The organism is Leisingera aquimarina DSM 24565 (genome assembly GCF_000473165.1).
GTDB lineage: Bacteria > Pseudomonadota > Alphaproteobacteria > Rhodobacterales > Rhodobacteraceae > Leisingera > Leisingera aquimarina.
The window spans coordinates 330172-559223 of record NZ_KI421504.1 but is presented as its reverse complement, the minus strand read 5'-3'; the positions used below and the strand labels follow the sequence as shown (position 1 = coordinate 559223).

Here is a 229052-nt window from a genome sequence, read left to right as displayed (position 1 = left end):
TGTTTCCGTTGACACCTTCCGCGCCCAGGTGGGCGACAGCTTTATCATTACCGATGACGGCTGGGAGCCGCTGACCCAGCATCCGAAATCCGTTGAAGAGGTTATTCTGTAATGTTCCAGCCAGGCCAAAGCATCCAGTCCAAACCCCGCACTCCGGAATTGAGCGAGGGACGCCATCACCGCGCCAAACTTGGTTTTATTCTGATGTCGACGGACCCGTCGGCAGAGGGTGACTTCAAGGATATGGCGCCCGAGGGTGTGGGGGTGCACATCACCCGCCTGAAGACGGACGACTATACAACCAATGAAACCCTGTCGCGCCATATCGAGCATATGGCAGATGCGGCGTCCCGCATTCAGCCGGAAGCCAAGCCCGATGTGGTGAGTTATAGCTGCACCAGCGGTTCGATCGTGATCGGCGAGCAGAGGATTTTTGAAGAGATCCATAAAGGCGCGCCCTGGGCACAGCCGATGTGCCTGGTGCAGGGGGTGCTGGACGCGCTGCATGAACTGGGTGCGAAAAAGCTGGTGGTTGGCACGCCGTACCTGGATGAGATCAACACTGCTGAGGCTGAATTCTTGGTTGAGCGTGGCTTTGAGGTGCTGGATATTCAGGGGCTGAACATTGCCCAGGGTTGGGACATGGGGCTGGTCACGCCAGCCTATTGGAAGAAATTCGCGCTGGAAATCGACCTGCCGGAAGCGGATGCAATCTTCCTCAGCTGCGGTGGCGTGCGGTCGCTGGAAGTTGTTGAGGAAATCGAGCAGGCAGCAGGCAAGCCGGTGATCACCTCGAACCAGGCGCAGATGTGGTCCTGCCTGCGCCGGGCCGGCATCATGGATGAACTGGAGGGCTTCGGCCAGATTTTCAAGCATCCCGGCCGCGTGCTGAAAAGCACCATCTAAGGCGCTCGAAAGACAGATCAAAATGACTAGATTTTCCGCATGGAATATCTTTTGGCAGGGGATGTCCGGCCAAAAGGGCTGGACCCGTCAGTGGCGTGATCCAGAGCCAAAGCCGCATTACGATGTGGTTATCATCGGCGGCGGCCTGCATGGGCTGGCCACCGCCTATTACCTGTCCAAGAACCACGGCATCCGCAATGTCGCGGTTCTGGAGAAGGGCTGGATCGGCGGCGGCAATGCCGGGCGCAACACCACGATTGTGCGCTCAAACTACACCCAGCCGGGCAACCGCGAGTTCTATGAGCATTCGCTGAAGCTGTGGGAACAGCTGAGCCATGATTTGAACTACAATGTGATGTTCAGCCAACGCTCGCATATCGCCCTGCTGCACAGTCCCGGCGCAGTGGACGCGGCGTCGCGCAATTACAACACGATGCGGCTGACCGGCAATGCGGATGCGGAAATCTGGAGCCTTGGGCAGCTGAAAGAGACGGTGCCGCATCTGAACTACGGGGGGGATGCGCGGTTTCCCATCATGGGTGCTGCTGTGCACAAGCGGGCCGGAACCGCGCGGCATGACGCGGTTGTCTGGGGCTATGCGCGCTCCGCGGACCAGCTGGGTGTCGACATCATACAGAACTGCGAAGTCACCGGCATTCTGTGCGATGGCGGCAGGGTCACCGGGCTGGAAACCTCACGCGGGAAGATTTCTGCAGGTAAGCTGGGCCTTGCGGTTGCGGGCAATACCTCACGTCTGTGGAACATGGCGGGGATGAGCCACCTGCCGATTGAATCGCATAAACTGCAGGCCTTTGTTTCGGAGCCGCTGAAACCCTTGCTGGATCAGGTGGTGGTCTTTGGCATGGGCGGCGCGCATTTCTATATCTCGCAGTCGGACAAGGGTGGCATGGTCTTTGGCGGTGATCTGGACTGGTACAAATCCTACGCGCAAAAAGGCAATCTTCCGATTGTGCAGGACGTGGCCGAGGCAGCGATGTCGGTGCTGCCCTGCCTGGGCCGGGTGCGGCTGCTGCGGCATTGGTCCGGGGTTGTCGACATGTCGATGGACGGCACGCATTTCATCAGCAAGACGCCGCTGGACAACCTCTATCTGAATGCGGGCTGGAATTACGGAGGGTTCAAGGCAACGCCGGCCGCAGGCACCTATTTTGCCGATTTGATCGCCAATGACAGGCCGCACAAGGTGATCGCCAACCACGATCTGAAGCGGTTTGAACGCGGCATCCAGCTGGATGAGCGCGGTGCGGGCCCCGATCCGAAACTGCACGGATAAGGACATAGAGAATGATTAGAATACCCTGTCCGTTCTGCGGCACCCGGGATCATAGCGAGTTTGCCTATGGGGGCGACGGATCAATCACCTATCCCAGCTTGGATGCGCCCATGCAGGACTGGCACGACGCGGTTTTTCAGCGCGAAAACATCTGCGGCGTACAGGTCGAGACCTGGCAGCATGTGAACGGCTGCCGCATGTGGATTCTGGTCGAGCGCGATACCATGACCCATGAAATCCACTCCGTCCGGCCTGCCCATGCGGGTATGGCCAAAGCACTGGGGGCGGCATCATGAGTGCGTCACGTCTGATCAATGGCGGCCGGATCGACCGCTCCTGCAGGCTGCGTTTCACCTGGGACGGACGGTCGTTCGAAGGCTTTGCCGGCGACACCCTGGCCTCGGCGCTGATGGCCAGCGGCGAGACGGTGTTGGGCCGCAGTTTCAAATACCACCGCCCGCGCGGCATCATGTCGGCAGGGGTTGAGGAATCCGGTGCGATTGTCACTCTTGGCGCAGGGGAACGGGCAGAGCCCAATACCAAGGCCACCATGGTGGAACTGTATGACGGGCTGACGGCCTGTGGTCAAAATGCCTGGCCCAATGTGCGCAGTGACGTGGGCGCGGCATTGGGGCTGTTCGGACGGTTCTTTTCAGCCGGGTTTTATTACAAGACCTTCATGGGATTGCCGCCGTTTGAATGGGGGCGGGGCACCGGCATCTGGATGCAGTATGAAAAGCTGATCCGCAAAGCGGCCGGCATGGGCGAGGCGTCGCGGATTGCTGATCCGGATGCCTATGACCATGTGCATGCCTTTTGCGATCTGCTGGTGGTTGGTTCCGGGCCTGCGGGTCTGAATGCCGCGCTGACAGCGGCGCAGCAAGGCAAGGATGTGATCCTGGTCGAGCAGGATTTCGAGCTGGGCGGTGATCTGCTGAACCAGGCGGACCCTGTGGTAGAGGCGCAGCGCCGGGACTTGGTGGCAGGGCTTGAGGCCGCAAACGTGCGGATCATGACCCGCACCACGGCGTTCGGGCTGTATGATTATGGCACCGCGGGCCTGCTTGAGCGGGTGACAGACCATCTGGCGGTCAAGCCCGCGCATGCGCCGCGCCAGCGGTTCTGGACGGTGCGTGCGGCGGCAACGGTTCTGGCAACCGGCGCGCTGGAGCGCACAGTGGCCTTCACCAACAACGACCGGCCGGGGGTGATGACGGTGGCGGCAGCGCGGGCCTATCTGAACCGGTTCGGTGTGCTGCCTGGGCAGAATATTGTGCTGAGCACCAACAATGACTCTGCCTACGTCACGGCTGCCGAGCTGGCCAAGGCTGGGGCCAACATGACGCTGGTGGATCTGCGCGACCGTGTGTCCGAAGCGCATATCGTGGCCATGAAGGCGGCAGGCGTTGAGGTGAAAACCGGGCTGGCGCCGCTGAAAGCGCATGGCGGCAAAGCTGTTACCGGGGTTGCGCTGGCACGGCCTGAGGGCAAGGGCTGGGCAGCGGCGGAAACCTTGGCTTGCGACCTGTTGCTGGTTTCGGGGGGCTGGTCGCCGGTGGTGAATTTAGTGTCCCATCGTGGCGCCAAGCCGGTTTGGGACAAGGATCTGGCCTGCTTCTTGCCAGCGCCTTGCGGGGACAATGTCGTGATGGCGGGATCTGCGGCCGGGCATTGGAATGCGGGTGACTGCTCCGCATCAGGCATTGCTGCGGCAAAGACAGCCATGGGCGAGCCGGCAGAGGCTCCGGCCTTGGGCGGAGCGGAGACCCCGATCAAGCCACTGTATGAAGTGCGGCTGCCGGGCAAAAAGACTAAGAGCTTTGTGGACTCGCAGCATGATGTCACCGCCGCCGATGTGCGGCTGGCGCATCAGGAGGGGTTTGTTTCTGTCGAGCACCTGAAGCGCTATACGACGCTGGGGATGGCGACGGATCAGGGCAAGATGGGCAACGTCATCGGCCTTGCGCTGATGGCCGAGGCCCTGGGCAAGGAGATACCTTCGGTCGGCACTACACGCTTCCGCCCGCCTTATACGCCGGTCGCGATCGGTGCACTGGCCGGGCGCAATACCGGCAGTCATTTCAAGATTTTGCGCCGCACGCCGCTGCATGACTGGAACCTGCGGCACGGGGCAACAATGACCGATGCGGGACTGTGGCACCGGCCCTGGTTTTTTGCCCGAAAAGGCGAGACCATCACCGAGGCTTATATCCGCGAAGCCGCAACTGTGCGCGACACGCTGGGTATCTGCGACGTCAGCTCCCTGGGAAAAATTGCGGTGCAGGGACCGGATGCATCGGAATTCCTGAACCGGATTTACAGTAATGCCTTTGCCAAGCTGGCCGTGGGTAAGGCGCGTTACGGGATCATGCTGCGCGATGACGGCATGGTAATGGATGACGGTACCACCTGGCAGCTGTCCGAGAACAACTTTCTGCTGACCACCACAACCACCAACGCGGGCAAGGTGATGGTCTGGCTGGAGGAGCTGCTGCAGCTGCGCTGGCCGGATTTGAAAGTGCATGTCACCTCGGTTTCCGATCAATGGGCGGGCGTGTCCGTTGCCGGCCCTAAGGCGCGCGGCGGCATAATGGCCTGTCTGCAAGATCCGGCGGCGGTGTCTGCGGATAACCTGCCCTTCATGGGCGTTATCGAAACCCGGCTGAAGGGCGGCATCAAATGCCTGATTGCGCGGATCAGCTTCTCGGGTGAGCTAGCCTATGAGGTCTATGTGCCAAGCGATTACGGCGAGGCGATGATGGATCTGCTGTGGGAGGCGGCGGAGCCCATGGGCGGCTGTCTGTACGGACTGGAGGCACTGGGCACCCTGCGGATCGAAAAAGGCCATGTGACGGGTGCCGAATTGGACGGCCGGGTGACAATTGATGACGCCGGACTGGGCAGGATGGCCTCGGCCAGGAAGCCGTTTGTCGGCAGCGCGCTGCGCCAGAGACCCGAGCTGATGCGCGCAGACCGGCCGCAGCTGGTCGGGATCTTCCCCAAGGACCGCAACCAGACCTTCAACGGCGGCGCATTGCTGTGCAAACCGGATGAGATTTCCGGCTTTGGCGAAGGCTGGGTGACGGCGGTGACGCATTCCCCGGCGCTGGGGCACTGGATCGGGCTTGGCTATATATCAGGCGGTCATACGGCGTGGCAGGGCAAGGCGGCGACAGCCACTGATCCGGTACGCCAGGGGGATATCGCGGTCGAGATTGTTTCGCCCCATATGTTTGACCCAGAAGGAGGACGGATGCATGGCTAATCCGATTTCAGCGCTGCAGGCGGCGCGAAGGATAGGCCGCTTTGGCACCACAGAAATGCCCTGGGTTACCATTGAGGAAATTACCGGTTTCGGGCTGCTGCAGTTTGCAGCCTGGGCTAGCACGCTGGCCGAAACCGGGGCAGAGGCCGCACGAGTGGCCGGATGCAGCGCCAGCCCGGCGCCGGGCCAGTCTGTTCGGGGGGCAAATGGCACGCTGTTGCGGGTTGAGCCGCTGAAATGGTGGCTGCTGGTGCCCGCTGTCGCCAAGACGCCGGACCCGGAACTGGCGCCGCAGAAGGGGGCGGTGCTGGATCTGCTGCAGTCCCGCTGCTGGCTGCGGATCAGCGGCAGCCCTGCGGAAACCCTGCTGAACCACTTTCTGCCGCTCAATCTCGGTTCCGGCGCCTTTCCTGCTGGCGCGGTGGCAATCACAGCCTTCCATCACACCGGTGTCACGCTGTGGCGGGATGTGCAGGGTCTGAATCTGCTGATGCCCCGCAGCACAGCACGGTCTTTGTGGGAGCTGCTTAGTGAAAGCGCGCGGCAGTACGGGCTGGCCGAAAAGTAGCCCCGGTCCCATCGCGCCCACTCTGTCTGGGAGGAAAGAGAATGAAACCGAACATGCCGATTGCTGAGCTGCTGGAGGCCTTGCGGCACAACGCCGAGCTGCCGGATGAGCTGGCTGAGGCGACGCCGCCGCAGATCTATACCTCGCCCGAGTTCCTGGAACTGGAACTGGATGAGATATTCAACCACGAGTGGTTCTGTGTGGGCCGGGTTGATGAGTTTGAAAACCAAGGCGATTACCGGACCATGAAAATCGGCCGTGATCCTGTGGTGGTCTTGCGGGACCGGGATAACACCCTTCGGGCGATGTCGAATATCTGCCGCCACCGGATGGCAACGCTGATGGAAGGCTCAGGCAATTTGAAAGGGCGCATCACCTGCCCTTATCATGCCTGGACCTACAATCTGGACGGCCAGCTGATCGGCGCTGCCCATATGCGGGACAATTTCAACAAGAAAGAGGTCTGCCTGCCGCAGTTCCAGGTCGAGGTCTGGCAGGGCTGGGTCTATGTCTCGCTGGATCCCGAAGCGCCGCCGCTTGCGCCGCGTTTGGAAATGCTGTCAGAGCATCTGAAGAACTATCAGCTGGACAAATACCGCACGTTGTTCCGCGCCGAGGAGATCTGGGATACCAACTGGAAGATCCTGGTGCAGAACTTTACCGAGGGCTATCACCTCTTTGTGGCGCATGCGAAAACGATTGAGCCGGCGATGCCAACGAGACTGGCCAATGCGATGCACGGCAGCGAGGGGCACAGTCTGTACAAACAGGGGCGCATTCCGGGTAAATCCTATGAGCGCGCGTCTGACATGGAAGTCGATAACCCGTTGCTGACTGAGGAGGACCGCAACACTGCAGTGCTGTCCGCGGTCTTCCCTTGCCATGTGATGTCGGTGGTGGCAGAGCGCACCTTCTGGCTGTCGCTGCAGCCCTATGGAACCGATAAGGTCAAAGTACTGTGGGGCGCGGATTACTACCCCGGGGCTGTGCCGGAGGATCCACAGGAGCGGGCAACCTATGCGGCTGAACTGAAAGCCGGGTTTGATGCGATCAATGAAGAGGACAAGCCGATCATCGGCGGCATCGCGCAAAACGCCAAAGCGCTTGCTGCGGCTCCGGGGCGGCTGTCTCCCAAGGAGCGCACAGTCTGGTATTTTCAGCAGTATCTTGCGGCGCAGCTGTGCAAGGGATTCCCGCCTGAAGTGACGCCAGATTTCAGGAGGACAGACGCAACTTCTTGAAACCTGTTAATGTGAGTTGAGCAAGGATAAGTCTGGACTGATGTTGACGAAATGGAACCCTGACAGTTGAAAGGCGGTACATGGAATAGCGTTACTGGAGGTGACAGCTAAAAGTATTCTGGCGAGAGTTGGTAGCCATAAATGACCCGGAAGACAGGGCGGTAGCCTGGTACCTGGCAGGCTGCGCTTGCGGAGAACGTCGTCGCACCGCTTTGGCATGCAGAAATCTCAAATTACGCAGTTGCGTCGAATGTCACCTTTGACGTGATGCAGTGCAGCACCCAGTATCGATAGAAGTGGCCCAGTTTGGGTCGATCTTGCTCGCGCGATTACGCTGCGGCTGCGAAATGCTGCAACTGCCCGCTCGGGACTTTGGGCTCTAAGCAGTTTGGGCAATGCAGTTGAGTACTGAATGCCTTTGAATCGTTGCTTGATCTGAAAATACTCTATTGACTTGCCAGGCGCTGTCGAAGGATTTCAGAACCGAGCCTGCTCTTCAGTATTGAGAGCAACTCGGTCTCAAGCTTGTGCGTGGTGACGTGCCCCCCGCGAAATCCCTCACCATGATGTAGAGTCTGCCCAACCCTGAAGGAGCAGACGAATGCGGAAGAGCCGTTTTACCGAGGCGCAGATTATCCACTGCCCGGCAGGCGATTGCGCAGCAATCTGCCGAGAGGGGGGATGATCAAGTAGCAAGAGGCAGGCATGCAGACGGCGGAGGTGTGCCGCAGGCACGGGCTCAGCCCGGCAACGTTCTACAAGCTGAAGTCCAAGTATGGCGGCATGGAGGTGTCGGAGGCCGCGAGGCTGAAGGCGCTGGAGGACGAGAACGCCAAGCTGAAGCGGCTGCTGGCCGATACAATGCTGGATCGAGCCATTGGAACGCCATTGGTCTGAGAGACAATGGCAAGGGTGGTTCTAAAGGATCTTCTGGGAAAGAACTGACGACGCTGACCAAGCGGCGAGAGGCAGCGCTCAGGGCGATGCGGGATCACGGCATCTCGCAGCGCCGGGCCTGTCGACCCAAAGACAGTCCGGCGCGAACGCCCGCCGGACTGCCCTGATATCCGCAAGGAGATGCAGGAGATCGCCGGAAAGCGGTGCCGGTTCGGCTATCCCGCTGTCCGGCAGGCGATGCAAGCATCGCCGAGAGGGGCGGATTGGCGTGTTGCTTGAGCGCAAGGGCATGAGAATGAACCACAAGAAACTGTATCGGCTCTACCGGGAAGAAGGGCTGTCAGTGAAGCGGCGGCGCGGCCGCAAGCGGGCTCGTGGAACGCGCTCCCCGATGCCGGAGGCTGCGTATCCCAATGCGCGCTGGTCTCTGGACTTCCTGGCTGACAGCTTCGGGGCATCCCGGAAATTCCGCATCCTGGCAGTGATAGACGATTGCAGCCGCGAAAACCTGTGCCTGATTGCTGACACCAGCATCTCCGGCGCACGTGTTGCGCGTGAGCTGGATGCGCTGGTGCGGATCTACGGTAAACCCGGATGCATAGTCAGCGATCGAGCCATTGAGGCGCCATTGGTTCAAGCTCAATGGTGAGGGGGACAGAGTTCACGAGCCGGGCCATGCTGAGGTGGGCCGATCAGAACGCAATTCCGTGGCACTATATCGACCCAGGGAAGCCGCAGCAGAACGCCTTTATCGAGTCATTCAACGGCAGCCTGCGCGACGAACTGCTGAACGAGGAGATATTTGACACCCTGGACGACGCCCGCCGGAAGCTGGCGCTCTGGCGTTACGATTACAACACCGTCAGGCCGCACTCATCGCTCGGGAACAAAACACCGTCCGAAGCGCGCCGGACGCTTGAGCAATTTGAGGGCTCCGCGCCTGCCGCGCTTGCCAAGCCCGAAACCGACGACTACCAAAATCAAACCCGCAGACTCTCGTCATGAGCGAGGGACCCGCGGGGGGCAGGTCAGTTGAGCAACGCCCCTTAGAGACACGCCAAGGGATCTTTAGGCAGGGGCTGAACGGTCTATTCGGGGCCAGAAACTCAGCAACAAGCCAGGCGGCGGTAGGCCGCCTGTGCTCAGAAGATTTGAAACGGGTCAATAAACAGACGTATGCGGTGGCCCGGCCCCACGTTGTAGGGGCGATGCTCGCCTGCGAGATCTTGCACATCTCATAGTGGGGAGTACGTTTCGCAATGTGCGCTACAAATTCGTTTCTCAAATCGTTGGGCGTCGAGATCTACGCGTCGGGTCACCGGCGGTGGCCGGATGAAGCCAAGGCCCAGGCAGTGGCGGATACGCTCGAACCGGGCGCGACTGCGAATGGCGTGGCGGCGCGGTATGGAGTCTTACCAAACCAGCTGTCGGCTTGGCGCCGGCTGGCGAAGCAGGGGAAGCTGGTATTGCCAGCGGCGGAGCTGGACGAACCGGTCTTCGCCCCGCTGGTGGTCTGCGATGTTCCGGAGGAACAGCCGGCGCCGGACATTGCCGCTTCAGCAGAGGTGATCCGGATCGTTTCGGGCGAAGTCAGGATCGAACTGGCGCCGGGCACGCCCGCAATCCGGATCGCCGAGATCGTGCATGCGCTCGGAGCCACGCCATGCTGATGCCCTCGCAGGGCGTCCGGATACTAGTGGCGACAAAGCCGGTGGACTTCCGCAACTATGTGGCGACGATTATTATGCGGAGCCGAAGAAGCAGACCGGCACTTTTTCGGACGGTTCCGCCTACATTGACTCCGCATAACTATTCTACCGCGCGGAAAGCATCGCGAGCAGTTTGTCCGGTGGCCGGAACTTGCCCGGCTTGATGCCGAGCGGCTCCAGAGCGTCAAGCATCTCGAGTTTTTCGGTTGGGTCGGCGCGCAAGTAGATCTCGGTGCTCTGGAGCGTGGCGTGACCAAGCCACAGTGCGACCTTGCGAATGTCCCGGGTCGCCTGAAGCATGTGCATTGCGCAGCTGTGCCGCAGAACATGGGGCGTTATCGATTTGGCCGCCAGGGTGGGCGCGATGCGGGCAGCCGTATTGGCATGTTTCTCGAGAATGTATTCGAAACCGGCACGCGTCATCATTCGACCGGCATTGTTCAGGAAGAGCGCGGTGTCGCCGACTTCGGGTCTGATCGCGATCCAGGCGCGAATTGCGGCAGCGGTTTCCTGCCAGAGCGGCAGCACGCGCTCCCTTCGTCCTTTGCCAATGATATGGATGCTGGCAGGGGACCGCCCGTCAAACTGGTTGAGCCCGGCGCTGATGAGTTCGGAAACGCGCAGCCCTCCGGCAAAAGCCAGATGCAGCATGGCTCGATCACGGATGCCCGATGCTGTCCTCCGATCCGGAGTATCGAGCAGCGCTTGTACTTCTGTCCTCGAAAGCGACGCTACAAGCCTCTGATCAACCTTCTTCATCGGAATGGCATGCACCCGAAGCGCCTGGTCCAGCACGGCAGGTACTCGGTGCTCGAGATAGCGAAAGAAGGACTTTACGGCTGCCAGCCTTGCGTTGCGCGTACGGGCCTTGTTGCCTCGCGTCTGTTCGATGTGCTCGAGAAAGGCAAGGATCGTGGGCACGTCGATGTCTTCGATCTGCAGCAGGCACGGCCGCTTTCTCAATCGCCCGGCGGCGAATGTCACCAGCAGTTGGAAGCTGTAGGCATAGGCATCGCAGGTATGAACGCTTGCGCGTCTTTCATTGGGAAGATGGTTGCGCAGGAAGGCGGCGAGGTGCTGGGCAAGCTGGGCCATGCCGTCACCCCGCAATGCAGCCTCTCGCCGTCAGCTGCCATGTGTGTCATCAGCTCGGGTGTTACCTCGAGATACCAGTATGTATCGGTGACATGGGCATGCCCCAAATAGGTACTGAGGGCCGTGATATGCCGCGCCACGGCTTTGGAATCGTGCGCACAGGCCTCAAGGGAGCGAACAGCAAATGTGTGGCGCAGATCATGAATCCTGGGGCCCGGTGTTCCTGCCGCACCGCGCAAGCCGATTGACCGCGTGATCTGGAGGAATACCGTTGCGACTGTCGAATAGGCGAGCGGCGTGCCCTGATGCGAAAGGAAAAGTGTGCCGCTCGGGCTGGCCGCCTTCAGACGCATCGTAAGATACCCGTCAAGAGCGCGTCGAGTCGTTGGATGCAGTGGCAACAGCCGGCTCTTCTTAAACTTGGTCTGGGCAATGATCAGGCCGTCATCGGTCACGTCCGGCAATCGAATGGCGATGGCCTCTGAAACGCGCATGCCTGTTGCCGCAATCAACCCGAACATCGTGGCGTAGGTGAGCGGGCCGGATCGAGCCAGCGGGGCCAAGCCTCTGGGCGGCGTCGATCAGCCGTTGGATATCACTGGGACTGTAGATGTAAGGCGTGCGCCGCTTGCGGCTGGCACGGCCGAAGAGATCGGCGGAGGGAACTTCATGGCTCGGATCTTCGGCATTAAGCGCGCGCGCGCGAAGCGACGTACTGTCAAAAGCCGGTTGCGACGTTGTTCTGGAGAAGATGCCTGTAGTGCCCATTCTTGCACGGTGGCTGTTGTTACGACATGCTCACTGCGGCTCTCGGCAAAGGCAACGAAGTTGCGTAGAAGACTGCCTTGGGTACGGAATTTCAACCCCAGCGCCTGGTGCAGCGCGACATGATCGGCGAGGAGTTGACTCAGCATGTCAATTCTCCCGGCCAGGGTTGAGCGATCTGTTCCAGCATCGCGATACCGACCTTGGCGTAATGCGCAGTCATATCAAGCGAGCGGTGGCGCAGAACCGTGCCGACAGCTTCCAATGTGGCCCCGACCGCAGCATCGAAGTTGCCGCGGAGTGGCGCAGCAAGCTCGCTCCGCTCGATGGCGGATCGGAAATGCCGGCGCGCTTTAATGCCAGCGCCACAATGGCCGAGACGTGGCATGATTGCTCAAATGAGCGGTAGGGGCGACCATCATGAGAAAGACCGCGTCCTGAGGCATGCGCGGGCGTTCCTGTTCGATATACGCGAGAAGCGCATCGCCTACATCTTGCGGCAACGGCAGCCGAACCTGGCGACGCGCCTTGCCACTCAACTTCAGGATACCGGCGTTCCAGTCGATATCGCCCAGTCTGAGACCAGCGACATCCCCGGCCCGCACCCCCAGGCGCGCCAGAAGGAGCAGGATCGCCCGGTCCCGCAGGCGCCCCCGGGCAAGCTGATCGCAGGATGCAATGACACGTTCCACATCTGCGGCTGCCAGATACCGCGGCAACGACGAAAGACGCCATTGTATGACCGGCGGAATGGCGTGATCGAGGTTGGGACGGCACAAGCCCGCGCCGGCGAGAAAGCGAAGATAGCTTCGCAAGGCGCTTGTTATGGTTCTCAGGCCGGCCGGACCGGTTTGCCCCCGCCATTTGCGGACAACAAAACGTATCCGGGCAGCATCATAATCGTGGGTCGCTGTACCGAGTTCCGGCAACAGCTTATTGAGGATGCGGAGATGACGGGAAACTGTCCGTTCCGCCAAACCCCGATGCAAACGCAGCCAGTGCTGATAGTCGTCAAGCAAGGGAAATTCTGGCGCGGCCTTCAACGGCGGAGGTGCGACGCCCGCACCTTGTAGGAAAACAACAAACCTTCTGGCACGTCGCGCATACTTTGGTGAGACATGCTGCCATCGCCGCCCGCCGGGACATTGGCACTGGTGTTCGGCGAAGCGACGAACAACTCCATCATCGACGCTGACCATCGGTATGCCGGTGCTTTCCAGCCAAACCGCGAAATGGCGTGCCGATGCCCTGTAGCCTTCAATGGTCAGCGGCGAATACCTCTGAGCGCCAAGCTCGTCCGCGAACTGATCGATCCACAACGAAACCGGCCCCGGATCCAGGAACCAGCGATTACGGTATTGGTCAGTCATCTTCTCTCTCCTCAAGGTGTGAAACCATCGCGGGAGAGCATAGTTATGCGGGGCGCATGTGCCTGTTTGTTCTGCCTAACCGGCTGTAAAAAAGCCACAATCCAAGAGGCGATGTACACGGCTCCGCATAATAATCGTCGCCACATAGTTGCGGAAATCCACCGGCTTCGCCGCCACCAGTATCCGGACGCCCTGCGAGGGCATCAGCATGGCGTGGCCCCGGGCGCATGGACGATCTCGGCGATCCGGGCTGCGGGCGTGCCGGGCGCCAGCTCAATCCTGACTAGGCCCGAGAGGATCCGGATCTCCTCTTCGGATGCGGCAATGTCCGGTACCGCCGGCGTCTCCGGCACATCGAAGACCACCAGCGGGGCGAAAACCGTGCCGTCAGCCTCCGCCGCTGGCAAAACCAGTTTTCCCTGCTTCACCAACCGGCGCCAAGCCGGCAGCTGGTTCGGAAGAACTCCATACTGCGCCGACATGGCATTCACTGTCGCGCCTGGCTCAAGCGTATCCGCAACGGCCTGCGCCTTCACCGCATCCGGCCAACGCCGGTGACCCGACGCGTAGATCCCGACCCCCAACGAAATTAGAAACGAATTTGTAGCGCACATTGCGAAACGTACTCCCCACTATGAGATGTGCAAGATCTCGCAGGCGAGCATCGCCCCTACAACGTGGGGCCGGGCCACCGCATACGCTGATAAAGAAGCACCACGCATTCGACGGCAGACGGCCGATTGACCTCTGTAACAGTGGTGAGGTGTTTCGCGTAGCTCGTTACATTCGAGACTTGAAACGCGAAGCTTGGAAGATGTGAACAGTATGACTGCTATGAATTAGGATTGCTCCGCCTCCCAGGAGGCAACTAGCTCAGGCTGACAGACCTCAGCTAGCAGAAAAAGGTACAGTCTCAACCGCCAGTGTCGCGCTTGGCGTACACAAGATTGCCCCCCGCATCGAGGCCAACTCCGCGGCCCAGTAACTGACGCTGGGCAAAGAATTTCTCTTCAGCTTCCGAAGGGTGACTCATTTTATAGGTGAACGCATCCAGCCACGTGGTTTCCTCATCATCACGCGGATGGGGGTGGGCAAGGTTGCCTCCGAGCATGGCGGTGATGCGCGCATAGTCGAAACTACTGGAACGTTCGATTGCGCGGCCAATCTTTAGCCAGTGGGTGATCTGACCAGCTAATGAGCGACCACTCAGTTCTGCTTCACGGCGGACCAAGGCCATGACGTCATCGGCAAGCTTCACGGTTTGAGCCATGTTCGCCTCCTACACTGACTAATGGGTAGCGACATGCCACCTGAGAGTCAAAGTTCTGACGTCGTCGCCCCTTGGGAGACTCGGTTGGGGGCGATGAGGAGGTAATCGGGCTGGGTTGTCGATCTTTGATGTGGTCGGTGGCTCTTCGATGGGAGCGCTTAACCAGACTCTGACCAAGTTGTTTGTGTCTTCGAGCCCGCCGCCCCAGCGCTGCTTGGTTTGGATGCTACGAGCGCACTAGGTCACTTCAGCCCGAAGCGGACACGACCTCTGACACGCGGAGGGACCTCGATTTTCTCTGCGGCTGCAAGGTCAGCACGCGCCAGAGGTACGGCAGACCCTCCCGGCGAAATTACAAAAGTTTTTCCTGGCGCCAGACTCAATGCGGACTGAACATTCCAAAAAGGTTCTGCGCGCGCCTTGTAATTCCGGACCGGCCATTCCACATCCATCCCATGAGCAAAGAACAACATCCCGTTGGCGGTAGTAAAACCGCCGCAGCCCCAGGCCCGGGCCGGCCGCGCGCCTTTGACGAAGCCGAGGCTTTGGAAAAGGCCCTGTGCGTATTTTGGCACAAGGGCTATGAGACCGCCTCCGTGGATGATTTGACCAAGGCGATGGGTTTGAGCCGGTCCAGCTTTTATGGGGCATTTGGCAACAAGCAGGATTTGTTTCATCAAGCGCTCAGTCACTATTCGCGGCGTGCTTTGAAAACTCTGCGCGCCGTTGCCGATGCGGGTGGAGACGACCCGGTTGGTGCGATGATGGAAGCTCTGGCGAACCCGCAGGGCGGCCGTGACGGTTGCATGCTGATCAACTGTCTAACTGAGCTTGCTCCGCACGATGACGAAGTGGCGGCTCTCGGGCGGCAGCATTTGGAAAGCATAGACGAGATCATTGCGAAAGCACTTGAGCCTTCGGACCCGGGCCGGGCGCTCGACAAGGCGCGCGCCTATGCCTCTTTGGCAATCGGCACGCTGGCCTTGCGCAAGGCGGGCGTTCCCGGCGAACGGATATCGCAAACCCTGAAACAGGCCCGGTCGGTGATTAGCCCCTAAGGGTCTCCCTCAGACACCAGAACCTGAAACCCAGCAAGAAACGGCGACTTTAATTTTGGACTATTTAGTCCGAAAACACCTGAACCAAGCAGAGCAAAGAAGGAAACAGCGATGGCTGATGAAAAACTGTTCTCCGGCACCAAAGCCGGTGCAATCGAACTGAAAAACCGCGTTGTCATGGCACCGCTGACCCGCAATCGGGCCAGGGCCGAAGACGACAGCGTCCATGAACTGCAGGCCAAGTATTATGCTCAGCGGGCGGGAGCGGGCCTGATCATCACCGAAGCCTCCCAGATCTCGCCCCAGGGCAAAGGATATGCCTGGACCCCCGGCATTTATTCCGATGCGCAGGTCGAGGGCTGGAAGAAGGTAACTGATGCTGTCCATGCCGCGGGCAGCAAGATCGTGATCCAGCTTTGGCACGTGGGCCGGATTTCGCATACCAGCTTGCAGCCGGACGGAGGTGCACCTGTTGCGCCCTCTGCAATTGGTGCCAAGGCCATGACTTTTGACGGTGAGCAGTTTGTCGAAACATCGGACCCGCGGGCTTTGGGCGCCGAGGAAATAGCAAGCATAGTTGCGGACTACCGGAGGGCTGCGGAGAACGCCAGGAGGGCTGGGTTCGACGGTGTCGAGGTCCATGCCGCCAACGGGTATCTGATCGATCAGTTCCTGCGGGACGAGTCCAACAAACGCGACGATGCATATGGCGGCCCTGTTGAGAACAGGGCGCGGTTCCTGAAGGAGGTCATGGACGCGGTTGTAGATGTCTGGGGCGCTGACCGCGTCGGTGTCCGCCTCAGCCCGTTTTCGGACGTCAACAACATCTCCGACAGTAACCCGCAGGCGACGTTCGCCCATGCAATCAAGTTGCTGAACGGCTATGGTCTGGCCTATCTCCACCTTGTTGAAGGCCAGACCGGCGGCCAGCGTGATATTCCTGAAGGCGGCGATCTGAGGGCGCTCTATGACCTGTTTGACGGTGTGAAAATGGGCAACAATGCTTATGACCGCAACATGGCGGTCGAGGCGGTCGAAAACGGAGCCGTGGATCTGGTGGCCTTCGGACGGCCGTTCATTTCAAACCCGGACCTGGTTGACCGGCTGGAGAAGGGCGCGCCGCTGAATGAGCTGGATCCGGCGACTCTCTACGGCGGTGACAAAAAGGGCTACACGGATTACCCGGCACTGACCGACGAACCGGTCGCAGCTGAGTAACCTTTGAAACCTCCGGCGGCCTGGCATCCAGGAAACCAGTGCCGCCGGGACACTTCTGTGCATGGTGGGATTGTCCCGCTCAGGTCAACCTGATTGCGGCGTCGCGTAATCCTCATTACACCAATCGAAGTGCAATGACGCATGAGCCGGGGAAGCGAAATGACTGACAAATCGGTGCCGAAGTCTTGGCAAGAACTGCACGATCATATCCTTGCGGTGCTGGTCAAGAACGGCTCTGATCGCGATGTCGGAGATTTTGAATACTGGTTTGATCAGGAGCCGAAGACAACGCTGGCGCCCGTCATTCTTCACGCTTCAGTTGGCCTGGACGGGCTAAAAGTCGGCTATCAAGGCGCAGATGATGTCGTCGATAGATTGATGTGTGCAATGACGAATGCCGGTCGTAATGACTGACAGTGAGCTAGGCGACTGATCTGACGGGGCTGGTCGGTTTGTTTGAGCACGGCTGGCCTTAGAAGTTCTTCACTTTACGTCACTGGTGTGTGGGAATTCACCAGTAAATCCAGTCGCAGCAGAGAGTGCCTGCGAAACTTTGGGGTTGTGCTATGCAGCAACTGGTGCACCATATGTGGAGCAAAATTGTGTCCTAGTTGCTTCTGGGAAGCCTGCACCATTCATTCGCGAGATAATCGGGCTGATCGCGCAAACTTATGGGCAAATAGTGCAAAACTATGTGCAAGTGACGCACCATATTATGGGCGCGTACCCGGGAATTTTCCCAATGAAATCAATCAGTGGGACGCAACTTTATGGGCGATCCTACACGGTTGTAGGATCGCGTGTAATCGTGCGCGATCCCCATAATTTTGCGTAATTGACCCAAAGGTTTGCGCGGCGGCGGCGCGGTGCGTCGCACATTTCAGTCGATCCATGCCTCCAGGGGAAGAGCGTTGAGCTCTTTGCGCACATTGCGCCACCGTGGCATTTCCCGGTCGAGAACGGCAGTGAACCTCTGATCGTGCCGAGGCGAAATCAGGTGAGCGAGCTCGTGCAAGATCACATAGTCGATCATGCCCTCTGGCTTTTTCACGAGCGAAGAGTTCAACCAGATGATCCGTTTTTCGGCGTTGCAGCTGCCCCATTTCGTTTTCATGGGGCGGATGCCCCACCAATCTGGATGCGCTCCCAGCCGAGCGGTCCAGGCTTCGAACCTCGGAAGCGCCCAGTCACGAAGACGGTTTTTCATCCAGGAGGCCATCCAGCGTTCCCGTTGAACGGTATCTGTCTCGGAAGGGACCTTGAGGATCAATCGGTCGGACCCGGATCGCACGATACGATGGACCTGCTTGTCCCACTCCTCAACTTCGAGCCGAAGCGGACGACCAAAATAGAAATGCGTTTCGCCTTAGACATACTTCCGAACTGGCTGACGAGGCTGGCCCAGGAACTGAGCCTGCTTCCTTCGAATCCAGGACATTCTTGTTAGCACGGCGACGCGAATGGCTTCGCCACTTACCCGTTCCGGGGCAGCAACCCGCACTCTGCCGGCGGGAGGGTAGCACCCTATATGCAGGTTCTTGATGTTCTTGCGGACGATTTCAACATCAACGCCGCCGATCTCAGCGATCTCAATACTCATTCTGGTTCTTCAAGATCTCGAAGATCCGCTCCCTTTTCGCGATGTCGTCGAAGACTGGCTCCAAACTACGGCGGACCTTTCGTTCCTTCATGGCGTTGCCCCGCCACCCAAAAGGCGCAGTGTCTCGGACAGCTTGGTCGACCTTGATCGCCAAATCCTCATCGCTGTCAAGATTGTCATAGAGTGCCTTCTTCCCCGCCGTCGACATGCTCACCGGATACACATTGCCATGGCCGGCTTTCGCCTGCGTTACCATCTCTTTGATGCGCTCAAGATACTCGGCGTATTCGATGGCGTCGTTTCGCCTCTGGATTACGAGGTCGGAAAGCAAATCGGACATCTTCTCGTAGAAGCGAGGGTTGACCGGGGTTTCTTCGATGATGAGCTTTCGGACATTGTTCTCGATCGCTTCCGCAATGTTCTCGCGTTTGCGCTTTGAAGCTGCCGGAAGTTCATCTTCCATCGCGGCACCCTTGCTCTCGACAAGGTCAATCAAGCTGATGTCATCCAGGTGCGATATGACCTCCGAATCCTCTGCCCGGATGTAGTTGTCGATCAGATGCCTCATGGCGGGCTCGTAGAGCTTCATATCGACAGCATCGCCACTGTGCAGCCGAACGGCATCACGGATGCCGATGGCGTATTCGACTTCCTTTCGGCACTCGGCAAGCTCCAGATCATTGAAACCCGAACCTGCGGGTTCGGCTGCGACATTGGCGTAGGCGCGCGCGTAGCTGCCTGCGATTTTATAGAGAGCTTGCCGACGCCGCGCTTTTTCTTCCGCGTCCGGATCAGTGTCGATCCCATCCGGGCTGGAGAAATACGCGTAGATTTCGTCGTCTGTTTTCGGCTGTTCCACACGGTCCATGAGGCCGAGCCAAGCATCCCGTGCGGCTCGCAAGTCCAAATCTGCTTGCTCTGAACGATCGGCTATCAGCCCGTCGACATCCTCTTTATCGAAGGCATCGAAAGCTTCGGAGGTATAGTCATCAACTGCGCTCTCGATGTTCCGGAAAAGGTCCTTGTAGTCGACGATGTAGCCGAAGTCCTTGTCGTCACCGTCCAGTCGGTTCACGCGGCAGATTGCTTGAAATAGCCCATGATCGCGCATCTGCTTGTCGATATAGATGTAGGTAGCTGTAGGCGCGTCAAAGCCGGTCAGGAGGCGGCTGACGACGATCAGGAGCTTCATCCCCCCTGGCTCTTTTTTGAAGAGCCTCAGGGCCTCTTCTTCGTAATCCTCCTCCGATGTTTCGCCCAGCAGGTCGGTGTAGACGCGGTGGACATACTGCTTGTCGGTTTCGCCCATACCGGTCTCCTCCCCGGTCAGCTCGGGGGCGGCACGCTTGTAAGAGGTGACGATCGCACACTTGTCGGCGAGGACAGACCCGGACTTCCGGAATATCTCGAAGAACTTACAGGCCTCAGGAATGGAACCCGCGACGAGCATGGCATTCCCCATGTTCGCTTGGAGGCGCGGTTTCATTTCCATGTCCACCATGATGTCCTTGGCGATCTCTTCAAGCCGGTCGCGGCTCGACAGAACGCGCTGCAAGGTTCCCCAGCGCTGCTTCAGAGTGGCCTTTGCGACGGGCGTCAGGCCTTTCGTCTTCGCCTCGAACCAAGCGTCGATCTTCTCAGGCGCGCTGATCCTCTGGTCGATATCTCTGGCTTCGTAGCGGAGGTCGAGCACCACGCCATCTTCGACGACCTCATCAAACCGGTATGGCTTGCCGATGTAGGGCCCGAAGGTTTCCAGCGAGGTGCCCTTGTCCGACCGAAGCAGCGGCGTGCCGGTGAAACCGATGAACATCGCCTCGGGCAGGATCTTCCGCATGGCCTTGGCAAGCTTTCCGGACTGCGTGCGATGGGCCTCGTCGATGAAGACGAAGAACTCGCCGACTGGCGCGCCGATATTGGCGGTCTGGATATCGGAGATCAGCGACTCCATCTCGCCCTCTTCCCGCTTGCCGAACTTGTGGACAAGCGAGCAGATAACCCGGTCCTTCGGATCGGCGAGAGCAGCCATGAGGTCGTTGCCGCTGCGGGCGCGGCGCACCTTGTCGCCGGTGTTGCCGAACACCTCTTCGATCTGGCCGTCCAGCTCCTTGCGGTCGGTCACAACCAGGATACGACCGTCGGGAAAGGCTTCCCGTATCCAGCGCACCAGCATCACCATGATGAGGCTCTTGCCCGATCCCTGGGTCTGCCAGATGATGCCCCCCTCCTTTGCCCTCACGCGCTCCTGAGCGGCCTTCACGGCGAAATACTGGTTGGGGCGGGCGATCTTCTTGATGCCGCCGTCAAACAGCGTGAAGTCGTGGATCAACTCAAGGAACCGCGCGGGGGCGATCATCAGGGTAACATCGCGGTCAAGGCGGGCAGAGATGTCGCTCTCCTCCTTCCAGGCCAGCCAGTAAGGCTGAGGAGTCTGGATCGGGGCGTAGCGCAGCCCCTCGCTGTCATTCCCGGCAAATGTGATCTGAACGGTGGTGAAGAAATGGCGGATGAACTCCGGTCGCTGGTTGTCGAGGGTCTGCCGGATGCTTTCGCCCACACCAACGGTGGATTTCTTCAACTCCACCACGCCGAGCGCGATGCCGTTGACATAGAGCACCAGGTCCGGCCGCTTGTTCCAGGCCTTCGGGTCCTTGCCCTTGATGGCGACCTCTTCGGCGACGCCCATGTCGTTGGCGGCGGGATCGGTCCAATCGACGAAGCGGACGGTGATCGGGGCCTCTCCTGGTCCCGGCGCGACGGGGACGCCGTAGCGGAGCATCTCGTAGAAACTCTGGTTCGCCTCGTAGAGCTTCGTGCCCTCCATCCGCGCTTCGCGCTTCAGCAGGGTGATGGCCTGGGCGACGACCTCTGGCGCGTAGCCGCGGGACAGGAGCCACGGGCGCAACAGCTCCTCCTCGATATTGGCATTGCCGTCGCGTTTCTGCCAGTCGCCGAGGTAGCGCCAGCCAAGGCCCCCGGGGGCATCCGTCTGCTTGTCCGAGAGCAGGTGTCAACGGCGGTACGATTTCCGGCCACGGGCGGCGCAAAACCCGGCCATTTCAGGAGTGACCGGCGCCTTGGCACGCGCGCTCTCCAAATAGCTGGCGTGTGCCGAGGCGCCTTGGTCCGTCAGGACCAATCGGAGTTCCATTTCAGGAGTTTTCTTTGAACTGTTTCGCCCTGCTTTGGGCCAGGCGGTAGCTGTCCCCGCTCATCTCAAGGATACTCACATGATGGGTCAACCTGTCCAGCAAGGCTCCGGTCAGGCGCTCTGATCCGAATGTTTCCGTCCACTCGTCGAACGGCAGGTTGCTGGTGATCAGGATGGAACCGCGCTCGTATCGCTGCGAGGTCAGCTCGAACAGAAGCTCGGCGCCGGTCTTGCTGAGGGGCACGAAGCCCAGTTTGTCGATGATCAGGAGCTTCTGTTTCACCAACTGCTTCTGGAGCCGCAGAAGCAGGCGCTCGTCACGGGCCTCCATGAGTTCATGGACGACGGCGGCCGCCGTGGTGAAGCGGACGGTCAGCCCCTTCTGGCAGGCCGCCAATCCAAGACCGAGCGCAATGTGGGTCTTGCCGGTGCCGCTGGGGCCGAGGGCAATGACGTTCTCGCAGCGGTCGATCCATTCGCAGCGCGCCAGTTCCAGCACCTGCATCTTGTTGAGGGGCGGGATCGCGGTGAAGTCGAAGCTGTCGAGGCTCTTGGTGGCCGGGAATCTCGCCGCCTTGATCCGCCGTTCGACCATGCGCCGTTCCCGGTCGATGAGTTCCAGTTCGACCAACCGGGCCAGGAACTGGACATGGTCGCGTCCCTCGGCGGCGCACAGCCTGGCCTGCTTGTCATATTCCCTCAGGAAGGTCGGCAGCTTTAGCTTCTTCAGTTGATGGTTCAGCAGGATCTGTGGTGCTTCTGTCATGCCGGCCCGCCCGCCGTCAGGCACATGTAACTGGACGGCGACGTCGTCGCCACCTTGGCTCGCGGCAGGTAGGGGTAGACATCAAGGTCGAGCCTCGGGGGCTGCCGTTCAACCCGGCACAGCACCAGGTGCTTCACTGCATCAAAACTGATGGCACCCATTTGCAAGGCCGTCTTCACCGCGGCATGGACGTCTTCCATCTCGAAGCTCTCGATCAACCGCAGGACCTGCACATACTCGCGCCGACCGGCCTTGAGCAGACGCGCCTCCATTAACCGTTGAAGGGTATGGAAGGCCTTGGGAAGATCCCAGTTCGCCAGCGGCGCTGCTTGGTCGAACGCCCCGATCTTCTGCTCGATGAGCGGCAGGTAGTGCAGCGGATCGAAGATCATGTCTTCGCGGTCGTAGCTGCGCGGGTGCCGCGCAATGACGTCGCCGCCACAACCTATCACCACCCGGTCAACGAAGCCGCGGATCCAGACATCACGGTGACCGTAGGCGACCGGCACTGAATGGTCGTTGGTCTTGTAGCGCACGAGTGCCAAGGAACTGACACGGCCCGTGGCCTGGTCGCAAGCCTCGAAGGGCGTGGCCGGCACCGCAGCCATCGCATCCAGATCATGCTGAAGCCGCTCGCCAATCGTCGCGCCATGACCGCGCAGAATATCGCCCTGGCGTCTCCGGCATTGATCTTCCAGCCATAGATTGAAGGCATCCCAGGTCGGGAAGTTTGGGACCGGCACCACGAAGTTACGTCTGGCATAACCGACCAGGCCCTCGACCGCCCCTTTGTCATTCCCTTTGCCAGGGCGGCCATACCGATCCCGGATCACGTAGTGAGACAGAAACTCGCTGAAGAGCCGGGCCCGCCTGCGCGCGCCATCCGGCTGGATGCGGGCAACCAGGCAGCGGTCATTGTCGTAGAGCACCGACAGGGGAACACGGCCGAAGAAGGCAAAGGCATGCACATGGCCGTCCATCCACGCCTCGGCTGTCGCCGCAGGATAGGCGCGAACATAACAGGCATCGCTATGCGGCAAATCCAGTGCGAAGAAATGGGCTTTCTGCTCGACCCCGCCGATCACGACGGTAGCTTCGCCAAAATCGGCCTGCGCGTGACCCGGCGGATGCTGGAGCGGCACGAACATCTCGCGGCTGCGGCGGCCATGCTCACGGACATAGTCCTTGATGATTGTGTAGCCGCCGGCAAAGCCATGCTCGTCGCGCAGCCGCTCGAAAATCCGTTTCGCCGTGTGGCGCTGCTTGCGCGGCCGCTCCCGGTCTTCCGAAAACCACTGATCAATAATCCCGGTGAACCCGTCCAGCTTCGGGCGCCGGATCGGTGCCGTACGCCGATAACCCGGCGGAGCTGAGTACACGATCATCTTGTCGACGCTGTCCCGCGAGATCCCGAAATGACGGGCGATGGCTCTCTTGCTCATACCTTCGCGGAAATACGCCTGGCGAACCTTCCGATAAAGTTCCACGGTGAAAATGCTCCTGCCCTCCCTGAAACCAGAAAGAGCCAAAACTGGCCGGTTTTTACGCCGCCCGCAGCAAGGTCATCCCGCCGCTACCGTGGCCGAGTTTCGCACCGCCGCTTACACCGTCGTTTTGGGTCAGCGGAGACTAAATTGATCCACAGCTTATGAGGGCAAAGTGATGGTGGTCAGCAATCATATGCGTATAGTCGGAAAAAACTTCAGAGCAAATTTCCGAGTTTTGCCTCTCGTAGGTCGCTGATTCAAAAAAGTTTTTTGGTGTCCTTGATTCTGGTTCGGTTTTCAGTACCGAACATGGTCCATAAAGTTGGACAAAGAAGCCCTCCCCACCGCGCGACTGGTTCATCAACGCGGCATGGTCAAAAAAGCGAACTGGCTTGTCGGCCCCAAAGTGGAGGGCTTGATCCAGACTGAGAGTGTCCTGGAATCGACTTTGGCGTTCTGCGCCATGATCGATCCGCGCGTTCAGTCGATTGAGCCGCAACCTGTAACCTTCGATCTGCTGTCCGGTAAACGATACCAATCGAAGGACGTGCTTTTGCGAGAGCATCTCGGGGATGGCTATCAGCCGAAACCATACACACCCGACTTCCGTGTTCGGCTTCAATGCGGCAGTGAGCGCTTCCTGGAGGCCAAGCATCGGCGCTTCCTTGAGGAGAAACCCGAGTATCTGACTTACCCCGGCATCTTCTCGGAACTCGGATTGAAGCTTGTTCTGGTGACTGACGAGTTGCTGCAGGGACCCTTGGAATACAATGCACGCATGCTTTGGCCGCACGTCAGCCAACAATTGGCTCCTACAGTGGCCAAGAGGTTCAAGGCAATCGAAGAAGAAGCGGTGGAGTTTCGTAGGCTTCTCCAATGGTTTTCCCAAAGCGAGATCCTGACAGCGATCTTGCAGGGCCTTCTCGCCACCAACATGGTCGACACCCGTGTCGGGCCCAAGACTGCGCTGACCAGTGCAGGCGGTAAAAAAACAGCATTTGGAGATTCTGGCGCTATGACTCCGCTTGTGAAGCAGTACGACGGCCGCATCCTCATGATCGATGACCAAGCACATGAAGTGCTGGGGCCTGTCCATGGTCGTCCGGCAGTCAGTTTGCGCGCGCCGGATGGAATTCAGCACGAGATCTCCGTTCAGGATTTTCAGTTTCAAGTGTCGATTGGAAACGTCTTGGATCCGGAAACCGATGGTCTCCGAAACCGCCACCCGAACGCGGAGGAACAGTTCGAGGTGGCCTTCAGAAAAGCCGTGATCGAACAAACCGTTGCCTTGGAAGCTGAGGGGGTAACCTGGCCGCAGCGTCTTCTCATCATGAGGGAGCGTTTCGAGCGGGATCCGAAGTTCTCAAAGCGCAAGAAGAAGTTCCCAAGCGAGCGGACGATCCAAGTCTGGATGAAACAGAACCTCCGCCACGGTGTGCACGGTCTGAGGGACCGGACCTTTGAATCTGGAAACCGTTCAAGCCGTCATGATGTTCTCTTCGAAGAGATACTATACTAGGTTCTGGAAAAACATTTTCTCAGCTCTGACCGCATCACTGAAACGCTCACCGGTAAACTGGCAGCTGCGCAGTATCGAGAGAAATGCAAAAACGGGGGCATCACGCCGAAACCACATGGGCCAAAAGTCGTCCGCAGGCTGATTGAGCTACTGCCACATTATGATGTTGTGAAGCGGCGCCTGGGAAGCAAAGAAGCCCGTAGAAACATGCTCCAGGCGGGCAAGATCCAGCTTGTAGAGTCCCCCTTGGAACGCGTTGAAATCGACTGCACCGCTGCCGATGTCTTCTGCGTCATTGACGACGCGGGCAATGTTGCCCGCCCAACAATTCGTGCTGCGGTGGATTGCGCCACTGGATTGATCGTGGGATTGCAGGTCTCTCTTTCGAGCCCGCACTCGCTTCTCGTTGCAAATACACTCAAAGAGATCATGAGCCCCCATGAAGAGGGGTTTTTCATTCGGCACAAGATTGAGAAACGGTTTCAAGCTATTGGCAGACCCTTGGCGGTCGTGGCTGACCAAGGCAGCGAAAACAGCGGGGATTTGATCGAAAGGGCAATCAAGACCACGTCTTTCGAACTCAGGAAGAATGCACCTGGAAATCCTGACAGAAAGCCATTTGTCGAACGCCTGTTCCGATCAATCAATGAAGTGCTCACGACCCTGCCGGGAGCGACGCAAAGCAAAGAAATAGCCGCAAAATCCCGAACCAAACGAGCAATGGAAGAAGCGCGACTGACTTTCGAAGATGTTGAGTCCTTCTTGCAAAAGTGGCGTTTCGACGTTCACGCACATCGGTCGCAGCGGCGTATTCAATCCGCGTTGCGGACGCGTGAGGCACTTTGGGCATGTTGGGCGCGCTTACAGGAAGATCATTTGGTGCCCGAACCGCCCACTCCGATGGAACTCAAGCAAATGTTTTTTGCAGGTGCAGCCACTCGCAAACTGCATCGGTACGGGATTGAATTCGAGGGAATTCAGTATTCATCGACTGAACTGAGGAGGCTTTTCAAGGAAATAGGCCCCGATCAGGTGCTCGAAATTCGGTATGATCCCACGAGCATCCTGGAGATCGCGGTTCAGAACCCGCTTTCAAGTGAGTATTTCATCGTTGGTGCGAAACACCCAGAATTGCCAGCGATCTCATTTGATGAGTTGAGACGTTTACGCAAGAAGCACAATCCTGATCCCGGCGAGGACCTGAAGGCCGTGGATATTCTGGATGGGATGCTTGAACATCATCACAAAAAGCCTGTCAGGAATCCAGGTACGAAGCACCGTCAGGCAAAGCGCGACGCTGTGTACCGGCGCGCTGACCAAGCCGCCGTCGATGATGCTCGCGCCAAAGAACAGGCCGCGAAGATGGTTGCGGAGCAGGAGGCAGTTCCAAAGAAGCTGCGCCGCCCTACCAATCTGCCGGAAACCTCGAAGAGAACTGACTGATGTCGCCAGAGATTGATCCAAAGATCCTGGATGTCCGGATCCAGCACAAACGTCACAATGAAGTACTGGCTGAGCTCCAGAGCCTCACCGCAGTTGCAAAGTCGTTTGGCGGAGCGATCATTCCCCTTCTGGGGCCCACGCGGTGCGGAAAGACTGAAGTACTTTGGGATTCCAAGGTTCAACTAAACAGCATTCGTAGAGGTCCAGGATCTCTTGTTGAAACCAATTCATTTGCAGTCGGGAGCATACCGCCCAAACCGAATGACCGTGACATATACTTGGCCATGTTGCGCGCCTTGGGATACAAATGCGCAACTGCGGAGAAGATTCCTGGAATGCGCGATCGCTTGATTGCCGCGATCCAGGCCGATGGTGTTGAAGTCTTGGCACTCGACGAGTGCAGCCATTGTGTTGAGACAGGTGCTAACCTGACGCCAAGAACCGCGGTCGATCACTTCAAAACGCTGGTGGATGCAACTGGTATTGTCCTCGTCCTTTGCTGGCTTACCCAAGTTCCAGAAACTGATCATGGGCAATGAGCAGGTCAGAGACCGTTCATTAAAAACGATCGAATACCATCCCTACCGATGGACCAAAGAGGAGGACGTAGACGCCTTTGTTGGCGCATTCTTGGCGGCACTCGAAATACTCCAAGCGCAAGGTCTGAAGATCGGGTTCGATGATATGGACATGGCCCGCAGAATTTATGGCGCCACCAGGGGCCGTGTCGGAATGATGCTGCGGATTTTGAAGGCGTCCCTGTTCCAGGCCAAGGAGGGCACTTTGACGTTTGACGCGATTGCACGTGGCTGGGAGCTTGGTTTGCAGGGCAGTGGTAATGTCGAGCCATTTTTTGCTACTGAAGAGCCCACCGACACAGCTCTGGTAAGATCCTATGCGTCAGTGATGCAGGAGGCCGACCTCAAGATTGCTCCGGCGACCCTGGATGAATTTGAAGCTGCTCGGCTGGCCCCCCTCCCGAAATGAAGTTGCGTTCGACGACACCTGAGGATTGTGAAAGCCTCCTTGGCTTTTTACGCCGAATTGCGGCGATGAATGCATATGATCACCTTGGTGATTTTCTATCCTTGGCTGAAGTGCGATACGGGCGTCCAATGCTCGAAGATCTGTCGGGCCTTGCAGAAAAGCTCGGTGTCAGTGCGAGCGCCCTGGAAAGAATAGCACCGCAAGCCAATCCTGACTTCGCAGCCCTGGATTGGCGCTTCCAGCGCAATGAAGCGGATCCGTTCTGCCCGGCGTGCATTCAAGATGGAAATGCTTGGAAGCAGTCCTGGCGGCACTGCTTGGTTTCGGCGTGTTCTGAGCACGGACTTGCCTTGCAGAGCTGGTGTCCAAGGTGCTGTGTGACGCTGTCACCCACAAAAGGCGGCTTCAGGACGTGTGAGTGTGGATACCGATTGCAGGATTTCCAGCGGATCGAAGCGACTGCAGGAGAAGTCCATGTCGCGCGCCTCATCGAGGCTGCTGGCCGTGAAAGCCTGGATGCGCACATTGGCCCATGGGAAACTGACGTGCCCAGCTCCATCAGCAGGTTTCTGTTCTTTCTGGCAACGTCTGACCATTCCACGCGGTCAGACAAACCAGGCAAGGTGGCTTTGCCGCGAACTCTTGAGGCGACACGCGATTTCATGGCTCCGGTCCACGATCTGTTGGCCGATTGGCCGCACGCTTTTGACCTCAATGTCGAGAAACGCCTGAATTCAGGCCCGCAGGAATTCAATTCTGCACCCGCCCGTCTTGGGAAATGGTACCAGCGTTTGATGTCGTTTCGCGGTGCAGCTTTCGGTCCATTCCAGGAACGGGTTGGAAAGACCGTTGGAAGAGTTTTTGATGGTGCCTACCCGGGCGCGCTGACGCCAGATGAAGGGCGGGATTGGATATCCGCTGCCAAAGCGACGAAGTTGCTGCGTGTCAGGGCCGAGCGGTTGGTTTCTGCAGTTTCAGAAGGGGTGGTGAAAGGCAGGCTGCATCATTCCGGGCATGGGCACCGGCACACAACGATCCCCATGGATGAAGTGGATAGGTTGCGTGACCTTCGAGCGCGTTATGTTTCTTCAAAGGACGCGGGCGAGTTCCTCGGTGTTGCCAAGAAGCAGTTTTCGCTTCTGATCGAATGTGGCTTCATTCAAACGGCATCAGAGGAGGCCAAGCATCCGCTCGTGGATGGCAGTGTTGATCTCCATGCTCTCATTGCGTTGGTTGACGGGATCCGCGATGAGATTGCGCCTGCACCACCAAATGGCAGACAGGTGCGCTTCCGCGATCTCAACTTGCGCCGCACGACAGATCGGAAAGCTCTGTTTCAGCTTCTTCGTCAGATCAGAGACGGCCAAATCCGCCCCGTCGCCGCATCAAAGGATGATCCGCTCGCAGACTTTGCCTTCTGCGTGGAGGAAGTGGACCGCTTTATAAAGGGTGTATCTGGCCCGGCACCACTTACGGCCAGGGATGTCGCCGAACTTACAGGCTGGAAGCACGAATGCGTGACGCACTGGTGTAACGAAGGGCTGCTCAAATCTTCTCACGGGCGCCGAGGTGGTGCGGATACATATTTCATTCGGCACCAGGATCTGGTCGAGTTTCAGAAGAAGTTCGTTGTTGTCTCAGATGTGGCGCGGGAACTTGGGTCACTGTCCAAACACATAATCTCTCGAGCTTCAGACGGTGGGACACAGACGACAGGAAGCAAGTTGTCTGGCTCAGCTTCACGATGCCACTTGCTCAAGATATCAACATTGGTTTCTTGAGACGCTTTATACTGACCGGATCCGTTACAAGATTCAGGTTCGTTGTCTTAACTCCAGCAAATCCGTTCCTGCACAACTTGACGCCAAACTTAATGCGAAGGCTTTTCAGAGGAATACTTTTGCAATTCCGAATGGAGCAATGAGAGAAAAGCACTGCCGGCCTTCGAAAGCGGTTTGTCCTGAGGAACGAGCAGGCCGATCTGATACGAGATGTTTGGCGAAAACGGGCGCAGGATACAGCTTTCGGTGAATCCGGCACCGTTCACTGGATCTACGATGGCCACGCCGCCGCCCGATCTCACGAATTCTGCGACCGAGGCGAAATACTGCGCCTCAAGCACGACGTTCCAGCGCGCACCAGCATCAGAGAAGGCGCGCGCGATCTGGAAGGTAGTCATGTGGTCGCGGAACAAGGCGGCGAAGGGCACGCCGTCCAGGAGTTCGGGCGTTAGTGTGTCATGTGCCGTCAAAGGATGATCTGGCGGTAGCAGGCATTGGCAGGAGAAAGAGACCTCTTCAGCACTCACTCCCGCAAACTCGGCCGGTTTTTCGGCAATGGCGATGTCGAACAGCTGGCTGGGCAGCTGGTCGATCACGATGTGCGAGCTGCGCGACAACAGGCGTATTTTTACATCGGGCCGCTCGGCCTGGAATTGGCTGATCAGGCGCGGCAGGAACTTGATCGAGATGCCAGGAAAGGCGGAAATCGTCAAATGGCCGGCAGCTCCACGGCGCAAACGCTGCGCGGCGTCACTGGCGCGTCCCACGGCCTCCAGCACCCGCTGGGCTTCGTCATAGAAGATGAGCGCTTCAGGAGTCGGCTGCAGTCGGCCGGACTTGCGCAGGAACAGCTTGAAACCCAGCCGGTGCTCGAGGGTGGCAATGGTATTGCTGACCGCAGGCTGTGAAATCCGCAAGATTTCCGCGGCACGTGTCATGGTGCCTGCGGTCATAATTGCTTGAAAACATTCAATTTCACGTACTTGCATGGGTTTACTATAGTCAATGATTATAGTCTATGTAAGTAAAATTATTAGAAGTGATGGCCTGCAAAATTTACCCTGCCCCCGTGAATTCGTTCAGAACTCAAGGGAGGGAATAATGAAGAAATTCCTGGCAACCACAGCACTGGCGGCCTTTGCGGCGTTTGGTGTCTCACAGCCTGTACAGGCGGAAACAAAGTTTGTGACAATCGGAACCGGTGGGCCGACCGGCGTCTACTTCGTGGCCGGCAACGCAATCTGCCGGATGATCCACAAAGAAGCAGCCGAAGGGCGCAAGCAGGGGCGTCAGCATGGCTACCGCTGTGCGGCACCATCCTCGAACGGGTCCACTTATAACCTGGCCCAGATTTCGCAGGGTGAATTCGAGTTCGGTGTCTCGCAATCCGATTGGCAGTATTATGCCGTGAACGGCACCTCCGAAAAAGTTGTGAACGATCCTGGCTTCCGCTCTGTGTTCTCAGTGCATCCGGAGCCGTTTCAGCTGATCGTGTCCGCAGACTCTGGGATCACATCCTGGGAAGACCTGAAGGGTAAGCGGCTCAACATCGGCAACCCGGGATCCGGGCAGCGCGGCACCACCGAGCTTCTTATGGCGCGCTATGCTACGGGGCGTGACTATTTCGGCCTGGTGACCGAGATGACGTCATCGGAGCATTCCAACGCTTTGTGCGATGGCAACATCGACGCTTTCACCTATGTTGTTGGTGTTCCGAACTCGGGCGTCGCGGTGGCAACCGAAGGCTGCGGTGCGCAGATCGTCAGCCTGAACACCGATGTGGAAAAGCAGCTGATTGAAGAGCGTCCGTTTTATGCGGCAACAAACATCCCGGCGGGTGTCTATTCCTCGCAGAAAGAGGATGTGACCACGTTTGGCGGCTATGCCACAATCGTCTCGCATGAGAATGTCGATGCAGATATTGTCTACGAGGTCGTTCGGGCGGTGTTCGAAAACCTGGACGATTTCAGGGCGCTGCACCCGGCATTCGCCAATCTGGATCCCAAAAGCATGATTCATAACGGTAATTCCGCACCGCTGCATGAAGGTGCCGCCCGATACTACCGCGAGAAAGGCTGGATCGAGTAACGGTCTCCTCCCCACTCGATAACAGCTGGTCTCTGCCGCTCAGGCAGAGACCGAATTTTCCTTCAACCCGGAAATCACCATGTCTGATAAATCACTGCAACAAGCTGCAGTTGATGAGGCGTTGAAAGTCGAACGCAGCGACTATTTCGGCCCCTGGCCGAAAACCTTCATCACCGTTGCCGCCCTTTGGTCCCTTTACCAGCTGTGGATCGCATCCCCGGTTCCCTATGCACTTGGCTGGGGCATCTTCGTGGATCTGCCGGCCCGCGGTATTCACCTGGCCTTTGGCCTGTTCCTGTGCTTCCTGCTGTTTCCTGCCAAGTTTGAGCAAGAGCGGGCAGGGAAGGCGTGGTTCAGCCTGATCCTGGCAGGGATTTCAGCCGCCTGTGCTCTGTATGTCTGGCTGGGTTATGACGGTATCGTCCTGCGTGCGGGCATCCTGCTGGACCTGGATATTTGGGGCATTTCCGTTCCGTTTGAAGCCGTCCTGTCCGCTGTAGGCATGGCGCTGTTGCTGGAAGCCACGCGCCGGGGCGTGGGGCTGCCGCTGGTGATCGTCTGCGGCATCTTCATGGTTTACTCACTGTTTGGGCCATACATGCCCGAGATTATCGCCCACCGCGGCGTGTCGGTCTCGCGGATGACGGGCTACAACTGGCTGACCAGCGAGGCGATTTTCGGGATCCCGATTGCAGTCTCCGTGAGCTACGTGTTCCTGTTTGTGCTGTTCGGTGCCTTCATGGATACCGCCGGCGCCGGCAAGTTCTTTCTGGACCTGTCCTTTGCTGCTGTTGGCAAGTACCGCGGCGGGCCGGCCAAGGCAGCCATTCTGGCATCTGGCCTGACGGGAATGATCTCGGGCTCCTCCATCGCCAACACCGTGACAACCGGCGCCTTCACCATCCCGGTGATGAAGAAAACCGGCTTTCCCGCTGACAAGGCCGGTGCGATCGAGGTGTCTGCCTCGATCAACGGGCAGATCATGCCACCGATCATGGGGGCTTCGGCCTTCATCATCGCCGAGTTCATCGGGATCTCCTATTACGATGTGATCGTGCACGCGATGATCCCGGCCTTCATCGCCTATCTCTCGCTGTTCTACATCTCGCATCTCGAAAGCCTGAAACTGGGCCTCGAGGGGCTGCCCAAGGCCGATTTGCCGGCAATCCGCAAGACGCTGAAGGGAGGCGCTTATTTCCTGATCCCCATCGGCATGCTGGTCTATCTGCTGCTGGTCGAACGCTGGAGCCCGGGCAGTGCCGTGTTCTGGTCGATCCTGATGATGGCGGGGATCATCGTGGTGCAACAGGTCATGCTGGCACGCGAGCACGGGTTGTCGGTGGTCAAGGGGATCCGGTCCGGCGGTATCATCGTGTTCTATTCGCTGGTGGCGGGCGCCAAATCCATGACCGCCGTGACAGCTGCCGTCGGCGCTGCCGGGATCATCGTCGGCATTGTCTCCTCGACCGGTCTGAACAACGCCATGCTCGGCATTGTCGAGGCGCTGTCGCAGGGCAATATCTACATCCTGCTGGGGCTGGTCGCTGTGGTCAGCATCGTGCTGGGGATGGGGCTGCCGACCACCGCCAACTACATCGTCGTCGCCTCGCTGATGGCCGGGGTGATGGTCGAACTGGGCAATGCCTCGGGCCTCGTCCTGCCGCTGATCGCGGTGCATCTTTACGTCTTCTACTTTGGCCTGATGGCGGATGCGACACCGCCTGTGTGTCTGGCTGCCTTTGCCGCCTCGGCGATCTCGGGCGCCGACCCGATGAAGACCGGCGTTCAGTCGTTCAAATATGCGATCCGTACTGCGATCCTGCCGCTGGTCTTCATCTTCAACCCTGAACTTCTGCTGGTTGGAGTCGACAGCATTTGGCACGCCATTCTGGTGTTTATCGTGTCGTTGATTGCGATCTTCGCTTTCTCGTCCTTAACGCTGCAGTGGATGTTTGTGCGCCTCAAACTGGTCGAGGCGGTGCTGCTGGTCTTTGTCGTGGTCAGCCTGTTCCGCCCGGATTTCGTGCTCGACCGTTTCAGTCCGGCCTTTGCGGATGCGCCGCTTGAGAGTGTTGTAAACGGAACAATGCCCGTCGAGGCAGGCCAGAAGATCCGTGTCTATGTGACACGCGAGACCGAATACGGCGATCGTTACAAACTTTTTACCGTCACCGGCCCGCAGACAGCGGAGAATGTGGCATCGGCGATCGGCCTGGACCTCGCCTCTGAGCCGGACGGGCGCGCCAGCGTGACCGATGTTGCCTTTAACGCACCTGCCGAGCAGATCGGCATCACCTGGGGCGACTATGTGACAGCCGTCGGGCTGGAGCAATCAGGCCGTCCGCCCAAGGAGATCATCTATATTTTCGGTCTCCTGGCCTATGCGGGCGTTGTTCTGATGCAGCGGCGCAGAATGAAAACCAAGAATCCCAAACCAGTGGAAGTATGACCATGGCCGTACAATTGACCGAAGCAAACCTGCGCAACAGGATCTGGTTCTGGCTCGAGAAACATAGGGAGGAGGTCCTGGACCTCACCCTGCGCCTGGTGCGGATCAAAAGCCCCCAACCCGAAGGCGACGTACGCACCATGGCGGATCAGATCACGGCGATCGCGTCACAGATCCCGGGGGTAGAGATTGACCGGTACATTTCAGAGGAGCCGATCCACAACCTGGTGCTGCGGCTGCAGGGCAACCGCCCAGGCAAGCGGCTGGTGTTCAATGGTCATATGGACACCTTCCCTGCTGGGGACCTCAGCTCGTGGACCCGCTCTCCCGAGGGCGAAGTGGTCGGCGACAAGGCCTATGGCCTGGGCATTTCGGACATGAAAGGCGGCATCGCCGCAAGCCTCATGGCGCTGAAATGCCTGGCAGAAACCGGTGCGGATTTCCCGGGAGAACTGGTCTGCACCTTCGCCGGGGATGAGGAAACCATGGGGGTTCTGGGCACCAAGTTTCTGCTCGACACCGTGCCCCACGCGCGCGGCGACGCCATGATCAGCGGCGATGTCGGCTCTCCCCATGTGCTGCGCTTCGGGGAAAAGGGGATGATCTGGGCCAAAGTCACCGCAAAAGGGCGGTCGACCCATGCTGCTCATGTCCACAAGGGTGACAGCGCCATTGAAAGGCTGACCAGCGTGATGGAGGCGTTCAAATCCATCCGCGAGCTGCCAATCGGCAGCGAAGGCAACAACCTGCTCCCACTGATCGACCGCTGGTCCGAGAAATCAGAGGCACTTTCAGGTAAAGGCGAAACCCGGGTGTTGAAGGCTGCCACGATCACCTTTGGCACGATCAGCGGCGGGCGGCTATCGAACCTGGTAGCGGATCATGCCGAGTTCACCTGTGACCTGCGCCTGCCGGTTGGTGTGTCTGTGGCACACGCTGAGGCGGAGCTGCAGCGGATCTGCGATGAGACAGACGGCGTCATGCTGGAGATCACCCGCCGCTATGAGCCCAGTTGGACCGCGCCGGATCATCTGGTTATCGAAACCGTCAGAGCCAATTGCGCCGCCGTTCTGGGTGAGGAACCTGCCGTGACCATGCGCGTCGGTGCCTCCGATGCGCGGCTCTATCGATATGCGGGCGTGCCTTCGGTGGTCTGCGGCCTTACCGCCTTTAACCTCGGCGCGCCGGATGAACATATCCTGCTTGAAGAGCTGACTGCGCTGGTTGATATCTTTGCCCTGTCCGCGCATGACTACCTGGTGAGCAATGCTTGATCTGACCATCCTGTTCACGGCCGCCTTTCTGGCCGGAGTCCTGAATGCCATTGCAGGCGGCGGCAGTTTTCTGACCTTTCCGGCGCTGGTTTTTACCGGCGTGCCGCCGATCCCGGCCAATGCCACCAGCGCGGTTGCCGTCTTCCCTGGCTACCTGTCAGGGGCAGCGGGCTTCCTGGAAGAACTGCGCGGCTATGACCGCCGCGCGCTGTTCACCTTGACGGGCCTGTCTATCATCGGCGGCATCGCTGGCGCGTTGCTGCTGCTGGTGACGCCTTCGGAAGTGTTCAGTGTTGTAGTGCCCTGGCTGTTGTTGTTCGCCACGCTGCTGTTCGCTTTTGATAAGCAGCTGCGGGCTATGACCTCCCGGGAAGCAGGCAGCGGTCCTTTCGGCAGGACAGCAGCCACACTTGCTGTGACCACCTACGGTGGCTATTTCAACGGGGGTCTTGGGATTGTGCTTCTGGCACTGTTTTCTGGTCTTGGATTCCGGGACATTAACCTGATGAACGGGCTGAAGAATGCTCTTTCTTTCATCCTGTCGGGTGCCTCGGTAGTGACCTTCGCCCTGGCAGGTATCATTTATATTCAAGAGGCGGCATTGATGATGGTTGCTGCCACAATCGGCGGGTATGCCGGTGCCCGCCTGGCCCGCCGCCTGCCCGTTCAGGCCGTGCGTGCCATTGTAATCGCTGTGGGCTTCGGAATGACCTTGGCCTTTCTGCTGCGCGGCTGATGTCGTGTCTCAATGAACGTAGGGGCAGGCGGCTATTTTGGAGGAGCGGCCCGTCACTCCGCTCGGAGGCGACCCAGAACGGTCTTGGCGATTGCAATATCCTGAACCGCGACACCCGTGAGGTCTGCAAGCGTGATCTGCTGACTGGTCTCGCGCCCCTCAACCTCACAGGAAACGATTTTCCAAGCTTGACCGCCTTTCCTTCTGCCAGTGTCCCGGCGCGGCGCGCTTGGTAGATTCTCAAGGGCGCCGAGGTGGTGCTGATACCAATTTCATCCGGCACCAGGATCTGGTCGAGTTTCAGAAGAGGTTCGTTGTGGTCTCCGATTTGGCTAAGAGTAGCTGCCGGTCAAAGGTGGTCTCTGTGGGATCAGTTAGTCGTTCGTTTTGAAGTTTTTTGCGGACGTCCGGGACAGACAAAAAACGGTGCCAAAATTCTCTGAAATCTGGGGAATTTGCGAATGCGGATGTCGGCTTCGCTGGCACCGCTGAAATTGCCCGAATTTTGGCTGTTAACCTCGTTCTTCGGTTCAGGCTTCGCGAGCTCGAATTTCAGTCGTCCCTCATGGCCTTCTGCATGCCGTGAGAACAGGACGAGCAGTATCCATCCAGAGGGTTGAAATCTTCTGGGTCGCATTCAGTTCCACAGAGGCCGCAAGTCCGCGGCCCCTCGCCACAGAAAACGCATTTCCTGTCCCAACGGCTCCAAGACTCTTGGTCACATTCTGGGCAGGTTGTTACGGATGGCATCTCGCCATTCTTAGCAGCCATATATTGGTCCAGAACGGGCAGGATCCTTCAAACGCAATGGTTCTGTTCTCACGAATATGAGCGACAATCCAAATTGGTTGCGCCAAAACCGATCAGTTAATCAAGCTTCGAACTTCAATGCCGCCTCATCAACACTTTTCCGGGAAGCAGAGACATTATACCTGCGCCGCCTGGCCAAGACACCGGAAATCCGCATGGATCCTTCACGCAATTTCGAAGCCTATCGGCTGAGCAAAGTTAATCAGCTACTCACCAACATCTCCCTCGAGATGGGAAGATCCGATTTCGAGTTTCGCTCACTCACCGACGGCGCAACTATTCCGCCAGACAACATAAGCAGTGGCGAGTCAGAAGCCGTCGCCTTGGCGGCGGAAATTCTCTACTTTTTTGATACGGGTAATCCCCCCATTTTTGCGGGGGCTTGGTCATAGAATTTTACGCGGCCAATCTTAGTTTCTGTGCAGGTGTCATCCCGCCGTTGCCCATGTTGGGGCGTTCGTTGTTGCAGGACCACAGCTACTCGGTGGCAATCTGCTGCACTTCCTCGATGCTTTCGAAGATGTAGGGGCCAAGCCATTCGTGCCGGACCGTCCGGTTGCAGCGCTCGACATAGGCGTTCTGCTGAGGCTTTCCGGGCTGGATGTAGGCCAGGGTGATGCCCCTGTTCTCAGCCCACTCCATGAGCGTTCCGCTGACATGCTCCGGGCCGTTATCGACTCGAATTGTCCTGGGTGCGCCGCGCCATTCGATGATCTGGTTCAGCGCGCGTACAACCCGCTCAGCCGGTAGCGAGAAGTCCACCTCTATGCCCAGCACGTCTCGCTGATGCCGAACGCCCGGCACGCCAGCGCGATGCTGACCCCCTTCATCGCCACCGCTTTCACGGCCAACTCTCGGCGCTGAGCCGACCGTATCATTTTTTTCCAAGAGCCTCCTTCAGCAAGTCGTTCTGCATGCTGACGTCGGCGGACATGCGCTTCAGCCGGCGGTTCTCCTCGGCCATTGCCTTCATCTCGCTGATAAGGCATGGCATCCATGCCACCATACTTGGCGCGCCATTTATAGACGGTGGCGCTGCTCATGCCGTGCTCCCGGCACAGCCCGGACACCGGCACCCCATGCTCCATCTGCTGCAGGATGCCCATGATCTGGGCCTCAGTGAAACGTGTCTTCTTCATCGGAAACTCCTCAGTCATCCTGCCGAGAAAATTCTACTTCCGCATCCCCTAAGATCGGGGGGATTACCGGATCCCCATAGCACTGCGGATATCCCATAGTTCTGCGGTATTCGCCCATAGTGCTGCGGGCTGCGTTTGAAGCGCTCGTTGGTTCTTTAGGCTCATGATGCCCCGCCGGCAAACGCGGGGTATTTTCATTTGCAAAATCCGCAAGCCGTGTTGGTACGCCCAGGGGTCAGAGCACGGCTCTGCCATTCCCTGACTTCGTCCAATACCGCATCGGTGAGGATGCTTCGCAACAGGGCGCGTGCTCTTCAGTCAAGCCGGGCCGGCGGTTTCACAGGCCGAGAGGTTCGAGACCTGCTGCTGCCTTTTCCAGCTCAACTTTGAAACATGGGTTTGTCCCAAAATTGTTTGCACCATTCGCAGTTTGAAGCGCTCCGGAAACATCAAACATCTCTAATTTTGATTGTTTGAATGTTTGGTATTGCCAAATCTACTGCCTGCGAAATGATTCAGATCAAAGTGCAGAATGACTGTCCTGCGCATTCTCCTGCCAGCGAAGCGGCGCTGTTCAGAAAATCGGAATCAGATGCGGTCTTTTCCGGCCGGCTTGCTGCGCTACACTTGTAAGAGCCAAGGAGGACAAAAAATGTCCGAACAGCCAAGCAAAGCCGAAGAGCGGAACACCTTCCTGTTCCTGGCCGTGGTTCTGGCGCCAGTTCTGGCAGTGGGAATCGTCGGCGGATACGGCCTGATGATCTGGATCTCCCAGATCTTTCTGGGACCGCCCACAGGTTAAAGACCCAGGCCAATGCCAGCACATGCCAGCACCGCCCCCTCGCGGCGCGCCTTCCTGACCGGAAGAGTGGCCCGCCCGGACCCGGAATTCCGTCCGCCCTGGACGGATGAGGCCCGGGTGCAGGCGCATTGCACCAGCTGCAACGCCTGCGTGGAGAGCTGCCCGGAGAACATCATCGAGTTCGACAGCCACAATCGCCCGCGGATCAATTTCCGGGGCGGGGAATGCGCGTTCTGCGTTGCCTGCGCTGAGGCCTGTCCGGAACCGGTATTCGATCTGGAGCAGCCCGCGCCTTGGCCGGTGACGGTAGGGATCACAGGCAGCTGCCTGAATGCCGCTGGAATCGCCTGCCAGCTGTGCACCGACATCTGCGACCCGCGCGCCCTGCGGATGGACCTGTCGGTCCGCCCCGTCGGCGCCATCCAAGTTGACGCCGAGGCCTGCACCGGCTGCGGCGCCTGCCTTGCCACTTGCCCAAGTAATGCCATCGCGATCAGCGATCCCCGCCAGCAAAGGATGTCCGTGTGACAGAAGAAATCCATATCTCCAGCCTGCTGGTGCGCAGCAACCCGGCGCAAATGGAAGGTGTCCTGGCCGACATCAAATCCATGCCATGCGCCGAGATTTCGCAAACTGACCCCTCGGGCAAGATTGTTGTCCTGTTTGAGGCGGACAGCGACCGGGCCATCGGCGACGCGCTCGCCAAAATCCAGCTTCTCGACGGCGTCGCCAGCGCGGCGCTTGTCTTCCATCAAACCTGCGATGCGCAGGACCTCGCCATTGAAGAAGGAGTCCCCCAATGACCGGACTTACCCGCCGCGACGCCATTAAGGCGCAGGCCGCCGCAGCCGCCGCACTTGCTGCCGGGCTGCCGATCCCTGCCGCCGCGCAGAACCTTGTCACCGACGCCAGCCTGACCGAGTTGAAATGGTCCAAGGCCCCTTGCCGCTTCTGCGGCACCGGCTGCTCGATCATGGTCGCCACCAAGGCCGGCCGCGTGGTCGCCACCCATGGCGACACTCAGGCCGAGGTGAACCGCGGATTGAACTGCGTCAAAGGCTACTTCCTGTCCAAGATCATGTACGGCACCGACCGTCTGACCCAGCCGCTGCTGCGCAAGACCAATGGCGAGTACGATAAAGAGGGCGAATTCACCCCGGTCAGCTGGGATGAAGCCTTTGATATCATGGCTGAGAAATGGAAGAAGACCCTGGCCGAGAAAGGCCCCGAGGGCATCGGCATGTTCGGCTCCGGCCAATGGACCGTCTGGGAAGGCTATGCCGCGTCGAAACTGATGAAGGCAGGCTTCCGCTCCAACAACATCGACCCCAACGCGCGTCACTGCATGGCCAGCGCCGTGGGCGGCTTCATGCGGACCTTCGGCATCGACGAGCCGATGGGCTGCTATGACGATTTCGAGAACGCCGACGCGTTTGTGCTGTGGGGCTCGAACATGGCCGAGATGCACCCGATCCTGTGGACCCGCATCACCGACCGCCGCTTCAGCCATCCGCATGTGAAGGTGGCAGTGCTGTCGACCTTCACCCACCGCAGTTTCGATCTGGCGGACATCCCGGCGGTGTTCACGCCGCAGACCGATCTGGTGATGCTGAACTACATCGCCAACTACATCATCCAGAACGACGCGGTGCATAAGGACTTCGTCGCCAAACACGTCAACTTCCGCCGCGGCAATCAGGACATCGGCTATGGCCTGCGTCCCGAACACCCGCTGGAACAGATGGCTGAGAACAACGATAAGGCAGGCGGTTCCGAGCCGATGAGCTTTGAGGAGTTCGCCGAGTTCGTCTCCGAATACACGCTTGAAAAAGCAGAGGAAATGTCCGGCGTCCCGGCCGAGACCCTGGAGAAGATCGCCAAGCTCTATGCCGATCCCGATACCAAGGTCATGTCGCTGTGGACCATGGGCGCCAACCAGCACACCCGCGGTGTCTGGGCCAACAACCTGCTTTACAACATCCACCTGCTGACCGGTAAAATTGCGACCCCCGGCAACTCGCCGTTCTCGCTGACTGGCCAGCCCTCGGCCTGCGGCACCGCGCGCGAGGTGGGCACGTTCTCGCACCGTCTGCCCGCCGACATGGTAGTCAAGAACCCCGAACACCGCGCCTATGCGGAAAATATCTGGAAACTGCCCGCTGGCACCGTGCCTGGCTGGGTCGGCTCCCACGCGGTGAAACAGAACCGCGACCTGAAGGACGGCAAGATCAACTGCTACTGGGTGCAGGTGAACAACAACATGCAGGCCGCCCCCAACATGATGGAGGAAGGGTTGCCGGGCTATCGCAACCCCGACAACTTCATTGTGGTGTCGGATGCCTATCCGACGGTCACGGCAGAGGCTGCCGACCTGATCCTGCCCGCCGCCATGTGGGTCGAGAAGGAAGGCGCCTATGGCAACGCCGAGCGCCGCACACAGTTCTGGTATCAGCTGGTGGATGCGCCGGGTGAGTCGATGTCAGACCTGTGGCAACTGGCGGAATTCTCCAAACGCTTCACCACGGATGAGGTCTGGCCGACGGAAATCCTGGACGCCAACCCGGAATACAAGGGCAAGACCCTGTTCGAGGTGCTGTACGCCAACGGCAAGGTCAACAAATACGAGCTGACCGAGAAGGCCCGCGAATACGGCAACCACGAATCCGAGGACTTCGGTTTCTACATCCAGAAGGGCCTGTTCGAGGAATACGCCGAATTCGGCCGCGGCAAGGCCCACGATCTGGCGCCCTTTGAGACCTACCACGAAACCCGCGGCCTGCGCTGGCCCGTTGTGGACGGCAAGGAAACCCGGTGGCGTTTCAAGGAAGGCTCCGACTCCTATGTGACGCCGGGCGCGGATTACGAATTCTACGGCAAACCCGACGGCAAGGCGGTGATCTTTGCACTGCCCTATGAACCGCCGGCGGAAAGCCCGGATGACGAATACCCGATGTGGCTGGCAACGGGCCGGGTGCTGGAACACTGGCACTCCGGCTCGATGACCCAGCGGGTGCCGGAGCTGTATCAGGCGATCCCGGACGCGCTCTGCTACATGCACCCGGATGACGCCAAGGCCCAAGGGTTCCGGCGCGGCACCGAAGTGCGGATCATCTCGCGGCGCGGCGAAATCCGCACCCGTGTAGAGACCCGAGGCCGCAACAAGCCGCCCAAGGGTCTGGTGTTTGTGCCCTGGTTCGATGCGCGCCGGCTGATCAACAAGGTCACGCTGGATGCCACCGATCCGATCTCGAAACAGACGGACTTCAAGAAATGTGCAGTCCGTATCGAAGCAGTGTGAGGTCCGTCATGAAACATCTCCGTCTCGCCATCCTGGCCGCTCCGATCCTGCTGGCCCCAGTCTTTGTGGCTTCTTCAGCCATCGCCCAGAACCAGGTCGCCACGCTGCGCAACACTGCGCCGCTGGACCAGGAGGGCGAAGCCACCCAGATCCCCGGCATCGTCAATACCGACATCCGCCAGGTGCGCAACTACCCGGATCAGCCGCCGCTGATCCCGCATAAGACCGACAATTACCAGGTCGATCTGAATTCGAACAAATGCCTGTCCTGCCACAGCCGCACCGCGGTTGAAATCAGCCAGGCGCCAATGATCTCGGTCACCCACTTCATGAACCGCGAGGGGCAGACCTTGGGTGCGGTCAGCCCGCGGCGGTATTTCTGCAACCAGTGCCACGTGGTGCAGACCAATGCGCGGCCGCTGGTCGAGAATGAGTTCGTCGATATCGACCGCGTGATCGACTATGTGAACACGCAGCAAAGCGGGGCGGACTGATGCTAGGTTTCCTCAAACGGCTCTGGTGGATCATCCGGCGTCCCAGCGCCTATTTCTCGCTCGGCTTTCTGACCATGGGCGGTTTTGTGATGGGGATCATCTTCTGGGGCGGCTTCAACACCGCGCTGGAGGTCACCAACACCGAGGCCTTCTGCACCAGCTGCCATGAGATGCGCGACAACGTGTTCGAGGAGCTGAAGCCGACGATCCACTACTCCAACCGCTCGGGCGTGCGTGCCTCCTGCCCGGATTGCCACGTGCCGCACCAGTGGTCCAACAAGATCGCCCGCAAGATGCAGGCCTCCAAGGAGGTCTGGGGCAAGATCTTCGGCACTATCAATACGCGGGAGAAGTTCCTGGAGCACCGGCTGGAGCTGGCGCAGCATGAATGGGCGCGGCTTGAGGCGAATGACAGTCTGGAGTGCCGCAACTGCCACTCGGACGAGTCGATGGACATCACCCGCCAGTCCAAGCGGGCAGCGGACGCACATGAGCGCTTCCTGTTCACCGGCGAGAAGACCTGCATCAGCTGCCACAAGGGCATCGCCCACCAGCTGCCCGACATGGCCGCAGCTGACGGCGAGGACCACGCAGGCCTGCTGGCGCCGCAGCATGGAGAGGGCCTCCTGGCCAGCACCCGCAGTTATCTGAGGTTGAGCAGCGACTGACGCTGCCAGCCTGCGCAACACACGAAAAGGCCGCTGTCCCGACGGGCAGCGGCATTTTTAGTGTCTGTTTTGGCGCGGGTTCAAAGCGGGATGCTGCCCAGATGCGCCTCGCCGCGCTCACGCGCCAGCTTCATCTGCTTCTGCCGCTCGCGGAACCGCACCTTATCCGCGTCCGAGGTCTGGTCAATGCACAGGTGGCAGCTGACGCCTTGTTCGAACTCGGGCCGCGCCTTGTCCTCTGGCAAGATCGGACGGCGGCAGCCGTGGCACAGCTCATGCGGGCCTTCGACCAGCCCGTGGCCCACCGACACCCGGTTGTCGAAGACAAAGCATTCGCCGTCCCAAGTGCTGTTGTTCGCCGGCATTTCCTCCAGATAGCGCAGAATGCCGCCCTTCAGGTGATAGACGTCCTCAACCCCTTGGCCCAGCAGGTAGTTGGTGGATTTCTCGCAGCGGATGCCGCCGGTGCAGAACATCGCAACGCGCTTGTTGTGAAAACGGTCCTTGTTCTCCTCCCACCAGGCTGGGAAATCGCGGAATGACTCGGTCTTGGGGTCGATCGCGCCTTCAAACGTGCCGATTGCCACCTCATAATCGTTGCGGGTGTCGATCAGCACCACATCGTCCTGCCGGATCAGATCGTTCCACGCTTCCGGCTCGACGTAATGCCCGACAGAGGCCAGCGGATCCACGTCCGGCTGGCCCATAGTGACGATCTCTTTCTTCAGCCGCACCTTCATCTTGCCAAAGGGCGGCTCGGCCGCAGTGGCCTCTTTCCAGTCCAGATCCGCGCAGCCGGGCAGCGCCTTGATATGCGCCAGCACCGCGTCGATGCCAGCCTGCGGGCCGGCGATGGTGCCATTGATCCCTTCCTGCGCCAGCAGCAGCGAGCCTTTGACATCCTGCACCTTGCACAGGTCCAAAAGTGCCGGCCTGATCGCGGCGGGGTCGGGGAAACGGGTGAAGTGATAGAGAGCAGCAATCGTGTACATGCCCCGCCCTTAGAACCATGTGCCCGGGTTTTCAAGTGAAAGAACCGCTGTCGCAACGCCAATAAAATAAGGGCTTTGGATGTATCTTTCCTGTCTCGCCGGGGCGCGGGTGGCCAACAGCAGTTCCCAAGCCCCGCCTGCACCGCTACATATTGTGTGCGCAGTATAGGAGATGCCGATGTTCCAGGCCCTGATCGTTGTCGATGTGCAAAACGATTTCTGCCCCGGAGGCGCTCTGGCAGTGCCCGGTGGGGATAAGGTGGTGGCCCCTATCAACGCAATGATGGACAGATTTGATGCAGTGATCCTCACGCAGGACTGGCACCCGGCGGGGCATTCCTCCTTTGCGTCTTCGCATCCGGGAAAGGATCCGTTTGAAACGACGGAAATGACGTATGGCACCCAGGTTCTGTGGCCCGATCACTGTGTTCAAGGCACCGAGGGCGCGGCCTTCCGCCAAGACCTGCACACCGATGGCGACCTGATCATCCGCAAGGGCTTCCGGCCGGGGATCGACAGCTATTCGGGGTTCTTCGAGAATGATCAATCCACTTCCACCGGGCTGGAGGGCTACCTGCGCAGCCGCGGTATCACTGGTTTGACCCTGGCTGGGCTTGCCACTGATTTCTGCGTTGCTTTCACGGCCCTGGATGCGGCGCGGTTGGGATTTGATGTGACTGTTGATCTGGCCGCCTGCCGCGCTATCGACCTGAACGGATCGCTGCAAGCTGCTCTGAAGGAAATGGCGAGTGAAGGTGTTAATTTGCAATCTTAAGGAGACGGGGGCGAAATGTTAACAAAGGCATTGCTATGCTGTGCGGGCACCCGGACAGATGCCAAGGCTGATTGATGGACACTTCAGACTGGACCGGCAACGGAACGCTGGCCAAATTCAGTAAGCGATATGGATCGCTTGAGTTGCTGCTGCGCTATTGCCGCGGCCGTGTCCGCGCGTTCCGGGCCCGCCTGCTGTTCATGCTCTTTGCATTTGGCATTCTTGGATTGGCTGTGCCGCCGCTTTATGCGTTTCTGGCCTTTGCGCTTGCGCTTGCCGGGGATGTTGTGGACTGTCTTCTGCTGCGCCAGGCAGAACACCTGGTCCGCGGCGGGATGAGTGAGGGGCGGCTGCGGCTGCTGACGGCGCTGACCGCCTTTTTGCAGGCCTTGGCGCTTGGCGCGGCCGCGTCGGTCCCGTTCTGGGTCGAAACGCCGGCACTGCTGACGCATGCGCATAATGAGCCGTTGTTTGCCATCGGTTTGCTTACCGGGATGGCGATCAACGCCGGGCTGGTGCTGCCTTATCACCCGCGCGCTGTCCTTGCCAGACTTGTCACCTATGCTGGGTTGCCGGTGGTCTTTCTGGCAGCGGAGATCGTTGAAACACCGGTCCTGGCGCCGACGTATTATCCGCATCTGGCCGGGCTGCTTGTGCTTTTTACCTCCTTTTTCTGGTTTCTGACCTATGTCACACGCAATTTCAGCCGGACCCGCAGGGCCATGCTGGCCCAGGCCCTTCAGCAGGAGGAACTGGAAGCCGCCTATGTCCGGCTGTCCGATCAGAAAATGGAGGCCAAGCGCTTGGCGCTGGTTGCCAAAAATGCCAACGACAGTGTGATGTTGATGGACCGCGACGGGCGCATCACCTGGGTGAACGACAGTTTCACCCGCATCACCGGTTACAGCTTTGACGAGGCGCAGGGCCAGTTGCCCGGTGATTTGCTGAACAGCGGTGAGACGGACGCTGAGACCATCCGGCTGCTGCAAGACAGCGTTCTCCATGCGCGTCCTCTGCGGGTGGAAATCCGCAACCGCTGCAAGGACGGCCGGCGGGTCTGGATTGAGACCAGCCAGGTGCCGATGCTGAACGCCGACGGCGAGCTGGAAACGCTGATTGCAGTGGAGCGTGACATCACCGCCGCCAAGGAACATGCCCAGCAATTGGAACAAGCCCGTATCGCCGCCGAGGAAGGCGCCCGGGCCAAGACTGATTTTCTGGCCACGATGAGCCACGAAATCCGCACACCGATGAACGGGGTGATCGGCATGGCGCAGCTGTTGCGCGACAGCAGCTTGAACGAAGAGCAAACCCTATACGCCGACACCATCCTTAGTTCGGCGGATACCCTGCTGGCGCTGATCAATGATGTCCTCGACTTTTCGCAAATGGATGCCGAAGAACTTAGCCTCAGCCAGGTCAACTTTGATCCGCACGCCTGCTTTGGGGATACCATACGTCTCCTGCAGGCCCAAGCCGACGCCAAAGGGCTGAGGCTGGTACTGAAAATCACGGGGCGTGTGCCCTGTCTGCTGCAGGGGGATGACCGGCGGATCCGGCAGGTTCTGATGAACCTCACTGGCAATGCGATCAAGTTCACCGACCAGGGCCGGGTGCTGGTGACACTGGATGCCGAACCGGCGGTATCCGGAGCGGGCCACGATCTGGTGTTCTCGGTGGCAGATACCGGCATTGGCATCGCTGCGGATAAACTTGGCAAGGTGTTTGAGCGTTTTTCCCAGGCGGATGCTGCAATCAGCCGCCGCTTTGGCGGCACCGGGCTTGGGCTGGCCATTTCCCGCCGTTTGGCGGAAGCGATGGACGGGAGTATCTCGGTCACGTCTGAACTTGGCTTGGGGTCCTGTTTTACGGTGCGGCTGCGGTTGCAGGCACCTCAGGCGGAGCCTGCAACCGCAGCCGCACCGGCCTATCCAGACGAGTCCCCGGCATTGGACGGCCTGCGGGTTCTGGTGGCCGAGGACAACGCGGTAAACCGGGTGCTGATTGAAAAATTCCTGCAATCCGCCCCGGTGGAACTGGCCTTTGCCGAAAATGGCTGCGAGGCAGTGGCACGTTTTGAGAACTTTGCCCCGGATGTCATTCTGATGGATATGTCGATGCCGGAAATGGACGGGCTGGAAGCCACCCGGATAATCCGTGCCCGGGCCCGCCTGCAGCCGGCCATTGTGGCTCTGACCGCCAATGCCTTCGACTCCGATCGCAAGGCTTGCCTGGATGCCGGTATGGATGACTTCATGAGCAAGCCGATCAACCGGGCTGTGCTATTAGACGTGCTGGGCCAACTGGCACCGCAGGCACAAGCGCGCCGCGCGGGTTGAATTCCTTGCCCCGGCAGGCGGGCTATTCTATCAATCAGTGACCCTTATGCACGAGGCTGCCGGTGGATATTGCAACCCGCGTCTACAATCACAAATGGAAGATCGATCCGATCGTCCGGTCGCTGATTGATACTGATTTCTATAAGCTTCTGATGTGCCAGTCAGTGTTCCGCAACAAACCGGACACGACTGTCACTTTCTCGCTGATTAACCGCTCCGCGCATGTGCCTCTGGCCGAACTGATCGACGAGGGCGAGCTGCGCGAACAGCTGGATCACATCCGCTCGCTGTCGCTCAGCCGCGGTGAAAGCACATGGCTGCGCGGCAATACCTTCTATGGCAAGCGGCAGATGTTCCGTCCCGATTTTATGGAATGGTTCGAGGGTCTGCGTCTGCCGCCTTATCATCTGGAACGCAGGGGCGATCAGTACGAGCTGACGTTCGAGGGCAAATGGCACGAGGTGATGCTGTGGGAGATCCCGGCGCTTGCGGTGCTGATGGAGCTGCGCAGCCGGGCGGTGATCAACAGCATGGGCCGGTTTGAGCTGCAGGTGCTCTATGCCCGCGCCATGACCAAGGTTTGGGAAAAGATCGAGCGTCTGCGGGACGTGGATGGGCTGACCATCGCCGATTTCGGCACCCGTCGCCGCCATTCCTTCCTCTGGCAGGATTGGTGCGTCCAGGCGATGCATGAGGGGCTGGGCGATAAATTCACCGGCACCTCCAATTGCCTCATCGCCATGCGCCGCGAGGTGGAGGCAATCGGCACCAATGCCCATGAGCTGCCGATGGTCTATTCCGCGCTGGCTGAAAATGACGCGAAGCTCGCCCAAGCGCCCTATGACGTGCTGTCCGATTGGCATGACGAGCACGAAGGCAACCTGCGCATCATCCTGCCGGATACTTATGGCACCACGGGGTTCCTGGACCGCGCGCCTGATTGGCTGGCCGGCTGGACCGGTATCCGTATCGACAGCGGCGACCCGGCCAAGGGCGCCAAGGTGGCGATCAACTGGTGGAAAGACCGCGGCGAGGATCCGGCGGAGAAACGGGTGATCTTTTCCGACGGGCTGGACGTGCAGCAGATCCAGGACCTGCACGCGCAGTTCTCGAACCGTACCAAGATCTCCTTCGGCTGGGGCACGCTGCTGACCAACGATTTCCGCGGGCTGGTGAAGGATAACGCGCTGGCGCCTTTCTCGCTGGTCTGCAAAGCGGTTGCCGCCAATGGCCGACCCACTGTGAAACTGTCGGACAACCCGGAAAAGGCGATGGGGCCTGCGGATGAAATCGAGCGCTACAAGCGGGTTTTCGGTGTCGGCAAGCAGGAACGGCAGGCGGTAATCGTCTGATAACACTTCGCCGGTCTTGCGGCAGGTATCCTGCCAAACGGTACAATTAGTGGCAGAAATTCTGCCCCAATGTTTCGCGCGCGAAACATTGGGGCAACAGTGCTGACCTATTGGCTTATCTCAGCCATGATGCGCCGCCACGGTCTTTAATTGCGAAAACCCATAGAGCGCCTCGAATCCCTTTTCCCGCCCGTGGCCGGATTTCCCGACACCGCCAAAGGGCAGCTCCACCCCACCGCCGGCGCCGTAATTGTTGATGAAAACCTGTCCTGCATTCAGACGTTTCGCCAGCCGCATCTGCCGCGCCCCGTCGCGGGTCCAGACGCTGGCAACCAGCCCGTAATCGGTGCTGTTGGCAATCCGCAACGCGTCGTCTTCGGTGTCGAACGGGATCAGCACCTGTACCGGCCCAAAAACCTCCTCCCGTGCCAGCACGTGATCCGGCGGCACATCGGCAAACAGGGTTGGTTGCACATAGGCACCGCTCTCTGGCGCATGGGGAACGATTTTCCCGCGCCCCGCCACTGGCAGGTCCGCGCCTTGTTCTAGATAGCCCTCGACAATCTGTTTCTGGCGGGCAGAGATCAGCGGTCCGACCCGCAGATCCTCTGCTGCAGGCCCAACGGTCAGCGCGCCATAGGCCTCTGCCATCCGTGCCTTCACGTCCTCATAAACCCCGCGTTGCACCAGAATGCGCGAGGAGGCCGAACAGGTCTGGCCCGCGTTTTGTATCCCTGCGTTCACCAGGAACGGCAGGGCGGCGTCCAGATCCGCATCGCCGAACACCAGTTGCGGAGACTTGCCGCCCAGCTCCAGCGTGACAGGTACCACATTGGCGCCCGCCGCCTGCTGCACCAGTGCCCCGGTGCGCACCGAGCCGGTGAAGGAAATATGCTGCACGCCGGGATGCCCCGCCAGCGCCGCTCCGGCCTCGGGCCCCAACCCCGGCACCACGTTCAGCGCCCCGGCGGGCAGCCCGGCCTCAACCGCGAGATGGGCAAATGCCAGCGCCGTCAGGCAGGCTTCTTCGGCAGGTTTCAGAACACAGGCATTTCCCATTGCAAGCGCCGCACTCACTGAACGCCCGATGATCTGCATCGGGTAATTCCAGGGCACGATATGCCCCGTCACCCCATGCGGCTCCCGCAGCGTATAGACGGTGTAGCCGCCGAGATAGGGGATGGTTTCTCCCGTCACCTTGTCCGCCGCGCCGCCGTAGAACTCGCAGTAGCGCGCCAGCGCCAGCGCATCGGCCCGCGCCTGGGTCAGCGGCTTGCCCACATCCATCGCTTCCAGCACGGCCAGTTGTTCCACCTTCTCCAGCACCAGCTGTCCGATCCGGGTCAGGATGCGGCCGCGCTCCAGTGGCGTCATGGCGCCCCATTCCCCGTCCAAGGCAGCATCTGCGGCCTGAACCGCAGCCTCGGTGTCGGTGGCTCCGCCACGGGGGATCCGGCAGATTTCGCTGCCGTCCGAGGGGTTCACCAACGGCAGGGTTCCGCCGCTGGCGGCAGGATGCCAAGCGCCGCCGATGAGGCACAGCGCGGGATCGAACCAGAGAGGGGAGGCGTCAGTCATCATGGGCTCCTGCAACGTCGAATGTGTAGCTTTTGATCTGATGTCCGGTGAAGGGCGCGCCCTCGCGCAAGTCCCGGAGGCCGGGCAGAAAGCTGAGACATGTGCCCCAGAACGCCACTGCCTCGCGTGAGGATTTGGACAATCCCATGCGCCAGCGCCCCGGAAACTCCTGCAGGATAAGGCAGGCAGCTTCCTGGCCCCAGCCCCGGCGGCGGTGCTGCGGCAGAATGCAGAACTCCGACAGTTCGCGGCGGTCATCGGTCAGGTTCAGCACAATGGCAAAACCAATTCGCTGGGCACCGTTTCTAATCCAGAAAGCCGTCACATCCTTGCGGTGCAGCATCTGGCCTGCACGCTCCGTAGGATCGATCGCCGCGTGCGGCGCCGTTTCCGCAAAATAGGGTGCCAGCGCAGCGGCCAGCAAGGCCCGCTCTCGCGGCATAATCAACGCCAGCGACAGGGTCATGCTGCGCCCAGGTCCAGATCCGGCAGCACCGGCGCCGCGGCAATCAGCTGCTGCGTGTAAGGGTGCTGGGGATTGCTGAACACGGCTTCGGTTTCGCCCTGCTCGACGATCTCGCCGTGTCGCATCACCAGGCAGCGGTCGGTGATCGTGCGCACAACACTCAGATCGTGGCTGATGAACAGATAGGTGAGGGCATAGGCCGCACACAGTTCTGCCAGCAGGTCGAGGATACGGGCCCGGACAGAGACATCCAGCGCCGAGACCGCTTCGTCAAAGATGATCAGCTCGGGCCGGGTGATCAGGGCGCGGGCGATGGCGATGCGCTGGCGTTGGCCGCCGGAGAACTGGTGGATGTACTTCTGTGCGTCGTCAGGCGACAGGCCCACGGCGGTGAGGGTTTCGGCAATCAGATCCCTGTGCGCCGCACCGGTTGGCGGATCAGGCAGCGTATGGAAGGGTTCGGTGACCAGCCGCTCAACCTTATGGCGCGGATTGAAGCTGCCGTAGGGGTCCTGGAACACAACCTGGACTTTGCGCCGACTCGCAGGTTTGAGGTGAGTCGTCACAGGCTGACCGTCCAGGCGAATCTCGCCGCCTTGCAGCGGCTCCAACCCAAGAATCGCCCGTGTCAGGGTCGATTTTCCGCAGCCCGACTCTCCCACCAGCCCCAGCCTTTCTCCACGGTTCAGGGTGAAAGAGACATCGTTCACTGCGCGGAAGGTGCCGGGTTTGCAGAATAGCGATTCGCGTGGTGTCCTGTAGTCGCGCACCGCATTCCTGACTTCCAGAAGCGGCGCCGTTGCAGGCTGCTGGGGCAGTGCCACCTGATGGTTCGAGGCTTCAAACAGCATCCGCGTGTAGGGGTGGCGCATGTTGCGCAGCAGCCAGACGGTGTGGCCGGATTCCACCACACTGCCGTTCCGCATGACGAGGATGCGGTCAGCCAGGTCCGCCACCACCGCCAGGTCATGGGTGATGATCAGCAACCCCATGCCATAGTCCTGCACCAGATCCCTCAGCAGCTCCAGAATCTGCGCCTGGGTGGTTACGTCCAGCGCGGTTGTCGGCTCATCCGCGATCAGCAGCTTGGGGCGCAGGGCAATCGCCATGGCGATCACCACTCGCTGGCGCTGGCCGCCTGACAGCTCATGCGGATAGCGGGACAGCGGGAAACGGTCCTCAGGCAGGCCAACCCGGTCCAGCACTTCCCGCGCCCGGGCTTCGGCTTGTTCACGCGGCATTGCCTTGTGGATCAGGATCGTCTCCATCACCTGCGCGCCAATGGTCTTCACGGGGTTCAGCGCAGTCATCGGCTCCTGAAACACCATGCCCGCGGACTGGCCGCGGATCGCGCACATCCCGTCCTCGGACTGCTCCAGCAGCTGGGTACCGTTCAGCGTGATGTAGCCCTTGGCCTCCGCAAGGTCCGGCAGCAGCTGCAGGATGGCGAGTGCGGTCATCGACTTGCCCGACCCGCTTTCGCCGGTAACAGCCACGATCTCGCCCGGATCAACGTGGAAGGACACATCCTGTAGCACCTGAAAGGCGCCGATGCTGACCGACAGGCTGGTGACATCCAGAAGAGTCATGCGCGCGCCACCCTCAGTTTTGGGTCGAGGTGGTCGCGCAGCCCGTCGCCCAGCAGGTTCAGCCCCAGCACGGTCAGGATGATGGCCAGGCCCGGCACCAGCGCAAGATGCGGGGCAAAGCTGACCATGGTTTGCGCATCGGCCAGCATCCGTCCCCAGCTGGGCGTGGGCGGCTGTGCACCCAGGCCAACGTAGCTGAGGCCCGCCTCCGCAAGGATGCCGAGCGAGAACTGGATAGTGCCCTGCACGATCAGCAGGTTCATAACATTGGGCAGGATGTGCTCGGCGGAGATCCGCGCCGCGCCCTTGCCCGCGACCCGCGCGGCCAGGATGAATTCCCGTTCCCACAGACTCAGCGCTGCGCCGCGGGTGATGCGGGCGAAGACCGGGATGTTGAAGATGCCGATGGCGATTATGGCATTGACGGCTCCGGCGCCAAGGACGGCGGTGATCAGGATCGCGATCACCAGCGATGGGAAGGCAAAGACCAGATCATTGCCGCGCATGATCCCCTCATCCAGCCACGACCCCTTACGGGCCGCAGCCGCCAGGCCCAGCGGCACACCCGCACCCATGCCGATACCAACGGCCACCAATGCCACGGCGATGGAGGTGCGGGCGCCGACCATGATCATCGACAACAGGTCGCGCCCGAAATGATCGGTGCCCAGCCAGTGCTGCGCGTTCGGTGTTTGCAGCTTGGCCGGGATGTTCATTGCCGCGTGGTCAAACGGCGTCCACAGGAACGACGCCGCAGCCGCCAGCAGCATCAGAGAGGACAGCAGGCCGCCAAGGATCAGGTTGCGGGTCATGTCCGGCTCCTGAGGCGCGGGTCGACCAGCGCATAGGCGAGATCTACCAGGAAATTCACCGTAATGACGGCAAAGACCAGCAGCATCACCACCGACTCCACCACGATCAGATCGCGCGAGGAGATCGCCTGGAACACCAGCCGCCCGAGGCCGGGCAGATAGAAGACCTGTTCAATGATGATGGCGCCTGCCAGCAGGAAGGAAAACTGCAGGCCGATGATGGTCAGCACCGGGATCAAAGCGTTGCGTACCCCGTGCCGCCACAGCGCCTGGCGGCGTGAAAGCCCCTTGGCGCGGGCAGTGCGCATGAAATCCTCGCCCAGAATGTCCAGAAGGGCAGAGCGCATCACACGAGTCAGGATCGCCGCCTGCGGCAGCGCCAGTGCAATCGCGGGCAGGGTGAGCGCATGAAGGCCCGCCCAAAGCCCGGTGTCCCAGCCCGGAAACCCGCCGGCGCCGAACCAGCGCAGGTTGATGGCAAAGATCAGCACAAGCATCATCGCAAACCAGAAATTCGGCATTGCGACGCCCAGCTGGGTTGCGCCCATCACCGCTAAATCGCCCGGCTTGCCGCGGCGGGCGGCGGCGTAGATGCCGGCCGGAAAGGCAATCAGGGTGGACAGCGTCAGCGCATATAGCGCCAGCGGCAGCGACACCCACAGCCGGTCTGCGATCATCCCGGCAACCGGCGTGCGGTAGGTGTAGGATGTGCCGAAATCTCCGCTCAGCATGCCCGCAGCCCAGCTGAGGTAGCGGGCCAGCTTTCCCTGATCCAGCCCCAGCTCTGCCCGCAGCGCGGCGATAGTATCGGGCTGTGCATTGACCCCCAGCATGAAGGAGGCCGGATCGCCCGGCGCAACCTCCACCACGAGGAAGATCACCAGCGAGGCAACGGCCAGGCTGAGGATCAGTGACAACAGGCGCTTCAGGGCATAACGCAGCATGGCTGCCACGTTAGGAGTGCGGGGCGGGCGGGTCCAGTGGGCGGTGGAGGGAATCCGGAGCTGCCGGGCAAAAATGCTCAACGTCAAAGGCTTGGCCGCTTGCCTGCGGAAACGGACCGCAGCACCTTTGGCATCTGTTCGAAACCGGCTATCACTGAGCCATGCTGTCCCGCCCCCTGTTCATCGGATCAGAAATATACCGCGGCTCTTCCTATGGCCGTACCCATCCCTTGCGGGTGCCGCGGGTGTCGACCGTGATGGACCTCTCTCGCGCGCTGGGCTGGCTGCCGGACCAGGTCTATGTGAATTCCCCCCGTGCCAAGCCAACAGCGCTGACCGCCTGGCACACGGTCGAATACATCGCCGCGCTGCAGGCGGCGGAGGCGGCGCAGGAGGTAAGCGCAGAAGTGCGCACCCGGCATCACCTGGGCACCATATCAAACCCGGTGTTCCCGGAAATCTTCCGCCGCCCTGCCACCGCCGCGGGCGGGTCGATCCTGGCGGGGGAGCTGCTGGCAAGCGGCGGCATCGTCTACAATCCGGCGGGCGGCACTCATCACGGGATGCCGGACCGGGCCAACGGCTTTTGCTATCTGAACGATCCGGTGCTGGCGATGCTGTCGCTGCGCCATCATGGCGCGCAGCGGATCGCCTATGTGGACATTGACGCGCATCATTCCGACGGGGTGGAGCATGGCTTTGCCGGCGACAGGGACGTGCTGATGATCTCGGTGCATGAGGAGAACCTCTGGCCCAAGACGGGCACCCTGACGGAGGACGCGGGCGGCTCGGCCCTGAACATGCCAGTGCCGCGTAGTTTCAACGATGATGAGATGGCCCATATCCGCGACGCGCTGATTCTGCCCGCGGTGGAGGGTTTTGCGCCGGATGCCATCGTGCTGCAATGCGGGGCGGATGCTGTGACAGAGGATCCGCTGCCGCATCTGGATCTGTCGAACAATGCGCATTGGGCGGTGGTGCGGGCGCTGATGGGGATGGCGCCGCGGTATCTGGTGCTCGGCGGGGGCGGCTATAACCCCTGGTCGGTGGGGCGGCTTTGGACCGGGGTCTGGGCCGCGCTGAACGGGTTTGATGTGCCGGAGCACCTGCCTGCGGCCGGTCAGGATGTGCTGCGCGGGCTGGAGTTCAACGGCAACCGCATGGGCCGAAACCCGCCTGAGCATTGGTTCACCACGCTGCGCGATCAGCCGCGCGGCGGGGAAGTACGGACGGAAATCCGGGAGCGGGTGGCGTATCTGCGGGAAAGACGCGGGCTGTGATGCGTTGAAGGCAGCGCCCGAGCCTGGGAGGGGGCGGATGCGCCCTCCCCGTTTTGCCGGATGCAAACCTTTGGTTTGACGGGGGCGGTCCGGGCGCTGCCCGGCCTGCCGGCCGGGCGATCAGTTGCAAGCTGGGTCTATTCCGCCCAGCTCAGCGCGCTCAGGTCGATGGCGGCGGTGGGCGCGTTCTCCCACAATCCCTGCAGCCCCGCCTTGGCCACGCCCAGCTTGGCCAGCTGGAACAGGTAGCCGTTGACGTAATCTGCCGAAATTTTCTCCTGCGCTTCCTGCAGGATCGCGGTGCGGGCCTCCGGATCGGTGGTCGCGTTCAGCTTGGCCATCAGCTCCTGAAATTGTTTGCTGTCATACTGAAAGTAATACTCGGGCCGGGCATAGATGCCGATATCCATCGGCTCGGTATGGCTGATGATGGTCAGGCCAAAGCTTTTGCCGCGGAACACGCTTTCCAGCCATTGCGCCCATTCCACGTTGATGATCTCAGCCTTGATCCCCACGGTGGCCAATTGCGCGGCGACAATCTCGCCGCCGCGGCGGGCATAAGAGGGCGGCGGCAGGTGCAGGGTGGTCTCGAAGCCATCGGCAAAGCCCGCTTCGGCCAGCAGCGCCCTGGCCTTGTCCGGGTCATGGGCAGAGTGGCCGGTCAGATCCCTGTAAGCCGGGTTGTGCGGTGCAAAATGCGTCCCGATCGGGGTGCCGTAACCAAACATGGCACCGTCGATGATGGATTGCCGGTCGATGGCATGGGCCAGCGCCTGGCGCACGCGCACATCGTCAAAAGGGGGCTGCTTGTTGTTGGTCGAAAGGATCGTTTCCCCTTCAGTAGAGCCTACAAGGACCTGGAACCGCGGGTCGGCCTCGAACTGTGGCAGGTTCTCCGGCGCCGGGAAGTTGTCGAAGGCGTCGATATCCTCCGCCATCATCGCGGCAAAGGCAGCGGTCGGGTCGGATATGAATTTGAAAGTGGCAGATGCCAGCGCGGGCTGATCGCCCCAGTACTCCGGATTGCGCGCCAGCGTGATGCGGTCGCCCTGCACCCACTCCTGGAAGGTATAGGCGCCGGTACCGACGGGATCGGTCTTGATGCCGTCGATGCTTTCCGGCGCCACGATCACCGCATCACCCCAGGCGAGGTTGAACAGAAGGCTGCCGTTCGGCGCGTCCAGCGTGATCTGCACGGTCTGCGGGTCCACCGCATTCACGGCCGTGATCCCCTCAAACAGCGCCTTTTGCGCGTTGGTGCTGTCTTCCCCCCGGGCGCGGTCGAGCGAGAATTTCACATCTTCTGCATCCATCGTGCTGCCGTCATGGAAACGCACCCCCTCGCGCAGCTTGAAGGTATAGACGGTGCCGTCCCCGGAAATTTCCCAGCTTTCCGCCAGCCCCGGCACCACGGAGCCATCGCCCATGAACCGGGTCAGCCCTTCGAAGATGTTGCTGTAGACCACCGAGTCGATGGCCTGCGCCGCAGCGCTGGTCGGGTCCAGGTGCGGCGGCTCCAGCTGCAGGCCGATCGTGACGCCGTCCTTGGCCCAGGCGCTGCCCGCCATCAGCGCCAGCGCGGAACTGGCGGCTACTGCAAAGGTTCTGAAGGCCATCTGAAATCTCCCTGTGTGTAATCTGCGGGCCTGAAAATGGCGCCTATTGGAAACGAGTTTCCCTGTTTCCCGAGCGTAATCAAGGCCGGGCGGCATTTCGCGCACTGGAAGCACGCGGCGTTAATTGGTAATCCGGGCGCTATTCGAACTGCGGACAGGAAGCCATGAGCGCAACAGCCAAGAAACAGGCGCCCAACGCCGAAGACATCCGGGCCCGCAAGGGCAGCACCCCGTTGGTGAGCCTGACGGCCTATACCACGCCGATGGCGCGGCTGATGGACAAGCATTGCGATTTTGTGCTGGTCGGCGACAGCGTCGGCATGGTGCTGCACGGGCTGACTTCGACCCTGGGTGTCACCATGGAGATGATGATCCTGCACGGCCAGGCGGTGGCGCGCGGCCTGGAACAGGCGATGCTGGTCATCGACATGCCCTTTGCCGCATACGAGGAAAGCCCGCAGCAAGCCTTCCGCAATGCCGCCCGGCTGATGGCGGAAACCGGCTGCGCCGCGGTCAAGCTGGAGGGCGGCGTCGAGATGGCAGAGACCATCCGCTTCCTGGTCAAGCGCGGCATCCCGGTGATGGCGCATATCGGCTTGACGCCGCAGTCGATCAACACCCTGGGCGGCTACAAGGTGCAGGGCCGCGATACGCAGGCAGAGGCCGTGCTGGCGGATGCCCGCGCGGTGGCCGACGCCGGGGCGTTTTCGGTGGTGCTGGAGAAGGTGCCGCAGAAACTGGCCGACAAGATCACCGCCGAGGTCGCGATTCCCACCATCGGCATCGGTGCCAGTGCCGGCTGCGACGGGCAGATCCTGGTGGTTGACGACATGCTGGGCTTCTTCACCGCCTTCAAACCGAAATTCGTGAAACGCTACGCTGACCTTGGCCCGCTGGCCGAAGCAGGCATCGCCGAATACGCTGCTGAAGTGCGGGCGCGCTCTTTCCCTGCGGCAGAGCATGTGTTTGCCGATCAGGCGCCTTCCAAAGGATGACCTCCGAAATGACTGCTCCGATCCTGCGCCGCCTGTCTGATTTGCGCGCCAAGACAGCCGAATGGCGCCGAGCCGGCGAAACCATCGGGTTGGTGCCGACCATGGGTGCGCTGCATGCGGGCCATCTGTCGCTGGCCGAAGCGGCCAAACAGGCCTGCGACCGGGTGATCGTGACAATCTTCGTGAATCCAAAGCAGTTCAACAAGCCGGAAGATCTGGAGAATTATCCCCGGACCGAAACTGACGACGCGCAAAAGCTCGCCCATCTGGGGGTTGATCTGATCTATGTTCCGGACCCGGACCAGATCTACCCGGACGGCTATGCCACCAACGTCCTGGTCGGCGGCAGCATCACGGACGTGATGGAAGGCCCCTTCCGCCCAGGCCATTTCGACGGAGTGGCAACGGTGGTCGCCAAGCTGTTCCTGCAGACCAGCGCCGACAAAGCGTTCTTTGGCCAGAAGGACTACCAGCAGCTGATGGTGGTGACCCGCATGGCGCGGGATCTGGACATCCCGATCGAGGTGGTCGGCTGTCCAACCGTGCGGGAAGCTTCCGGGCTGGCGATGTCCTCGCGCAATCTGCTGCTGCCAAAGGACGGGCTGGCCAAGGCCGCGGCGCTGAATGCGGCAATGCGCGAGGCCGCCGTCAAGGCTTCGGCGGGAAGCCCCTGGGCACCGCTTGAGGCCGCCGCGCGCCAGGCGCTGGCAGAGGCGGGATTCGGCGACGTGGAATATTTCGACCTGCGCTGCGCCGAAACGCTGGAGGCGCTGGACACTCCAACCCGTCCTGCTCGCCTGCTGGCGGCGGCCTGGATGGATGGCATCCGTCTGATCGACAATATCGAAGTCTTGAAACTAAATTATTAGTAGGGGCTGGTAGCGGTAGCACCTTTGCGTTTATTGTCCCCGGTCAGAGGAGACTGGAGGGCAGCCGATGACCTATATTCTGGCAATTGATCAGGGCACCACGTCGACCCGGGCAATCCTGTTTGATGCGGGAATGCGGGTCGCGGGCACCGCGCAGCAGGAGTTCACCCAGCATTACCCGCAGGCGGGCTGGGTGGAGCATGACCCGGAAGAGATCTGGGGGACCACCGTCGCCGTCTGCCGCAAGGTGATGGCAGAGCTGGATGTCTCTGCCGCGGACATCGCGGGTATTGGCATCACCAACCAACGCGAAACCACGGTGGTCTGGGACAAATCCAGCGGCAAGGCGATTCACAATGCCATCGTCTGGCAGGACCGCCGCACCGCCGCCATCTGCGAAGAACTGCGCAAGGCAGGCCACGAGGAGATGGTGGCCGACCGCACCGGGCTGCTGCTTGATCCCTATTTCTCCGGCACCAAGGTGAAATGGATCCTCGACACCGTTCCGGGCGCCCGGGAGCGGTCCGCTGCGGGCGATCTGCTGTTCGGGACGGTGGACAGCTTCCTGATCTGGCGCCTGACCGGCGGAGCCTCCCACGTGACGGACGCGACGAATGCCGCGCGCACGCTTATGTATGACATCCGCAAAGGCCGCTGGAGCCGCACCATCAGCGACTTGCTGGACGTGCCGCAGCAGATGCTGCCGGAGGTGAAGGACAGTGCCGCGGAGTTCGGCACCACTGATCCGGAAATCCTGGGCGGCGCGATCCCGATCCTGGGCGTGGCCGGCGACCAGCAGGCGGCCACCATCGGCCAGGCCTGTTTCCAGCCGGGGATGATGAAATCCACCTATGGAACCGGTTGCTTTGCGCTGCTGAACACCGGGGACGCGCCCGTGGTGTCGAAAAACCGGATGCTGACCACCATCGCCTATCAGCTGGACGGCAAGCCGACCTATGCGCTGGAAGGCTCGATCTTCATCGCTGGCGCTGCGGTACAATGGCTGCGTGACGGGCTGGGCATCATCGAAGAGGCGTCGCAGTCGGGCGAGCTGGCGCTGCGGACCGATCCGGGCCAGGATGTGATCCTGGTGCCTGCCTTCACCGGCCTTGGCGCGCCTTTTTGGGAGCCGGAATGCCGCGGCGGCATGTTCGGCCTGACCCGCAATTCCGGCCCGGCGGAATTTGCCCGCGCTGCGCTGCAAAGCGTCGCCTACCAGACCCGCGATCTGTGGGAGGCGATGCGCGCCGACTGGGAGGACGACAGCCACCACACCGTGACCCTGCGCGTCGATGGCGGCATGAGCGCCAGCGACTGGACCATGCAAAGCCTATCGGACATCCTGGGTGCCGCCGTCGACCGCCCGGTGATGCAGGAAACCACAGCACTTGGCGCCGCCTGGCTGGCGGGCATGCGGGCCGGGATCTATCCGGACCAGACGGGGTTTGCCGACACCTGGAAGCTTGACCGCCAGTTCGCGCCGCTGATGCAGCCCGCGGCGCGTGAGGCCGCCTATGCCCGCTGGCAGCGCGCGGTGCAGGCGGTGATTGGCGTGTAATCACAGGGGCAGGGCGGGGGCTCCCGCCTGTTCTGCCGCATTCGCAGAATGCGCCTTACAGTTGGGTGTGGCGCCGCGCATAGCGCGGCGTTCTCTTGTTGCTGAGAAGCGGTTTAAGGGCAGGCCTGCCCTTAGACGCGCCTAGCCGAGTGTGTGACCGGCCTTCTGCGCGTCAAGGGTGAACTGTGCCTGCGGCACGGCGGCTGTGCCGCCCTTGACCCGCGGCGGACCGCGGGCGTGCCCTAGCTGACGCGGGCGCCTGCCGGGATGGTTGGGGCGCGCGCGTTCAGCTCCTCGATGGAGAAGCCCGCAATGGACTTGTATTTGGCGGCATGGGCGGCCAGTTCCGCCTGCGGAATCACCTCGCTGATGTTCTGGAATTCGCCACCGCAGAGGTCCTCGACCCGCTGCAGCACCCCGTCCGGTCCGCCGCCAGCGCGGTTTGCCAGGCCTACAGCCGTCGTCACTGGGCGCACTTCTGCTTCATAGGCTTGCAGAGCGCCAGCGTTCTCCCCGTGTTTCAGCAGCTGTGCGCCGATCACCCGCGCGTCGATGATGGCCTGGCTGGCGCCGTTGGAGCCCACCGGGTAAGTCGGATGCGCGGCGTCGCCCATCAGGGTCACACTGCCGATCGTCCAGCACTCCAGCGGGTTGCGGTCCACCATAGGGTATTCATAGACCGCCCCGGCACCGCGGATCAGGGCGGGCACGTCGATCCAATCAAACCGCCAGGCTTCGAAATCGGGCAGGAACTCAGTGATGTCAGCGGGCCGGTTCCAGTCTTCCCGGCGCCAGGGGGCGGAAGGGTCAAAGCGCTTCTCCGCAATCCAGTTCATGGTGACGCGGCCGCCGGCATCCGGCGCCGAGATCGGGTAGGCCACCAGCCGCAGGTGATCGTGACCGATCATTGCCATCGCCGCGCCGCCCTTGAAGGCGGGCGCCCGGATAGTTGCGCGCCACAGGATGCGGCCGTTCCAGATCGGCGCGCCCTCATCGGGCACCATTTGCGCGCGCAGGGCGGAATGGATGCCATCCGCGCCGATCACCAGCGATCCTTCGATCCGCCGCCCGTCTGCCAGCAGCAGCGCGGCATCTTTTGCCGCATTCTCAAACCCTGCCGCCCGTGCGCCGGTTTCAAAACAGTCCGTCCCGGCACGTTCTGCCAGTGCGCGGTAGAGCATCATCTGCAGTTCTCCGCGGTGTACCGAATACTGCGGCCAAGCATAGCCAGCGCGGGTGCCGCGCGGCTCCTCCCAGATCGTTTTGCCGAGTTTGCTGTAAAACCCCAGCTGCCGGGTCGGGACACCAATGGAGTCCAGCTCCGCCTCCAGCCCCAAATCAAACAGCTCCCGCACCGCGTTGGGCTGCAGGTTGATACCAACACCCATCGGTTTCAGCGCGCGCGCGGCCTCATAAATTTGAAAGGGAACCCCGATCTGATGCAAAGTCAGCCCCAGCGTCAGCCCCGCAATGCCGCCGCCTGCGATGAGGATGGGCATAATAAGTACACTCCCTAATTGCGCGCACAGATAACCATGGCGCGCAGGGCGGGGCAAGCTGGCAGAAAGAGTAAGCGGTCAGCGTCGGCCGCCGATGATCAGGTCGGGGCCAAAGATCACATCGGCATAATTGTGCAGATAGATTTTCAGCCAGGGCGTGAACCGTTCCGGGTGACGGCTGACTTCGGCCAGAAGGTCATGGTAATCGACCCAGCGGGTCTCCATCACTTCGTCCGGGTTGGGGGTGATGTTCAAGGGGCGGTGCGCATGGGCCAGGAACACATCCACGGCTTCATGCTCGACCAGGCCATTTCCGACATCGGCGCGGTATTCCAGGTGGTGGCGGAACTCAGGATAGAGGCCCGTCAGGCCCAGCTCCTCCTGCATCCGCCGCACGGCACAAGCGGAGGGCTGCTCGTCCCACATCGGGTGGGTGCAGCAGGTGTTCGCCCACAGGCCAGGCGTGTGGTACTTGCCCATCGCCCGGCGCTGCATCAGGATTTCCACGCCTTTCACCACAAAGACGGATACCGCCTTGTGCTTCAGCCCGCGCTCATGCGCAGCGAGCTTGTCAACCGGTGTCAAATCGCCGTTCACCCAGGCGGGGATCATGTGGCTCATGCTGTGTCCGTGACGGTTTCCCTGACCGGCCTGCCGCAATTGCGATGGCCTGGCTCCTACCGCTAACGTCTGCGGGTTGCGAAAGCAATTACGCGAAAAGCCGCGGCGAAAATGCCGCGGCTTTGTGGCCGTGCTGCCGGAAAGTCCGGCCTTACTCGGAAGCGGCTTCTGCGTTTTCTTCAGCGGCGGGTTCTTCAGCCGGGGCCGGGCCGTGGCTGGCCAGGAAAGCAAAGATATCCTCACCGCCCTTCTTCAGACGGAAGGACATCTTCGATTTGGCTTTGGCGTTGCCGGTTTCAGCCTGCAGGAATTTCTTGGGATCGGTGGTGAAGCCGACGAATTTCGCTTCGTCCCAGACCAGTCCGGCTTCGCCCGCCGCAATCAGGTCCTTGCTGTACTTGAAGCCCTCGACGCTGCCTGCGGTGCGCCCGGCGACCCCCCACAGGTTGGGGCCGGTCTTGCCGCCCTTGACGATCACGTCGCCGTCATCCGAGACGACCATGTGGCAAGATTTGCACTTGTTGAACCCCTTCTCGCCGGCTTCGAGGTCGCCTTCGGCAAAGGCGGGGGCGGCGAGGAGGCCGAAAATGGCGGCTGTTACGAGAGGCTTCATATTGCTTGCTCCGGTTTTGAGATGGCACGTGTGACTCATGATCCAATAGCCCGCAGTGTCAACCGGCAGTTTGACGCGCATCAAAGTTCCGGCAGGAAGCTGCGGCAATTCAAGGCGCTGACCAGCAGGGCAGCAGGTCTCCGGGTTCCGGGCGGGCGTTTGAGATGGCGCGCGCAATGGCGCGGCTGAGGCACAGGGCAGCGGCATGGCAGACCGGTCCAAGGTCTGCGTCCGGGTTTTCCAAGGCGCGGGCGCCGGTGCTGGCGGCAAAGACCAGATCGCCGTCGCCGGGCGCGTGGGCGGGGACAATGGCGCGGCTGATGCCGTCATGGGCGGCGGTGGCCAGCCGCTGGCACTGCGCCTTGCTGAGTGCGGCATCTGCGGCGACGATGGCGATGGTGGTATTGGCGCGCTCTGCCGGCAAAGGGGCATTGCCCAGCTTCTGCATGGCAGCCAGTTTGCGGCTCTCCGGACTGCGGCCCAGCCCGGCGGAGGGATCCGGGCCCAATCCGCCGAATTCATCTCCAATTTCAAACGGCGCCGCCCAGAAATGCCGCTCACCCGGTGTGGTGACGGCGCCCAGCGGGTTGGCGGCCACCAGCGCGCCCACGGTCACGCCGCTGTCCAGCACCAGCGAGGCCGACCCCAGCCCGCCCTTTACCATCGCGGTCAGCGCGCCGGTGCCTGCGCCGGCAGTGCCAAGATCAAACGCCTCTGCAGCGTTTTCAAACGCCGCCCGGCCCAGGTCGCAGTAGGGATTTTCCTTCCATGCTTTATCTCCGCCGTTCAGCAGGTCAAACAGGATCGCGCCCGGCACCAGCGGCACCCGCGCCGGCCCAACCGGAAAGCCGCGGCCCTGACTGTGCAGCGCGTCCATCACCCCAGAACAGGCATCAAGACCAAAGGCAGAGCCGCCGGACAGCACAAGCGCGTCAATCTTAGCGACTGATTTATCCGGCGCCAGCAAGTCGGTTTCCCGCGTCCCCGGTGCGCCGCCCATCACATGCACAGATGCGGTGAAGGGCTGATCCGCCGTCAGCACTGTGGCGCCGGATTTCAGCGCGCTGTCCTGCGCATTGCCAACTAGGATGCCGGGCACATCGGTGATCAGATTTCGAGGGCCGGGTAGCATAACGGGCAGTCCTTTGTTTGGCCGATGCCCGCTGTTGCGGGCTGCCTGCGGCGGGGGTGAGGCCTGTCTTGGAAACCCTCCGGGGGAGGGTTTCAAGGCCGAACGGGCGGAGCCCGGAAAAAGATGAAAGAGCCGGTTTCAAGCCGCCTATATCTGCGGCTTGGGCGCTGCAGTTGCCGGATCGCCGGTGTTCGGCTCGCCCTTCGGTTCGATAAGCAGCACCTTGCATTCCTGATCGGCGCGGGGGCGGTGGCTGACGCCCTTGGGCACCACAAACAACTCGCCCGAGCGGATGGTCTGCGGCGGTTCGCCTTCGATATCCATCACCATTTCACCTTCCAGAACCAGGAAAAAATCATCGGTATCCGGATGGTGGTGAAAGGGAAAATCACCCTCGAATTTCACCACCATCACGTCATTGCCATTATAGTCCGCCACCACATGCGGGTCCCAATGGGTTGAAAACATTTCCAGTTTCTCTGCCAAGTTCACAGTTTTCATATGCAGCGTCCTCCGTCTACTTCCATTGCCACGCCAGTTACCATGCCGGCCTCGTCCGAGCATAGGTAACAAGCTGCGTTGCCCATGTCCTCAGGCGTGGAAAACCGGCCAATGGGGATGGTGGACAGGAACTTGGCGCGCATCTCCGGGGTATCCTCGCCCATGAAGGTTTTCAACAGCGGTGTTTCCCCCGCCACCGGGTTGATCGCATTGACCCGCACGCCATGCGGCGCCAGTTCGACTGCCATGGTTTTGGTGGCGGTGATCATCCAGCCCTTGGAGGCATTGTACCAGTTGAGGTTGGGGCGGGGCGACACACCGGCGGTGGAGGCGACATTCAGGATCGCACCGGTCTGGCGGGCCTTCATATGCGGCACCAGGGCGCGGGCCGTCAGGTAGACGGATTTCATGTTCACCCCCATCACCCGGTCGAAATCATCCTCGGTGATCTCTTCCAAAGGGGCGGGAAAATGGGTGACGCCGGCATTGTTGATCAGAATGTCTAGGTGCCCGAAGGCCGCGAGCGCCGCCTTTGCCATGGCATTGACCGAGGCGCCGTCGGAGACATCCACTGTCTGGGCGATGGCGTTGCTGCCCAGCTCCGCGGCCATTTCCGCAGCTGCTGTGCCATTGATGTCGGCAATCATCACCCGGGCCCCTTCGGCCAGGAACTTGCGCGCAATTCCGGCACCAAAGCCCGAGGCGCCGCCGGTCACGATGGCGGTTCTTCCATCCAGCCGCATGGCCATATCTCCCTGCTGTTTTGCCAGCAGCATGGGCGGAGCGGGCAGCGGGTGCAATCCGCCGGATCAATCCGGGTCGATTTTACCGCGCGTCGCCTTCAATCCGCCGCGCTGTTTCTTGGCCTCGAGCCGCCGCTTAACCGAGCCGCGGGTGGGTTTGGTGGCAATGCGCCGCTTTGGCGCCACCAGTGCCTTGCGCACCAGCTCGGCCAGCCGCTCGCGCACAATTTCGCGGTTGCGCTGCTGGGACCGGGTTTCGTCGCACTGCAGGATGATCGCGCCCTCCTTGGTCCAGCGGCGCCCGGCCAGCCGTCTCAGCCGGGTTTTGACTGCGGGCGTGAGCTGAGGCGAGCGTTCGGCCTCGAACCGCAGCTCCACCGCGGTGGCCACCTTGTTCACATTCTGCCCGCCGGGGCCTGAGGCGCGGACGAAGCTTTCGGTCAGTTCCCAGTCCTGCAGGGTGATTTGCGCATTAACGTGGATCATGGCTCAGTCAGCAATCGAAAAGGGCCGTTCCCACACGCGAGAACAGCCCTTCGAGATGATAGGAGGTGCACCGGTTAGGTCAGCACCAATTCAGTCTTCTATACGCGCCAAGGGCTGCCTCGGCCGCACGCCTTCTGAACTGTTCCGGCACTGCTCTCCATAGCTTCTCTAGACAATGGGCACCTCCTTTCTGAATGTTTCGTGTGACCCCAGCCTGCCACAGATTCGGTTAATGTCAAAACAAAATCATGTGGTCTTTGCGGTCAGTTTACGCACGATGATGCGGAAAGGCACAAGGGCGGCCAAAGCGAGCGATAGTTTTACCAGCCAATCGGCCGCGGCAAGCGAGACCCACAAAGGGGCCGTAGGGCCGCTGCCTAGCAGCGGCAGCGGCTCTCCGGCCCAAGCGACATCGTTGCCGGGCTCGAGCCAGCTGAGCGCAGCTGAGAAGGCGATGGTGAAGAACAGGGCGGTGTCCACAATGGAGCCGGCCAGCGTAGACGCCAGCGGCGCGCGCCACCATTTGCCTGTCCGCAGGGCCGAGAAGACGGCGACGTCCAATAGCTGCGCGGTGAGGAAGGCAAGACCGGAGCCAAGCGCGATGCGCAGGGTCACGGCCGGATAGGTGAAGCCGTCGCCCTGCAGCATGATTTGAGTGCCGATCAGCGAGCAGGCGACCCCGGCAAGGAAACCGGCCAGCACAACCTTGCGGGCAGCTGCGGTGCCATAGACACGGTTCATCACGTCAGTGACCAGGAAAGCGATGGGATAGGTGAAGGCGCCCCAGGTCAGCCATTGGCCAAACAGGAATTGCACCAGGATGTTGGACGCCACAACGACGGCGGCCATGGCAACAATGCCGGGGATATGCGAGCGGGGCATGGGTCGGATCCGTTTTTCAAGGCCGCGGGCACATGTTCCGGCACGGCAAAAGACCGGCCCCTTTAAACCGGTCCGCACCCTGCTGCAAGCATCCTGCAGGGCAGGGGCTCCCGCCCGCGCGGGCGCATTTCAGGAAATGCCCCCTTCGGGTGGGCCCGGTGCCGCTGGCGGGGCGCGTGATCAGCGGGGCAGCGCGTATTCCACGAGTTCGGTGCGTTGAAAGGGCAGGAAATTGTCGTCCGACACCATGGTGGCGCGCAACCCTCCGATTTCATCTGCCCAGACGGACAGCCCTTCCAGATTGTCATGGGTGCCGGAACCGGTTTGCAGCAGAACGGTTTCGTTCGCCGGTCCTGCGGCGGTGATATCCCATCGCCGCAACCGGCTGCGGAAACCAAACAGAGTAAAGTCGCGCTCCAGGAGATAGAGCCGCCCATCAGGGCCGAAATCGGCATCCACCGGCAGAAATCCACCCTCAGGCGGCAGGCTGAAGGGGCGTGACCAGCGGCGGCCGTTCCAGCGCCAGACCGGGATCTGTCCGTGTTTATCCAAGGCGCGCTCGGGCAAGGTGTAAAGCCGTCCGCGGGAATCGATGGCGAGGGTTTCCAGGGATTTGTTGGGCGGCAGGCTGCGGAAGGCCTTGGGGCGCGGCAGAACCTTGGCGCGGCTACCGGGGTGCTGGTAGCGCGCCACCCGTGCGGCGCCTTCAAAGGAAATATAGCGGCTGCCGTCCGCCGCGACCGCCAGCCCTTCGCTGTCTCCGGCAAAGCCTTTGAGCGTCTTCCCGGTGGAGGCCCGCAATTCGTGCGCGCGCCGGGCAGTGATGCCTGAAATCAGCCCCTGGCTGCGCTGGATCCGGGTTGTCACCAAAGTAGCCCGGTCGCTGAGAACGGTCATTGCCGTGCCGCCGCTGCTGAGCTTCAGAGCCGAGAACCCGCCGAACCAGCGCTGGTTCAGCTTCCAAGTATAGCTGCTGAGGTGCTGCGCCTTGCCTGCCGCAGCAGCTGCGGGGCGGTTTGCCGCAAAACCCGCAGCCGCCAGCCCGCCAGTTGCGGCCAGGGCCAGGATCAGTTTGATTGCAGAACGGCGGCGCATTGCTTGGGCAGGTCCGATAGGGTGTAATCACGCCGCGGTTTAGGCTTTGGCGCGTTGGGGTCAACTGGTTTCGGCGGCGGCGGGTTCAGAATGTCATTGACCCAGCGCTGCGCATCGGTGCAGCCGTCGCCTTTGGGCGGGGCTGCCTGATCGGCGCAGCCGCGCGCACCGCGCGGGCAGGCCAGCCGCACATGGAAGTGGTAGTGATGACCCCACCAGGGCCGGATCTTGCGCAGCCAGCGGCGGTCGCCCTTTTCGTCATTGCACATCTGCACCTTGGCGCCGGGAAAGACGAAAATCCGCGCCACCCGCTTGTCCTGCGCCGCGGCTTTAAGGATCTCGTGATGAGCGCGGGTCCAGCTGGAGTTCACATAGGCGCCCTTGGCCCGGCGCATCGAGATTGAGGAGATGTTTTCCCGTGCGTTGCGGCTGAGGTTCAGCCGGTCCGGCGGCCGCATCCAGATGTCGATATCAAGGCCGATCTGATGGCTGCGGTGGCCCGACAGCATCGGCCCGCCGCGCGGCTGGCTGATGTCGCCGATGTACAGGCCTTTCCAGCCGCGCTGCTTGGCGGCAAACCGGCTGAGATCCTCAACAAAATCAATCGCTGCCGGATGCCCCCAGTTTCGGTTGCGGCTCAGCCGCATCGCCTGCCAGGTGGGGCCGGTCTCGGGCAGCTGGGCGGCGCCGGCAACGCATCCTTTGGCATAAGAGCCGAACGGCGCGGGGCGCTGCTGCGAGGCGCTGGGCTTGGCCCCGAACAGGGCCTTGGCTGGGGTTTGCGCACTTGCCGGATTAAATAACCCGGCAACCGCTAAGCATATGGCAACAAACAGTTTCAACCCTGATCTCCTTCTCCTTGAACCCAGAACAACAGTATCAAACCGATCAGAAACAGCCCGATCACCGGTGTGATCCCCAGCCGGGCGCTGCCGGTCACGGTGGTGGCCAGACCGATCAGCGCCGGCGCCAGAAACGCGGTGGCGCGTCCCGACAACCCGTAAAGGCCAAAGCTTTCGGTCGCATCCGCAGGGCTGGTGTGGCGCACCATCAGGCTGCGGCTGGCCGATTGCAGGATGCCGCCAAAGCCGCCGATCAGCATGCCGCAGCCGAAAAACACCGTGTCGGGCAGGGTAGAGCCTTCTGCCAGGGCGATGCCGAAAATCTGATGGCGCGACATGGAGACGATGATGAGGCAGACAAAGGCAAGCACCAGGATCGAGGCGATGATCACCGGTTTCGGGCCCAGCCGCCGGTCTGCCTTGCCGCCCAGCCAGCTGAAGACAGTGGCGGCAAAGGCTGCGACAATGCCGAAGATACCGATCTGGGCGATCTCCCAGCCCAGCACCAGTTTCGCGTAGACGCCGCCGAAACCGTACAGCCCGTTCAGCGCATCCCGGTAAAACATCGAAGAGCCAAGATAGGTCGCCAGGCTCAGCCGGTGGCGCAGGCTGGCAACCAGCTTGACCACCATTTGCCAGGCTTTGCCCAGGCTGGCCTTGCGCCCGGTAGCGCCGCGGTCCTGTACCCACAGAAAATAGGGGGCCATGAAGGCAGCAAACCAGACCGCGGTGAACGGGCCAACGGCACGGGTGCCCTCTTTTGCTTCGGCATCCAGTCCAAAGGCCGGGCTAAGGCCGATCAGCGTCTTGCCCGAGCTTTGCTCGACAAACAGCAGCAGCATGATGAACAGTGCAATTACCCCGCCAAGATAGCCGAATGCAAAGCCGGACCCGGAGACCGCCCCCACCTCCTCGCGGCTGGCCAGCGTTGGCAGCTGCGCGTTGACAAAGATCAGGGCAAACTCGGCACCGATGAAGCCAAAGCCGAAGCTGACCAGCATCCACCACAGGTTGCTTCCCGAAGGATCCATGTACCACAAACCCCAGGCGCCGATCAGATACATCAGTGAAAACATCATGATCCAGGGCAGGCGGCGCCCGGTGATATCGGCCAGCGCCCCCAGAAACGGCGCGCCAAAGGCAATGATCAGCCCGGTCACGGTCAGGCACATCGACCAGACGGTTTGCGCCTGCGCCTTGGCCGCCTCGCCCGCCAGCCCCTGGGTCATGAAATAATCCGCCGCCACTGCGGCAAAGAACGGGCTGAAAACAAAGGTGACCAGCAGCGTCTGATACGGCTGGCTGGCCCAGTCAAAGAACCACCATCCCCAGATCCGCTTGCGCGTGGATACCTGCTGCATGCCCGGCCTCTTATTATTGTTGCCTTCAGGTATGGCAGGCGGGCAGGGGCCTAGGCAAGCCCGTCCTGCATCGGCGGCCAGGGACGGCCGCCATCCGCTTGGCACCAGTCTTTGATCCAGCCGGGCAAATCGGGAGAGGCTTCAGCGTCTTGCCCCAATGCCTCCAACACCTTGGCCGGAGGGACAATCCCGTTTCGGTCCGTGACCGCGGTGCGCAGCATCACATGGCTGGCGCAATCGCCGTTTTTCTTCCACATGGACTGTTCGACATAGATGAAACGGTCATCCCAGCCCGCGGCGCGGCTGCGCATTTCGAACCGCTCGAACCCGCGGATGCGGCGCCGGTAGCGCACGGATGAGCCCGCCACCGTCAGGCCCCAGCGGTTTTTCTTCAGTGCGCTGATCAGTCCCGTCCGCTGCGCCAGCATGGTGCGGCCCAGATCGTACAGGGTCATGGTGCGGCCGTTATTCAGCTCCATCCACATGTCCAGATCCCAAGGCCAGCAGATGTGATGCGAGACATGCAGGCCGGTGATGTCCAGCCGTGGCATCCGGCTGGCCAGAACGGTATCCTTGGTCAGTCGGAAAAAAGGGTACATGGGCAGGGGCTCCTCATTCGCTTGTGCCCGTGATGCCACCCGTTTACAGCGCGTCAACTGCAACCTCGCGGAAGCCTTGCGCATTTCGCCGTCTCTGCTTACCTGTGAGGCTGTTCGAAAAAGGGAAAAACAGATGGTTTCGCTGTTCCAAATTCTGATGCTGATCCTGGACATTGTCTGGTTCTTCATCATTGCCCATGTGATCATGAGCTGGCTGATCAACTTCCAGGTTCTGAACCTGCACCAGCAGCTGGTGGCGCAGATCTGGTACATGCTGAACCGGGTTCTTGAGCCGTTGTACGCTCCGGTGCGCCGGATCATGCCGAACATGGGCGGTATCGACCTGGCGCCGCTGGCGGTGCTGATCGGCGTCTATGCACTGCGCATTATCCTGGTGAACAACGTCTCGGCGTTCTACTGACTTGAACGTGCCTGGGTCGGCGGCTTTCGCCGGGCTTTTGCGCGGCAGCCCTTGCTGCCCTATGCCTCCTGTGGGATTGTGCCTGCCAATACGAGCAGACCACCATTTTGAGGCCCATCGCCCCCATGACAGCCCCGGCACCCCCGGCAGAAGTGTCCCCGGCATCCCTGACCGGTGCGTCCCCTGTCCTGCGCGAGATCTTCGGCTTTGACGCCTTCCGCCCCGGGCAGGAGGAGATCGTCAACGCCGTGACCGCAGGCGAAAACGTGCTGGCGATCATGCCCACGGGCGGCGGCAAGTCCCTGTGCTTCCAGCTGCCGGCGCTGCTGCGCGACGGGGTGACCGTGGTGATCTCGCCGCTGATTGCCCTGATGCGCGATCAGGTCCGCGCCCTGCAGGAGGCCGGCGTCACCGCAGGCGCGCTCACCTCCGGCAATACCGAGGAAGAGACTGAGGCGGTCTGGGAAGCGATCGAGGCCGGGCGGCTGAAGCTCCTTTACATGGCTCCCGAACGCCTCGCCTCGGGCGCCGCCATGGGCATGCTGCGCCGCATCGGCGTCAGCCTCATTGCCGTGGATGAGGCCCATTGCGTCAGCCAATGGGGCCATGACTTCCGCCCCGATTACCTGCGCATCGGCGAGTTGCGCCAGGCTTTGGGCGTGCCGCTGGCGGCCTTCACCGCAACGGCGGACCAGGAAACCCAGGAAGAGATCGTCCAGAAACTGTTCGACGGCGAGGCGCCGCGCAGCTTCCTGCGCGGCTTTGACCGGCCCAATATCCACCTGGCCTTTGGCGCCAAGGACAGCCCGCGCCGCCAGATCCTGGAGTTCGCCGCCGCCCGCAAGGGCCAGTCCGGCATCGTCTATTGCGGCACCCGCGCCAAGACCGAGGCGCTGTCCTCAGCCCTGCGCGAGGTCGGCCATTCCGCCTGTTTCTACCACGGCGGCATGGACCCCGAGAACCGCCGCATCGTCGAGACCCGCTTTGCCCGCGAGGACGGGCTGATCGTGGTCGCCACCGTTGCTTTTGGCATGGGGATCGACAAGCCCGACATCCGCTGGGTCGCCCATGCCGACCTGCCGAAATCCATCGAGGCCTATTACCAGGAAATCGGCCGTGCCGGGCGCGATGGCGCGCCGGCCGAAACCCTCACCCTGTTCGGCCCCGACGACATCCGCCTGCGCCGTTCCCAGATCGACGAAGGCCTGGCACCGCCCGAACGCCGCGCCGCCGACCACGCAAGGCTGAACGCCCTGCTGGGATTGGCCGAGGCATTGCGCTGCCGCCGCCAGAAACTGCTGGGCTACTTTGGCGAGGAGGCAGCGCCTTGCGGCAATTGCGACCTCTGCGATACGCCCGCCGATGTGTTCGACGGCACCACCGTGGTGCGTAAGGCGCTGTCGGCGGTGCTCCGGACCGAGGAATGGTTCGGCTCCGGCCATCTGATCGACATCCTGCTGGGCGCTGACAATGACCGGATCCGGGCCAAACGCCATGATGAGCTGTCGGTCTATGGCTGCGGCAAGGAGTTCGGCAAGCGCCAGTGGCAGGCGGTGTTCAGGCAGATGATGGGCCGCGACCTCTTGCGCCCAGACCCGGAACGCCACGGCGCCCTGCGCTTCACAGAAGCGGCGCTGCCGATCCTGCGCGGCGAGCAATCGATCGAGCTGCGCCGCGACACCATCAAATCCGCCGATCGCCGCCCGGCGGTGAAGGCGCTGGTCTCCGAGGAAGATGCACCGCTGCTGTCCGCGCTCAAGGCTAAGCGGCGGGCGCTCGCCGAGGCGCAGAAAGTGCCGGCCTATGTGATCTTCCCCGATCGCACCCTGATCGAGATGGCCGAGATGCGTCCGGAAACCCTCGACCAGATGGCCCGCATAAACGGTGTCGGTGCCAAGAAGCTGGAACGCTACGGCGACGACTTCCTGAGCGTGATCACTGGCGCTGCGGAACAGCTGCATCCCGCAAGGCGCAAGCTGGCGGGACGCGAGTCCGGTTCTGTGTATGACAGTTTGCTAGAAGCGCAGGCGCAGCTCGCCCGCGGCGATTGCGGCACGTTGAAACCGCTCAGCTGCTCCGCCTCGCTGCTGGCCAAGGTGGCGCAGATGCGCGCAGATGACGAGGCTGGCATCACAAGGCTGTTAGGGGAGCGACGCGCCGAACGTTTCGCGGCGGCGTTTCTGGACGTCCTGCGCGGTGCGGGCTAGGGTCGCGCCAAGAATGTAAAGGGGCAGATATGCTGGTAGTGACCTCTCCGGCCAAGAAGCTGGACTGGGCGGAACGGGAGCAGGAGATGACCTGGCCCGCGCTGCATGATGACGCGGTGGAGCTGGCCGGGGTGGCCCGCGAACAATCCGTGGCGGATCTGATGAAGCTGATGCACATCAGCGAGGATCTGGCCAAGCTGAACCATGCACGGTTTCAAGGGTTTTCGGCGGATCCGGCAACTGTGGCCACCCGCCCGGCGGCGCTGGCCTTTGCCGGCGACACCTATCAGGGTCTGGAAGCGTCTTCGCTGGACTCGGATGAACTGGCCTGGGCGCAGGAACATTTCCGCATCCTGTCCGGTCTTTACGGCGTTCTGCGCCCGTTGGATGCGATGCAGCCTTACCGGCTGGAGATGGGTTCGCGGCTGAAAAATGCGCGCGGCAAGAACCTTTATGAATTCTGGGGCAGCCGGGTTTCCGAAGCGCTGAATACGCAGGCCGAGGCGGTGGATGCCGGCGTACTGGTCAACTGCGCCAGCCAGGAGTATTTTGGCGCAGTGGACTTGGCAGCGCTGAAGCTGCAGGTGGTGACGCCGGTCTTCATGGAAGACAAGAACGGTACCCCCAAGGTGGTGAGTTTCTACGCCAAGCGCGCCCGCGGCGCGATGGCGCGGTTCATTATCCAGAACCGGCTGACAGATGCGGAAAGCCTCAAAGAATTCGACGCCGGCGGCTACGTCTTTCAACCAGCAATGTCGGCCCCCGGTAAACCTGTCTTCTTGCGCGGCGCTTGAGGCAGGAGGAAGGCTCCCGCCCGCTCCTGCACATTCAAAGAATGCACCTTCACGGTTGGGCGTGGCAGCGCGCTCTGCGCGCTGCCACGCCCAAGGCCGCCCAAGGCCGGTGCCGGCGCAGCCGGTGCGCCTGCGGACGCGGGAGAGCTTCTCCGTTGTTTAAGGCAGACAGGGTGATGGAAAGAGCGTCCGCTGCAAACGGGCAGGGCAACACCCGGAAAAGCAGGATCCTGACGGCGCCTGGCAACCGGGACCCAGCTCAGCACAGTGTCAAGAACAGAAGCCCGGGCGCGCCCGGAGAACAGCTTGTTTCACTGATTGACCGCCATGGCGTGCCGGCGGCGGGGGAGACCTGCCAATTCAGAGTGCTTGGGCAACAGCGGGGGCAGGCGGGCCGTCCTGATCCAAGGCCTGTGTCCCGTCCGGCGCACAGGCGCGGATCTTTTCGTGGATCAGCGCCTTGCGCAGCGGCTTGGTCAGGTAATGGTCCAAACCGGCCGCGAGAATGCCTTCCGAATCGCCTGCCATTGCATGTGCAGTCAGGGCCACAACCGGGGTATGGCCGCCGGTGTCCGCTTCGATACTGCGGATCCTGGCTGTGGCTTCCTTGCCGTCCATCATTGGCATCGAGATGTCCATGAAAATCAGATCCGGGCGGAACGTCTGGAAGGCTTCGACCGCCTCCAGGCCGTTGCAGGCAAATTTCAACTCTATGTTCAGCTCTTTCACCATTTTTCTGAACACCAGCTGATTGGTCTTGTTGTCCTCGGCCGCCAGCACCCGCATCCGGCGGATTTCCGGTTCCGGCGGCGGGCCGGCGGGCGGTTCGGTCTGCGGCGCCTCAAGGCCTGCCGGCGGCGCTGCCGTGTCCTCTAAAGTGTCTGCCGCCGTCAGCGCGTCCTGCGGCGGCGCCTCGCAGCCGGGGCCGGCAGCATTGGCCCCCAGTTTGGCCAGCTGGTTGAAAAGATCGTCCCGCGGTGCCGGGGTTTGCAGCACCCCGTCCGCCAGCTGGCGGATTTCCGGATCATTGGCACCATGCGGACCGGAATTCAGCATCAGCACCGGCACCCCGCGCCAGGATCCGGATTTCAGATCCCTCGCCAGCTGCACGCCATCCAGCCCAGGCAGGTTATGGCTGCTGATGACCAGATCAATGCTGTTATGCATTGCGGCAAGCGCACCAGGTGCGGTTTCAGCAGTGGTGACCTGAATGCCCAGCATCTGCAGATGCTTTTGCAGGATCTCGCAGTTGAGCGGCGCGTCATCCACAAGCAACACATGGCGCAGCGAGCTGGGCAGCTTCGGCAGAGGCCGCTCTGCTGCTCCTTCAATGGGCAGCGGCAAGCGGAAGCCAAAACAGGAGCCTTTGCCTTCCTCACTGTCGACCCAGATCTCGCCGCCCATCATTTCGATCAGCCGCTTGGAGATCGCCAGCCCCAGCCCGGTGCCTTCAAACTTGCGGTTGCGCTCGTCTTCGACCTGGTTGAACTCGCCGAATATATGCTCAATCTTCTCTTCAGGGATGCCGATGCCGGTGTCCTCAATCGAGATATGCACCGCGCATTGCTTGTCATCAGGCGACGAAACACCGGTCACCCGCAGAGTCACATGGCCTTCCTTGGTGAACTTCACCGCATTGCCGGCCAGATTGGTCAGCACCTGCCGGATCCGGCCTGGATCGCCGGTAAAGCGGGTCGGCAGGAACAGGTCGTAATCGACCAGCAGCTTCAGCCCCTTGTCCCGCGCTGTGGGCTGCAGCAGCATCACTACCTCGTGCAGGCTGCGCTCCAGGTCAAAGGGTTCGGGATGCAGTTCCAGCTTGTCGGCTTCGATCTTGGAATAGTCGAGCACGTCATTGATGATGACCAGCAGCGCTTCGCCCGAGTTTTTGATGGTGTTGGCATAAAGCCGCTGTTCCTCGTCCAGCTCGGTGTCGCTCAGCAGCTCGGCCATGCCCACCACCCCGTTCATCGGGGTGCGAATCTCATGGCTCATATTGGCGAGAAAGGCGGATTTTGCCCGGTTTGCCGCTTCGGCGCGGGCACGGGCGCCGCGCAGGTCCTTTTCGTACCGTACGGTCGAGGTGATATCGAGCGCCAGCGTCACCACGTCGCCGCCATGGCCGCGCTGGTCGATCAGCCGCAGATACCGCTCATCCCACAGCTGGATCACCACCGGATCGGGCGAGGGCGAAAGCCAGCGCTCACTCATCATTTCGCGCCAGGCACCGGTGCCCAGCTCGCCGGTATTGATCAGCCCCTCATCGGTCAAAAGCTGCAGTATCCGCCCGTAGGAAATGCCGGGCGACACCTCTTCCAGCCCGTCGAAGATATTGAGGTAGGCGGTGTTCGCCCCGATCAGACTGCCATCGGCATCAAAAAAGGCAAACCCGTCCTGAAACGCCTGGATCGAATGCCACAGCCGCCGCTCCGCAGTCTCAACCTTTTCATGCGCGGTATTAAGATCGGATTTCACCTTGGCGTTTTCGTCGCGCACGGTGGCCACTTCGGCCTGGGTCTGGCCGATCTGCTTGGTCAGTGCCAGCGCATGGCGGCCCAGCTTGCGGTTGGCAGCAGACAGCTCGGCCTGCTTCAGCTCAAGCAGCCGTTCGGCGGCCAGCCGGGCCCGTCTTTCTTCCGCTAATTTGCTGGCAAGGGTCATCCCTGCGAACTCCGGCAATACATTAACACGAACAGCGCGCGGCAATTCCGCACGCAGGAGACAGCAGGGCTGCCCTTACGTGTTACGCGGGTGAATCTTGCTATGACGTTAAGCCCGTGCCAGCCTGCGCCCAGTATTGGAGGGTGCCATGCCGCGTCTGTTTGCTTCTGTTCTACTTTATATTATTGCTTCTATTACGTTCCTGCCCGCTGCCTGGGCCGGACCGGAGGTTCCTGACTTTCGGTACAGGGCTTTTGCCAACACCGATTTTTTCGGCTCGGATCTGCATCCGCTGTTCGACACGGATGCCGAGGCCTGCGCGCGGGCCTGTTCTGCCCAGACGGATTGCGCCGGCTTTGTGTTCAATCAAAAGGCAAATGCTTGCTTTCCGAAATCAGCCCTGACTCAGCGCAGTCCCTATGAGGGCGCCTTTTCTGCGCTCAAACAGCCGGCGCCCGGCGGGCTTCAGGCAGAGGCCGCCGGGCGGGCAAGCCGGCTGGACGCAATTCCGGACCTGGAATTGCAGCGCGCTGCCGGGCTCGCGCAGTCGCTGGGCCTGGCCTATCCGCTGACAACTGAGGACGCGGCCAAGGCGGTCTCGGCAGCCCGTTCGCTGTTCCGCGCCGGGGAGCCGGTCGCGGCGCTGCGCTGGATGGGGCAGGCCGTGGTGCTGACGGATGCCGCTCAGGATTGGACCCGTTTCTCGGCCTATTTGCTGCGGGCCGCCAAAGATTCTGGCAACCGCTCCCAGCAGCGCAGTTTCCGGCAGGAGGCTTACTTTGCGGCCCTCAATGGCTACTTGCGGGCGGGCCCCCCGGCAGATCAGGCGCAGGCCCTGCGTCAGGCCGCCGAAGCGGTAGAGGCGCTTGGCCGTGGACGGGAGATGCTGCCGCTGCTGCGTCTGGCTGACAATATCATTCCGCTCAAGGCAAATGCCGAGCTGATCAACTATGCGATCCGGAAATACGGTTTTCGCGTGACCGGCTCCACGGTTGAAAGCGACAGTGCAGCGCCCCGTATCTGCGCTGAATTCTCCGAAGATCTGGAACAGGCCGGAACCGATTACGAAAACTATGTGCGCTTGGCCGGCAGCAGCCTGGTGGCAACTGCATCCGGGCGGCAGCTGTGTTTTGACGGGGTGGAGCATGGCAAGCGCTACCAGCTGACCCTGCGCCGCGGCCTGCCCTCGGCCAGCGGTGAGCAGCTTTTTAAGGATGTGGAGCTGACCCATTATGTGCGCGACCGTGCGCCTAAGGTCCGCTTCCCGGGCCGCGCCTATGTGCTGCCCGCAGGCGGCCCGGCAGCGTTGCCTGTGGAAACCGTGAACCTCACAGAACTTGACCTGCGCCTGCGCCGGGTCAGTAGCCGCAACGTGCTGCGCACTCTGCAGGAGGGGTACTTTGCCAAGCCGCTCTCCCAATGGGAGGATAAGCATTTCGCTTCTGATATAGCCGAGGAAATCTGGACTGGCAGCGCCGAAGTGGACACTGCGCTCAATCAGGCAATGACCAGCCGCCTGCCGTTGGACGATGCCCTGATAGGGCAAAAGAAACCCGGCCTCTATGCCCTCACCGCGCGGATACCCGGGGCCGATCCCTATGACGATGCCGGCGCCACGCAATGGTTTGTGCTGACCACCCTTGGCCTCAGCACCATGTCCGGTAGCGATGGTCTGCATGTGCAGGTCCAGGGCCTGGCAGATGCCAAGCCGCAGGAAGGCGCCGAGGTCAGTTTGATTGCCAGCGCCAATGAGGTTCTGGCTACTGAAACCAGCGACGCGAGCGGCTATGTGCATTTCGCTCCCGGCCTCATCCGTGGCGCTGGCGGCGCGGCACCGGCGCTGATCACCGCGCGGGCGGGGGAGGGGGATTTCACCTTCCTGCCGCTTAATGATGCGGCCTTTGACCTGTCGGACCGCGGCGTTGCCGGCCGCCCTGCACCGGGGCCGGTGGATGTGTTCCTTGCCACCACCCGCGGTGCCTTTCGCGCGGGCGAGACCGTGCATGTGACCGCTTTGGCGCGCGACAGCAGGGCGAAAGCGGTCGAAGGCTTGCCGCTGACCGCGATCCTCTTGCGTCCCGACGGCGTGGAATACACCCGCCAGACCTCCGCGGGCGGCCATCAGGGCGGCCATGTCTTTGCGCTTGCGACCGGCCCCGCTGCCCCGCGCGGCACCTGGCGGCTCGAGATCAAGAGCGACCTCAAGGCCCCCGCGCTCGCCAGCCGCCAGATCCTGGTCGAGGATTTCCTGCCCGAGAGTATCGATTTCGAACAGCAAGTCGCCAATGCGGACAGCCTCCAGCCCGGCAGCGCGGCCCAGATCGCGCTGCAAGCCGACTACCTTTTCGGCGCCCCCGGCGCGGGGCTGAAGGTCGAGGGTGATATCCGTCTCACCGCCGCTAATACGCTGACTGAGTGGCCCGGCTTCCGCTTTGGCCGCTACGATGAAGCCTCCTCTGACCAGACCGAATATTTCGGCGGCCAGAAAACCGGCCCCGACGGCAGCGCGTCCTTTGCGGTCAGCCTGCCCAAGACCACCCCGGCAGAGGGCAAGCCGCTGCTGGCGACCCTCACCACCCGCGTTGCCGATGGCGCCGCCCGCCCGGTTGAGCGCTCACTTGACCTGCCGGTGCGCCCTGCCGCTCCCGTCCTCGGCATCAAGCCGCTGTTTGACGAGGTCGCGGCAGAAGGCTCCGAGGCAGGCTTCGAATTCATTGCCCTGTCGCCGGATCTGAAACCGATGCCGATGCGCGTGAAATGGACCCTGAACCGGGTCGAGACCCGCTATCAGTGGTATCAGCTCTATGGCAACTGGAACTGGGAGCCGATCACCCGCCGCACCCGCATCGCCACTGGAGAGGCGCAGCTGGGCAGCGACCCCCTGCCTCTGTCCCAGCCCGTGGACTGGGGCCGCTACGAGCTGGTGGTGGAACGCCTCGACGGCTCCTATGCCTCTGCCGCCTATGACTTCTACGCCGGCTGGTACGCGCCTGAAGGCAACGCTGAAACACCTGCCCGGCTGGAGCTATCCTTGGACCGCGAAAGCTATACCCCCGGCGATACCGCCCGCCTGCGCATCGTGCCGCAGGCTGCGGGCACCGCGCTGATCTCGGTTGTCTCGAACCACTTGATCCACCGTATGGCTGTCGAAGTCCCGCCCGGCGAAACCCTGATCCCACTGGAGGTGACACAGGACTGGGGCAGCGGCGCCTATGTCACCGCAACCGTGATCCAGCCAGTGGCGGGCGAGCGCGGCCGCACCCCGCTGCGCGCCCTGGGGCTGGCCCACGCAAGCGTCACCCAGCTCGACCAGCAATTGCAGGTCGCCATTGACGTCCCGGAGGTAGCCCGCCCCCGCGGCACGCAAGTGGCGAAACTCCGTATCGATGGCGCGGCAAAGGGCGAGGAGGTCTGGCTGACCGTGGCCGCCGTGGACCTCGGCATCCTCAACCTCACCGGCTTCACTAGCCCCGACCCCAGCGCGCATTACCACGGCCAGCGCCGTCTGGGGATGGAGCTGCGCGACGTCTACGGGCGGCTGATTGATCCCGGCAACGGCGCCATGGGCCGGACCCGCTCCGGCGGCGACGCGGACAGCGGCCTCAAGATGCAGTCGCCGCCGCCGACCCAGGATCTGGTGGCGCTGTTCTCCGGTCCCTTACAGGTGGACGCAAATGGCGAGGCCGAGTTCCCGCTCACGCTCCCCGCCTTCAACGGCACCCTGCGGCTGATAGCGGTGGCCTGGTCCGGCCGTGCCGTGGGCCAGGCCGAGGCCGATATGCTGGTGCGCGATCCGGTGGTGGTCACCGCCGCGCTGCCGCGCTTCCTGGCACCGGGCGACCAAAGCCGCGCCCGGATCGAGATCGTGCACGCCGATGGCCCCGCAGGAGAGATGGCGCTGGCGGCCAGTACCGCAGGCGGCCTGACGCTGGGCAGCCTGCCTGCCGCCGTCACCCTGGCGGAACAGGGCAAGGTGGTGCTGGAGCTGCCGGTCACCGCGCAAACCGTGGGAGACCACCAGCTGACCCTCACCCTCACCACCCCGGACGGGCAGGAGCTGCGCCAGGACCTGCGCTTGGCCGTCCGCGCCAATGACCCGGTGGTGACCCAGACCCGCCGCTTCACCCTGGCCGGCGGCGATAGCTTCCTGTTCAACGGAGAGGTCTTCACCGGCCTGCGCCCCGGCACCGCCCGCGCCACCATCTCCTCCGGCCCGCTCGCCAAATTCGACGTGCCGGGCCTCCTGGCGGAACTGGACCAGTACCCCTATGGCTGCACCGAGCAGGTAACCTCCAAGGCGCTGCCGCTTCTTTATCTCAGCAGCGTTGCCCAGGCGGCCGGGCTGGGCAACGGCCCGGCAGTGGATGCCCGCATCAACGCCGCCATTCGCAAGGTGCTGACCCGGCAGGCCCCCAGCGGCGCCTTTGGTCTGTGGCGTGCCGGCAGCGGCGAATTCTGGCTGGACGCCTACGCCAGCGATTTCCTCAGCCGCGCCCGCGCGCAGGGCTACGCGGTGCCGCAGCAGGCATTTGCCCAGGCGATGGACAATCTGCGCAACCGCATCAACTATGCCGCCGATTTCGACAGGGGCGGGGAGGAGATCGCCTATGCCCTCCTTGTGCTGGCGCGTGAAGGCGCGGCCCAGATGGGCGACCTGCGCTATTACGCGGATGTGAGGGGCGACGCCTTTGCCACGCCCCTCGCAGCCGCCCAAATGGGCGCAGCGCTTGCGGCCTATGGCGACCAGCGCCGCGCCGACCGGATGTTTGCCCGCGCCGCGCAGATGATCGGCTCAGAAACGCAGGATGAGGCCCGCCTCTGGCGCGACGACTTCGGCACAAGGCTGCGCGACACCGCTGGCGTTCTGGGGCTGGCGGCAGAGGCCGGGTCGGCAGCGGTGGACCGAGTCAGCTTGTCGGCGCGGCTCACCAACGCATCCGGCTACCGCTCCACTCAGGAGTCCGCCTGGACCCTGATGGCGGCCCATGCGCTGGCGCAGAACCCCGAAGACTCGGGCCTGCTGGTCAACAGTCAGCCCGTCCAGGGCCCTTTTGTACAGGGCGCAGACGGGCAGGACATGCCGGAACTCGCCCTGACCGCCGCCGGCGGGCGCACCGCGGAAATCACCCTCACCACCCTTGGCGTGCCTGAGGTGCCGCCCGCCGCAAGCGGTTTCGGTTACACGATCGAGCGCAGCTACTTCACGCTCGAGGGCCAGCCGCTGGACGTGCAGTCCGTCGTTGCTGGCGCGCGCTTTGTGGCGGTCCTGCGGGTGAAACCGCATGAGAAAACCGGCGCGAGGCTGATGATCAACGACCCGCTGCCCGCGGGGTTTGAGATCGACAACCCGAACCTCCTGCGTTCCGGTGATCTGCGCGACCTCGACTGGCTGAACCCGGCAGAGGCCGAACACGCAGAGTTCCGCAGCGACCGCTTCCTGGCCGCGGTGAACGTGCGCGATGCAGCGCAGGTGACGCTGGCATATGTGGTCCGCGCGGTCACGCCCGGTGTGTTCCACCATCCGGCGGCCTCGGTCGAAGACATGTACCGCCCCGCCTACCGTGCCCGCACCGGCACCGGGCGCGTGGTCGTGAAGTGAAACGCTGGTGGAAAAGAACGGAGGGCATCGCCCGTCCGCGGGGGGGCGAGTATCGCCCGCCCGAGGGGGCGGACGTGCGATGCCCGGCCTATCAGCCAGGTGAAAAGTGGAAATGGTATACCGCTACTTTAGCGGTCCTGCTTGTTGCAGCCTTTACAGTCTATCGTACCTTCGACGCTTGGATAGACCAAACAGACCTCCCCCTCACCCTCACTGAAACCTCCACCGAAGTCCTCGACCGCAACGGCAAGCTGTTGCGCGCCTACCCTGTGGGTGACGGCCTCTGGCGCCTCGCAGTTCAGCCCGCAGACGTGAACCCGCGCTTCCTCGACATGCTCCTGCGCTACGAGGACAAACGCTTCCGCTCCCACGCCGGTGTCGATCCCATCGCCCTATTGCGCGCTGCGGGCCAGGCGCTGTGGAACGGACGAACCGTCTCCGGCGGCTCCACCCTCACCATGCAGGTCGCGCGCCTGCTGGAGGACGGCACCACCGGGCGCTGGTCCGGCAAATTGCGCCAGATGCGGGTGGCTCTGGCGCTGGAACGCCGCTTGAGCAAGGAGGAGATCCTCACCCTCTACCTGACCCACGCTCCCTATGGCGGCGCGGCAGAGGGCATCCGCGCGGCAACTTACAGCTGGTTCGGCAAGGAGCCAAAGCGCCTGACCCCGGCAGAGGCCGCGCTGCTGGTCGCCCTGCCGCAGAGCCCCGAACACCGCCGCCCGGACCGCTTCCCTGCGGCCGCCAATGAGGCTCGTGATCGGGTGCTGGAACGAATGCAGCACCAGGGCCTCGTCAGCGATGAACAGGCCAAGGCCGCTCGCCGCGCCCCGCTGCCGCACCGCATGGCCGCCTTCCCGCGGCTGGCCCCGCATCTGGCGGACCGGGTGACGGCGCTGCATCCTGGCAAACGCCAGCTGCGCCTGACCCTTGACGGCGCATTGCAATCGCGGATGCAGCAGCTGCTGGCAGAGGCCGTGCGCAGCACCGGCCCGCGCCTCTCCGCCGCGCTTATCGCCGCCGACCACCAGACCGGTGAGGTCTTGGCGATGGTTGGCTCCCCCGGCTACTCCGACGCGACACGCCGCGGTTTTGTGGATATGACCCAGGCCATCCGCTCGCCCGGCTCCACCCTGAAACCGCTGGTCTACGGTCTCGCCTTCGACCAGGGGCTGGCGCATCCGGAAACCCTGATTCATGACGGCCCCGTCAACTTCGCAGGCTACGCGCCGCAGAATTTTGACGGTGAGTTCCGCGGCGATATCCGGGTGCGCGAGGCGTTGCAGCTGTCGCTCAACATCCCCATTGTGAAGCTGGCACAGGAGCTGGGGCCGGCACGGCTGATGGCGGCCCTGCGCGTGGGCGGCGCCAGGCCGGAGCTGCCCGGCGCTGGACCCGGCCTGGCGCTGTCGCTTGGCGGTGTCGGCATCAGCTTGCAGGACATGGTGCAGCTTTACGCCGGGCTGGCGGCAGGCGGGCGCGGATCAGGGCTGCGGGTGATGCAAGGAGAGGCGCAGAGAACCGCAGGCCGCCTGATCTCGCCCGAGGCCGCCTGGCAGGTCGGTGACATCCTGCGCGGGCTGCGGGTGCCCGCGGGTGCGCGCGCCGGAACGCTCGCCTACAAGACCGGCACATCTTACGGCCACCGCGATGCCTGGGCGATCGGCTGGGACGGGCGCCACGTGATCGGCGTCTGGATGGGCCGCGCCGACGGCACGCCTGTTCCCGGCATCTTTGGCGGCGATCTGGCCGCGCCGGTGCTGTTTGAAGCCTTTGGCCGCCTGAAACCCGCGTTCGATCCCTTGCCTCCGCCGCCCCCCGCCACGCTGATCGTCAGCTCCGCCGAACTGCCGCAGCCCTTGCGGCGCTTCCGTCCCCGCGATGCGGCCTTCTCAGAGCCAGCAGATGCGCCGGAGCTGATTTTCCCGCCCAACGGCGCCCGGCTGGCGCTGGGCAGCAGCGGCCTCACCCTGAAATTGCGCGGCGGCACTGCGCCTTTCCTGGTGCTGGCGAATGGAGAGCCGGTGCTTTCGGGGCAAAGGCAGCGAGAATTCTCCGTCCCCTCTCCCGGCCGCGGTTTTTCCTCGTTGGTGATTGTCGATGGTGCAGGCCGATCTGACCGGGTTGACCTGCGGATTGACTAATGCAGGTGGATCAATTGACCCGAGGCATTGCCGGGCAGAGGTGTTTCGCTTCGGGCTGCGCCCGAAGCGATCCGCGCCGCGCCTTTGGCGCGGCGCATGGCCCAACTTTCGCTGGGTTCCGGCAGGAAACCTGCGATGGGCGGGAGGGCCCCGCCCGTTGTGAAACCGGTTGAAATCGTCTACCGCCGCCCTTCCCGCAGCCAGCCCGCGACGGTAAAGAAAGACGCCATCACCAGCGCCAGCCAGCCTGGCAGCAGCGGTCCTTGGCTGACCGAGAGGGTCTCATAAGCTTCCCGCGGTGTGAGGCCGATCCAGCTGCGGCCCGCCGCGGGCCGTGCGGCCCGCACGCTGCGCAAGGACGGCATCCCGTCCTCCAGCCGCAGCACACCACCACGCAAAGGTTCCAGCACCGGGGCAAGCACATCGCCGGTGGCAATGGTTTCTTCGAACTCCTTCGGTGCCGCAGGCCCCAGCCCCGCCACTGCCGTCTCGCCGCCTTCCTCCAGCCGGTAGAGCCCAGCCTCCGGCCCTTCATAGCGGGCTTCCCACTGGCCCGGCGCGGTCTGGCGCAGCGCCAGCTCCACGGTGGAGCCATCCGGGTTGGTCACCGTCACCGGCCCGGCCTGCCCGGCCAGGGTGCGGCGGAGGATCCGCATCCGCTGGCCCGAGGCTTCGGCCCACAGCGCTTCTTCCTCCAGCTCCGGTTCCCTCATCATCCAATGGGCTAGACGGCGCAGCAGTTCCAGCTGCGGCCCGCCGCCTTCATAGCCGCGGCTCCACAGCCAGGCGTGGTCTGACGCCAGCAGCGCCACCCGGCCCTCGCCGACTCGGTTCAGCACCAGAAGGGGCCGTTCGCCCGCGCCGCTCATCAGCACATGGCCCTCAGGCGCGCGCAGATCGACCTGGCGCAGCCAGCGGCCCCACTCCTCCGCCCCCTCCAGGCCCGAGGTCACGGGATGCTGCTTGCCCAGATCCGTCACCTCGGGGCGGTAGGCCTCCTCCAGCACCCGCGCCGAAGGCTCCGCCGGCAGGATCAGCGACAGGGGCGAGCGGTAGATACTGTCGGCGCTGGCAAAATCCGGCCCCGCCGCCACCAGCACCGCGCCGCCGCCCATCGCGTAGTTCGCCACATTGTCCAGATAGACCGCTGGCAGGATGCCGCGCCGCTTGTAGCGGTCAAAGATGATCAGGTCGAAATCCTCAATCTTCTCCAGAAACAGCTCGCGGGTGGGGAAAGCGATCAGCGACAGCTCCTCCACCGGCACCCCGTCCTGCTTCTCGGGAGGGCGCAGGATGGTGAAATGCACCAGATCCACCGCGCTGTCGGATTTCAAAAGGTTGCGCCAGGTGCGCCCGCCCGCGTGCGGCTCGCCCGAGACCAGCAGCACCCGCAGCCGGTCGCGCACCCCATTGATCTGTACCAGCGCATGATTGTTTCGCGCGGTCAGCTCGCCCGGTTCTTCCGGCACGCTGAACTGGATCACATTGCGCCCGCCGTGCTTCAGCACCATCGGCAGCTCGAAATCCACGCCGACCGGCAGGGTAAAGCGCTGCGGGGCGTCACCGCCGACCGAAATATCCAAATCAACAAAGCCGCCCTGAACCGGCACCGCGCCCTGATCCTCGACCCGCAGCGTCAGCTTCACCGGCTCGCCGATGATGGCAAAGCCGGGGGCGTTTTTCACGATCAGACGGCGGTCCCAATCATCCTTACGGCCGGTCAGCAGCAGATGCATCGGCGCAGGCAGGTTCAACACCTGGCCCGCGTCATGCACCTGCCCGTCGGACAATGCGATGATGCCGGCCACCCGTGCCCGCGGCTCATCTGCCAGGGCCTGCGTGATGGCCCCCATCAACCGCGTTCCCTCGTCGCCCTCACCATCCGGGACCGTGACCCAGTGCACCTCGGTGCCTGCCCGGGCAGCCAATGCTGCCTTCAGCTGGGTCCGCGCCCGCGCCATCTGCTCCGGGCGGTCGCGCAATCGCTGACTGGCGGTCTGGTCCTCGGCCACAATCACGATATCGCTTAAGGGTGCACGGTCCTCGCTCTGATGCACCGGGCCTGCAAGCGCGGCCAGCAGCACAAGCGCCGCCAGGGCGCGCAAGGCCCAGCCCGACAACCCCTTCCAAACACCCAGGATCAGCACCGAAAGGGTCACGCCGCCCGCGGCCCAGATCACGGGCCAGGGCACCAGCGGGTCAAACAGGATTGTCTGTGTCATCGCGTTCCCCTATTGCCCCAGCCGGTCCAGCAGTGCCGGCACATGCACCTGGTCGGATTTGTAATTGCCGGTCAGCACATGCATCACCAGGTTGACGCCAAAGCGGAACGCGAGCTCTCGCTGCCGCTCGCCGGCATAGCCGCGCCCGACCGGCAGCAGGGGCCGGCCGTTGCCGTCCACCGCCCAGGCCGCCGCCCAGTCGTTGCCGCCGATCACCACCGGCGTCACCCCGTCGTTTAGATTGCGGAACGGAATGCCCTCCGCCTGTTCCGCATCCGGCGGTGCGGCTTCCACCCAGACCGGGCCGCGGCTGTGACGGCCGGGGAAGGCCTGCAGCAAATAAAAGGCCCGGGTCAGCACGTGGTCCTCCGGCAGCACCTCCAGCGGCGGAATGTCCAGCGGCAAGGCTATCTGCTGCAACCGCCGCGCCGCCGGGCTGGTGGCGCCCGAGGCCGCAAGATCCCCATCGCGGGTGTCAAAAAGGATCATCCCGCCGGCACGCAGATAGGCGTTCAACTTGCCATAGGCCTGGGACGAGGGCAGTGGCTGATCCCGCGTCACCGGCCAATAGAGCAGTGGATAGAACGCCAGCTCATCCCGCTCCAGATCCACGGCTGCCGGGGCAGCAGGCTCGACCGAGGTGCGGAAATACAGCGTCTCCGTCAATCCGCGCAGGCCAGCCGCTGCGATGCGGTCCACCTCCCGCTCACCTGTCAGCACATGCGCCAGCACCAGTTCTGAGGCCAGCTCCGCCGCCCTGAAATCTTCAGGCGCCGGTGTGCCCTGCGCCTGCAGGCCCTGCGGTGCGGCCCATGCCGCCAGCCCCAGTGCTGCCGCCAGCGCAGCAGTCCGGGCACCGCCCAGCAGGCCGGAGATAGCCAGCGTGCCCAGCACATCCGCCGCCAGCAGCATCAGCGCCAGTGTCAGCAGTGCGCCGCCTAGCGGCAATTCCTGCGGTGCGCCGTAGCCGCTGACCGCAACCGAGGCAGGCCAGCGCGCGGCCTGCAGCTCATCCCCTGGGCGCAGCACATTGCGGGCCAGCATCCGCCGCCCGCCATTATAGACACCGGGCCGCAGCTCCGGCCCGGCGGGTGCTGCCACCAGATCCGGGCCTTTGACGCCCGGCAGCGTTTCCGCCGCCGTCAGCCGGCCGAAGCCATCCAGCACCTCAACCGGGCTCCAGGTGGTGCCCTCCAGATCCTCTGCTTGTGGTGCCGCGGCAGAGGATGACACCGCAAGCCGCTCCAGCATTGACACAAACAGGCCCGACAGCGGCAGGCTGCTCCACTCCGCATTGGAGGTCACGTGAAACAGAACCACCTGGCCCTGGCCCAGCGACTTGCGGGTGACCAGCGGGGTGCCGTCCGCCAACTCTGCAATCACCCGGTCTGCCAGCTGCGGATCGGGCTGCGCCACCACCTGCGAGCTGATCGAAACCTCGCCGGGCACCTCCAGCCCATAGAACGGAGAACCCTCGGCAAAAGGCGCCAAGGTCTTCGGCTCGCCCCAGCTCATCGCGCCGCCAATGCTGCGGCCGCCAATGCGCAAACGCACCGGCATCAGGGGTTCTTCGCCGCTGCGGGCGGTGTCGCTGGCGGCCAGCCGCGGTCCGGCAAAGCGCAACAGGAGACCGCCGTTTTCCACCCATTCGATGACCGCCTCTTCCTGCGCGGGCGCCAGCCGCGCCACATCCGCCAGCACGATCACATCCGGGTTGGCAGGCAGCAGATCCTCCAGCGCGCCTTCCAGGAGCTCGGCTGAGGGCGCCAGTGCCTGGCGCAGGTAATGCAGTGGAGACAGCAGCGCCAGGCCTTCATCGGCGCTTTCAGAGGAGACCAGCGCCACCTCGCGGCGGCGTAAGCTGTCATCGGTCAGCGCCACTGCGCCTGCGGATTTCATATCGCGGATTTCAAACCGCGACAGCCGCGCGCGCAGCTCAGCCGGCAGCGACAGCTCAGCCGAGGCCGTGCGGGCACCATCTGCGAACCGCAGCGGCAGCGCCGTCAGGCTGCGCGCAGTGCCGCCTGGGTCCTTGCCCTGCGCCACCACGGAAACCTCCTGCGCAGGCCCGGCGCGGCTGCGCTGCACCGTCAGTTCGATAGCCCCGCCGGAATAGCTGGCCGGCAGCAGCCCCAGCACCGGCAGCGGTTGCTCATACACTTCGATATCGCCGCGGCGGCCCAAGGCTTCGATCAGGCCCTCGCGGCCTTGGTATTCCAGCCCGTCGCTGAACCAGATAGTGTCAAATCCGCCCTCTGCCCCGTCAATCGCGGCCAAGGCCTGCTGCAGCTGATCCGGTCCCGGTTGCCAGGGCAGGGGCGCCAGCCCGGCCAGCTGCCGCTGCCAATCGCTGGCAGCGCGGAACTGCAGCATCTCCGGTGCGCTCAGCCGCAGCAGCGCCACCGGGCGTTCTGCCCGGCCTGCTTCCTCCAATTGCGCCGCGGCCTGGGCGCTGGTCTGTTTCCAACCCGCAGCCCCGCCCCAGCTGGCATCCATCACAATCAGAAGCGGCCCGCGGCCGCCGGTCTCTTCGGTGGAGGGATTCAGCACCGGCCCCGCCAGCCCGATGATCGCCGCCGCCACCGCCAGCATACGCAAGAGCAGCAGCCACCAAGGGGTGCGGTCCGACAGGCTTTCGTCGTCCTTGAGGCCCAAGAGCAGCGTCACCGCCGGAAACGGCTGGCGCTTCGGCGCAGGCGGTACCGCGCGCAGCAGCAGCCACAGCACCGGCAAGGCCAGCAGCCCCAGCAATAGCCAGGGCGCGCTGAAACCAATGCCTGCAATCATTGTCATGGCGCGGTCCGCTCCAATGCGTGATAGAGCCACATCAGCGCGGTCTGCGCCGGGTCTCCGGTGTGATGCTGGCCAAACCGCCAGCCGGCCTCGCGGCATAAGCGCTCCAGCACGGTGCGGCGCTCTGCCAGCCGGTCCAGATAGCGCTCCTGCAGCGCAGAGGCCTTCAATGTTTCATGTGTGACACCGCCATTGATGCTTTCAAACAGGGTGCGCCCCGAGAACGGAAAGGCTTCTTCTGCCGGGTCCAGCACCTGCAACAGCACCCCGCGCACGCCGCGCGCGGCAGCCTTGGACAGGGCTTGCTCCATCGGTTCGGACGGTCCCAGGAAATCTGAAATGAACAGGGCGCGGGCATGCGGGATCAGGGCGCGGTCATTGGGCGGCGCGTAGTCCTGTTCCTCATCGTCCGAGAGCGCCTCGGCCAGCCGCAGGATCTGCACGTTGCCGCGCCGGGGCGGCAGGCTGCCGCCGGTCAGGCCCACCCGCTCGCCGCCTTGCACCATCAGCACCGAGGCCGCCAGCGCCAGGAGCCGCGCGCGCTCCGCCTTCTGTGGCAGTTCGGGAGAGGAGGCAAACCGCATCGAGGCGCCGGTATCCACCCACAGATGCACGGTCTGGGAAATCTGCCACTCGCGCTCGCGCACAAACTGGATGTCACCGCGGGCAGAACGGCGGTGGTCGATCATTCGGCGGCTATCGCCGGCCTGGGCCGGCCGGTACTGCCAAAAATCATCCCCCGTGCCCGCTCGGCGGCGGCCATGCTCCCCCATCAGGACGGACCCCGCCAGATGCCGGGCCTGCACCAGAAGCGGCGGCAGAGCGCTGGCCTCGGCCTCGGCCCGGTGCCGCAATCCGGTTGCAGCTTCAGAGGCGACAGGCCTTGTCACGCGGCGGCCCCGGGCCGGGCCAGATCCGCCGCGGTTTCCGCGATCAGCGCAGCCAGGCTGTCACCCCGCGCCCTTGCGGCAAAGTTCAGCTGCATCCGGTGGCTCAGCACCGGCTGCGCCATGTCCAGCACGTCCTCGGCATTGGGCGCCAGCCGCCCCTGCAGCAGCGCCCGCGCCCGCACGGCCAGCATCAGCGCCTGTGCCGCCCGCGGCCCTGGCCCCCAGGCCACGGTCTGCGCCACATGCTCGGACACGCCGGGTTCTTCAGGGCGGAAGGCGCGCACTAGGTCCAGGATCATCTCCACCACCGACTCGCCTACCGGCATCCGCCGCAGCAGGTCCTGCGCCGCGATCAGCTCAGCGGCGGTAAACACCTGATAAGCCTCTGCTTCCTCAGCGCCGGTGGTGGCCAGCAGGATGTCCCGCTCCGTCGCGCGGTCGGGGTAATTCACATCAATCTGCAACAGGAACCGGTCCAGCTGCGCCTCTGGCAGCGGATAGGTGCCCTCCTGCTCGATCGGGTTCTGGGTCGCCAGCACATGGAACGGCGCGCCAAGGGAACGGTCCTCGCCCGCCACCGTCACCATGCGTTCCTGCATCGCCTGCAAAAGCGCCGACTGGGTGCGCGGGCTGGCGCGGTTGATCTCATCCGCCATCAACAGCTGGCAAAACACCGGCCCCGGCACAAACCGGAACGATCGGTGGCCGTCCTCCGCCGTGTCCAGCACCTCGGAGCCGAGAATATCCGCCGGCATCAGGTCCGGCGTGAACTGAATGCGGTTGCCATCCAGCCCCATCACTGTGCTCAGCGTCTCGACCAGCCGGGTCTTGCCGAGGCCCGGCAGGCCGATCAGCAGCCCGTGGCCGCCGCACAGCAGCACCGACAGGGTGAGGTTCACCACCCGTTCCTGTCCGATGAATCGCTTGGTGATCGACGCGCGCGCCTCTTGCAGCTTGGCTTCCAGCGCTTCGATACCGGCCAGCAAATCGTCCGTTTCAGGCATGACATTCCTCGTTTCCCGGATATATGCTGTCACTCTATCGTGCTGACTGGAAATGGCAAAAGCAATGAGCGGACAAAAAGCTGTGACCCCCGATGCTGAAGGCATTGCCGCAGCGGCCAAAGCGGCGGGCAAAGGCAAGGGTTTGCCGCCCGTCCACCTGTGGAACCCGCCGTTCTGCGGCGACCTGGACATCCGTATCGCCCGCGACGGCAGCTGGTACTACCTCGGCACGCCTTTCAACCGGTTTGAACTGGTTAAGCTGTTCGCCTCGATCCTGAAACTGGAGGATGGCAAGTATTTCCTTGTCACCCCGGTTGAGAAGGTTGGCATCACCGTCGAGGACGCCCCTTTTGTGGCGGTGGATTTCAATGCCGAAGGCGAGGGGCGCGATCAGGTCATCGCTTTCACCACCAATATCGGCGACACCGCCGAGGCCGGCCCGGACCACGTGATCCGGGTGGAACGCGACGCGGAAACCGGCGAGCCCGCTCCTTACGTCATGGTGCGCGCCGGACTGGAGGCGCTGATCGACCGCAAGAGCTTCTACCGGCTGGCGGAACTGGGAGAGCATCACGACGATTGGTTCGGCGTCTGGTCCGGCGGCGCATTTTTCCCGCTGATCCCGTCAGCCGAGCTGGAAGCGGAATAAACGCCTAGGCATCCTGATGGATCATCGCCCGGCCCTCCCCCACGGGGAGGGCGCCGCCTTTTTGATTTCCTTTAAGCCTTACGCCCGGCTGCCGCCCATCGGCTCCGCCAGTTTGGGCCGCCTGTCCTGCGCAACCACAACACCCAGACCCACTACCGCGGCACCGATCGCCTGCGGCCACTCCCAGCTTTCCCCCAGGAACAGCATCAGGATCATAACGTAAAATGGCGCCAGATTGGTATGGAACGAGGCCAGCGCCACCCCCAGCCGGTCAACCGAGGACAGCCACAACAGCTGGCTCAGCATCACCGAAACCAGGCCGAAAATCAGCAGCATCTGCAGCTGATAGCCGCTGACCGGCGCGCGGGGCAGCCACTCGCCGCCCAGCAGCGCGGTGCCTGCAGTCATCACGCTGGCCAACAGCAGGCCGCCGCAGATGGTGACGGAACTGCGCCCCGCCGGGGAAAGATCTGGCAGCGCCCGCACCGAGGCGGAACTTGCCCAAGTATACAGCGTGATAGCAACTGCGGCGGCTGCGGCACCCAGCCCCAGCTCTGCACCGCTCAGCGAACTGGTTGCGATGATGCCGCCCGTCACCGTGGCTGCGGCGCCAAGCGCAAACCGCACCCCCAGCCGCCGCTGGCCTTGCAGCATCTCAATCACCCCGCCGATCACCGGTGCGGCGGAACAGATCAGTGCCGCCGTGACCGCATTGGTCAGCACCTGCGCCTGGATGATCAGATAGGCGCTGGCGCCAAAGCCGAAGAAGCCGATCATCAGCCCTTTGCGCCAGGGCGCCCTCAACACGGTTTGCACCCCTTCGCGCATCGCCCACAGCAGCAGGATCCCGGTGGCCGCCAGCACTAGCCGTGCCGCCAGCAGCATCACCGGCGGCCAGGTTTGCAGCAGCACCTCCGCCGCGGGAAAACCCGCAGACCAGGTGATCATCGCCGCCGCCGCAAGGGCATTGCCGCCAAACGCATTGGCAGGCAGCGGCGCAGAAGAGCCTGCAGACAGGCGCTCGGGACTCATCGTCATGGCTGCTATCCTTTGGAGGCCCGGCGGAAATATGCCGGTTTCCTGCAGTTGCATCCGAATCGCAGCCTCAGGTCTTGCGGGAAAGCGACAATGCGTCGTTTTCTATCTCTTGGCCTTACGGTTTTGCGCGGGATAAACCTCCGTGAAACCAGGAGAAACCCGATGCCCAGATTCGCAGCCAACATCTCGATGCTGTTTGCCGAGCTGCCCTATCTCGACCGGTTCCAGGCCGCCGCGGCGGCAGGGTTCGAGGCGGTGGAAATCCTCTACCCTTATGAGCTTGCCGCCAAGGAGACCCAGCGCGCATTGCTGGCCAACGGGCTGGAGCTCTTGCTGATCAACGCGCCGCCGCCCAACTACACCGGCGGCATGCCCGGCTATGCTGCAGTGCCCGAAGGCGTTGATCGGTTCCAACGCGACATCCGCCGGGTGCTGCGCTACGCCGAGGCGTTGAAGGCCGGCAGGATCCACGTGATGGCGGGCTATGCCAAGGGCGCAGCGGCGCAGCAGACTTTTGTCGAAAACCTGCAATGGGCCGCCGGCCAGGCGCCCGAGCAGCAGTTCACCATCGAGCCTTTGAACAGCGGCGACCAGCCCGGCTATTTTTTGGACGATTACAACCTGGCGATGGAGGTGCTGGAGGCGGTGGACCGCCCCAATGTCGGCTTGCAGTATGATGCCTATCACGCCCAGCTAATCCACGGCGATGCGGCCAAGGTCTGGGACATATTCGGCCGCCATGCGATGCATGTGCAGATCGCCGCCGCCCCGGGCCGCTGCGAGCCGGGCACCGGGCCGGTGGATTTCCAAGAGCTGTTTGCCGCCATCGAGGCCAGCGGCTATGACGGATGGATCAGCGCTGAATACACGCCCTCGACCCGGCGCACCGAAGACAGCCTCGGCTGGATGCGCTGAGCCGCCGCAGGCCGGCTTTCACATTCGTGAATTGAAATGTGAAAGCCGGCGCGGCATAAGGGCGGCTGGATCACAGGAAGGACCCTGCCGATGCTGCCTGCCCGATTTGCTCCTGTTTTGTTCAGCCTGATTTTGTCGGGGCTGATGTCTTTTATCGTCACTGGCGTGGCGACTTGGAAAGCGCTGGGGTTCGGTGCGGGTTTTGGCGGCGCCTGGATGCAGGCCTGGCCGGTCAGCTGGCCGATTGCCTTTGCAGTGGCTTTTATTGCTGCCCCTCTGGTGCGCAGGTTGGTGGTGAAACTGGTCAAGCAGCCCGCCGGAAACTGATACCGGGCAGTGTAGGACAGGGAGAACTCCCGCCTGCCGCAAGCAGCATCAAAGATGCCGCAGCAGCCGTTGGGCGTGGCGCCGCTGGTGCGGCGCAAGGCTTTTTGCTGAGAAGCCCCTACGGGCAGGTCTGCCCTTAGGGGCGTTTCCGATTGTTTCCAAGTGGACCGCGTCAAGGGCAAGCCGCGCTGACCGCGCGGAGGCTACGCCTCCCTTGACCCGGAGTGGAGAGGGCCCAGCACTTTCCGCGCCGCGTCAGCGGCGCCCGGCCCAACGGGATGAGATCGCCAGATCGAAGCCGGGCGGGAGTGCCCCGTCTGTCTCAATAGGGGTCGCCTCAGTGCGCCTCTGCCCAGTTCTGGCCACGGCCTGCGTCCACCACCAGTTTCACACCCAGATGCACCGCCGGATCTGCGGCGGTCTCCATCACCTGGCGGGCGGCTGCGATGGTCTCCTCCACTGCCGCTTCCGGCACTTCGAACAGCAGTTCGTCGTGCACTTGCAGCAGCATCCGCGCGGGCAGATGGGTAATCGCCTCCGGCATCCGGATCATCGCCCGGCGGATCACGTCGGCGGCTGTCCCCTGGATCGGGGCATTGATCGCGGCGCGTTTGGCAAAGCCGGCCTTCGGCCCCTTGGCGTTGATCTCCGCCGTGTGGATCTTGCGCCCAAACAGGGTCTGCACATAGCCATGCTCTTTGGCGAACTCCACCGTCGCGTCCATGTATTTGCGGATACCGGGGAAGCGCTCAAAATAGCGGTCAATAAACCCCTGCGCGTCCTTGCGCGGTATGCGCAGATTGCGCGCCAGGCCAAACCCGGAGATGCCGTAAATCACACCAAAGTTGATCGCCTTGGCCTGGCGGCGGATTTCCGGCGTCATCTCGTCCAACGGCACCTCGAACATCTCCGATGCGGTCATTGCGTGAATGTCCTGCCCCTCGGCAAAGGCTGCTTTCAGCGTGTCGATGCCGGCCATATGCGCCAGGATGCGCAGCTCGATCTGGCTGTAGTCGAGCGACAAGAGCACATTGCCCTCCTCCGCCACAAAGGCCTCGCGGATGCGGCGGCCTTCCTCGGTGCGCACCGGTATGTTCTGCAGGTTCGGATCGGTCGAGGCCATGCGCCCCGTGCTCGCCCCGGTCTGGGTGTAGGAGGTATGCACCCGGCCGGTCTCGGCGTTGATGTGATCCTGCAGCGCATCCGTGTAGGTCGATTTCAGCTTCGACAGCTGCCGCCAGTCCAGCACCCGCGCGGGCAGATCATGCTCGGTGGCCAGATCCTCAAGGATATCGGCACCGGTGGCATAGGCGCCTGTTTTACCCTTCTTGCCGCCGGGCAGGGACATTTCGTCAAACAGGATCTCGCCCAATTGCTTGGGAGATCCGACATTGAAGCTGCGGCCCGCCAGCTCGTGAATCTCCGCCTCCAGCCCGGCCATCTTCTGGGCAAAGGCATTTGACATGCGGCTCAGCGTATCGCGGTCCACCTTGATGCCGTAGCGCTCCATATCTGCCAGTACCGGCACCAGCGGCCGTTCCAGGGTCTCGTAAACCGTGGTCACCTGCTCCTGATGCAGCTGCGGCTTGAACAGCTGCCACAGGCGCAGGGTGATGTCGGCATCCTCCGCAGCATAAGGCACCGCGTCCTCGATCGGCACCCGGTCAAAGGTGATCGCCGACTTGCCGCTGCCCAACAGCGGCTTGATCGGGATCGGCGTGTGATCGAGATAGCGTTCCGACAGCGTGTCCATGCCGTGCCCGTGCAGGCCTGCATGCAGCGCATAGGACATCAGCATGGTGTCGTCGATCGGCGCCATCTCCACCCCGTATCGGTGAAGGATCTTGGCATCGTATTTCATGTTCTGGCCGATCTTGAGGATCGCCGGATCCTCCAGAACCGGTTTCAGCATCGCAACCGCCACTTCCAAGGGCATCTGCCCTTCGGACAGCCCTTCGCCGCCGAACAGATCGTCGCCCCCGGTCTTATGCGCCAGGGGAATATAGCAGGCCTCGCCCGCTTCCACGCAAAGGGAGATGCCGACCAGATCCACCACCATTTCATCCAGGCCGGTGGTCTCGGTATCCGCCGCCACCCAGCCGCGCTGGCGGATGCGGTCGACCCAGACCTGCAGTGCCGCCGCATCGCGGACGCATTCGTATTTGCCCTTGTCGAACGGCACAGCCTCCGGGGCTGCGGCTTCGGAAACGGCAGCAGGCGCCTCCGGGATCGCAGGCGCATCCAACCCCAACTGATCGGCCAGCCGCTTGGTCAGGGTGCGGAACTCCATCTCCGACAGGAAGGTCAGCAGGGTCTCGGCATCCGGCTCCTTCACCTCCAGATCATCCAGGGTGAAATCCAGCTCCATGTTGCAGTCCAGCTGCACCAGCTTCTTGCTGAGTTCGATCTGGTCGCGCTTCTCGATCAGCGTCTGGCGGCGCTTGGGCTGCTTGATCTCCTCGGCCCGGTCCAGAAGGCTCTCCAGGTCGCCGAACTCATTGATCAGCAGGGCCGCGGTCTTGATCCCGATCCCCGGAGCCCCCGGCACGTTATCAACCGAGTCGCCCGCCAGCGCCTGCACATCCACCACCCGGTCAGGACCGACGCCGAATTTCTCCACCACGCCGTCGCTGTCGATGCGCTTGTTCTTCATCGCGTCCAGCATCTCAACCCCGCCGCCGACCAGCTGCATTAGGTCCTTGTCGGAGGAAATGATGGTGCAGCGCCCGCCGGCATCGCGCGCCTGATGTGCCAGGGTGGCGATGATATCGTCGGCCTCGAAGCCTTCGACTTCCTTGCAGGCGATATTGAAGGCGCGGGTTGCCTCGCGGGTCAGCGGGAATTGCGGCACCAGATCCTCGGGCGCGGGCGGGCGGTGGGCCTTGTACTGGTCATACATCTCGTTACGGAAGGACTTGCCGGAATAGTCGAATATCACCGCCACATGGGTCGGCGCATCCGGGCCCTTGTTGTCCTCCACCTGCTTGAACAGCATGTTGCAGAAGCCCGCCACGGCCCCGATCGGCAGCCCGTCGGATTTGCGGGTCAAGGGCGGCAGCGCGTGATAGGCGCGGAAGATGAAGGCCGAGCCGTCGATCAGATGGAGGTGACAACCTTTGCCGAATTGTGTCCCGCTCATGTGCGCCGCGCTCCTGTTGGAAATCCGTTCGTCTTCTGTTTCCCGGTTATCGGTGATCCGGGCAGGAAGGGCAATTGGAGTTTGGTGGTGGGTGCGGGTCCATGCTCAGCGCCCGGGCCGAGATCAGGGGGCACAGTGAAGTTGCTTGGAGGGTGCATTTAGTGAGAAACAGGGGCTTGATACCGTTCAGGATTTCAAGTGTGATTTTCTTGACTTCAAGTTCTTGCGACAGTTCCAGGCGGCCAGATTTGTTTTGAATGACTTTTAAGCGGTGCAAAGACCCCATGTTTCAATAAAATAAGGGGTTTGAGATACTGGCGCCACCTGAAGAAAGGAGGTGGTGATGCTGGACGGAATGATGCCGGAAGAGGTGAAGGTGTGGGGATTCACGGTCCCTGTTTCCTCTTCCGGGCGGCGTAAATGGCCTGACGCGCTCCGCGCCAAGGCTGTTCAAACGATCCTTGCTGGAGCCGGAATCCGCGAGACGGCTGAGGAGATCGGAGCCAACAAATCGCTGGTCGCTCTCTGGGTTAAGAAGGCCGGCACTTCCGGGAAGAACCCAGCTTTTGTCGAGGTCGTTGCTCCTGTGGCCCAGCCGCCCTCTGCATCTCCTCACGTCAATGGACCCGAGGCTGCAAGCAGCACCTCCTGCCGGATCAGTATCGGAGCGGCAGCTGTCGAGATACTCCTTGGCTATCCTGCCGATCACCTGGTGGAAGTTTTGCGGGCCGTGAGGGCAGCACAATGATTTCTCCTGCCAGCAACTTCCGGATTTACCTTGCCTCGGAGCCGGTGGATTTCCGCAACTATGTGGCGACGATTATTATGCGGAGCCGTGTACATCGCCTCTTGGATTGTGGCTTTTTTACAGCCGGTTAGGCAGAACAAACAGGCACATGCGCCCCGCATAACTATGCTCTCCCGCGATGGTTTCACACCTTGAGGAGAGAGAAGATGACTGACCAATACCGTAATCGCTGGTTCCTGGATCCGGGGCCGGTTTCGTTGTGGATCGATCAGTTCGCGGACGAGCTTGGCGCTCAGAGGTATTCGCCGCTGACCATTGAAGGCTACAGGGCATCGGCACGCCATTTCGCGGTTTGGCTGGAAAGCACCGGCATACCGATGGTCAGCGTCGATGATGGAGTTGTTCGTCGCTTCGCCGAACACCAGTGCCAATGTCCCGGCGGGCGGCGATGGCAGCATGTCTCACCAAAGTATGCGCGACGTGCCAGAAGGTTTGTTGTTTTCCTACAAGGTGCGGGCGTCGCACCTCCGCCGTTGAAGGCCGCGCCAGAATTTCCCTTGCTTGACGACTATCAGCACTGGCTGCGTTTGCATCGGGGTTTGGCGGAACGGACAGTTTCCCGTCATCTCCGCATCCTCAATAAGCTGTTGCCGGAACTCGGTACAGCGACCCACGATTATGATGCTGCCCGGATACGTTTTGTTGTCCGCAAATGGCGGGGGAAACCGGTCCGGCCGGCCTGAGAACCATAAACAAGCGCCTTGCGAAGCTATCTTCGCTTTCTCGCCGGCGCGGGCTTGTGCCGTCCCAACCTCGATCACGCCATTCCGCCGGTCATACAATGGCGTCTTTCGTCGTTGCCGCGGTATCTGGCAGCCGCAGATGTGGAACGTGTCATTGCATCCTGCGATCAGCTTGCCCGGGGCGCCTGCGGGACCGGGCGATCCTGCTCCTTCTGGCGCGCCTGGGGGTGCGGGCCGGGGATGTCGCTGGTCTCAGACTGGGCGATATCGACTGGAACGCCGGTATCCTGAAGTTGAGTGGCAAGGCGCGTCGCCAGGTTCGGCTGCCGTTGCCGCAAGATGTAGGCGATGCGCTTCTCGCGTATATCGAACAGGAACGCCCGCGCATGCCTCAGGACGCGGTCTTTCTCATGATGGTCGCCCCTACCGCTCATTTGAGCAATCATGCCACGTCTCGGCCATTGTGGCGCTGGCATTAAAGCGCGCCGGCATTTCCGATCCGCCATCGAGCGGAGCGAGCTTGCTGCGCCACTCCGCGGCAACTTCGATGCTGCGGTCGGGGCCACATTGGAAGCTGTCGGCACGGTTCTGCGCCACCGCTCGCTTGATATGACTGCGCATTACGCCAAGGTCGGTATCGCGATGCTGGAACAGATCGCTCAACCCTGGCCGGGAGAATTGACATGCTGAGTCAACTCCTCGCCGATCATGTCGCGCTGCACCAGGCGCTGGGGTTGAAATTCCGTACCCAAGGCAGTCTTCTACGCAACTTCGTTGCCTTTGCCGAGAGCCGCAGTGAGCATGTCGTAACAACAGCCACCGTGCAAGAATGGGCACTACAGGCATCTTCTCCAGAACAACGTCGCAACCGGCTTTTGACAGTACGTCGCTTCGCGCGCGCGCTTAATGCCGAAGATCCGAGCCATGAAGTTCCCTCCGCCGATCTCTTCGGCCGTGCCAGCCGCAAGCGGCGCACGCCTTACATCTACAGTCCCAGTGATATCCAACGGCTGATCGACGCCGCCCAGAGGCTTGGCCCCGCTGGCTTGATCCGGCCGCTCACCTACGCCACGATGTTCGGGTTGATTGCGGCAACAGGCATGCGCGTTTCAGAGGCCATCGCCATTCGATTGCCGGACGTGACCGATGACGGCCTGATCATTGCCCAGACCAAGTTTAAGAAGAGCCGGCTGTTGCCACTGCATCCAACGACTCGACGCGCTCTTGACGGGTATCTTACGATGCGTCTGAAGGCGGCCAGCCCGAGCGGCACACTTTTCCTTTCGCATCAGGGCACGCCGCTCGCCTATTCGACAGTCGCAACGGTATTCCTCCAGATCACGCGGTCAATCGGCTTGCGCGGTGCGGCAGGAACACCGGGCCCAGGGATTCATGATCTGCGCCCACACATTTGCTGTTCGCTCCCTTGAGGCCTGTGCGCACGATTCCAAAGCCGTGGCGCGGCATATCACGGCCCTCAGTACCTATTTGGGGCATGCCCATGTCACCGATACATACTGGTATCTCGAGGTAACACCCGAGCTGATGACACACATGGCAGCTGACGGCGAGAGGCTGCATTGCGGGGTGACGGCATGGCCCAGCTTGCCCAGCACCTCGCCGCCTTCCTGCGCAACCATCTTCCCAATGAAAGACGCGCAAGCGTTCATACCTGCGATGCCTATGCCTACAGCTTCCAACTGCTGGTGACATTCGCCGCCGGGCGATTGAGAAAGCGGCCGTGCCTGCTGCAGATCGAAGACATCGACGTGCCCACGATCCTTGCCTTTCTCGAGCACATCGAACAGACGCGAGGCAACAAGGCCCGTACGCGCAACGCAAGGCTGGCAGCCGTAAAGTCCTTCTTTCGCTATCTCGAGCACCGAGTACCTGCCGTGCTGGACCAGGCGCTTCGGGTGCATGCCATTCCGATGAAGAAGGTTGATCAGAGGCTTGTAGCGTCGCTTTCGAGGACAGAAGTACAAGCGCTGCTCGATACTCCGGATCGGAGGACAGCATCGGGCATCCGTGATCGAGCCATGCTGCATCTGGCTTTTGCCGGAGGGCTGCGCGTTTCCGAACTCATCAGCGCCGGGCTCAACCAGTTTGACGGGCGGTCCCCTGCCAGCATCCATATCATTGGCAAAGGACGAAGGGAGCGGCGTGCTGCCGCTCTGGCAGGAAACCGCTGCCGCAATTCGCGCCTGGATCGCGATCAGACCCGAAGTCGGCGACACCGGCGCTCTCCTGAACAATGCCGGTCGAATGATGACGCGTGCCGGTTTCGAATACATTCTCGAGAAACATGCCAATACGGCTGCCCGCATCGCGCCCACCCTGGCGGCCAAATCGATAACGCCCCATGTTCTGCGGCACAGCTGCGCAATGCACATGCTTCAGGCGACCCGGGACATTCGCAAGGTCGCACTGTGGCTTGGTCACGCCACGCTCCAGAGCACCGAGATCTACTTGCGCGCCGGCCCAACCGAAAAACTCGAGATGCTTGACGCTCTGGAGCCGCTCGGCATCAAGCCGGGCAAGTTCCGGCCACCGGACAAACTGCTCGCGATGCTTTCCGCGCGGTAGAATAGTTATGCGGAGTCAATGTAGGCGGAACCGTCCGAAAAAGTGCCGGTCTGCTTCTTCGGCTCCGCATAATAATCGTCGCCACATAGTTGCGGTTATGCAGAGGACTGCATAACCGCAAGGGTATGGACGGGCTTGCCGCCTGCGTAGCCTACAATTTCGAGCTCGATCCCTATTCCGGGGCGATTTACGTGTTCCGCTCACGGCGTGCCGACCGGTTGAAGATTCTGGTCTGGGATGGCTCCGGCCTTGTGCTGATCGCGAAACGGCTGAACGGCAAGCGCTTCACCTGGCCGAAACCGCAGGCCGGGCCTGTCACCTTGAGCAAAGTGCGGTTCGATGCCCTTTTCGAAGAGATCGATTGGACCCAGGTAGCAGCATCAAACAGCCGCAAGCCCGTTTTCCTTTAAACCCACAGCCAGTTCCATGTTGAGCGGCCGGGCGTTCCTGGCCAACAGCCCAACTTTGCCAGAGGTCTTACCCTGATGTCCCGCATCCCCTTCATCGAAGCCCGGTTTTTCAAACCGGAGGACATCTCCTAATACTCTCGAGAAGAGGTTCGCGCAGCATTTGCGCGACCTGCGAAGCCGGAAGCTGCCTGATACCGGCGCTGGTGCGGAGAACGCAGACAACAGTGAAAAATCCGCGAGGCGCCGCCACTCCACCAGCCCCAGCGAACAGGAGAGAGCGCGGATCAACCGCCGTGTTGCTCTTCTTCTCGAGCGCCGGAAAGCAGCTTCCGGCATAGGGCATCTCACCCGGGAACACAGGGAACGGCTTGCTGTGCTGCGGGATGACGTCAGGCTGGCTGCAATCGCTACTGAACACCAGGCTGATGAACTGGCGGCTGAGCTGCACGGGGAAATGCCCTGGATGACTCCGGCGACGGAAACAGTGTGGCATGCGATGCGCCGGTCTGTGCGCGAAGGATGGCCTGGCCTGCGTCTGCTGCCCAGGCGATGCCTTTTGCAACAGCAAGGCGAAGGGCGAAGCCGGGCTGCCGATCTATTCCGTGATCCAAGACCGTGGCCTGGTTCGCCGCGATAGCCTCGAGCGCCACATGGGGGCCGACGCAGCGGATGAAACCAACCTGCGCGCTCAGCCGGGCGATCTGGTCTATAACATGATGCGCATGTGGCAGGGGGGGGCGGGACGGCGTCCGAGGAATGCATGGTCAGCCCGGCCTATGTCATTCTGTCGCCCAAGAAGGGCGTGTCCTCGAAATTCTTCGATTACTGGTTTCAGAACCAGAACTTGCTGCACCAGCTATGGGCCTATTCGCACGGGCTGACCAACGACCGTTTGCGCCTCTATTATCAGGACTTCGCCAAGATTCCACTCGCCCTGCCAGACCTGCCCGGACAGGAAAGGATTGCGGCGGTTCTGGATGCCACCTCCCGCAAGGTGGGCCTTCTGACCGACAAGAAAAACGCACTGGAGGATTACAAGCGCGGGCTGATGCAGCGGCTGTTTTCGCGCGAGCTGCGCTTTACCCAAGACGATGGCAGCGCCTTCGTATTCGATGGCCGGCTTGAGATCGACAGCAACGCGGTCGAGCGCTGCATCCGCGGTATCGCTCTGACGAAGAAGAACTCCCTCTTCGCCGGGCCCCATGAGGCGGCTGAAGTCTGGGCAACCTACTATTCGCTCATCGAAAGCGCGCGCCTAAACAAGGTCAACCCGCGCAGCTACCTGAACTGGGTGGTTCAGGAAATCGAGCGCACCCGCGGCGAGGTCGACTACGGTCAGCTGATGCCCTGGCACTGCCCGGCCGGATCGACGACTGACAAGCTATCGCCGCCCCGTAAACTGGGCGGTGACGCATTCTCACACAGCTGGAATCCCAAGCGGGGTTCCGGCCCACAGCCGTATCCGGACGGTCTCTCGGTGAAACGTGCCGGTCTTCATAGCCTTATTCCGTTTTGCTCTGCGCCCGCCTGTTCGGGCTTAGGCAGAAACTGGAACGAGTTCAGCGGCAAGCTCCAGCACAAGGCCGCTGACCGCCTTCCGGGCTTGGTCTTGCGATTTCTTCCCGCGCAACTTGCGGGCAAGCCCGGCCCCGCGGGCGGAGGCTTCCTGGACCAGCAGCAGAAAAGCAATTTCCCGCAGCTGATGCATGGCCAGATCGGCCTCGTCCTGCTCCAGCAACCTTTCTAGCTCTGTTGGTGCCGCGCATTCGGCCACCAGGCGTTTCAGAGCCGGTCCATTTTTGGTCTCCTCGGCCCGGGCAATGCAGATGTCGGTCATGCCTGCTATCTCGAAGTGAAAATCCGCAACCGGCAAACAAGCAGCCTGCCTGGAGTAGCCAGCCTGCCGCTCGACATGGAGATCCCGCCGCGCCGGGTCGTAGGACATCTCTAGCCCATTGATTGACACATTCGATGCAACCGGAGTCCCGAAGCGCTTGCGCAGGCTGAGCGCTTCCGCAAAGAGCACAAGTTGCAGAAGACCGGTCGGCGGCAGATCACAGGAAATGCGCTGGATGCCGTTGCGGCCGGAGTGCTTGTAACTGAGCGCGAGCCGGGCACCGCCGTTCTCCCGCGCCTCCATCGAAAATATCTTTGCAGGCATGACGCGGGTTATTATGGAAGGCTGCTGGACCTTCAAGCCGCGGCCGGCAGGTCCGGTGATGCTAGGCGGCCATGCGCCGAAAGTAAGGCAGCACATGGAAGGGACTTATCTGCAAAGAGAGTACCCTTGGCCATTCCGGATTTTTTCAGGCTACGCGGAGTTGCGGTGCTCAGTGAGGGGAAACGCCTAATCCGCCATTGATTGAATTGATGGCCTTATGCATGCCTGCCTGCAAGAAATTCTGCGGACCAGTCAATTTCCGGGGCCGATACACCGCTTGCAATGACTTGGTGAGAGATATGGCTCGACTTAGCAAGAGCGCAACTGCACCGCGTATACTGGGTGAGGACCTTGATCCAGCTGAAGTTACGGCTTTGCTAGGTAAAGAACGCGACCGGTCTGAACGAAAGGGGGATAAGATTGCATTGCCCAAACAAGGCTATCGGATGGCCGATACCGGGGCCTGGGTAATCAGAGCTAGCCGGATGGAACCGGGAAATCTGGATGCGCAGGTTTCTCAAATTCTTCAAGGCACAGGTGACGGTCTTGGTATTTGGCAAGACCTTTCCCGCCGGTTAGATGTTCACCTGTTCTGCGGTGTGTTTCTCAGTGAAGAAAACGAAGGTTTTTGCATCTCGCGTGAAACAATGGGTCTGCTAGGTGTTCGTGGAATTGCTGTGGACTTTGGTATCTACGCGGCCGGTGAATAGTAACTTGTGATGCCTATTGCCGCTCAAGGTTCATGACAAAGCGCTAGCGATAGCTGAAAATATTCAAAACACCCCCATCGCCAGCCCCGCGCCCAACGCCAGCCCCAGTTCGCGGCAGGTCTCCAGCTGATCCTCCGGGATCACCTTCTCCGCCAGAATGGCCTCCGGCGTCTGCGCATGGGTGCAGAGGATCAGCGGCGTCTGCACCTCTTTCAGACGCCAACCGGTGGCAATCCGTGCGCATTGGCGCGCTGCGTTTTCCCCGTCCGATCCGGCGCAGACCATCTGTGCATAAGGCCGCCCTGCAATCTGCCCCAGTACAGGATAATAGCAACGGTCAAAGAATTCCTTCATCTGGCCGGACAGCGCCGCCAAGTTCTCCGGCGCACAGAAGATGTAGCCATCCGCGGCCAGCAGATCCTCCGGCCCGGCCTCTTCGGCCCGCTTCAGAACAGTGGAAATCTCGCCGCGTGCAGCCTCTGCTGCAGCCTCCGCCATCCGACGGCTGCCGCCAGTGCGCGAGTGGTAGACGATCAGAAGCTGTGCCATGCGCGCCACCCGTTTCCTTCGGCCCTGCGGGACCATACCGGGCGCTGGCAAATTTCTTCAGAGAAATTTGGCCGGAAAATTCGAATTTTCCGGTTCCCAGCCGCTGCAGGCCTGGGCTTGGCTGCGTTGGATCACTCCGCCGCCTTGGCCGCATCCTCATAGACATACTTGCAGTCGCAATAGGGGCATTCCACGAAACCCTCGGCTTCGGGGATCTGCAGATAGACCCGCGGATGCCCCAGCGCGCCCTCGCTGCCGTCGCAGGCCACCTTGCGGCTGTTCACGATCCTGGTTTCCGGCGCTTCGGTGCTCATGGCTGGCAGTCCTTTCACTTTTCGGCTAGGCGCTTTTATGAGCCAAGGAAAAACCGGGGGCAAGAGCGGCGATGACAAGCGATGCAATCCGTATCGAAGCTTTGCGAAAAATCTACGGCGGCTACAAAGGCCAGCCGGAAAAGCACGCGCTGAAGGGCGTCAACCTAGCGGTGCCGCGCGGCTCGGTCTTTGGCCTCTTGGGGCCGAATGGCGCCGGTAAATCCACCATGATTAATATCTTGGCAGGACTGGTGCGCAAGACGAGCGGACAGGTGTCGATCTGGGGCTTTGACCAGGACGAAAACCCGCGCCAGAGTCGCGCCGCCATCGGCGTCATGCCGCAGGAGCTGAACCTCGATCCTTTCTTCACCCCGCGCGGCGCGCTGGAGGTGCAGGCGGGTCTTTATGGCGTGCCCAAGCACGAACGCCACAGCGATGAGATCCTGCGTATGATCGGGCTCACTGACAAGGCCGAGGCCTATGCCCGCACGCTCTCTGGTGGTATGAGGCGGCGGCTGCTCTTGGGCAAGGCGCTGGTCCACCGCCCCTCGGTGCTGGTGCTTGACGAGCCCACCGCAGGCGTCGATATCGAGCTGCGCCAGATGCTGTGGCAGAACATCCGTAAACTGAACGCGCAAGGCATGACCATCATCCTCACCACCCATTACCTGGAAGAGGCCGAGGAAATGTGCGACGAGATCGCCATCATCAATCAGGGCGAGGTGGTGGCGCGGGACAGCAAGCCCAGCCTTTTGGGCCGGCTCGACGCCAAGACCATGGTGGTGCATCCGGCGGTGCCCGCCACGGTACTGCCGCAGGGCGAGGGTATCGAGGCCAGCTTGCGCGAAGACGGCGCCGTGGTGCTGCGCTACCGCAGCCGCCTGATCAGCGCCGAGGACGTGCTGGCCGCGGTCCATTCCGCAGGCATCAGCATCCGCGATGTGAAGACCGAAGAGGCCGATCTGGAGGATGTCTTCCTGTCGCTGACGAAGGCGGGATAAGGGGGCTGCTCTCAACCCTTGGACGAGCCCGTACTCGCGGTATTGGCGCTTGCGGCGGGTGTTGCGCGCTGATGTGAGCGGCGTGAATTTTGCGAACTGACAAACCTGTCTAACGATTGGGGCCTTCTCAATCTGTTGACAGGAGGTTTCGATGTCAGATCAACATGTTCCGGCGCTACGCCGGCGATTTCTCGAAGATATGCGGATCAAGAGGCTGCAAAGCCGCAGACGGTGTATCTGCGGGCGCTGCGCGAGGTCACGCATCTGAAGGCGGGTGATACCGGCAGCGGCCGCATGCTGATCCGGGTTGACCGGGGCAAGGGCCGACAGGATCGCCACTTGATGCTGCCGCCGAGCTTGCTGGATCTGCTGCGCGGCTATTGCCGCGAAGCGCGCCCGGCCGGATGGTCGTTTCCGGGGCGCAGCCGGTCCGATCCCGGCACGGCAATTCAACCAGTCGTTCGGAGCGGCCTGCGGCTTTGCCCGGATCAAGAAGAAGGTCCTGCCCCGCACTCTGCGGCACAGCTTTGCCATCCCTCTTCTGGAAGGCGGGAGCGGCATCAGGATGATTTATTACCCGGCAGCCGATACGCTGTATCGATGAGAGGGCAGGTGCTGCCCGGTCACGCCAAGCTAGGGCCGCGGCGGTTTGCACGAAGGTGGCGGCCAAGACGGGCCGGGATGTGACGCGCCCGCTCGGTCTGCTGGTAAGCCGGGAGGGTTTTGATGTTGGGTTGGGTAAATTCGTCCGGGAAAAGGGGGAGTTCGACCCTCAACCGATTTGTGCAGCAAGGCCCTTGCACGTGCATCCTGTGGCGCTGATCCGGCATCTATTGACACCGCAAAACCCGGACGGCGGTGCAGAGGACCAGTCAGGGAATTGAGTATTTGGGCAAAGATGAAGGGGCGGGGAACTTAAGGGGTAAATCCAGGTATCTTGCTACCAATGCCCTCTATATCACCTCCCGAAAGGAGAGCGTGATGAAAACAGCAACACGGGTGCAAACCGGGCTGCGTTTGGAGACGCGGCTATTGAACACTATGAAGGCGCTGGCGGAGATATCTGGATATTTCGGTGGACGAACCGGTCGAAGGCATGGCGTTGCACGCTTTGAGGGCAAGGCGCCGTTCTCGGATGAAAGCCTTGGCAAAATCGAAACGCTGCGCGCGGTTTACGGGCTGGACCTGACCGCCGCCGACAGCTACCGCCTGATGGAGGACCCGCAATGAGCGTAGGCACCGATTATGCCGTGATGGCAGCGGAACTGGCCGCGGGCACCCTGCAGCCGCAGGGCTTCAGCCACCGGGCCCATCTGGGAGTGGCCTATGAAATCCTCTCGCGCCATGAGGTGTTCGAGGGCATGGCCATCTACGCCCGCGGGTTGCGCCAGTTGACAGAGGCCGCCGGGGTGCCGGAGGAATTCAACGTCGCGGTGACGCTCGCGTTCCTGAACCTGACAGCGGAGCGGATGGCGGCGGGCGGCTATCAGGACACGGACGCCTTCCTGAATGGCAATGCCGATCTCCTGCAGCCGGGCGTGTTGGGCAGGTACTTCTCGGCGGGAATGCTGAACAGCGACCTGACGCGCCGGGTGCCTGTCCTGGTTCCGCAGAACTCTGGCAGCTGCACGGCGGCCCTGGCTGGGGAATGAGTATTTTGACAAAGAAGAAGCGGATTGGCAGGCAATGCACCGGACCCGCGCGCTGATAACGCCAACTGTGGCAGGAATGCCGGTTCACCCCGGCGCGGCAAGGCGTTAGAAGGCTTGCGAACATTGCCAACCTTGCCCAGCCCCGGAGCCGACTCATGACCGCACCGAAACCCGTTGTCCTGTGCATTCTTGACGGCTGGGGCAGTGGCGAGCCGGGCAAGGCAAACGCGCCGTATCTGGCGAACACTCCAACCTTCGATGCAATCCTGGCCAGGGGGCCGGCCGCCCGGCTGATCACCCATGGGCCGGATGTCGGTCTGCCGACTGGGCAGATGGGCAACTCCGAGGTCGGCCACACCAATATCGGAGCGGGCCGGGTGGTGGCGATGGACCTGGGCCAGATCGACCTGGCGATCGAGGACGGCTCGTTCTTTGAAAACGAGGCCCTGCAAGCCTTTATCGCGCGGCTGAAGGAAACCGGCGGCGCGGCGCATTTGATGGGGCTGGTCTCAGACGGCGGGGTGCATGGGCATATCAGCCACATCCTGGCGGCAGTGAAGGCGGTGACGGATGCAGGCGTGCCGGTCTGGTTGCATGCCATCACCGACGGGCGCGACGTGGCGCCGAAATCGGCGTTCCGCCACTTCCGCCGGCTAGAGGAAAAACTGCCCGAAGGCGCGCGGATTGCCACTGTGACCGGGCGATATTTTGCTATGGACCGCGACAACCGCTGGGGCCGGGTAAGCGAGGCCTATGACGCGATGATCCACGCCAAGGGGCGGCCGGGGATGAATGCCCACGGCGCGGTGGATCATGCCTATAACCAGTCGGAAACTGATGAATTCATCGCAGCCACTGTGCTGTCGGGCTATGGCGGTGTGAAGGATGGGGACGGGTTCTTCTGCCTTAATTTCCGCGCCGACCGGGCACGGGAAATCCTGCGCGCCATCGGTGAACCTCGCTTTGCCGAATTCGACACCGGCACCCGCCCGGACCTGGCCGCATTGCTGGGCATGGTGGAGTATTCCGACAGCCATAGCGATTACATGACTACGTGTTATCCCAAGGCGGCAATTGTGAACACGCTGGGCGCATGGGTGGCGAAGCAGGGCAAAAGCCAGTTTCGGCTGGCGGAGACCGAGAAGTACCCGCATGTGACGTTTTTCCTGAATGGCGGCAAGGAAGATCCGGAAGAAGGCGAAGCCCGGTTCATGCCGAAGTCGCCGAATGTGGCGACGTATGACCTGCAGCCGGAGATGTCCGCGCCGGAAGTGACAGCGAAATTCGTTGAGGCGATTGAAGCAGGCTATGACCTTATTGTCACCAATTACGCCAACCCGGACATGGTCGGCCATACCGGCGATCTGAAAGCGGCGATGCTGGCCTGCGAGGCGGTGGACCGCGGTCTGGCAGAGGTAGTCGCGGCGCTGCAGAAGGCGGGCGGTGCGATGATCGTCACCGCCGATCACGGCAATTGCGAGGTGATGGTGGACCCGGAAACCGGCGGCGCCCATACTGCGCATACGCTGAATCTGGTGCCGGTGGCGCTGGTCGGCGGGCCGGAGGGCGCGCGTTTGCGCGATGGCCGGCTGGCAGATCTGGCGCCGACCCTTCTTGAGCTGATGGGGCTGGAAAAACCGGCAGAGATGACCGGGGAAAGCCTGCTGTCATGACGCTGCGCGCGGGCCTTTTTCTGCTGGCGCTGCTGGCCGCGCCGCTGCAGGCGGCAGCGGATCCGGCAGGGGCCGCGCGCGAGGCCGCGGCGCAGCTGGAGGGGGCATCGGTGCAATTGCAGGAGGCCGGCAGCTCCCGCGACCGGGTGAGGGCACTGACCGCAACCGTGCAGGCGTTCGAGGCCGGGCTGGCGGCGATGCGCGACGGGTTGCGCCGGGTGGCACGCCGCGAGGCGCAGCTGAGTGCGCAATTGGCCGCCCGGCAAGAGGAGGTCTCGGGGCTGCTGGGGATTATCCAGACTATTGAAACCTCGCCGCCGCCGGTGCTGATGGTGCATCCCTCCGGGCCATTGGGCGCGGCACGGTCCGCGATGATGCTGGCCGAGGTGACCCCGGCCCTGCACTCCAGGGCTCAGTCGCTGAAGGCGGATCTGGATGAGGTGCAAGGCCTGCGGCTGCTGCAGCAGAACGCGGCCAGAACGCTGGAAGAGGGGCTGGCGGGGGTGCAGTCCGCGCGGGTGCAGTTGTCGACCGCGATTGCCGACCGCACCACCCTGCCGCGCCGCTTTACCGCCGATCCGGTGCGCACCGCGATCCTGATTTCCTCGACGGAAACCCTGTCGGGATTTGCCGACGGGCTGGCCGAGATTGCCGACGGCGACATCGCAAAGACCAGCGCCGACATCACAGACCTGCGCGGCACCTTGGCGCTGCCGGTCGAAGGGCTGATGTTGCGTGGATATGGCGAACGGGATGCAGCAGGCATTGCCCGCCCCGGTCTGTTGATTGCTGCCCGTCCGCGTGCCCTGGTCACCGCGCCGGCCGCCGCCACAATCCGCTACCGCGGGCCGCTCTTGGATCTGGGCAATGTGGTGATTCTGGAACCGCAGGCGGACACGCTGTTTGTGCTCTCCGGCCTGGCCGAGGTTTTTGGCGAGGCGGGCCAAGTGATTCCCGAGGGCACCCCGGTCGGCCTGATGAGCGGAGAAAACCCCAAGCCGGATGCAATTCTGTCACTAAGCGGTGAAGGGGGTGGAACTGACCGGACAGAAACGCTCTATATAGAAGTGAGAATGGACAACAGCCCGGTGGACCCGGAAACATGGTTCCGCACTGGAAAAGGTGGATGAAGGCTTGATGAAAAAATTTGCGATGGCCGCCATTGGCGGCACGCTGGCAGGGATCGTGGCAACAACCTATGTGGCGGGCCCCTTGCTGGCGCAGGAAGGCGCGCGCGAGGCCAATGTTTATGAGCAGCTGGACCTGTTCGGCGACATCTTCGAGCGTATCCGCGCGCAATATGTCGAGGAAGTCGATGAGAAAGAGCTGATCGAGGCGGCGATCGGCGGCATGCTGACCTCGCTGGATCCGCACTCGAGCTATCTGTCGCCGGATGACGCGGCCAGCATGCGGGTGCAGACCCGCGGCGAATTCGGCGGCCTGGGGATCGAAGTCACCCAGGAAGAGGGCTTTGTCAAAGTGGTCTCGCCGATCGACGGCACCCCGGCGGATGAGGCCGGGATGGAAGCCGGCGATTTCATCACCCATGTGGACGGCGAAAGCGTGCTGGGCCTGTCGCTGGATGATGCGGTCACCCTGATGCGCGGGCCGGTGGGGTCTGAAATCGTGATCACCGTGGTGCGCGAAGGCGAGAGCGAGCCGTTTGATGTGTCGATCATCCGCGACACCATCAAACTGACCGCGGTGCGCGCCCGCACCGAGGGCGATACCGTGGTGATGCGGATCACCACCTTTAACGATCAAACCACGCCGAACCTTGAGGAAAATCTGAAAAAGCAGATTGAGGACGCCGGCGGCATCGACAACGTCAACGGCATCGTGCTGGACCTGCGCAACAACCCGGGCGGGCTGCTGACCCAGGCAATCAGGGTGGCGGACAGCTTCCTGGAATCGGGTGAGATCGTCTCGACCCGCGGCCGCGACCCCGAGGATGGCGAGCGGTTCAACGCAACCCCGGGCGACCTGGCTGATGGCAAACCGATTGTGGTGCTGATCAACGGCGGCTCGGCCTCGGCCTCGGAAATTGTGGCCGGTGCGCTGCAGGATCACCGCCGCGCCATCGTGATCGGCACTAAGTCTTTTGGCAAAGGGTCGGTGCAGACTGTGATGCCGCTGAAAGGCGACGGCGCCATGCGTCTGACCACCGCGCGCTATTACACGCCGTCGGGCCGGTCGATCCAGGCGTTGGGCGTCTCTCCTGACATCGTGGTGGCGCAACCCCGCCGCAGGGCCGCAGCCGAGGAGGAGAGCGACTCGCCTGCCCGCCGCTCCCGCTCGGAGGCGGACCTGCGCGGCAGCCTGAACAACGACAGCCTGTCCGAGGATGAAATCCGCCAGATCGAGGAGGAGCGCGAAAAGGCCGAGAAAGCCGCCGAACTGCGCGAAGAGGATTACCAGCTGGCCTATGCCATCGACATCCTGAAGGGGATGGTGGCATTGGGACCGAAGTAAGACCCGGCCTGCAAGCAGCACAAAAGGGGCCGTCCGGGAGGGCGGCCTTTTTCATGTCTGCAGTGCCACCTGGAAATAGCGGCGGATTCTGAATTCTTCGTCTTACCGGGGGCCGTTAATTAGGGGTGGCGGCGCCGCCGTTTAGAGAATGGACAGACCCCGCGGGGCCTGCTCGGTCAGGAATTCCTGAACGACCCCCTTTTTATCGGGGCCGGTCTCCGGGGGGTACGCAGGCAGCCTCACAGATGCCTGCGCCTTGTATCATGGCCCATGCGCGGGGCCATGGCGGGTGATCTCGATCAGCAGGCAGTCTGGCATGGGAGCGTGAGGATCGCGTGAAGGCAACGTACGGCGGCCGCGCAACACCCCGCCCGGAATCAAAGCGCGCAGCGCCGCCGGGCAGAGCCCGTCCGCCCCAACGGGCGGGCTCTTCGGGGAGGTCGGGCTTCATACGCTGCGTTGGAGGGTTTGGCGGGATAAACTGCCTTTCTCAAAAGTTCCGCCGCCCGCCCGCGGACGGGCTCTGCCCGGCTTTTCCCTGTCCTGTCGCCAAAGTGAACATCAACGCCCGATCTTCGGCGCATTGGCGGGTAATGCTGGTCTATGCTTGCCCCATGATGTTTGACCTGCCTGATTCCCAGACGCTGTACCAAGCGCTGATCACCCGTGATGACGCCTATGAGGGGCGCGCCTATGTCGGCGTGACCTCGACCGGTATTTTCTGCCGGCTAACCTGCGCGGCGCGCAATCCGAAGTTCGAGAATTGCCAGTTCTTTGCCAGCCCCGGCCAATGTATCGAAGCGGGGTTCCGCGCCTGCAAACGCTGCAAACCGCTGGCGGCGGCTGCAGGGGGTGATCCAGTTGTTCAGGATCTGCTGACCAAGCTGGAGGAACGCCCGGCGTACCGCTGGGGCGAGGGGGACCTTGCGCGGATGGGGCTGGATGCGTCCACCGTGCGGCGGGCCTTCAAGCGGCATTTCGGCATGACCTTTCTGGAAATGGCCCGGCAGCGCCGCCTGCGCGAGGGGTTCACCGCGCTGAAGGCCGGCGAGCCGGTGATTGCTGCGCAGATCGATGCGGGTTTTGAGAGCGCCAGCGCCTTTCGCGCGGCCTTTGCAAAACTGGTGGGGATTGCGCCCGGGGCATTCCGCAAGGACGCGCTGCTGCTGGCCGACTGGATCGATACGCCGCTGGGCGCGATGATTGCAATCAGCTGCCGACACCAGCTGCATCTGCTGGAGTTTGCCGACCGCAAGGCATTGCCGCGCGAAGTGGCCAAGCTGCAAAAGGCGCAGCCAGGGGGGCTCGGCTTTGGGCGGCCGGCGCCGACGCAACAGATCGCCGATGAGCTGCAGCGGTTCTTTGCGGGCGAGGGGGCGGATTTCCAAACCCCGCTGGCCCTGCATGGCACCGGATTCGAACGCGAGGTCTGGCGCTATCTGCTGACCATTCCGGCGGGCGAAACCCGCAGTTATTCGCAGATCGCGCGCGAGCTGGGCCGGGATTCGGCCACTCGCGCGGTGGCGCGGGCCAATGGTTCCAACCAGCTGGCGCTGGTGGTGCCTTGCCACAGGGTGCTTGCTGCCGATGGATCGCTGACCGGCTATGGCGGCGGTTTGTGGCGCAAGCAGCGGCTGATCGAGATTGAGACAAGCTACAAACAGAGGATTTCTGCATGACATATTCCGACCGCGCACGCGCCTTTGCGGCGCTGCACCAGCCAGGCAACCCGGTGGTTTTGTACAACATCTGGGATGCAGGCAGTGCCAAGGCGATTGCCAGGGCGGGCGCTGCAGCATTGGCAACCGGCAGCTATCCGGTGGCGGCGGCGCAGGGATTTCCGGACGGCGAACAGATCCCGCTGGAGTTTGTTCTGGGCAATGCAGAGCGCATCGTTGCGGCGACGGAGCTGCCGGTAACGATTGATTTCGAGGGCGGCTATGCCCGCGAACCGGAGCAGCTGACCGCCAATGTGAAACGGCTGGCCGAAACCGGTGCCGTGGGGCTGAACTTTGAGGACCAAGTGGTTGGGACGGCGGAGTTCTACAGCATTGAAGAGCAGGCCCAGAGGGTTGCCGCGGTGCGGGCGGCCAATGCGGATATCTTCGTTAATGCGCGCACAGATTTGTTTCTGAAGGAAAAAGATGCGTCGAAACACGCGGGCCTGATGGCGGAGGCGCTGGAGCGCGGCGCGGCTTATGCCGAGGCCGGCGGCAATGGGTATTTCATCCCGGGCTTGACCGATCCGGATCTGATTGCACAAGTCTGCGAGGGCTGCTGTCTGCCGGTCAACACGATGATGCGCGGCATCACGCTTGAGACAGCCCGGCAAACCGGGGTGGCGCGTTGCAGCTATGGCCCGATCCCGCATGCCAAGCTGATGCAGGTGCTGGCGGAGCATTTCCAAACGTTGGAGTAACCGCCGCTCAGGTGGTTTCCAGGCAGTGGCGGCGGAAAGCACGCTTCAGCATGTCGAGTTCTGCGCGCAGCAGCTCCACTTCTGCGCGCAGATCGTCTGCCACGGCCTCCCCCGCAATCAGGGTGAAATCACCCAGCCGGGTGCTGTCGGCAGCATCGAAAATCACGAAGGTCTGCACCCCGTCAGCCAGCGCCTCGGCCGGGACGGGGACTGACACCAGCCATTCGCCGCCGGCCTGGCCTTCCTCCAGTTTTGCATCGGCCACCGGCTGATCCTGAAACATCACGGAAATTTCGGGCCGCGCTCCACTGGCGGGGGCGTTGCTGATCCGGCCCTCCCAGATGCCGTTGCGGAAGCGGATTTTGGTCAGTGACAGGTCGCTCATGGCTCAGGGTTCCTCAGATCGCCGCGCGGCGGTGGCGCGAGAAGGTCAGATCGCGCAGGATCACCTGGTTCATATCCGGCGCTTCAAATATCAGATCAAGCCAGATCTTTTCGATCCGCTTCTCGTTCAGCTTGGAATAGGCCAGGTCGAACTCCACCACGATGTTTTTTTCCTGCTGCGGCAGCTCGCGCACGATCTGTTCGGTATTGGGGCCGTGCTGGATGTTGAGCCGGGCGAAGATCTCGATCGGTTTTTCGGATTCGATAATACTGTCGATCCGCAGCAGATGCTGCCGGGTCATGCCATTGGCAGCGGCGGGCGGCAGGTCGATCACCAGCGACAGGAACGAGCCGTCGAACTGAAACACATCCATGCGCAGGCCGAAGGGAGCAAGGTCCTCTTCGCGGGTGTTGCGTAGCTGGCGCAGGGTCAGTTCGGAGAAGGCGCAATCGTGAAACAGCTGCACCTCGTCGCCGAGCCGGGCCTTGGCGGGGACGGAGGACAGCCCGCATTCGGGCAGCGGCCCGCGCCATAGCTCCGGGCGCCAGGACCAGTCGGTGCCATGCGGGCGGGGAAAGAAGGAGGAGCCGATCTGCGGCAGCGCCAGGCGGCCATCGGCGGTGTGGATCAGCCGGTCCAGATGGGTGCGCAGCTGGCGGGCCTGGTTGCGCTGGCGGCGCAGTTCAGACAGCGGCGCGCGGGCCGAGTCTTCTGCGGCTGCGCGCCAGCGGCGCAGGCTGCGCAGGTGCATAAGCCGGTCCATGATCCTGCCCATCGTGCTCTCTCTTGCCTGTTGTGCCGTGTTGCGGGGTCCGGCCCGCGCGACAATGCGGCGGGCGCTGGCGCCAGTGTAACCTCTGGCGGCTATTGAAATAAACCGGCAATCCGCTGGCTAAGCCCGCGTTTTTTGCGCGGCGCTGGCGTCCTGCCGGTTTCCGGGGCACCGGTTGCAGCTGTTACGGGCCGCGCCAGGGGACGCAGGGACTGGCGGAGGCCTTTGGGCAGCACCGCGCCGGCTTCCTCAAGATCCGGCAGGGTGGAGGCTTCCAGCGAGCGGTGGGTCACTTCGTTCAGAAGCGCCGCCCCTTGACGGCCCAGGGCACGGCTGCCCTCCGGAGCGTAAAGCGCCAGGGCGACCAGATGCTGGTCGAGCACAAAGGCGCCGCGCCAGTGAACCGGGCTGGCACCCTCGGCGACGGCTTCGGGGAGCTCCAGCCGGACCAGCGGCAGCAGCTGGTCCTCGCGGGTTTCCAGCAGCGTGGCACCGGGGAACATGGCCAGGATATCAGCCGCTTGCGGGGCCGCGGCGTCCTGTTGCGCCGGACCGATCGAGGCGGTCAGCACGGCCGCATTGCGGGAGCCGAACCAGCGGTTCCGGTCCAGCCGGCTGCAATGGGCAATCAAGGCAAAGCCGCCGCTGTCATCCGCCGTGCTGCTGCGCCGGTCAAAGCAATAGGTTTCCGGGGCGGCCAGCAGCACCCCGCCGCCGGCAAAGGACATGACCTGGCCGCTGAGGCGCGGCGTCTGGCTGGTGCTGCGGGCGGCAAAGGACAGGCTGGTGGGAGCGGGGCTGCATCCTGCCAGTGCCAGGCCGGCCAGCGCGGCTGCGGCCGCAACCCTGCGCAGTCTTGGCGTCTTTCCGCCTGCGGACGGAAAAGGCACGGGTTTCCCGTTGCTTATTATGGTCACTGCTGTCCCTGCCGGTCTTGTTTTTTGACAATTCTATTACGGGCAGGGCTTCTGCGCGGCAAGTGTGAACCGCGCGCCGGGCTGTCTGCCTTGCCATGGCGTTGCAGCAATGCATAACGTTGGCGCAATTTGCCGCCATTCCAGCCGGAGGACACATGCAGCACAGGCGCAGAGACGGGTACAGCGACGGGCACAGTTACAGGGCGCATGAGACCTTGGTACGCTTTGCCCGGCTGCAGCCCGCGCTGTGGCGGCTGCTTTTGGGGCTGGTACTGGTGGCGGCGGTCAGCTTTGCGATGACCGCGGCGTTGCAGGTGACGGTGGCAGGCCTGTTCCCCGGCGCCTGGCTGCAAGGGCTGGCCGACGGCAGCACTCCTGGTGCTATGCTGGTGCTGCTGGGCAGCTTTGCATTTCTGTCGCTGGGCGTGGCCATGGCGGCGCGGCTGTTTCACCAGCGCGGCTTTGCCACCGTCACCGGGCATCTGAAACCGCTGATCTGGCAGTTCGCCAGGGTGAGCCTGTATCTGATGGGGCTGAGCGTGCTGATCATGCTGCTGCCGCCCTACAGCATGGGGCCGCCAATGACGCCGAACCTGCCGGTCTGGACCTGGCTGGGCATCCTGCCTTTGTCTGTTGCTGCGGTGCTGGTGCAGACCGGATCCGAGGAGATCCTGTTCCGCGGCTATATCCAGCAGGCACTGGCGGCGCGGTTCAGCAGCCCGCTGATCTGGCTGCTGGGGCCGTCGGCGCTGTTTGCGCTGGGGCACTACCTGCCCGCAGAGGCGGGGGAGAACGCGCTGCTGATCACTATCTGGGCCGGATTGTTCGGGGTGCTGATGGCGGATCTGACGGCGCGGGCCGGTACCCTGGGGCCGGCGATAGCGGTGCATTTCTTCAACAACGTAACCGCGCTGTTGCTGTTTGCCTCGCCGACCAGCCTAAACGGGCTGGCGCTGTATCTGATCCCGTTCGAGATGGCGGACGTGCAGGCGCTGCGGCCGTGGATGGCCGTGGATTTTGCGCTGATGCTTGTCAGCTGGCTGACAGCGCGGCTTGCCATACGCCGCTGATTGCAATTGCGGCCAAGGCGTCTTATTTGGGGGGCAAACCGCGCCCCCGGAGAGGCAAGCAATATGAACTGGATCACCAACTACGTCCGGCCCAAGATCAACTCGATCTTTTCGCGCCGCGAAGTGCCCGAGAACCTTTGGCAGAAATGCGATGAATGCGGCACCATGCTGTTTCACCGCGAGCTGAGCGACAATCAGAACGTCTGCACCAGCTGCGGCCACCATATGCATATCACCCCGCGCGACCGGTTCACCGCGCTGTTCGACGGCGGTGTGTTCACAGAGGTCGCGGTGCCGGAGCCGCTGGCCGATCCGCTGAAGTTCAAGGACCAAAAGAAGTACCCCGACCGGATAAAGGCGGCGCAGAAGAAGACCGGCGAGAAAGACGCGATGCTGGTGGCCGCGGGCGAGATCGGCCGCACGCCCATTATCGCTGCCGCGCAGGACTTCTCCTACATGGGCGGCTCGATGGGCATGTATGTGGGCAATGCCATCATTGCCGCGGCAGAAGAAGCGGTGAAGCTGGGCCGCCCGCTGGTGCTGTTCTCGGCGGCCGGCGGCGCCCGGATGCAGGAAGGCATCCTGTCGCTGATGCAGATGCCGCGCACCACCGTGGCGGTGCAGATGCTGAAAGAGGCGGGTCTGCCCTATATCGTGGTTTTGACCCATCCGACCACCGGCGGGGTGACCGCGTCTTATGCGATGCTGGGCGACGTGCATATTTCCGAGCCCAACGCGCTCATTTGCTTTGCCGGCCCGCGGGTGATTGAGCAGACCATCCGCGAGAAGCTGCCCGAGGGCTTCCAGCGCGCCGAGTATCTTCTGGACCACGGTATGCTGGACCGGGTGACCCCGCGCACCGAAATGCGCGGTGAGCTGATCACCATTATCCGGATGCTGATGGATCTGCCGCCGCAGGTGGTGGGCGATCTGCCCTCGCCGGAAGAGGAAGAGGCCGCCAAGGCCGCAAATGCGCCGGCCGATGGCGTTCCTAGTGAAGAAGCCGCAGAGTAATCCGGTTTAAAAACGCATGGCCGCAAGGCCGGTCAGCGCCCGTCCTTCCCAGGGCGGGCGCTGTTCTTTGCCACCTATGACTATCCTATCTGACAGGACCAGGCTGATGACCCAGACCTCCGACGCGATCCTCGCCCGCATGATGGCGCTGCACCCCAAGATCATCGACCTGACGCTGGATCGGGTCTGGCGGCTGCTGGCGGCGCTGGACAACCCGCAGGACAAGCTGCCGCCGGTGATCCACCTGGCAGGCACCAATGGCAAGGGCTCGACCCAGGCGATGATCCGTGCGGGCCTTGAGGGCATGGGCAAGTCCGTGCACGCCTATACCTCGCCGCATCTGGCCCGCTTTCATGAGCGGATCCGGCTGGCGGGGGAACTGATCTCGGAGCCGCATCTGACGGAGGTGCTGGACGAGTGCTACGCCAAGAATGGCGGCATCGACATCACCTATTTCGAGATCACCACGGTGGCCGGCCTGCTGGCCTTTGCCCGCACGCCTGCAGATTACACGCTGCTGGAAGTCGGTCTGGGCGGGCGTCTGGATGCGACCAATGTGATCACGCCGGAACTGTCGGTGATCACCCCGGTGTCGATCGACCACGAGCAGTTTCTGGGCGACACGCTGGCCAAGATCGCGGCTGAAAAGGCCGGCATCATCAAGCGCGGCGTGCCGGTTGTGGTCGGCCCGCAGCCCGACGAAGCGATGGAAGTGATCGAGGCCACCGCCGCCCGTCTTGGCGCGCCAGTGATTGCCTATGGCCAGCACTGGCATGTTTCCGAGGAACGCGGTCGGCTGGTGTTCCAGGACGAAACCGGCCTGCTGGATCTGCCGCTGCCCGCATTGCTGGGCGCGCATCAGATCCAGAACGCCGGTGCTGCGCTCGCCGCCCTGCGCCATCTGGGCGCCGATGAGGCCGCCTGCGAGGCGGCGATGACAGGTGCCGAATGGCCGGCCCGGATGCAAAAGCTGAAAACCGGCCCGCTGATTGAGACCGCACCGGAGGCAGAGCTGTGGCTGGACGGTGGCCACAACGCGGCGGCGGGCATTGCACTGGCGGATGTGCTGGCAAAGCTGCCGGAGCGCCCGACGCATTTGATCTGCGGTATGCTGAACACCAAGGACGTGAGCGGTTACATGGCGCCGCTGGCACCGCATGTCTCAAGCCTCACCGCCATTTCGATCCCGGATGAGATCAACACGCTGAGCGCCGAAGACACCGAGGCCGCCGCCAAAGCCGTGGGTGTCGCGGCAGCAACCGCCGAAAACACCCAGGCTGCCCTGGAGGCGATCCTCGCCAAGGACCCGCAAGCCCGGGTGCTGATCTGCGGTTCTCTGTACCTGGCCGGTCACATCCTGCGCGAAAACGGCTGAGGCTTGCAGCCGCGGCGGGGGAGGCTCACCCGCCCGGCTTCGATCTGGAGATCTCATCCCGTTGGGCCTGGCGCCGCTGTCGCGGCGCGCTGCTTCTTTCTGGTTTTAAATACTCCGGGGGTGAGGCCGCAAGGCCGAGGGGGCAGCGCCCCCTTATGCCGCCTGGCCCTAGTCCAGAACGTGGTCCACGGGTTCCAGTTTGGGCGGCACATCGCGGCCCAGGGCGTTGCAGACCGAGATTTCCATCACCCGGCACATGGCGCTGAGCGGCACCGAATTGGCCTGTTTGCGGAACGGGTGTTCCAATTCATGGGTGACTTCGGCCAGGCCGAAGAAGACATAGGCCACCACCGCCGCCACCAGCGGTTCGAACCAGCCCGCACTGTCCAAAAGGGCAAAGGGCAGCAGCAGGCAATAAAGATAGGTCGTGCGCCAGACCAGCAGCGAATAGACAAAGGGCAGGGGTGTGCTGAGCAGCCGCTCGTTGCCGGCCTGCGCGGTTGGGAAGGCGGCCAGACGGTCAGCCAGGGCGCGCTGGCCGAACCCGTCGATGCGGCCCGCCTCGGCCATCTGGCGCAGGCGGGTGGCGATGTCGCGCAGGGCGGCGTTGGGGCTGTTTTCCGTCTTCATCAGCTGATCTGCGTCTTCGCCGCCGACCCAGCGGCGGATGGTGTCCGCCACCTCATCCCCGCGCAGCTGGGCGCGGTGCAGGTGGTGAAAGGCGAGGATACGGGTGAGGATATAGTCTTCGTCCGGGCCTTTGCCGGCAAAGATCCGCAGTTCCTGCGCCAGGCTGCGCACGTCCGAGACCATGCGGCCCCAGATCTTGCGCGCCTCCCACCAGCGGTCATAGGCAGCATTGTTGCGGAAGCTGAGGAACAGCGACAGCGACAGGCCGAAGACGCCCATCGCGCCGATCGAGATCTGCGGCATTGCAAGAACATAGCGGTCCAGCACCAGCACCAGCAGCGCCCAAAGCGCAGCGCCGATGATATTGGGCAGGATGCGCGGCACCACCGACCCGTTCAGGATCAGAAAAATCTCCCAGCGGCTGGGCGTATCGCGGACAATCATAGGGCGGCGGTTCCCCAGTCCTTGTCCTGCATTTCACGCAGGCGCGAGGCGGTGCGTTCGAACTCAAACGTGCCCTCGCCCTCGACATAGAGCATTTCGGGCTGCGCCGCCGCCGAGCAGATCAGCCGCACCCTGGCCTCGTACAAAGCGTCGATCAGGGTCACGAACCGTCTGGCCTCGTTGAAGTTGTTGCGCGAAAGCCGCGGGATGTCTTCCAGCACCAGCACCTTGACCTCCTCCGCGATGGCCAGGTAATCCCCTGGCCCCAGCATCTTGCCGCACAAATCATAAAAACTGGCCCGCGCCACGCCGTTGCGGAAGGCGGGCAGGGTCACTTCGCGCCCCTTCACCTCCAGCCTCAGCGGCTGCGCCGGGCCGCCGGAGAGATCCGTCCAGATCGCCCGGATCTGGGCCCGGGCCGCGCCGTCCACCGGCGCAAAATAGACCTGCGCGCCGGTCAGCCGGTGCTGGCGGTAGTCGATAGGGCTCACCATTTCATGCACATCCATCTGCGCCTTGATCAGGTCGATGAAGGGCAGGAACAGCTGCCGGTTCAGCCCGTTTTTATAGAGGTCGTCCGGCACCCGGTTGGAGGTGGTGATCACGGTGACCCCGGCTGCAAACAGCGCCTCGAACAGCCGCCCGACGATCATCGCGTCGGTGATGTCGGTGATCTGCATTTCGTCAAAGGCCAGGAGCCGTACGGAATCGGCAACCGCCTTGGCCGCCGGGGCCAGCGCATCCTCGACCCCGTTCTGGCGCGCCTCGTGCATATGCGCATGGATTTCCTGCATGAAGGCGTGGAAATGCACCCGGCGCGAAGGGATGTCTTCGAGGCTGTCGACAAACAGGTCCATCAGCATCGACTTGCCGCGCCCGACCCCGCCCCAGAGGTAGAGCCCCTGGACCTGTTCAAACTCCGCCCGCCGGAAGAACCCGCGTTTCACCGGCGGTGCCGTCAGCCCTTCGGCGATGCGGTCGAAATGGGGCAGGACGGCTTCCTGGGCCGGATCGGGCTTCAATTCGCCTGCGTCGATCTTCTGCCGGTACAGCGTGCTCAAATGGGTCATGGGACAGGGATAGCGCGGGGCGCGGGGGATGGGAAGCGGAGAGCGGGTCTTTCCGATTGCGTGTGGAACCGGCAAGGTTGTGTGGCTACTTTGTGTTGCAGCTCTTTAAGGGTTTCAGGTTTTGTATCGTTACTGCTTCACAGGAACCTAGCAAAACAGATTTTTCGAGGAAGACTTATGACAACTCCAGATTTCAGGATTTACGGTTGCTCACGCGGTGACATTCAAGAAGTTGCTCCAGAACTCGTCGGCGTTTCACTGTGCTTTAGAAGCGCCAAGGAGATGCAAGCCTTTGCCCGCTTTGTTTTGGATTGTGCGAACGAGGCTGAGAAGGGGGGGGAATTGGGACCACGAGCATTTTTTAGGCAAAGATGAGCATGATCAAAACATAGTTTTGGCCTTGCTTGACCAACGCAACTATTAGGCACGAGGGTTGGAGGTCGGTTCACACCAGACTTCTTGCGCGCCTCGGTCACTATCACATCAAAATCTCTTAATGATGCGCGCAAAATTCCTGATTTGACCGGCTGGCAAATTTCCCTGAAAGTTTCGCAGCTTGTCAGGAGAGACGCCATGGATCGTTCCACGCCGCTGTTTACCCCCGTTCTGATCGTGGGCTGCATCATCATCATGGTGAGCTTTGCGGTGCGGGCATCGTTCGGCGTATTCCAGATCCCGATTGCCGAGGAGTTCGGCTGGCTGCGCTCGGAGTTCTCACTGGCGATTGCCATTCAGAATCTGGCCTGGGGCATCGGGCAGCCCATATTCGGCGCCATTGCCGAGAAGATCGGCGACCGCAAGGCGATCATCATGGGGGCGATTGTCTATGCCGCCGGGCTGGTGCTGAGTTCCTGGGCTACAACGCCGTTTGAAATGCAAAGCTATGAATGGCTGGTGGGCTTTGGCATTGCAGGCACCGGGTTTGGCGTGGTTCTGGCGGTGGTCGGGCGGGCCAGTTCGGATGAGAACCGGTCGATGTCGCTGGCGGTTGTCACCGCTGCGGGTTCTGCCGGGCAGATTTTCGGGGCGCCGACCGCGGAATGGATGCTGGGCTTCCTGCCCTGGCAGACGATCTTTCTGATCTTTGCCGGTGTGGTGCTGGCGCTGATTGCCACGCTGCCGCTGATGCGCGCACCGGAGGCGGCCGGCAAGGCTGAGCTGGAAGAGAGCATGGGCGCGATCCTGATGAAGGCGTTCAAGGATCCGTCTTACACGCTGATCTTCCTCGGGTTTTTCAGCTGCGGTTATCAGCTGGCCTTTGTCACCGCGCATTTCCCCGCCTTTGTGACCGAGATGTGCGGGCCGATCCTGCCGGGCGGGGCGCTGCATTCATTGGGCATTACCACCACTTCGGCGCTTGGGGCGGTGGCGATCTCGCTGATCGGAGCGGCCAATGTGGGTGGCACGCTGCTGGCGGGATATCTGGGCAAGCGCTATTCCAAGAAATACCTGCTAGCGGCGATTTATACCGGGCGGACCATTGCCGCGGCGGCGTTCATCCTCTTTCCTATCACGCCGTTGAGCGTGATCATCTTCTCGGTTGCTATGGGGTCCTTGTGGCTGGCGACAGTGCCGCTGACCTCCGGCCTGGTCGCGCATATCTATGGGCTTCGCTATATGGGCACGCTTTATGGCATTGTGTTTTTCAGCCATCAGCTGGGCAGCTTCCTGGGCGTCTGGCTGGGCGGGCGGATGTATGACGCCTATGGCGATTACACTTTTGTCTGGTGGATCGGCGTTGGTGTCGGAGCGTTCAGTGCGATCGTGCATCTGCCAGTGAAGGAGCGCCCGCTGCGGGCTGCGGCGGTGGTGGCGTAACGCCGACGGTTTGTTTGCAGAATGCACCGGACCGGGGCCAGCCCCGGACCCCGGAGTATTTCTGCAAAGGTGAAGGCGCAGGGGCCGGTCCGCGGGTGTTACATTAAACCGCGGCGGTTGTTTTCGGCGATGATCTGCAGCACTTCTTCCGTATGGGTGTAAGGCAGGCCGTGGCCTGCGCCTGCGATTTCCTCCTGCCGGACGGAGCGGGCGCGTTCGGCCAGGCGGCCAGCGGAGTTTGGCGGAATCACCGCGTCGATCTGGCCCCAGATCGCCAGGGTCGGCACGCCCTTGCTGTGCAGGCTGTGCAGTTCTTTGGTGAAATCTTCGTTCAGGATGCCGCGCAGGGATGTAAGAACCGCGGGAATGAAGCCTTTATAGCCCAACTCGCGCTGCTGCAGATCGGCAATGCCGGGCACCGAGGACGGCAGGTTGCGCTCGGCCTCGGTGCCGCGGATGTGCAGGGCCGGATAGAGTGCGTGCATCAGCCAATCGCCAAGCATCGGGATTTGGCGGATCATCCGGGTGAGGCGGCCGGGGCTGCTGCCGAAACCGGCAGGGGCCAGCAGGATCAGCTCGCGCAGGCGGGTTGGGTGGGCGGCGGCAAAGGCGGTGGCGATGGCGCCGCCCATCGAATAGCCGATCAGGGTGAAATCGTCGCCGGCCTCCTGATCCTGCAGCAGATCCTCAAGCTGCGTGGTGAAAAAGCTGCTGTCTTGCAACCCTTCAGGCCGGTCGGAATAGCCGCGGCCGTAAAGATCATAACTCAGCACGCGGTAGCCCATGACGGCCAGCCCATGGGCCACCCCGTCCCAGACGAAAGATGGTGTGGTGAGGCCATGCACGCAGACCGCAACCGGCCCGCGCAGAGGACCGGACCAGCGGTAGTGGGTCAGCCCGCCGGAGAGCTGCGCGAAGGCGCCGGGGGCGGCTTGCCGGGCCTTGGCGTTCATGGGTTTGCGCAGGCGTTCGCGCAGGAAAGGCGCTGCGGCGATCAGCAAAACGACAAAAACCAGCAGCCAGATCATGCCTTGGCCTTCCATTTCTGCAGGATGTGGTGGCTGGTCATCAGGTCCAGATGGGCGCCGCCGCCGTTTTTGAACAGGGTGATTTGCGCGGGGTCGTAGATCGGGAACCGGTCAAGGCTGTAGAAATCGGCCAGCACGTCGCTGCGCTGGATGGTGCCTGCGGTCAGCGGGATCTTGAATTCACCGATGTGGTCCAGCGTGGTATCAAAACTGTCGCAGTAGATCTGTGCGCGCCTCAGGGCCGCGTCATCGGCCTCGCGCATGTCGGGACGGTAGGCGCCGATCAGGTTGAGGTGCTGGCCGGGGCGGAGCCAGTCTCCGTGGATCACCGGGTCAGAGGACATGGTGCAGGTGACAATGATGTCAGCGGCGCGCACTGCGGGTTCCAGATCCGGCGCAGGGAGGGTGCCGGGGTATTGGGCGCAGAGGTCTTCCGCCTTGGAGCCGGTGCGGTTCCAGACCCGGATCTGCGCCTGCGGGAAACCGGCGCTGAAGGTCTCGATCAGGGAGCCGCCGACGGTGCCTGCGCCGACGATCAGCACCTCTTGCGCGTTGGGGTTGGCCAGCCGCAGGGCGCCGAGCAGGCTGTCGCCGGCGGTCTTCCACTTGGTGACCAAGTGGAAATCAACCAATGCCTCAAGGGTGCCATCCTGGTCGGAGTAGAGGCAAACCGAGCCGTTGATCATCGGCTTGCCCGCATCGGGGTTGCGCGGGAAGACGTTGGCTGTCTTCACCGCCAGACCCATGCCGTCAATCCAGGCAGAGCGGCTGAGCAGCGTGTCTGGGTCGCGGTAGAGGAAAGTATCGCCGATCTCTGCCTTGGGCAGGTTGTGGCTGGCGGCCAACGCGTCCGTGAAGCTGACCCAGTCCAGCAGCGCCTCGCCCTCGTCAAACCCGATGATTGGGATGCTCATGTGCCTGTCTTCCTTCTGTGTGTGCCGTCTCAGGCGGCCTCTTGCTCTGTCAGCAGCCGGGCCTGCACCAGCCGCGCCGCCAAGGGGGCGGGGGCGGTGAACAGATGGGTCTGCCAGCCGCGCGCATGGGCGGCCTCGATGTTTTCCGGGCGGTCGTCGGTGAACAGCAGATGCTGCGGCGCCACTCCGGTTTCGCGTTCGAGAATGGCATAGATTTCCGGCTCTGGCTTGATGCATTTCAGATGCGCGGAGACAAATGTGCGGTCAAAGCCACGCAGGAACGGGTAGGTTCCGCAGGCCAGTTCAAACGTCTCCGCACCGAAGTTGCTGAGGGCAAAGACCGGGATGTGCTTGGCCTGCAGGGCCTGCATCAGGCGGACGGTACGGGGGATGGCGCGCGGCACCATCTGCAGCCAGCAGTCGTGCCACCAGAGGATTTCTTCGCTCCAGTCCGGGTGCTGCTCTGCCAGAGCATAGACACTGCCGGGGAAGGGATGGCCGCGGTCGACGTTCAGGTTCATCTCGTGCAGCGGCACCTGCTCGAACAGCTTGCGGCGACGCTCCGCGCCGATGCGGCTGTCATAGAAGTGCTTCGGCTGCCACTCGATCAGCACGCGGCCAATGTCGAAGACGACGGCGTCAATGGGCATCGGGGTCATCCTTCTGCGCGCGGGCGGGGCCGCGGGGCGGGGCGGTTGCGGCGGGTTTCGCGCCAGACGGAGACCAGGCCTGAGGCAATGATCAGGCCGCTGCCGAGCCAGACCGGCAGGTCGGGCCATTCGTTGAAGATCAGCACGCCCCAAAGCACTGACATCGGCATGGCGATGTACTCGAACGGTGCCGCCAGCGCCGCCTCGTTCATGCGGTAGGCCTGGCTGACCAGATAGCCGCCGGCGGAGCCCGCGATGCCGACGCCGATCAGATAGGGCCAGTCTTCCGGTGCGGGCCAGATCCAGGCGCGAAGGATGAAGTCCAGGGCCGGGCTGCCGCCGGTGGCAAAGCGGCCGTCGCCGAAGATCAGCCCGGCCAGCGCGCTGAGGATCAGGAAACCCATCATCGGGTAAAAGGCGAGCGTGGCGCCGGCCTCGCTGCCGCCCGCGTGGCGGGTCAGCACATGCAGGGTGGCATAGCCGCAGGCGCCCAGAAGCGGCAGGATAGCGGCGGCCTGGAAGGTGCCGGCGCCGGGGCGCATGATAATCAGCACGCCGAGGAAACCGGCACAAACCGCGCCCCAGCGCCAGGGTCCGGGGCGTTCGCCCAGAAACAGCGCCGACAGGGCGGTGACGATCAATGGCGTGGCAAAGGCGATCGCCACCGCCTCGGCCAGCGGCAGCAGGGTGAGGCCGGTGAAGAAGCAGATATTGGCAAAAAACACCACGAAACAGCGGGCGAAGTGCAGTTTCGGCTGGTGGGTGCGCAGGAGATGGTAACCGCCCTCCAACGGCACAATGACGGCGAGCATTACGCAGACCGCGATGATCGAGCGGAACAGCACAACTTCGTACAGCGGGTAGTCGCCGGAAAGGAACTTAAAGATCATGTCTATGACGGAAAAAGCAATGCCCGCACCGGCGGCGGCAAACAGGCCGGGGACGCTGATCTTGACCTCTGCGCTCATTTTGCCCTCTTTTGTGTGCTGCATCTGATCAGTGGCGCAATTGATCTGGCCGGGCAATGGGGCGCGGGGCGGAAAAATGCAATTTTTCCGGGCAAAATTCCGGGGCGGAATTTTGGATCGCAGAACGCGGGGGCGGGATTTGGGGAGAGGTCTAGAGTCTTGCTGAGAAGCGGTTCAGGGGCAGGTCTGCCCTGAACGCGCCTGCCCGAGTTTGTTTCGGCCTGACCCTGCGTCAAGGCCAAGCCGCGCAGGCGCACGACCCGCTGCCGCGGAGCCTTGACCCGGGAGCAGGCCTGTTTGGTCTGGGTATTTGCGGTTTCGATGAATGGGATCACGCAAAGTCATTGGGCATGGCGGGTGCAGGCGCCTAGGTTCGGCTGTGAACCAGCAATAGAGGCGGCCATGATCACCTGTTACATCACGTATGAAATTCATCCCGACAAGGTTGAGGCCTTTGAGGTCTACGCCAAGGCCTGGATCCCGCTGGTGGCGCGTTTTGGCGGCACCCATCACGGCTATTTTCTGCCGCATGAAAGCGCCAATGATACGGCTGTAGCGTTGTTTTCCTTTCCGTCTCTGGCTGCTTATGAGGACTACCGGGCGAAGAGTTTCAAGGACGCCGATTGCATGGCCGCGTTCCGGTTCGCCAGGGAGAACGGGATTGTCCGGCGCTATGACCGGACGTTCCTGCGCCCCGTTCTCGAGGGGGATCTTGCGCCGTTGAAGGCCGCGATGGGTTAGCAGCCCGCCTTGGCCGCACGCAGCTCGCGCTCCAGCGCGTCCAGAAAGCGGGAGCGGTCGGACTTGGTGAAACCTTTGCCGCTGCCGCCGGCGCCCAGCGGGTTGGCGGCGCGGAGATCAGCCATCAGGTCGCGCATCGCCAGCTGCTGGCCGATGTTGGCTTCGGTAAAGCGCTCGCCGTTGTGGCGCAGAACTCGGGCGCCTGCCTCGATGCATTTGGCGGCAAGCGGGATGTCCCCGGTCACCACCACGTCACCGGCGCCGCAGCGCCCGGCGATCCACATGTCGGCCACATCGGCACCTTCCGAGACGATCACATTCTCCACCAGCGGGTTCTGCGAGGGGCGCAAGCCGCCATTGGAAACCACGAACATGCGCAGCCCGTGTCGGGTGGCGACCCGCTCGGCCTCCTGCTTCACCGGGCAGGCGTCGGCGTCGATGTAGAGGGCGGTCACTCTGCTGCCTTCTTCTCGGCCTCGGGGGCTGCCTCTGCCTTGAGGGCGGGTTTGGCCTTAGCCTTGCGGGCGGGCTTCTTCACCTTGAACTCCTCCGGGATCGGCATCCGGTTGAAGGCGTCGAGCCCGGCGATCTTGTAGGCCTCGGCCAGGGTTGGGTAGTTGAAGGTGTTCTGCACGAAGTAGTCCACCGTGCCCTTGAGGTTCAGCACCGCCTGGGCGATGTGAATGAGCTCGGTCGCGCCTTCGCCGACGATCTGCACGCCCAGCACCCGGCGGGTTTTCAGCGAGAACAGCATTTTCAGCATGCCATGCTCCAGCCCCATGATGTGGCCGCGGGAGGTTTCGCGGAAACGGGCGACGCCGACCTCGTAAGGAATGCCACGCTCCTGCAGCTCTTCCTCGGACATGCCGCAGGTGGACATCTCCGGCACCGAATAGATGCCATAGGGGTACCAGGGGCTTTCCGGCATGGTGGGCGTGTCGAGCGCATGGCAGGCCGCGACACGGCCCTGTTGCAGCGAGGTGGAGGCGAGCGACGGGTGGCCGATCACATCGCCGGCGGCATAGATATGCGGTATCTCGGTCTGGTAGGTCTTGCGGTCCACGCTGAGGCGGCCGCGGTGGTCGGTCCTCAGCCCCGTCGCCTCGAGATTCAGCGAGGCGGTGGCGCCCAGGCGCCCGGCCGCAAACAGCAGCATTTCAGCCCGCACGTGGCGGCCATTGGCCAGGGTCACCTCGACATGCTCGCCTGCGTCCTCGATGGTTTCAACTGCGGAGCCGAGCCGCAGATCAACGCCGTTTTCGCGGATCTGATGGGTGAATTCTTGGATCAGGGTCTTGTCGATGAAGTCGAGGAAGGTCTCGCGCGGCTCGATCAAGGTGACGCGCACGTCGAGGGCGGAGAACATGGTGGCATATTCCACCCCGATAACCCCGGCGCCGATCACCACCAGCGAGCGCGGGATATCCGCCATTTCAAGGAAATCATCGCCATCGACCACGGTGCGGCCATTGAAGGGCACGTAATCCGGCCGGTAAGTGCGGGTGCCGGTGGAGATCAGGAACTTCTCTGCCGTGAGCCGGGTGGTTTCGCCGGCCTCGGTGGCGACTTCGACCTCGTTCGGGCCGATGAATTTGGCCAGACCCATCAGCGTGTCCACATGGTTGCGGTTGAACTGGTGCTCCAGCACGTCGACCTCGTGGTCGAGGGTCTTGTGCAGGCGCGCTTTCAGGTCCTCGGCAAGGATATCATCCTTCACCCGGTAGGAGCGGCCGTAAAAGCTGCGTTCGCGCCAGCCCGAGAGGTTCAGCACGGTTTCACGCAGGGTTTTCGACGGGATGGTGCCGGTGTGCACCGACACGCCCCCCAGCCGGTCTTTGCGGTCGATCACCAGCACCCGGCGGTGCAGCTTGCCTGCCTGAATGGCAGCGGCGCGGCCCGAGGGGCCGGAGCCGATGATGATCAGGTCATAATCAAAGTCTTCACTCATGGCCGCGTCCTTTGCTTTTTAGTTCTGGTACAGCGCGTCGGCATGGAAGGAGACATGCTCCTCCATGAAGGTCGACACGAAGAAATAGCTGTGGTCATAGCCCGGCTGCATCCGCAGGGTGGCCTGCTGTCGGCGTTCGGCCACCGCGTGGGCCAGCGCTTCGGGCTTCAGCAGGTCTATGAATTGATCGGAGGTGCCGGTGTCGATCAGGATCGGGCCGTCGAAGCCTTTCTCGCGCATCAGCAGGGTGGCGTCATGTTTGGCCCAGGCGGGCTCACCATCGCCCAGATAGGCGCTCAGCTGCTTGCGGCCCCAGTCCGAGGCGGTGGGGTTGGAGATCGGCGCAAAGGCGGAGACCGATTTGTAGCGGCCCGGCAGGTTCATCGCCAGTGTTAGTGCGCCGTGGCCGCCCATGGAATGGCCAGTAATCGCCTGGCGGTCCAGATCGATGGCAAATTTTTCGCCCAGCAGTGCCGGCAGTTCTTCGGCCAGATAGTCCCACATGCGGAAATGCGGCGCCCAGGGCTCTTGCGTGGCATTGACGTAGAAGCCTGCGCCCTGGCCCAGGTCATAGGCGTCATCGTCGGCCACGCCTTCGCCGCGCGGCGAGGTGTCGGGGAAGACGATGGCGATGCCCTGCTCGGCGCACCAGGCCTGGGCGCCGGCTTTGGTCATGGCGTTTTCATGGGTGCAGGTCAGGCCCGAGAGGTACCACAGCACCGGCACCGGGCCGTCTTTGGCCTCCTCCGGCAGGAACAGGCCAAAGGTCATGTCGCCGCCGGTGGCGCTGCTGGCGTGTTTGTAAACGCCCTGAGTGCCGCCAAAGGCGCGGTTCTCGGAAACGGTTTCCATGGGTAAGGCTCCTCAAAATTTGTTAGCCCTATCGCTATCCGCAGATGGCCTCAGCGTCCAGCGGATGGGCGGCAGCAATGCTTGTTTTTGCGGCACAAGGCTTGCGAAATCGCAAACATCCGGGGGTTTGGTCGCGGGGTGGTTGCCGCATTTGCGCAGGCGGGTGCTGGACAGCGGCGGTAAAAACCGGGACAGTCCGCCGCTGGAAGCAGAGGGAGCGAGAGGCATGAGCGATTTTCTGAGACTGATACCGGAGGCCGCGGAGGCGGAGGTGGAGCGTCCGGTGGCGGAGAAGGTGATTGCAGGCGATCCGGTTTTCACCACCTGGAACGCGGAGGAGCGTGAGGGGCTTTACTGCGGCATCTGGCAGTCGACACCGGGCAAGTGGCGGATCTCTTATGACGAGTGGGAATACTGCCGGATCCTGGAGGGGCGTTCGGTGATCACCAGCGACGACGGCACCGAATATCCGCTGGCGGCGGGCGACAGCTTCATCTTGCGGCCCGGCTTCAGCGGCACCTGGGAGGTGATTGAGACGACCCACAAGGATTATGTGATCCGGCTTTAGGGGCCAGAGACCCAAGCGATCACCGCCGGCACAGTGACAATCGACAGCGCGGTGGAGATGAAGATGGCGGCGGAGGCCCGGTGCGGCGCCACGCCGTAGTGCTGCGCCAGCATGTAGACATTGCCTGCCACCGGCAGCGACGCGGCAGCAATGGCGACGGCGGCGGAGAAGGGCGCAGCGGGGATCAGCCACAACACTGCGAGGGCCACGCAGGCCGGGTGCAGCACCAGCTTGGCAAAGCTGAGCCAGCCGGAGATCTGCACCCGCTCCGCCGATTTCGAGGCGAGGGACGCGCCGATGGCAAAGAGGGCTCCGGGGGTGGCAGCGCCGCCGAGGATGGTGAGGAAGTCGTTTGCCGGCTCAGGAATCGGAAACTCTGATGCCGACCAGGCGAGGCCTGCGACGATGGACAGAATCATCGGGTTTTTCAGCAGGCCCAGGCCCGCCAGTTTCAGGGTTGCCAGCCCCAGGCCTGATCCCTGGCCGCGGCCTGCGTTGATCAGAATGACGATCAGCGAGGAAAACACCACCAGATCGACGCTGAGCACCACCATCATTGGTGCGACGGAGGCAGGTCCGAACAGGATCGCCATCATCGGCAGGCCCAAGAAACCGACATTGCCGATGGCGGCGCATTGCGCCTCTACCGCCGCGGTCGGCATGTCCAGCCCGCGGGTCATGGCGACGGCTGTCACCAGCAGGTAGACCGCCAGGGTGCCGCCCAGATAGCCAAGGATCAGGGCGGGGTCGAAAACCTCGGCAAAGGTGAGGTTGGCGGCAAAGCCGAAGATCATCGCCGACAGCGGGAAGTAGAAGACAAAGCGGGTGAGATAGGCAGTGGCCTCCTCAGTAAAGAAACGGCTGCGCCCGGCCCAGTAGCCAAGGCCGATGATTGCGAAAAAGGGCAGGGTGCGGAAGAAGATCTCGGCCATGGGGAATTGGTAACAAGAGATGACCAATTCGCAAGGGCTGTTTTTGGCATAAGAGGGCGCGCTCCCGCCTGCTCATGGGCATTCTGGCGAATGCTCTTCACAGTTGGGCGTGGCCCTGTGCGTTGCACAGGGCAGACGTGCCCCGAGTAGCGCGGCTTCGATTGTGAGCAGTACTTCTGCACTTCAAAGGTAAACCGCGCTGCGGCGCGGGGACTTTTCCGCCCTTGACCCTAAGCCCCCCCGTGACCAAAGGCGCACCCGCAGCGCGTCAGCGCTGCCGGGCCCAACCGGGAAGGGGCAGCCTCTGGCTGCTCCGGAGCGAGCGGGAGGGTTTCCTTTGCCCGTGCCTAACCGCTGCCGATCAGCGCGCCGGCCCCCAGCACCAGGGCGCCGCCCAGCACCACTTGCATCGTGGCGCGCCAGAACGGGGTTTGCATGAACCTGTTCTGAATCCAGGCGATGGCCCAGAGCTCAACGAAGACAATCAGCAGGGCCAGGGTGGTGGCAGTCCAGAACTCCGGGATCAGATAGGGCAGGGCGTGGCCCAGCCCGCCCACGGTGGTCATCACGCCGGAGGCCAGCCCGCGTTTCAGCGGTGAGCCGCGGCCTGACAGTTCGCCGTCGTCGGAGGCGGCCTCGGTGAAGCCCATTGAGATGCCCGCCCCGACCGAGGCCGCCATGCCTACCAGAAACGTGGTCCAGGTGTCCTGAGTGGCAAAGGCGGTGGCAAAGATCGGCGCCAGGGTGGAGACCGTACCGTCCATCAGCCCGGACAGCCCCGGCTGCACCCAGGTCAGCACGAACTGGCGGTGGGCGGCGCGGTCTTCATCTTCGCGGGTGTTCGCGTCCAGATGCGTGTCCTGCAATTCGCCGGCGCGCGCCTGATGCCCGGCCTCGGCTGCGGCCAGATCCCCCAGCAGCTTGCGGGTGGCGGCATCGCTGGTGCGGGCGGCGGCAGCGGTGTAGAAGCGTTCGGCGTCGCGCTCCATCGCGCGGGCTTCGTCGCGGATGCGGTCCAGGCTCAGGTTTTCCATCAGCCAAATGGGGCGGCGGGCATAATAGCCCGCCACATGCTCGCGCCGGATCAGCGGAATTGCCGGCCCGAAGCGTGCCTGGTGCAGGGTGATCAGCTGTGCGCGGTGTTCGTCTTCCTCTGCGGCCATGCCGTCGAACATCGCCGCAGAGGCCGGGTATTCGGCGCGCAGCCGTTCGGCGTAGCCGCGGTAGATGCGCGCATCGTCTTCCTCAGAGGAGATTGCGAGGGCGAGGATTTCCTGCCCGGTCAGCTCCGCAAACCGTTTGCGTTGGGTGAAAAAATGCATCTGCCGCCCTCAGTTTAGAATAATTCTAAACATAACGCTTCCGCGAGGGACTGCAAGACGGCGCGGGTTATGCTGTTGCATTGCGGCAGCAGAGGCTACACTAGGCCCAGACCCGCAGGCAGCCAAAGGAACCCGCATGAACCAGCAAGCCAGCGTCCTGCGTACAGGCCGGAAATTCGATCAGGTCCTGGCAGGGGCCCGCGAGGTTTTCCTGGCCGACGGGTTTGAGGGCGCGAGCGTCGACAATATTGCCAAGGCGGCCGGCGTGTCCAAGGCGACGCTGTACAGTTATTTCCCCGACAAGCGGGTGCTGTTTATGGAGGTGGTGCGGTCGGTCTGTGTGCAGCAGTCTGAAGCGTCGCTTGATCTGGCAGCAGGCAGCTGCGGCCCGCGCGAGGTGCTGCGGGTGGCGGCGGAACATGTGCACGCGGTGCTTATAGGCGGTCTCAGCCTGCAGCTGTTCCGCATCTTTGTGGCCGAGGCCGACCGTTTCCCTGAGTTGGGGCCGATGTTCTATGAAAGCGGCCCGATGGTATTGCACGGGCAGATTCGCGATTACCTGAAGATCGCCGCAGAGCGGGGCGAGCTGGCTATTCCGGATGCGGACCTGGCCGCCGCGCAATTCATCGAGCTGTGCAAGGCGGATATCTTCCTGCGATTCCTGTTCAAAATCGACGAACATTTTACCGAGGCCGAACGCGAGCGGGTGATCGCCGGCGCAATCGAGACCTTTATGGCGCGGTTCGGCACCTGACGGCTGCGGGCGTTCCGGCCCGTGCATGCCGGCTTGTGCGTGCCAGCTAATGCCTGCCGGGCATCAGTGCGTGGTGAAACTATTGGGCGTGTTGCGGTAGGTCTCGTGGCAGCTGAGACAGCTTTGCATCAGGCTGGGCAGGGTGCGGCGCAGGGCGGGCAGGGACCGGGTGCTGAGATTGCGGGCTGCTGCTTCGGCGGTGTCTGCACGGGCTTTGAAATCCTTCCAGGCGTGCCAGATCAAGGGCCGCGCATGGGAGCGCGGATCCAGCTGCGGCTTTTTGAAATGCTTGCGGATTGTGCCGGTGGATCTGATCAACTGCCGTCGGGCTGTGCGGGCCTTGTCCCGGTCAAAATATGTGCGCCCGGCCATCATGCCGGCGAGCACATCCATCGCCGCTTTTTGCGAGGTCATCAGGGCCATCCTGCGTGTCACGTGCTTGCTGGCGCCGTCCTTGGCGGTGACCGGAGCGGTGGTGCCAATGGCAAGCGCCGCGAGGATGGCCATGAAGGCCATGGTTTTGAGCAGGCGGAGGGTCATCACGCTGCCCTCGGGCGGATTGACCGAATCGCATGGTGAAAACAAAATAAGAACATATGCTGAAGAACTCCTGTAATCTGCCGTCTGCCGGCCCGTGCTGCCCGATCGGCTCATGCCCCATCGTCGCCTTTTATCGCTTTGGTTTCCGCGCCTTGGTGCCGAACGTATCATGCGGGCAGAGCGCGGCGGCAGTGCCGGGCCGCTGTTGCCGGGGAAGTGTCGAACACTCAGGTTATTTCCGCGTTAAACACGGTGGCTTCGGCGGCAGGATTGCAGCTGGGCCAGCCGCTGCGTGATGCCCATGCGATGTGCGCGATTACTGGGTGGCGACCACCCGCGCTGGCGAACGGCTGTGGCTGTTCTTTGCCCATAGCGGCGCGCTGTCGCCGGGCTGGTTCTGCCATGGCTCCTTTGCTTGACGGGGTGCGGACAGTTCGCTGCGCGGCGAAGGGTTTTGCTTGGGCCGGCCTGCAGGAACCGCGTAGAGTGGGGGCATGATCACACCGCGTTTCGACATTCTGGGCCAGGCCATCAGCGACGCCAGCCGCACGCAGATGCTGTGCGAGCTGATGGAGGGCCGCGCCTATACCAACAAGGAGCTGGCGGCGGCTGCCGGGGTGACGCCGCAGACGGCTTCAGCCCATTTGCGGCTGCTGCAGGATGCCGGGCTGGTGGTGGCCGAAAAACGCGGGCGCTGCGTTTACCACCGGTTGGCGGGGGCGGAAGTGGCGCATGCGCTGGAGCAGCTGGCGGCGATTGCGCCCGCGGACAGCCTGCACCGCGCCCAGCAGCGCAAAGCGGGGGATCTGGCACAGGTGCGCAGCTGTTATGATCATCTGGCCGGGCCTTTGGCAGTGGCGATGACCCGCGCCTTTCTGGACCGTGGGATGCTGCAGGAGGAACACGGCGCCTTTCGCGCTGTTCCGGCCGGGGAGTGGCTGAAGCTGGGTGTCATTCTGCCTGAAAAACCGGGCCGCCAGCCGTTTGCCCGACCCTGTCTGGACTGGACCGAGCGCAAGCTGCATGTGGCGGGGCCGATGGGGCGGCTGATCTTGGATCACGCGCTGGGCAGCGGCTGGGTCAAGCGGCACCGGCACAAGCGCGGGCTGATGCTGACGACGCCTGGAACACGCGCGCTGGAGCAGATTCTGGACCTCAGCTGCGGCGGGCTGGTGGCGGCCTGAGGCAGGCTGGAGCGGCCTGGAAACAGGGGGCAGAGCCTGTGCGCCTTCTGCATCACACAAAAATTCGAAGGGGATAAACCTTGATTTGCCCCGGAAACGGCGCAACCTTTAAACTATGAGCTTTGATCAGGTGCAGCCTTTTCCCGGATCTCCCTACCCTCAGCAAGTCGCGTTTGACCGGCGGGAACTGTCGGTCATTCTATCCCTCTATGGGCGGATGGTTGCCGCCGGGGAGTGGCGCGATTACGGAATTGCCTCCCTGCGGGATTTGGCGGTGTTTTCGGTTTTCCGGCGCACGGCAGAGCACCCGCTTTACCGGATCGAAAAGCGCCCCAAGCTGCGGGTGCGGCAGGGGCAGTATTCGGTGGTCGGCATGGACGGGCATATCCTGAAGCGCGGGACGGATCTGAAGACCGTGCTGAGGGTGCTGGAGCGCAAGCTGATCCGCTCCGTGGAGTAGCCTGCGGGCTATCGCGGAGCGGGGACCGGAAAATTTGAATTTTCCGGCCAAAAATCTTCGTAAGATTTTTTTGCCGTCCGTGGCGGCGGACGTGGGTTACGCCAGCCGTCTGTGTGCGGTGATCGGGCCGTCGCCCTGGGCTGCGATCCGTTCGATTGCCGCGCCGATGGGTTCGATCGCCACAGCCATATCGTGGGCATTAGCATGGATCAGGGATTCCGCGTCCCGCACCATGGCCACATGGCCCTTCCAGAACAGCAGGTCGCCGCGCTGGCAGTCTCCGGCGGGGGCGGACTCTCCGAGTTCCGCCTCCTGCATATCGCTGTCGCCGGGGCAGGCGGTGCCGCAGGCCAGCAGAGCCGCTTGCATCAGGCCGGAGCAGTCGATGCCGAACCGGCTGTTGCCGCCCCAGAGGTAGGGTGTGCCGAGGAACAATTCGGCCACCGCCACCGGATCAGCAGCATGGACGCCCAGCGGCGACAGGTGGCGGGCGGGGATGAATCCGAGGTTGGTTTGCAGAAACCGCCCGGTGCCGCCCAGGACCTGCACCCGGCTGCCGTGGCTGAGGGCATGGGTTTCTGGTGATTTGAAGTCATCGGCGGAATAGGCATGGGTGGCTGGGGCACTGACCCAGTGCGTGGCCTCAAACGGCGCGGTCAGGGAAGCGCTGGGCAGATAGCCCACGTAGGAATCTTTGGCAACCTGCAGGAAGGACCAGCCATTGCGGTCTTCGTAGACCGTGACCGGCTCGCCGTAGACAAGCTGGCGGTCGCGGGCGCCGTCAGGCGCGCGCAGGAGGTCCGCAACGGCTACACCGATGCGGGCGGCGGTGCCTTCGGCCCGCGCCAGCCCTTCTGGTGCGGTCTCAAGATGCGTGGCGGCGATGCGGTCATTCACCGGAGTACGGCGGCGGTCTGCCATGGAATCAGATCTCCAGCATGTCCGGCAGGGCGGAAAACAGAGCGCGGGCGCCCTGCAAGGCGCCGCCCTTGGGGCGGCCGGGTGCGGCGCTGGGGGTCCAGCCGTAGATGTCGAAATGCATGTAGCGGGTGTCTCCGGCAAAGCGGCGCAGGAACAGCGCGGCGGTGATCGACCCTGCAAAACCGCCGGAGGGCGCATTGTCGAGATCGGCAATGCCGGGTTCGATCATTGTCTCGTAAGGGTCATAAAAAGGCATTCGCCAGACCGGGTCAGCGGTGCGCGCCGCACTGGCCGCCAGCGCGGCGGCATCTGCATCGCGGTCGGTATAGAAGGGCGACAAATCCGGGCCGACGGCCACACGGGCAGCCCCGGTGAGAGTGGCCATGGAGATCAGCAGATCCGGCGTGTCTTCGGCCGCCAGTGCCAGTGCGTCGGCCAGTACCAAGCGGCCCTCGGCGTCGGTGTTGTTGTTCTCCACCGTTAGCCCCTTGCGGGACGTCAGCACATCGCCGGGTCGGAAGGCGGGGCCGGACACAGCATTCTCCACTGCCGGTATAAGCACCCGAAGCTGCAGTTTCAGGCCAGCGGCCATGATCATCCGCGCCAGCCCCAGGACATTGGCTGCCCCCCCCATGTCTTTTTTCATCAGCGCCATGCTGTTGCCGGGTTTGAGGTTCAACCCGCCGGTGTCGAAACAGACGCCCTTGCCCACCAGGGTGAGCCGGGGGCCGGACGTGCCCCAACCGATATCGATCAGCCGCGGCGCGCGGTCCGAGGCGCGGCCCACGGTGTGGATGAGCGGGAAGTTCTTCTGCAGCAGATCCTCGCCGGTGATCACAGAACAGTCGGCGCCGAACTCCTCGGCCAGGGCTTCGGCAGCAGCCTGAAGCTCTTGCGGGCCCATGTCAGAGGCAGGCGTGTTGATCAGGTCGCGGGTCAGGCATTCGGCGGCAGCCAGTGATTCTACGGCGCTTGCGTTCAGGCCTTCCGGCGCAACCAGTGAAGCGGTCTGTGCTGCGCTTTTCTTATACCGGTCAAAGCGGTAGGCAGTCAGCAGCCAGCCCAGCGTTTCTGTGGCGGCAGCTTCTTCCGGCAGGCCGGAGGCGATCCGGTAGGTCCCGGCGGGCAGTTTCGCGGCGGCCTCGGCCAGCACAAAGCGGCGGCGCGCGCGCGTGGCGGTGCTGCCATAGCCGGCCAGGGCCATTTCAAATGTGCCATCCGTCGCCGGCACTGCCAAAGCCTGGCCGCAGGCGCCGGTAAAGCCCTGGGCCGAAACCCAGGTCTGAACGCGCTGCGGCTGGCCCGAAAGCCAGCTGTCAAGAATGTCGCTTGCGATAACATGCACAGGACAGGCGTCCCGGCTGGGCGCGGCAAAGACGGGCGGCATGGGCATACTCCGGTTGCGGATCAGTAATGATCCGTCAGAGTAGCCGCCGCAGCGCCGCCTGCAAGCCCTGCAGGCCGCGGAAACATCAGATCGTCATGTCCTGCTGATCCCAGACCGCGGTCAGCGAGCGTTCGCCAACCCGCATCAGCCGGAACAGGATCGCGGCTACCGCCGGAGCGTCCTCGGCATCAATGGCTACGGTCGCATCCCTGGCAATGGCTGCCAAGGCTGTCATGCCGATCTGATCGGCAATCGCAATCAGCGACCGGGCGCTTTTGCGCAGGTTCATCATGTCATCCTGCCGCCACAGGCGCTCGCAATGCGTCAGGCGCACTGCCATTTCTTCAACCGCCCGGCACACGACATCTTCGGCACCGGTTTCGCCGAGCTGCTCATACAGCGCGGAGAGTTTGTCTGGATCCAAGCGCACTGTTTCCGAGCGCATTACTGTTAGTATATTGGCCACCACGTTCACCCAAATTCTATGTACCCCCACGGCACAACTGCCAACTTGAAGCCCACAAGTTTTCAAAAGGTTTCTGCAGGGAGCTCAAATCGCTCGAATTTGCGGACAATGCAGGGTAACACGTCCGGCAACGTGCAACGATCGGAGGATTCGACAATGGACTTTGCCAAACCTCTCCCCAGTTATCTGGTGACCCGCTATCACGGCTGGAAGGCCACATCTTATGAAGAAAACCAGGGCTGGTACCGCCGCCTAGCGACCGAAGGTCAGCGCCCGCGGGCGATGGTGATCTCCTGCTGCGACAGCCGGGTGCATGTGACCTCGATCTTCGGCGCCGACCAGGGCGAGTTCTTTATTCACCGCAATATCGCCAACCTGGTGCCGCCTTTTGCGCCCGATGGCGACCATCACGGCACCTCGGCAGCAGTGGAATACGCGGTGACCGCGCTGAAGGTTTCACATCTGATCGTGCTGGGCCATTCGCAATGCGGCGGCGTTCAGGGTTGTATCGACATGTGCAAGGGTAACGCGCCGCAGCTGGAAGAAAAGACCAGCTTTGTCGGCCGCTGGATGGATATTCTGAAGCCCAAGTTCGAAGGCGTTTCAGGAATTGAAGATCCGGAACTGCAAGCGCGCCAGTTCGAGCGCCAAGCTGTTGTTGCCTCATTGGAAAACCTGATGACCTTTCCTTTTATCGAATCGTCGGTGAAGGCCGGGCAGCTTAGCCTACACGGTCTGTGGACCGATATCGGCGAGGGCGGCCTGGAATGTTATGATCCCAAAACGGGCGTGTTTGCGCCTGTCTGACCATCATGCCGGATTTTTGCCGGCACCAAAGGCAGTCGCCAGATTGGCGGCTGCTTGCGTATAGCCGCCATCGGCCCCATCGACAAAGTGGATGTGATCGTCCTCAACCGGCGAGGGCACGATGCAGGTGACCATGGCGGCGTCCTGTTCATGCAGGCCGAAATGCACCAGCCCCGCCGCGGCAGCTTGCTGCAGGCGGTCGCGGATCCGGATGCTGATGGCCGGGGTGCAATCCAGCGTCATCTTCAGCCCGTCGTCGAATTTTCGAAAATCCGAATGGGCTTTGAGCATTGACAGGTAGTGCACCGCGTCAAACGCGCCCACACGCCGTTTGCCGATAAATATCCAGGCGGCAAAGGCGCAGTGGCCTAATAGATAAAGCTTTCGCAAAAACAGGGGCAGTTTGCCGCGCGAGGCCTGTGCTTCGAGCGTCAGCCCGGCGGGCGGAAAGCGCAGTTTGGGGCCGGCATCGGGCACCGGGTGACCGTCTTCGGCAAGCTCGGAAGCCAGATCCAGCAGTTCAGCCGAGAGCCGTGCAAAGGCCCGCGGGCTGGTGCCTGGCGCGGGCTGGGCAACCACCGACAGGATAATGCCGTTGCGTGCGGGTGTATTGCTCCAGCGGCAGGACAGGCCGCTGAGGTCGGGCGGTTCTGCCTGCGGGGCGGCTGGCACTTCAAAGGCACCGGCTTTCATCTGTGCTTCGGCCCAGGCTAGGCCACCGCCGTTGAACATGGCGAAATCCGCATGGTCCGACACGGCATAGCGGGCGATCCGGACGTCCAGCCCTTCGGCGCGAATCCAGCCCATCGGCAGCATCGCCGCCCGCAGGCTGACGCCGTACTCTGCTTCGGTCCAGCTGCGCAAACCCGCCAGCACTTCTGAGGCGGTGTCTTTGTGCCGGGACGGCACCGCAAAGGAGGCGCCATCACCGCCGAAAACATAGGGGAAAGCCTCGCCCTCAAGCGCGTTGCGCATGGCTGCGATCACCGCCGCGCCGATCATGTTGACGGTCTTGTAGCGGCCCGCAGCCACCAGCCCGGTGGAGTTGACGATATCGGTGCAGCACAGGTGCCAGTCCGGCGGCAGCGGTACAAAGGCCTCTGGCGCGGCAAGGCTGTCGAAGGACCGGGTGCTTGGCAGGCCGGAATAGAAAGTGTCTGTCGTCATTCCGTTACCGCCCCAGTATCCTGTCCTAGCGACCTGCCGTTTCTACCTAAACGAATTGTGTGCCGGGGCCAAACATGCAAGCTGAGCCGCGGAAACAGAAAACCGGGGGGACGGGAAATGCAGGCAGGATTGGCCTTATTGTGCTTGGCTTATGTGCTGAGCCAGTTTTTCCGTGCTTTCCTGGCGGTGCTCTCCGGCGTGCTGGGGCAGGATATCGGCGCGGCGCCGGATGATCTCGCCTTTGCGTCGGGCATGTGGTTCCTGTCTTTTGCCGCAATGCAGCTGCCGGTGGGCTGGGCGCTGGACCATGCGGGACCGCGCCGGACCGCGGCGCTGCTGCTGTTGCTGGGCGGCGGCGGCGGGGCTGCGCTGTTTGCTGCGGCCACCGGGCCCTTGCATGTCAGTATCGCGATGTTCCTGATCGGCATCGGCTGTTCGCCGGTGCTGATGGCCTCATATTACATCTTTGCGCGCCAGTACCCGCCTGCCCGCTTTGCCACCCTCGCCGCGCTGATGCTGGGGGTGGGGTCGGCGGGCAATCTGGTGGCGTCCTACCCGACCGCACTGGCGGTGGATCTGTTCGGCTGGCGGCAGACGCTGGCGGGGCTGGCAGTGGTTTCCGTGGTGGTTGCGGCAGGGATCTTTCTGACTGTCGCGGACCCGGACAAGCCGGAGGGCGAGCACAAGGGATCGGTACTCGACCTGCTCAAAATGCCGGTAATGTGGGCGATTTTCCCGCTGATGCTGGTGGCTTATGCGCCGTCGGGGGCGCTGCGGGGGCTGTGGATCGGGCCTTATCTGAATGACCTCTACGGGCTCAGCACCCAGCAGGTGGGGCTGGCGACGCTGGTAATGGGCGCGGCGATGATAGCCGGCACCTTTGCTTATGGGCCGCTGGACCGGATGCTGGGCACCCGCAAATGGGTAATCCTGGGCGGCAACCTGCTTGCGTGCCTGGCGTTGGGCGGATTGATTCTGGCGGCGGGCACGCCGGTCTGGATACCGGTCGTGCTGATGGCGGCGGTCGGGTTCTTTGGCGCCTCCTTTCCGGTGATTATGGCGCATGGCCGCGCCTTTGTGCCGCCGCATCTGGCCGGGCGCGGGGTCACGTTGCTGAATTTCTTCGGCATCGGCGGGGTGGGAATCATGCAGTTTGCCACCGGCCGTATTCATGCAAATATGGCCGGGCCGGACCCATCCTTGCCCTACACGGGGATTTTCACCTTCTTTTTGGTCTGTCTTGCGGCGGGATGCGCAATTTATCTGCTCAGCCGCGACAGCATGGACTGATCCGGGACTTTAAACTTGTCCCCGGAGGCTTTATCACTCCGGCGCCGGCCATGGGGCCGGGTATTACTGGAGAAACAGACAAATGGGTTACCGCATCGTCGTCGTTGGCGCCACTGGCAACGTGGGCCGCGAAATGCTGAACATCCTGGCCGAGCGCCAGTTCCCTGTGGATGAGATCGCTGTGCTGGCCAGCCGCAAATCTCTCGGCACCGAAGTCAGCTTTGGCGATAAGACACTGAAGACCCAGGATCTGGATACCTTCGATTTCACCGGCTGGGACATGGCGCTGTTTGCCGTGGGGTCCGCCGCGACCAAGGATTACGCGCCCAAAGCAGCTGCCGCTGGCTGCACCGTGATCGATAACTCGTCGCTGTACCGCTACGATCCGGACATTCCGCTGATCGTGCCGGAGGTGAACCCGGAAGCGATCCACGATTACGCCAAGAAGAACATCATCGCCAACCCCAACTGCTCGACCGCGCAGATGGTTGTGGCGCTGAAGCCGCTGCACGACCGCGCCACGATCAAGCGCGTCGTCGTCTCGACCTATCAGTCGGTGTCAGGCGCGGGCAAAGAGGGTGCCGACGAGCTGTGGGACCAGACCAAGTCGATCTATAATCCGACCACTGATGTACCGCCGAACAAATTCCAGAAGCAGATCGCGTTTAACGTCATCCCGCAGATCGACGTCTTCATGGAGGACGGCACCACCAAAGAAGAGTGGAAGATGGTTGTGGAGACCAAGAAGATCGTCGATCCGGCGATCAAGGTCACCGCGACCTGCGTCCGCGTGCCGGTGTTTGTCGGTCACTCGGAAGCCGTGAACATCGAGTTCGAGGAGTTCCTGGACGAGGACGAAGCCCGCGACATCCTGCGCGAGGCGCCGGGCGTCATGGTGATCGACAAGCGGGAAGCCGGCGGCTACGTGACCCCGATCGAATGTGTGGGCGATTTCGCCACTTTCATCAGCCGGATCCGCCAGGACTCGACCATCGAGAACGGCCTGAACCTGTGGTGCGTCAGCGACAACCTGCGCAAGGGCGCGGCCCTGAATGCGGTGCAGATCGCTGAGCTGCTGGGCCGTGAGGTTCTGAAGAAAGGCTAAGCCTTATATCCTTTTGGTGAGGGGGCTGCTTCGGAAGAGGCGGCCCCTTTTCTTTTGCACGGCTGCCTCGGGGCAGGCAGCTCCGGTAGGTTGAGGAGGACAGAAGAAACACCAGACAAAGAGGATCAAACCCATGATCGCACTGCAGGATTTCAGCCGCGCCGCCCCCGTTTCCACCACTCTGCCTTTTGGCACTGTGACGGCAGTTCCAGCGCAGCCCATGCTGAACTGCGCATCGGCGGCAGAGTTGAGGCAGCAGTTGGCGGCGGATTTCGCAGCGTCCGGCGACTGGTTCACCCTGTGCCGGGGCCTGCGCCGCAAGGGCATTTGCCTGCGGATGCGTGAAGGCGATCTGTGGGTCTATGACGCGTTGAGCCTGGCGGCGATCTCCTCCTGCGAGGATCTGGGGATTGACACAGATGAACTGGAACTGCGTTTTGGCCCGTCGCAGCCGCAGCAGGCCGCCGCGCATGGAGCCTGAGCGTGCTGGTCACGCCGCAGGCTGAAGGATAGGTTCGGCATCAGGCGGGCAGTTCCGGCCCGCCATCCTAATTAATTGAGAGATGCCAATGAGAATTTCCTTGATGGCATTTGCCGTTTGTTCATTTGTTCAGACTGCGGCATCCGTTGCTGCGGCCGATACCCTTTCCGTCAGCAGCCGGGTGTCCGAAGTGACACTCTATCCCGGCCTTGCCGAGGTGACCCGGCGCGCTGCGGTCACGCTGCCTGAAGGGCGGCACCGGCTGATCCTGCAGAATGTTCCGAAGTCTGCGCTGCTGGAGACCCTGCAGGTTGAAATCACCGGCGCCCGCCGCATCGCCACCTTGCTGCGCGAGGATTACGTGCCGCCGCGGGATGCGGAAGACCCGGAGATAGAGGCCGCCGAAGCGCGGATCCGCGATCTTGAGGCCCAAGTTGCCTCGGTCCGGGATGAAGCTGCGGGCGCCCGCGCCGGGGTACGGGCGGCAGAGGCCTCAATCGGGTTCCTGCAGCAGCTTGGCGGCAATGAGGGCCTGGCCCAGGCGGATGCATCGGCTTTGAGCGAAATTGCGCGGATGATCTCCCAGGAGGCCGGCAAGGCGAGCCAAGCTGCCGTGGAGGCTGAAGCCGGGGCACGCCGGATTGAGCTGCGTCTGGAATCGCTGGACGCAGACCTGGCAGCGGCCCGCGCGGCACTGGCGGCCATCGCACTGGAGGACAGGGACCGGCTGCACATTGCGGTGGACGTTGAGGCAGAACAGGCGGGCGAAGGCGTGGTAATGCTTAGCTATTTCACCGCCGGAGGCGGCAAGATCGGCTGGCAGCCGTCTTATGAAATGCATCTCAGCACAGGGGATGCGGTCGAGGTTACCCTGAAACGCGCGGTTACGCTGGTTCAGGATACCGGCGAGAACTGGCAGGATGTGGCACTGACGCTGTCCACGGCAAAACCATCGGGGCAGGGCAGCCCGTCTGCCTTGCACCCTTGGCTGCGCCGGATTGAAACGCCTGAGCCTCCGCGCGCGCAGAAATCTTTTGGTTTGGATGTGGCGGAAATGTCTGCGCATTCGGAACCGGTGTTTGAGCCCCAGGCCGTTGTGGAAGACGCGCTGGGCGGATGGGCCGCAAATCTGGAAGGTGCCGCTGCGACTTACAGGTTCGGCCTGCCGGTTTCGGTCGCCTCCGGTGCCGATTTCCTGAGGCTGGAAATGGATGCGCTGACGGCCGTAGCCGAAGTGAAGGCGGTGGCGGTGCCGCATCGCGATGAGACTGCCTACAGGGTGGTGAGGTTCACCAACAGTTTCGGCGAGCAGCTGCTGGCCTCGGATGAGGTGCCGCGGTTTGCCGACGGCAAGCTGGTTGCTTTTGAGGCCTTTGCCGGACTGGCACCGGGTGCGGAGATGAAGGCGGGTTTCGGCCCGGTTGAAGGGTTGCGGCTGCGCCGCGATATGCTGCGGCAGAGCGAAGGCGGCCAGGGGCTGATCTCGCGCAGCAATGAACAGGTGCGGCAGGTGGAAATCGAGGTGGAGAACCTGACCGGCCAGGATTGGACCGTGCGTGTTCTGGACCGGGTGCCTTACTCGCAGCAGGACGACCTTGAGATCAAGTGGAGTGCCAATCCGCGGCCCACTGGGGAGAACGTTGAAAGGCAGCGCGGCATCCTGGCCTGGGATATGGAGATTGCTGCGGGTGAGGCCCGGAAAATCCGGCTGGATAGCACGCTGAGCTGGCCTGAGGGCATGATCCTGCGCTGAGGGATTGAAAGGAGTACTCCCGCCCGTCGTCAGGCATTGAAAATACCTTCCTCCCGTTGGGCGTGGCACCGCGCCGAGCGCGGTGCCACGCCCAAGGCCGCTGCCGTTGCTCTGGCTTTGCCAGGGCGGCGGGCGGGCGCGGCAGAGCTTCGCTTTTGAAGGTCTGAAGGACGGTGTTACTCCGTCTTCCAGCGCGCCGCCAACTCGCGGGCGTTGCGGGCAAGCACCATCACGTCGATGCCAACGGCCAGAAATTGTGCCCCCATGTCTGCGTAGACCTGGGTCGCCTCATCCGTGGTGCCGAGGATGCCCGGGGCGAGGCCTGCGGATTTGATACGGCGGATGGCATCGGCAATTGCCGCGCGCACCTCTGGGTGGGCGGAGTTGCCCTGGTGGCCCATGTCTGTCGACAGGTCCGCCGGGCCGATGAAGACGCCGTCGATGCCCTCGACTTGCAGGATCTCGTCCAGTGCGGCCATCCCGGCGCGGTTTTCCACCTGCACCAGCAGGCAGACCTCCTGGTCGGCGGTCTGGATGTACTCAGTGACCGAGCCGAACATGGTGGCGCGGGCCGCCGTGGCACCGACCCCGCGTACGCCCTTGGGCGGGTAATGGCAGGCACGGACCAGTTCGCGGGCCTGATCGGCGCTTTCGACAATCGGCACCAGCACTGTTTGGGCGCCGGCATCCAGCACCTGCTTGATCATCCAGGTCTCGCCAACCGGCACCCGCACCACGGGGTGGCTGGGGGAGGACGCCAGCGCCATCAGCTGATCGCGGATCGAGCGGATATCATTGGGCGCATGCTCGCCGTCGATCACCAGCCAGTCGAAACCGCAGGTGCCCATGATTTCGGCGATCTGGCAGTCGGCAAAGCTCATCCAGCAGCCGATTTGGCGCTGGCCATCGGCAAGGGCTTGTTTGAAGCTGTTCTTGGGCGCGGGCATGTGCTGGACCTCTTGTTCAGGCGAAGTTGATGGATACGGAGCCGAAGGGGCCGAAATCGGCGGCAATCTCCGTGCCCGGCGGACATTCGATGGGGCGGATGAAAGAGCCCGAGAGCACGATATCCCCGGCCTCGATCTGTTGTCCATATTCCGCCATCCGCCGTGCCAGCCACAGGACCGAGGTGATGGGATCGTTGAGCACGCCGGCGCCGAGTCCGGTTTCCTCGACCGTGCCGTTGCGGGCGGTGATGGCGCCGACCCAGCGCAGGTTATGGGCGTCTACCGCGTGGCGTTCCGAACCCAGTACCACGCCTGCGTTGGCGGCGTTGTCGCTGATGGTGTCGGTGATGATGCGTGCTTGGCCGGTCGCCGGGTCGGCCCGCAGGATTCTGGTGTCGAGGATTTCCAGCGCGGGTGCCACGTAGTCCGTGGCAGCCAGCACTTCCTCGCGGGTGCAGTCGGCGCCTGCGAGGGGGGATTTCATGACAAAGGCGATCTCTGCCTCCACCCGCGGCTGGATGAAGCGGCCTGCGGGGACGGTGGTGCCGTTTTCGAACGCCATGTCGTCCAAGAGCACGCCGCTGTCGGGTGTGGTGATGTTCAGGGCCTGTTGCATGGCGCCGCTGGTGAGGCCGATTTTCCAGCCGATTTTCCTGCGCCCTGAGGCCAGTTTCCGCCCTATCAGAGCCTGTTGTACCGCATAGGCGTCGTCCAGTGTCATGCCGGGGTAGGCCAGAGAGAGCAGGCCGCATTGCTGGCCGGTCTGCTCGGCCTTGAAGAGCGTTTCGGCGGCGTCCTGGTGCTGCTCGGGGGTCATCCCTCGTCCTCTACGGTGTTGCGCAGGATGCCGATGCCCTCGACCTCAACCTCAACCACATCGCCGGGGACCAGGTATTTCGGCGGATCGAACCGGGCGCCTGCACCGGTCGGGGTGCCGGTGATGATCACGTCGCCGGGCTGCAGGGTGGTGAAGGTGGAGATATAGGCGATCTCCTCGCGGATCGGGAACATCATCCGGCTGAGGGTGTCGTCCTGGCGGATCTCTCCGTTCACGCGGGTGAGGATGCGGGCGCCGTCCAGCTGGGAAGCGTCGATGAAGGGCACCAGCCAGGGGCCGATGGAGCCCGAGTTGTCCCAGTTCTTGCCCTGGGTGACATTGAATTTCGCGTGGCGGACCCAGTCGCGGATTGTGCCTTCATTTGCCAGTGTTAGAGCCGCGATATGATCATAGGCATCTTCCGGTTTGATCCGGCGGCCCGGTTTGCCGATCACCACGGCGACCTCGCCCTCGTAATCCAGCGTGTGGTTTTCCGGCGGGCGGATCAGCGGTTGCTCGGCACCGGTGAAGGAGCGCGGGAAGCGGGGGAACAGGGACATGTGTTTGGGCAAGGAAGACCCGTCCTTGTATTCCGCGTTGCGGTCCGGGAAGTTGACGCCGACGCAGAGGATCTTTTCCGGGTTGGGAATCGGGATTTCATAGGTGAAATCGGTGTGGGTGACGGGTTTGCCTGCGGCGGCCTTGGCCAGCGCGGGCAGGCCGTCCGCAGCGATTACCTCGCGCATAGTGGGCCAGTCGGGGAACCGCAGCGACAGGGCGATCATGCCGGCGTCTGTTGCCGCGCCATAGAAGATCTCGCCATCGGCGGAGTAGGTGGCAAAGCGCGTCATGGCAGGGTCCTTGCGATTTCGGTGATGACATCATAGGCCATCATCACGTCTGCTTCGGTGGTCTCAAACTGGCCGCCCTGGAAGCGGATCACCAGCTGGCCATCGACGCGGGTCTGGGTCAGGTAGATGCGGCCGTCGTCGTTGATCGCGTTGACTAACGCGAGGTTCAGATTGTCCAGATCGGTGGCGCCTTCCGGTGTATAGCGGAAGGTCCAGAGCGACCACATCGGCGGCGTGGTAATCTCGAAATCAGGCTCTAACTTAAGTTTTTCGTGCAGTTGAGCCGACCAGATGATGTGATTCCTCAGGCGCCGGCGCAGTCCTTCGAGGCCGTAGGTGCGGATCAGGAACCAGATCTTCAGCGCGCGGAAGCGGCGGCCCAGCGGCACCGACCATTCGGAGTAATTGATGATGCCGTCGTGGCCGTGGGTCTTCAGATACTCCGGGCTGATGGCGAGGGTCTGCACCAGATCATCGGGGTTCTTCAGGAAATGGGCGGAGCAGTCGAACTGCACGCCCAGCCATTTATGCGGGTTGAAGACGATGCTGTCGGCGCGCTCTACCCCCGGCCAGTAATGGCGGTATTCCGGGCAGATCATCGCGGAGCCGGCCCAGGCGGCGTCGACATGGGTGTAGAGGCCGTATCTTTCGGCCACGTCCAAAACCTTGTCGACGGGGTCGGTGGCGCCGGTGCCGGTGCCGCCGACGCAAAGGATTACGCCGGCAGGCTGGTGGCCTGCAGCGAGGTCGGCCTGAATTGCGGCTTCCAGCGCAGCCGAGTCCATGCCGCGCCAGTCGCCCTTGATGGGCACGCGGATCAGGTTCTGCTGACCGATGCCCGCAACCCAGATGGCGCGGTCGATGGAAGTGTGGACCTCGGACGAGCAGTAGATGCGCATGGCCTTTTGCCCGAACAGCCCCTGTTGGTTGCCCTGCCAGTTCAACGCTTTCTCGCGCATGGTCAGGACGGCTGCGAGGGTGGCGGAAGACGCGCTGTCCTGGATCACGCCCTGAAACGGCTCCGGCAGGTCCAGCGCCTGGCGCAGCCAATCCATCATCCGGGTCTCCATTTCGGTTGCCGCCGGAGAGGTCTGCCACAGCATGCATTGCGGCGCGATGGCGGAGGCGAGGAACTCGGCCAGTACTGAGGGCGCGGCGGCGTTGGAGTTGAAATAGGCAAAGAAGCGGGGGTGCTGCCAATGGGTGATGCCGGGCATCACGATGTCCTCAAAATCGGCAAAGATTGCCTCCATGCCGACGCCGTTTTCAGGCGGGGTCTGGGGCAGGGCGTGCAGCACCTCGCCGGGCTGGGTCCGGGCGCGCACGGGGCGCTCGCCCACGGTCAGGTGGTAGTCCTGCGCCCAATCGGCAACCCGGTGGCCCCATTCGGAGAATTCATCCCATTTCATTTTGTTTTCCTTAAGTCTGTGCTGGAGGCACGGACAGCGCCCGGACCGACCCGTCAAATCGAAGGTTTGCCTCCGGCAAAATCGGGAGGGCGCTTCACGCCCGCCCTTCGGTCCGGGCACTGTCGTTGTGTTTCGCTAGGGAGCAATAATCGGCTGCGCGTTCAAGGTGCTGGGTTTTGGTGTGGCGCCTTCGAAAACGGAGCCTTCCTCGAACCAGCTGAGCGGCGCTGGGGCGCCCCAGAGGGTCTGGCGCTGCGGGTCGGTGAGCGACCATTTGATCGGCTCCAGATCCGGGTCGACGGTCTGGTAGTCGGAGCAGTAGATCTCAATCCGGTGGCCGTCGGGGTCGCGCACATAGAGGAAAAAGGCGTTGGAGATGCCATGGCGGCCGGGGCCGCGCTCGATGTTATCGACGTAGCCGGTGGTCGACATCAGATCCAAAAGGTCGATGATGTTCAAAGGCGTCGGCACCCAGAAGGCGGTGTGGTGCAGACGCGGCCCAAGGCCGTTGGTGAAGGCCACATCGTGCACGCCGCCCTTGCGGTGCATCCAGGCAGCCCAGATCTTGCCGCTTCCGTCGTCCTCGGTGAATTCGGTGACGCGGAAGCCCATCTCGTTATAGAAGGCGACCGAAGCGTCCACATCCGCGCTGAACATGTTGAAATGGTCGATGCGCAGGGGTTTTACCCCATTGTAGAGCCTGTATTTCTGATGAATCGGCTCCAGCCGGTCCATTTTCACATAGAACTCCAGCGGAATGCCCCAGGGGTCGCGGGTTCGTAAGGTTTTGCCCATGTGGGGGCGAACTACCCATTCGACAGGCAGGTCCTTGGAGGCAAAGAATTCTGCTGCCTTATCGAGGTCCGGTTCGTCAAAAAGCTTGAAGCCCAGAACCCCGACAGAGGCTGTGCCCGCCTGAACCAGCACGACGCAATGGTGCCCGCGTTCCTCCATTGCGCGCAAGTAGATGCGGCTGTTGTCCTCATGCGTGACCTGCAGGCCGAGGGTGTCCACATAGAAGGCGCGGGAGGCGGCGAGGTCGGTGACAGCGTATTCGACGTGGCTGAGCCGCACGATGTTGAAGGGCGGATAGAGGTTCGGGGCGGGGACGGGCATGTTCGAAACCTTTCACTTGGGGCCAGGAGCGGGAGCGAGGGGCCGGCCCCTCGCGCTCCCCGGGATATTTTTGGCAAGAGGAAGAGGTCAGGCGCCGAGACGCGGGATCTTGTGGGCGCCGGTGGCAAATCCGATGTGTTTCTGCTCCATGTAGAACTCGAAGCTCCAGTCGCCGCCGTCGCGGCCGATGCCGCTGGATTTGACACCGCCGAAGGGCGTGGGCAGGTGGCGGACGTTTTCGGAGTTCACCCAGATCATCCCGGCCTCCAGCGCGTTGGTGAAGCGCAGGGCGCGGGTGAGGTCGTTGGTCCAGACATAGGCGGTGAGGCCGTATTGGGTGTCATTTGCCAGTTTTAGAGCCTCATCTTCGTCCTTGAAGCGGATCGCGGTGAGGACCGGGCCGAAGATTTCCTTTTGCGCGATGGTCATGTCGTTGGTGGCATTTGTGAACAGGGTGGGGCGGACAAACCAGCCCGTGTCTCCGGCGCGGTTGCCGCCAGCTGCAATGGTGGCGCCGTCCTGTTTGGCTGTCTCGAAGTAGGAGGTGACCTTGTCGAAATGCACCTTGTGGATCAGCGGGCCAACCTCGGTGGCCGGGTCCAGCGGGTGGCCGACCTTGATGCTGTTGACGCGCTTCATGAGCTTGGTCTCGAAGCCATCTGCGATGCTCTCCTGCACCAGCAGGCGCGAGGAGGAGGTGCAGCGCTCGCCGTTCAGCGAGTAGATCATGAAGATTGCCGCATCCAGTGCGCGGTCGAGGTCGGCGTCGTCGAAAACCACTACCGGGTTCTTGCCGCCCAGTTCGAAATGCACCCGTTTCAGGGTATCGGCGCCCTGCTTCATGATCATCGAACCGGTCTTGCTCTCACCGACAAAGGCGATGGCTTTGATGTCGGGATGTTCGGTCAACGCTTTGCCCGCGTCCTCGCCAAAGCCGTTCACCAAGTTCCAGACGCCCGCGGGCAGGCCGGCCTCATGGGCGATCTCGGCCAGGATGCGGGCGGTCAGGGGCGAGAACTCGGCCGGTTTGTGAACCACGGTGCAGCCCGCAGCCAGCGCGGGCGCAATCTTCCAAGTTGACAGCATAAAGGGCGTGTTCCAGGGGGTGATCACGCCCACCGGGCCGATCGGCACGCGGGTGGTGACATTCATCAGCGTCGGCGATTGCAGCTGCTGGCCGTCGCGGGCGGCAGTGGCCTTGTCAGCGAAAAAGCGGAAGTTTTCGGCGCCGCGCAGGGCTGCCTTGGACATGAAGCGGATGGCCTGGCCGGTGTCCCAGCATTCGCACAGGGCAATCTCCTCGGCGCGCTCCACGATCAGATCAGCGATGCGGTGCAGGATCTGTTTGCGTTCCAGCGCGGGCATGTCGCGCCAGGCAGGGAAGGCGTCCTTGGCGGCTTTGGCTGCGGCATCAATGTCTTCGCTGCCGCCTTTGGCCACGGAACAGATCACGCTTTCATCCACGGGCGAGGCAGTTTTGAATGTGGCGCCGGAGGCGGCGGGGCGGCTTTCGCCGCCGATCAGGTTCAATATGCCGGCCTCGCGGAAACGGTTCAGGTGGCCATTCAGCGTTTCGATGTTGGTGGTAAGATCGCTCATCACTGGTCCGCCTTTTGCATGTGGTCGCGGATGGTGCCGCATTTCGGGGAAAGCTCGGGGTCGATGTCGCGCATCTCCAGCGACAGCGCGATGGAGTGCTGCTGCATGGCCGGTGCAAGGAAGGCCTGGGCCGCATCAAACACCATCTGTGCGGCGCGTTTGCGGGTGCTCAGATCGCGGCCGGCCCGCAGCCGGATGGAGATGTCGATATAGCCGTGCTGCTCCTCCCCGTCGGCAATCGAGACGTGGCTGGCCGCAAAGGCGCGCACTCGGAGGCCCGCTAGGGGGAACACGCCGGTCTCCGCTGCGGCCTGTCGCAGATGGCGGCACAGGGCGGCGATATCTGTGCGCGCCTCCATATTGGCCGAGTAGTCCAGCGTGATGTGCGGCATGTCCGGTTCCTCTCTCAAATTACTTAACATGTGTAGCAATTGCAATGCCGTGAGTCAAGCAGAAGAAACCCAAGCGGCAATTGCGTTTAGCCGGAAGCGGGGTGATAATCGGGCATGACCAGGATGATGCCCTCCACCGACCGTTCGCTGCCGATTGCCCTTCTCAGGGCGCGGGAGCGTGTGATGGGACCGATCCGTGCCCTGCTGAGCGGTGCGGGCCTGACCGAGCAGCAATGGCGCGTGCTGCGGGTGGTGCAGGAGAGCGGGCCGATAGATCCGACCCAGATCGCAGACAAGGCCTGCCTGCTGCTGCCCAGCCTGACACGGATCCTGCAGAAGCTGGAAGAGAAGCAGCTGATCAGCCGGCAGCGCGACAACGAAGATCGCCGCCGCCAGGTGGTGCGGATTGCGGCTGCAGGGGAGAGGGTCATTGCCGATAATCTGGAGGCCAGTCTGGAGCTGATGGAGCAGACCCGCCGTAAGATGGGTGTGGAGCGGTATGAGGCGCTGCTGGACCTGCTGAACGAGCTGGACGAGATCGAACTGTCCGAGTGAGTCGGCTTTGCCGCATTTGCCGCATTTGCCGCATTTGGCGCGGATGCCGGGGTGTGTGACGCAAACGGACCAGTTGACGTGTTTGAGACGCAAGGTCGCGGTTGGCTGTAATTTTTGTTTGATATCAATCATATATACTTGAAAAGTGGCCGCCTTGGCAACATGCTTGATGCTGCGTGCGCAAAGGTGATTTTCCGCCAATGACGCATATAGCGCTGCCGGTGTCCGAAATCCCCCTGTGATGTGCCGCATTTCTCACTCAATCTGCCGGGGACAGTTGATGAGGACAGCATGCGGTACTCCGGCCTGAAAGTGATCAAGGAGGCCCTGACGGGCCACAAGGGATGGCGCCCCACCTGGCGCGATCCGGAACCCAAGAAAAGCTACGATGTGGTGATCATCGGCGGCGGCGGTCATGGGCTGGCGACGGCCTATTACCTAGCCAAGGAACACGGCATCACCAATGTGGCAGTGATCGAGAAGGGCTGGATCGGCGGCGGCAACGTGGGCCGCAACACCACCATCATCCGCTCCAACTACCTGCTGGATGGCAACGAGCCGTTTTACGAGCTGTCGCTGAAGCTGTGGGAAGGGCTGGAGCAGGACTTCAACTACAATGCCATGGTCAGTCAGCGCGGCATTCTGAACCTGGTGCATACCGATGCGCAGCGCGATGCGGCGCGGCGCCGGGGCAATGCGATGATCCTGAACGGGTCGGACGCGGAGCTGCTGGATGTTGACGGCGTGCGGGCGATGTATCCGTTCCTGAATTTCAACAACGCGCGCTTCCCGATCAAGGGCGGTCTGCTGCACCGCCGCGGAGGCACCGTGCGCCATGATGCGGTGGCCTGGGGTTATGCCCGTGGCGCCGATCTGCGCGGCGTCGACATCATCCAGAACTGCGAAGTCACCGGTTTCAAGATCGAGAACGGCAAGTGCCTTGGTGTGGAGACCACCAAGGGATTCATCGGCGCCAACAAGGTCGCAAGCTGCGTTGCTGGGTCGTCGAGCCGGGTGATGGAGAAGGCGGGCATGCGTCTGCCGATCGAAAGCCATGTGCTGCAGGCGTTTGTGTCCGAGGGGCTGAAACCTGTTCTGGACGGGGTCATCACCTTTGGCGCCGGTCATTTCTATTGCAGCCAGTCGGACAAGGGCGGCCTGGTCTTTGGCGGCGATCTGGACATGTACAATTCCTATGCGCAGCGCGGCAATCTGCCGGTTGTCGAAGACGTGATGGAAGGCGGCATGGCGCTGATCCCGGCACTGGGCCGGGTGCGGATGCTGCGCAGCTGGGGCGGCATTATGGACATGTCGATGGACGGCTCTCCCTACATCGACAAGACCCATGTGGACGGGCTCTATTTCAACGGCGGCTGGTGCTATGGCGGGTTCAAGGCGACCCCGGCCTCGGGCTGGTGCTATGCGCATCTGCTGGCCACCGGCACCCCGCACAAGACAGCGGCGGCGTACCGGCTCGACCGGTTCCGCAAGGGCTGCATGATTGATGAAAAGGGCCAGGGCGCCCAGCCGAACCTGCACTGAGGAAAGGAAAAAGGCGATGATTATCAACCATCCGATCCTCGGGCCGCGGGACAGCCAGGAATTCACTTATCTTGGCGACGCAACCCTGATCGACCGGCCTGACTGGCAGGCCGAAGACGCGGCGGATCAGTTTCACGACTACCTGTACCTGCGCGACAACCCGGCGGGCGAACACCGCGAACTGTGGTTCCACGAGCAGGGCGACCGCTCCTGGCTGGTGGTGACCCGCAACACCGTGACCCATGAAATCCTGACTGTCGAACTGGCCCGCGATGTGGCCCGGACGAGGGGGCGCAGCAAATGACTGATGCAGTAATGAATACCGGAACCGTTGCGTTCCAGGCCGACGGCAGCACCGGCGCCCGCAAGGGGGTACAGGTGAACCGCCTGGACGGCGGGCTGATCAAGGGCAGCAAGGCGCTGACTTTCTCCTTTGACGGCAAGCGCTACACGGGGTTTGAGGGCGACACGCTGGCCTCGGCCCTTCTGGCCAACGGCGTGCGGCTGATGGGCCGCTCGTTCAAATACCACCGTCCGCGGGGGGTGCTGACCTCCGGTTCGGAAGAACCCAATGCACTGGTCGAGCTGCGCAGCGGCGGGCGGCAGGAGCCGAACACCCGCGCCACCACGGCGGAGCTGTATGACGGACTGGAGGCGAACTCGCAGAACCGCTGGCCGTCGTTGCAGCATGACTTCATGGCGGTGAACGACCGGTTCTCGAATTTCCTGACGGCTGGTTTTTACTACAAGACCTTCATGTGGCCTGCGGCGTTCTGGGAGAAGATTTACGAACCGATCATCCGCAAGGCGGCGGGACTGGGCAGCATCAGCTTTGAGGATGACCCGGACGCCTATGACAAGGGCTTCCTGCATTGCGATCTTTTGGTGATCGGTGCCGGTCCCACGGGCCTGATGGCGGCGCTGACTGCGGGCCGGTCCGGCGCGCAGGTGATCATTGCGGATGAGGACTTCCTGCTGGGCGGGCGCCTGAATGCGGAAACCTTTGGCATTGGCGATCTGACCGGTTCAGCCTGGGTGGAGCAGGTGCAGGCGGAGCTGGCAGCGATGCCGAATGTGCGGGTGATGCCGCGCACCACCATCATCGGGGCGTTTGACCACGGTATCTATGGCGCGGTCGAGCGGGTGTCCGACCACGTGCTGGCGCCGGAAGCGGGCAAGCCGCGGCAGATCCTGTGGCGGATCTACTCCAAGCGGGCGATGCTGGCGGCGGGGGCGACCGAGCGCCCGATCGCGTTTGAGAACAATGACCGGCCCGGCGTGATGCTGGCGGGGGCCGTGCGCGCCTATGCCAACCGCTGGGCGGCGACGCCGGATCAGACGGTTGCGGTCTTTACCAACAACGACGACGGTCATCGCACTGCCGCTGACCTGATTGCCAAAGGTGTGAAGGTCACTGCAGTGATCGACACCCGTGCCGATGCGCCACAGGTTGACGGGGCGGAGCTGTTTGCCGGTGCGCAGGTGGTCGATACCAAGGGTCGGCTGGGTCTGGAGTCGGTGCAGCTGCGTTTGGCCAATGGAACCACCCGCGACGTGCATTGCGGCGCGCTGGCGGTCTCGGGCGGCTGGAACCCGAACGTGCATCTGACCTGCCACCAGCGCGGCCGCCCGGCCTGGCGTGAAGACATTGCCGCCTTTGTCCCCGCGGGGACACTGCCGCAAAATATGTCCGTGGCCGGTGCTGCGAACGGCGATTTCTCCACCGCTGCCGCCCTGCGCGCCGGTGCCGAGGGCGCCGTGGCTGCGCTGTCGGAACTGGGGATCACGGCAAAAACCGCCGATCTGCCCGAGGCCGAGGATGCGCCCATCAACGTGACCCCCTTCTGGTATGTCAAGGAAGGCAAGGGCCGCGCTTGGCTGGACCAGCAGAACGACGTGACCGTCAAGGACGTCAAGCTGGCGCATCAGGAGAACTTCCGCTCGGTCGAGCATCTGAAGCGCTACACCACCCTTGGCATGGCAACTGATCAGGGCAAGACCTCCAACATGGGCGGTCTGGCGATCATGGCCGAACTGGCGGGCAAGCAGATCCCCGAGGTCGGCACCACCATGTTCCGTCCGCCTTATACGCCGGTGTCCTTCGGCGTGATGGCAGGCCGCTCGGTCGGCGAGGAATTCCGCCCCACCCGTAAGACCCCCAGCCACAAATGGGCCGAGGAGCAGGGTGCGGAGTTTGTTGAGGTGGGCCAGTGGCTGCGCGCCCAGTGGTTCCCCAAGGCGGGCGAAACCCATTGGCGCCAGTCGGTGGACCGCGAGGTGCTACAGACCCGGAATTCGGTCGGCATCTGCGACGTGACCACGCTGGGCAAGATCGACGTGCAGGGCAAGGATGCCGCTGCATTTCTGAACAAGATGTATGCCAATGCCTTTGCCAAGCTGCCGGTGGGCAAGGTCCGCTACGGGCTGATGCTGCGCGAGGACGGCATCGCCTATGACGACGGCACCGCGGCGCGCTTTGCCGAGGATCATTTCGTGGTGACCACCACCACCGCCAACGCAGTTCTGGTCTACCGCAACATGGAATTTGCGCGCCAGTGCCTGTTCCCTGACATGGATGTGCAGCTGATCTCGACCACCGAGGCATGGGCGCAGTTCGCGGTGGCCGGTCCTAATGCCCGCAAGCTGCTGCAAAAGGTCGTAGACCCGGAGTTCAACATTTCGAACGAAGCGTTTCCGTTCATGGGCTGCGGTGAAGTCACCGTCGCGGGCGGCTGCCGGGCGCGGCTGTTCCGGATCTCCTTCTCGGGCGAGCTGGCCTATGAGATTGCGGTTCCGACCCGTTACGGCGATGCGATGATCCGCAAGCTGATGGAAGCGGGCGAGGAGTTCGGCGCGGTGCCCTATGGCACCGAGGCGCTGGGCGTGATGCGGATCGAAAAGGGCCATGCGGCGGGCAACGAGCTGAACGGGACGACTTCGGCGCTGAACCTTGGCATGGGCCGGATGGTCAGCAAGAAAAAGGACTGTATCGGCAATAAACTGAGCGAACGCGAAGGCATGAACCAGGAGGATGCGCTGAAGCTGGTGGGCTTCAAGCCGGTGAATGCTGCCGATCCAGTGCCGGCCGGGTCGCATCTGATGAATGCCGATGGCGAGGTCAGCGCGGCCACCGATCAGGGCTATATCACCTCTGCCGCCTATTCGCCGGTGCTGGGCTGTTCGATCGGGATCGGCTTCCTGAAGCGCGGCGACGCCCGCAAGGGCGAGGTGATCCGCGCGGTCAACCCGCTGGAGGGCAAGGAAGTCCAAGTCGAAGTTGTCAGCGCGCATTTTGTGGATCCGGAAGGGGAGCGTCTCCGTGGGTAAGTTCGATAATCATGGTCTGAATGCGGTCTCTCCCCTGGGCGGGTCTGAGCCGCAGGTGGATGCCTTTGCGGGCCTCTTGATCCGCGAGGTGACGGACCGGGCGTTGGCCTCCTTGAGTGCGCGCCAAGGCGGTGAAGACGCGGTGAAATCCGCGGCGGCGTCCTATCTGGGCGGGGCTCTGCCTGAGCCTGCGAGCTGGAACGCAAACGGTGAGTTTGCCGCCTGGTGGATGGGGCCGGATCTGTGGATGGTCTCAGCCCCGCATGATAGCCACGAGCTGCTGGCGGCTGAGCTGAAGGACGCGGTTGGTGAGGCCGGTTCCGTGGTGGAGCAGACCGACGGCTGGTGCCGTTTCGACATGGAAGGGGGCCGTTGCTTTGACGTGCTGGAACGGCTGTGCAATGCCGATATCCGCGCGGGCAAGCCGGGCGATGCCACCCGCACCTCCATGGAGCATCTGGGCGTCTTCTTGCTGTGCCATGAGGCGGGGCAGAAATACTCGATCGTGGGGCCGCGCAGCTCTGCCGGGTCGCTGCATCACGCGCTGGTGGGGGCGGCGCAATCGGCGATTTAAGGCTCCAAATAGGTGAAATTGGCAGGCGCTCCGAGTTACGGGGCGCCTGTTTTCTTTGGCGGCAGCACGATGAACTCGGCGGCGGCAGGGCTGGCGGCCCAATTCTGGCAGGCCTGGGCAAAGGCGCTGGTGATGCGGCGCGGGTTGCTGCGGTTGTAGCCCACCGCCAGCGACAGCGGGGTGCCGCCGTCCGCAATGGGCCGCACCGCCAGCGGCTGGCCGCCATAGCTGAGATCGGTGGCGGGGCACATGTTCAGGATGGCGCAGCCGTGGCCGGCCGCCACCATGGCGCGGACCATCTCGGTGGTATTGGCCTGCACGATAGTCTCGGGGCGGCGGGTGAGGCCGGCAAACAGGCGCAACTGGTAGTCGGTGACCATCGGGCGGTTCAGGGCGATCAGCGGTTCGGCGGCCAGATCGGCGAGGCTGAGGACTTCGCTTTCCGCCAGCGGATGGGCGGGGTGGAGCAGCGCGTAAGGCGGTGCCTGCAGCAGCATGTCGTAGTCGATATGCGGGTGGCTCCCGTCCGGAACAAACAGGACGGCGTCATAGCGGCCGTCCTGCAAGCCGGCCTGTGCGGCATCGTTGTGGCATTCCTCCAGCTCCAGAGTGATCTGATGGCGCGGCGCCAGGAAGGGTGCGAGGATTTGCGGCAGAAAGCCGGGGGCCACGGGTGCGTAGTAGCCCAGGCGGAAGCTGCCGGTGAACTCCTGCTTCAGCTCGGCGCCTTCGGCCAGGAGGGTGTCATAATCTTCCAAGAGGCGGGTGAACTTGCGGGCCATGTCCCGGCCTGCGCGGGTGGGTTCGATACCGCGGGCACGGTGGCGGGTGATGAGCTGCAGCTGAAACTGCGCCTCGATCTGGCTGATGGCCGCGGAAATGGCCGAGGCCGCCACATGCAGCTCCTCCGCGGCGCCGCTGATGCTGCCGTGCTGCAGGGCAGCGGTGAAATAGCGCATGGCTTTGAGGGTAACGGGCATCTCTTCCTCTGATTTTCAGAGGAAGGTTAGCGAAATATTCTGTTTTTCAAAGATGAAAAACCGCGGCACCTTAAGGCAGACCTGAATGAAGGATGCACAGATGCCTGAAAAAGAGCTGAAGGGCTGGAACCACCTTCCACCGTTGCCGTTGCAAACCTCGCCGCTGTTTCAATGGCCGCCGCGCCCGGTGGCAGCGCTGAAGTGGTGGCTGAACGGCTGGTTCCTGATCTCGGAAAAGCTGATCATCGCGGCGATTGCACTGATCTCGTTCCACTGGTTTCAGCCGCCGCTGGAAGAAAGCCAGAGCTTGTCGCTCAGCTGGATTGCCCCGATGTACCTGCGCAATCTGGTGCTGATGGGCGCGGTGGCCGGGCTGCTGCATCTCTATTTCTACACGTTTACCGTGCAAGGGAAGCGGCTAAGGTATGATCCCCGGCCGCTGATGAAGAATGGCCGACAGTTCACGCTGGGGGGCCAGATCCGGGACAATGTGTTCTGGACCATGACCAGCGGAGTGTTCTTCTGGACCGCCTATGAGGTGCTGATGTTCTGGGCGATGGCCAATGGCTATGCTCCGATGATTACCTGGGCGGCGCATCCGGTCTGGTTTGTGGCGCTGTTCTGGCTGATCCCGATCTGGGAGAGCTTCTATTTCTACTGGATCCACCGGCTGCTGCATGTGCCGTTCTTTTTCAAACGCGTGCACGCGCTGCATCACCGCAACATCAACGTCGGCCCCTGGTCCGGCATGTCGATGCATCCGGTGGAGCATCTGATTTTCCTCGGCTCGGTGCTGATCCACTGGGTGGTAGCGGCGCATCCGGTGCATATCCTGTATCACCTGCAGTTCAACGTGCTGACCGCAGCGACCACCCATACCGGGTTCGAGGGGCTGCTGATGAAGGGCAGGAACCGGCTGAGCCTGGGCACCTTTCATCACCAGATGCACCACCGCTATTTCGAGTGCAATTACGGCTCGCTGGAGGTTCCCTGGGATAAGGTTTTCGGCTCGTTCCATGATGGCACGGTGGAGGCGGATGCGGTTATGAAGGAGAGACGTAAACAGATCATGGCTGATCAGCCGGGCTGAACGGTGTCCAAGAAGTTCGCAAACACTTGGCGGGCGTTTTCATGCATAGCGCCTTGGATAGTATCAAATCTGGATTGGAACCTGTCCACCCCGTCTTCGCCCAAAGCTGCGACAAGTGCGTTGCGGTAGGCCGGAATCGCGTTCCAGTTCCTGATGGTGTCTGCTTCGGCTTCAATATGGAATTGCATTGACCAGGCATTCGAATTGATGCGCATGGCTTCGACCGCGCACCTGGGAGAACTGACAAGAACAGTTGCGCTCTCGGGTGGTTGTGCAACTTCAACGCCATGCCATTGCAGAACCGGAAGGCTGTTCGGCAGGCTCTTGAGCAAGGGATCCATCAATCCGGATGGGGTCAGTTCAACCTGTGTCACACCGACATCAGCCGTTGGACGCAAGGGTCCGCAAGTGCCGCCAAGCGCATCTGCCAAAAGCTGATGTCCAAGGCACAGGCCGAGGTAAGGTTTCTGCAATTCTTGTACCCAAAAGCGTATGGCCTGCTTTTCGGCAGCAAGCCAAGGGTGCTCGGCTACGTCCCAGACATCCATTGGACCGCCCATGACCCACAAGGCGTCAAAAGCGGCTAGCTGTTCCCGGTCCGGGATAGGTTGGTCTTGGTCCAGCTCAATCGTTGTCCAGTCAATGCCCGCTTCGCGCATCATGCCGCGGAAAGATCCGGGGTGCTCGCAATTGAGGTGCTGAAAAACCAGAAATCGCATTTCCGCCTCATGCTGAAGGAATTGGGCGGTTGTCCTGGACCCGGAACAGGTTCACCTTGCGGCGCTCTTCCTGCGGGGTGACGCCAAAACTGTCGCGGTAGTGCTGCGATAAGGTTGAGGATGTGGCATAGCCAACTGCATTGGCGATCGAGGTGATGGAATCCCGGGAGTACATCACCAGCTGCCGGGCCGCGTTCATCCGCAGTGTGCGGTAATAGATTGCCGGGCTTTGCCCGGTGGCGGATTTGAAGCTGCGTTCCAACTGCCGCGGAGAGACGCCGATTTCGCTGGCGGCGTCGCGGATCGACACCGGATGCTCCAGATTGTCTGCAAAAAGCTCCACCGCCTTGGCCACTGGTGGCGGCAGGCTGTCAGCGGTGCTGTCAGTCTTGAAGGCGGGGATCTTCTGACGCACGCCCTCGGCCCGGACCATCGGGTGCTGGAACCAGCAGGCAACCTCGGTCATCACCGCGTCGCCCATGGTTTGCTCGATCAGTTTGAGCGAAAGGTCGAACATTGCCGCAGCACCGCTGGCGGTAAAGCGGCGGCGGTCCAGAACGATTACATCGTCGACAGTGGCGAGCGAGGGGAATTCGGCGCTGAAGGCGGCCTTGTAGCACCAGTGGACCGAGCAGCTATGCCCGTCGAGCAGGCCAGAACGGGCGAGCGGAAACACCCCGCCGGAAACCGCACCCATGGTGGTGCCGTGGCGGGCCAGGTGGCGCAGCTTGCCATTGGAGCCCTTGGGGTCTTCAAACTTGCCTTGCGGACTGGACAGCAGAAACAGCGTGTCGATGTCCTCGGCCTGATCCAGGGCGCAGTCAGGCTGAAAGGCCACATTGGCAGAGGCATTCACGCTGGCGCCGGTTTCCGAGACCAGTTTCCAGTGAAAGGTTTCAGTGCCGGCAATTTCATTTGCGGCCCGCAAAGGTTCGATCGCCGAGGTTAGGCAGGCCATTGGAAAGCCCGGAAAAATCAGGAAGCCAAGTGTCATGGTGTTATCGCGCTGCATAAAGTGGATATTAGCTTGCGAAGAGGGATTCGCACAGCGGCGAAAGGTGCCTGCGCCGCCCAGGAAGGAAAACGGCGCAGGCGGATCTGCCAAAGCAGGCAGATCCTAGTTCTGCAGGTAGGCCTCCAGCGAGTCATCCAGGGCGTCTTTCCACGGGGTGTGATGGACAGGCGCCATGGTGCCTGTGATAACCGATTTGTAGGAGTTGTTGCGGAAGGCCATGATGTCCTGGGCCTTGTGGCCCTTCCATTCATAGAACGCCTGGCAGGCGCCGGCCACGTCGAAGGTCGGGTAGTCGGTCTCTTCGATCAGTTCCAGCACATAGTCGCCCTGGTATTTGATCGCATATTTGACGTCATCCGAGGCCTCTTCGCGCGCTTCACGTTCCTTCACGTCGGCAAGCAGGGTGTTCTTGTCTGCGGGGATTTCAATCTTGCCCATGATCGCGTCTCGGACCCACCAGGCCTGGGCGTCGAACATGTTGAAAGTGAACCACTGATCCTGCATGCCCAGATAGAACATCTTGGGATTATGGGCGAAAACCACGCCCTTATACAGATCAGCCGAGGCAAGGCGGTTGGCGGTTTTCAGGCGCAATTCGTCGGGCAGGAAGCTGAAGAAATGCTTGTAGCCGGTGCAAAGGATAATTGCGTCAACTTCCTTTCGGGTGCCGTCCGCGAAAGTTGCGGTGTTGCCGTTGACCGACTCCAGCGCCGGCACTTCGTCCCAGTTGTCCGGCCATTTGAAGCCCATCGGAGCAGAGCGGTAGGAGGTGGTGATCGACTTGGCGCCGTATTTCCAGCATTGCGAGCCAATGTCTTCGGCCGAGTAGGAGGCGCCGAGGATCAGGATGTCCTTGCCGGCGAATTCGCGGGCGTCGCGGAAGTCATGGGCGTGCAGGACGCGGCCGTTGAACGTGTCGAAACCGGGGTAGAACGGCACGTTCGGGGTGGAGAAATGGCCCGAGGCGCAGATCACGTGGTCGAAGTCTTCCTTGTAGGTGCTGTCCTTGGCGTGGTCGTGCACGGTAATAGTGAAGTTGCCGGCGTCCTCGTTGTATTCGACCCAGCGGATGGCTGAGTTGAAGCGGATCCACTTGCGCACGTCGGCCTTTTTCACCCGGCCTTCGATATAGTCGAACAGCACCGCGCGCGGCGGGTAGGATGCGATTTGCTTGCCGAAGTGCTCTTCAAAGGAATAGTCGGCAAATTCAAGGCCTTCCTTGGGGCCGTTGGACCACAGATAGCGGTACATCGAGCAATGCACAGGCTCGCCGTTTTCATCCAGGCCGGTGCGCCAGGTGTAGTTCCACAAACCGCCCCAATTGTCCTGCTTTTCAAAGCAGACGATTTCCGGGATTTCTTCACCTTTGTTGGCGGCGGATTGGAATGCGCGCAGCTGCGCCAGGCCAGAGGGGCCGGCGCCGATGATGGCAATTCGTTTCTTGGTCATGTGGCTCTCCCATTGGTACGGACCAATATTAGCATTTGGTTCTTTTGGTCTGATCCAATTAGGTCCAAAATTGCACCGCAGAGTCAACATATTTTCACGGAAGGAATAAGATTTTTCACTGATTGGACTGGCGGGGCAGAGAATTGTTGTTAGGATTCAAGCCATGAAGACGACCAGTTTTGTACACCAGCTGACGGCCCGCGCGGCGCTGCCGCGGTTGTCGGTGGGAATGACAGAATCAGTGAATATCGGCTTTCTTGGCCCGCTTTCGGGCCCGGTGGAGAGCTGGGGGCTGCCTGGATTGAACGGCTGCCGGATCTGGGAAGACGGGCTGAACAAGGCCGGCGGGGTGCTGATTGGCGGCCGCCGCTACCCGATCCGCATCCATTCCTATGATTGCGGCTATGATCCGGAACGCTCGCTGGAGGGCGCGGTGGAGCTGGCGCAGAAGCATAAAGTCAAGCTGATGCTGATGCTGGGTGGCGATACCTTTGCGCCGGTGCGCGATTTTCTGATGCGCAACAAGGTGCTGACTTCGACCCTGCTGCCATCCGATTTGTCGCCCGATACGCCCTATCTGATCGCGCCGAGCGAAGCGCACCCGATCCAGAACGTGACTGGCGTGGCCTGGCTGGCGGAAAACAAGCCGGGTTTGAAAACCGTAGCTTTATGCAGCCAAGCAGATCTGCTTGGGATGCCGTCGCGGGCGGTTTACCGCGCGGCGTTTAAGGCCGCAGGCAAAACGATCCTGCGCGAGGTGGAGTATGATCCGGGTTCCAGCGATCCGGGGCCGGTGGTGGACCCGATGCTGGAGAGCGGTGCCGATATCCTGTGCTGGTGTTCGTCCTATGCGCCTATGGTGCATGCGATGACGGAATATGCCTATGCCAAAGGATTTAAGGGGCAGATCATCAGCTGCACCATGGATGGCTATGATCAGCTGGTGGAGCGGACTTCGCCCGAATTCATGGAGGGCGTGGTTTTTCAGTTTCCGGATTTTGACGATCCGCTGCTGCGGGAAAAGGCGTTTTTCTTTAACCGCCCGCATGTGTTTTACGAGGAATACAACCGCCGCTTCCCAGGCAGCTGGTCGGCAGTAAGCTGGGAGTATGTGGCGATCCTCGACATCTGGCACAGCGCGGTGGAGAAGGCAGGTTCTGTCGAACCTCCATCGGTGCTGGCAGCGATGAAACAGTTGGGCCATGTCACCCACGCGTTCGGCCATGCGGAGTGGTGGGGCGAGGATATTTTCGGTATTTCCAATGCCTTGGTCGGTGACTGGCCTGTCGTGATCATCCAGGAAGGCAAGGCGCGGATTGCCGGTTTTAAGTCGATACCTGGCTGGCTGGCGCAGCATTCCGCATTGCTGAAATCCGAAATGGCGGCATTGGGGCAGTTGTGGCACCAGCGGCTGGAAAGCGGTGCGCCTGGCAGCGAGGTTAGTTCGCGCGCGGTGAAAGGCTGAGCGGGCGTGGCCCGGCCGGGCTCAGACCTCCTGCAGCAGCAGATTCTGCTCGTCAATCAAATGCAGTTTGATGAATTCCATCGCGGATTCCACATCGCGTGAGGCGATGGCGTTGAACAGCGTGTTGTAGCGTTTCTGGTATTCCTGCATCCGCTGCGGCGTCAGGTGGCGGCGGCGCAGCGCAGTGCGGTAGGACAGGCGGCAGGCCTCGATTGTCAACTCATAGCAGGAGTGCAGCAGCGGGTTGCCGGTGCCCTCGGCAATCTTGCGGTAGAGATCTTCCTCAGCCTCGATGAATTCCCCGGGATCAGTGCGCACAGCTTCGACGCGGGAGAGGATCTGGTCCAGTTCTTCGATCTGGCGCGGAGTCATGTTGATCACTGCAAGGCGCACCAGTTCTGGCTCCAGAATGCCGCGTACCACCAAATGATCCAGCGGCGAAACTTCTTTGGCCAGTGAAGAATAGGATGTTTCGGGTTTGGGATCAGAGCGGAATTTGACAAAACTGCCTGACCCGGGTCGGCGATGGATCACGTCCTGGCCTGTCAGCACGTCCAAGGCTTCGCGCACGGTGTTGCGGGCGACGCCCAGCTCCGAGGCCAGCGTGCGTTCTGACGGCAGCCGGGTGTCCACCGGGTAGGTGCCCGCCTTGATCCGGGCGAACAGCGTGTCGATCACGACTTGCACTGTAGCGCCAACCGAATGGGTGGTCAGGATTTGCGAGGTGGTGTCTTCCGCTGAGCTCATGGTCTGTTTTCCGGGTCGGATGGGCGGGGGAATCCCCTGCGCCTGATCGCTGTGACAGATGTGCAGTTACCCGTTTTGGCGGCCTCAATGCAACCGTCTGACACAGCTGGGATTGGTCTTAAGGCTAACGATTCTTCTGCCCGGCGGCAAGAAAGTTGAAAAAAATTGGTTCTTAAATTGGTTGCGGGGGTGTTTGGATAATATGCGCCGCAAGATCATGTTTTTATGCCGTTTTGCGGGTTGGTTTTGCCGCATTTCTGGATGAATGGTCCTGTATTGGTGCCTTTTTGGTTCGCTGAATGAAAGAAAATTTCTTTGCGGTGAACCAGCTCGCTGCTAGCCTTGGTTCAGGATGGGGCCAATTTACCCTAATTGGTTCAGTTGTGTTGAGTTGAAACCAAGGGGCGCGAAAGACAGAGACCGCATCCTGCAGAACACACCGCCGCAAAACAGGCGGGTCCAACATGGGAGAAGAAGATGATTTCCAAGATCGTGAAATCGGGGCTGACCCGGAGGACGTTCCTCAAGTCGACAGCGGTCACCGCGATGAGTGCCGGGCTGCCGGCCGCGTCACTGGCGGCGGGCAATACAATCAGGATCGGCTTTCTGGCGCCATTAACCGGCGCGGTGGCGGCCTGGGGCAAGCCCGGGCTGGACGGTTGCCAGATCTGGGCCGAGCGGGTGAATGCCGCGGGCGGCATCAAGCTGGGCGATGGCAGCTATGACGTCGAGTTCGTGTCTTATGACAACGAATACGATCCGGCCAAGGCGCGCACCGGGGCCACCAAGCTGATCCGCGAGGACGGTGTGAGCTTTATCATGATGCTGGGCGGTGACACCTGGCCCGGCGTGCAGCCGGTGGCGGACAAGACCGGCATGCTGTTCTCCACCCTGCTGCCGTCGGACCTGTCACCCGATACCAATACGCTGATCGCACCGGCCGAGGTGCACCCGATCTACAATGTGACCGGTGTGGAGTGGCTGGCCGAGAACAAACCGGAGCTGAAGACCGCGGTGATGTGCGCCCAGGATGATGCGCTTGGCCTGCCCTCGGTCGCGACCTATCTGGCGGCCTTTGAGGCGGCAGGGATCGAGATGCTGGACGCGCCGCTGCTGTTTGACCCGGCAACCACTGATTTTGCACCGGTTGTCACCCGGCTGATCAGCAAGAGCCCGGACATTGTCTGTCTCGATACCTGCTACAGTGACTATGTGCATCCGATTGCCGAACAGCTGTTCCAGCAGGGCTTCACCGGGCAGATCATCTCCTGCACCGCGGATTTCTATGATCAGATGATCGCCAAAACCTCGGAAGAGTTTATGGAAGGTTTCGTCTTCCAGTTCCCGGATTTCGATGATCCGGCGCTGAACGGCGATAACATCAATTTCACCGATCCGAACGGGTTTTATGAGGCGTTCAATACCCGCCACCCGGGCCAATGGGGCGCGGTGAGCTGGGAATATGCCTCGATCATGGATCTGTGGAAGGCAGCAGCGGAGAAAGCTGGATCGGCTAGCCCGGATGCGGTGGCAGCTGCGATGAAAGAGGGTAAGGGCAAGCATGCCTTTGGTGACGCGGATTGGTGGGGCACCGAACTGTTTGGCATCGACAATGCGCTGGTCGGCGACTGGCCGGTGGTGGCGATCGAAAGCGGTAAGGCCAGGATCAAGGACTTCCGTTCGATTCCTGACTGGTATGCGAAACACGGTGATCTGCTGATCAAGCACATGCAGGCCTATGATCAGATGTGGAATCAGCGCAGCTGACCTGTCAGGCAGGCAAACTCGCGGCGCGGAGTTAATTCTTTGCGCCGCAGACCGATTGAATAAAGAGACAATCCGATGCTGGACCTTCTGGCGCAGACCGGCCTTAACGCCGTGTATGCTGCGAGCTATATTTCCCTTGTTGCTGTGGGGCTTGTGCTGATTTTTGGTGTCATGGGCGTGATCAACTTTGCCCATGGCGAACTGTTCATGGCGGGCGCCTATGCGATTGTGGCGCTCTATGCAGAGCTGCACCTGCCGTTCTTTGTCGCTGTTGCCATTGGCCTGTTGTTTGTCGGTTGTCTGGGCCTGTTGATGGAAAAGGCGCTGTTCAGGCCTTTGAAGGACAATCCACTTGGCGGGCTGGTCGCTTCGATCGGGTTTCTGATGATCCTGCAGGCGCTGGCGGTTATGGGATTCGGCGTGCGGATGGTGCATATCCCGCCAGTGACGCAAGAAGTCATTGTGTTCACGGAGAAGGTGCGGCTGCCAGTGGCGCGGCTTTATGTGATCATCGCCGCAATCGTACTGCTGTCGGCGCTTTGGTACTTTTTGAAGCGGACCAAATTCGGCTGGGCGCTGCGCGCCTCGGCGCAGGATCCTGAGGCGGCAGCGCTGCAGGGGATTTCAATCACCATGACCGCGCGGATTGCCATGTTCATCGGCGCCGGTCTGGCCGGGATCGCCGGGGCGCTGACTGCGCCGCTGGTCTCGGTCAACCCGCATATGGGGCATTCGGTGATTGTCACCGCCTTTATCGTCATCATCGTGGGCGGGGTCGGCTCGCTGGAGGGGGCCATCGTGGCCTCGGTCGCCTATGCGCTAGTGCATACCTTTGTGACCACTTTCTATGATGGCGTGCTGGCTGACATCGTCGGGCTGTCGCTGATGCTGGTTGTGCTGATTGTGAAGCCGACCGGCCTGTTTGGGAGTGCCGACCGTGCCTAAGTTCCTGATTTGGATCGCGGCGCTGGCCGCATTGATCGCCCTGCCGCATGGGCTCAGCTTTTCGCAGCAGGAAATCCTGGTGTTCCTGACCATCAACGTGCTGCTGGTGGCCAGCTACCGGTTGCTGACTCTGACCGGCGAATGGTCGCTGGGCCATGTGGTGATCATGGGGGTGGGGGCCTATTCCTCGGCCCTACTGACCAAAAAACTTGGAGTCTATGTTCCTATTTCGATGCTGCTGGGCGGGGTGATTGCGGCGCTGATTGCGGTACTGCTGTCTTTCCCGCTGTTCCGGATGAAAGGGTTCTATTTCCTGATCGGCTCTTTTGCCGCCGGCGAGATCATCCGCCTGCTGTGGAAGCGGTTCCGTGACCCGTTTGGCGGCGCCAAGGGGATCAAGGGGATCGACCCGATGCCGGATTTCTCGGTCGGATTCTACCAGTTCGATTTCTTCGAGCCGACGTCCTACTACTATTTTGCAGGGATCATTGTCGCTGTGTGCCTGTGGATCCTGTGGCGTATCGAGAAATCTCCGGTTGGCCTGACCTTCCATGCGGTGCATTGGCAGGACAAGCTGGCGCAGGCCTCTGGCGTGAATGTGCGGGCTTACCGTACGCTTGCCTTTGCCATTGCCTCGGGCTTTGCCGGGATTTCCGGCGCTTTGCTCGCGCATTACATTGGCACCATTAACCCCAACGCCTTTGATATCGACCTGATGGTTTATGTGCTGACCTGGGCGATCGTTGGCGGCACCGCTACCTTTTACGGCCCGATCCTGGGCTGTGTGGTTCTCACCGTCATCAACGAGATTGTGCTGCGTGAGCTGGGTCTCGAGCAGATGCGGCCGCTGATCTATGGCGCCATCATGATCCTGTCGATCCTGTTCCTGCCTAACGGGCTGGAAAGCATCGTGCAGAAATTCACCAAAAGACGCGCTGCTGAGGGTGCGCCGGAACGGAGGCCGGCAGAATGACCGATTTTCTTGAAGTCAAAGACCTGACCATGCAGTTTGGCGGCCTGACGGCGGTGGACAGCCTGTCGTTCAAGGTGGCGCATGGGTCCATTCACGGTTTGATCGGCCCTAACGGGGCGGGCAAGACTACGACCTTCAACATGATCTCGGGCTTCTACAAGCCCACCGAGGGGCAGGTGCTGCTGCGCGGTGAGGATATCTCCGGCCTGCAGATGCATGAGGTGGCCCGGCGCGGGGTGGTGCGGACGTTCCAGCACTCGACACTGTTTGCCGAGCTGACCGTGCTGGAGAACGCGCTGGTTGGCACCCATATGCCGTTCCGCCCCAATATCTTTGCCGCGATCATCGGCTGGGACAGCGAGGACCGCAGCGGGGCTGAGGCGCGGGCCAAGGAAGCGCTGGAGTTCTTTGGCCTGGACCATGTGATGCAGGAACGGGCAGGCGATCTGAGCCACGGCCACCAGCGGGCGCTGGGCATGGCGGTGGCCTATGCCAGCCACCCGGATGTGATCCTGCTGGACGAGCCCTTTACCGGCATGAACCCGGAAGAGACCCGGCAGATGATGGATCTGATGGAGCGGCTGAAGGCGGACGGGATCACCATCCTGATTGTCGAGCATGACATGCAGGCGATCATGGGACTGTGCGACACCATCACCTGCATGAGTTTTGGTAAGTTCCTGGCCGAAGGCGGACCGCAGGAGATCCGCAATCATCCGGCGGTGATCGAGGCCTATCTTGGAGGCGCGCGCCATGTTGCTTGAGATGAAGAACATCGCCGTCAACTACGGCAAGATCAACGCGATCCGGAACATCTCGGTCGCGGTGCCTGAGGGCAAGATCGTCACCATCATCGGCGGCAACGGGGCGGGCAAGACCACCACGTTGCGGGCGATGTCGGGGATGCTGCCAATCACTGAGGGTGAGATCACATTCGAGGGCAAGCGGATTGACCATCTGCCAGCGCATAAGGTGGTGGCCAATGGCATCGCCCATGTGCCCGAAGGGCGGCGGATCTTCCCCGACATGACGGTGGAGGAGAACCTGCGCACCGGAGCGTTTCTGCGGAGAAATAAAGACGCCATCGAAGACGATCTGGAGGATGTCTTCACCCGCTTCCCGCGCCTGCGCGAGCGGCGCACCCAGATGGCCAAGACGATGTCGGGCGGCGAGCAGCAGATGCTAGCGATAGGACGGGCGCTGATGTCCAAACCGCGGCTGTTGCTGATGGATGAGCCATCGATGGGGCTGGCGCCGGTGATCGTCGAGGAAATCGCCCGGATCGTCGAGGAGATCAACGCCAACGGGCTGTCGGTGGTGCTGGTCGAGCAAAATGCCGAGCTGGCACTGGAACTGGCCGATTACGCTTATGTTTTGGAAACTGGAAATGCAGCAATGGAGGGTCCTGCAGATGAGCTTCACGGAAACGAACACGTCCGCGCCGCGTATCTGGGGCTTTAAGGCCGATGCGGAAATGCGGGTCGCGCGCGAGGCCGGCTGGTCCCGCGCTGATCTGGCTTGGGAGCGGTTGATGGAACGGGCGCTGGCTGCGGCTGGACGTGACCGTCCGCGCAATGCGATGCGGTTGTTCCGGCTGGCGGACCTGCTGGCGCGGGTTGTTTTTCCGGCGACGGATCTGCGCCGGGCAGCAACACCGGCCAATCTGGCAAGGCTGCAGTTTCGTGCCGGGGCGTTGGCGGAGGCGGAAAAGTTGCAAGCCCGCGCATTGCGGATCTGGGCCGGAGCGGCAGAGCAGGTGGAGCAGATGCAGATCGCACCGCGCAGCCGGTCATCGCTGTTTCATTTGCGGATGGAAGCACTGCACCGGGATACTTTTCATGCCAATTTGAAAACCCGGGTGGGCAGGATCGCAGCAGAGACTGGTGAGACCCTGCGCAGCCTGACTTCCGGCTGGCCGGTCGGCCACCGACATGCCAGCCGCTGGCGCGGCGAAAAACCAGTGGTGTTTGATGGCACGCGCAAAGTTCTTGGCGCCTGCTTGCTGCTGCTGGATGACTGAGTGTACCCAAGCCAATAATGCCGGCATGCAGAAACCCGGGCCAGATGGTCCGGGTTTCTTGTCTGCGCTCCTGCCGGGCTGACGGAACGGCAACAAATTTCTTTCCTGTGGCGGTGAGGGCTTGGGAAAAAGTGGTAATGCCAGTAAAATAATTTTCGCGTGGTTTCTTGCGTCCGGAAAAGATTTTACGTATCGCCCGCTGCGCGCTTGTCAGAAGCCGTCCATAAGGAAGATAACACAGTGGCTAAACCCAAAGACGATAGCGACGCAGTGGCAAATAACCTTTCTCAAGATCCGCACCGGGTCCGCGACGGCGCGGAAAAAGTTCTCGAAGTGGCCATTGGCCGCGAGGTCCGGTCGTTCCGGCGCCAGCAGGGGATCACTGTGGCCGATCTGGCCACGCTGACCGGGCTGTCGATCGGAATGCTGTCAAAGATCGAGAACGGCAATACATCCCCGTCTCTGACTACGCTGCAATTGCTGGCCAACGCGCTGAGCGTTCCGATCACGTCTTTCTTCCGCCGTTTTGAAGAAACCCGCGAAGCGGTGCATACCAGGTCGGGTGAAGGCGTCGAGACCGAGCGTGCTGGAACGCGGGCGGGCCATCAGTATCAGTTGCTGGGGCATCTGGGTGCCAATGCCTCGGGTGTATTGGTGGAGCCTTACATGATCTCCCTGACCGAAGAGTCGGATGTCTTCCCGACCTTCCAGCATGATGGCGTTGAAATGCTCTATATGCTGGAAGGTGAGGTGGATTACCGGCATGGCGACAAGGTCTTTCCGTTGAAGCCTGGAGACACGCTGTTTTTTGATGCCGACGCGCCGCATGGGCCGGAACAGCTGATCAAGCTGCCCGCACGCTATCTGTCAATCATTTCGTATCCGCAGTCGAGCTGAGCCGCAGCCGGAGCGCTCCCGCCTGCTGCGGAACACCTGAAGATGTCCCTGCACAGTTGGGCGTGGCGCCGCGCGATGCGCGGCCCGGTTGCGTTCTGGAGCTGATGTTGCCGAAACTGCCCGCAGCGCGCTGCCCGGCCCAACGCTGCGCAAGGGTAGGCGGAGCCTGCCTTCTGCTGCAGGGGCGGGAGTGCAACACCACTTATCTCTAGACAAAAAGAAACTGCCGGGCCAGAGGCGGCGGCAGTCAGTGAGGCGGGCCTGATTGACAGGGGGTAGGGACGGCCCGCCGGAAGCTTTCGGAATCAGTCGTCTGCCCAGATACCATCCGAGGTCGGGCTGCCATCGTCGAACTGCGACAGGTATTCCACCATCAGCGGGCGGTTGTCGATGAAGCCTTTGTAAGTGGCCAGTTCCTCGGGCAGGTCGCGGATCACCCGGTGCAGGCGGCGGGCCCATTTCGGCACTGTGACCAGATCCTCAAACCGGATCAGGTAGCAGCGGATCGGGAACACCAGCGCATTGGAGCGGGGTAGTCGGAAGAAGGTCTGCAGCTCGACCCGCAGGTGCTGCTTTTCGCCGATGTTCTCCATCGTCAGCCCCTGCTTCATGGTGCCCCATTTGTGGTAGTTCTCAGGCGAGGTGTCGAGCAGCGGATTGACGGTCATCGTCCAATTCAGGCGCCGGGCCGGCTGGCCCTGCTGAATGTTCAACAGGAACTTCAGCGCGCGCACAAAGATGCCCATTTCGTTCGCCTTGGGCACCGGAGCGTGCCATTCAAAGAAATTCATGCCGATGTCGAAATCGAGGCTCCAGTCCGCCTGGGTGGTGACCATGCCGGCGTCCATCCACAGGTTGTCGTCGCGCTGGTCCAGTACCGCAAAGTCGCCCTGGGTCTGACGGGTAATGTATTCCATCGGACCGTATGGCAGGGTGCTTTCGTCGAGGAAGGTGAAGGTATCGTCAATGCCCAGCGGTTTGTTCACCCAGCGCCAGCGGTTGCCGTCCTTATGCAGTTCGAACAGATCCGGGTATTCGGCCGCCTTGGCCTCCATGATCAGCTCGACCAGGTCCCAGCCGGCCAGTGTCATATGCGGCAGTGACTGACAGCGCAGCGGGTCGTTGGCCAGCACGCGGGCACGGTCCTTCATTTCCGCGACATAATGTTCGTCCACGTCAAAGGTGCGTTCGAACACCGAGCCTGGCCGGTAAGATTTATGCGGCTCCATGTTCACCGAATACATGTAGCTGTCTTCGTGGAACGGGAAGGGGAAACGTTTGATGGCCCAGTCCGAGTTCTTGAAGGTGAAATCGCCGTAGAAGGTTTCGTCGTTGAATTGAATGGTCATTTTCTTTTCCTCAGCGATCCAGAACCAGGGTCTTGCCCTCGAAACGTGAGACGCAGGGCATGATGTGTTTGCCGCCGGCCTTTTGTTCGTCGTCGAGCCAGTGATCGTAGTGCAGAAACTTGCCATCATAACCGACGACATTGGTTTCGCACTGGCCGCAGGCACCGCCGCGGCAGAGATAGGGGGCGTCAACGCCCGCTGCTTCGATGGCTTCGAGCAGTGACTGATGTTCGCCGACCTGGATCACCTTGCCTGAGACCGCCAGCTTTACCTCAAACGGCTTGCCGGAGGCCGGGGCCAGGAATTCCTCGGAGTGCACCGCCTCACGCGGCCATCCCATGTCCTCGGCGGTGCCGTGTACCCAGTTGATCATGCCCTTGGGGCCGCAGACATACACATGGGTGCCCAGTGGCTGAGTGGCGATCAGGGTATTGAGGTCGATCGCCTCGTCCTGGTCGTCATGATAGATATGCACCTTGCCCGGATATTTTGCTTTCAGCTCCTCGGCGTAGGTGCCAAGCGAGGCGTTGCGCACCGAGTAGTGCAGCTCGAACTGGCCCCCCATCATGGTGAGCTGATGCATTTGCGCCATGAAAGGCGTGATGCCGATGCCGCCGGCCAGCATCAGGTGTTTCTTGGCGCGCAGATCCAGCGAGAACAGATTCACAGGGTTGGAGATCACCATCTCCATGCCCTCTTTCACCTGGCTGTGCATGAATTTGGAGCCGCCGCGGCCTTCGTCATCGCGCCGCACGGAGATGGTATAGGCGCCGCGGTCGGCCGGGTTGGACATCAGCGAATAGGCATTGAGCCGGGTGATATCGCCGTCCTGCATCTCGACCACGGTATGGGCGCCGCCCGAAAAGGTGGGCAGGTCGCCGCCGCCGGTGCGGACAAATTTGAATCGGGTGACGAGATCGTTGATCGGTTTGACTTCAGCCACGGTGACATTCAGTTTTGCGGTGCCAGCACTCATTTGAACAGCTCCACTTTTTTGGGGATGTTGCCCGGATCCTCGGCATCTACCCGCACCCCCTGGAAGGCCGCAAGGCGGCGCGAATAGTGATCGCGCACGAACAGGCTGAGGCCGCAGTGGCTGCATTCAAAGGGGTCGGTGGTGACGTCCTCGGTGATGCCCTTGCAGTGCACGCATTGCATGCGGCGTGCGGTGGAGCCGCGGTGCTCAGTCTGGATCGCGGTATGCGGAATGCCGGCCGCGGTGGCCTCGGCCATGGCCTGGCCCATCAGGCTTTCGGTGCCGGTCAGATAGACCTGGGTGCCCATATGGCAGTCCTGCAGGGCGCGGCGGATGCGGCTTTGCGCGGCTTCATAGGAGGGACCGGCGTAATACTGGCCAGCACCCAGCTTTTCCAGCTGGCTGCTGTATTTGGTGCCGGTGTTCTTGGGGATATAGATGACGTGGGCCTTGGCCCAGAAATCCTTGTCTGTGGCTTTGGCCAGGTCAAGGATCGCCTCTGCACCTTCGGCGTCGGCAATCATCAGGTGGCCGCTGCCGGGACGGGCCTCAAGCTCGCCATAGACGGGGCGGCTATTGATGGAAGGGGGGAATACGGTCTTAGACATGTGGGTCGCTTTTCCTGCAGTCCGGGTGAACGAAAGCAGGCGCCCCCAACCGGGGGGCGCCCGGGATCCGGATCAGCCCTTTGCGGTGCGGATCGATTTGTCCTTGTCGTAGAAGGGCATTTCTTCGGCGGTGGCGGCAATCTCGATGCCATCACCATTGCGGACTGTCAGCTCGGTGCCCGGCTTGGCGCAGGCCACCGGCATCCGGGCAATTCCCACGTTGTGCTTGTTGACGTCGGAATACATCCCGTAAGTGACAACGCCGACTTTTTCGCCGTTTTGCAGCAGGTCTGCGCCTTCGTCCGCTGGGGTGGTGCCTTCCAGCACGACACCGTAGATCTTGAACCGCTCCTTGCCTTCAGCGGCATAGTGGTTTTCGGCGCCGATGAAGCCTGTCTTGCCCGGAGAAACAGTGAACTCCAGTCCCAGCTCCCACAGGGTGTCGCCGCAGGTTTCGTCGTTGAACGGATAGGTCTCGGAGTTGTCGCCCGGGTAAAACAGCAGGTAGCTTTCGGTGCGCAGCAGGTCGAGCGTCGAGAACTGCACCGGCACGATGCCCAAGCCTTTGCCCTCTTTCAGGATGCTGTCCCACAGGTGAACCGCGTCCTTGGCCTGGCAGAAGATCTCATAGCCGCGCTCGCCGGTGTAGCCGGTGCGCGAGATCATCACGGGGCAGCCGAACAGCTTGGTCTGGATAATGCCGAAATAGGCCAGATCGCGGATGCCTGGGACGTATTCGGCCAGGAAATCCACTGCGACGGGGCCCTGCAGCGACATGTCGTGCAGATTGTCGTCGAAGATCACCGAGCAGTTCTTGCCCGCTGCAACGGTATTCAGCTGCTCCATGCCGGTGCCGGTGCCATGCACAACCATCCAGCTGTTCACCGACAGGCGGTAGATGATGCAATCGTCCACGAATTTGCCCTGATCGTTGAGGATCGAGGCGTAGGTGGAGCGGCCCGGCATGATCTTTTCGACGTTGCGGGTGGTGACCCGGTCGATGACCTGGGCTGCGTGTTCACCCACGACGTGGACTTTCTTGAGGCCCGACACGTCCATCAGGCCCGCTTTGGTGCGGACCGCCTCATAGTCGGCCTTGGCGCGTTCGGGTGTGTGGTCATAGAACCAGGCGGTTCCCATGCCGTTCCAATCTTCCAGCTCGCCGCCGATTTCTTTGTGCCGCTGTGCCAGTGCTGAGGTCCGCCAGATAATGGCCATCGTCTGTGTCTCCCTGAATAGTGGTGGACCAAATTTCTTGATTTGGTTCCATTGGTCCGGTCCAGTTAGCCAAAAGAGGGGGCGCTGTGTCAACGATTATTCCTAGCAGGAAAAAGATTTTGCTTAAAAGGCCGATTTCGGACGGGTTTGCGGCATCGGCTGGCCGGAAATGGTCTTTTCGGGAGGCTGCTTGTGGTTGAGACAGCCGCAGAGTGCCCCGTTTCAGGGGAGAATCGCCCCTTCCGGTGCCGGAGATTCGCTTGATTCTGTCGCAAATCCACGATTGATCCACGCCTTTGCCTAAAGCCTGGGGTCTGGGGAGAAGCTGGGAGGGGGATGCGGGCAGAACGCCTTAAGCCCTTGGGAGGGTGGGCTTTAGGCTGCCCGCAGGAGTGGAGTAAAGGCGTTTGGATGGCAGTTTGAGCTTTTCTGGGGGTGAACAAACTTTCACATGATTATTGACAGCTTGGCCTCCTGAGACACAATAATAAATGAAAATAATATTCCCAAGAGGCAAAAAAGCCCGGGAGAACTGCCAACAGGAGGGCAAAACATTGGATGGAAATCTGAACGCGTTAACAACGGTGTTCACCGAGTTCTACTACTGGGTGACCGTTGTCTTCATGTTCCTCATACACGTGGGGTTCTGTATGTATGAGGTCGGCGCCAGCCGCCACCGCAACCACATGCATACATTAATGAAGAACATCATGATCATTCCGCTGGTCACGGTGACATTCTTCTTCTTCGGCTGGTGGATCTACTGGGCCTTTCCCAGCTTCCCGTTCTTCGGGGGCTTAAATCACGACGCAGGTGCCGCAAACCTGCCGTGGTCGCAGAACATGGGCACCAACCTCTCGGACCGGATCACCGGTGTGTTCTGGGCAGCGTTCCTGCTGTTTTCCTGGACCGCAGCCTCGATCGTGTCAGGGGCTGTGATCGAACGGATCCGCTCGTCCGCCTTGTGGCTGCACGCGGTGATGATTGGCTCGGTGTTCTGGATCATCGACGCGGCCTGGGGCTGGCATGCCGAGGGCTGGATGGTGAAATACCTTGGCTATCACGACGCCTATGCGTCCGGAGTGATCCACGCGATTGCCGGCGGTTATGCGCTGGGCGTGATCATGGTGCTGGGTCCGCGGATCGGCAAGTTTGCCGCCGACGGCACGCCGCGGGACATTCCGCCGCATAACCCTTGGATGCTGACCATCGGGATTTTCCTGATCTATTCAGGGTTCTGGGGCTTTTACGCGGCTTGCAACATTCCGGTAATCTCGCCCGAGGGTATCGGCGGCCTGCTGACCGGTGAAACCTGGACGGCCACCAATATCTATCTGGCGCCGACCTCGCTGTCTGCGATCACCTTCAACTTCCTGATGTCTCTATCCGGCGGTCTGATGGCAGCATATGTGGTGTCCAAGGGCGATGCGTTCTGGACGTTCTCCGGCGGTCTGGCCGGAATCATCACCGCATCTGCGGGCAATGACCTGTATCACCCGATCCAGGCGATGCTGGTTGGTGCTGTTGGCGTCGTGATCGTTTACAAGCTGCACTATTGGGTCGAGCGTACCTTCAAGATCGACGATGCGGTTGGCGCAGTTGCCGTGCACGGTTATTCGGGCATCGTGGGTCTGATCCTCGCCGGTTTCCTGCTGTGGGGCGCGCCGAGCTCGCCGTATGAGGGCTATGCCACCGTCAACCCGGTTGGCCAGACCATCGGCGCCGTGATCATGTTCTTCGTGCTCGGCTTCCTGCCTGCCTTTGTGATTTCCAAAATCCAGGCGGCGATGGGGGTTCTGCGCATCCCGGTTGAGGTCGAACTGCAAGGTCTCGATTACGCCGAACACCATGCCTACGAAGACGCGAAAGCCGCAATCATTGAAGCCGACAAGGCTGCGCTGGACGGCGGCAGTGTTCCAGCTGAATAAGGAGAACTAAAATGTCTACGATCGGTTACGACAGCTGGGCGGTGGACCTGGCAGAGGTTGGGGCAGTGTATCCTTTCCAAGGATCCGAAGGGCTGATGGTTGTCCTGGGCGTGATCTTCTGGATTGGCTGGCACCGGATCCAATTTGTTCGCGAAGGCGCACATCTGGAAAAGGCTAAGCGCATTGGAGATAGGGATAAAATAAACTCCTTGCTCGAAAAATACTGACCTGAGTGCATCGAGAGGCGCGCCAGTGCGGTGCGCCTCATTTTTACTTGTTAGGAAAAAAAGTTTCACAAGAGTTGAACGGCAGATCGCAAACTGCTAGCGTTGATTCGAGATGAAAAGCAGGAGGCTTACCCATGTGCGGGATTGTCGGTCTTTTTCTAAAAGACAAATCACTTGAGCCGAAATTAGGCGATATGCTCACCGATATGCTCATCACTATGACGGACCGCGGTCCGGACAGCGCGGGCATTGCAATCTACGGATCCGAGGCGGACGGGCGCACCAAGCTCACCGTTCAGTCCGATGCGCCGGAGGAAGCCTTTGACGGGCTGGACGGCGCGCTTGCCGAAGCGCTGAGCACCGATGTGTCGATCCGGGTGATCGATACCCACGCGGTGCTGGATGTGCCCGCGGGCAAGGCAGAGGAGGCCCGCAGCGCGCTGGCCGAGCTGCGTCCTGGCATGCGCGTCATGAGCGCAGGCGATGCCATCGAGATCTACAAGGAGGTGGGTCTGCCCGAGAAAGTTGCCGAGCGTTTCGACGTGCGCGGCATGGGCGGCACCCATGGCATCGGCCACACCCGTATGGCCACCGAATCCGCTGTGACCACCGAAGGCGCGCATCCGTTCTCCACCGGGTCGGACCAGTGCCTGGTGCACAACGGCTCGCTGTCGAACCACAACTCTCTGCGCCGCAAGCTGCGCCGTGACGGGGTGCGGATCGAAAGCCAGAACGACACCGAAGTCGGTGCGGCCTATCTGACCTGGAAGATGCAGAACGGCGCCACCCTCGGCGAAGCGCTGGAAGGCACGCTGGAAGACCTTGACGGCTTCTTCAACTTCGTGGTGGGCACCAAGGACGGCTTTGGCGTGGTCCGCGACCCGATTGCCTGCAAGCCGGCCGTGATGGCAGAAACCGACCAGTATGTGGCGTTCGGCAGCGAATACCGCGCGCTGGTGAACCTGCCGGGCATCGAAGACGCCAAGGTCTGGGAGCCCGAACCCGCAACCGTTTACTTCTGGAACCACTAAGATGCAGACATATGATCTTGAAGCAAATGGCCTGCGCGGTCTGAACTCGGCCCTGCAGGAACAGAATGGCGGCACCAACAAAACCGCCTGGGAAATTGTGAATGCCAAGGGCAGCCATGCGATTGCCGTGGGTCTGAACTCGCCGATTGAAGTCACTGTCAAAGGGTCCACCGGTTACTACTGCGCCGGCATGAACCAGCAGGCGACCGTCAAGGTCGAAGGCTCGGTCGGCCCTGGTGTGGCGGAGAACATGATGTCCGGCACCGTGATCGTCGAAGGCGACGCCAGCCAGTATGCCGGCGCCACCGGCCATGGCGGGTTACTGGTGATCAAGGGCAACGCGTCCTCGCGCTGCGGCATCTCGATGAAAGGCATCGACATTGTCGTGCATGGCAACATTGGCCACATGTGTGCCTTCATGGGGCAGTCCGGTAATCTGGTTGTGCTCGGTGACGCCGGTGATGCGCTGGGCGACAGCTGCTACGAGGCGCGGTTTTTTGTGCGCGGTTCGGTCAAGAGCCTGGGCGCCGACTGCATCGAAAAGGAGATGCGGCCGGAGCACATAGAGATCCTGAAGGATCTGCTGGCCCGCGCCGGCGCAGACGCCAAGCCGGAGGAGTTCAAGCGCTACGGCTCCGCCCGTCAGCTCTACAACTTCGATGTCGATAACGCGCAAGCGTACTAAGGACAGGGATCAAAAAGATATGGATAGCAATAACATCCCCCGTACGGTCCCGATCCAGTCGGCGACTTTCTCCAATCCGATCAACGCGGAAATCCGCCGCGCGGCAGCTACCGGAATCTATGACATCCGCGGCGGTGGCGCCAAGCGCAAGGTGCCGCATTTCGATGATCTGCTGTTCCTTGGCGCCTCGATCTCGCGCTACCCGCTGGAGGGCTACCGCGAGAAATGCGAGACCAAGGTGACCCTTGGCACCCGCTTTGCCAAAAAACCGATTGAGCTGGATATTCCGGTTACCATCGCAGGCATGAGCTTTGGCGCGCTGTCCGGTCCGGCCAAGGAGGCTCTTGGCCGCGGTGCGTCCGCTGCCGGGACCTCGACCACCACTGGTGACGGCGGCATGACCCCGGAAGAGCGCGGCCATTCCAGCAAGCTGGTCTACCAGTACCTGCCGTCGCGTTACGGCATGAACCCGGACGATCTGCGCAAAGCGGATGCGATTGAAGTTGTGGTCGGCCAGGGCGCCAAGCCCGGCGGCGGCGGCATGCTGTTGGGCCAGAAAATTTCGGACCGGGTTGCGGAAATGCGGACCCTGCCGAAAGGCATCGACCAGCGTTCCGCCTGCCGCCACCCGGACTGGACCGGCCCGGATGACCTGGAAATCAAGATCCTGGAACTGCGCGAGATCACCGATTGGCAGGTGCCGATTTACATCAAGGTCGGCGGCACCCGCCCCTATTACGACACCGCGCTGGCGGTAAAGGCCGGGGCTGACGTTGTGGTTTTGGACGGCATGCAGGGCGGCACCGCCGCAACCCAGGACGTATTCATCGAACATGTCGGTCTGCCGACACTGGCCTGTATCCGACCCGCCGTGCAGGCGCTGCAGGATCTGGGCGTGCACCGCGAAGTGCAGCTGGTCGTCTCCGGCGGCATCCGCACTGGCGCAGATGTGGCCAAGGCAATGGCGCTGGGCGCTGACGCGGTGGCCATCGGCACCGCAGCGCTGATCGCGCTGGGCGACAACGATCCGAAATGGGAGAGCGAGTACCAGAAGCTGGGCACCACCACTGGCGCCTATGACGACTGGCACGAAGGTATGGACCCGGCGGGTATCACCACCCAGGATCCCGAGCTGATGAAGCGCGTCGATCCGGTTGAAGCCGGCCGCCGCCTGCGCAATTATCTCAAGGTAATGACGCTGGAAGCGCAAACCATTGCGCGCGCTTGCGGCCACAACCATTTGCACAACCTCGAGCCTGAGGATCTGTGCGCCCTGACAATGGAGGCCGCCGCCATGGCGCGTGTGCCTCTGGCCGGTACCGACTGGTATCCTGGCAAAGCAGGGTTCTGATGATTGGCAGGTGCGGCCAGGCAATGGCCGCGCCTTTTTCAAAACACGTTCAACAGGGAAAGGGAGTGGGACCATGACGACAGATCTGGCTGCTTTCGCAAAAGAAAAAGGCGTTAAGTATTTCATGATCTCCTTCACCGACTTGTTCGGTGGCCAGCGCGCCAAACTGGTGCCGGCGCGGGCGATCGCAGATATGCAGGAAGACGGCGCAGGATTTGCCGGTTTCGCCACATGGCTTGACCTGACACCGGCGCATCCCGACATGCTGGCGGTGCCGGATCCCGACGCCGTGATCCAACTGCCTTGGAACAAGGAAATCGCCTGGGTTCCAGGCAATTGCGTGATGGAGGGCGAAGACGTCGCCCAAGCGCCGCGCAACGTGCTGCGCCGTCTGATCAAGGAGGCCGCGGACGAAGGCCTGCATGTGAAAACCGGCATTGAGGCCGAATTCTTCCTGCTGACACCCGACGGCGAGGAAATTTCGGACCCCTTCGATAACGCTGAAAAGCCGTGCTACGATCAGCAGGCGATGATGCGCCGCTTGGATGTGATCCGGGAAATCAGCGATTACATGCTGGAACTGGGCTGGGGCGCGTATCAGAATGATCATGAGGACGCCAACGGCCAGTGGGAAATGAACTGGGATTTCGATGATGCCCTGGCGACCGCTGACAAACACAGCTTCTTCAAATTCATGGCAAAATCGGTGGCGGAAAAGCACGGCTTCCGTGCGACTTTCATGCCGAAACCGGTAGAGGGCCTTACCGGCAACGGCTGCCATGCGCATATCTCGGTCTGGGACGCGCCGGGCGCGGATTCGCGCAACAACGTCTTTGCCGCAGACAAAGGTACAGGTGATATCGCCGAGCTGGGTCTGTCCGAACAGGGTGGCTGGTTCCTGGGCGGCATCATGAAGCACGCATCAGCCCTGGCGGCGATCACCAATCCGACGGTGAATTCCTACAAGCGAATCAACGCGCCGCGCACCATGTCGGGTGCCACCTGGGCGCCGAACACTGTCACCTGGACCGGCAACAACCGTACCCACATGGTGCGCGTCCCGGGCCCTGGCCGGTTTGAGCTGCGCCTGCCTGACGGTGCGGTGAACCCCTACCTGCTGCAGGCGGTGATCATTGCAGCCGGCCTCTCGGGTGTGCGCGCCAAGGCGGATCCCGGCCCGCGCCATGACATCGACATGTACGCCGAAGGCCACACCATCACCGACGCGCCGAAGCTGCCGCTCAACATGCTGGATGCACTGCGGTTCTACGACAAGGACGACGGCCTGAAGGCGATGATGGGCGAGGAATTTTCCGCTGCTTATCTGAAGATGAAGCAGCAGGAGTGGAACTCTTTCGTCAATCATTTCTCCCGCTGGGAAAAGGACAACACGCTGGATATCTGATCCCGGCAGTGATTCCCCCGTCTGGCCTTCGGGCCGGACCCTGCACGGCCCGGGCATTGCCCGGGCCCTTTTTGTTTGCGGCAGCGCTTGCCGCATATGCGCCGTTTTCACCCGGGGTGAAATTCCGTCAGTTTCCGATGGGCGCCCGAAACACTGGGAATGCCCTGTTTTTCAGGCAAATATAGCCAAGAAAGTGTTGACGTGCAGGAAAATAATTTGAGTAATAGGAATATATAGCGCCCCGCTAGGGCACCCGCCGCGGGATTTCTGCCAGAACAGACGGCAAAAGGGAGATAGCCATGAGCTACAAGAGTGACATCGAGATTGCGCGTGAAGCGCAGAAGAAGCCGATCCAAGAGATTGGTGCGAAGATCGGGATTTCGGACAGCGATCTGCTGCCCTACGGCCACGACAAGGCAAAGGTGTCTCAGTCCTTCATCAACTCGGTGCAGGGCAAAGAAGACGGCAAGCTGATCCTGGTGACTGCGATCAACCCGACTCCTGCGGGCGAAGGCAAGACCACCACCACCGTGGGTCTGGGCGACGGTCTGAACCGGATCGGCAAGAACGCGATGATCTGTATCCGCGAGGCGTCCTTGGGCCCGAACTTCGGCATGAAGGGCGGCGCGGCCGGCGGCGGTTATGCGCAAGTGGTGCCGATGGAGGAAATGAACCTCCACTTCACCGGCGACTTCCACGCCATCACCTCGGCGCATTCGCTGCTGTCGGCAATGATCGACAATCACATCTACTGGGGCAATGAGTGCGAGATCGACACCCGCCGCGTCGCATGGCGCCGTGTGGTCGACATGAACGACCGCGCCCTGCGCACCATCACCGCGTCCCTGGGCGGCGTCTCCAACGGGTTCCCGCGCGAAGCCGGTTTTGACATCACCGTGGCCTCGGAAGTGATGGCGATCCTGTGCCTCGCGAACGACCTCAAGGACCTGGAAAAACGCCTGGGCGACATCATCGTGGCCTACCGCCGCGACAAGACTCCGGTCTACTGCCGCGACATCAAGGCAGAGGGCGCAATGACCGTTCTGCTGAAGGACGCGATGCAGCCGAACCTGGTGCAGACCCTGGAAAACAACCCGGCGTTTGTGCATGGCGGCCCGTTTGCCAACATCGCCCACGGCTGCAACTCGGTTATTGCCACCAAGACCGCGCTGAAAGTCGCTGACTATGTGGTGACTGAGGCAGGCTTTGGCGCCGATCTGGGTGCCGAGAAGTTCATGAACATCAAATGCCGCAAGGCAGGCATTGCTCCTTCGGCAGTGGTTCTGGTTGCCACCGTGCGGGCGATGAAAATGAACGGCGGCGTGGCCAAGGCGGACCTCGGCGCCGAGAACGTCGACGCGGTCAACGCAGGCTGTGCCAACCTCGGCCGCCACATCGAGAACATCAAATCCTTCGGGGTGCCGGTGGTGGTTGCGATCAACCACTTTGTCACCGACACTGATGCCGAAGTGGACGCTGTCAAAGCCTACGCCGCCACCCATGGCGTCGAGGCGGTTCTGTCGCGCCACTGGGAGCTGGGCTCGGAAGGTTCTGCTCCGCTGGCCGAGAAGGTTGTGGAAATCGTCGATGCAGGCCAGGCCAACTTTGCGCCGATCTACCCGGACGAGATGTCGCTGTTCGACAAGATCGACACCATCGCCAAGCGCATCTACCGCGCCGACGAGGTGCTGGCGGACAACAAGATCCGCAACCAGCTGAAGGAATGGGAAGATGCGGGCTACGGCAACCTGCCGGTCTGCATGGCGAAGACCCAGTATTCCTTCTCGACCGACCCGTCCCTGCGCGGCGCACCCACCGGCCATTCGGTTCCGGTGCGTGAGGTCCGCCTGTCAGCGGGTGCCGGCTTCATCGTCGCGGTCTGCGGCGAGATCATGACCATGCCGGGCCTGCCGCGCAAACCGGCGTCGGAAACCATCCGTCTGAATGACGACGGCCAGATCGAAGGCTTGTTCTAAACGGCGATATGCGACATNCACGGCCCGGGACCCATCCTGGGCCGTGAGAGTTTTAAGACATGAGCACACGCACCCCGCCAGATGCCTGCAGCGATATGGCCAGCCTCCGGCTTCAGATCGATCATCTGGACCGGGAGCTGGTGGCGCTGCTGGCGGAACGGGCCGGCTACATTGACCGGGCGATTGCGCTGAAGCAGGCAAACGGCTGGCCGGCGCGGATCCCGGAACGGGTTGAAGACGTGGTCATGAAGGCCCGCGCCGCCGCTGAGAGCCAGGGGCTGGACCCTGATCTGATCGAGCGCCTGTGGCGGCAGCTGGTGGAGTGGTCGATTGCCCGCGAGGCGCGGGTGATCCGTGAGGAATAGGCAGGCGCCAGGGGCGATCCGGGCCTGCGGCAAAGAGGAAGAGATCAAATGGCAGCAACTCTGATTGACGGCAAGGCCTTTGCGGCCAAGGTGCGCGGCCAGGTGGCCGAACACGTGGCGCGGCTGAAAGAAGAAAACGGCATCACCCCGGGCCTCGCCGTGGTTCTGGTGGGCGAAGATCCGGCCTCCCAGGTCTATGTGCGCTCCAAGGGCAAGCAGACCGTCGAGGTCGGCATGAACTCGGTTGAGCACAAGCTGGATGCGGACACCTCGGAAGCGGATCTGCTGGCGGTGGTTGAGCAGCTGAACAACGACCCCTCGATCCACGGCATTCTGGTGCAGCTGCCGCTGCCGAAGCATATGAACGAGGATCTGGTGATCAACTCGATCGCGCCGGAAAAGGACGTGGACGGCTTCCACATCTCCAATGTGGGCCTGTTGGGCACTGGCCAGAAATCGATGGTGCCCTGCACGCCGCTGGGCTGCCTGATGATGCTGCGCGACCACCATGGGTCGCTGTCGGGCATGGATGCGGTTGTGATCGGCCGTTCCAACATCGTCGGCAAGCCGATGGCGCAATTGCTGCTGGGCGACAGCTGCACCGTGACCATCGCGCATTCGCGCACCAAGGACCTGCCGGATGTTGTGCGCCGCGCCGACATCGTTGTGGCCGCCGTGGGCCGTCCGGAAATGGTGCCGGGCGACTGGATCAAGGAAGGCGCCACGGTGATTGACGTCGGCATCAACCGGATCGAGCGCGACGGCAAGACCAAGCTGGTGGGCGACGTCGATTTTGCCTCTGCAGCCGAACGCGCCGGCGCCATCACCCCGGTGCCGGGCGGCGTCGGCCCGATGACCATCGCCTGCCTTCTGGCCAATACCGTCACCGCCTGCTGCCGCGCCAACGGTCTGAAAGAGCCCGAAGGCCTGACCGCCTGAAACCGCGCCGCACAACAGCATTGGCTGAGATTACCTGCTCCCGCCGGACGCCTCCGGCGGGAGTATTTGTTCTAAGATGAAAAAGGGCGGGCGTTCAAAAACCCAGGTAGGCGATCCCGCCAAATGTGACGGCGACACTGATCCACTGCGCGCGGTTCATGCTTTCGCGAAGTAAGAGCCAGGCGAGCACTACGGTGACCAGGCCGAAAAGCGAGGCGCTGACTGAGGCGAATTCCGGGCGGGGCAAGGAGCCGGAGTAGATCACCAGGCCAAGTGCAAAGGCATCCAGCGCGCCCATCAGGCAGAGAAGAGGCAGTATTTTGCGACAGGGCAGCTGAACCATCCGGGCAAAAAGCGCAAGCCCCAGAACGATCAGTATGGCTGCCAAGCGGGTCACGATGAGTACCGGCAATTCGGCGCCGGCTTGGGTGGCGGCTTGGCCGATCGCAAAGGTCAGAGCAAACCCGATGGCCCCCGCAAGGCCCCAGGCCGCGGCCCGCAGGTTGACCGGGCTGCCGTCGTCCTCGGTTGAAAACACGGCAATGCAGCCGACACCGCCAACCACCGCCGCAACGGCAATCCAGTGGCCCGGACCGACCGGTTGCCCTTGCAGCATTGCCATACCCAGCGACAACACGGGATAAGCGCCGACCAGCGGTGCAACCAATTTCACCGGCCCCAGCGCAAAAGCGCGGTAGAGGGCATAAGACCCCAAGGCGAAAACAGCCCCCGAAATCCCTGCCAGCCGGGCCGCCTGCGGGGTCATTGCCTGCCAATCCCCCAGAGCCAATGCCGCCGACGCAACCAGAATCGCCCCGGTGGAAAACACGATCAGCATGGCCGGCAATATACCGGTTCTTTGCGAGACCAACCGCACGCACAGGTCATGGATTCCCCAGGCAAGGGCTGCGGCCAAGCCTAAAATCAGCGAGTGCATCGGGCTTATCCTTTTGTTTGCGGCATTCACCCCCAGGAAAATGACGCATCCCGGGCATTTGCCATTTTACTGCAGAAAATCAACATGTTTGTTGATTAGAGTGGGGGAACGGAATATTCTTTGCAATAAATAAATATTCCGGCTGTGCAAATTTTGGCCGGTGTCCAACAGGAGATGCGCGATGAATGACATGAGCTTCCCTGAAGTTGTCAAAGGGCCGCCCAAGCCGTCCGGACTGTATCAGCCGTCGGTGTTTTCACTGCCCAAGGGGACTGAGCGTTACGTCGTCGAAGGTTGCGGTGCGATCCTGATCCGGGTTGAAACCGGCGATACGGTGACGGTGACCAATGACGAGGGCGGTCAGCCCTGCGAAATCGTTGCGGTTGAGGATAAGGGGCGCATTGATGCGGGTGTCATCGGCGCGGCAGCCAACTGCGATGCCGAAGGGTTGAAGGCGCTGCTGACCTCGACGGACCAGTCCTTGCGCGGCTTGCGGCTGGGGATGGAAGCACGCGGTATCGACTTGGCGCAGGGCGGTGCGGTGCGGTTGTTTGATGCGGCGACGCCTGCAAAGACCGAGGAGAGCTTTACCGCGCAGCGAGACGGTGTGGTGATCATCGCCGCACCGGGCGGGATCATGGACTTTGAACAGCAGGACACAGCGACACCGCTGACGGTCATGGTTAAGCGGGCAGTGATCAAGCAGGTCGCGCGGTTTGAATTGCCTGATCCGCTGGCTGATCCGGTGCTGGACCTGCGGATCAAAAGTGCAACTGCCGAAGCCTATTTTGTGAAGGCTGGCGACTACATCCAGGTGCTTGATGTTGATGGGCGCCAATGTACTGATTTTCAGTGTTTTGCGGCCCGCAAGCTGGACAAGGGGATCGAGCATGCGCTGGACGTGACCACAACCCGGACGCTGATGGGCCATGCATATCCGATGCCGGGGCTGCACGCAAAATACTATGACCAGGACATGCTGCCGCTGGTCGAGGTGGTGCAGGATACTGTTGGCCGTCACGATGCTTTTGCCTTGGCCTGCGCTGCCAAATACTATGACGACATCGGCTATCCCGGACACGCAAACTGTTCGGACAATTTCAATGGTGTATTGGCCCAGCACGGGGTGACGCCGCGCGCGGGCTGGATGGCGATCAACTTCTTCTTCAACACCGGGCTCGACGACCATGGCGTTATGTATGCCGATGAGCCCTGGACCCGGCCCGGCGATTACGTACTGCTCAGGGCGCTGACCGATCTGGTCTGTGTCAGCTCGGCCTGCCCGGATGATACCAGCGCGGCCAATGGCTGGAACCCCACCGACATTCACGTCCGCACTTACAGCGGCCAAGAGACCTTCAAGCGGGCGATAGCGTTCCGCGCGACCCCTGAATCGGAGCCCAAAATGACCAAGGAAACCGGTTTCCACGACCGCCTCAGCAAGATGACCCGCAATTTCATCGAGTATAACGGATATTGGCTGGCCAATTGCTATGCCGAGTCCGGGCCGCTGGAGGAATACTGGGCGTGCCGAGAAAAATGCATTGTTCTGGATCTCACGGCGCTGCGCAAATTCGAGATCACCGGTCCGGATTCCGAGGCACTCTGCCAGTACATCTTTACCCGCAATATCAAGAAGCTGGCTGTGGGGCAGGTGGTCTATACCGCGATGTGCTATCCGCATGGCGGCATGATTGACGATGGCACCGTGTTCCGCCTGGGCAAGGACAATTTCCGCTGGATCGGCGGCTCGGACTATGGCGGAGAGTGGATCCGCGAGCAGGCGGAAAAGCTGGGTTTGAACGTGCTGGTGCGCTCGTCAACCGACATGCAGCACAATATCGCCGTGCAAGGCCCCGAAAGCCGGGATCTGCTGAAGAAGATCATCTGGACGATGCCGCATAATCCCAAACTGGAGGAGCTGGGCTGGTTCCGCTTCACCCCTGCGCGAATTGGCGGTGAGCATGGCGTTCCGGTAGTCGTCTCGCGGACCGGCTACACCGGCGAACTAGGGTATGAGATATTCTGTCACCCGAAACATGCTGGTGATGTCTTCGACGCGGTCTGGGAGGCCGGTCAGGATCATGGCATCCGCCCTATGGGGCTGGAGGCGCTGGATATGGTGCGGATTGAGGCCGGCCTGATCTTTGCCGGGTATGACTTCAGTGATCAGACCGACCCGTTTGAGGCTGGCATCGGCTTTACCGTGCCGCTGAAGTCGAAAGAGGATGACTTTGTTGGCCGCGACGCGCTGATCCGGCGCAAGACCACGCCCGCCCGCAAGCTGGTAGGGCTGGATATCGATTCCGCAATTGACGTGGAGCATGGCGACTGTGTCCACATTGGCCGCGCGCAAATTGGCGAGGTGACCTCGTCGATGCGCTCACCGCTGCTGGGCAAGAATATCGCGCTGGCACGGGTGGATGTGTCTTGCGCGGAAGTGGGGACCGAGGTGGAAATCGGCAAACTTGACGGACATCAAAAACGGCTGCCTGCCAAGATTGTACCCTTTGCGCATTACGACCCCAAGAAAACCCGGCCTCAGTCCTGAGGCCGCCCGGTTCGGGGCAGGGAGGTGAAATGGTTCAGAAGCTGATTGAGCAGATTGGTGGCGAGGAGGCGCTGCGCGCCCTGGTCGAGCGGTTCTACGACATTGTCGAAGAGACTGAGACCGGCGCGCAGATCGTCAAGCTGCACAAACGCGGGCATGGGATGGATCATGCCCGGATTGAGCAGTTCAACTTCCTGGCGGGCTTCATGGGCGGGCGGCGTTACTACGAGGAAAAGTATGGGCATATGGACGTGAAACTGATGCACGCCCATGTGCCGATCACCGAGGAAGATGCCGAGAACTGGTTGAAATGCATGGACCAGGCGCTGGCGGAATTGTCGCTGGAAGGGCCGCATGTGGAGCGGCTGCGCCAGGTGTTCCGGCGGGTAGCACTGATGCTGGTGAATGATCTGGCCGAGTGGGGCGAGAAACGCGCAACTGCCTAACTGCGGCGCCGGGTGCAGCGGCGGGAGTATTTTTGCAATGAAGAAGCTGCGGGTGCCTTGGGATTTCAGCCAGGCCGTTTTAGGAATATCTGCACGTCGGCCACATTGGTGCCGGTACCACCGGTCATCAGCAGCGCGTCCGCGGATTTCAGAGCTGCATAGCTGTCGTTGTTAGCAAGCAATGCGTCCGGGTCTTGGCCGGAAGCCTTGATGGCCTCCCAAGTGGCTGACGTGGCAATACCGCCGGCTGCATCAGTGGGACCATCCCGCCCGTCAGTGCCGCCGGAGAGGAACAGCCAGTCGCCGCTCAGGCGCTCGGCACCCAGTTTGGCGACGCGCAGGGCCAGCTCCTGGTTGCGGCCACCCAGGCCGGTGCCGCGGAGCAGGACAGTGGTTTCGCCGCCAAAGATCAGCGCGGCGGGTTTGTCCCGCGGGGCAGATTCTGCGGCTTTGATAATGGTTTCTGCTGCCTCAGATACATCGCCGACCAGCCGGTGAGAGACCAGTATTGGACACCACTCCTCAGCTGCTGCGCTCATCATGGCTTTGAGACTGTGACGGTTCGACCCGATCAGCGTGTTTATGGCCGGGGGCGGCGCCTTGTGAGTCTCATCAACGGCGCTGAGACGGGCTCTGACGGTCTCTGGAGTGCTGTCCCAAATGCCTGCCCGTTGCAGTGTCTCCCGAGCCTGAGCGCGTGTGCCGATGGGCGCCACGGTAGGGCCGGAAGCGATGGCGCGCAGGTCGTCGCCAATCACGTCCGAGAGGATGAAGGCCTGCACTTGGGCCGGTGCGGCGTGGCGCAGCAGCCCGCCGCCCTTGGTGTCCGACAGCTGCTGACGGATCAGGTTCATCTCGTTGATTTCCAGGCCGGATGCGAGCAGCAGTTTGTTCACTGCGGCCTTATCCGCAAGCGTCAGGCCAGGCGCGGGGGCTACCATCAGGGCAGAACCGCCACCGGAAATCAGGGCTATCAGCCTGTCATCGGGGCCGAGCGAGCGGGCCAGTTCAATGGCCGCCTGGCCTGCGGCAGCACTGTTTTCATCGGGTACCGGGTGGGCACCGCAAATTACTGTGGCGCCGGGGATTTCCGTGTAGTTTTCAGAGTTTGTAATGACCAATGCCTGGGAAGGGGCGGGAACAAGCTGCAACGCCTCGCGCATCATCGGGATGGCAGCTTTTCCCACGGCGAGCAGCACGTTTCTGCCGCCCTCGGGCAGCGGGGCCAGAGGCGAGGAAGCCAGATGGGTACGCAGGGCCTGGGCCGGATCGGCCCGGTCAACAGCGGCCTGAAACAGGGCCTTGGCGGTGGTCAGCAATCCGGTCATCTGCATCTCCCTGGCATAGCGGCGCTTAGCCGCCCCAGCCAGAACCGGGACGGCGTAAGGTCTTGAAAGCGAACGGCGGCTTAGTTGCCGGCGATCTGTTTAGCCTTTTCCACCAGCACTTCTGCCTGACGGATCGAGGCGTAGTCAATCAGGCGGCCATCAAGCGACACCGCGCCTTTGCCCGCGGCTTCGGCCTCGGCCATGGCTTCCAGAATGCGGTGTGCCTTGGTGATTTCGGCATCCGACGGGGACATCACTTCGTTTGCCAGTTCGATCTGGCTCGGGTGGATGGCCCATTTGCCTTCGCAGCCCAGAACTGCAGCGCGTTTTGCCGCGGCTTTATAGCCCTCCTGGTCCTGGAAATCGCCGAACGGGCCGTCAATCGGACGCAGGCCGTTGGCGCGCGCGGCAACCACCATGCGGGCCAGCGCATAGTGCCACATGTCGCCCCAGTGCACCTCGCGCGAGCCGTCTGCGGCCGGGTCGGTCAGCACTGAGTAATCGGGGTTCACACCGCCGATGATGGTGGTGCGGGCGCGGGTCGAGGCGGCATAGTCGGCAACGCCGAAATGCAGCGATTCATTGCGTTTGGAGGCTGCGGCAATTTCACTCACGTTCTGCATGCCAAGCGCGGTTTCGATGATGTGCTCAAAACCGATCCGCTTCTTCAGGCCCTTGGCGTCTTCGATCTGGGTGACCAGCATGTCGACGGCGTAAACATCGGCTGCGGTGCCCACTTTGGGAACCATGATCAGATCGAGACGTTCGCCTGCCTGTTCAACAACATCGACCACATCGCGGTACATGTAGTGGGTGTCGAGGCCGTTGATTCGGACCGACATGGATTTGTTGCCCCAGTCGATGTCGTTCAGTCCCTCGATGATGTTCTTGCGGGCCTGTTCCTTTTCGTCCGGCGCAACCGCGTCTTCGAGATCCAGGAAGATCACGTCTACATCAGATTTCGCTGCCTTTTCAAACATTTGCGGCTGTGATCCTGGGATCGCCAACTCGCTGCGGTTCAGGCGGCCGGGGGCTTGTTCAATGGTGTGAAATGACATGGGTTCTCTCCTCACTCGTGATGGGTTTTGTCCTCTCCCCTTTAGGCATTCCTCACGAAGGTGTTTCCTGTCAAGAAAAAAATCTTCATTTAAATACATTCGCACGTGCCTACGCGGGCGCGACGCGCCCTCGCGTGCGTACAGGCGCACATGCACGCGCGTGAGGCGCCGGGTGCCGCTACGGGATCATTCCTCGAGGTGGAAATCACCCTTGGCGGCGCGGTTGGCGTAGTAAAACGCAATCGCCTGTGCGCGGTTTTTGACCGAGAGTTTTTCGTAAAGGTTCGAGAGGTGGAACTTCACCGTGTTGGTGGAGATTTCCAGCTCCTTGCTGAGCTCCTTGTTGGTCAGCCCTTTCGACAGCGCCTCCAGCATGGTGCGTTCGCGGCGGGACAGTTGCTCGATCGGATCGGTCTGCAACCCGCGCACGTCGAGGAAGGGGAACACCATCTTGCCCTCGGCGACGGCGAGGCAGGTGTCCAACACGTCTTCGACAGCACTGGAACGCGGCGCGAAGCCGGCAGCGCCCGCGCCCATCGCCTTGCGGGGCACGTCGCCGCTTTCGTCGGCGTAGACCACCAGCCGCGGCGCGTTGGCTTGCTCGCGCAGCACCTCGATCAGCTTGGCGCCGCCAAGCGCGGGCAGGTTCCAGTCGATGATCCCGACCTGCACCGGTACCCGCATCACCGTTCCGAGGAAGCCTTCGGCGGTGGCGGAGGTGGCGACCAGCGAGAATCGCGGGTCCTTGTCGAAGATTTCGGACATCGCCGACAGCACCAGCGGATTTGCGTCAGCAAGCATGACCGAAATCGGGGAAACTTTGTCGCTTATAGGAGTCATTTGGTGCCTTTTTGTTAAAAACTACCCATATGGATAGGGTCAATTTTGGTATGCAACGGTATTTTTACCGATTTGGGTAGGTTTCTAACCATCCAATTAGATACCCAAAAGCAGGATATAGGAATGTTGCGGGTTTTGTCGACCTAGGGTTTCCTTGGGTTAACAGATGTTGCACGTCAGGAAACAAACCTTCCCGCAGTGAAGACCACCGTGATGAAGGCCCGTGACCTCCGGCACATCGGCAAACGGACACCAGAGAGGTTTGACCCGATGACAGAACCCACGATCTTCCCCAGCCTGGAAATCCCGGAAACACTGGCCGCTGGCCCTGGCCCGGGCAATACCGACCCGCGTGTGCTGCAGGCATTTGCCAACACCGGCCTGGCCGACCACATGCAGGCCGATGTGCTGCGCGGCATGATCGAGTGCAAGCAGATGCTGCGCGATCTGTGGGGCACCGCCAATACCTACACCTACGGCGTCGGCGGCACCGGTTTCTCGGGCCTGGACTGCATGCTGAACGCGATCCTGCCGGGCGACACTGTTGTGGCCTTCCAGAACGGCACCTTCTCGGGCATCGACGCGATGACCATCCGCATGAAGGCCGCCACCCGCGAGGAGCTGGCTGCCGATGCGATGAACCCGCAGCCTGCCTCGGTCACCGTGATCGACGTGCCGCACGGCGAGTCGGTCTCCGGCAAGCTGGTTGAGCAGGTGCTGGCAGAGAAAAAACCGAAGTGGGCCTTCATGGCGCATTGGGAAACCGGCTCGGGCCGCATCAACGACCTCAAAGGGTTTTCGGACGCTTGCGAAAAGCACGGCGTGATGGGCCTGATCGACGCGGTGTCCTCGCTGGGCATCGAGGATTTCTCGATCGACGATTACCCGGGCGTTGCCGGCTGGGCCTCTTGCCCGCAGAAAGGCGTGCTGTGCCTGCCGCTGACTTATGCGCCGGTGTCCTTCACCGACCAGTACATCCAGACCGTGCGTGAAAACGGCTGCCATTCCTATGTTCACAACCCGATCCTGGAAGCCCGCCACTGGGGCATCGTGGACGGCCAGGACGTTGCCGCCGGCACCTACCACCGCACCCATTCCGGCTATGCGGTTGCTGCCTTCCACGAGGCGCTGCGCATTACCCTGCAGCATGGCCGCGCCCAAAAGGCCCGCGACTATGCCTTCCACGAGAAAGCGCTGCGCGATGCCGTGACCGCGATGGGCTGCGACGTGACCAGCAACATGACCAGCCTGATTGTGCTGAACCTGCCCGGCGATCTGGCTGGCCGCGAAAAAGAGCTGGTGGGCAACTGCCGCGCCGTAGGCTTTGGCATCTGGCCGACCCTGTCGGAGCCGGTCCAGGTCCGTATCGGCATCCTGAACCAGATCACCCCGGCGGCCATCACTGACATCGTCAACCGCTTCGGCAAGGCGATGAACGACATGGGCGCAGGCGTCGATATGGAGGAGATCAACGCCCTTCTCGACAAGCATTACACAGCAGCTCTCGAGCCCGCTGAGTAATAGATTTCCGCATCCATGAGGAGGAGAGGACCATGGATATCCACGAATACCAGGCCAAGGAAGTTCTCAGCAACTTTGGCGTGACGGTTCCGCCCGGCGCACTGGCCTACAGCCCCGAGCAAGCGGCCTACCGCGCGCGGGAGCTAGGCGGCGACAGATGGATCGTCAAGGCTCAGGTTCACGCAGGCGGCCGCGGCAAGGCGGGCGGCGTCAAGCTGTGCAACTCGGAAGCCGAGATCTATGAGGCGACCGAAAACCTGTTCGGCAAGAAGCTGGTGACACACCAAACCGGACCCGAAGGCAAAGGCATCTACCGTGTCTATGTCGAGAGTGCAGTGCCGATTGCCCGCGAGATCTACCTGGGCTTTGTGCTGGACCGGTCCAGCCAGCGCGTGATGATCGTTGCCTCGTCTGAAGGCGGCATGGAGATTGAGGAGATCTCTGCCGAGCGCCCCGAGTCCATCGTGCGCTCGACCGTTGAGCCTGCTGTTGGCCTGCAGGACTTCCAGGCGCGTGAGATTGCGTTTGCCCTGGGCATCGAACCGGCAATGACGCAGCAGATGGTGCGCACCCTTAAAGGCTGCTACCAGGCGTTCTCGGAACTGGACGCCACCATGGTTGAGATCAACCCGCTGGTGGTCACTTCAGACAACCGGGTCATTGCGCTGGACGCAAAGATGACCTTTGACGACAATGCCCTGTTCCGCCACCCGCAGATCGCGGAGCTGCGCGACAAAAGCCAGGAAGACCCGCGCGAAAGCCGCGCCGCCGACCGTGGCCTGTCCTATGTCGGACTTGAGGGTAACATCGGCTGCATCGTGAACGGTGCAGGCCTGGCAATGGCGACCATGGACACCATTAAGCTGGCCGGCGGCGAACCTGCCAACTTCCTGGACATCGGCGGTGGCGCCACCCCGGAACGGGTCGCCAAGGCTTTCCGTCTGGTGATGTCCGACAGCAATGTGCAGGCGGTTCTGGTCAACATCTTCGCCGGCATCAACCGCTGCGACTGGGTGGCCGAGGGCGTCGTGCAGGCGCTGCGCGAGGTCGAAGTGGACGTGCCCGTGGTGGTCCGCCTTGCAGGCACCAACGTGGAGGAAGGCCAGAAGATCCTGGCTCAGTCCGGTCTGCCGCTTATCCGCGCAACCTCGCTGATGGAAGCCGCTGAACGGGCCGTCGGCGCGTGGAAGAACGACCTCGACCAGAACACTCGTGTGAGGGCAATCAAATGAGCATCCTTCTCGATCGCGAAAGCAAAGTCATCGTCCAGGGCATCACCGGCAAAATCGCCCGGTTCCATACCAAAGACATGATCGAATACGGAACCAACGTCGTGGGCGGCGTTGTGCCGGGCAAGGGCGGCGAAACCGTCGAGGGCGTGCCGGTCTTCAACACCGTGAAAGAAGCGGTGGAGGCAACCGGCGCCAATGCATCCTTGGTGTTTGTGCCGCCGCCGTTTGCAGCTGACTCCATCATGGAAGCGGCGGATGCGGGCATCAACTACTGTGTCTGCATCACCGACGGCATCCCGGCCCAGGACATGATCCGCGTGAAGCGCTACATGTACCGCTATCCCAAGGACAAGCGGATGATCCTCACGGGGCCGAACTGCGCGGGCACCATCTCGCCGGGCAAGGCACTGCTGGGGATCATGCCGGGGCACATCTACTTGCCGGGCACGGTTGGCATCATCGGCCGTTCGGGCACGCTGGGCTACGAGGCCGCAGCGCAGCTGAAAGAGCTGGGCCTGGGGATCTCGACCTCGGTCGGCATCGGCGGCGACCCGATCAACGGTTCCTCCTTCAAGGACATTCTTGAGTGGTTCGAGAAGGATCCGGAAACCGAGGTCATCGCGATGATTGGTGAAATCGGCGGCCCGCAGGAAGCGGAAGCGGCAGATTACATCAAAAACCACGTGACCAAGCCGGTGGTGGCCTATGTCGCGGGTCTGACCGCTCCTAAGGGCCGCACCATGGGCCATGCGGGCGCGATCATCTCGGCCTTTGGCGAATCCGCTTCCGAGAAGGTGGAGATCCTGTCGGCGGCCGGCGTGACCGTTGCCGAAAACCCCGCTGTGATCGGTGAAACCATCGCAAGCGTGATGAAAAAGAACGCCGCCTGATCCGGCCACGGAACAGGTGCGACGCTCCACCCCTGGCCTGGGGCAATGGCAGGGGTGGGGCGAATTAATAAAGCATAAGCACGACAGGGAGATGAAATCATGGCAAAGCCCAAGGTTCTGGTGACCCGCCGCTGGCCCGCCGCAGTTGAGGCGCAGCTTTCTGAAGCCTTTGATGCTGTGCTGAACACTGGCGACAAGCCATTGAGCGAAGCGGAACTGCGCGACGCAATGAGATCCTATGACGCTGTACTGCCGACGGTGACCGACAAGATCCCGGCCAGTGCGTTTGATATCACTAAGCCCCAGGCCCGCATTCTGGCCAACTACGGCGTTGGCTACTCTCATATTGATATGCCCAGTGCGGCAGGTCACGGCATGACTGTGACCAACACTCCCGATGTTCTTAGCGAATGCACTGCCGACATCGCCATGACGCTGCTATTGATGGTGGCCCGCCGCGCAAGTGAAGGTGAGCGTGAAGTGCGTGCCGGTGAATGGACCGGCTGGCGTCCGACCCATCTGGTCGGCACCAAAGTTTCCGGCAAGACATTGGGCATCGTCGGTTTCGGCCGTATCGGCCAGGAAATGGCCCGCCGCGCGCATCATGGCTTTGGCATGAAGATCGTGGTGCAGAACCGCTCTCGCGTGTCGCCCGATATCCTGGCCCGTTACAACGCCACTCAGGCCGACAGCCTGGAAGAGCTGATGCCGCAGAGCGACTTTGTCTCGCTGCACTGCCCGGGCGGAGTTGCAAACCGGCATCTTATCAACACCCGGATGCTGAACCTGATGAAGCCGGACGCATTCCTAATTAATACGGCCCGTGGCGAGATAGTCGACGAGCTGGCCCTGTCCCGCGCCCTGTGGTTCGAAACCATCGGCGGCGCCGGGCTGGATGTGTTCGACGGCGAACCGCGCATCAACCCGGATCTGATGGACTGCGACAACCTGGTGATGCTGCCGCACTTGGGCAGCGCCACCCGCGAGGCGCGCGAGGCGATGGGGTTCCGTGTCCTCGACAATCTGACCGATTTCTTTGCAGGGCGCGAACCGCGTGATCGGGTGATGTGATGGGTGATCCTGCCGAAACCGCTCAGACGGGGTTTGCCGATGCGGGTTACGCCGCCGAACTCCGCACGGAATTGCACGCCCTGTGGCTGGATGTCTTGCGCAAGCGCGCGCCGGAAGTGGCGGAACGGGCCACTGGCGAGTCTCCATGGGATCTTTCTGACGGCCAGCCTGCAACCGCCTACATGCAGGCCTTCAACATCTGGTTCCAGCTGCTGAAGATCGTCGAGGAAAACGCGGCCATGCGCGACCGACGCATGGCTGAAACGCAAGACGGCCCGGAAGTGGTCGAAGGCAGCTTTGCCCGTGCCCTCGATCTGGCAGGCGAATTGGCAACGCCCGAACGGCTGCAGGAAGTGGCGAGTCAGTTCTCCATCGGCCCGACCCTGACCGCGCATCCGACCGAAGCCAAGCGGGTCACAATTCTGGAAATTCACCGCCGCATCTACCGCGGGCTGGTGTCGCTGGAGGCCAAGCGCTGGACCCCGCGCGAACGTGCCGATCTGCTGGAGGATCTGCGTTCGGAGATCGACCTGTTGTGGATGACGGGCGAGCTGCGCCGCGACCGGCCGAGCCTGCAGGACGAAATCCAATGGGGGCTGCAATTCTTCCGCGACAGTCTGTATGAAGCGGTGCCGCAACTCTTTGAACGCTACATCGCCGCTGCCGAACCGCGGCTGGGTGACAGCGCTGATGCGCCCTGTCTTAAGTTCCATTCCTGGATCGGCGGCGACCGCGACGGCAACCCGAATGTGACGGTGGAGGCAACGGCGGCAGCGCTGACCGCGAACCGTGCAGCAATCCTGAAGCGCTACCAGAAGGCGTTGACCACTGCAGCTGAAAGGATTTCGATATCCGCTGCGGTGTTTGCTCTGCCCGATAGCGCCGCTGCCCGTCTGGCCGGCATCACCGAAGCAACCCCCGGCATGACTGACCTCGTTTCCCGCAACCCGGGCGAAGTTTTCCGCCAGGCGCTGACTGCAATCTTGGTGCGGATCAAGGCCACCGCCGCCGAGGAAAGCGGCGCCTATAAGCACTTGGGAGATTTCGTCGTCGATCTGACTGAAGTCGAAGAGGCGCTGGAGGAAATCGGCGCGCACCGCCTTGCAGCCCGCTATGTACGCCCGATCCGCTGGCAGGCCGATGTCTTCGGCTTTCGCACAGTGACCCTGGACATCCGCCAGAACTCCACCGTGACCACTGAAACGCTGACTGAAATCTGGTCGCGCTCCGGCCAGGTGCCGGAATTCGGCAGCGCCGAATGGTCGGCGCGCCTCCGCTCTGAGCTGGGCAGTGCTTCGCTGCCCTATATGATGCCGGATGAATTGAGCCCGCAAAGCGGCGAGCTGCTGAAACTGCTGCGGCTGATGCGCGATGCCGGTGCCGGCGAAGACCCGCATGCGATGGGGCCGTTTATCCTGTCGATGACCCGCTCTACAGACGACCTGCTGGGGGTCTATCTGCTGGCGCGCTACGCAGGTTTTGGTGCAGAAAAGGCCGCGCTCAAGGTGGTGCCGCTGTTTGAAACCATCGGCGACCTGCGTGCAGCGCCCGGCATTCTTGACGGCCTTTTGGACGTCCCGTTTGCCCGCCGCTCGCTGAAATCCGGCGACAACCGGATCGAGGTGATGCTGGGCTATTCCGACAGCAACAAGGACGGCGGCTTCCTCTGCTCCACCTGGGAGCTGGAGAAAGCGCAACGCCTGATCACCCGAGCCCTGGCGGCGCACCGGATGAAGCCGGTGTTCTTTCACGGGCGCGGCGGCTCGGTCTCCCGCGGCGGGGCACCTGCGAAACGCGCCATTGCCGCCCAACCCGCAGGCACCATCGCAGGCCAGATGCGGATCACCGAACAAGGCGAGGTGGTCAGCTCCAAATACGCCAACCGCGGAACCGCACTACATCAGCTGGAGCTGATGGCGTCTTCGGTGCTGCGCCACTCGCTCCAGGACGGCACCCCGCCGGTGAACCCAGAGCATGACGATGCGTTTGAGGCGCTCGCGGGCATGTCCCAGGCGGCCTATTCCAACCTGCTGAGCGCGCCCGGTTTCCTGGATTACTTCCAGCAGGCCAGCCCGGTGGAAGAGCTCGCCATGCTGAAGATCGGGTCACGGCCCGCCCGCCGTTTCGGGGCCGGATCACTTGATGACTTGCGAGCAATCCCCTGGGTCTTTGCCTGGTCGCAGAACCGTCACATGATTACCGGCTGGTACGGCTTCGGCTCTGCGGTTGCCAGTTTCCGCAAGTTTCGCGGCGCGCGCGGCGAGGCGGTGTTGCAGGATATGTTCCGCAATTCACCGCTGTTCCGGCTGGTGGTGGATGAGGTCGAAAAGACTCTGCTGCAAAGCGACATGGACATCGCCGCCGACTACGCCAGCTTGGTGCAGAATGCGGAAATCCGCGAGCGTATCTTTGGCACCATTCGCAAGGAGTACCAACTCGCCCGCGAGGCAATTCTGTTCCTGACTGGTGACAGCAGCCTCGCCAATCGGTTCCCGCGCCTGCGCGCTCGCTTTGGCCGGGTCGAAACCATGCTGCGTGAAATTCACAAGACCCAGGTGCGCCTCCTGCGGGAAGAGCGTGCCGAGAAGCCATCAACAGTGCCGGTCCCGCTGATGCAGTCGATGAACTGCGTCGCTGCAGGGCTTGGCTGGACAGGATAGACAGGAGCCCCGAATGTCCAAAGACCTCTTTTTCACTCAGTCCCTCTCTGAGCGCGATCCTGAGCTTTATGCGTCGATCACAGCCGAACTGGGGCGCCAGCGCGACGAGATCGAGCTGATCGCCTCCGAGAACATCGTCTCCGCCGCGGTGATGGAAGCGCAAGGGTCGGTGCTGACCAACAAATACGCCGAAGGCTACCCGGGACGCCGCTATTACGGCGGCTGCCAGTATGTGGACGTGGCCGAAAACCTGGCGATCGACCGTGCCAAAGCACTGTTCGGCTGCGAATTTGCCAATGTGCAGCCGAACTCCGGCAGCCAGGCCAACCAGGGCGTGTTCCAGGCGCTGATCCAGCCCGGCGACACCATCCTGGGCATGGATCTGGCCTCCGGCGGCCACCTGACCCACGGCGCGCGTCCGAACCAGTCCGGCAAGTGGTTCAATGCGGTGCATTACGGCGTGCGCGAAAGCGACAACCTGATCGACTACGACCAGATCCAGGCGCTGGCAACCGAGCATAGCCCCAAGCTGATCATCGCCGGCGGCTCCGCCATCCCGCGCCAGATCGACTTTGCCAAGTTCCGTGAAATCGCCGACAGCGTCGGCGCCTATTTCATGGTCGACATGGCCCATATCGCGGGTCTGATCGCGGCGGGTGAACACCCCTCGCCGTTCCCCCATGCGCATGTGGCCACCACCACCACCCACAAGACCCTGCGCGGCCCCCGCGGCGGCATGATCGTGACCAATGACGAGGCCATCGCCAAGAAAGTGAACTCGGCGATCTTCCCCGGCATCCAGGGCGGTCCGCTGATGCATGTGATCGCAGGCAAGGCGGCCGCCTTTGGCGAGGCGCTGAAGCCGGAGTTCAAGATCTACCAGAAGCAGGTGCGTGCCAACGCGGCAGCGCTGGCAGACCAGCTGATCCAGGGCGGATTGGACATCGTCACCGGCGGCACAGACACGCACGTGATGCTGGTCGACCTGCGCCCCAAGGGCGTCACCGGCAACATCGCCGACAAGGCGCTGGGGCGCGCCCATATCACCACCAACAAGAACGGCATCCCGTTCGACCCGGAAAAGCCCACCGTGACGAGCGGTTTGCGCCTGGGCACGCCCGCAGGCACCACCCGCGGCTTCGGCGAGGCTGAGTTCCGCCAGATCGCCGACCTGATCATCGAGGTGATCGACGGCCTGGCCGCCAACGGTGAAGACGGCAATGCCGATGTGGAAGCGTCCGTCCGCGCCAAAGTGGCCGGCCTCTGCGCCCGGTTCCCGCTGTACCCGAACCTGTAAGCCTCTGCAGGATTGAGAGAAAAGGACCGCCGCGGCCCCACACAGCCGCGGCGGTTTTCTGTTGCCGCAAAGGCGAGGCTCCCGCGCCCCGCAGGTGCATCAAAGATGCCCCGGCACGGGCCTTGGGCCCGGCAGCGCCCCACTGGGGCGCTGCCCGCGCCGTGCACCTGCGCGGCGCCATGCTCAACGCTTTCAGGTCTGCCTCCGGCAGGCTGGAAAGGGGCGGGAGCGGCTGGTGGCCGGACTCGCAGGTGCCCGTTTGCCGGATAATGCCCGCCAGAAAGCGGGGAAATCCAGAAAATTGTGGGAAAATGTGGGCTGACCTTGTAAGCCGGAAAAAATCCATGCCTTATGGCACAAGGCAGTTAAACGCGAACAGGCTCAATCTTGTCGGACTCACTTTCTCTTTCTCACCGCGAATTGGAGCTGGTGGACGCTTTGCGGCGTTTGGGCGGATCAGCCCGCAGCGCGGAGCTTGCAAAAATGTTGGATGTTTCCGAGGAAACTGTGCGCCGCACCATCAAGGCATTGGACAAGGCAGGAGCAGTGCAGCGGGTGCATGGCGGAGCTTTTCTGGCAGGGCCGCAGAGTGCGACCAGCTTTGCCCGGCGGATTTCTGAGAACCAGAAGGAAAAAGCCCGGATCGCGGCTCGGATCGCTGCACATGCCCGTGATGGCATGGCGCTGTTTCTGGATGTCGGATCTACTACCGCATTTATTGCCGAGGAGCTGCGGCAGAAGACCGGGTTGATCGTGGTCACCAATTCTATCGGAGCTGCGCAGGCACTGGCAAACCACAATGGCAACAGGGTGCATTTGCTGGGTGGCGAATTGCAAAGCAATGAGCGCGGCACCTTTGGTTTTGTGGCTGAGCAGCAAGTTCGCCGGTTTGCGCTGGATCTGGCAATACTGTCTGCGGACGCATTATCTGCCAAACAGGGAGTGCTCTATCACAGTGCGGCCGAGGCGCAGTTGGCTGGGGTGGTTGCCGATTGCACAGAGCAGGTGGCCGTGGCCATGGCCCATCCCAAGTTTGCAGAAACTGCGCCCAATTGCGGACCCTCTCCGCGCAAGATCAGCCTGCTGTTTACCGACCGCAGACCTGACAAGAAACTCTCTTCAGCGCTGGCAGGCTGGGGGGTGAAAGTGGACGTTGCTCCGGGTGGCAAGGATGACTAACGAACACCTGACACCGCTTCCGAGGCAGCCTGAAATGCAGCCCGCTTGATGGGCGGCCGCTGGAAATGCCCGCAGCAGCTGCCTCAAGAACGGGGTAAGGTTGCATTGGCTGCAACTGTGACAGATACAGCCCCGCTACAGGCTGCAAGCAGGAACTGACATGGCAATTTTGACTTTCTTGATCAGTCTGGCGGGAGCCACGATGCTGCTTCTTTATGCGGTGCGGATGGTGCGCACCGGGATCGAACGCAGCTATGGCGCCTCGTTCCAGCGGCTGTTGACCGGACGGCAAAGCCATCTGCAGGCGGGCCTGATGGGGCTGATGCTGGCGATCGTACTACAAAGTTCGGCTGCCGTGGCGCTGCTCACCTCCGGGTTTGCGGCCAGCGGCTATCTGGCCTTTCCCACTGGGCTGGCTATCGTGCTGGGCGGCGATCTGGGTTCGGCGCTGATCATTCAAATCCTCTCCTTTGATCTCGATTGGCTGGTGCCGGTGTTGCTGGCTGCCGGCGGGTATCTGTTCGTCAAGACGGAGGCCAAGAAGGCGCGGCAGCTTGGCAGGATCTTGATGGGGGTCGCCTTCATCCTGATTTCGTTGCGATTTCTGCGCGAAGCGATGGACCCGATCCGCGACAGCGCCTTTCTGCCGGCGGTTGCGGGCTATTTGGCGCGGGATTACATCACGGCGTTTCTGGTCGGTGGCGCGCTGGCTTTTGTGATGCATTCGTCAGTTGCCGCTATCCTGATGTGCGTGACGCTGGTGCAAATCGGGGCGATACCCTTTGCTGCCGGTCTTTCACTGGTACTGGGGGCGAATTTCGGTTCTGCCTTCATTCCCGTCTGGCTGAGCCGCGGAATGGACTTGCGGGCACGCCGCATCCCATATGCCAACCTGGCTTTGCGCGGCACCTGGGCAGTGATCTGCCTGTTCGGCGCCAATCTGGCGCTGCGCCAAGGGGTGTTGGGGGATCCGCAGGGCGGCCAGATGCTGGTCAATGCGCATCTGGCCTTCAATGCGTCACTGCTGGTGCTCGCGCTGCCGGTTTGCGCGCCGTTGGGAGATATCTTTACCCGGCTGTTCCCCAAACCAGCGCAGACAGAGATGAACCATCCGGGGCGGCCTGTCAGTGCGCTGGAGCAGGGCAGCTATGGTTCAGCAGCCGTGTCTGTTTCGAACCTTAAGCGTGAACTGCTGCGGATGTCGGACCAGGTCAATGCCATGTTCCGACCGGTACTGGAACTGTACCAATCAGGCGGCAAAGAGCAGATCAAGACCGTTCAGTCGATGGATGATGAGGTCAACGCTTGTCTCTCTGGTATCCGGAAATATGTCGCTGCGATCCCCGAGGACGGCTTTGAAAAAGAGCAGTTGAAGACAGCCCGCGGCCTGATGGAATATGCGATCCGCCTGGAAACCGCCGGCGATGTGGTGGCCCGTCGTCTGACAGTCCTGGCGGGGGATTTGAACAAAAGGAATCTGAGCTTTTCCCGGGACGGCTGGATGGAGATCACCCGGATGCATGAGGCAATCCTGGCCAATATGCAGCTGGCCTCCAATGTGCTGATCTCTGATGACTTGGAAAGTGCGCGGCTGTTGAGCTTGGAAAAAACCGAATTGAAGCGGATGGAGCACGACAGCCGGAAACGTCACCTGAAACGGTTGCAGAATGGTGCCCGGGAAAGCTTTGACACGTCCGACATCCATTTGGAAACGCTGCGTGCCTTACGTGAGTTCAACAGCCACATTGCGGCGGTAGCCTATCCGGTTCTGTACCAGAATGGCCAGCTGCTGGAGACCCGGCTGATAAATGAAATGCTGCCGGAAGACGCCGAGTGACGCTTGAAACCCAGCCGCCTGCCTAAAGACCTGTCCGGAACATGACCTTTTTTATCATCGCTATCATCTTGTCGGCAGCGCTGTTGCATGCTGTGTGGAACGCCATCGTGAAGACGGCTGCAGACCGCACCACCACACTCGGGCTGGTTGCCTTTGGCCAAGTGATCCCCAGTGCCGTGATGATCACAGTTCTGCCGCTGCCTTCTGCTGAAAGCTTTGTCTATATCCTGCTCTCAACGGTAGTTCATTTCGGGTACTACTACATGCTTGGCCGCGCCTATCAGCACGGTGATCTCAGCGTCGTATACCCGATTGCCAGGGGTATCGTGCCGGCGTTGGTCGGCATATGGGCGATGATCTTTGCCGGCGAGGTTTTGCCGTTGCAGGCCTGGGGAGGCATTGCGGTGATTGCCCTTGGCATCCAGCTCAGCAGCTGGAAGGCGCTGCGCTCGGGTGTCGGGCGCGCGGCCCTCGGCTTTGCTGCGGGGACCGGTTTTTGCATTTCGATTTATTCATTGGTCGATGGTATCGGCGTGCGTTTGTCCGGAAACACACTCAGCTACTGGGCCTGGGGGGCATTTCTGCACATTTTCATTGCCATGTTCATAGCAGTGCGCAAGCGCCGCACGCTGGCGGCTTTGCCCAAGCGAACATGGATCCTGGGGATTGCCGGAGGGCTGGTATCTATGACGGCTTACGGGCTGGTGCTTTATGCCAAGAACTTTGCCCCGCTGGGCGCGGTGTCCGCGCTGCGGGAAACTTCTGTGATCTTTGCCGCGTTGATCGGTTTTTTCTTCCTCAAAGAAGGATACTGGATGCGGCGGCTTGGTTCTGCGGTATTGATGGCCTGCGGTGTGGCCCTGATCGGAATGGCTGTCTAGATCCTGTGCGGCTTGATGCGCTGGAGCAATCAATGGGATTGGGGTGAGACTTCAGGCACTTGCCCTGGACTGCAGTTCAAGGGAGGCAGTATCTGTCAGAAATGATGCCAAGGTGTGCAGCAGAACTGCCTTTTTGACCGGCTTGGCCAAGAAGTGATCCATGCCCGCATCCAGGCAAGCTTGCCGGTCGCTGGAAAACGCGTTTGCCGTAAGGGCAATGATTATTGGCTGGGGCATGGGCAGGTTGCGGATCTCCCGGGTGGCCGCAATGCCGTCCAGCTCGGGCATCGACATATCCATCAGGATAATATCCGGCTGCTGTTCCTTGAACATGTTAACTGCCGCTCGGCCATTGCCGGCTTCAGCCAGCTCAACCGGCTGGCCGCGAAGGAATTTGCGGATCAGCAGCCTGTTGGTTTGGTTGTCTTCAGCCAGCAGAACTTTGCAAGGTCTGATCTGAGGTGCTGTGTCCAGCGAAATCTCCGCGGCCGGGGGGCGCGCTTGCTTGGCTGGCGCCATCTGCAGCTCCAGCCGGAAGCAAGAGCCTTGGCCGGGATCCGATTTTACCGAAATGCTGCCACCCATCCGCTTGGCCAGCATGCTGGAAATAGTAAGCCCCAACCCGGTTCCGCCAAACGCCTTTGTCGTCGCCGCGTCTGCTTGGGTGAAGCGGTCAAAGATATGGCGCGCTTGAGATTCGGAAATTCCGATCCCGCTGTCCTCAACTTCAGCGACAAGGCGGCATGGGTTTCCGTCGGCATGCGAGACGCGGACGTCAATTCTGCCTTGCGGCGTGAACTTGACAGCATTGCCGATCAGATTGACCAGAATCTGCCGCAAGCGCCCGTCATCGCCATGCAGCCGTTCCGCCAGTCCGTCAGCGTAGGAGACCTGCAGCGACAAACCTTTTGCCAGCGCTTTCGGGCGGAACAGCCCCGCCGCACTGGCAATGCAGTCACGCAGATTGAAATCCTCCTCGACTATGGAGAATTTCCCTGCCTCCAGCCGCGACAGGTCGAGAATGTCATTGATGATCTTCAGCAGTGCTTGTGCCGAGCTGCGGATGGTTTCCACATTCTGCTGTTCATCCGGCGGAAGCTCGGCCTCTGCCAGCAGGTCGGCCATGCCGATGATGCCGTTCATCGGAGTGCGGATTTCGTGGCTCATGTTGGCCAGGAACTCCGATTTGGCCCGATCGGCCTGTTCAGCGGCAACCTTGGCCTCTGCCAGTTCCCGTTCACGCAGTTTGCTATGGGTGATGTCGCGCTCAATGCCGATAATCAGGTCGACTGTGCCATCTTCGCCGGTCACCGGGACGATATTGGTATCGAACCAGGCTTCTTCCCCTGATTTGGTATAGGTGAGCACTTCGTTATGATAGCGGATGCCAAGGTCTTTGTGGCGGTTCATTTCCCGGATCACGCCAAGATCGGTATCCGGGCCGTCCAGCAATTCTGAAGGTGTCCGGCCAATCGCCTCGCTGGCGGCATAGCCTGTGACGCGGGTGAAGGCCTCGTTGACCCAAAGGATCTGCCGCTCTGCATCGGTCAGGATGATACTGTCGGACGCGTGTTTTGCGACCAGCGACAGACGGTGCAGTTCCGCCTGTTGTTTTTGCAATTCGGCATGGGCGTCTTCCAGTGCGCGTTTGCCGTGTTTCAGTTCGCTGTTCCGCTCGGACAGAGTCTGATTCGCACGGATCAGTTCTTCGCGCAGATGGACATCTTCCGACACATTCCAGTTGACGCCGATCATCCAGTCGCGGCCTTGCGCATCAGTAAACGGGCTGGCCAGCGCCCGGATATGCTTGAAGGTGCCATCTTCCAGAACAATCCGGAAGTCCGAGGCAAAGTGTGTCTTGTTCCGCTCAGCTGACTGCAGTGCCTTGGCCGCCCGGACCCGGTCGCCGGGGTGCAGCATGGCCATCCACTCCGCCCCCTCCAGCGGCCCCTGTTCCACGGGAACGCCGTAAAGCTCATGCATGCGGCTGTCCCAGCTCACTTTCTGGTTCTCCGAGTCGCATTCCCAAATGCCGACCCTGGATGTTTTGACCGCAATTTCCAACCGCCGCGAGACTGCCTCAAGTTCGGCTTCCCTGCGCCGCAGCTTGCCGATCACGGTTTGCCGAGCAGCAGACAGCCTGCCGGCCAGAAACGTCGGGAAAACGACCAGTGCTGCCGCCGCCAGCAGACCCAGTCTCAGCTTCCACAGGTTGCCAGGAACGCTTTGCCAGCCGCCTTGGGGGCGGGCGGCCAGTTTCCAGGAGCCAACTGGCAGGTTTATGTCCAGCAGAACGGGATCTCCGGTCAGCATGTCCGGCACGCCGAAAAACTGGCGGCCAGAGGGGCCTGTCCCGTCTTGGCCAGTTAGCGCTATTTCCAGGCCGCCCTTGTTTCCGTTGATCCCGGTCTCTGTATAAAGAGTGCCAGTGGCGACCACCGCTGAGAGAATGCCCCAGAATTGCCGGTCAGTCCCTGACCCGGTGAAAATAGGCAGCCGGTAGATAAACCCGGAGCCGCCCTGTACCAAGTTTACCGGTCCGGCCAGCACCATGTCACCGCTATCGCGCACCCGGTGCGCCGCTGCGCGCTGCGCGGCATTCTGATTGTAGTCCAGTCCGATGACGGGTTCGTTCCCTTTCACTGGGTAGACCAGCGAAACCACTAAGCCGGGGGCCGCAGCGATGTGCCGGATGGTGGTCTTTCCCTCGAGCACCTGCGCAGCTATCCGGCTGAACCGTGCCTGCTCCATGTCCGGTTCGGTGGCCAGCATCGCGGCCAGCCCGCGCAGCCGCTGATAGTCGCCATTGACCTGACCTTCCAGCCGGGACTTGAGCATCCCTGCTTCTTGCTGGACCCTGGCGCGTTCGGACTGGTGGTGGATTGTGGCGTTTTGCTGCTCAGCATAAAATCCTGCGGCACAGACTACCGCCAAGGCAAGCAGGGCAGGCAGGTAAGTCCGGTTGCTGAAAGCGCGCAGCCAGCGTGCAGGAATTTTAGGCACGGCCATCTTGCTACCTTTGCATTTGCGCGAAACACCGCTGGCATCCGTGTCCTGAATGTATGCCAAGTGTTCGGTTCAGCCCCAATGTCCTCTTAAAGTCTGAAAATTAGGTTTTCACAACACCGGTGCAGGCTGAGCGGTGCTGCGGCCGCCATCGCGGCGGCCGCAGCGGGCCATTGCAAAACGGGTTTTGCAGCTTAGGCTGTTGTCTTTGCCTCAATGTGCCCCGCTCCAGTCAGGATCAGAAGTCCTGCCATTTTGCCAATGCGGCCGAGCCGTCCGTGGCCGGAATGGCGGAATGCGTCTCTGGCAAATCATCCCAGCCAGAGCCATGAGCGGATGGGTGGACTGGTTCCGGCACCTGGCGGGGTGAAGGTGTGTCAATTCCGACATTGAAATTGTCCACCAGCCCGGCCAGCTTGGAGGCGTCGCCGTTCAGCAACTGGCCTGCTGCTGTCATCTGCTCCACCATTGCGGCGTTCTGCTGGGTCACCTGGTCCAGTTGCATGACGCCGGTGTTGATTTCACCAATGCCAGTGGATTGTTCTGCTGCTCCCTCGGCAATCCCCGAGACAAGACCCGAGATATGAGTGACCTGGGAGACAATGCTGGTCAGCGCCTCGCCGGCTTTGTCGACCAGATCCACACCCTTTGCCACTTGGTCACCGGAATTGGAGATCAGCGCCTTGATTTCCATGGCCGCATCCGAGGATCGCTGTGCCAGTGCCCGCACTTCGGAGGCAACAACTGCAAAGCCGCGCCCGGCATCGCCTGCGCGCGCCGCCTCGACGCCTGCATTCAGCGCCAGCAGGTTTGTCTGAAAGGCGATATCGTCGATCACTCCGATGATTTGTGAAATATGGGAAGCGGATGCTTCGATCCCGTTCATCGCAGATACCGCGTTTCGCACCACTTCACCGCTGGCCTCGGCTTCGTCCCGGGCCTCATTCATGGCGGTTTCGACCCGGCGTGCGCCATCGGCAGCAGCCTTGACGCTGGCGGTCATCTGATCCAGTGCAGCAGCGGTTTGTTCCAGCGTAGCGGCTTGGCTTTCGGTGCGCTGCGACAGGTCGTCTGAGGCCTGGCTGATTTCCGAGGTGCCGTTGCGGATGCTGGTGGTGGCTTCCACCACTTCGCGCACCGTATTGTTCAATGTGTCAGTTGTCTGGTTGAAGTCGAGGCGCAGGCCTTTATAAGCTTCGGGGAAGGGTTCTGTTATCGGGTTCGAAAAGTCCCCGTTTGCCAGATGCTTCAGGCCGTTGCGCAGTTCACCAACCACGAGATCCTGCTGGCGTTGCAATTCAGCCCGTTCCTCTTCTGCCGTCCGGGCATTTTGCAAGTCAGTTTTGAAACCTTCGAGGATACCGGCAATATTGCCGAACTCATCGCCGGTGCCATGACCCGCGACAGGGTGATTGTAATCCTTGGCTGCGATGTGTTCGACACTGTCGGACAGGGCCGAAACCTTGCGGGCAATGCTGCGGGCTGCCACCCAGGACAGTAGTGCCACAGCCAGTGCCACGCCAACGGCCTGCAGCATGGCGGCGTTGGACAGGCTGTTTTGGGCCGCCAGCGCCTCGGCGCTGTCAACTTCCAGGACAATGCCCCACGTCCGGTCTTCGAGGGCGACGCCTGCAGCCATGGCCTCGACTGGTTGGCCCGCCAGACCCGGAGTTCCGGAAAAACTGCTTTTCCCGCCGCCAAGTGCCGCCGTAATCTGTGTCAAACCGGGCAGATCCGACAATGCCTGATGCCCGCCGCCGCGGTTTGAAGCAGTCAATGCCACGCCATCGCCGCGCACCAGGTAGGCCTGGCCGGTTTCCCCCAGCAGGCTGGAGTGGGACAGAAGCTCGGAAATGTCTTCAACCGGGACGCGCAGCACCAGCGCCCCCATCATTGCGCCTTTCTTCAGGATTGGAGCAGAGATGAACATTGCCGGGCGGCCGTCATCGGCTTCGTAGGCAGCCATTTCCGACAAGAACACTTGGCCGCGCTCCAGTTCCAGCGCAGCGCGGAATGCCACGCCTAACCCGCTGTCCTGATATGGCCCATCCAAATAATTCAGCGCAAAATCATCGTTCTTTTGCACCGCATAGACCATGTTGCCCTGCACATCCAAAAGGTAGGCGTCCAGAAACCCCTGTTCTTCCAGAAAGGTGACAAATCCAGTGTGGTTCATCTTGTGGCGGATAGACCAGGCGGATTTGTCTTTGGCATCGAGCAGTTTGTAGCGTTCACCTGCAGGATTGGGGTTGCCGTCTGCATAGGCGGCGCGCAGATGCCCGCTGGGATCATCACCCAGAGAATAGAAACCGTTGGAAAAATCCCGCAATGCCGTTTCAACTGCTTTACTGGCAACCAGTGTCCGGGTCTGAGAGCGCAGATCGGCTACCCAGTTTTCCAGTGCTTCCTTACGCTCTTCCAGCAGCGTCGCATAGGCGGCTTCCCGGTTAGCCTTCAATGCTTGCCCAGCTTCCCAAGCAAAGAAAATGCCAGAGGCGAGGGTCAGAAGTATCGTGGGGGCGGCGATAGACAGCGGCAGTTTGCGGCCCAATGGCATATTCGCCCAGAATTTGAACAGTCGAGTCATTGCAGCGTAGTTCCCATCAACATTTGTGTCTGCCGGCAGCCTGGGAGCAGCCGTGAATGGTGCCAGTTGGGTGGCGCCTGATGGCAAAACACTTGATGGGATTCATTGCCGCAGCGTTAAATTATGTGCCAAAATCCCTGATTTGCTGCATTTGGCAGGTCAGATGCAGTAAAAAAGCAGATCCATTTTTATCTGTGGCCTTACGAGTTGGTTTCGAATCACCGAGCCGTGCCGCCCTTCTGCTGGGTCTTGGGATGGCAGCGAATCTCATGTGCAGGCTTCGATATCTGCTGCACTAGGCCAAGTTATGCTCAGGGGTGGCAGAACAGGCTGGCTGCGAAGCTTAGGTCGTGAAAATCCCAGTACACACGGTAATTTTGCGTGTTTGCAGCGCTCGTCATACTGGGGCAGGTTGCCGAAATACCGGCACTATCCGTCCAGTATTCTGAAAACATTCATTTTTTGAAAGATGGTGCTGCTGGAGAGAATTGAACTCTCGACCTCTCCCTTACCAAGGGAGTGCTCTACCTCTGAGCTACAGCAGCGCCGGTGAGGGGGCTTTTAGGCATAAACGCTGAGGGGCGCAAGAGCATTCTGGACGGTTTTTTCCCACTCAGTTACAGAAGTCTTATGGCTGAAAAGAAAACACCGAAAAACGACAGGTCAGCGGCATCGCGCGAAGACCGGCTGAAGGCAGCGCTCAAGGCAAACATGGCCCGGCGCAAGGCTCAGGCCAAGGCGCGGGCGGAAAAGCCGGACCAGGATACGGGCAAAGACGGAGAGTAAGGGCAGATGGATTCGATTCTGGTAACTGGTAACGGCCCGCTGAACGGGCAGATTCCAATCGCAGGGGCTAAAAACGCCTGCCTCACCCTGATGCCTGCGACGCTCCTGAGCGAGGAACCGCTGACGCTGACCAATGCGCCACGGTTGAGCGATATCAAGACAATGACACTGCTCTTGCAGTCATTGGGCGCCGAAGTGTCCAGTCTGCAGGACGGTCAAGTGCTGGCTATGTCTAGCCATGACCTGACCAGCCATGTGGCTGATTATGACATCGTGCGGAAAATGCGCGCCTCCAACCTGGTGCTGGGTCCGATGCTGGCGCGGCTGGGGCAGGCGGTGGTGTCGCTGCCCGGCGGCTGCGCAATTGGCGCCCGGCCGATGGATCTGCACATCCATGGTCTTGAGGCGCTGGGCGCCGAGATTGAGCTGAAAGACGGGTATCTGCACGCCAAGGCCCCGAGGGGGCTGAAAGGCGCGGTAATTGAGCTGAGCTTTGCTTCGGTCGGGGCCACCGAAAACATCATGATGGCTGCCACCCTGGCAAAGGGCACCACCGTCATCAAGAATGCTGCGCGCGAGCCGGAGATTGTCGATCTGGCCGATTGCCTGCGGAAAATGGGTGCGCAGATCGAGGGCGACGGTTCCCCGGACATCACCATTCAAGGCGTCGACCGGCTGCATGGCGCAACGCATCAGGTGGTGACTGACCGGATCGAGCTGGGCACCTATATGCTGGCACCGGCGATCTGCGGCGGCGAGGTAGAATTGCTGGGCGGACGCCGCAGCCTGCTGGAAAGCTTCTGCGACAAGCTGGAGGCCGCAGGCGTCGAGATCACCGAGGGCACGAACAGTCTGACCGTCAGCCGCAAGAACGGCCGGATCCGGGCTGTGGACGTGGTCACCGAACCGTTCCCCGGCTTTCCGACCGATCTGCAGGCGCAGATGATGGCGCTGATGTGTACCGCTGAAGGCACGTCTGTTCTGGAAGAAAAGATCTTTGAGAACCGATTTATGCATGCCCCGGAACTCACCCGTATGGGGGCACAGATCGAAGTGCACGGCGGCCATGCAACTGTGACTGGCGTTGAAACGCTGAAAGGCGCTCCGGTGATGGCAACCGACTTGCGCGCCTCGGTTTCGCTGATTCTTGCTGGCATGGCGGCGGAAGGTGAAACCAAGGTAAGCCGGGTCTACCACCTCGATCGCGGCTATGAGCATGTGGTGCGCAAACTGTCCGGCGTCGGGGCCAAAATCGAACGGATCAGGGAAGAGTAATGGCGGATGCAAGCTTCGAAGACGGCCGCGAGGCGGCTCTGAATCTGGGCGCGCTGGAGGCAGAGGATCTCAAGATCCTGTCCTCGCTGGTGCAGGATGCGGTGTTTCCGGTCACTGAAATGAGCTGGCGCGCCTCGGAGCGCCGCTTTGCACTGCTGGTGAACCGCTTCCGCTGGGAAGACCGCGAGGCTGCGGAACGCCGTGGCCGGGCTTTTGAGCGGGTGCAGTCGCTGCTGGTGGTGGACAATGTGCTGGCTGTTGCGTCGCAGGGCGTGGACCGCAAGGACAAAGATCTGGTTCTGTCGCTGCTCTCGGTTGTTTTCGAGCCGGATGAGGACGGTGCCGGCAACGTATTGCTGACCTTGGCCGGCGACGGCGCGGTGCGCTTGGCAGTCGAGGCGCTGGAGGTGTCCCTGCGGGATGTCACCCGGCCTTATCTTGCACCGTCGGGTCACGCACCGGATCATGGCGCGTGACCCGTGCAGAACAAGCGCGGCATTTCCCAGGCATTTGCCCGTCCTGCAGCGGAACTGGTGATCCGCCCAGCCACTGTCTTTGATGTATTCGCCATCAGCCAGGTGCTCATCGCGTCGATCCGCGATCTGTGCCAGGCGGATCACGGCGGCGACGCCGGAAAGATAGCCGATTGGACTGCAAACAAGTCGCCTGCGCAGATTCGCAATTGGATAGATGGACCCGGCCGCTACTGGCTGGCAGAACGGGGCGGCGGACCCGAAGCGGTCGGGGGTTTGGCCCCTGAGGGACTGATCTCCTTGCTCTATGTTTTTCCAGGCGCAGTTGGGCAAGGTTCCGGGTCTGTTATGCTGAGGCATCTTGAGATGGAGCTGTGCGGGGCTGGCCATAGCGAAGGACGGCTGAACGCGACCCGCACAGCGCAGGGGTTTTATCGGACCAGGGGCTGGCAAAGCGATGATGCCCCTCAGGAGGGCTGCGGCACACCATGCATCCCGATGCGAAAATCCCTTCTCTGACAGGGACTGACTTTTTTCCGGTCCTGAATACTCCGGGGTGAATTGGCCATATGGCTCAATAGGGGCAGCGCCCCTTCCTTGCGTCCAATTGCACCGCCCTGCGCCATAGTTCTTGAGGCCGCTCCGGCATAAAGCTATGCGAGGGCCAAAGGAGATCCCGATGCCGCAGTTTCTGAACACCGCCGATTCCGATTTCGAACAATCCTTCGCCGCTCTGCTGGGCGCCAAGCGCGAGGATAGCCCGGATGTGGACGCTGTCGTGGCGGGGATCATCGCTGACGTGCGTGCCCGCGGTGATACAGCACTGGTGGAGCTGACAGCGAAATTTGACCGGATGAAGCTGGAGCCTGCGCAACTGCGGATTACCGATGCAGAGGTGGAGGCAGCCATCGCCACGGTTTCTGCAGAAGAGCGTCACGCGCTGGAACTGGCGGCCGAACGCATCCGTGCCTATCACATGCGCCAGATGCCGGAAGATGCACAGTGGACTGACGAGGCCGGGGCAACGCTGGGCTGGCGCTGGTCGGCGGTCTCGGCGGCTGGTCTGTACGTGCCGGGGGGGCTGGCCTCTTATCCCTCTTCGGTACTGATGAACGCAATTCCGGCCAAGGTTGCAGGTGTTCAGCGGCTGGCGGTCACGGTTCCAACCCCGGACGGGCAGATCAACCCGTTGGTGCTGCTGGCAGCAGAGATTGCAGGAGTGGATGAAATCTACCGGGTCGGCGGGGCGCAGGCGGTGGCGGCGCTGGCCTATGGCACTGAAACGATCGCCCCGGTGGATAAGATCACCGGCCCCGGCAATGCCTTTGTTGCAGCCGCCAAACGGCGGGTCTTCGGCAAGGTCGGTATTGACATGATCGCCGGACCGTCTGAAATTCTGGTGATTGCGGATAAGGACAACAATCCCGACTGGATCGCGCTGGATCTGATGAGCCAAGCCGAACATGACGAAAGCGCCCAGTCAATTTTGATCACCGATGACGAAGGATTTGGCCTGGCTGTGGCGACCGCGGTGGACAAGCGCCTGGAAACGCTGGAACGCCGCGCAATTGCTGGTCCCTCCTGGCGGGACTATGGTGCGGTGATTACCGTGCGGGGCCTGGATGAGGCGGCAGCGCTGTCCAACCGTATTGCACCGGAACATCTGGAGTTGTGTGTCGCCGATCCGGTGGCCTTGAGCGAAAAAACCATCCACGCAGGCGCCATCTTCCTGGGTCAATACACGCCCGAAGCCATCGGCGACTATGTCGGCGGCCCGAACCACGTTCTGCCCACTGCGCGCTCGGCCCGGTTTTCCTCCGGATTGTCTGTTCTGGACTTCCTCAAGCGCACGACCCTCAGCCAGATGACACCAGACGCACTGCGGGCAATTGGCCCGGCGGCAGAAACTTTGGCTCGCAGCGAAAGCCTGGAGGCACACGGCCTGTCTGTCACCGCACGGCTGGATGCATTGAACGGTTGAGGAATTGAGGGGCGCTGCCCCTCTGCGCGCGGCGCGCGCATTCACCCCGGAGTATTTTGAACCAGAAAGAAGCAGCTGACGGTTCAATAGTGGGAAGTATACCCGCCATCCACGGCCAGCACCTGCCCGGTGATGTATGAGGCGGCGGGCGAGGCGAGGAAGAGGATGGCCGGGGCCAGTTCCTCTGGTTCGCCCCAGCGGCCAAGCGAAGTGGCATTTTTTAGTTTCGCTGCAATTTCCGGATCGGCGGCCGCGGCCATGTTGGGGGTGGTTTTGAAGAAACCCGGGGCAATAGCATTCACTGTGATGCCTTTGGGGCCAAGCTCCGCCGCCAGTGCCTTGGTCATGCCATTGATGCCGGCTTTGGCTGTTGTATAGGCCGCGTCGCCGGATTGCGCGATGAGGCCGGCAATTGAGGAAATGTTGATGATGCGGCCATACTCCTTTGGCGCCATTTGGGCGGCGGCCAATTGGGCAAGGCGGAACGGGGCGATCAGATCAACATCCCACAAGGCTTGCAAATCGGAGCGCGTGAATTCCGCCAGGCCGCGCCGGTCTCGCTGACCCACGTTATTGACCAGAATGTCGAGACCGCCTTCATCAGCGATGCTCTCAAATGCCGCGGTTGCAGATCCCTCATCAGCCACATCCAGCACCAGCGGCCGGGCCTTTCCAGGCATCCGTTTCAAGGCCTCTGCCACCCTCTCTTTACTGCGTCCGTTCACCCAAACCTCAGCCCCGGCTTCGGACAGCAAACGGGCAGCGGCAAAACCAAGCCCGCCCGTGGAACCGGTTACCAGCCCGCGCTGGCCTTTGAGGGAAAACCGATCAAGCCCTGTCATCATTCTGCCTCCCGCTCCGGGCAGGCTGGGCGTGCAGGCGCGGTCTGTCAAGAACTGCCGCAAACCGGCATATCATTGACGCCCGCTGCTGCATTGCCCCAGGCACGCCGGTGCGATACTCATGGCCGGACGCCTCAGCGCATATTAGAGACAAAGACCCATGAGCCGCATCAGCCATATCGAACTTGACGACCGCAACCTGCCGCCTCCGACGCCTGAGATTGAGCAGGAGCGGAAAGTTGCGATCTATGATCTGATCGAAGACAACAGTTTCGCCTTGCCGCCTCGCGAAGGGTATAACCAGCCTGCCGGCCCCTACCATTTGGGACTGGCGATCCGTGACAAGCGGCTGGTCTTTGATATCAATACGGAAGCAGGCGAGAAAGCAGCAGAGTTTCACCTGTCGCTGTCGCCGTTCCGCCAGGTGGTCAAAGACTATTACCAGATTTGCGAAAGCTACTTCAGTGCGGTGAAAACCATGCCACCCAGCCAGATCGAGACCATTGATATGGCGCGGCGCGGGATTCACAACGAAGGCAGCCGGGTTCTGCAGGAACGGCTGGAAGGTAAAGCGGAAGTCGACACTGATACCGCCCGGCGCCTGTTCACCTTGATCTGCGTCTTGCATTTCGGAGGCTGACGGGTGGAGGAACTGCCGCAGTCCATTCTGTTCTGTTGCGACCACAATTCGGTCCGCTCTCCGATGGCGGAGGGCATCATGAAAAAATTCTATGGCACCGGCACCTATGTGCAGTCCGCCGGTGTCAAAAACGACATGGAGATCGACGGCTTCTCGATTGCGGTCTGTCAGGAGATTGATGTCGAGCTGTCGCGCCATCGGTCGCGCTCCTTTGACGAGATGGAGCGTTGGGGGGATGACCTGTCGTCCTTTGATCTGGTGGTGGCCCTGTCGCCGGCCAGCCAACGCCGGGCGCTGGAATTGACCCGTTTTTTTCACCTCGATGTCGAATATTGGCCGATTATGGACCCTACCGGGCTCGGCGAGACGCGCCAAGCCAAGCTAGACGTTTACCGTCAAACACGGGATCAAATCATCCAGCATCTGAAGAACCGCTGGGGTGAACCGACGGAGAGAACATGACCGATACCATCGCGCGCTACTTTGCGGCCTTCAACGCCGGCGACACGGACACCATGCTGGACTGCCTGGACAACCAGATTGCCCATCACGTCAACGAGGGCAAAATCCGCGTAGGCAAAGAGAAATTCGCTGAGTTCTGCACCCATATGAGCCGCAGCTACAAGGAAGAGCTGACCGACATGGTGATCTTTTCCAACAACGACGGCACCCGCGCGGCGGCGGAGTTCATTGTGAATGGCACCTATCTTGTGACCGACGAAGGCCTGCCGGAAGCCAAGGGCCAGACCTACCGGCTGCCAGGCGGCTCGTTCTTTGAGCTGAAAGACGGCAAGATTTCCCGCGTCACCACCTATTACAACCTTGCGGACTGGATCGCCCAGGTTTCCGCCGGATGACGATCCGGGTTGAGGCGATGACCGGCGCGGCGCTGGAGGCCGCGCTGGACGATGTGGCGCGCCTGCGGATCAAGGTGTTCCGCGCCTGGCCGTACCTGTACGACGGCGACCTGGCGTATGAGCGCGAGTACCTGAAAAACTACCGCGACAGCACCCGCGCCGTGGTGGTTGGCGCCTTTGACGGCGATACCCTGGTGGGCGCCTCCACCGGCGCGCCGCTGGCGGAACACGCAGATGACTTTTCGGCGGCATTTGAATGCACTGGTATTGACCTGAACGGGGTCTTCTACTGCGCCGAATCCGTGCTGCTGCCGGAGTGCCGCGGCTATGGCGTCGGCCACGGCTTCTTTGACGCGCGTGAGGCGCATGCCCGCAAGCATGGGTTCAGCAAGACCGCCTTTTGCGGCGTGCAGCGCCCGGCAGACCACCCGCTGCGGCCGGCGGACTACGCGCCGCTGGATCCGTTCTGGCGCAAACGCGGCTATGCCCCGCTGGAGGGCGCCATCGCACATTTTTCCTGGAAGGACGTGGATCAGGCCGCGGAAACAAGCAAACCTCTGCAGTTCTGGATCCGGGACCTGTAGAGGAAACAGGCGCCCTTGCGGGGCGCCTGAAACCTGAGGCTCAGACGCCTTCGGGGCGCGCTTTCTGCAGCTCGTCCAGGGCCTGCTTGTGCTGGGCCAGGAAGAAGCGCACATCGTCCTGAGCGGACTTGAAGCTGTTCTGCGCCGCGACCAGCGCCTTGCCGGTTGCCATCCGCTCCTTCTCTATGCCGGACTGCTTGGCGTATTGCTTCAGCAGGCTGGTGGCCTCCTTCAGGATCTTTGGCAGGGTTTCCTTGATGTTCTTGGCGTGAAGAGCGATCTTGTTCTTCTTGATCAGCGCCCGCAGAGCCGCATCTGCTTTACCCTCGATATCCTCGCGGTTGACGCCTTCCTTATTGTACTGGGCCTTCCAGGCCTTGCGGACGGTCTCCATGTCCTTTTCCGCCTGCTTCACATCCTTGATGATGTCGTTGCAGGCGCCTTCGATCTTGCAGGCGCGGGTGTGAAGATCCTTCAGTTCCTTCAAAACCAGCTTGTTCTTCTGGTCATGTTCCTTCTTGAGCTTCTCCAGATGCTTGTCGGTTTCCTCGTTGGCCTTTTCGACCTTCAGCTGCTGCGCCATCTGCTTTTGCTTGATCTTGTCCGCATTGCGGGCCAGCTCAGCCGCCGCATCTTCGCGCTTTTCGATCTGCTTGGCATAGGCCAGGCACAGCTCCCGGCTGTGCGACTGCAGCTTGCCGCATTTGCCGCGCGCCTTGAGCATCGCGTTGGCCAGCATGCTGAACGCCTGAACAATCTCCGGCATTTGGTCCAGATCCGCCTTGGACGGATCACCCGACGGCGGTACCCCCAGTTTTTCCAGCAAATCCATGTATTTGCCCACGCCACTGCCTTTGCAGGCGCCGGCGCGGTAATCGCGCCAGAATTTGGTGCGGAAACCTTTTTTGGGAATATCGGCAATAACGCCTTTCAGGTTCTTGTCATCAAGCTTGGTCGCCAAGGGAGTGGTCCTTTGTCAATTTAATAAAATGAGTGTCTGCGCCTGAGAATGGCCAAATAGCCGCGCAACACCAAGATGGAACGCAGGACGCGGCTGTTTCCGTTGCAAAAATGCGCATCCTTTTCGACCTGGCTCTGGGGCCTGGCCCGGCGGCATCCGCAATCTGTTTGCCGCATCGCCTTGCGCCGGGTGTCTTTACAGGGCAATGCTGGCGAAGGACCGCACCGGGATGCGGCTGCCGACCGCCGGAGACGCCGCATGATAATCGCCACCGCCGCCTATCCGCTCGACTGGCTCGACAGCTGGGCGCAGTATGAGGACAAGCTGGCCTCCTGGGTGGCAGAGGCTGCCGGGAATGGTGCCGATTTGCTGGTATTCCCGGAATACGGCGCGATGGAGCTGTCAACGCTGGATGGCGCGGCGGTGGCTGGAGATCTGGAGCAGTCGATCCATTCCGTGTCGGAGAAGATGGAGGACGCTGCCGCGCTGCACCTGAAACTGGCCGCCGAACATGGGGTGCATATACTGGGCGCCTCCGCGCCGGTGAACAGCGGGCTGGACAGGCCGGTGAACCGGGCTGAGCTTTACACGCCCGCAGGCAAGCGGGACCATCAGGACAAGCAGATCATGACCCGGTTTGAACGCGAGGACTGGGGCATCATGGGCGGCGGCCCTCTCAAGATCTTCGACACCGCGCTGGGCAGAATCGGGGTGCTGATCTGCTATGACAGCGAGTTCCCGCTCTTGGGCCGCGCGCTGGCGGAAACGGATGTGATTCTCGTCCCCTCCTGCACCGAGGCGCTAGCTGGCTACTGGCGGGTGCGCATCGGCGCTATGTCGCGGGCGCTGGAAAACCAATGTGTGACTGCCATGGCCTCCATCGTCGGGGCCAACGAATGGTCCGAAGCAGTGGACATGAACACAGGCACAGGCGGCATTTTCGGCCCGCCGGACAAGGGCTTCCCCGGAACTGGCGTTCTGGCCGAAGGCACACTGAGCCAGCCGGGCTGGACCTACGGCGAGGCCAACCTGAAGGCCATCGCCCATGTGCGGGCCGACGGCGGGGTGCTGAACCGGCTGCATTGGGAAGAGCAAATGCCGCGGGTAAAATCGGTCACAAAGGCTGCTCTTTCCTGATTGAGCCCTTGAAATATTGGAAAAATGCCCCCATTTAGGCGCACGTCCCGCAGTTTGCGGGGTAACCCAATGATGGAGACAACATGGCCAAGGAAGATACGCTCGAATTTCCCGGTGTCGTGAAGGAACTCCTGCCTAACGCGACGTTTCGGGTCGAGCTTGAGAACGGCCATGAGATCATCGCGCATACGGCAGGCAAGATGCGCAAGAACCGCATCCGTGTTCTGGCAGGCGACAAGGTCCAGGTGGAAATGACCCCCTATGACCTGACCAAGGGCCGGATCAACTATCGCTTCAAATAAGCTGTTGATCTGGAAGAAATATCAAGGCCCGGCATTCTGCCGGGCTTTTGTTTTTGCGGCCATTCAGCCGCTGCCTCCGGCGGAGATATTTCTGACAGGAGGAAGGTGCAGACGCGCTTTTCCAACGCTGAAATTCACCCTATGACGGGCGCAAACGGACAAGAGGGCCACGGCATGGCATTCATTTTGGGATCCGGCAGTCCGCGGCGGCTGCAGCTTCTGGCGCAGCTCGGCGTGCATCCGGACGAGGTGCGCCCGCCGGAGATTGATGAAACCCCGCTCAAGAATGAGCTGCCGCGGGCCTATTGCGCGCGGGTGACACGGGAAAAAAACCAGGCTGTCCCCGCGGGGACAGAGGATGTTGTTCTGTGCGCCGACACCACAGTTGCCCTGGGCCGCCGCATCCTGGGCAAGCCGCGCGATGCAGGCGAGGCGGCGGAATTCCTGCTCGCCCTCTCCGGCCGCCGCCACCGGGTGATAACTGCGGTCGCGGTGCGGCGCGGGGACCGGGTCTGGGAAAAGGATGTGGTCAGCCAGGTGAAGATGAAGAATCTCTCTGACGAAGAACTGAACGCCTATCTCGCCACCGGCGACTGGGAGGGCAAGGCCGGCGCCTATGCTATCCAAGGCCCCGCAGGCGCCTTTATTCCGTGGATCAGCGGCTCCTTCACCGGCATTGTCGGGCTGCCGTTGTCTGAAACCGCAAATCTGCTGCGCGCCGCCGGGCTGCCGCTGTATCAGGAGGCTGCCGCATGAAGGGCCGCACTATCATTCTCGACCACATCCAGGACCGTGAAGCCGCTGCGCTGATGGTAGATGGCAAACTGGAGGATTTCCTGATCGACAGCGACACGCCGTCGCCTGGCACCATCTACCGCGCCCGCGCCGACCGGCCGGTGAAGGGGCAGGGGGGCATGTTCCTGACTACCCCTGACGGGCCTGCCTTCCTGCGTCAGGTCAAGGGGCTTGCACCCGGGCAAATGCTCCTGGTGCAGGTTTCCGGTGTTGCCGAGCCGGGCAAAGCGATCCCGGTTACCCAGAAACTGCTGTTCAAAAGCCGTTACGCTATTGTGACTCCTGAGGCGCCGGGCCTGAACATTTCGCGCAGCATCCGTGATGAAGACGAGCGCGACCGCCTGTTGGAAATTGCTCATGAGGAAATGGGTGAAACCGGATATGGTCTGATCCTGCGATCGGCCTGCGCCGGTACGGACGGCGAAGAGATCGCCGAAGACGTCGCTGCAATGGCCGCGCTGGCCGCGCAGGTGATGCAGGACGAAGGTTCCGCAACTGAGGTGCTGGCCGAAGGCGACATGCCGCATCTCCTGGCCTGGCGCGACTGGGTAGAGCCTGCGGATGTAGAACGCGACCCCGGCGGGTTTGAGCGACTGGGGGTGCTGGACGCACTGGACGTTGCTCTGGGCATCCGCGAACCGCTGCCAGGCGGCGGCTTCCTGTTTGTCGAGTCGACCCGTGCGCTGGTGGCGGTGGATGTGAATTCAGGAACCGACACCTCGCTGGCGGCCGGTGTTAAAGCTAACATGGCCGCAGCCAAAGCATTGCCCAGGGTCTTGCGTGTGCGCGGATTGGGCGGACAGATTGTACTTGACCTTGCACCGATGCCGAAGAAAGACCGCCGCGGCTTTGAAACCGCGTTGCGGGCTGCAGTCCGGTCTGAGTCTGAGGAGACGGTGCTGGTCGGCTGGACCAATCTTGGCCACTACGAATTGCAGCGTAAGCGCAGCCGTATCGCCCTGCGGGAGGTGCTTAGATGAGTTGCCCGATCTGCGGCGGGGAAGCGCAAAAGACACACCGGCCTTTCTGTTCCAAACGCTGTGCTGATATTGACCTCGGGAAATGGCTGAACGGCGCCTATGCGGTGCCCAGCCTGGACCCGGAAGATATTGAAAACGCTTCGGAAGAAACGCGGCGGGCGCTGCAGATGGGAGAAAAAACGTCCCAAACCCGGCATTAGTGATTTTCTTTTGCAAAACCCTCTGGACACCGCCGCGCGCTCGGCATAGAAGGCCCCCACCCAAGGCGATCAGCCTTCCCGTGCCCGGGTAGCTCAGGGGTAGAGCAGTGGATTGAAAATCCTCGTGTCGGTGGTTCGATTCCGCCCCCGGGCACCATTACCCAAGTCTAAGCCATTGTGCCGCATCAGCTTTTGCAACGTGCAGAGCGAGGCGTAGTACATTTTGGAGTACAAATCTTCTCAGCATGTCTTCGTGAAAGAGGGCATCTTCTACTTCACCCGGCGTGTCCCGGCGGATCTTCGGAAGCACTATTCCTCCCCCAGGATCTCCTATTCCTTGAGAACCAGATCGCGTCCTGTAGCCTTGGCTAGAGCGGCCAGTGCCGCCTTCAAGCTGGACGAATACTGGTACCACCTGCGGACCCAGGACGCGGACCTTCCAGGCAAGCATCTTCTGCGCCATGGCCTCTCCCGTCCCGTGCCGACGCCGGGAGACGGGCAAGATGTCAACACTGATGCTCTGACTCTCTCTGAGGCTGTGTTGACATACCTGCGCCTGAAAGGACTTGGCAGGCCGGAGACCTTCCACCGGGCTGCACACCGCTCCTGCGGCTATGTAATCGACGTCTGCGGAGATAAACCTCTGCCGGACTACACCAAGGCAGACGCCAATGCCTTCCGGGATGAGCTGATCAAGAAAGGGCTTGCCGGGAGCAGCATTACCCGGATCTTTGGCACCGTCCGCGCCGTGTTCAACTTTGCCGTGGCAGAGGAAGGGCTTTCCATTTCCTCCCCATTCGCCAATGTCTATTATGATCGGAGTGCAGGCGTGGCCGTCCGCAGCCCCATCCCAGTAGATGTTGTGCGTGCCGTGCAACTGCAGTGCTACCAGATGGACGATGAAATGCGCTGGCTAGTGGCACTGGTTGCCGACACCGGCATGCGGTTAGCAGAGGCTGCAGGTCTGCTGCGTGAAGACATATTCCAGCAGGAAAATGGCAGATGGGCGGCCAAGATTACCCCGCACCCGTGGAGAAGCCTGAAGACTGACAGCAGCAGCAGGGTTGTTCCGCTGGCTGGTTCGGCAGAGTGGGCTGCCCGGCGCATCCACACCCAGCAGGATGGAAACAAATTCGCCTTTCCCCGCTACAATACCTCAGACAAGACCAGCGCCAATTCGGCCAGCGCCGCCCTGAACAAGTGGCTAAAGGCCTACGTGCCGAAGGGGGCTACTATGCACGGGTTCCGCCACTCCATGCGAGACCGGCTCCGTGCGGTAGAATGCCCAGCGGATGTTGCTGACCAGATTGGCGGATGGCACACGGATGGGGTCGGTCAGGGATACGGTAAAGGGTACCCGCTGGAGGTTCTCAGAAAGTGGCTGGATAGAATTGCACCTTAGACGGCTGGAGCAGCATGTCTCCGGCTGACGACTACGCCTCGCTCTGCACGTTGCAAAAGCTGATGCGGCACAATGGCTTAGACTTGGGTAATGGTGCCCGGGGGCAGTCCTGAATCCGGTGTTGACCGGGTTCTAGGCCCGTTACAGGCACCGCCGTGGCCATCTGCATCAGCAAAATAAGGGCTATCAGCCCCATGCGGTTGCGGTCAACAGGCACGATTTGGTCTACGGGATGTACTACGGCCCAGAGAAGCCTTCTACAGACCGGACCGTGGCCTCCGTGCTGTTGACTGGCCTACAAGGTCTTCAGAAGCTGCAGACTGCCTTGGGCCGCATGTGGGACTCACAGAGAGCCGCAATGCTGGCAGAGGGTCCCCCCCTATCTGGGAGCCGCTAAAAGCGCTGTATGACTCACACCTGGACGCTCTGCGGACATTCTGCTTGCCGCCTAAGCAGGGGGGGGGGCGAGTGCCACCCCATCCCGTAGGGATAGCGTATACAGCCCCGCCCCGAGATTGGGTTGTGGAGGTCGTCAACCTGCAGCAGGCACTGGCATCCCCAAATGCCCGGATGAGGCCTCTGGCCAACCTTGACGGCTTCCCGTGCTGCAGCGGGTGGAGAGTGCATGTTCCTGCAGCCCCGACTAGGCCTCAAAAGCCAATGCACAGGGTCGCCATGCCACGGGCAGGGAGAAGGCCAGATTCCCCGCTGGTTGGCTGGCCTGGATGTCCAGGAGGCAGGGCCACGGGAAAGGGCTGCACTCCTGCAGGGTCCCACGGCACTGGATCCGACGGCGGGAGTTGATGCTGCTAAGTCATCTTAGTATGGGGAAGGGCGGCCCCCAGGGCCGCACCTGACCCTCACATATGAGGTCAGTAACTGCTCCAGCCGAGGTTACAGCCGTGGTCACAAACGCCCAGACCCAAGAGAATGCACGGGAACGCCGCTACCGGCGCTTCTTCCAGGTCGTTGATGGCCTGGTTGAGGAGATTCAAGGCCATCAGTGGGAGGCAACCGGTAAGGCAAAGCGCCGAGTGCGGGGAGAGCAGCTTCTCAAGCTGCGGGCTTCCGTGGAAACCTTGATCCGTGACAGCGTGGCCGTGGTCTACCAGCGCAAGCGGAAGGGTGAAGCCTCTGTTCACCTGAACAGGAACTGGTATGGCGGTGAGGCCTCACCCGCGGATTTGACCTACAGCATCCATGTCGAGCGGGCCTATCAGGGAATGCTGGAGCTGGGATACTTGGAGCAAACCCAACGAGGCGTCCACGACCGCCAGGGCAGGAAGGACGGGTCTAACCGTAGCCGCCTCACCCGGTTCAGGGCCACTGACCATCTCATCATCAAGTTCACAGCCAGAGAGCAGGAAGTGTTCCCCGTGATCGTGCCTCCTGAGCGGGGTCATGCCCCCATTAAGGTGCGGATCAAGAGTGCGGATGGCCCGGACGAGTTGTTCGCTGCTCCCGTGACCGCAGAGGTGCAGCAGATGGCGGATAACCTTTCCCGGATCAACCGGGTGCTGGCTACCCGCTGGTATGACCTGCATATCCCTGATGCCGAACTGGCGGATTTGCAGGCTCGGCTGGCAGAGGACCCGGACGGGGCGAAGCCTCTGGCGCTGGACCGGCGAACTCTCCACCGTGTCTTCAATGACAGGGACCTGACGACCGGAGGCCGGTTTTACGGGGGCTGGTGGCAGAATGTGCCGAAGGCTTACCGCCGCCACCTGATCGTCAACGGCAAGCGCATGGTGGAGATCGACTACTCCAACCTGCACCCCGCGCTTCTATATGCCCAGGAAGGTGTTGTGCCGTCTGTAGACTGCTACCGTGGTATCTTCGCCGCCGATGTTGAGGCACGGGGCGGTAATGAATTGCGCAGCACGGTCAAAGCCGCCTTCAACGCAATGCTGAATGCCGAGAAAGAGCTGCGGCAGGCCCCAAAGGGGGTAGAGCCGGGCAAGTTTTCCATGAAGTGGCGGGAGCTTTCAGATGCCGTGCTGGCAGCGCATAAACCCATCGCCCATCACTTCTATACCGGTGCCGGTAAGCGCCTGCAGCGAGCGGACAGCGATGTAGCCGAACGGGTGATGCTCGACTTCATCGACCGTGGCATCGCCATCCTGCCGATCCATGACAGCTTTCTCGTCCACGAGGGGCATAGCGACCTGCTGGAAGACAGCATGCGAAAGGCACTGCGGGAAGTATGTGGCGTCGAGACCAAGCTCAAGCTCGTCGAGCCGGATCTCAGCCGGGTTTTTGCCGAGCTTAAAGAGCAGCGAATGCAGGACCCCGAGGGCTTCGGCCTCGAGGTGTCGCAGGATATTGGTGAGATCCTCGCCTCCCGTGCTGGTCACGAAAAGAGGCTGGATGCGTTCTACTCGAGTGCGTCTCTGGGTACTTCTTGATCTGGGCGTCTATCTCCCAGCTTTCGGGGAAGGCTCTTTTACAGTGCCAGAGCCAAGACGTGACTGCTTGCCTCTATGGTTGCGCAGGCGGTCACCCATATGCTCAAAGGGAGTGGAAAACCAATCTTGGAAGCAGATTGCCAAACAGCGGTTCAGCCAATGCTGAAGGTAGCCTTACTCGCTCTCGTCATTGATT

The 229052-nt window shown here is 61.9% G+C and carries 206 protein-coding genes, 2 tRNA genes and 5 pseudogenes (1 of these 213 running past the window's edge); 126 read left to right on the top strand and 87 right to left on the bottom strand.

Going from position 1 to position 229052, the window contains the following annotated elements:
• The 9 genes and pseudogenes from AQUI_RS0106575 to tnpA form a co-directional block, all read left to right on the top strand.
• Positions 1-112, top strand: partial view of a M24 family metallopeptidase gene (locus AQUI_RS0106575; RefSeq protein ID WP_027256791.1) — the 3' portion only. 1031 nt of this gene lie to the left of the window's left edge; 112 of the gene's 1143 nt are visible here — the last part of the coding sequence; its start codon lies beyond the left edge, outside the window; it ends in the stop codon at positions 110-112.
• Positions 112-906 carry a maleate cis-trans isomerase family protein gene (locus AQUI_RS0106570; protein ID WP_027256790.1) on the top strand — a complete coding sequence of 265 codons (795 nt, stop codon included), beginning with the start codon at positions 112-114 and terminating at the stop codon, positions 904-906. Before AQUI_RS0106575 ends, AQUI_RS0106570 begins: the two co-directional genes overlap by 1 nt.
• 22 nt (positions 907-928) lie before the next feature.
• Positions 929-2200 (top strand): sarcosine oxidase subunit beta family protein, encoded by a 1272-nt coding sequence (locus AQUI_RS0106565; RefSeq protein ID WP_027256789.1) that lies wholly within the window; start codon positions 929-931, stop codon positions 2198-2200.
• 11 nt (positions 2201-2211) lie between these two features.
• A complete protein-coding gene (locus AQUI_RS0106560) occupies positions 2212-2496 on the top strand; it encodes a sarcosine oxidase subunit delta (RefSeq protein ID WP_027256788.1) in 285 nt (94 codons plus the stop codon).
• On the top strand, positions 2493-5465 hold the full coding sequence (locus AQUI_RS0106555) for a sarcosine oxidase subunit alpha family protein (protein ID WP_027256787.1): 2973 nt from the start codon (positions 2493-2495) through the stop codon (positions 5463-5465). The genes AQUI_RS0106560 and AQUI_RS0106555 overlap by 4 nt, the downstream gene beginning before the upstream one ends.
• Positions 5458-6033, top strand: coding sequence for a sarcosine oxidase subunit gamma (locus AQUI_RS0106550; RefSeq protein ID WP_035919838.1), 576 nt, complete (start codon positions 5458-5460; stop codon positions 6031-6033). The genes AQUI_RS0106555 and AQUI_RS0106550 overlap by 8 nt, the downstream gene beginning before the upstream one ends.
• A gap of 41 nt (positions 6034-6074) precedes the next feature.
• Entirely contained in the window at positions 6075-7274 is a 1200-nt protein-coding gene (locus AQUI_RS0106545; RefSeq protein WP_027256785.1) for an aromatic ring-hydroxylating oxygenase subunit alpha, read from the top strand.
• Between the two features lie 601 nt (positions 7275-7875).
• Positions 7876-9176 (top strand): annotated as a pseudogene (locus tag AQUI_RS27375) (IS3 family transposase).
• Positions 9177-9430: 254 nt separating this feature from the next.
• On the top strand, positions 9431-9841 hold the full coding sequence (gene tnpA, locus AQUI_RS0106525) for an IS66-like element accessory protein TnpA (protein WP_027256783.1): 411 nt from the start codon (positions 9431-9433) through the stop codon (positions 9839-9841).
• 144 nt (positions 9842-9985) lie between these two features.
• Here tnpA and AQUI_RS0106520 read toward each other — a convergent pair whose 3' ends face one another.
• The 7 genes from AQUI_RS0106520 to AQUI_RS0106495 form a co-directional block, all read right to left on the bottom strand.
• Entirely contained in the window at positions 9986-10975 is a 990-nt protein-coding gene (locus AQUI_RS0106520; RefSeq protein ID WP_027256782.1) for a tyrosine-type recombinase/integrase, read from the bottom strand.
• Entirely contained in the window at positions 10861-11538 is a 678-nt protein-coding gene (locus AQUI_RS27370) for a tyrosine-type recombinase/integrase (protein WP_211236003.1), read from the bottom strand. The genes AQUI_RS0106520 and AQUI_RS27370 overlap by 115 nt, the downstream gene beginning before the upstream one ends.
• 18 nt (positions 11539-11556) lie before the next feature.
• Positions 11557-11889: a hypothetical protein gene (locus AQUI_RS31475; protein ID WP_211236002.1), complete on the bottom strand. Its 333-nt coding sequence runs from the start codon at positions 11887-11889 to the stop codon at positions 11557-11559.
• Positions 11883-12128, bottom strand: a complete 246-nt coding sequence (locus AQUI_RS31470; RefSeq protein WP_027256719.1) for a hypothetical protein — start codon at positions 12126-12128, stop codon at positions 11883-11885. Before AQUI_RS31470 ends, AQUI_RS31475 begins: the two co-directional genes overlap by 7 nt.
• Entirely contained in the window at positions 12094-13110 is a 1017-nt protein-coding gene (locus AQUI_RS27365; RefSeq protein WP_211236001.1) for a tyrosine-type recombinase/integrase, read from the bottom strand. The genes AQUI_RS31470 and AQUI_RS27365 overlap by 35 nt, the downstream gene beginning before the upstream one ends.
• A 203-nt stretch (positions 13111-13313) precedes the next feature.
• Positions 13314-13724, bottom strand: coding sequence for a transposase (locus tag AQUI_RS0106500; RefSeq protein ID WP_027256781.1), 411 nt, complete (start codon positions 13722-13724; stop codon positions 13314-13316).
• A 299-nt stretch (positions 13725-14023) separates the two neighbouring features.
• Positions 14024-14380 carry a TA system antitoxin ParD family protein gene (locus tag AQUI_RS0106495; RefSeq protein ID WP_027256780.1) on the bottom strand — a complete coding sequence of 119 codons (357 nt, stop codon included), beginning with the start codon at positions 14378-14380 and terminating at the stop codon, positions 14024-14026.
• 545 nt (positions 14381-14925) lie between these two features.
• Between AQUI_RS0106495 and AQUI_RS0106490 the strand changes: the two genes are divergently transcribed.
• From AQUI_RS0106490 to AQUI_RS0106480, 3 genes are all read left to right on the top strand, one after another.
• The gene (locus tag AQUI_RS0106490; protein WP_245596871.1) at positions 14926-15438 is read left to right on the top strand and encodes a TetR/AcrR family transcriptional regulator; all 513 of its coding nucleotides are present in this window, start codon (positions 14926-14928) and stop codon (positions 15436-15438) included.
• A 111-nt stretch (positions 15439-15549) separates the two neighbouring features.
• Positions 15550-16656, top strand: a complete 1107-nt coding sequence (locus tag AQUI_RS0106485; RefSeq protein ID WP_027256778.1) for an alkene reductase — start codon at positions 15550-15552, stop codon at positions 16654-16656.
• A 159-nt stretch (positions 16657-16815) separates the two neighbouring features.
• Positions 16816-17070 carry a hypothetical protein gene (locus AQUI_RS0106480; protein WP_027256777.1) on the top strand — a complete coding sequence of 85 codons (255 nt, stop codon included), beginning with the start codon at positions 16816-16818 and terminating at the stop codon, positions 17068-17070.
• A 466-nt stretch (positions 17071-17536) separates the two neighbouring features.
• On the opposite strand, the pseudogene AQUI_RS29790 reads toward AQUI_RS0106480, so the two are convergent.
• The 5 genes and pseudogenes from AQUI_RS29790 to istA form a co-directional block, all read right to left on the bottom strand.
• Positions 17537-18010 (bottom strand): annotated as a pseudogene (locus AQUI_RS29790) (M48 family metallopeptidase); the annotation flags it as partial.
• Positions 18011-18022: 12 nt separating this feature from the next.
• On the bottom strand, positions 18023-18256 hold the full coding sequence (locus AQUI_RS32340; protein WP_051371840.1) for a DUF45 domain-containing protein: 234 nt from the start codon (positions 18254-18256) through the stop codon (positions 18023-18025).
• Positions 18246-21263, bottom strand: a complete 3018-nt coding sequence (locus AQUI_RS27355; protein ID WP_051371839.1) for a type I restriction endonuclease subunit R — start codon at positions 21261-21263, stop codon at positions 18246-18248. The genes AQUI_RS32340 and AQUI_RS27355 overlap by 11 nt, the downstream gene beginning before the upstream one ends.
• Before the next feature lie 145 nt (positions 21264-21408).
• On the bottom strand, positions 21409-22173 hold the full coding sequence (gene istB, locus AQUI_RS0106465) for an IS21-like element helper ATPase IstB (protein ID WP_027255930.1): 765 nt from the start codon (positions 22171-22173) through the stop codon (positions 21409-21411).
• Positions 22170-23660: an IS21 family transposase gene (gene istA, locus AQUI_RS0106460; protein ID WP_027256776.1), complete on the bottom strand. Its 1491-nt coding sequence runs from the start codon at positions 23658-23660 to the stop codon at positions 22170-22172. Before istA ends, istB begins: the two co-directional genes overlap by 4 nt.
• 322 nt (positions 23661-23982) lie before the next feature.
• On the opposite strand from istA, the gene AQUI_RS0106455 reads away from it, so the two are divergent.
• The 5 genes from AQUI_RS0106455 to AQUI_RS0106430 all read left to right on the top strand — a co-directional run bounded on the left by AQUI_RS0106455 (position 23983) and on the right by AQUI_RS0106430 (position 29390).
• On the top strand, positions 23983-25179 hold the full coding sequence (locus AQUI_RS0106455; protein ID WP_156916789.1) for a hypothetical protein: 1197 nt from the start codon (positions 23983-23985) through the stop codon (positions 25177-25179).
• Positions 25180-25425: 246 nt separating this feature from the next.
• Entirely contained in the window at positions 25426-26622 is a 1197-nt protein-coding gene (locus AQUI_RS0106445) for a Mu transposase C-terminal domain-containing protein (RefSeq protein WP_211236000.1), read from the top strand.
• On the top strand, positions 26622-27161 hold the full coding sequence (locus AQUI_RS0106440; protein ID WP_027256772.1) for a TniB family NTP-binding protein: 540 nt from the start codon (positions 26622-26624) through the stop codon (positions 27159-27161). Before AQUI_RS0106445 ends, AQUI_RS0106440 begins: the two co-directional genes overlap by 1 nt.
• A complete protein-coding gene (locus AQUI_RS0106435; protein ID WP_027256771.1) occupies positions 27151-27609 on the top strand; it encodes a hypothetical protein in 459 nt (152 codons plus the stop codon). The genes AQUI_RS0106440 and AQUI_RS0106435 overlap by 11 nt, the downstream gene beginning before the upstream one ends.
• Complete coding sequence (locus AQUI_RS0106430; protein ID WP_084294315.1) at positions 27606-29390, top strand: TniQ family protein; 1785 nt, start codon at positions 27606-27608, stop codon at positions 29388-29390. Before AQUI_RS0106435 ends, AQUI_RS0106430 begins: the two co-directional genes overlap by 4 nt.
• An 89-nt stretch (positions 29391-29479) precedes the next feature.
• Here the strand turns inward: AQUI_RS0106430 and AQUI_RS27350 are convergent, their stop codons facing one another.
• Positions 29480-30379 (bottom strand): LysR substrate-binding domain-containing protein, encoded by a 900-nt coding sequence (locus tag AQUI_RS27350; RefSeq protein ID WP_084294313.1) that lies wholly within the window; start codon positions 30377-30379, stop codon positions 29480-29482.
• Between the two features lie 112 nt (positions 30380-30491).
• Here AQUI_RS27350 and AQUI_RS0106420 point away from each other — a divergent pair, with 112 nt between their 5' ends.
• The 4 genes from AQUI_RS0106420 (at position 30492) to AQUI_RS0106405 (ending at position 35937) form a co-directional block, all read left to right on the top strand.
• Complete coding sequence (locus AQUI_RS0106420; RefSeq protein ID WP_027256769.1) at positions 30492-31478, top strand: TAXI family TRAP transporter solute-binding subunit; 987 nt, start codon at positions 30492-30494, stop codon at positions 31476-31478.
• 79 nt (positions 31479-31557) lie between these two features.
• Entirely contained in the window at positions 31558-33927 is a 2370-nt protein-coding gene (locus AQUI_RS0106415; protein ID WP_027256768.1) for a TRAP transporter fused permease subunit, read from the top strand.
• A gap of 2 nt (positions 33928-33929) precedes the next feature.
• Positions 33930-35201: a M20/M25/M40 family metallo-hydrolase gene (locus AQUI_RS0106410; RefSeq protein ID WP_156916788.1), complete on the top strand. Its 1272-nt coding sequence runs from the start codon at positions 33930-33932 to the stop codon at positions 35199-35201.
• Complete coding sequence (locus AQUI_RS0106405; protein WP_027256766.1) at positions 35194-35937, top strand: sulfite exporter TauE/SafE family protein; 744 nt, start codon at positions 35194-35196, stop codon at positions 35935-35937. Before AQUI_RS0106410 ends, AQUI_RS0106405 begins: the two co-directional genes overlap by 8 nt.
• Before the next feature lie 53 nt (positions 35938-35990).
• On the opposite strand, the pseudogene AQUI_RS32435 reads toward AQUI_RS0106405, so the two are convergent.
• Positions 35991-36119: pseudogene (locus tag AQUI_RS32435) on the bottom strand (hypothetical protein); the annotation flags it as partial.
• A 645-nt stretch (positions 36120-36764) separates the two neighbouring features.
• Between AQUI_RS32435 and AQUI_RS29780 the strand changes: the two are divergent.
• Positions 36765-37139, top strand: coding sequence for a hypothetical protein (locus AQUI_RS29780; protein ID WP_211235999.1), 375 nt, complete (start codon positions 36765-36767; stop codon positions 37137-37139).
• Positions 37140-37143: 4 nt separating this feature from the next.
• Here AQUI_RS29780 and AQUI_RS29775 read toward each other — a convergent pair.
• Positions 37144-37886: pseudogene (locus AQUI_RS29775) on the bottom strand (transposase).
• 652 nt (positions 37887-38538) lie between these two features.
• On the opposite strand from AQUI_RS29775, the gene napE reads away from it, so the two are divergent.
• Genes napE through AQUI_RS0106360 form a run of 6 tightly spaced genes read left to right on the top strand, consistent with a single transcriptional unit; the run spans position 38539 to position 43148 of the window.
• Positions 38539-38688: a periplasmic nitrate reductase, NapE protein gene (gene napE, locus AQUI_RS27335; protein ID WP_035919835.1), complete on the top strand. Its 150-nt coding sequence runs from the start codon at positions 38539-38541 to the stop codon at positions 38686-38688.
• 12 nt (positions 38689-38700) lie between these two features.
• Entirely contained in the window at positions 38701-39216 is a 516-nt protein-coding gene (napF, locus tag AQUI_RS27330; protein WP_035919834.1) for a ferredoxin-type protein NapF, read from the top strand.
• Complete coding sequence (locus AQUI_RS0106375; RefSeq protein ID WP_027256764.1) at positions 39213-39491, top strand: chaperone NapD; 279 nt, start codon at positions 39213-39215, stop codon at positions 39489-39491. Before napF ends, AQUI_RS0106375 begins: the two co-directional genes overlap by 4 nt.
• Entirely contained in the window at positions 39488-41986 is a 2499-nt protein-coding gene (gene napA, locus AQUI_RS0106370) for a nitrate reductase catalytic subunit NapA (protein WP_027256763.1), read from the top strand. The genes AQUI_RS0106375 and napA overlap by 4 nt, the downstream gene beginning before the upstream one ends.
• Positions 41987-41994: 8 nt before the next feature.
• The gene (locus AQUI_RS0106365; RefSeq protein WP_027256762.1) at positions 41995-42480 is read left to right on the top strand and encodes a nitrate reductase cytochrome c-type subunit; all 486 of its coding nucleotides are present in this window, start codon (positions 41995-41997) and stop codon (positions 42478-42480) included.
• Complete coding sequence (locus tag AQUI_RS0106360; RefSeq protein WP_027256761.1) at positions 42480-43148, top strand: NapC/NirT family cytochrome c; 669 nt, start codon at positions 42480-42482, stop codon at positions 43146-43148. The genes AQUI_RS0106365 and AQUI_RS0106360 overlap by 1 nt, the downstream gene beginning before the upstream one ends.
• 80 nt (positions 43149-43228) lie before the next feature.
• On the opposite strand, the gene trhO is transcribed toward AQUI_RS0106360, so the two are convergent.
• Positions 43229-44140 (bottom strand): oxygen-dependent tRNA uridine(34) hydroxylase TrhO, encoded by a 912-nt coding sequence (gene trhO / locus AQUI_RS0106355; RefSeq protein ID WP_027256760.1) that lies wholly within the window; start codon positions 44138-44140, stop codon positions 43229-43231.
• 178 nt (positions 44141-44318) lie between these two features.
• Between trhO and pncA the strand changes: the two genes are divergently transcribed.
• From pncA to pncB, 3 genes are all read left to right on the top strand, one after another.
• Positions 44319-44915 (top strand): bifunctional nicotinamidase/pyrazinamidase, encoded by a 597-nt coding sequence (pncA, locus tag AQUI_RS0106350; RefSeq protein ID WP_027256759.1) that lies wholly within the window; start codon positions 44319-44321, stop codon positions 44913-44915.
• 74 nt (positions 44916-44989) lie between these two features.
• On the top strand, positions 44990-47254 hold the full coding sequence (locus AQUI_RS0106345; RefSeq protein ID WP_027256758.1) for a PAS domain-containing sensor histidine kinase: 2265 nt from the start codon (positions 44990-44992) through the stop codon (positions 47252-47254).
• Positions 47255-47316: 62 nt separating this feature from the next.
• Complete coding sequence (gene pncB, locus AQUI_RS0106340) at positions 47317-48606, top strand: nicotinate phosphoribosyltransferase (protein WP_027256757.1); 1290 nt, start codon at positions 47317-47319, stop codon at positions 48604-48606.
• A 120-nt stretch (positions 48607-48726) separates the two neighbouring features.
• Here pncB and AQUI_RS0106335 read toward each other — a convergent pair whose 3' ends face one another.
• From AQUI_RS0106335 to AQUI_RS0106315, 5 genes are read right to left on the bottom strand one after another with little or no spacing between them, the layout of a single operon-like run.
• On the bottom strand, positions 48727-50184 hold the full coding sequence (locus tag AQUI_RS0106335; RefSeq protein ID WP_027256756.1) for an aldehyde dehydrogenase family protein: 1458 nt from the start codon (positions 50182-50184) through the stop codon (positions 48727-48729).
• A complete protein-coding gene (locus tag AQUI_RS0106330; protein WP_027256755.1) occupies positions 50177-50650 on the bottom strand; it encodes a GNAT family N-acetyltransferase in 474 nt (157 codons plus the stop codon). Before AQUI_RS0106330 ends, AQUI_RS0106335 begins: the two co-directional genes overlap by 8 nt.
• Positions 50647-52239 (bottom strand): ABC transporter ATP-binding protein, encoded by a 1593-nt coding sequence (locus tag AQUI_RS0106325; protein ID WP_027256754.1) that lies wholly within the window; start codon positions 52237-52239, stop codon positions 50647-50649. The genes AQUI_RS0106330 and AQUI_RS0106325 overlap by 4 nt, the downstream gene beginning before the upstream one ends.
• On the bottom strand, positions 52236-53051 hold the full coding sequence (locus tag AQUI_RS0106320; protein WP_027256753.1) for an ABC transporter permease: 816 nt from the start codon (positions 53049-53051) through the stop codon (positions 52236-52238). The genes AQUI_RS0106325 and AQUI_RS0106320 overlap by 4 nt, the downstream gene beginning before the upstream one ends.
• Positions 53048-53995: an ABC transporter permease gene (locus AQUI_RS0106315; protein WP_027256752.1), complete on the bottom strand. Its 948-nt coding sequence runs from the start codon at positions 53993-53995 to the stop codon at positions 53048-53050. Before AQUI_RS0106315 ends, AQUI_RS0106320 begins: the two co-directional genes overlap by 4 nt.
• Positions 53996-54156: 161 nt before the next feature.
• Between AQUI_RS0106315 and AQUI_RS0106310 the strand changes: the two genes are divergently transcribed.
• Entirely contained in the window at positions 54157-55275 is a 1119-nt protein-coding gene (locus AQUI_RS0106310; RefSeq protein ID WP_027256751.1) for an acetoin utilization protein AcuC, read from the top strand.
• A gap of 137 nt (positions 55276-55412) precedes the next feature.
• On the opposite strand, the gene AQUI_RS0106305 is transcribed toward AQUI_RS0106310, so the two are convergent.
• Complete coding sequence (locus tag AQUI_RS0106305; RefSeq protein WP_027256750.1) at positions 55413-56891, bottom strand: ABC transporter substrate-binding protein; 1479 nt, start codon at positions 56889-56891, stop codon at positions 55413-55415.
• 164 nt (positions 56892-57055) lie between these two features.
• On the opposite strand from AQUI_RS0106305, the gene panB reads away from it, so the two are divergent.
• The 3 genes from panB (at position 57056) to glpK (ending at position 60313) form a co-directional block, all read left to right on the top strand.
• Positions 57056-57886: a 3-methyl-2-oxobutanoate hydroxymethyltransferase gene (panB, locus tag AQUI_RS0106300; RefSeq protein ID WP_027256749.1), complete on the top strand. Its 831-nt coding sequence runs from the start codon at positions 57056-57058 to the stop codon at positions 57884-57886.
• 8 nt (positions 57887-57894) lie between these two features.
• Entirely contained in the window at positions 57895-58755 is an 861-nt protein-coding gene (panC, locus tag AQUI_RS0106295; protein WP_027256748.1) for a pantoate--beta-alanine ligase, read from the top strand.
• 67 nt (positions 58756-58822) lie between these two features.
• Positions 58823-60313: a glycerol kinase GlpK gene (gene glpK / locus AQUI_RS0106290; RefSeq protein ID WP_027256747.1), complete on the top strand. Its 1491-nt coding sequence runs from the start codon at positions 58823-58825 to the stop codon at positions 60311-60313.
• 242 nt (positions 60314-60555) lie between these two features.
• Here the strand turns inward: glpK and AQUI_RS0106285 are convergent, their stop codons facing one another.
• From AQUI_RS0106285 to AQUI_RS0106230, 12 genes are all read right to left on the bottom strand, one after another.
• Positions 60556-61812, bottom strand: a complete 1257-nt coding sequence (locus AQUI_RS0106285) for a flavin-dependent oxidoreductase (RefSeq protein ID WP_027256746.1) — start codon at positions 61810-61812, stop codon at positions 60556-60558.
• A gap of 78 nt (positions 61813-61890) precedes the next feature.
• The gene (idi, locus tag AQUI_RS0106280; RefSeq protein ID WP_027256745.1) at positions 61891-62433 is read right to left on the bottom strand and encodes an isopentenyl-diphosphate Delta-isomerase; all 543 of its coding nucleotides are present in this window, start codon (positions 62431-62433) and stop codon (positions 61891-61893) included.
• 151 nt (positions 62434-62584) lie between these two features.
• Positions 62585-63046: a c-type cytochrome gene (locus AQUI_RS0106275; protein WP_027256744.1), complete on the bottom strand. Its 462-nt coding sequence runs from the start codon at positions 63044-63046 to the stop codon at positions 62585-62587.
• Positions 63047-63155: 109 nt separating this feature from the next.
• The gene (locus tag AQUI_RS0106270; RefSeq protein WP_027256743.1) at positions 63156-64178 is read right to left on the bottom strand and encodes a P1 family peptidase; all 1023 of its coding nucleotides are present in this window, start codon (positions 64176-64178) and stop codon (positions 63156-63158) included.
• A gap of 147 nt (positions 64179-64325) precedes the next feature.
• Positions 64326-64679 carry a cupin domain-containing protein gene (locus tag AQUI_RS0106265; RefSeq protein ID WP_027256742.1) on the bottom strand — a complete coding sequence of 118 codons (354 nt, stop codon included), beginning with the start codon at positions 64677-64679 and terminating at the stop codon, positions 64326-64328.
• Positions 64676-65422: an SDR family oxidoreductase gene (locus AQUI_RS0106260; protein WP_027256741.1), complete on the bottom strand. Its 747-nt coding sequence runs from the start codon at positions 65420-65422 to the stop codon at positions 64676-64678. Before AQUI_RS0106260 ends, AQUI_RS0106265 begins: the two co-directional genes overlap by 4 nt.
• Positions 65423-65488: 66 nt before the next feature.
• Positions 65489-65908, bottom strand: a complete 420-nt coding sequence (arfB, locus tag AQUI_RS0106255; protein ID WP_027256740.1) for an alternative ribosome rescue aminoacyl-tRNA hydrolase ArfB — start codon at positions 65906-65908, stop codon at positions 65489-65491.
• 246 nt (positions 65909-66154) lie between these two features.
• A complete protein-coding gene (locus AQUI_RS0106250; protein ID WP_027256739.1) occupies positions 66155-66790 on the bottom strand; it encodes a queuosine precursor transporter in 636 nt (211 codons plus the stop codon).
• Between the two features lie 180 nt (positions 66791-66970).
• Positions 66971-67885 carry an esterase-like activity of phytase family protein gene (locus tag AQUI_RS0106245; protein WP_027256738.1) on the bottom strand — a complete coding sequence of 305 codons (915 nt, stop codon included), beginning with the start codon at positions 67883-67885 and terminating at the stop codon, positions 66971-66973.
• Positions 67858-68727 carry a penicillin-insensitive murein endopeptidase gene (gene mepA, locus AQUI_RS0106240; protein ID WP_027256737.1) on the bottom strand — a complete coding sequence of 290 codons (870 nt, stop codon included), beginning with the start codon at positions 68725-68727 and terminating at the stop codon, positions 67858-67860. Before mepA ends, AQUI_RS0106245 begins: the two co-directional genes overlap by 28 nt.
• Positions 68724-70121, bottom strand: coding sequence for an MFS transporter (locus AQUI_RS0106235; RefSeq protein WP_281172026.1), 1398 nt, complete (start codon positions 70119-70121; stop codon positions 68724-68726). Before AQUI_RS0106235 ends, mepA begins: the two co-directional genes overlap by 4 nt.
• Before the next feature lie 17 nt (positions 70122-70138).
• Positions 70139-70687: an acyl-CoA thioesterase gene (locus tag AQUI_RS0106230; RefSeq protein WP_027256735.1), complete on the bottom strand. Its 549-nt coding sequence runs from the start codon at positions 70685-70687 to the stop codon at positions 70139-70141.
• A gap of 133 nt (positions 70688-70820) precedes the next feature.
• On the opposite strand from AQUI_RS0106230, the gene AQUI_RS0106225 reads away from it, so the two are divergent.
• The 3 genes from AQUI_RS0106225 to yaaA all read left to right on the top strand — a co-directional run bounded on the left by AQUI_RS0106225 (position 70821) and on the right by yaaA (position 74109).
• Positions 70821-71108, top strand: coding sequence for a YggT family protein (locus AQUI_RS0106225; RefSeq protein WP_027256734.1), 288 nt, complete (start codon positions 70821-70823; stop codon positions 71106-71108).
• Positions 71109-71233: 125 nt separating this feature from the next.
• The gene (gene recQ / locus AQUI_RS0106220) at positions 71234-73315 is read left to right on the top strand and encodes a DNA helicase RecQ (RefSeq protein WP_051371837.1); all 2082 of its coding nucleotides are present in this window, start codon (positions 71234-71236) and stop codon (positions 73313-73315) included.
• 29 nt (positions 73316-73344) lie between these two features.
• Positions 73345-74109 (top strand): peroxide stress protein YaaA, encoded by a 765-nt coding sequence (gene yaaA, locus AQUI_RS0106215; protein ID WP_027256732.1) that lies wholly within the window; start codon positions 73345-73347, stop codon positions 74107-74109.
• A 360-nt stretch (positions 74110-74469) separates the two neighbouring features.
• Here the strand turns inward: yaaA and AQUI_RS27325 are convergent, their stop codons facing one another.
• A complete protein-coding gene (locus AQUI_RS27325; protein ID WP_035919832.1) occupies positions 74470-76770 on the bottom strand; it encodes a response regulator in 2301 nt (766 codons plus the stop codon).
• Positions 76771-76918: 148 nt separating this feature from the next.
• Here AQUI_RS27325 and AQUI_RS0106205 point away from each other — a divergent pair, with 148 nt between their 5' ends.
• On the top strand, positions 76919-82369 hold the full coding sequence (locus AQUI_RS0106205; RefSeq protein ID WP_027256731.1) for an alpha-2-macroglobulin family protein: 5451 nt from the start codon (positions 76919-76921) through the stop codon (positions 82367-82369).
• 74 nt (positions 82370-82443) lie between these two features.
• A complete protein-coding gene (gene pbpC, locus AQUI_RS0106200) occupies positions 82444-84513 on the top strand; it encodes a penicillin-binding protein 1C (protein ID WP_425411812.1) in 2070 nt (689 codons plus the stop codon).
• A gap of 179 nt (positions 84514-84692) precedes the next feature.
• Here pbpC and AQUI_RS0106190 read toward each other — a convergent pair whose 3' ends face one another.
• From AQUI_RS0106190 to AQUI_RS0106175, 4 genes are read right to left on the bottom strand one after another with little or no spacing between them, the layout of a single operon-like run.
• The gene (locus AQUI_RS0106190) at positions 84693-86735 is read right to left on the bottom strand and encodes a membrane protein (RefSeq protein WP_027256729.1); all 2043 of its coding nucleotides are present in this window, start codon (positions 86733-86735) and stop codon (positions 84693-84695) included.
• 9 nt (positions 86736-86744) lie between these two features.
• Positions 86745-89528 (bottom strand): DUF4159 domain-containing protein, encoded by a 2784-nt coding sequence (locus AQUI_RS0106185; protein WP_027256728.1) that lies wholly within the window; start codon positions 89526-89528, stop codon positions 86745-86747.
• Positions 89525-90418: a DUF58 domain-containing protein gene (locus AQUI_RS0106180; protein WP_027256727.1), complete on the bottom strand. Its 894-nt coding sequence runs from the start codon at positions 90416-90418 to the stop codon at positions 89525-89527. Before AQUI_RS0106180 ends, AQUI_RS0106185 begins: the two co-directional genes overlap by 4 nt.
• Positions 90415-91422, bottom strand: a complete 1008-nt coding sequence (locus AQUI_RS0106175) for an AAA family ATPase (protein ID WP_027256726.1) — start codon at positions 91420-91422, stop codon at positions 90415-90417. The genes AQUI_RS0106180 and AQUI_RS0106175 overlap by 4 nt, the downstream gene beginning before the upstream one ends.
• Positions 91423-91486: 64 nt before the next feature.
• On the opposite strand from AQUI_RS0106175, the gene AQUI_RS0106170 reads away from it, so the two are divergent.
• Entirely contained in the window at positions 91487-92071 is a 585-nt protein-coding gene (locus AQUI_RS0106170; RefSeq protein ID WP_027256725.1) for a DUF1285 domain-containing protein, read from the top strand.
• Positions 92072-92149: 78 nt separating this feature from the next.
• Here AQUI_RS0106170 and AQUI_RS27320 read toward each other — a convergent pair whose 3' ends face one another.
• Positions 92150-93109, bottom strand: a complete 960-nt coding sequence (locus tag AQUI_RS27320) for a DMT family transporter (RefSeq protein ID WP_245596869.1) — start codon at positions 93107-93109, stop codon at positions 92150-92152.
• Between the two features lie 162 nt (positions 93110-93271).
• Between AQUI_RS27320 and AQUI_RS0106160 the strand changes: the two genes are divergently transcribed.
• A complete protein-coding gene (locus AQUI_RS0106160) occupies positions 93272-94024 on the top strand; it encodes a hydroxypyruvate isomerase family protein (RefSeq protein WP_027256724.1) in 753 nt (250 codons plus the stop codon).
• Positions 94025-94114: 90 nt separating this feature from the next.
• Positions 94115-94351, top strand: coding sequence for a DUF2798 domain-containing protein (locus tag AQUI_RS0106155; protein WP_027256723.1), 237 nt, complete (start codon positions 94115-94117; stop codon positions 94349-94351).
• Positions 94352-94688: 337 nt separating this feature from the next.
• Here the strand turns inward: AQUI_RS0106155 and polA are convergent, their stop codons facing one another.
• Positions 94689-97490, bottom strand: coding sequence for a DNA polymerase I (gene polA, locus AQUI_RS0106150; RefSeq protein ID WP_027256722.1), 2802 nt, complete (start codon positions 97488-97490; stop codon positions 94689-94691).
• Between the two features lie 343 nt (positions 97491-97833).
• On the opposite strand from polA, the gene AQUI_RS0106140 reads away from it, so the two are divergent.
• From AQUI_RS0106140 to AQUI_RS29770, 10 genes and pseudogenes are all read left to right on the top strand, one after another.
• Positions 97834-98238, top strand: a complete 405-nt coding sequence (locus AQUI_RS0106140) for a transposase (RefSeq protein WP_027256721.1) — start codon at positions 97834-97836, stop codon at positions 98236-98238.
• A 206-nt stretch (positions 98239-98444) separates the two neighbouring features.
• The gene (locus AQUI_RS31460; RefSeq protein WP_211235998.1) at positions 98445-98981 is read left to right on the top strand and encodes a hypothetical protein; all 537 of its coding nucleotides are present in this window, start codon (positions 98445-98447) and stop codon (positions 98979-98981) included.
• A complete protein-coding gene (locus tag AQUI_RS32430; RefSeq protein ID WP_425411811.1) occupies positions 98951-99460 on the top strand; it encodes a tyrosine-type recombinase/integrase in 510 nt (169 codons plus the stop codon). Before AQUI_RS31460 ends, AQUI_RS32430 begins: the two co-directional genes overlap by 31 nt.
• Positions 99426-99671, top strand: coding sequence for a hypothetical protein (locus tag AQUI_RS31450; RefSeq protein ID WP_027256719.1), 246 nt, complete (start codon positions 99426-99428; stop codon positions 99669-99671). Before AQUI_RS32430 ends, AQUI_RS31450 begins: the two co-directional genes overlap by 35 nt.
• Entirely contained in the window at positions 99665-100411 is a 747-nt protein-coding gene (locus AQUI_RS27310) for a tyrosine-type recombinase/integrase (RefSeq protein ID WP_211235996.1), read from the top strand. The genes AQUI_RS31450 and AQUI_RS27310 overlap by 7 nt, the downstream gene beginning before the upstream one ends.
• 165 nt (positions 100412-100576) lie before the next feature.
• Positions 100577-101089, top strand: a pseudogene (locus tag AQUI_RS31835) (site-specific integrase); the annotation flags it as partial.
• Between the two features lie 31 nt (positions 101090-101120).
• Positions 101121-101567: a tyrosine-type recombinase/integrase gene (locus AQUI_RS31830; RefSeq protein ID WP_245596867.1), complete on the top strand. Its 447-nt coding sequence runs from the start codon at positions 101121-101123 to the stop codon at positions 101565-101567.
• A gap of 125 nt (positions 101568-101692) precedes the next feature.
• Positions 101693-101977, top strand: a complete 285-nt coding sequence (gene tnpB / locus AQUI_RS0106110) for an IS66 family insertion sequence element accessory protein TnpB (protein ID WP_156916786.1) — start codon at positions 101693-101695, stop codon at positions 101975-101977.
• 760 nt (positions 101978-102737) lie between these two features.
• Positions 102738-103724 (top strand): transposase domain-containing protein, encoded by a 987-nt coding sequence (locus AQUI_RS32205; protein WP_027256716.1) that lies wholly within the window; start codon positions 102738-102740, stop codon positions 103722-103724.
• A gap of 713 nt (positions 103725-104437) precedes the next feature.
• Positions 104438-104848, top strand: a complete 411-nt coding sequence (locus tag AQUI_RS29770) for a DUF4279 domain-containing protein (RefSeq protein ID WP_027256715.1) — start codon at positions 104438-104440, stop codon at positions 104846-104848.
• A 63-nt stretch (positions 104849-104911) separates the two neighbouring features.
• Here the strand turns inward: AQUI_RS29770 and AQUI_RS0106090 are convergent, their stop codons facing one another.
• Positions 104912-105397, bottom strand: coding sequence for a flavodoxin family protein (locus AQUI_RS0106090; protein WP_027256714.1), 486 nt, complete (start codon positions 105395-105397; stop codon positions 104912-104914).
• A 131-nt stretch (positions 105398-105528) separates the two neighbouring features.
• Entirely contained in the window at positions 105529-105711 is a 183-nt protein-coding gene (locus AQUI_RS0106085) for a zinc-finger domain-containing protein (RefSeq protein WP_027256713.1), read from the bottom strand.
• A gap of 71 nt (positions 105712-105782) precedes the next feature.
• Here AQUI_RS0106085 and AQUI_RS0106080 point away from each other — a divergent pair, with 71 nt between their 5' ends.
• The 8 genes from AQUI_RS0106080 (at position 105783) to AQUI_RS0106040 (ending at position 114928) form a co-directional block, all read left to right on the top strand.
• On the top strand, positions 105783-106712 hold the full coding sequence (locus tag AQUI_RS0106080) for an ABC transporter ATP-binding protein (RefSeq protein ID WP_027256712.1): 930 nt from the start codon (positions 105783-105785) through the stop codon (positions 106710-106712).
• A 981-nt stretch (positions 106713-107693) separates the two neighbouring features.
• On the top strand, positions 107694-107942 hold the full coding sequence (locus AQUI_RS0106070) for a hypothetical protein (RefSeq protein WP_035919830.1): 249 nt from the start codon (positions 107694-107696) through the stop codon (positions 107940-107942).
• Positions 107939-108364 (top strand): hypothetical protein, encoded by a 426-nt coding sequence (locus AQUI_RS0106065; RefSeq protein WP_027256709.1) that lies wholly within the window; start codon positions 107939-107941, stop codon positions 108362-108364. The genes AQUI_RS0106070 and AQUI_RS0106065 overlap by 4 nt, the downstream gene beginning before the upstream one ends.
• A 155-nt stretch (positions 108365-108519) precedes the next feature.
• The gene (gene gpmI / locus AQUI_RS0106060; RefSeq protein ID WP_027256708.1) at positions 108520-110037 is read left to right on the top strand and encodes a 2,3-bisphosphoglycerate-independent phosphoglycerate mutase; all 1518 of its coding nucleotides are present in this window, start codon (positions 108520-108522) and stop codon (positions 110035-110037) included.
• Entirely contained in the window at positions 110034-111167 is a 1134-nt protein-coding gene (locus tag AQUI_RS0106055) for a murein hydrolase activator EnvC family protein (protein ID WP_027256707.1), read from the top strand. Before gpmI ends, AQUI_RS0106055 begins: the two co-directional genes overlap by 4 nt.
• Before the next feature lie 7 nt (positions 111168-111174).
• On the top strand, positions 111175-112509 hold the full coding sequence (locus tag AQUI_RS0106050) for a S41 family peptidase (RefSeq protein WP_027256706.1): 1335 nt from the start codon (positions 111175-111177) through the stop codon (positions 112507-112509).
• Between the two features lie 614 nt (positions 112510-113123).
• On the top strand, positions 113124-114188 hold the full coding sequence (locus AQUI_RS0106045) for a bifunctional transcriptional activator/DNA repair enzyme AdaA (protein WP_027256705.1): 1065 nt from the start codon (positions 113124-113126) through the stop codon (positions 114186-114188).
• Positions 114185-114928 carry an isocitrate lyase/PEP mutase family protein gene (locus tag AQUI_RS0106040; RefSeq protein ID WP_027256704.1) on the top strand — a complete coding sequence of 248 codons (744 nt, stop codon included), beginning with the start codon at positions 114185-114187 and terminating at the stop codon, positions 114926-114928. Before AQUI_RS0106045 ends, AQUI_RS0106040 begins: the two co-directional genes overlap by 4 nt.
• A 7-nt stretch (positions 114929-114935) precedes the next feature.
• Here AQUI_RS0106040 and AQUI_RS0106035 read toward each other — a convergent pair whose 3' ends face one another.
• The 3 genes from AQUI_RS0106035 to AQUI_RS0106025 all read right to left on the bottom strand — a co-directional run bounded on the left by AQUI_RS0106035 (position 114936) and on the right by AQUI_RS0106025 (position 116975).
• Positions 114936-115313 carry a hypothetical protein gene (locus tag AQUI_RS0106035; RefSeq protein WP_027256703.1) on the bottom strand — a complete coding sequence of 126 codons (378 nt, stop codon included), beginning with the start codon at positions 115311-115313 and terminating at the stop codon, positions 114936-114938.
• A 13-nt stretch (positions 115314-115326) separates the two neighbouring features.
• On the bottom strand, positions 115327-116088 hold the full coding sequence (locus AQUI_RS0106030) for a DUF6478 family protein (RefSeq protein WP_027256702.1): 762 nt from the start codon (positions 116086-116088) through the stop codon (positions 115327-115329).
• A gap of 89 nt (positions 116089-116177) precedes the next feature.
• Positions 116178-116975, bottom strand: a complete 798-nt coding sequence (locus AQUI_RS0106025) for a hypothetical protein (protein ID WP_084294308.1) — start codon at positions 116973-116975, stop codon at positions 116178-116180.
• A gap of 182 nt (positions 116976-117157) precedes the next feature.
• On the opposite strand from AQUI_RS0106025, the gene AQUI_RS0106020 reads away from it, so the two are divergent.
• From AQUI_RS0106020 to AQUI_RS0106010, 3 genes are all read left to right on the top strand, one after another.
• Entirely contained in the window at positions 117158-118072 is a 915-nt protein-coding gene (locus tag AQUI_RS0106020) for a CPBP family intramembrane glutamic endopeptidase (protein WP_027256700.1), read from the top strand.
• A gap of 63 nt (positions 118073-118135) precedes the next feature.
• Entirely contained in the window at positions 118136-119086 is a 951-nt protein-coding gene (gene accD / locus AQUI_RS0106015; RefSeq protein ID WP_027256699.1) for an acetyl-CoA carboxylase, carboxyltransferase subunit beta, read from the top strand.
• A 106-nt stretch (positions 119087-119192) separates the two neighbouring features.
• Positions 119193-120461, top strand: a complete 1269-nt coding sequence (locus AQUI_RS0106010; protein ID WP_027256698.1) for a bifunctional folylpolyglutamate synthase/dihydrofolate synthase — start codon at positions 119193-119195, stop codon at positions 120459-120461.
• A 168-nt stretch (positions 120462-120629) separates the two neighbouring features.
• Here AQUI_RS0106010 and AQUI_RS0106005 read toward each other — a convergent pair whose 3' ends face one another.
• Both AQUI_RS0106005 and zapE read right to left on the bottom strand, forming a co-directional pair.
• Positions 120630-121535, bottom strand: a complete 906-nt coding sequence (locus AQUI_RS0106005) for a bestrophin family protein (protein WP_027256697.1) — start codon at positions 121533-121535, stop codon at positions 120630-120632.
• Positions 121532-122605, bottom strand: coding sequence for a cell division protein ZapE (gene zapE / locus AQUI_RS0106000; RefSeq protein WP_027256696.1), 1074 nt, complete (start codon positions 122603-122605; stop codon positions 121532-121534). Before zapE ends, AQUI_RS0106005 begins: the two co-directional genes overlap by 4 nt.
• 573 nt (positions 122606-123178) lie before the next feature.
• On the opposite strand from zapE, the gene AQUI_RS0105995 reads away from it, so the two are divergent.
• The gene (locus tag AQUI_RS0105995; RefSeq protein ID WP_027256695.1) at positions 123179-124423 is read left to right on the top strand and encodes an MFS transporter; all 1245 of its coding nucleotides are present in this window, start codon (positions 123179-123181) and stop codon (positions 124421-124423) included.
• A 98-nt stretch (positions 124424-124521) separates the two neighbouring features.
• Here AQUI_RS0105995 and AQUI_RS0105990 read toward each other — a convergent pair whose 3' ends face one another.
• From AQUI_RS0105990 to AQUI_RS0105975, 4 genes are read right to left on the bottom strand one after another with little or no spacing between them, the layout of a single operon-like run.
• Positions 124522-125451 (bottom strand): alpha/beta fold hydrolase, encoded by a 930-nt coding sequence (locus tag AQUI_RS0105990; RefSeq protein WP_027256694.1) that lies wholly within the window; start codon positions 125449-125451, stop codon positions 124522-124524.
• Positions 125448-126365: an ornithine cyclodeaminase family protein gene (locus AQUI_RS0105985; protein ID WP_027256693.1), complete on the bottom strand. Its 918-nt coding sequence runs from the start codon at positions 126363-126365 to the stop codon at positions 125448-125450. Before AQUI_RS0105985 ends, AQUI_RS0105990 begins: the two co-directional genes overlap by 4 nt.
• 29 nt (positions 126366-126394) lie before the next feature.
• Positions 126395-127015, bottom strand: a complete 621-nt coding sequence (locus AQUI_RS0105980; protein ID WP_027256692.1) for an HAD family hydrolase — start codon at positions 127013-127015, stop codon at positions 126395-126397.
• A gap of 5 nt (positions 127016-127020) precedes the next feature.
• A complete protein-coding gene (locus AQUI_RS0105975; protein WP_027256691.1) occupies positions 127021-127983 on the bottom strand; it encodes a DMT family transporter in 963 nt (320 codons plus the stop codon).
• Between the two features lie 402 nt (positions 127984-128385).
• Between AQUI_RS0105975 and AQUI_RS0105970 the strand changes: the two genes are divergently transcribed.
• On the top strand, positions 128386-128724 hold the full coding sequence (locus AQUI_RS0105970) for an NIPSNAP family protein (protein ID WP_027256690.1): 339 nt from the start codon (positions 128386-128388) through the stop codon (positions 128722-128724).
• On the opposite strand, the gene AQUI_RS0105965 is transcribed toward AQUI_RS0105970, so the two are convergent.
• The 3 genes from AQUI_RS0105965 to fghA are packed head-to-tail and all read right to left on the bottom strand — an operon-like array spanning position 128721 to position 131524.
• The gene (locus AQUI_RS0105965) at positions 128721-129179 is read right to left on the bottom strand and encodes a YaiI/YqxD family protein (protein ID WP_027256689.1); all 459 of its coding nucleotides are present in this window, start codon (positions 129177-129179) and stop codon (positions 128721-128723) included. The two genes, AQUI_RS0105970 and AQUI_RS0105965, sit on opposite strands and share 4 nt — an antisense overlap.
• On the bottom strand, positions 129176-130672 hold the full coding sequence (gene sthA / locus AQUI_RS0105960; protein WP_027256688.1) for a Si-specific NAD(P)(+) transhydrogenase: 1497 nt from the start codon (positions 130670-130672) through the stop codon (positions 129176-129178). Before sthA ends, AQUI_RS0105965 begins: the two co-directional genes overlap by 4 nt.
• 18 nt (positions 130673-130690) lie before the next feature.
• Positions 130691-131524, bottom strand: a complete 834-nt coding sequence (gene fghA, locus AQUI_RS0105955; protein WP_027256687.1) for an S-formylglutathione hydrolase — start codon at positions 131522-131524, stop codon at positions 130691-130693.
• A gap of 226 nt (positions 131525-131750) precedes the next feature.
• Between fghA and AQUI_RS0105950 the strand changes: the two genes are divergently transcribed.
• Positions 131751-132092 (top strand): cupin domain-containing protein, encoded by a 342-nt coding sequence (locus AQUI_RS0105950; protein ID WP_027256686.1) that lies wholly within the window; start codon positions 131751-131753, stop codon positions 132090-132092.
• Here the strand turns inward: AQUI_RS0105950 and AQUI_RS0105945 are convergent.
• Both AQUI_RS0105945 and mbfA read right to left on the bottom strand, forming a co-directional pair.
• Positions 132089-133024, bottom strand: a complete 936-nt coding sequence (locus AQUI_RS0105945; protein WP_027256685.1) for an AEC family transporter — start codon at positions 133022-133024, stop codon at positions 132089-132091. The two genes, AQUI_RS0105950 and AQUI_RS0105945, sit on opposite strands and share 4 nt — an antisense overlap.
• Before the next feature lie 347 nt (positions 133025-133371).
• A complete protein-coding gene (gene mbfA / locus AQUI_RS0105940; protein WP_027256684.1) occupies positions 133372-134346 on the bottom strand; it encodes an iron exporter MbfA in 975 nt (324 codons plus the stop codon).
• A 136-nt stretch (positions 134347-134482) separates the two neighbouring features.
• Here mbfA and AQUI_RS0105935 point away from each other — a divergent pair, with 136 nt between their 5' ends.
• On the top strand, positions 134483-135100 hold the full coding sequence (locus AQUI_RS0105935) for a TetR/AcrR family transcriptional regulator (protein ID WP_027256683.1): 618 nt from the start codon (positions 134483-134485) through the stop codon (positions 135098-135100).
• A gap of 63 nt (positions 135101-135163) precedes the next feature.
• On the opposite strand, the gene AQUI_RS0105930 is transcribed toward AQUI_RS0105935, so the two are convergent.
• The gene (locus tag AQUI_RS0105930; protein ID WP_245596866.1) at positions 135164-135640 is read right to left on the bottom strand and encodes a c-type cytochrome; all 477 of its coding nucleotides are present in this window, start codon (positions 135638-135640) and stop codon (positions 135164-135166) included.
• Between the two features lie 494 nt (positions 135641-136134).
• On the opposite strand from AQUI_RS0105930, the gene AQUI_RS0105920 reads away from it, so the two are divergent.
• Together AQUI_RS0105920 and AQUI_RS0105915 are read left to right on the top strand one after the other, a co-directional pair.
• On the top strand, positions 136135-136824 hold the full coding sequence (locus AQUI_RS0105920) for an ArsR/SmtB family transcription factor (protein ID WP_027256681.1): 690 nt from the start codon (positions 136135-136137) through the stop codon (positions 136822-136824).
• A 115-nt stretch (positions 136825-136939) separates the two neighbouring features.
• Positions 136940-137284: a DUF2794 domain-containing protein gene (locus AQUI_RS0105915; RefSeq protein WP_027256680.1), complete on the top strand. Its 345-nt coding sequence runs from the start codon at positions 136940-136942 to the stop codon at positions 137282-137284.
• Positions 137285-137380: 96 nt separating this feature from the next.
• On the opposite strand, the gene AQUI_RS0105910 is transcribed toward AQUI_RS0105915, so the two are convergent.
• The 3 genes from AQUI_RS0105910 to AQUI_RS0105900 all read right to left on the bottom strand — a co-directional run bounded on the left by AQUI_RS0105910 (position 137381) and on the right by AQUI_RS0105900 (position 140037).
• Positions 137381-138205 carry a C40 family peptidase gene (locus tag AQUI_RS0105910; RefSeq protein WP_027256679.1) on the bottom strand — a complete coding sequence of 275 codons (825 nt, stop codon included), beginning with the start codon at positions 138203-138205 and terminating at the stop codon, positions 137381-137383.
• Positions 138206-138209: 4 nt separating this feature from the next.
• Positions 138210-139592: a leucyl aminopeptidase family protein gene (locus tag AQUI_RS0105905; RefSeq protein WP_027256678.1), complete on the bottom strand. Its 1383-nt coding sequence runs from the start codon at positions 139590-139592 to the stop codon at positions 138210-138212.
• 85 nt (positions 139593-139677) lie between these two features.
• Positions 139678-140037: a hypothetical protein gene (locus tag AQUI_RS0105900; RefSeq protein ID WP_051371835.1), complete on the bottom strand. Its 360-nt coding sequence runs from the start codon at positions 140035-140037 to the stop codon at positions 139678-139680.
• Positions 140038-140214: 177 nt separating this feature from the next.
• Here AQUI_RS0105900 and AQUI_RS0105895 point away from each other — a divergent pair, with 177 nt between their 5' ends.
• The gene (locus AQUI_RS0105895; RefSeq protein WP_027256676.1) at positions 140215-140865 is read left to right on the top strand and encodes a carbonic anhydrase; all 651 of its coding nucleotides are present in this window, start codon (positions 140215-140217) and stop codon (positions 140863-140865) included.
• Between the two features lie 3 nt (positions 140866-140868).
• Here the strand turns inward: AQUI_RS0105895 and AQUI_RS0105890 are convergent, their stop codons facing one another.
• Positions 140869-142032 (bottom strand): DUF3095 domain-containing protein, encoded by a 1164-nt coding sequence (locus AQUI_RS0105890; protein ID WP_027256675.1) that lies wholly within the window; start codon positions 142030-142032, stop codon positions 140869-140871.
• Positions 142033-142149: 117 nt separating this feature from the next.
• On the opposite strand from AQUI_RS0105890, the gene AQUI_RS0105885 reads away from it, so the two are divergent.
• The 4 genes from AQUI_RS0105885 to AQUI_RS0105870 all read left to right on the top strand — a co-directional run bounded on the left by AQUI_RS0105885 (position 142150) and on the right by AQUI_RS0105870 (position 146661).
• Entirely contained in the window at positions 142150-143322 is a 1173-nt protein-coding gene (locus AQUI_RS0105885) for an MFS transporter (protein ID WP_027256674.1), read from the top strand.
• Between the two features lie 82 nt (positions 143323-143404).
• On the top strand, positions 143405-144427 hold the full coding sequence (locus AQUI_RS0105880; protein ID WP_027256673.1) for an aspartate-semialdehyde dehydrogenase: 1023 nt from the start codon (positions 143405-143407) through the stop codon (positions 144425-144427).
• 133 nt (positions 144428-144560) lie between these two features.
• Positions 144561-144908, top strand: a complete 348-nt coding sequence (locus AQUI_RS0105875) for a hypothetical protein (RefSeq protein WP_027256672.1) — start codon at positions 144561-144563, stop codon at positions 144906-144908.
• Positions 144909-145011: 103 nt separating this feature from the next.
• Positions 145012-146661, top strand: coding sequence for a DUF4139 domain-containing protein (locus AQUI_RS0105870; protein ID WP_084294306.1), 1650 nt, complete (start codon positions 145012-145014; stop codon positions 146659-146661).
• 176 nt (positions 146662-146837) lie between these two features.
• Here AQUI_RS0105870 and AQUI_RS0105865 read toward each other — a convergent pair whose 3' ends face one another.
• The 7 genes from AQUI_RS0105865 to AQUI_RS0105835 form a co-directional block, all read right to left on the bottom strand.
• Positions 146838-147608: an aldolase/citrate lyase family protein gene (locus AQUI_RS0105865; protein WP_027256670.1), complete on the bottom strand. Its 771-nt coding sequence runs from the start codon at positions 147606-147608 to the stop codon at positions 146838-146840.
• Between the two features lie 16 nt (positions 147609-147624).
• Positions 147625-148425 carry a 2-oxo-hept-4-ene-1,7-dioate hydratase gene (hpaH, locus tag AQUI_RS0105860; RefSeq protein WP_027256669.1) on the bottom strand — a complete coding sequence of 267 codons (801 nt, stop codon included), beginning with the start codon at positions 148423-148425 and terminating at the stop codon, positions 147625-147627.
• Complete coding sequence (locus AQUI_RS0105855) at positions 148422-149276, bottom strand: fumarylacetoacetate hydrolase family protein (protein WP_027256668.1); 855 nt, start codon at positions 149274-149276, stop codon at positions 148422-148424. The genes hpaH and AQUI_RS0105855 overlap by 4 nt, the downstream gene beginning before the upstream one ends.
• Positions 149273-150685 carry a pyridoxal phosphate-dependent decarboxylase family protein gene (locus AQUI_RS0105850; RefSeq protein ID WP_027256667.1) on the bottom strand — a complete coding sequence of 471 codons (1413 nt, stop codon included), beginning with the start codon at positions 150683-150685 and terminating at the stop codon, positions 149273-149275. The genes AQUI_RS0105855 and AQUI_RS0105850 overlap by 4 nt, the downstream gene beginning before the upstream one ends.
• 135 nt (positions 150686-150820) lie before the next feature.
• On the bottom strand, positions 150821-151801 hold the full coding sequence (gene hpaD, locus AQUI_RS0105845; protein ID WP_027256666.1) for a 3,4-dihydroxyphenylacetate 2,3-dioxygenase: 981 nt from the start codon (positions 151799-151801) through the stop codon (positions 150821-150823).
• A gap of 87 nt (positions 151802-151888) precedes the next feature.
• The gene (gene hpaE, locus AQUI_RS0105840) at positions 151889-153400 is read right to left on the bottom strand and encodes a 5-carboxymethyl-2-hydroxymuconate semialdehyde dehydrogenase (RefSeq protein ID WP_027256665.1); all 1512 of its coding nucleotides are present in this window, start codon (positions 153398-153400) and stop codon (positions 151889-151891) included.
• The gene (locus AQUI_RS0105835) at positions 153400-153792 is read right to left on the bottom strand and encodes a 5-carboxymethyl-2-hydroxymuconate Delta-isomerase (protein WP_027256664.1); all 393 of its coding nucleotides are present in this window, start codon (positions 153790-153792) and stop codon (positions 153400-153402) included. Before AQUI_RS0105835 ends, hpaE begins: the two co-directional genes overlap by 1 nt.
• A 114-nt stretch (positions 153793-153906) precedes the next feature.
• On the opposite strand from AQUI_RS0105835, the gene hpaR reads away from it, so the two are divergent.
• From hpaR to AQUI_RS0105810, 5 genes are all read left to right on the top strand, one after another.
• Positions 153907-154347, top strand: a complete 441-nt coding sequence (gene hpaR, locus AQUI_RS0105830; RefSeq protein ID WP_027256663.1) for a homoprotocatechuate degradation operon regulator HpaR — start codon at positions 153907-153909, stop codon at positions 154345-154347.
• Between the two features lie 291 nt (positions 154348-154638).
• Positions 154639-155889, top strand: a complete 1251-nt coding sequence (locus AQUI_RS0105825) for a sarcosine oxidase subunit beta family protein (RefSeq protein ID WP_027256662.1) — start codon at positions 154639-154641, stop codon at positions 155887-155889.
• A 16-nt stretch (positions 155890-155905) separates the two neighbouring features.
• Positions 155906-156193, top strand: a complete 288-nt coding sequence (locus AQUI_RS0105820; protein WP_027256661.1) for a sarcosine oxidase subunit delta — start codon at positions 155906-155908, stop codon at positions 156191-156193.
• 11 nt (positions 156194-156204) lie between these two features.
• A complete protein-coding gene (locus AQUI_RS0105815) occupies positions 156205-159216 on the top strand; it encodes a sarcosine oxidase subunit alpha family protein (RefSeq protein ID WP_051371834.1) in 3012 nt (1003 codons plus the stop codon).
• Entirely contained in the window at positions 159209-159790 is a 582-nt protein-coding gene (locus tag AQUI_RS0105810; RefSeq protein WP_027256659.1) for a sarcosine oxidase subunit gamma, read from the top strand. The genes AQUI_RS0105815 and AQUI_RS0105810 overlap by 8 nt, the downstream gene beginning before the upstream one ends.
• Positions 159791-159825: 35 nt before the next feature.
• Here AQUI_RS0105810 and AQUI_RS27300 read toward each other — a convergent pair whose 3' ends face one another.
• Entirely contained in the window at positions 159826-160770 is a 945-nt protein-coding gene (locus AQUI_RS27300) for a LysR family transcriptional regulator (RefSeq protein ID WP_051371833.1), read from the bottom strand.
• Positions 160771-160870: 100 nt separating this feature from the next.
• Here AQUI_RS27300 and AQUI_RS0105800 point away from each other — a divergent pair, with 100 nt between their 5' ends.
• Positions 160871-161860, top strand: a complete 990-nt coding sequence (locus AQUI_RS0105800; RefSeq protein WP_027256658.1) for a sterol desaturase family protein — start codon at positions 160871-160873, stop codon at positions 161858-161860.
• On the opposite strand, the gene AQUI_RS0105795 is transcribed toward AQUI_RS0105800, so the two are convergent.
• The 3 genes from AQUI_RS0105795 to AQUI_RS0105785 all read right to left on the bottom strand — a co-directional run bounded on the left by AQUI_RS0105795 (position 161848) and on the right by AQUI_RS0105785 (position 165043).
• Positions 161848-162579: a type 1 glutamine amidotransferase gene (locus tag AQUI_RS0105795; RefSeq protein ID WP_027256657.1), complete on the bottom strand. Its 732-nt coding sequence runs from the start codon at positions 162577-162579 to the stop codon at positions 161848-161850. The two genes, AQUI_RS0105800 and AQUI_RS0105795, sit on opposite strands and share 13 nt — an antisense overlap.
• A 7-nt stretch (positions 162580-162586) precedes the next feature.
• Entirely contained in the window at positions 162587-163591 is a 1005-nt protein-coding gene (locus AQUI_RS0105790) for a GlxA family transcriptional regulator (RefSeq protein WP_027256656.1), read from the bottom strand.
• A gap of 105 nt (positions 163592-163696) precedes the next feature.
• Positions 163697-165043, bottom strand: a complete 1347-nt coding sequence (locus AQUI_RS0105785) for an NAD(P)-binding domain-containing protein (protein ID WP_027256655.1) — start codon at positions 165041-165043, stop codon at positions 163697-163699.
• 163 nt (positions 165044-165206) lie between these two features.
• Here AQUI_RS0105785 and AQUI_RS0105780 point away from each other — a divergent pair, with 163 nt between their 5' ends.
• The gene (locus AQUI_RS0105780) at positions 165207-166508 is read left to right on the top strand and encodes an ABC transporter substrate-binding protein (RefSeq protein ID WP_027256654.1); all 1302 of its coding nucleotides are present in this window, start codon (positions 165207-165209) and stop codon (positions 166506-166508) included.
• A gap of 21 nt (positions 166509-166529) precedes the next feature.
• Here the strand turns inward: AQUI_RS0105780 and AQUI_RS0105775 are convergent, their stop codons facing one another.
• Positions 166530-167255 carry a FadR/GntR family transcriptional regulator gene (locus tag AQUI_RS0105775; RefSeq protein WP_027256653.1) on the bottom strand — a complete coding sequence of 242 codons (726 nt, stop codon included), beginning with the start codon at positions 167253-167255 and terminating at the stop codon, positions 166530-166532.
• A gap of 477 nt (positions 167256-167732) precedes the next feature.
• On the opposite strand from AQUI_RS0105775, the gene AQUI_RS0105770 reads away from it, so the two are divergent.
• The 7 genes from AQUI_RS0105770 to AQUI_RS0105740 all read left to right on the top strand — a co-directional run bounded on the left by AQUI_RS0105770 (position 167733) and on the right by AQUI_RS0105740 (position 173857).
• Positions 167733-169022: an ABC transporter substrate-binding protein gene (locus tag AQUI_RS0105770; RefSeq protein WP_027256652.1), complete on the top strand. Its 1290-nt coding sequence runs from the start codon at positions 167733-167735 to the stop codon at positions 169020-169022.
• Positions 169023-169097: 75 nt separating this feature from the next.
• Positions 169098-169967: a branched-chain amino acid ABC transporter permease gene (locus AQUI_RS0105765; RefSeq protein WP_027256651.1), complete on the top strand. Its 870-nt coding sequence runs from the start codon at positions 169098-169100 to the stop codon at positions 169965-169967.
• Positions 169960-170940, top strand: a complete 981-nt coding sequence (locus AQUI_RS0105760; RefSeq protein WP_027256650.1) for a branched-chain amino acid ABC transporter permease — start codon at positions 169960-169962, stop codon at positions 170938-170940. Before AQUI_RS0105765 ends, AQUI_RS0105760 begins: the two co-directional genes overlap by 8 nt.
• Entirely contained in the window at positions 170937-171704 is a 768-nt protein-coding gene (locus tag AQUI_RS0105755) for an ABC transporter ATP-binding protein (protein WP_027256649.1), read from the top strand. Before AQUI_RS0105760 ends, AQUI_RS0105755 begins: the two co-directional genes overlap by 4 nt.
• Positions 171694-172401: an ABC transporter ATP-binding protein gene (locus AQUI_RS0105750; protein ID WP_035919826.1), complete on the top strand. Its 708-nt coding sequence runs from the start codon at positions 171694-171696 to the stop codon at positions 172399-172401. The genes AQUI_RS0105755 and AQUI_RS0105750 overlap by 11 nt, the downstream gene beginning before the upstream one ends.
• The gene (locus tag AQUI_RS0105745; RefSeq protein WP_035919824.1) at positions 172352-172960 is read left to right on the top strand and encodes a hypothetical protein; all 609 of its coding nucleotides are present in this window, start codon (positions 172352-172354) and stop codon (positions 172958-172960) included. The genes AQUI_RS0105750 and AQUI_RS0105745 overlap by 50 nt, the downstream gene beginning before the upstream one ends.
• A gap of 240 nt (positions 172961-173200) precedes the next feature.
• On the top strand, positions 173201-173857 hold the full coding sequence (locus tag AQUI_RS0105740; RefSeq protein WP_051371995.1) for a helix-turn-helix domain-containing protein: 657 nt from the start codon (positions 173201-173203) through the stop codon (positions 173855-173857).
• A 305-nt stretch (positions 173858-174162) separates the two neighbouring features.
• Here the strand turns inward: AQUI_RS0105740 and AQUI_RS0105735 are convergent, their stop codons facing one another.
• From AQUI_RS0105735 to AQUI_RS0105720, 4 genes are all read right to left on the bottom strand, one after another.
• Positions 174163-175206, bottom strand: a complete 1044-nt coding sequence (locus tag AQUI_RS0105735; RefSeq protein WP_027256645.1) for a heme-dependent oxidative N-demethylase family protein — start codon at positions 175204-175206, stop codon at positions 174163-174165.
• A gap of 10 nt (positions 175207-175216) precedes the next feature.
• Positions 175217-176182, bottom strand: a complete 966-nt coding sequence (locus tag AQUI_RS0105730) for a PDR/VanB family oxidoreductase (protein WP_027256644.1) — start codon at positions 176180-176182, stop codon at positions 175217-175219.
• Positions 176179-176790: a dimethylamine monooxygenase subunit DmmA family protein gene (locus AQUI_RS0105725; protein WP_027256643.1), complete on the bottom strand. Its 612-nt coding sequence runs from the start codon at positions 176788-176790 to the stop codon at positions 176179-176181. Before AQUI_RS0105725 ends, AQUI_RS0105730 begins: the two co-directional genes overlap by 4 nt.
• Before the next feature lie 72 nt (positions 176791-176862).
• Entirely contained in the window at positions 176863-178008 is a 1146-nt protein-coding gene (locus AQUI_RS0105720) for an aminomethyl transferase family protein (protein ID WP_027256642.1), read from the bottom strand.
• 554 nt (positions 178009-178562) lie between these two features.
• Here AQUI_RS0105720 and AQUI_RS0105715 point away from each other — a divergent pair.
• From AQUI_RS0105715 to folD, 9 genes are all read left to right on the top strand, one after another.
• A complete protein-coding gene (locus tag AQUI_RS0105715; protein WP_027256641.1) occupies positions 178563-179936 on the top strand; it encodes an ammonium transporter in 1374 nt (457 codons plus the stop codon).
• A gap of 11 nt (positions 179937-179947) precedes the next feature.
• Complete coding sequence (locus tag AQUI_RS0105710; RefSeq protein WP_027256640.1) at positions 179948-180163, top strand: hypothetical protein; 216 nt, start codon at positions 179948-179950, stop codon at positions 180161-180163.
• Positions 180164-180297: 134 nt separating this feature from the next.
• Positions 180298-181194 carry a class II glutamine amidotransferase gene (locus AQUI_RS0105705; protein WP_027256639.1) on the top strand — a complete coding sequence of 299 codons (897 nt, stop codon included), beginning with the start codon at positions 180298-180300 and terminating at the stop codon, positions 181192-181194.
• Between the two features lies 1 nt (position 181195).
• Positions 181196-181879, top strand: coding sequence for a GltB/FmdC/FwdC-like GXGXG domain-containing protein (locus AQUI_RS0105700; protein WP_027256638.1), 684 nt, complete (start codon positions 181196-181198; stop codon positions 181877-181879).
• Positions 181880-181898: 19 nt separating this feature from the next.
• The gene (locus AQUI_RS0105695) at positions 181899-183230 is read left to right on the top strand and encodes an FMN-binding glutamate synthase family protein (protein ID WP_027256637.1); all 1332 of its coding nucleotides are present in this window, start codon (positions 181899-181901) and stop codon (positions 183228-183230) included.
• Between the two features lie 73 nt (positions 183231-183303).
• Complete coding sequence (gene glnT / locus AQUI_RS0105690; RefSeq protein ID WP_027256636.1) at positions 183304-184635, top strand: type III glutamate--ammonia ligase; 1332 nt, start codon at positions 183304-183306, stop codon at positions 184633-184635.
• A gap of 299 nt (positions 184636-184934) precedes the next feature.
• On the top strand, positions 184935-186611 hold the full coding sequence (locus AQUI_RS0105685; protein WP_027256635.1) for a formate--tetrahydrofolate ligase: 1677 nt from the start codon (positions 184935-184937) through the stop codon (positions 186609-186611).
• Between the two features lie 59 nt (positions 186612-186670).
• Positions 186671-186976, top strand: a complete 306-nt coding sequence (locus tag AQUI_RS0105680; RefSeq protein WP_027256634.1) for a chorismate mutase — start codon at positions 186671-186673, stop codon at positions 186974-186976.
• A 48-nt stretch (positions 186977-187024) separates the two neighbouring features.
• Positions 187025-187915 carry a bifunctional methylenetetrahydrofolate dehydrogenase/methenyltetrahydrofolate cyclohydrolase FolD gene (gene folD / locus AQUI_RS0105675; protein ID WP_027256633.1) on the top strand — a complete coding sequence of 297 codons (891 nt, stop codon included), beginning with the start codon at positions 187025-187027 and terminating at the stop codon, positions 187913-187915.
• Positions 187916-188009: 94 nt separating this feature from the next.
• Here folD and AQUI_RS0105670 read toward each other — a convergent pair whose 3' ends face one another.
• The gene (locus tag AQUI_RS0105670; RefSeq protein ID WP_027256632.1) at positions 188010-188852 is read right to left on the bottom strand and encodes a DMT family transporter; all 843 of its coding nucleotides are present in this window, start codon (positions 188850-188852) and stop codon (positions 188010-188012) included.
• Positions 188853-189033: 181 nt separating this feature from the next.
• Between AQUI_RS0105670 and AQUI_RS0105665 the strand changes: the two genes are divergently transcribed.
• Both AQUI_RS0105665 and AQUI_RS0105660 read left to right on the top strand, forming a co-directional pair.
• Entirely contained in the window at positions 189034-191403 is a 2370-nt protein-coding gene (locus AQUI_RS0105665) for a trimethylamine N-oxide demethylase (RefSeq protein ID WP_027256631.1), read from the top strand.
• Between the two features lie 29 nt (positions 191404-191432).
• Positions 191433-191849: a group II truncated hemoglobin gene (locus tag AQUI_RS0105660; protein WP_027256630.1), complete on the top strand. Its 417-nt coding sequence runs from the start codon at positions 191433-191435 to the stop codon at positions 191847-191849.
• A gap of 65 nt (positions 191850-191914) precedes the next feature.
• Here AQUI_RS0105660 and AQUI_RS0105655 read toward each other — a convergent pair whose 3' ends face one another.
• From AQUI_RS0105655 to AQUI_RS0105645, 3 genes are all read right to left on the bottom strand, one after another.
• Positions 191915-193177, bottom strand: coding sequence for a glycerate kinase type-2 family protein (locus tag AQUI_RS0105655; protein WP_027256629.1), 1263 nt, complete (start codon positions 193175-193177; stop codon positions 191915-191917).
• Between the two features lie 80 nt (positions 193178-193257).
• On the bottom strand, positions 193258-194235 hold the full coding sequence (locus AQUI_RS0105650; protein WP_027256628.1) for an HpcH/HpaI aldolase/citrate lyase family protein: 978 nt from the start codon (positions 194233-194235) through the stop codon (positions 193258-193260).
• 186 nt (positions 194236-194421) lie between these two features.
• Positions 194422-195036 (bottom strand): response regulator transcription factor, encoded by a 615-nt coding sequence (locus tag AQUI_RS0105645; RefSeq protein ID WP_035919823.1) that lies wholly within the window; start codon positions 195034-195036, stop codon positions 194422-194424.
• A gap of 309 nt (positions 195037-195345) precedes the next feature.
• Between AQUI_RS0105645 and AQUI_RS0105640 the strand changes: the two genes are divergently transcribed.
• From AQUI_RS0105640 to AQUI_RS0105600, 9 genes are all read left to right on the top strand, one after another.
• Positions 195346-196596, top strand: coding sequence for a pyridoxal-phosphate-dependent aminotransferase family protein (locus tag AQUI_RS0105640; RefSeq protein ID WP_027256626.1), 1251 nt, complete (start codon positions 195346-195348; stop codon positions 196594-196596).
• A 32-nt stretch (positions 196597-196628) separates the two neighbouring features.
• A complete protein-coding gene (locus AQUI_RS0105635) occupies positions 196629-197828 on the top strand; it encodes a malate--CoA ligase subunit beta (protein WP_027256625.1) in 1200 nt (399 codons plus the stop codon).
• Positions 197825-198718 (top strand): succinate--CoA ligase subunit alpha, encoded by an 894-nt coding sequence (gene sucD / locus AQUI_RS0105630; RefSeq protein ID WP_027256624.1) that lies wholly within the window; start codon positions 197825-197827, stop codon positions 198716-198718. The genes AQUI_RS0105635 and sucD overlap by 4 nt, the downstream gene beginning before the upstream one ends.
• A 99-nt stretch (positions 198719-198817) precedes the next feature.
• Positions 198818-199789 (top strand): 2-hydroxyacid dehydrogenase, encoded by a 972-nt coding sequence (locus tag AQUI_RS0105625; protein ID WP_027256623.1) that lies wholly within the window; start codon positions 198818-198820, stop codon positions 199787-199789.
• A complete protein-coding gene (locus tag AQUI_RS0105620; RefSeq protein WP_027256622.1) occupies positions 199789-202449 on the top strand; it encodes a phosphoenolpyruvate carboxylase in 2661 nt (886 codons plus the stop codon). The genes AQUI_RS0105625 and AQUI_RS0105620 overlap by 1 nt, the downstream gene beginning before the upstream one ends.
• Before the next feature lie 13 nt (positions 202450-202462).
• On the top strand, positions 202463-203746 hold the full coding sequence (glyA, locus tag AQUI_RS0105615; RefSeq protein WP_027256621.1) for a serine hydroxymethyltransferase: 1284 nt from the start codon (positions 202463-202465) through the stop codon (positions 203744-203746).
• A 387-nt stretch (positions 203747-204133) separates the two neighbouring features.
• Positions 204134-204925: a DeoR/GlpR family DNA-binding transcription regulator gene (locus AQUI_RS0105610; RefSeq protein ID WP_027256620.1), complete on the top strand. Its 792-nt coding sequence runs from the start codon at positions 204134-204136 to the stop codon at positions 204923-204925.
• 160 nt (positions 204926-205085) lie between these two features.
• Entirely contained in the window at positions 205086-206762 is a 1677-nt protein-coding gene (locus AQUI_RS0105605; protein WP_027256619.1) for a Na/Pi cotransporter family protein, read from the top strand.
• A gap of 41 nt (positions 206763-206803) precedes the next feature.
• Positions 206804-207643 (top strand): DMT family transporter, encoded by an 840-nt coding sequence (locus AQUI_RS0105600; RefSeq protein ID WP_027256618.1) that lies wholly within the window; start codon positions 206804-206806, stop codon positions 207641-207643.
• A 51-nt stretch (positions 207644-207694) separates the two neighbouring features.
• Here the strand turns inward: AQUI_RS0105600 and AQUI_RS0105595 are convergent, their stop codons facing one another.
• The 3 genes from AQUI_RS0105595 to AQUI_RS0105585 all read right to left on the bottom strand — a co-directional run bounded on the left by AQUI_RS0105595 (position 207695) and on the right by AQUI_RS0105585 (position 213781).
• Positions 207695-210652 carry an ATP-binding protein gene (locus AQUI_RS0105595; RefSeq protein WP_027256617.1) on the bottom strand — a complete coding sequence of 986 codons (2958 nt, stop codon included), beginning with the start codon at positions 210650-210652 and terminating at the stop codon, positions 207695-207697.
• Positions 210653-210887: 235 nt separating this feature from the next.
• Entirely contained in the window at positions 210888-213236 is a 2349-nt protein-coding gene (locus tag AQUI_RS0105590) for a methyl-accepting chemotaxis protein (RefSeq protein WP_027256616.1), read from the bottom strand.
• A 470-nt stretch (positions 213237-213706) separates the two neighbouring features.
• Positions 213707-213781, bottom strand: a tRNA-Thr gene (locus AQUI_RS0105585).
• A gap of 85 nt (positions 213782-213866) precedes the next feature.
• Here AQUI_RS0105585 and AQUI_RS31175 point away from each other — a divergent pair.
• The 5 genes from AQUI_RS31175 (at position 213867) to hisD (ending at position 217751) form a co-directional block, all read left to right on the top strand.
• Positions 213867-214022, top strand: coding sequence for a hypothetical protein (locus AQUI_RS31175; RefSeq protein ID WP_169730776.1), 156 nt, complete (start codon positions 213867-213869; stop codon positions 214020-214022).
• Between the two features lie 6 nt (positions 214023-214028).
• Entirely contained in the window at positions 214029-215297 is a 1269-nt protein-coding gene (gene murA / locus AQUI_RS0105575) for a UDP-N-acetylglucosamine 1-carboxyvinyltransferase (RefSeq protein ID WP_027256615.1), read from the top strand.
• A complete protein-coding gene (locus AQUI_RS0105570) occupies positions 215297-215773 on the top strand; it encodes a DUF2948 family protein (protein WP_027256614.1) in 477 nt (158 codons plus the stop codon). The genes murA and AQUI_RS0105570 overlap by 1 nt, the downstream gene beginning before the upstream one ends.
• A gap of 3 nt (positions 215774-215776) precedes the next feature.
• On the top strand, positions 215777-216289 hold the full coding sequence (locus AQUI_RS0105565; RefSeq protein ID WP_027256613.1) for a GNAT family N-acetyltransferase: 513 nt from the start codon (positions 215777-215779) through the stop codon (positions 216287-216289).
• A gap of 160 nt (positions 216290-216449) precedes the next feature.
• On the top strand, positions 216450-217751 hold the full coding sequence (hisD, locus tag AQUI_RS0105560; protein ID WP_027256612.1) for a histidinol dehydrogenase: 1302 nt from the start codon (positions 216450-216452) through the stop codon (positions 217749-217751).
• An 83-nt stretch (positions 217752-217834) separates the two neighbouring features.
• On the opposite strand, the gene AQUI_RS0105555 is transcribed toward hisD, so the two are convergent.
• Complete coding sequence (locus AQUI_RS0105555; protein WP_027256611.1) at positions 217835-218593, bottom strand: SDR family oxidoreductase; 759 nt, start codon at positions 218591-218593, stop codon at positions 217835-217837.
• A 160-nt stretch (positions 218594-218753) separates the two neighbouring features.
• On the opposite strand from AQUI_RS0105555, the gene AQUI_RS0105550 reads away from it, so the two are divergent.
• Genes AQUI_RS0105550 through AQUI_RS0105535 form a run of 4 tightly spaced genes read left to right on the top strand, consistent with a single transcriptional unit; the run spans position 218754 to position 220674 of the window.
• On the top strand, positions 218754-219233 hold the full coding sequence (locus AQUI_RS0105550; protein ID WP_027256610.1) for a UPF0262 family protein: 480 nt from the start codon (positions 218754-218756) through the stop codon (positions 219231-219233).
• 3 nt (positions 219234-219236) lie between these two features.
• A complete protein-coding gene (locus AQUI_RS0105545; protein ID WP_027256609.1) occupies positions 219237-219695 on the top strand; it encodes an arsenate-mycothiol transferase ArsC in 459 nt (152 codons plus the stop codon).
• The gene (locus AQUI_RS0105540) at positions 219692-220090 is read left to right on the top strand and encodes a ketosteroid isomerase-related protein (protein WP_027256608.1); all 399 of its coding nucleotides are present in this window, start codon (positions 219692-219694) and stop codon (positions 220088-220090) included. Before AQUI_RS0105545 ends, AQUI_RS0105540 begins: the two co-directional genes overlap by 4 nt.
• A complete protein-coding gene (locus AQUI_RS0105535) occupies positions 220087-220674 on the top strand; it encodes a GNAT family N-acetyltransferase (RefSeq protein WP_027256607.1) in 588 nt (195 codons plus the stop codon). Before AQUI_RS0105540 ends, AQUI_RS0105535 begins: the two co-directional genes overlap by 4 nt.
• 40 nt (positions 220675-220714) lie before the next feature.
• Here AQUI_RS0105535 and AQUI_RS0105530 read toward each other — a convergent pair whose 3' ends face one another.
• Positions 220715-221635, bottom strand: a complete 921-nt coding sequence (locus AQUI_RS0105530) for a hypothetical protein (RefSeq protein ID WP_027256606.1) — start codon at positions 221633-221635, stop codon at positions 220715-220717.
• A gap of 258 nt (positions 221636-221893) precedes the next feature.
• Between AQUI_RS0105530 and AQUI_RS0105525 the strand changes: the two genes are divergently transcribed.
• The 8 genes from AQUI_RS0105525 to AQUI_RS27295 all read left to right on the top strand — a co-directional run bounded on the left by AQUI_RS0105525 (position 221894) and on the right by AQUI_RS27295 (position 228856).
• Complete coding sequence (locus AQUI_RS0105525) at positions 221894-222772, top strand: carbon-nitrogen hydrolase family protein (protein ID WP_027256605.1); 879 nt, start codon at positions 221894-221896, stop codon at positions 222770-222772.
• Positions 222773-222855: 83 nt separating this feature from the next.
• On the top strand, positions 222856-223074 hold the full coding sequence (gene infA, locus AQUI_RS0105520; protein ID WP_005978431.1) for a translation initiation factor IF-1: 219 nt from the start codon (positions 222856-222858) through the stop codon (positions 223072-223074).
• A gap of 174 nt (positions 223075-223248) precedes the next feature.
• Positions 223249-223830 carry a Maf family protein gene (locus AQUI_RS0105515; protein ID WP_027256604.1) on the top strand — a complete coding sequence of 194 codons (582 nt, stop codon included), beginning with the start codon at positions 223249-223251 and terminating at the stop codon, positions 223828-223830.
• Positions 223827-224849, top strand: coding sequence for a ribonuclease E/G (locus tag AQUI_RS0105510; protein ID WP_027256603.1), 1023 nt, complete (start codon positions 223827-223829; stop codon positions 224847-224849). The genes AQUI_RS0105515 and AQUI_RS0105510 overlap by 4 nt, the downstream gene beginning before the upstream one ends.
• Positions 224846-225049, top strand: a complete 204-nt coding sequence (locus AQUI_RS0105505) for a DNA gyrase inhibitor YacG (RefSeq protein WP_027256602.1) — start codon at positions 224846-224848, stop codon at positions 225047-225049. The genes AQUI_RS0105510 and AQUI_RS0105505 overlap by 4 nt, the downstream gene beginning before the upstream one ends.
• 82 nt (positions 225050-225131) lie before the next feature.
• Positions 225132-225206: transfer RNA gene (locus AQUI_RS0105500), tRNA-Phe, on the top strand.
• Between the two features lie 96 nt (positions 225207-225302).
• Complete coding sequence (locus AQUI_RS0105495) at positions 225303-226451, top strand: DUF6538 domain-containing protein (protein WP_245596865.1); 1149 nt, start codon at positions 225303-225305, stop codon at positions 226449-226451.
• Between the two features lie 902 nt (positions 226452-227353).
• A complete protein-coding gene (locus AQUI_RS27295) occupies positions 227354-228856 on the top strand; it encodes a hypothetical protein (RefSeq protein WP_156916783.1) in 1503 nt (500 codons plus the stop codon).
• Positions 228857-229052: the final 196 nt, after the last annotated feature.

Coding starts and splice junctions, on each gene's coding strand:
- AQUI_RS0106420 (WP_027256769.1), top strand. CDS start 30,492: ATGAAGAAATTCCTGGCAACCACAGCACTGGCGGCCTTTGCGGCGTTT.
- AQUI_RS0106270 (WP_027256743.1), bottom strand. CDS start 64,178: ATGCTACCCGGCCCTCGAAATCTGATCACCGATGTGCCCGGCATCCTA.
- AQUI_RS0106005 (WP_027256697.1), bottom strand. CDS start 121,535: ATGATTGTCCGCGATACGCCCAGCCGCTGGGAGATTTTTCTGATCCTG.
- AQUI_RS31450 (WP_027256719.1), top strand. CDS start 99,426: ATGCCACGTCTCGGCCATTGTGGCGCTGGCATTAAAGCGCGCCGGCAT.
- mbfA (WP_027256684.1), bottom strand. CDS start 134,346: ATGCATTTTTTCACCCAACGCAAACGGTTTGCGGAGCTGACCGGGCAG.
- AQUI_RS27350 (WP_084294313.1), bottom strand. CDS start 30,379: ATGCAAGTACGTGAAATTGAATGTTTTCAAGCAATTATGACCGCAGGC.
- AQUI_RS0105995 (WP_027256695.1), top strand. CDS start 123,179: ATGGATCGTTCCACGCCGCTGTTTACCCCCGTTCTGATCGTGGGCTGC.
- gpmI (WP_027256708.1), top strand. CDS start 108,520: ATGACCGCACCGAAACCCGTTGTCCTGTGCATTCTTGACGGCTGGGGC.
- AQUI_RS0106285 (WP_027256746.1), bottom strand. CDS start 61,812: ATGCCCATCCTCATCGCAGGCGGCGGCATTGCGGGGCTGACGCTGGGG.
- hisD (WP_027256612.1), top strand. CDS start 216,450: ATGCCGCAGTTTCTGAACACCGCCGATTCCGATTTCGAACAATCCTTC.
- AQUI_RS0106305 (WP_027256750.1), bottom strand. CDS start 56,891: ATGGCCTTCAGAACCTTTGCAGTAGCCGCCAGTTCCGCGCTGGCGCTG.
- idi (WP_027256745.1), bottom strand. CDS start 62,433: ATGAGCCACATGATCCCCGCCTGGGTGAACGGCGATTTGACACCGGTT.
- AQUI_RS0105595 (WP_027256617.1), bottom strand. CDS start 210,652: ATGGCCGTGCCTAAAATTCCTGCACGCTGGCTGCGCGCTTTCAGCAAC.
- AQUI_RS0106520 (WP_027256782.1), bottom strand. CDS start 10,975: ATGGCCCAGCTTGCCCAGCACCTCGCCGCCTTCCTGCGCAACCATCTT.
- AQUI_RS29770 (WP_027256715.1), top strand. CDS start 104,438: ATGGCTCGACTTAGCAAGAGCGCAACTGCACCGCGTATACTGGGTGAG.
- napE (WP_035919835.1), top strand. CDS start 38,539: ATGTCCGAACAGCCAAGCAAAGCCGAAGAGCGGAACACCTTCCTGTTC.
- AQUI_RS0105540 (WP_027256608.1), top strand. CDS start 219,692: ATGACCGATACCATCGCGCGCTACTTTGCGGCCTTCAACGCCGGCGAC.
- AQUI_RS31175 (WP_169730776.1), top strand. CDS start 213,867: ATGGCTGAAAAGAAAACACCGAAAAACGACAGGTCAGCGGCATCGCGC.
- AQUI_RS0106480 (WP_027256777.1), top strand. CDS start 16,816: ATGACTGACAAATCGGTGCCGAAGTCTTGGCAAGAACTGCACGATCAT.
- tnpB (WP_156916786.1), top strand. CDS start 101,693: ATGGACGGGCTTGCCGCCTGCGTAGCCTACAATTTCGAGCTCGATCCC.
- AQUI_RS0105665 (WP_027256631.1), top strand. CDS start 189,034: ATGAATGACATGAGCTTCCCTGAAGTTGTCAAAGGGCCGCCCAAGCCG.
- AQUI_RS0106070 (WP_035919830.1), top strand. CDS start 107,694: ATGAAAACAGCAACACGGGTGCAAACCGGGCTGCGTTTGGAGACGCGG.
- AQUI_RS0106430 (WP_084294315.1), top strand. CDS start 27,606: ATGAAGTTGCGTTCGACGACACCTGAGGATTGTGAAAGCCTCCTTGGC.
- AQUI_RS0106325 (WP_027256754.1), bottom strand. CDS start 52,239: ATGACTCTTCTGGATGTCACCAGCCTGTCGGTCAGCATCGGCGCCTTT.
- AQUI_RS0105555 (WP_027256611.1), bottom strand. CDS start 218,593: ATGACAGGGCTTGATCGGTTTTCCCTCAAAGGCCAGCGCGGGCTGGTA.
- AQUI_RS0105835 (WP_027256664.1), bottom strand. CDS start 153,792: ATGCCGCACATCACGCTGGACTACTCGGCCAATATGGAGGCGCGCACA.
- panB (WP_027256749.1), top strand. CDS start 57,056: ATGAGCGCAACAGCCAAGAAACAGGCGCCCAACGCCGAAGACATCCGG.
- AQUI_RS0106550 (WP_035919838.1), top strand. CDS start 5,458: ATGGCTAATCCGATTTCAGCGCTGCAGGCGGCGCGAAGGATAGGCCGC.
- AQUI_RS0105695 (WP_027256637.1), top strand. CDS start 181,899: ATGGATAGCAATAACATCCCCCGTACGGTCCCGATCCAGTCGGCGACT.
- AQUI_RS0105780 (WP_027256654.1), top strand. CDS start 165,207: ATGAAGACGACCAGTTTTGTACACCAGCTGACGGCCCGCGCGGCGCTG.
- AQUI_RS32205 (WP_027256716.1), top strand. CDS start 102,738: ATGGTCAGCCCGGCCTATGTCATTCTGTCGCCCAAGAAGGGCGTGTCC.
- AQUI_RS0106365 (WP_027256762.1), top strand. CDS start 41,995: ATGAAACATCTCCGTCTCGCCATCCTGGCCGCTCCGATCCTGCTGGCC.
- AQUI_RS27300 (WP_051371833.1), bottom strand. CDS start 160,770: ATGCCCGTTACCCTCAAAGCCATGCGCTATTTCACCGCTGCCCTGCAG.
- AQUI_RS0105590 (WP_027256616.1), bottom strand. CDS start 213,236: ATGACTCGACTGTTCAAATTCTGGGCGAATATGCCATTGGGCCGCAAA.
- AQUI_RS0105915 (WP_027256680.1), top strand. CDS start 136,940: ATGAGCTTTGATCAGGTGCAGCCTTTTCCCGGATCTCCCTACCCTCAG.
- AQUI_RS0105720 (WP_027256642.1), bottom strand. CDS start 178,008: ATGGCCATTATCTGGCGGACCTCAGCACTGGCACAGCGGCACAAAGAA.
- AQUI_RS31475 (WP_211236002.1), bottom strand. CDS start 11,889: ATGCTGAGTCAACTCCTCGCCGATCATGTCGCGCTGCACCAGGCGCTG.
- AQUI_RS0105605 (WP_027256619.1), top strand. CDS start 205,086: ATGGCAATTTTGACTTTCTTGATCAGTCTGGCGGGAGCCACGATGCTG.
- AQUI_RS0105815 (WP_051371834.1), top strand. CDS start 156,205: ATGAATACCGGAACCGTTGCGTTCCAGGCCGACGGCAGCACCGGCGCC.
- AQUI_RS0105755 (WP_027256649.1), top strand. CDS start 170,937: ATGACCGATTTTCTTGAAGTCAAAGACCTGACCATGCAGTTTGGCGGC.
- AQUI_RS0105825 (WP_027256662.1), top strand. CDS start 154,639: ATGCGGTACTCCGGCCTGAAAGTGATCAAGGAGGCCCTGACGGGCCAC.
- AQUI_RS0105790 (WP_027256656.1), bottom strand. CDS start 163,591: ATGCAGCGCGATAACACCATGACACTTGGCTTCCTGATTTTTCCGGGC.
- AQUI_RS0105820 (WP_027256661.1), top strand. CDS start 155,906: ATGATTATCAACCATCCGATCCTCGGGCCGCGGGACAGCCAGGAATTC.
- AQUI_RS0106190 (WP_027256729.1), bottom strand. CDS start 86,735: ATGACACAGACAATCCTGTTTGACCCGCTGGTGCCCTGGCCCGTGATC.
- AQUI_RS29780 (WP_211235999.1), top strand. CDS start 36,765: ATGAGCGACAATCCAAATTGGTTGCGCCAAAACCGATCAGTTAATCAA.
- AQUI_RS0106500 (WP_027256781.1), bottom strand. CDS start 13,724: ATGTGCGCTACAAATTCGTTTCTAATTTCGTTGGGGGTCGGGATCTAC.
- AQUI_RS0105735 (WP_027256645.1), bottom strand. CDS start 175,206: ATGACCATTCAATTCAACGACGAAACCTTCTACGGCGATTTCACCTTC.
- AQUI_RS27320 (WP_245596869.1), bottom strand. CDS start 93,109: ATGACGATGAGTCCCGAGCGCCTGTCTGCAGGCTCTTCTGCGCCGCTG.
- AQUI_RS0106560 (WP_027256788.1), top strand. CDS start 2,212: ATGATTAGAATACCCTGTCCGTTCTGCGGCACCCGGGATCATAGCGAG.
- tnpA (WP_027256783.1), top strand. CDS start 9,431: ATGTGCGCTACAAATTCGTTTCTCAAATCGTTGGGCGTCGAGATCTAC.
- AQUI_RS0105945 (WP_027256685.1), bottom strand. CDS start 133,024: ATGGCCGAGATCTTCTTCCGCACCCTGCCCTTTTTCGCAATCATCGGC.
- AQUI_RS0106405 (WP_027256766.1), top strand. CDS start 35,194: ATGCTTGATCTGACCATCCTGTTCACGGCCGCCTTTCTGGCCGGAGTC.
- AQUI_RS0105660 (WP_027256630.1), top strand. CDS start 191,433: ATGGTTCAGAAGCTGATTGAGCAGATTGGTGGCGAGGAGGCGCTGCGC.
- AQUI_RS0105870 (WP_084294306.1), top strand. CDS start 145,012: ATGGCATTTGCCGTTTGTTCATTTGTTCAGACTGCGGCATCCGTTGCT.
- AQUI_RS31470 (WP_027256719.1), bottom strand. CDS start 12,128: ATGCCACGTCTCGGCCATTGTGGCGCTGGCATTAAAGCGCGCCGGCAT.
- glyA (WP_027256621.1), top strand. CDS start 202,463: ATGTCCAAAGACCTCTTTTTCACTCAGTCCCTCTCTGAGCGCGATCCT.
- AQUI_RS0106485 (WP_027256778.1), top strand. CDS start 15,550: ATGGCTGATGAAAAACTGTTCTCCGGCACCAAAGCCGGTGCAATCGAA.
- sthA (WP_027256688.1), bottom strand. CDS start 130,672: ATGAGTGAAGACTTTGATTATGACCTGATCATCATCGGCTCCGGCCCC.
- AQUI_RS0105770 (WP_027256652.1), top strand. CDS start 167,733: ATGATTTCCAAGATCGTGAAATCGGGGCTGACCCGGAGGACGTTCCTC.
- AQUI_RS0106410 (WP_156916788.1), top strand. CDS start 33,930: ATGGCCGTACAATTGACCGAAGCAAACCTGCGCAACAGGATCTGGTTC.
- panC (WP_027256748.1), top strand. CDS start 57,895: ATGACTGCTCCGATCCTGCGCCGCCTGTCTGATTTGCGCGCCAAGACA.
- AQUI_RS0105990 (WP_027256694.1), bottom strand. CDS start 125,451: ATGATCTGGCTGCTGGTTTTTGTCGTTTTGCTGATCGCCGCAGCGCCT.
- AQUI_RS0106230 (WP_027256735.1), bottom strand. CDS start 70,687: ATGTACCCTTTTTTCCGACTGACCAAGGATACCGTTCTGGCCAGCCGG.
- AQUI_RS0106495 (WP_027256780.1), bottom strand. CDS start 14,380: ATGGCTCAAACCGTGAAGCTTGCCGATGACGTCATGGCCTTGGTCCGC.
- pncA (WP_027256759.1), top strand. CDS start 44,319: ATGTTCCAGGCCCTGATCGTTGTCGATGTGCAAAACGATTTCTGCCCC.
- istB (WP_027255930.1), bottom strand. CDS start 22,173: ATGACAGAAGCACCACAGATCCTGCTGAACCATCAACTGAAGAAGCTA.
- murA (WP_027256615.1), top strand. CDS start 214,029: ATGGATTCGATTCTGGTAACTGGTAACGGCCCGCTGAACGGGCAGATT.
- AQUI_RS0105875 (WP_027256672.1), top strand. CDS start 144,561: ATGATCGCACTGCAGGATTTCAGCCGCGCCGCCCCCGTTTCCACCACT.
- napF (WP_035919834.1), top strand. CDS start 38,701: ATGCCAGCACATGCCAGCACCGCCCCCTCGCGGCGCGCCTTCCTGACC.
- AQUI_RS0105900 (WP_051371835.1), bottom strand. CDS start 140,037: ATGCGCTCGGAAACAGTGCGCTTGGATCCAGACAAACTCTCCGCGCTG.
- AQUI_RS31460 (WP_211235998.1), top strand. CDS start 98,445: ATGACTGACCAATACCGTAATCGCTGGTTCCTGGATCCGGGGCCGGTT.
- AQUI_RS0106335 (WP_027256756.1), bottom strand. CDS start 50,184: ATGACTGACGCCTCCCCTCTCTGGTTCGATCCCGCGCTGTGCCTCATC.
- napA (WP_027256763.1), top strand. CDS start 39,488: ATGACCGGACTTACCCGCCGCGACGCCATTAAGGCGCAGGCCGCCGCA.
- arfB (WP_027256740.1), bottom strand. CDS start 65,908: ATGATCCACGTTAATGCGCAAATCACCCTGCAGGACTGGGAACTGACC.
- AQUI_RS0105705 (WP_027256639.1), top strand. CDS start 180,298: ATGTGCGGGATTGTCGGTCTTTTTCTAAAAGACAAATCACTTGAGCCG.
- AQUI_RS0105910 (WP_027256679.1), bottom strand. CDS start 138,205: ATGGCAGACCGCCGCCGTACTCCGGTGAATGACCGCATCGCCGCCACG.
- AQUI_RS27310 (WP_211235996.1), top strand. CDS start 99,665: ATGCTGAGTCAACTCCTCGCCGATCATGTCGCGCTGCACCAGGCGCTG.
- AQUI_RS0106085 (WP_027256713.1), bottom strand. CDS start 105,711: ATGAGCACCGAAGCGCCGGAAACCAGGATCGTGAACAGCCGCAAGGTG.
- AQUI_RS0105980 (WP_027256692.1), bottom strand. CDS start 127,015: ATGCCCATTGACGCCGTCGTCTTCGACATTGGCCGCGTGCTGATCGAG.
- hpaH (WP_027256669.1), bottom strand. CDS start 148,425: ATGACCCCCGAGCAGCACCAGGACGCCGCCGAAACGCTCTTCAAGGCC.
- AQUI_RS0106090 (WP_027256714.1), bottom strand. CDS start 105,397: ATGGCACAGCTTCTGATCGTCTACCACTCGCGCACTGGCGGCAGCCGT.
- AQUI_RS0105800 (WP_027256658.1), top strand. CDS start 160,871: ATGCCTGAAAAAGAGCTGAAGGGCTGGAACCACCTTCCACCGTTGCCG.
- fghA (WP_027256687.1), bottom strand. CDS start 131,524: ATGGAAACCGTTTCCGAGAACCGCGCCTTTGGCGGCACTCAGGGCGTT.
- AQUI_RS0105975 (WP_027256691.1), bottom strand. CDS start 127,983: ATGAGCGCAGAGGTCAAGATCAGCGTCCCCGGCCTGTTTGCCGCCGCC.
- AQUI_RS0105970 (WP_027256690.1), top strand. CDS start 128,386: ATGATCACCTGTTACATCACGTATGAAATTCATCCCGACAAGGTTGAG.
- AQUI_RS0106225 (WP_027256734.1), top strand. CDS start 70,821: ATGGTTTCGCTGTTCCAAATTCTGATGCTGATCCTGGACATTGTCTGG.
- AQUI_RS0106155 (WP_027256723.1), top strand. CDS start 94,115: ATGCTGCCTGCCCGATTTGCTCCTGTTTTGTTCAGCCTGATTTTGTCG.
- AQUI_RS0106320 (WP_027256753.1), bottom strand. CDS start 53,051: ATGACCCGCAACCTGATCCTTGGCGGCCTGCTGTCCTCTCTGATGCTG.
- zapE (WP_027256696.1), bottom strand. CDS start 122,605: ATGACCCATTTGAGCACGCTGTACCGGCAGAAGATCGACGCAGGCGAA.
- folD (WP_027256633.1), top strand. CDS start 187,025: ATGGCAGCAACTCTGATTGACGGCAAGGCCTTTGCGGCCAAGGTGCGC.
- AQUI_RS0106250 (WP_027256739.1), bottom strand. CDS start 66,790: ATGCCCCGCTCGCATATCCCCGGCATTGTTGCCATGGCCGCCGTCGTT.
- AQUI_RS0106245 (WP_027256738.1), bottom strand. CDS start 67,885: ATGCGCCGCCGTTCTGCAATCAAACTGATCCTGGCCCTGGCCGCAACT.
- AQUI_RS0105985 (WP_027256693.1), bottom strand. CDS start 126,365: ATGAGCATCCCAATCATCGGGTTTGACGAGGGCGAGGCGCTGCTGGAC.
- AQUI_RS0105850 (WP_027256667.1), bottom strand. CDS start 150,685: ATGAAATGGGATGAATTCTCCGAATGGGGCCACCGGGTTGCCGATTGG.
- AQUI_RS0105865 (WP_027256670.1), bottom strand. CDS start 147,608: ATGCCCGCGCCCAAGAACAGCTTCAAACAAGCCCTTGCCGATGGCCAG.
- AQUI_RS0106030 (WP_027256702.1), bottom strand. CDS start 116,088: ATGGGCAGGATCATGGACCGGCTTATGCACCTGCGCAGCCTGCGCCGC.
- AQUI_RS0106565 (WP_027256789.1), top strand. CDS start 929: ATGACTAGATTTTCCGCATGGAATATCTTTTGGCAGGGGATGTCCGGC.
- AQUI_RS0105655 (WP_027256629.1), bottom strand. CDS start 193,177: ATGACCGGATTGCTGACCACCGCCAAGGCCCTGTTTCAGGCCGCTGTT.
- AQUI_RS0105525 (WP_027256605.1), top strand. CDS start 221,894: ATGATAATCGCCACCGCCGCCTATCCGCTCGACTGGCTCGACAGCTGG.
- AQUI_RS0105670 (WP_027256632.1), bottom strand. CDS start 188,852: ATGCACTCGCTGATTTTAGGCTTGGCCGCAGCCCTTGCCTGGGGAATC.
- AQUI_RS0105890 (WP_027256675.1), bottom strand. CDS start 142,032: ATGACGACAGACACTTTCTATTCCGGCCTGCCAAGCACCCGGTCCTTC.
- AQUI_RS0106185 (WP_027256728.1), bottom strand. CDS start 89,528: ATGACAATGATTGCAGGCATTGGTTTCAGCGCGCCCTGGCTATTGCTG.
- AQUI_RS0105700 (WP_027256638.1), top strand. CDS start 181,196: ATGCAGACATATGATCTTGAAGCAAATGGCCTGCGCGGTCTGAACTCG.
- trhO (WP_027256760.1), bottom strand. CDS start 44,140: ATGTACACGATTGCTGCTCTCTATCACTTCACCCGTTTCCCCGACCCC.
- AQUI_RS0105645 (WP_035919823.1), bottom strand. CDS start 195,036: ATGCTTGCTGACGCAAATCCGCTGGTGCTGTCGGCGATGTCCGAAATC.
- AQUI_RS0106055 (WP_027256707.1), top strand. CDS start 110,034: ATGACGCTGCGCGCGGGCCTTTTTCTGCTGGCGCTGCTGGCCGCGCCG.
- AQUI_RS0105855 (WP_027256668.1), bottom strand. CDS start 149,276: ATGACGCGCTTTGCCACCTACTCCGCCGATGGCGAGATCTTCTATGGC.
- AQUI_RS0105680 (WP_027256634.1), top strand. CDS start 186,671: ATGAGCACACGCACCCCGCCAGATGCCTGCAGCGATATGGCCAGCCTC.
- AQUI_RS0106080 (WP_027256712.1), top strand. CDS start 105,783: ATGACAAGCGATGCAATCCGTATCGAAGCTTTGCGAAAAATCTACGGC.
- AQUI_RS0105535 (WP_027256607.1), top strand. CDS start 220,087: ATGACGATCCGGGTTGAGGCGATGACCGGCGCGGCGCTGGAGGCCGCG.
- AQUI_RS0105710 (WP_027256640.1), top strand. CDS start 179,948: ATGTCTACGATCGGTTACGACAGCTGGGCGGTGGACCTGGCAGAGGTT.
- AQUI_RS0105795 (WP_027256657.1), bottom strand. CDS start 162,579: ATGCGATTTCTGGTTTTTCAGCACCTCAATTGCGAGCACCCCGGATCT.
- AQUI_RS0106435 (WP_027256771.1), top strand. CDS start 27,151: ATGGGCAATGAGCAGGTCAGAGACCGTTCATTAAAAACGATCGAATAC.
- AQUI_RS32340 (WP_051371840.1), bottom strand. CDS start 18,256: ATGAGTATTGAGATCGCTGAGATCGGCGGCGTTGATGTTGAAATCGTC.
- sucD (WP_027256624.1), top strand. CDS start 197,825: ATGAGCATCCTTCTCGATCGCGAAAGCAAAGTCATCGTCCAGGGCATC.
- AQUI_RS0106170 (WP_027256725.1), top strand. CDS start 91,487: ATGAGCGGACAAAAAGCTGTGACCCCCGATGCTGAAGGCATTGCCGCA.
- AQUI_RS0106035 (WP_027256703.1), bottom strand. CDS start 115,313: ATGAGCGACCTGTCACTGACCAAAATCCGCTTCCGCAACGGCATCTGG.
- AQUI_RS0106020 (WP_027256700.1), top strand. CDS start 117,158: ATGCAGCACAGGCGCAGAGACGGGTACAGCGACGGGCACAGTTACAGG.
- AQUI_RS0105725 (WP_027256643.1), bottom strand. CDS start 176,790: ATGTCTAAGACCGTATTCCCCCCTTCCATCAATAGCCGCCCCGTCTAT.
- glpK (WP_027256747.1), top strand. CDS start 58,823: ATGACCTATATTCTGGCAATTGATCAGGGCACCACGTCGACCCGGGCA.
- AQUI_RS0106360 (WP_027256761.1), top strand. CDS start 42,480: ATGCTAGGTTTCCTCAAACGGCTCTGGTGGATCATCCGGCGTCCCAGC.
- AQUI_RS0105905 (WP_027256678.1), bottom strand. CDS start 139,592: ATGCCGCCCGTCTTTGCCGCGCCCAGCCGGGACGCCTGTCCTGTGCAT.
- AQUI_RS32430 (WP_425411811.1), top strand. CDS start 98,951: ATGGCGGGGGAAACCGGTCCGGCCGGCCTGAGAACCATAAACAAGCGC.
- AQUI_RS0106315 (WP_027256752.1), bottom strand. CDS start 53,995: ATGCTGCGTTATGCCCTGAAGCGCCTGTTGTCACTGATCCTCAGCCTG.
- AQUI_RS0105570 (WP_027256614.1), top strand. CDS start 215,297: ATGGCGGATGCAAGCTTCGAAGACGGCCGCGAGGCGGCTCTGAATCTG.
- AQUI_RS0105745 (WP_035919824.1), top strand. CDS start 172,352: ATGAGCTTCACGGAAACGAACACGTCCGCGCCGCGTATCTGGGGCTTT.
- AQUI_RS0106065 (WP_027256709.1), top strand. CDS start 107,939: ATGAGCGTAGGCACCGATTATGCCGTGATGGCAGCGGAACTGGCCGCG.
- infA (WP_005978431.1), top strand. CDS start 222,856: ATGGCCAAGGAAGATACGCTCGAATTTCCCGGTGTCGTGAAGGAACTC.
- AQUI_RS0105950 (WP_027256686.1), top strand. CDS start 131,751: ATGAGCGATTTTCTGAGACTGATACCGGAGGCCGCGGAGGCGGAGGTG.
- AQUI_RS0105635 (WP_027256625.1), top strand. CDS start 196,629: ATGGATATCCACGAATACCAGGCCAAGGAAGTTCTCAGCAACTTTGGC.
- AQUI_RS0105730 (WP_027256644.1), bottom strand. CDS start 176,182: ATGAGTGCTGGCACCGCAAAACTGAATGTCACCGTGGCTGAAGTCAAA.
- AQUI_RS0105505 (WP_027256602.1), top strand. CDS start 224,846: ATGAGTTGCCCGATCTGCGGCGGGGAAGCGCAAAAGACACACCGGCCT.
- AQUI_RS0105650 (WP_027256628.1), bottom strand. CDS start 194,235: ATGTCATTTCACACCATTGAACAAGCCCCCGGCCGCCTGAACCGCAGC.
- AQUI_RS0106275 (WP_027256744.1), bottom strand. CDS start 63,046: ATGAAGCCTCTCGTAACAGCCGCCATTTTCGGCCTCCTCGCCGCCCCC.
- AQUI_RS0105775 (WP_027256653.1), bottom strand. CDS start 167,255: ATGAGCTCAGCGGAAGACACCACCTCGCAAATCCTGACCACCCATTCG.
- AQUI_RS0105880 (WP_027256673.1), top strand. CDS start 143,405: ATGGGTTACCGCATCGTCGTCGTTGGCGCCACTGGCAACGTGGGCCGC.
- AQUI_RS0106415 (WP_027256768.1), top strand. CDS start 31,558: ATGTCTGATAAATCACTGCAACAAGCTGCAGTTGATGAGGCGTTGAAA.
- AQUI_RS0106205 (WP_027256731.1), top strand. CDS start 76,919: ATGCCGCGTCTGTTTGCTTCTGTTCTACTTTATATTATTGCTTCTATT.
- AQUI_RS0106570 (WP_027256790.1), top strand. CDS start 112: ATGTTCCAGCCAGGCCAAAGCATCCAGTCCAAACCCCGCACTCCGGAA.
- AQUI_RS0106175 (WP_027256726.1), bottom strand. CDS start 91,422: ATGCCTGAAACGGACGATTTGCTGGCCGGTATCGAAGCGCTGGAAGCC.
- AQUI_RS0106555 (WP_027256787.1), top strand. CDS start 2,493: ATGAGTGCGTCACGTCTGATCAATGGCGGCCGGATCGACCGCTCCTGC.
- AQUI_RS0105895 (WP_027256676.1), top strand. CDS start 140,215: ATGGACTTTGCCAAACCTCTCCCCAGTTATCTGGTGACCCGCTATCAC.
- AQUI_RS0106010 (WP_027256698.1), top strand. CDS start 119,193: ATGACCCAGACCTCCGACGCGATCCTCGCCCGCATGATGGCGCTGCAC.
- AQUI_RS0105600 (WP_027256618.1), top strand. CDS start 206,804: ATGACCTTTTTTATCATCGCTATCATCTTGTCGGCAGCGCTGTTGCAT.
- AQUI_RS0106260 (WP_027256741.1), bottom strand. CDS start 65,422: ATGCGGCTGGATGGAAGAACCGCCATCGTGACCGGCGGCGCCTCGGGC.
- AQUI_RS0106140 (WP_027256721.1), top strand. CDS start 97,834: ATGCTGGACGGAATGATGCCGGAAGAGGTGAAGGTGTGGGGATTCACG.
- AQUI_RS0106045 (WP_027256705.1), top strand. CDS start 113,124: ATGATGTTTGACCTGCCTGATTCCCAGACGCTGTACCAAGCGCTGATC.
- AQUI_RS0105930 (WP_245596866.1), bottom strand. CDS start 135,640: ATGACCCTCCGCCTGCTCAAAACCATGGCCTTCATGGCCATCCTCGCG.
- AQUI_RS0105625 (WP_027256623.1), top strand. CDS start 198,818: ATGGCAAAGCCCAAGGTTCTGGTGACCCGCCGCTGGCCCGCCGCAGTT.
- hpaD (WP_027256666.1), bottom strand. CDS start 151,801: ATGCCCGTCCCCGCCCCGAACCTCTATCCGCCCTTCAACATCGTGCGG.
- AQUI_RS27325 (WP_035919832.1), bottom strand. CDS start 76,770: ATGACCCTTGCCAGCAAATTAGCGGAAGAAAGACGGGCCCGGCTGGCC.
- AQUI_RS0105550 (WP_027256610.1), top strand. CDS start 218,754: ATGAGCCGCATCAGCCATATCGAACTTGACGACCGCAACCTGCCGCCT.
- yaaA (WP_027256732.1), top strand. CDS start 73,345: ATGCTGGTAGTGACCTCTCCGGCCAAGAAGCTGGACTGGGCGGAACGG.
- AQUI_RS0105750 (WP_035919826.1), top strand. CDS start 171,694: ATGTTGCTTGAGATGAAGAACATCGCCGTCAACTACGGCAAGATCAAC.
- AQUI_RS0106040 (WP_027256704.1), top strand. CDS start 114,185: ATGACATATTCCGACCGCGCACGCGCCTTTGCGGCGCTGCACCAGCCA.
- AQUI_RS0105885 (WP_027256674.1), top strand. CDS start 142,150: ATGCAGGCAGGATTGGCCTTATTGTGCTTGGCTTATGTGCTGAGCCAG.
- AQUI_RS27365 (WP_211236001.1), bottom strand. CDS start 13,110: ATGACTGACCAATACCGTAATCGCTGGTTCCTGGATCCGGGGCCGGTT.
- AQUI_RS0106310 (WP_027256751.1), top strand. CDS start 54,157: ATGCTGTCCCGCCCCCTGTTCATCGGATCAGAAATATACCGCGGCTCT.
- accD (WP_027256699.1), top strand. CDS start 118,136: ATGAACTGGATCACCAACTACGTCCGGCCCAAGATCAACTCGATCTTT.
- AQUI_RS0105920 (WP_027256681.1), top strand. CDS start 136,135: ATGATCACACCGCGTTTCGACATTCTGGGCCAGGCCATCAGCGACGCC.
- AQUI_RS0106345 (WP_027256758.1), top strand. CDS start 44,990: ATGGACACTTCAGACTGGACCGGCAACGGAACGCTGGCCAAATTCAGT.
- recQ (WP_051371837.1), top strand. CDS start 71,234: ATGACAGCCCCGGCACCCCCGGCAGAAGTGTCCCCGGCATCCCTGACC.
- hpaE (WP_027256665.1), bottom strand. CDS start 153,400: ATGAGCGATCTTACCACCAACATCGAAACGCTGAATGGCCACCTGAAC.
- AQUI_RS0105640 (WP_027256626.1), top strand. CDS start 195,346: ATGACAGAACCCACGATCTTCCCCAGCCTGGAAATCCCGGAAACACTG.
- glnT (WP_027256636.1), top strand. CDS start 183,304: ATGACGACAGATCTGGCTGCTTTCGCAAAAGAAAAAGGCGTTAAGTAT.
- AQUI_RS0105510 (WP_027256603.1), top strand. CDS start 223,827: ATGAAGGGCCGCACTATCATTCTCGACCACATCCAGGACCGTGAAGCC.
- AQUI_RS0105515 (WP_027256604.1), top strand. CDS start 223,249: ATGGCATTCATTTTGGGATCCGGCAGTCCGCGGCGGCTGCAGCTTCTG.
- AQUI_RS0105620 (WP_027256622.1), top strand. CDS start 199,789: ATGGGTGATCCTGCCGAAACCGCTCAGACGGGGTTTGCCGATGCGGGT.
- AQUI_RS0106545 (WP_027256785.1), top strand. CDS start 6,075: ATGAAACCGAACATGCCGATTGCTGAGCTGCTGGAGGCCTTGCGGCAC.
- AQUI_RS0105785 (WP_027256655.1), bottom strand. CDS start 165,043: ATGACCAAGAAACGAATTGCCATCATCGGCGCCGGCCCCTCTGGCCTG.
- AQUI_RS0105765 (WP_027256651.1), top strand. CDS start 169,098: ATGCTGGACCTTCTGGCGCAGACCGGCCTTAACGCCGTGTATGCTGCG.
- AQUI_RS0106440 (WP_027256772.1), top strand. CDS start 26,622: ATGTCGCCAGAGATTGATCCAAAGATCCTGGATGTCCGGATCCAGCAC.
- hpaR (WP_027256663.1), top strand. CDS start 153,907: ATGACCAGGATGATGCCCTCCACCGACCGTTCGCTGCCGATTGCCCTT.
- AQUI_RS0106160 (WP_027256724.1), top strand. CDS start 93,272: ATGCCCAGATTCGCAGCCAACATCTCGATGCTGTTTGCCGAGCTGCCC.
- AQUI_RS0106265 (WP_027256742.1), bottom strand. CDS start 64,679: ATGAAAACTGTGAACTTGGCAGAGAAACTGGAAATGTTTTCAACCCAT.
- AQUI_RS0105935 (WP_027256683.1), top strand. CDS start 134,483: ATGAACCAGCAAGCCAGCGTCCTGCGTACAGGCCGGAAATTCGATCAG.
- AQUI_RS0105685 (WP_027256635.1), top strand. CDS start 184,935: ATGAGCTACAAGAGTGACATCGAGATTGCGCGTGAAGCGCAGAAGAAG.
- AQUI_RS0106330 (WP_027256755.1), bottom strand. CDS start 50,650: ATGACCCTGTCGCTGGCGTTGATTATGCCGCGAGAGCGGGCCTTGCTG.
- AQUI_RS0106050 (WP_027256706.1), top strand. CDS start 111,175: ATGAAAAAATTTGCGATGGCCGCCATTGGCGGCACGCTGGCAGGGATC.
- polA (WP_027256722.1), bottom strand. CDS start 97,490: ATGAGCGGGACACAATTCGGCAAAGGTTGTCACCTCCATCTGATCGAC.